Origin of the sequence: Pseudomonas sp. EA_65y_Pfl2_P78, from assembly GCF_963970495.1 — a bacterium.
GTDB lineage: Bacteria > Pseudomonadota > Gammaproteobacteria > Pseudomonadales > Pseudomonadaceae > Aquipseudomonas > Aquipseudomonas baetica_A.
Genome location: NZ_CAXAON010000003.1, coordinates 171,006 through 338,341 on the forward strand (window position 1 = coordinate 171,006; position 167,336 = coordinate 338,341).

The following is a 167,336-nucleotide window of genomic DNA, read 5'->3' on the forward strand; positions in this document are numbered from 1 at the left end:
AGCGTCTTTGCTAAACACTCGTATTGCTCAATATTTCCGTGCTCATCCAAAGCAATCCCCAATAGGATCACACGATGTCTCGCTTGAGGGATTCCATATTCCTCTGCTCTGATAATAAAGCCACGAGGATCGACTTTACTTACGTCCTCACCAGGACCAAAGGACTGATCATTCACAAGAGAACAGATGCGATATTTTTTGCCTGGTGAAGGATCACCAAGAGCTTTATTTGGATCGGTTAGATCTTCAAGAATTTGCGTAAAAATACTTTCCCCAGCAATCTTTGAAGATAGAATTCCTTTCACATTCTCCATTACGAATACAGCTGGTTTTCTCTCCTTGATGATTCGGAGATACTCTTTGTATAGAAAATGTCGATGATCATTTTCAGCACTGTAATCGGCCTTTCCTTGATTACGAGACCTACCGACAATTGAATAGGCTTGGCAAGGAGGCCCACCGATGAGAACCCAAGGCCTGTCCTCGAGTTTTTCGTCAAGAATCGCATCGAGCTCCGCGTCACCTTCCTTGGATCCCAAGGTAATACACCTAGCTTCTTTTTCTGCCTCAACCCACTGGGCTTCACTCAGATCGCTATATGGCTTTGGAGTCTGCCCATTACAAAAATTGTAATAATCACATAGCTGCTCAGGATTATTCTGTTTCAGAAGCCGATAAAACGCTCTCAATTTGAGCGTCTCGCGAGCAATGGGATTCATTTCGGCTGAGACTAAAATCTCAAATCGGGATCCGTCGCCGGAAGAGGCAAAACCCTCACCAAGACCTCCAGGACCGGCGAAGAGGTCGACAATCTGAATTGGCTTCGAATGCTCGGTGTCACATTCGATAGCGGTATCTCGGCCTAAAGGCAAATTCATCTGGGGCTCAGTCATGGACATAGTCAGTAAAGAGGTCAGGTCTCGGATGATGGCAGCTATCCGCGGCAGCAATACATCTCCCGAATTGAAGGTCCGGAAACTGCTGCATCGTCATGGATTTAGGTATCGACTGCATTCTCAAAAGCTTCCCGGTAGTCCAGATATCGTGCTAACCCGCTACAATCTCTGCATTTTTATACATGGTTGCTTCTGGCACAGACACCTTGGCTGCAGGTATGCCACTACCCCTCGAACTCGCGAAGAGTTCTGGCGAGTGAAGTTTGACCAGAACGTTAAACGAGACCTCAGGAACAGAACCCTGCTGCTTCAGCAGGGTTGGCGTGTCTTTGAACTGTGGGAATGTGGCATCCGCGGACCAGAAGCTGAAATCAGCTGGATCCTGAATGCGATCAAAGATTGTAATCAAAAAAGCATCTCTTGGCCTGAACTGTTTGAGGCGAATGTCTAAATTTTATCATCCATAAAAAAGGGCGAAAAAAACTCCAATGCCCGCTTGCGTTCTCCGTATCGCTTGCTAATGCCGAGTTTCCGTAATCCAGACTTAACACCTCAACCACCCTGCTCAGCCCTCCCCCCCTATTCTTCTCCTCCCCTCTACCCCCTGCTTCAGAAGGTCCGCCCTAGCGCATAATGGCAATCAGCCTGCAAAAAATTTGACGAGCCACATAAAAAGATCTACACATTACGTAAAGGTTTTAGGAATATTCATTTTTTTTGTAGGATCTGTGAGTAAAAAATGACAGAAAAAAGAGAAAAATTCGTAAGGCTTGCGGAACAAAGAGTTAACCGGGCATTGAACGATATCCGTCTAATCGGCAACCTTTCAAACCGAAATGCTTACAGCTTTACCGAAGAAGACATTAAGAAAGTATTCAAAGCACTGCAGAAGGAGCTGGACCAGGCAAGGGCGCGCTTTTCTGACGCCGAGAATGCTTCCGGCGGCGATTTTAAACTCTAAAAGGAATGTACCCATGACTGCCAAAAGCAAGGACCTCCCAAATTTAGCATTTCCCAGAAATGATGCTGGGGAGAGAGATGGCCTCAATGATGCCGGGATCGAAACGTTTCGCGACGCCCCTTATGCTAGTTGTGCTCGAGAGGCAGGACAAAACTCAAGGGACGCAGCATCTGGGAGCGGAAAGCCTGTACGGCTGAAGTTTGATTTACTGGAACTGGAACGCAATGAAATTCCTTCGATTCAAAATTTAGAAAAAACCCTCCACCAGTGTTTTGAACAAGCGTATGACGACAAGGAAAAAGAGTTTTTTGCCAACGCAATTCATGTAGTAAAACAACAAAAAATCCCTGTTTTACGCATTGCCGATTACAACACTAAAGGCCTTATTGGACCTCCGGATAAATTCGGAACCCCCTTTAACTCGTTACTAAAAGCCCGAGGAGTTAGTAGTAAAGACAGCGCAACGTCAGGGGGATCTTTCGGTATTGGAAAAAACGCTTCTGTTGCCGTATCAGAGCTCCAAACTGTTTTTTATTCAACTCGCTACCTAGATAATGATACTCATCAAGAATGCTTCGCCGCTCAGGGCAAGGTGATACTTGTCTCCCATGAAGATGAACACCGGGAGCCCCGTAGGGCAACGGGGTATTGGGGGATATCTGAAGGTTTCGGTGCAATCACAGATGAGTCCCTAGTTCCATCTTGGATGCGACGTGAAGAAATCGGAACATCGATTTTCAGTATTGGCTTTCGTGGACATGATAGCGATTGGGAGGACCTTATGGTTTGCTCCTTAATTTCGAACTTCTTCTCTGCTATCAGACAGGGACAAATGGAGTTCATGGTCGCCGACCGCGCGATTAACGCAAACACTTTAGAGTCTTTGCTTGACTCAGATGAATTATTAGTTGCTGCCGCCGGGACAGCTCTCAAGGACGATCTCCTATTTGCCCGCGTACTACATCGCTGCCTAGCGTCTGATTTGTCTGTTGAAGAGCAGATTGAGATTTCTAATCTCGGTAAGATTCGAGTGCGAATCCTAGCGGATAAGGCATTACCTCGCAGGGTTGGTTTTGTTCGTAATGGGATGCTGATCACTGACAACCTTAGTTACTTCGGTCATAAATTTTCAAAGTTCCCTAGCGCACGAGATTTTATCTGCTTGGTAGAGCCAGATGATGAAAACGCAGGGCGTCTTTTGAAAAGCTTGGAGAACCCACAACACAAAGATTTTTCTGCGGATCGTATCCCTGATCCTAAAAAGCGTCAGATCGCGACTAAAGCAATGCAGGTGCTTGGGCAACAAATCAGAACAATGATTAACTCTAAGGCTGGTGTAGAAATAACTGACTCGGTAGTAATTGAAGAGTTAGCAAATCTCTTTGGCGAGGGAGCCATGGGAGAGAGCGATAGTTCCAGCTCTGAGAAAACACCAGAGAAATACATCTACGAAGTGGTGCGACAAACGTCAAAAACAGCAGACGCTAATAATTATAGAGGGGCAGGATCGGGCGGCAATGGTGCACATGAGCCCCGAACAAAATCTAGCTCTGGCAGACCTGGTAGCAGTAACAATGGAAAAAAACAGGGTACCAACAACGACGGTCAATCTAAGCCTCGAAAACGAGTACCTTTAATAGAGGTACGAAATAAGATTACGAACAGCGAAGATGAATCTTTAGCAGCCAGAAAAATCTACTTTACCTCTCCAGCATCTGGCTGTATTGAATTAAGCATACAAGCGCTTGGAATCAACGATCCGGAACCATTGACTATTGTTGATGCCTATCCCACGAAACCAGTAAACGGCGTTTTGAAGTTGGATATAGAAGCAGGAGAACGTCAAGAAATATCAATATTCCTTGACGAATCGTATGTCGGACCTATTGAGGTCATAGCGATATTGGTTTCGGATGAAGAGGCGGAGCAATGAGACTTTCAAACGAAACCCGGTATCCCCATCCAGTATTAGGCCCTTTAACGAATGATTACAACGAAGGGCAGTTCAACGTTTCCTTTAGCGCGATAGAGAACGTCGAAAGTGGCGCGGTGACTCTCAACTACCAAATACTTCTTGACGAATTGTCAATTTCCGAGCTGGTCGAGTCTGGAAAAGCAGCTATTGGATGCATAGTCGTTTGCCGGGACACATACTACAACCGACTCCATAAGCTTAGCCTCACCAAAGGCATTTTAGAATTCCAAGCAGGAAAGCTAATTAACAAAGTAACTATACGCCCAGTTATTTGGTTAAATGAAGCAACCCAAAAGTTAAACTCTCCAGCCATTCACGAGGAATTCGGTTCAGAAATACTGATTTTTCAAGGTGACATAATTGCCATTGATGAACAATCTACACTCAACATTGGAAAAGCTAAACTTGCAGCGTTGGAAAGCATTTTTGAACTCACTCAATCTCCAGATTTAGAAGAGGGAAGAATAGAAATAAAACTGGACTGCGAGAAAATTTCAATTCTTCTAGCGCCAAAAACCTTTAAAGTTATCAACTTATTACGAGGGCAGGATACGCACCGCTCCCTTGTAATGAGTTCCATTTATCTACCAGCGGTAATGGAAATTCTAGATCAATTGCGCTCTAACAGCGGAGACTACACGGATCGCAGATGGTATTTGCCTTTCATCGCAAAATGTGATGCGAAAGGCATTGTCTTGAACGAAAATACGCCGCTACTGGAGTGCGCCCAAGCACTTCTGGAAAAACCCATCAGCAAGCTAGAAGATATATTTTCGGGAGAATCTCATGAATCCTAATCCCCTTAAATACTTATCAGAGGCACGCTTAATTCAACTAAAAAACGACGTCTCCGAAAATCGTGACAGGTATAAACAAGGAGACTTTGTCGATCTCGCCAAAGAAAACGGCTGGGAAATTGACAGTTCCCTCGTCACAATAGACCCAAACGAATTGGCCAAACTTGACGGGGAGGTTTTAACGTCAAATGGCAGGGTGCAGACAGCTGAAGTTGATGCAAAAAACTCAGTAATTGTATACAACGCCATGCATGGGATGACTCCTGCGCTTGCGATGGAGGAACGTGTATGGGCGCGCTTAACCCACATAGAATGCATTAATTATACTCGTGATCGTTGGTTCTATCGGACAAGTTCTTACGACGACGAACAATTTGATAAACATGTAAGACTTCACTATTTCGCCAGCACACTAACTGGAGTTCGAGATGACAATTCAATATCCCGACTCTGGTGGAATATGCATATTGCCACTATGCTCTCACCTGCCTCCCCCGAAGAAGCACTTGGCTTTATATTAACCAACGCAGACGTACGATCAAACTTAGTAGAGCGCTCATGGACAGGAGCAAGACTACCACTTTCGCGAGCAATTATACGAATGATAGAAAACGAACCGTGGCTAACGGCACATGAAAATAACTTTCGTGAATTTATGAAAACATTAAACCGCGACGGCGGGGGCATTTTACTCGAAGCGCTACCTGATGCGGTGCAAAGCCGTGTTTCTGATGAAATAATGGATAGTTGTTTGAAGAAAGCTAAGGTGCGTTTGGGCGCATGATGTAAAAATACGACACATCTTCGAATTGACTACCTCAAGAAGGCCTTCTAGTCTCTGGTGCAGCGCCTAAGAAACGCCTCAACCAGAGCGGTCCTCCGCACCCGACAGTCATGCGGCTTTTTTTCGTCTGCGGTTTCTCTACGCCTGCGAAAAATCCCGTTATGTCGGGAGTGGGCGAATACAAGACCCGAAAGGGGAATATGTCCGGCCCGTCTCTGGTGGGTTTCTTAGCTCCCGACACCCTAACGAATGCCCTAAGAAAGCAGCCAGAGGTAAATGGAAATGCCTGAATATCAAACCTTCATGATGAAGGTGAATCGCTGTACTCGCCGTTCGAATCCCGTGCTTCCAAGTCTGGAGGCATGCCATGTCTGAACCACTTCTCCCGACTCGTTTCACCCGCAACAAAACCCACCTGCATGCCCTTCTGGTCGAGAACCAAGCGTGGTTCTGCGTCCATGAGCTGGGCCGGTTAATGGGTAAACATCTTGATGAGCGCCAGTTGCGCAAACTCGACGCTGATCAGCGTCAGATGATGTACGTGGAAACCTATGGCGAAGCCGAGGACCACATGATGGTGAGTGAGTCCGGTGTGTATGCACTGCTGATCTATCACTACTGTCCTGAGTACCGGCAGCTTCGTGAGTGGCTGACGCATCAGGTCGTGCCTGCTCTGCGTGATGCTCGTACGGCGCGCTCGGTTGAGCGTCCGACGTTGAGTGTTTTGAGTTGGCCGCAGATGTCGCTGAGTACGTTGCACTGGCAGGACGAGCCGTGGATTCGGTTGCGGGATATGCCTTGTTTGCTGGCGGAGGATCCGTTCAATCATCATGAGTCTTGGTGGCGTAAGGCTTCACGATTGCTGCGTAGATGCTGATGTTTTCAGAGTCCGCTGTTTGATTTTTAAGCAGCGGATTTTTTGTGGTAACGAGTTGATGATGTCGACCAGATAGGCGAAGCCTGCCGCTCCCCCAGAGACCTGCGCGGCCCCCAGAATCAAACAACGACAATTCCCAACCCAATCCAAGACCCGTCCTACAGCCTCAATGCATCACCTTCGTTAACGTCGCCCGGCTTCTTTCCGGTGCGACCGTTAAATGAACGAAAGGATGATCAGTGGCTGGCAAAAAGGATATTCCCCGGGTCAGGAACCCACCTTCAGGCGACGGGCATCACGTCACCTACCGGTTCATGAACGCGACCGAACTGGCCGAGCGCGAAGCCAGGCAGAACGCTTATGAGGCCATGCTGGCCCGGCAGGAGGCGTTTGAGCGCAGCCGGCAGGTCCCTGCCAAAAAAGACGACGCGGTTCGTGCCGGATGCGTGTTTGCGAAGTCTTGCAAGCTGCCGGACGCGATCATTGATTACTCGAATCCCTCCGGGATGGTACCGACCGACAGCCTGAGGGATTACGGCGAATTCGCTTTACTCGGTACCCGTGAGGCCGATGATGCCGGGCTGCGGAATCTGCAAACCATCAGCGGCAATACCGTTTCACTCGGCCTTGGGCGCCTTGCCCTTCGCAGCCCGACACTCGTCACGCCAGCAATAGGTCTTGGAGCCGCCATTGGCGCTACTGGTGCCGCACTCATGACCGGCATGGTCGCTTTGCTCTGGACGCCCAGCCTGGGTGACAGCGCTCTCTACACCGAGGAACAATTACGCGCCCTCAAGCAGGCCCGCACCCGTGTTCGCCTGCGCATCGAGCAACAAACCGATGGCAATCTCAAAGGTTATGCCTTCTACACCGGCAAGAATCGCGATTGGGAAATGGTCGATGTCGTAAAACTGGAACCCCGCGACAGCCAGTACGTCGCCAATCTGGGTGAAGGCGTCGAGCTGATCTGGACACCCGCTGTAGACGGTTCCGACATTCTCGGCATTCCTGCTCTGGAAGCCGCTCCGCAGGCACCGCATATCTGGGTTTACCCGCCAACAAAAGCGGCGAATGACATCCTTGTGAATCCGGTTTACCCACCGGAGTACAGGGATTTCATTCTGGTGTTTCCAGAGAGTTCGGGGGTAAGGCCGGTTTATATTGTGGTGAGTGTTTCTGATCACAAATATCATCCGGCACCCAAAGGATTAAGTGCGTTTCCCGACGCAACACCAGCAAAACAGAAGACCAGGGTCAAAGGACGAGGTACTCGTATGCGTTGGAAAACCAAGGATGGGCTGATTCTGGAATGGGATTATCAACATGGAGCCGTCGAGATGTACGACAAACGCGGTCGGCATCTGGGCGAGTTCGATGCTGACACTGGTGAGCAGAACAAACCGGCCGACCCAAAGAGAAGGATAGAACCATGACTCACGTAATTTATGCGTTTGATCGATCCACCGAAGCTCTGATTTTCGAAGTGCCTATCTCGGCAGAGGCTATCGAGCAGCTGCGAGTCATCATGAAATGGAACGACGCAGAAGACGAACTCTACGGATACGATCTTGATTTTCAGCAGCTAGCACAACTGGAAACGCTAACCGGAAAATCTTTCTACGATCCTCAATACGATTACCAACTCGCTAGCTACGGACATTAAAAGTTCAGGGCAACCCAGCGACGGCACGAGGACAGTAGATCCATGATCTATCTAATCGAGGCATTTTATGAAGAAAGCGGTTTCCTGGCATTTGAAGAGGAACTCCCAACCGGATCAGATAAGGCGATAAAAACCATCATGGGATGGACGGTGGAACAGCAAGGATGGGAGGGATACGATCTCTCGCACGAACAGCTTGGAGCCCTGGAAAAACTACTGGGGAAGGAAATCTATAACCCTGCTTATAAATTTCAGCTCAGCTGCAATGTGTAAATGATGGGTCTGACACCGGTGAGCATGACAAACCGATAGATCCAGAGAGATTGCGCATCATCCTGAAAACAATCAGTGCAACCCGCGCCGCCTCCCGCTATTAATACCCTCCCCCACTCAAGGATCCGAGCCCCACCATGAAATTCGATCTCGCCTACTGCCTCGGCCTCGACGACAAGTTGTCGATCTATGACGTTCGCGATCTCAATTTCGATGAAACGGTGGCGTTTGACTCTGCGAAGGAACACTTCCAGTGCCCCAACGATGCCTGTCGTTCGGCGTTCGAGGCTTCCAACGCGTTGGGCACGTTCAACGCCAAGAATGTGAATTACGTGCGCACGCCGCATTTCAAGAATCTGCCCACTACGCAGCATGTGGCGGGTTGTCCGTATGTGAGTTTGAAGGCGTCGGCGTCTGGTATTGAGACGGCGGACGGCGAGACTGATGACGGGCGGGAGGAGCATTTTCCGTCGGAGTTGTTGCTGACGCGGCGTGAGTATGTGCGCAAGCCTGCCGCACCTGCGGTGGCGGCGGATGTGTTGCGTGATGATCCGGTGCGGGTGGCGGTGAGTGGTAAAGAGTCAGCGAGTCGTGAGTCGGCGCCGGACAAGACCAGTGTGTTTGCGCATCCGGTGGAGTGTTTTGTGTCGAACTTCGCCGACAAGGATTTGCTCAAGCGCATGCCGTTAAAGATCGGCGAACACACGGCGCCGTACAGTTCATTCTTCAAGCCGATCAAGTTCTTGATGGACAACAAGGGGCTGATTTACTGGGGCCGGATCAAGAAGATCGAGGACTTCCACGACGGCGCCAGTTTTCGTATCGATTTCGAGGACAGGGTCTGGTGGAAGAAGCCTGAGGACAGCAAGAAGAAGCCTTACACAGTCAGCGTTTATCTGAACAAGAAGCTGATCGACAACTACCGCAAGCGCAAGGCGTTTCTGGAAGAGATCAAGCAGGCGGTCGACAGTGACAAGGCATTGTTCTGTTTCTTCTATGGCGTGACGCCGGAGTTGAAGCAGGTGCCGGGCAAGAAGAACCCCGAAAAGCCTTTCGAAGTCTTCAATGCCAATATCGAGAACCTGGATCACTTCATCATTCGTGAAGCGCCGGGTCTGGCGTGACGGTTAGCCTTGGGGCAGTTGTAGTTTGACGGCGCCGGGGTGTTGTTTAATCAGTGAGTACGGCAGCACTGGCCACTCGGGCGCATCACAGGCGCGTGCGACGCGCGCAAAGTAGGCGCCCAGGTACACGCCTTTGGCGGTGAAGTGCCAGGATGGATAACCCCAGATACTTTCGTCCGTATAGTCGCAGCTGTTTTCATCCTCCTCTGCCGGCTTCTTCATTTCATCGGGATACAGCGCGGTGAGTTGTTTGACCAGCCACGGCGCGAGCACTTCACGTTGATAAGTTGAGTGCGCACTGCTTTGCGCGGAGCTCAATGGCTGATCGCCCAAGCTGTCGCGATCGGCGTGCAACAATGGCTTGCCCTCGCCCACCCACAACACATCTTCCAGCGACAGCGAATGCCCGCTGCTCACATCAATATTGAGCGGCGAATCACCGAAGTCAGGATGCGCGCCCCCGCAGTAGTAGCTGGTTGAAATATTCAGGCTGACGAGCGCTGGCGAAATCAGCTTCGGTTCGGCCTGCTGCATGAATTCGACGTTGTCCCCACCCTGCAACTGGCAGTAGTGGTAACTGATGACTTCACTCCAGAGGCGCCCGAGCAACTGCTGATTGACCCGTTGCAGGTCATCTTTGGGCAGGCCCGATTCAACACTGAACAGCGAAATTTTCGACTCAGGCTCCGTCCACCATTGCAGGTCATAGCCCATGAAATTTTCTTTCTTCACGGGTTTGAGCTTGAGGCCCTGTAGGCGCAAATACTCGTAGGGCGAGCTTTTGGGTAGCGAGGCAATGAAGGGCAAAGTGGTTGAGGTCGGCGCAGGCAGTCTGGCCTCGGCCAGTTTCACCGGCAGTTTTTTGCCCTGCGGACTTTGCCATTCGCCCTGCCAGCCATTGGCGGTTTCTTCCAGCTTCAAGGTCGGCAGCGGCTTGTCTTCGCCGTAGCGGTTGTCGCCTTCAACGAGGTTCAACGTGCCGTCTTGCAGCCAACCGCTGAGGGCCAGGTCGCGGTGATACTTCTCGTAGAAATAACGGCCGCTCACTTCGTCCGGCTGTTCCGTGTTCAACTCAACGACGATGGGCGTTTTGCCCAGCGTGCCGGTAAATACATGCCGACCGTCGTCGGCATGGGCGGTGGAAATCAGCGTGAACAGCGCAGCGGCGCAGGTTGCCGGACGCAACAGTCCCTTGAGCATTGATCGATCCTTGAGAGAGGCAGAGACAGCGCCGGAAGATGAGTGCCGGCGCGGGTAAGTTCGGGGCGGATTATGGCGAGCGCACTCTAAGTATTCGAGTGTTGTCGCTCGTATTCTTGCAACCAGGCTTCGCGCTTGATGGCCGCGTTCTCCAGGATTATTTGCTTGCGGCGTGCTTTGGCTGCATGCAGTTGAACGTCATCCAGAAAACAATAATGACGCAGCCAGTGGAGCGTCATTTCCTCATCCGGGAAGTAATACGTCTTCACGCCCTTGCTGTTTCTGGGCGTGTCATTCATCTGCTCGTCAAACACCCTGGCGGTGTCTTCATCAGGCGGTAAACAACCGATTTGAGCGGCCTTGCTCTGGAAGATCCAGGCAATTTCATCAATGTGCTTTTGCGCACTGCGGTGGCTGCGCCGATAGAACGTTTGCTGCTCACAGGTCTGCGTCATCCGCGCCAATATCAAGTCGGGATCGAGCCACTGTTGGAGATCGTGCTTCAACGCATGCATCAACAACCCGCTGGCCCAACGCTCGACAAATCGTGCCACAAACCCTTCGGCGTCAGCCTTCTTCGCGTCGGCAAAGATCATGCAATAACGGGTTTTAACGTGGATGGCGATCAGCACATGCTTACGTTGCACGGTTATCGCGTGTACCAACCATTGCTCGTCGGCACCGGTCAACGGGTCATCTTCGATGATCGAAGACGGCGGCTTCGGATCAATGGGCGATAGCGTTTTACCCTTTTGAATCCGGCTGAAAAACTTACTGGCAGCCTCGGTGCAATTGAAAATCAACATCCTGGTTCTCTGCTAAATACGGGAAATGATGCTCTGTCGTCATGTTTGATTTCTTCTGCCCATTCAGTGTTGCAGGGCTGGCGAGCGGTGCCTGAAATGCGCTCTCACCGCTCTGAGCCGATATCTCACAATTGCTCATCGGTCTGTAAGGCTCACTTTATCGAGATAGCCAGCAGCACGACAATCAGCAATCCAATATAGACCCACGCATGCACCCGATCCGGAATCCGTCGGATCCACGGCGTGGCCAGTCTAATCCCTATCAACGAGCCAACCGTCAGCACCGCAAACGCCAGCAGGTCTACGTAACCGATAAACCATGGTCCCAGATCCGTCTCGCTGACCCCGGCCAGGGCCATGTAGGTCAGCGTCCCAGCCATTGCCACCGGCACACTCAACGGATTGGCCATGGACGTTGCCTGGGACATGCTCAGTCCGCAGCGACGCAAGAGCGGCACGGTCATGACGCTGCCTCCTACACCGAGGAACGTGGCGATGACGCCGATGCCTACACCGCCGCCGGATATTTCTGTAATGCCGAGTCGGCGGGGGATGACGCCTTCGTTGCGGGTGAGAAAGCCGCGTCTGAGCAGGCAGTCGATGATGGTCACGCCGAGGTAGGCGATGAAGGCATAGCGGATGATTTCGCCACTGACCCACACTGCCGCAATCGCCCCCATAACCGCGCCAACCCCGATAAACCCTCCCAGCGGCCACAGATAATGACGGATCAGGTTGCCGGCGCGGCGGTGTTTGTCGGTGGCGATCAGGGCGTTGACGATCATCACGCAGGTCGAGGTGGCGACGGCGATGTGCATGGCCGATTGGCCGACGGGGTCATCGGCGCCGTGGCTGGCGGAGAGCAGGCGATAGAGCAGCGGCACGACCACGAAGCCGCCGCCGAAGCCGAAGAGCACGGCGGTGATGCCGGTCAGGCAGCCGAATAGGGTCAATAAGAGATAGAGCATGGAGGCGTCGTCCGTTGGTGAGGAGCGGTCGACGATAGAGCGGCAGGTCTTGGCCTGCCTCAGCAAGCCGGCCAATAATGTTTGCGTTTACGCCAATGGTTGAGATCCCTCAATGCGCAATGTTTCGATTAATCTGCTGGATGACACGCCGCGCCCGGTGGTGGCGATCGGTACGGATTATTCCCACGGTCATCTGTTGCCGTTTCATACGCATCGGCGCGCGCAATTGTTGTACGGCGCGACCGGGGTGATGCAGGTCAGCACCCATGACGGTAACTGGGTGGTGCCGCCGCAGCGCGCGGTGTGGATTGCGCCGGGGGTGGCGCACGAGGTGTTGATGCTCGGCGTGAGCACGCGCAGTTTGTACATCGAACCGGGCGCGGTGGACTTGGGTGGCCGCTGTCAGGTGGTCAGTGTGTCGCCACTGATGCGGCATTTGCTGATGGAGGCGGTCGACGTGCCGCTGACCTATGACCTGAGCGGCCGCGACGGCGCGTTGATCGATCTGTTACTGCATGAACTGACGCGCAGTGCGCCATTGCCCTTACACATTCCCTTGCCGACTGAGGGAAAACTGCTCGCGCTGTGTCAGAACTTTCTGCATCAACCGTACGCCCATCAATCACCAAAGGAATGGGCGGACCAGTTACACATAAGCTTGCGTACCTTCAACAGAATGTTTCGGCAACAGACCGGGTTGAGCTTCAGTCAATGGCGACAACAAGCCTGCGTGATACAGGCATTGGCGCGGCTGGCGTCGGGTGAAGCGGTCACGCGGATTGCCCTGGATTTTGGCTACCAGAGCCCGGCAGCGTTCTCGACGATGTTCCGGCGCATTCTCGGTCAGGCACCGTCCGTCTGGTTGGAGGCGGCTAATTGAGGCAAATCAAAAATTGCGTTTGATCCCGGCCAAAAACAACTGTACAAAAACACAGTGTATTTTCAATCAGCACTCTTGAGCCCGGAGCACACCATGGCCTCTCTTGCGATGAACCATATCCTCGAACGCATTGCCCTTTTCCAGTTCACCCCGACTCACTGCGTCCAGGCCCGAGCGATGCTGGGCTGGAGCGTGGAGCAGTTGTCGCTGGAAGCTGAAGTTTCGGTAGCCGACATTCAACGGTTCGAGGCGCAGCAAGAGCTCGCCGATGCGGCGCGCCTGGCGCTGGCGTATCGGTTTGAGGCGCAGGGGTTGGTGTTCTTCCCCGGGTTTGCGCCGGGGCGCAGTGCGAGTTTGGCGGGGATGGCTGTGGAATCGGCGGGGCGTGGGGGTTATGCGATGGCTGATTAAAAGTACACGTTGATTTTTATCCCCATATAGGTATATTCCGCATGAGTGCAAGGAAGCCGCTCTTGTGGGTCTGCAGTAGTAAAAAAGATCTCAAGCAGATGCCCACTGAGGTACAGGACGTTTTTGGTCATGCACTGGATTTAGCCCAAAGTGGCTTGAAGTACCCAGATGCAAAACCCCCGAAAGGTTTCGGAGGTGCGGGTGTCCTAGAGTTGATCGAAGACTACGACACCAACACTTACCGCGCCATTTACACAGTTCGTTTCGGCAGTGCCATTTACGTTTTGCACTGTTTTCAGAAGAAGTCGACAAGCGGAGTTAAAACCGCCCGGTCCGACATCGACCTGATCAGAAATAGACTTCGAGCCGCTCAGGATCATGCGAAAGGATCAGAAAATGATAGAAATTGAAGAAAGCAGCGGGAACGTCTATCAAGATCTGGAGTTGCCCAATGCCAGTGAAATGCAGGTTAAGTCGCAGCTCGCAGCAAAAATCGGCGAGATCATCAAGGCGCGCCATCTCACCCAAATTCAGGCTTCGGAGATTCTGGGGCTTTCACAACCCAAACTTTCAGAGATGCTGCGAGGAAAATTCCGCGGTATCAGTGAAGCGAAAATGATGGAATGCCTTTCACACTTGGGACGAGACGTACAGATCGTAGTGAAATCGGCCCCCCGTTCACGGAAAGAGGGACGTATTGAAGTGGTGTTCGCTTAACACGAACGCCTATCACGCATTCTGGACCATGGCCTCACGCTCCTCCTCAACCCCCAACCACCACGCATTCCCACGCTGCGGCTGAGCGATGTTAAACGCCTCGCCCATTTGCGGGGTGGTGATCGAAATACTGCGTTCCCAGGCCAGTGACAGGATGCGGTCGAACGGTTCATGCCAGGCATGCATCGCCAAATCGAACGTGCCGTTGTGGATGGGAAACAGCCAGCGACCCTTGAGGTCGATGTGCGCTTGCAGGGTTTGTTCCGGCTGCATGTGTACATGTGGCCATTCGACGTTGTAAGCACCGGTTTCCATCAGGGTCAGGTCGAACGGGCCGTACTGTTCGCCGATGCGCTTGAAGCCGTCGAAGTAACCGCTGTCGCCGCTGAAGAAGATCCGCGTGTCGGCGTCGATCATCACCCATGACGCCCACAGCGTGCTGTTGCCGTCGAACAGGCCACGGCCGGAGAAGTGCTGCGACGGCGTAGCGATGAAGCGGATGCCGGCGATTTCGGTGCCTTGCCACCAGTCGAACTGACGAACTTTGTTGGCATCAATGCCCCACTTGATCAGGGTATCGCCGACGCCCAACGGGGTCAGGAACAGGTTGGTTTTGGCGGCCAGCCTGAGTACCGCCTCGTAATCGAGGTGATCGTAGTGGTTGTGGGACAGAATCACCGCTTCAATCGGCGGTAATTCGCTGATGCTGATCGGTGGCTGGTGAAAACGTTTCGGGCCAGCCCATTGCACCGGCGATGCGCGCTCGGCGAAGACCGGGTCAGTGATCCAGAATTTATCCTGCATCTTGAGCAGCAAGGTCGAGTGACCGAGACGATAAATACTTTGGTTTGGTGCGGCCAGCAGGTCTTCACGGGTCAGCGGCTGTACCGGAATGGCAGCGGCGGGACGGGTGTTGTGCGGTTTGTGGAAGATCATGTTCCATATAATCCGCAGCGTTTTACGAAAACCTTCGCGCTGCACCGGCGCATGATTGCGAAACAGCCCCTGATCCTGTCGAGAGGCGTCAGGCGTGGAATTTTTAGCCGGGAGCGAATCTGGATTGGCCATGACTGAATGACTCCAGAAAACCGCGTCATTCGCGGTTTTCCACGGTGGGACGATAAATGGCCAAGCTGCACGCCTAGGCCGAACTGTCTGGTTTTTAGGCTGCGTGGATTAACGCAACATTACACTGATCGGTGTAGTTTCTAGGTTGCATGAAAGCGCATGGCAAGTAAACTGCCAAGTGTAATTTCATCTCCTCCTTGCCGAAGCGTATCTATGACTGCTCCACAGCGCCTCACCGACCGTAAACGCGAAGCCATTATTCAAGCGGCGATTGCCGAATTCCGCGCCAACGGTTTCGAGATCACCAGCATGGACAAGATCGCCGCCACCGCAGGTGTGTCCAAGCGCACGGTGTACAACCATTTCCTCAGCAAAGAAGCGCTTTTCGCCGAAATTTTCAACCAGTTATGGGCACGAATCAGCGACGAGCCGTCGGTCATTTATCGCCCCGATCAGCCGTTGAGCGATCAGTTGCGGCAAATATTGCAGGCCAAGGTGCAGATGATGGCGGACGAGAACTTCCTCACGTTGGCGCGGGTGGCAATTGCCGCGACCGTTCATTCCCCGGAGCGCGCGCAAAACATGGTCGAGCGCATGGGTGAACACGAGGGAAGTCTGACTGTGTGGATTCGTGCCGCGCAGGCCGATGGCCGACTGAAACCGGTTGACCCGGAGTTCGCCACGCACCAGGTGCAGGGGCTGCTCAAAGCCTTTGGCTTCTGGCCACAAATGTCGATGGGCCGCGCTGCTCTCGATGCCGACATGCAGAACACCGTCGCCGAATCGGCACTGGAAATGTTTCTGGCCCGTTATCAACGCTGACTCATCTCTCGTCACCCATCCTGCGCTGTTGAGTGAGCCTGAGTATCGGTTTGACGCGGCCTAAAAACTTGTACAAGGTCGCCCGCAACTGAAAACGGATCCAAAAAAGCGCTAAACGCCTTTAAATTAAAGCTTCACAGCGCCATCAGCGTCGCCTTCACTTGCTTGAAAGCTTGCCACATTGCCCCTTAAAAACTTATACAAGATTGTATAAAAATTACTTTCTTGTACAAGTTTATGAAGTTTTGTATAAGTAGCGAGCTGTCAGTCATGGAATGCTGGCATTGAGCCGCCAACGCCGAATGCCGCCCGCGCATTCGGCCTGCCAGCGCGGGAATAAGGACTGAATCCTTGACCCAACCTATTTCCAGAGTACTGCGAGCATGTTTTTCAATCGCCAGAAGTCCGTCATCGACGATCTCCAGCAAACCCTCACCGAGCAAGCCGGCCTGCTCGATGCGATCAATCGCTCGATGGCGGTGATCGAATTCGACCTTGAGGGCGTGGTGTTGCGTGCCAACGACAACTTTCTCAAGACCATGGGTTACACGCCCGAGCAGGCTATCGGCCAGCCACATCGACGTTTCTGCACGCCGGAGTTCGGCCGCAGTGCTCAGTACACACAGATGTGGTCACAACTGAAGAACGGCCAGTTTCTGTCAGGCACCTTTGAACGGGTCGACAGCAAGGGCGAGCCCATCTGGCTCGAGGCCAGTTACAACCCGATCAAGGATGCTTCGGGACGTGTGGTGAAAGTGGTCAAGTACGCCATGGACGTGACCACCAAAATGCAGCAGGAAAGCGAGACCAACGCCAAGTTGCAGGCCATCGACCGGGCGATGGCGGTCATCGAGTTCAACCTTGACGGCAGTATTCTTACGGCCAATCAGAATTTTCTGACACGCATGGGTTACACACTCGCCGAACTCAAAGGTAAACATCACCGCTTGTTCTGTCCCCCGGAACGGGTCAACAGCAGTGCATACGAGGATTTCTGGCGTCGGTTGAACCAGGGCGAGTTTTTCCACGGACAGTTCGAACGCATTGATAAACGTGGGCAAACGGTATGGCTTGAGGCCAACTACAACCCGGTCTACGACGCGGCCGGGCGCTTGTGCAAAGTGGTGAAGTTTGCCTCGGACGTTACCGCCCGCGTGGTGCAGCACGAACAGGACGCGCGCAGCGCCAGCGCGGCTTATCACATCTCGGTGGAGACTCGAAAAGTCGCCGAGCAAGGCACACAGGTGATCCAGCAGGCCGCCAGCGAAATGCGCGAAATTGCCGAGGACATTGCCCAGTCTTCAACCTTGATTGCGCAACTGGGCGAACGCTCGGAGCAGATCACTGCCATCGTCAACACCATCCGTGCGATTGCCGATCAGACCAACTTGCTGGCGCTCAACGCGGCGATCGAAGCGGCGCGCGCCGGTGAGCAAGGTCGCGGTTTTGCGGTAGTGGCCGACGAGGTGCGACAACTGGCGGCGCGCACCAGCGGTTCGACGGCGGAGATTTCCGGCATGATCACCTTGATCCAGAACGAGACCCGGCAAGCGATCAAAAGTATGGACGGCACCCGAGGTCGCGCGGCGCAAGGCGTTGAACTGGCGAATCAGGCGGGCACGGTGATTTTGCAGATTCGCGACGGCGCCAGTGAAGCGGTGCAGGCGGTCAGCATGTTTGCCAACGAGCACGCGCCAGGCTGATATCTGTGCATCGCTGGTAGACCGAGTCGCGGCCATCGCGGACAAGCCCGCTCCCACAGAGATTGAGTCAACCACACAATTGGTGTACGACGACTTAACCTGTGCGCGCGGGCTGCCAAAACGCAGCGCTATAGTGACTGAACGTCCCAAGCCCTGCCGAGTGCATCATGACCACTGAAAAAGCTGAAACACCTGCCACCGACCACCTGCGCTTCCACCGCCCTCACGCCCACCTCGCCACAACCTTCGGCAACGACAAATTCGCGCTGCGGGCCGAGGCATTTGCGCGGTTCTTCGGCACGCCTCTGTTCCTTGGCGCACAAACATTGATTGTCGCGGTGTGGATCGGCCTCAACGTGTGGGGTGTGACGCAATTCGACGTCTACCCGTTCATCCTGCTGAACCTGGCGTTCAGCTTGCAGGCCGCTTATGCCGCGCCGTTGATCCTGCTGGCGCAAACCCGTCAGGCTGCACGCGACAAGGCGCAAGCCGACGCTGACGCGCAGCACCGTGAAGCCCTGGCGCAAGCCAACACCGAGCGCCAGGCCCAGGCCGCGAAGAACACCGCGCAATTGCTTGAACTGCTGGAACAAAACACCCGCCTCACCGAAATGACCAGAGACCTGAGCGAACGCATCGAAGGTCTGACCAAAGAGTTACACGCGCATGTGTGTCAGAACGCACTACGTTGATCAGGACAGACGCAGGGCTCGCCCGAGCTCATCAAACAGTGTGACCACCGAGCGCAACGCCCGGCAATCCGGGCGGGTCAGCAACCACAGGGCGGTGTCGTAGCCCTGCAACGGCTCGCTCAATGCCTGCAAACCGTCACTGATCAAGAAGTCCGGCAACGCCGCGACACCAAGGCCGGCGCGCACCAGTTCAGTGACGGACAGCATGCTGTTGCAGCGATAGCCCGGGGTCACGCCGGGCAAGTGCTGACGACGCCAGGCGACCGTCGGATGATCGGGCAGAAAGTCATCCGGGGCGATCCAGGTCAGCGCTGTCAGATCCGAAGCATCGACGCTGTCCAAGTAGCGCGCGCTGGCGCAGACCCGGTAGGAAATCTTCGCCAGTTGCCGTCCGACCAGATGTTGCGGCGGTGTGCGCGTCAGGCGCAGGGCAATGTCGGCGTCACGACGGCTAAGGTTGGCGAAATCGTTGGAGGTGCTCAATTCGAGGGTCAGCGCCGGATAGTTGGGCATGAACTGCGCCAGCGCCGGCAGCAGCAAGCCTTGCAACACCGAGTCGGTACACGTCAGGCGCACCGTGCCGCTGATCACTTCGCCCCCCTGCTCCACGCCGATCCGCGCGGCGTCCAGTGCTTGCTCGGCACGTTCGGCCTGCTCGGCCAGCGTCTGTGCAAGCGTCGTCGGTAAATAGCCGGTGCGGCTTTTTTCAAACAATTCGCGGCCAAGGGCAGCCTCCAGACGGCGCACGGCGCGGAACACCGTCGACACGTCAACCTTCAGCAGCTGTGAGGCCCGGGCCAGAGAGCCGCCGCGCACCAAAGCGAGGATCAGGGTTAGATCCGGATAGTCGAGCCGATAGTGCGTCGGTGCATTGATCACTTGGATAAACGCCAATATTGAGTGCGTGAACGCCAATCTATAGTCGGCGCCATCAATCAACAAGCGCAGGGAACCCCCATGGAAAGCCGCGTCATCCGCATTGCCCTGATCGGCGATTACGACCCGCTAGTCACCGCCCATCAAGCCATCCCCGTGGCACTCGGTCTGGTCGCCGAACACCTCGGCCAACCTGTGCAATTGGACTGGTTGGCCACCGAACACATCCACGCCGATACACCACTGGAAGGCTTCGACGGTTTCTGGTGCGTGCCGGCCAGTCCTTACAAAAGTGAAGCTGGCGCACTGCGGGCGATCCGTTTTGCCCGCGAGCAGCAGCGCCCTTTCCTCGGCACTTGCGGCGGTTTTCAGCATGCCGTGCTGGAATTTTCCCGCCATGTGCTGGGCTGGGCCGACGCTGAGCATGGCGAAACCTCACCCGATTCAGAGCGAGCCGTGCTCACGCCTCTGATCTGCTCGCTGATCGACGCCGTGGACAGCATTCATCTGCTGCCCGGTTCGTTGATCGCCCAAGCGTACGAAACGTCGCAGATTCATGAAGGCTATCGCTGCCGCTACGGTGTGAATCCACACTACGCGAGTGACCTTCTCAAACATCAGCTCCAGGCGGTGGGGCATGATTCAGCGGGGGATTTGCGGGCATTCGAACTCAAGGATCATCGTTTTTTTGTCGCAACGTTGTTTCAACCGGAACGTGCGGCTCTCAAGGGCCAGATGCCGCCGTTGGTGCGAGCGTTTGTCGAGGCTTGCAAGGAGCAACGTTGATGAAGCCGACTACAGATTGTTTCGCGGTGATTTTCAATTCAACCCGCACCGAGGGCGACAACGGTTATGCCGAGGCGTCCGAGCGCATGATGGCGTTGGTGGGCGCACAGCCGGGGTTTCTTGGAATTGATTCGATTCGCGGGCCGGATGGTGTCGGGATCACGGTTTCGTACTGGGAGAGTGAGGCGGCGATTTTAGCGTGGCGACAAAATCCTGAGCATCGGGTGATCCAGGAACGAGGGCGCTCGATCTGGTATTCGGCGTTCCATACGCGGGTGTGCAGGGTTGAGCGTGAGTATCGGTTTGGGCAGTAGGTGCTGTGCCGTGCTTTAGGCCGCCTTCGCGAGCAAGCCCGCTCCCGCAGGTGATTGGTGAGCGCCACAGAGCCCGTATGGGAGCGGACTTGCTCGCGAAGAGGCACTCACCGTCACGAAAAACCCTCAGCCCCGCACCAGACTGCGCACCGCCACAATCTCTGGTACTTCGCGCTTGTGCATGTAAACGCGCAACGGCTCGGTGATGTTGAGGCGGTCATCGACATTCTGATCCAGCAACAACTGAATCAACTCGCGTTTAAGCGTCATGGTCTGCGGCGACGCGGGTGCCCAGACGAATTCACTGGCGGGAATAATGCCGTCGTCGGCCACGTCCATGCCGAACGAATCTTCGCTGAAACGCACGATGTACTGACCGGTTTTGCGGTTCAGGCCAACAAAGCCTTTGAGGTCGTCGGCGGCCTGGCAGATGAGTTGGGAGGTGATGTGCATGATAAACCTCACGAAAAATGATCGATGGTTTACACGCAGGGCATTGGACGGCGCGCTCTCTGCCGGAGCGTCTGCCGAGGGCAAGCGTACTGCAAACGGCGCCACAAAAGTGCAGGAAAAATCGCTTTTAATACGTTTATGTCGGTCTGGCGATGGCGGGCAATCGATTCAGTTGTTAAAAGGTACGTCTTTGAAACTGCCCTGCGAAAGGAACTCGAACATGCCCGCCACGTTCACCAAAAGCGCCCTCATGCTAAGCCTGCTGCTCGGACTTGGTCAGGCGCATGCCGCCAGCCAGACTGATCCTGCTGCAGTCGCCGCCGCTCATGGCATTCCACATCCGGCGGTGATTGCCCACCGTGGCGCGTCCTTCGACGCCCCGGAATCCACCGCCGCTTCCTACAAACTGGCCCGTGATCTGGGTGCCGACTACCTGGAAATGGATTTGCAGCGCAGCAAGGACGGCGTGCTGTTCGCCCTGCACGACAACAACCTGCAACGCACCACCGACGTCGCGACCAAATTCCCGGATCGTAAAGACAGTCCGGCCAATGCCTTCACCATGGCCGAGCTGAAAACCCTCGACGCCGGTAGCTGGTACAACAAGGCCTACCCGGATCGCGCACGCTCGTCTTACGCGGGGCTGAAAATTCTGACCCTCGATGAAATCATCAATATTGCCCAGGCCAACCCAGCGCACAAACCTGGTCTGTATATCGAGACCAAAGAGCCGCAACTGTTCCCCGGGATCGAACACGATCTGAAAGAGAAACTGCAGGATCGCGGCTGGTTGAGCCGGGCAGGTTCGAAACTGGCGAAGAGCGAAACGAGCGTCGGTCAGGGTAAAGGCCGGGTGATCTTGCAAACGTTCGAGAAGAACAGCCTCGAACTGCTGCAAAAGGAAATGCCGCAAGTGCCGAAAATCCTGCTGCTGTGGGTGGGCGAAGGCGGCATGGAGCCGAAATCCAAGGTGACTTTTGCCGAGTCTGGCGAGAAGGACAAAAACGCGTTTTACGGTAAACAGGAACCGAAGTCCGATGCCGAGTTCAAGCAGTGGGTCGACTTCGCCAAGGCGCATGGTGCCATCGGTACCGGCCCTTCGGCGAAGCTGACCCATGGCGGCGACCAGAGCTACTCGGATCTGGTGCAGCCTTGGATGAACCAATACACCCACGATCAAGGCTTGCTGGTGCACGTCTACACCGCCGATGAGCCGGTGGACTTCGAGAAGGTCATGGCCGCAGGCGTCGATGGCATCTTCACCAACCGCGCCAGCGAACTGTTGAAGTTCTACAAACGCCCGGCAGCGGCCAGTGTTGATCAGGTGTTGAAGAACAACGGCTTTTGATCGGCCACCGGGGTGTCCGCATCGCGAGCCGGTTCGCTCCCACAAGAGCATTCTGCGGACGATGCGGTGTTTTAAGGGTGAATTAAGTTGCGGTGGTTAACCTGAGGCCACTTCAACAAACAACCCAAGGAATGACCCGATGAAAACGTTGACTGCCCTGTTTGCCGCCGCCGCTCTGACCCTCAGCGCAGGCCTGGCCCAGGCTGATGTGCGTGTCGATCAGATCCCCGAACTGGTCAAATCCGGCAAGATCAAATCGCTGGAAAGCATGAACCAGGAAGCGCTGAAACTGCACCCGGGGGCGACCATCACCGACACCGATCTGGATAACCACTTCAACGGTTATGAGTACGAAGTCGAACTCAAAACTGCCGACGGCAAAGAGTACGACGTGGACTTTGATGCCACCACCGGCAAGGTGCTGAGCAACAAACTGGATAGCTGATACACCTTGCACACCAAGCCGCTCGATCACTGGATCGCGCGGCTTTTTTGTGCCTGACAGCAAAGGTGCTGGCCGACGCCGTGGTGGAGGTGTCTTCACTGACTTCGCTGATCGACGTTTTGCGGGTCGCCGTGGCGGGGTTTGATTGATCGATACAGAACTGAGGCCGACCATGGGAATGCTCCAATGCCGGTTATAGATAACCGGTCATCGATCATGCTCGCCGCCAATTGAGATTGACTGTGTACCGTCTCGGTATCCGATCCGGTACACAGCCAACGAGTCAGGCACTCAGGCGTGCGGTGACTTCGTTCAGTTGCCCGGACAGGCCGTGCAGGTTCTGGCTGGCGCTTTCGGTGCGCTGCACGTTGTCGAGGTTGGTGCTGGCAATCGAAGTGATCTCGGTCAGGTTGCGCGAGATGTCCTCGGCCACCGACGTCTGCTCTTCGGCCGCCGTGGCGATCTGGCGGTTCATGTCGCGGATTGCTTCGACGGCGTGGGTGATGCGCTCCAGCATCGCGCCGGCCTGAGTGACTTGCTCAACGCTTTCGTCGCTGCGCGCCTGGCCGCTGTCAATGGCTTGCGCGGCGTCCACAGCACCGGTCTGCACGTTCTGGATGATCTGGTTAATCTCGATGATCGACTCCGCCGTGCGCTGCGCCAGGTTGCGCACTTCGTCAGCCACTACGGCAAAACCGCGCCCTGCCTCACCGGCCCGCGCCGCTTCGATTGCCGCGTTCAGCGCCAGCAGGTTGGTTTGCTCGGCGATGCCCCGAATCACTTCCAGCACTTTGCCGATACGGCCGCTGTCGGCTTCGAGACGACGGATCACCGTGGCGGTGTTGGTGATTTCGCTGCGCATCTGGGTGATGGAGTGGATGGTGCTCTGCATGACCTTTTCACCCTGTTGGGCAGACTGGTCGGCATCGTCGGCAGCACGCGCAGCGTCAGCCGCGTGACGCGCGACTTCCTGGGCGGTGGCGGACATTTCGTTCATTGCCGTGGCCACCTGATCGGTGCGGTTGAACTGCTCGTTGGTGCCGCCGGCCATGGTGGTGGCGATGGCGTTCAATTCGCCGCTGGCGCTGTCCAGATCGCTGGCGCTGCGTTGCAGGCGAGTGAAGGTTTCAGCAAGGAAATCACGCAGGGTGTTGGCGGCGGCCGCGAGGTTGCCCAACTCGTCCTGACGGTCGCTGACCACACGCTCGGCCAGTTTGCCGCGACTCAACTGGGTCACGTAATCAATCAGCTTGCGGATCGGCTCAACCAGGTTGCGGTTGACCAGCCACAGGCTCAACACACCGATCAACAGGCCCGACGCGAGCATCACCAACAGCCCAAGCCAGACGGTGCGATCGGCTTCGGCGCTGATCGATACCGATTGCTCGGTGCCCTGTTTGCGCAACTCGGCCACCAGTTCGCTCATTTGCTCGCTGGCGGCGCGGTCGACACCTTTGACGGCGTTGTCGCCGGCAACCGGATCGCCACCGGCGGCCACATAGGCATCGCGGCCCTTCTGATAAGCGGCACCGAGTTGGCGATGCTCGTCACGCAGACGTTCGATACGGGTTTTCAAACCGGGATCGATACTCTTCTGGCTGGCCAGTTCGCCGAGGATGTTCTGTACATCGCGCTGACGATCTTCGAACTGCCCCCAGTACTTGCTCAGATCCGCCGGTTGCTTGCCGCGCAGCAGGACGTTTTTCCATTCCTGCACCTGCACTTTGAATTGCAGGTTGGCTTCGTCGATCAGTTGCGAGGTGTGCAACGGACCGGCGATCAATCGGCTGTAGCTCTGCACGCCGTTGGACAGGAAATGAAAGCAGGCCAGTGCGATCAACAGCATCGCTAGCAGGCTGCCGCTCAGCAGGGCGAGAATTTGCGCTCTCAGGGATTTTTGCAGCATTGCAGGTACTCATGGCAGGGATGAGGCACGCCTGTTTCAGGCGTGAAAAAGTGGCCGGACTTCCCTGTCGGCGAACCGTGGCGTGGCCAACGGTGCGCAACCTAACGTACCCGTGATCGGCGCGCCAAAGCCGTTCTTGAGAGGTTCCCGACCGCCGGTAGCGCTTTGATTTGACGTCACTTTTTTGTCACGCAAACGTCATGTGACATTGCGATGATGCCCCTCAGGTGAACCTGTAACCCCTGCGCCAACCGCCCTCCTCGCAGCGAGCCTCCATGAACCACAGCCTCGATATCAGTCATCGCGACCCGGACTTGTTTGGCTTGCTCTACGGCTTCCGTTTTCTGCCGGGTGAGCGTGGTCGCGAAATCGATTCGGCCACCGCATTGCGCTGCCTGCAAGGTGACAGCGACAGCAATGAATTCCTCTGGCTGCACCTCAATCTGGCTCACGCCGCGTGCGAGCGCTGGATGAAAAGCCATCTGCAATTGCCTGAAGAATTTTTCGAAGCGTTGCATGAGGGCTCGCGTTCGACGCGCATCGAGCATGTCGACGCGGCGCTGTTGGCGGTGGTCAACGACGTGGTGTTCAACCTGAGCAGCATGGTGTCGTCGGATGTGTCGACGCTGTGGGTCTGCGTGCGCAGCAAACTGATTGTCAGCGCGCGCCTGCAACCGTTGCACTCGGTGGACAAACTGCGCTCGTCGGTGAAGGCCGGCGAACGCTTTCGCTCGCCCTCGGAATTGCTTGTACACCTGCTGCGCGATCAGGGCGAAGTGCTGACCCAGATCGTGCGCAAGACCAGCATGAGCGTCGATCAGGTCGAGGATCAATTGCTCTCCTCGCGGCTGTCGACCAACCGCGCCGAACTCGGTGCCAATCGCCGCGTGCTGGTGCGCTTGCAACGATTACTGGCGCTCGAACCCGGCTCTTTACTGCGCCTGCTCAACCGTCCGCCGCCGTGGTTGCAGAAGGAGGACGTGAAGGAGTTGCGCAAGTCCACCGAGGAGTTTGCGCTGATCATCAACGACCTCACCGCCCTTGGTGAGCGGATCAAGTTGCTGCAGGAAGAGATCGCCGCCAACCTCAACGAACAGAGCAACCGCACGCTGTTCACCTTGACCGTGGTGACGGTACTGGCGTTGCCGATCAACATCATTGCCGGTTTTTTCGGCATGAATGTGGGGGGCGTGCCGCTGTCGCAAGACCCGCAAGGGTTCTGGATTCTGGTGGCGCTGGTGGCGACGTTTACCGTGATTGCCGGGCGCTGGGCGTTTCGTAAACGTGGCGATTACTGATCCACTCTTTTTTGTGCCCATCACAGACAACGATGTGGGTCAGAGGGTTGAACGGATCACCTCACCGAGCCAATCCATGAACACCCGCACGCGTAGCGGTAAATGCCGCTGCCGCGCATACAGCAACGAAATCGCCATGGCTGGCGCGGTGTACTGCGCCAGCACCGTCACCAGTTCGCCGTTATCCAGATGCGGCTGCATGCCGGTGCGCGGCACCTGCACCAGACCAAAACCGCCCAGGCAGGCCGACTCGTAAGCATCGGTGCTGTTGACCGTCACGCTGCCAGCCATCGGCAAACGCCGGACCTGGCCGCCCTCCTCGTAGACAAAGCCTTCCGAACGCGCCCCCAAAACACCGACGTAATGCACCAGCCGATGCCGCGCCAGATCCTCCAGCGTTTGCGGCACGCCGTAGCGCGCCAGATAAGCGGGGCTGGCGCAGTTGATCATGGGAAAGTCGCCCAGATGCCGGGCTACCACCGATTGATCGGGCTGCGCGCCGATCCGCACCACACAGTCGAAACCCTCGCTGAGCAGATCGACCCGGCGGTCGGTGCTGCTGATTTCCAGTTCCAGATTGGGGTGGCGCGCCATGAACGACGGCAGGCGCGGCATGACCAGTCGCCGCGACAGGATGTTCGGCATGTCGACGCGAATCCGCCCCGTCAGCGAGGCCTCGTCCTGACGAAACAGGCCTTCGATCTCGTCCATGTGCGAAAGCAGATCCTTGCTCCGCTCGTACAACACCAAACCGTCCTGTGTTGCCTGCACTTTGCGCGTGGTGCGCTGCAGCAGCCGCGTGCCAAGCAACGTTTCCAGCGCCTGCACATGCTCGGACACGGTAGAACGCGGCAAGCCGAGGCTCTCCCCGGCGAGGGTGAAACTCGACAGTTCGCTGACCCGGACGAAGGTGCGCAGCAGTTCCAGTTTGTTCATCGGGGCACTCGCTGATTGTTCGGTTTATTCGACCAGTGATTCCGGTTTAGCTCTGTTTATCACCTAAGGGCGGATAAATAAACTTTGCTCCATCCACTCACCGCCATTGAGGAAGTCCCATGAATCGCAAAATCGCATTGATCACCGGCGCCAGCCGTGGCCTGGGCAAAAACGCCGCCCTGCACCTCGCCGCGCAGGGCATCGACATCATCGGCACTTACAACAGCCGCGCCGATGAAGCCCAAGCGCTGGTGACTGAACTGGAACAACTCGGCGCCAACGCCGTGATGCTGCAACTGGACGTGGGTCGCAGCGAAGGCTTTGCCGATTTCGCCGCGCAGGTCGAGCACGCGCTCAAACATTTTGAACGTCAGCGCTTTGATTTCCTGATCAACAATGCCGGCATCGGCGTGCACGCCCTGTTCACCGAAACCACACCGGAGCAGTTCGACCTGTTGATGAACATCCAGTTGAAAGGGCCGTTCTTCCTGACCCAGCAATTGCTGCCGCTGATCAACGATGGCGGGCGCATCATCAACATCTCCAGCGGCCTGACCCGCTTCAGCCTGCCGGGTTACGGCGCCTACGCCGCGATGAAAGGTGCGATGGAAGTGTTGACCCGTTATCAGGCCAAGGAGTTGGGTGCACGACAGATCGGCGTGAACATCCTTGCGCCGGGCGCCATCGAAACCGATTTTGGCGGCGGCGCAGTGCGCGACAACTCAGCAGTGAACGCCATGGTCGCCAGCAACACCGCGCTGGGCCGTGCCGGGCAGCCGAATGACATTGGTGGCGCGCTGGCGTTGCTGTTGTCACCGGGTGGGCAGTGGATCAATGGTCAACGGGTTGAGGCTTCGGGCGGCATGTTTCTCTGAGCCTCAAGACTGAGGCACAGATGACGTTTGCTGCTCAGACCGGGCGGGTCTTCAAGACCCGCTCGCGCACCACGTCATAACCCCAGTGATACACATAGGTGTACGGCAGAAAGAACAGCAACACGCCGATGTCGAGCAAAAACGCCTGCCACAAACTGACCGACAGCCACCCGGCAATCAGCGGCACACCCATCACGATCAAGCCTCCCTCGAACAACAAGGCGTGCACCACTCGCACCCAAGCGTTGCGCGCAATGTGCAGGCGCTCCAGCAGGCGGTCGAAGAAGCGGTTGAACACCACGTTCCAACCCAGCGCCAGCAACGCGATCAACACCGTCACCGCGCCCATGTCGAGCAATGGTTTTTGCATGATCCACGCCAGCAACGGTGTGCAGATCACAATGGCCAACAGTTCGAAACCGACAGCCTGCAAGATACGTTCAGTGATGGATTTGTTGGCAGTCATGACCTGACTCCTTGAGTGAAGGTGGTTGCCATGATCCAACACCGAACCGATACTTCATAACCAATAACCATCGATCAAGGCGATAGTTGATGATCTCGCAGGAAGTGTTGTTGGCGTTTGTTCAAGCGGCGACCCAAGGCTCGTTTTCGGCGGCGGCGCGCAAACTGGGGCGCAGTCAGTCGACCATCAGCGCAGCGGTGGCCAGCCTTGAGATCGATCTGGATTTGCAACTGTTCGATCGCAGCAGCCGCAAGCCGACCCTCACCCCGGCCGGCCATGTGATGCTGCAACGGGCCGAGGCGATTCTCACGGCCAGCAGCCGCCTGGAAATCACCGCTCGGCAATTGTCCCAAGGCGTGGAGCCAAAGCTGACCGTGGCGATTTCCGACACCTATCAATCAGCGCGTTTTGAAGCGGCATTGATCGGGTTCGAGCAGCGTTATCCGGATATGGAACTGGAGTGTTTGATTGCCGAGTGCGACGACTTGATCGAACTGGTGCAGCGCGGTCGGGCGCATTTGGCCTTCGCCGAGATGCAAGACAGCTACCCGCCGGATCTGTTGGCCTCCACCGTCGCCGAGCGCACCGACATCGCCCTGTTCGTCAGCCGCGAGCATGCACTGACGACGCTCAAGCACATCGACCAAGCGATCCTGGAACAACATCGCGAACTGCGCCTGGCGACGATCGTCAATCCATACGACAGTCGCGCCAAAGGCCGTGTGTGGTCGGCGCCCAGTTACCTGATGCTGATGGAAATGGCCGAAATGGGCTTCGGCTGGGCACCGCTGCCGCGCTGGCTGGTGGGGCGTTTCGGCAACGGCACGCTGGTGGAACTGAACGTGCGCGGCTGGCCGAAACCGGTGTTTGTCGATGCTTTGTGGTCGCGGCTGCATCCGCCGGGGCCAGCGGGGAGCTGGTTATTGAGCAAGATGCTGGAATAGCGTGGCGGCCATGCCAAAACTCCATGACCACCCCCAATCCCCTGTGGGAGCGGGCTTGCTCGCGAAGAGGCCGGTACGGCCAGCGCCCCGTTCGGATCAGTCCAACGCTAGCAACCGCGCTTCAATGAACCGCCGCTCCGGCGCTTGCCGCGTCAATTCCAGCGCCCGTGAATAAGCCACCCGCGCCTCTTCCACCCTGCCCAACTGCCGACAGAACTCCGCCCGCGCCGAATGTGCCAAGTGGTAATCCTGCAACTCGCCACGATCCAGAATCCCCTCGATCAAGTTCAACCCGGCCAAGGCCCCGTCACGCTGAGCCACCGCCACCGCCCGGTTCAACTCGATCACCGGCGACGGCAGCACCCGCAACAACACGTCATACAGCCCGACGATCTGCTGCCAATCCGTCTCCCCTGCCGATCCCGCCTCGGCATGCACCGCCGCTATTGCTGCTTGCAGACAATACGGCCCGAACCGCCGCGTAGTCAGCGCACGCTCCACCAGCGCACAGCCTTGGGCAATCAACCCGGCATCCCAACGCGAGCGATCCTGATCGCTCAGCAGCACCAACTCCCCGTTCGGCGAAGTGCGCGCCGGTCTGCGTGACTCGTGCAGTAACATCAGCGCCAGCAGTCCCATGACCTCGGGTTCCGGCAGCAACTCCATCAACAAGCGCCCAAGCCGAATGGCCTCACGGGTCAGGTCCTCGCGGATCAGTTCGGCGCCCATCGACGCCGAATAACCTTCGTTGAATACCAGATAAATCACCCGCAACACGCTGTCGAGGCGCTCAGGCAATTCGCTCAGACCGGGAACTTGATAAGGGATTTTTGCATCACGGATCTTCGCTTTGGCGCGGACGATGCGCTGGGCAATCGTTGCCGGCGCCGACAGGAATGCGCGAGCGATTTCTTCGGTAGTCAGGTCGCAGACCTCGCGCAAAGTCAGCGGCACTTGCGCATCCGCCGCCAGCGCCGGGTGACAGCAGGTAAAGATCAGCCGCAAGCGATCGTCTTCCACATCTTCGCCACTCCAGTCGGCCTGTTCCAACGCTTCGAGTTGCGCCAGCAGCAGCGGCTGAGAAGCCTTGAAACGCGCGCGCCGGCGCAACACGTCAATCGCCTTGAAGCGCCCGGTGGACACCAGCCAAGTGCGCGGATTGTCCGGCACGCCGTCATGCTGCCAGCGCTCGACCGCGACAAAGAACGCCTCGTGCAAGGCTTCTTCGGCGAGGTCGAAATCGCCGAGCAGACGAATCAGCGTCGCCAGAATCCGCCGCGAGTCTTCGCGATAGACCTGTTCGACCCGCGCCCTGACCTCAGACATTCAATTGGCGCACGGGGCGTACTTCAACGCTGCCGACCCGCGCCGCCGGAATGTTACCGGCGACCTGGATCGCTTCGTTGAGATCCTTGGCGTCGATCAGATAGAAACCGGCCAACTGTTCCTTGGTTTCGGCAAACGGGCCGTCGGTGATCGACAACTTGCCGTTGCGCATGCGCACGGTGGTCGCAGTCTGTACCGACTCCAGGGCTTCGGCCGCGAGCATCCGCCCGCTGCCCTGGATCGACTCGGCATAGGCCCAGCACTCGGCGTCTTCCGGGCTGTCGGGCGACGAATGCAGCAAGCGCTCATCGCTGTAGACCAGGCATAAATACTTCATGGCGTTCTCCTGATTCGAACGGATCAACTATGGCTGAAGATCAGGGCTTCTGATGGTTCGATGGCGATTTCCTCGAACATGAAGATAGGCGAGCCGGGGCACCTATCCATCTTTTGTTGTGAAGACACCTTTAGTCGTTCGGCGAATCGGTAGATCGACAGACGAAACAAAAAATTTCCGAGATGGGCAAAGTCGCTAGAATCCGGGCTCATCTTTGTAGGAAAAAGGAAATTCCCGTGTCAGCCAAACTCGTGCCCTACGACAGCCTCAACGCCTTGCAGCGTCAGCAGGTCGAGGCCATTGAAATTCGCGCCGAGCAGATCAAGTTCTCCGGTGATATCCACGGTGCCTTGCACACTTTGCTGTCGAAACCGGCGCCCGGCGTGAAGGGTTTTGCGCTGTTGGCGGACGAAGTGCCAGTAGCGTTCCTGTTGCTCAAGCGCCCACCGGTTTTACCGGCCTGGGCCGATGAACACAGCGCCACGTTGCATGCATTGCAGGTCGATCATCGGGCACAGGGCAAGGGGTACGGCAAGGCATGCCTGCAAGCGTTGCCGGAGGTCGCGCGCCAGGCGTGGCCGGAAATCAAAGGCCTGGAATTGTCAGTGGACGCCGACAACGAAGCCGCCATCGCGCTGTACGCCAAACACGGCTTCGTCGACAGCGGCGAAGCGTACAAGGGCCGGATCGGCTACGAGCGACGCATGGGGCTGTTCTTCTAAATCATCGAGGGGATGCACGATGATCGATTCAATCCACGCACTGGAAGCCATTTACGGATTGCCTCACGAGCGTTCAGTGCGCAAGCAGATCACTTTTCTCAACGAAGACTATCAGGCGATGGTGCGGGTCTCGCCGCTGGTGATCGTCAGCTCGGTGGGCACCGAAGGCCTCGACAATTCACCGCGCGGTGATGCGCCGGGGTTTGTGCGGATCATCGATGAGCGCACGCTGGCCCTGCCGGATCGCCCCGGCAACAACCGCATCGATACCTTGCGCAACGTGCTGCACGACCCGCGAGTGTCGCTGTTGTTCATCATTCCGGGGATTGGCGAGATGTTGCGGGTCAATGGCACGGCGCAGATCAGTGCTGAGCCGGAGCTATTGGATAGTTTTGCGGTAAATGGCAAACCGGCGAAAACCGTGTTGCTGGTGAACGTGCAAGCGGCGTACTTCCACTGTTCTAAAGCGCTTGTGCGTTCGGATGCGTGGAATCCTCAAACGCATCTACCGCGCTCTGCCCTACCGAGTGCGGGCGCCTTTCACAAGCGCCTGAGTGATGGCCAGTTCGACGCGGACAGCTACGACCGCGAAGCACCGAAGCGAGTGCGTGACACACTTTACTAAGCACTCCCCCCCCCTTGCCCCTGTGGGAGCGGGCTTGCTCGCGAATGCGGTGTGTCAGCCAAGTAGATATCGACTGAAACGGCACCTTCGCGAGCAAGCCCGCTTGTACACAGGGGGGTGCGCGTTTTTTAGAGGGTCAGGATCATCTCGTGCCACGCCATGCCGCCGTGATCGGACTCGGACGGTTTGATGTAGGCAAAGCCGAACCCGGCGTAAAGCGGAATGTGCTTTTCCTTGCACATCAGGTGAATCGTCGCCTTGTCCATCCCGCGCATGCGTTCGATGAACTCGGCCATCAGGCGCTTGGCCAGGCCCTGGCCCTGATAATCCGGGTGCACCACCACCGACATGATCACCACGTTCGGCCCCGCCGGATCGTGGCCGATCAGTTCCTTGAACGCCTCATCGGACATCTGCACATCAAACGCCGCACCCGCGTTGACGAAGCCTGCGACGACCCCGCCCACCTCGGCGACGATGAAGCCCTCCGGCCAGGTGGCGATGCGGGTGGCGATCTTCTCGCGGGTGGCGGCTTCGTCGCCTTCGTAGGCAACGGTTTCGATGGCGTAGCAGCAATCCAGGTCGGCGGCAGTGACGTTACGGATAAGGGTGTTCATGGCAGCTCGAAATCAGTGGAAACAAGGCTGCCAAGCATAAAGCACAAACACCGAGGCCGGTCAGTGAACGGCCTCGTGCATTGATATCAGGCCTTGAGCGGCAGCCAGATTTCCAGCGTGCCCGCATTGATCCTGGGGTTGAAATCTTCGCTGTATCGCTCGAATTCCGGCGCATCGGCGGCTTCGCGCCCCGATTGTGGCAGCCAGGTTTTCCAGATGTATTGAAAGGTCGCGGGCAACTGATCCAGTGAGCCTTTGTGCTCGAACACGGCATATTGCTGGGGCTGAATCTCGACCCAGCGATATTGCTCCGGCAGATCGTCAAGCTTGCTGATCTCAACGCCGGCAATGTACTCAAAACCACCCTGGCCATCAGGATTGCAGCAGATGCCGTAGGTCACTTCATTTTTCTGGCCCGGAATTTCGCCCAAGTGCGGGATGAATTTTTCCCAAAGCTGCGGGATGCCCTCGGTGGTGTCCTGAGTAAACCGTCCGCCCAGTCCGGCAATCAGCAGAAAGTGTCCATTTTCGAAGCGCGGTTGCGCCACTTCGACGCGTGTTTGCTCATCCATGATTCGACTCCGGAACAAAATAGGGGTTCGGCTGGTGAGTATAGGAAGCCCAAACCGATTCGCACGGTTACAGCGCGTGCAACTGCTCGACGGCGCCCGAACCGACAAACTCGTTATAGCCCGATACGATCACGTATACCGCGAAATAGCAGAAGATCGCTGCAGATGCCATGTATGAGTAGCGCAGCAATTTGTCGCCGAGCAGCTTGCCACCGTGGCTTGCAGCGAAGCACAAACCGGCCGACCACAGCAGCCCGGCGCAGAGGAACCCGGCGAGAAACAGCGCCGAACTCAGCGGGCCACCGCCACCGGAACGGGCGATCAGCGTGCCGCCCACCGCCGCAAACCAGAGAATCGCGCTCGGCGACGACATGGCCAGAAAGATCCCGCGGAAGAATTCCTTGCGATGGGAGTTGTGCCCCACTTCAGCGGTTTGCGCGAGCAGCGCTTCGTGGTGAATTGCCGAATAAATCATCTTCGCCGCAAAGTAGATCAACAGCGCCGAACCGCCGATCCACAGGACCCAACGCACGGTTTCGTATTGCAGCAGCACGGTCATTCCGGCCAGTGCCAGCACCGCATAAACCAGGTCGCCGACGCAGGTGCCCAGGCCCAGTGCGAAGCCCTGAAAGTATCCGCGCTGCATCGCCAGGGTGATCATGGCGATGTTGGCCACGCCGATGTCCAGGCACAGCGAAAGACTCAGCAAGAAGCCGCTGGTGAATTCCATCAACCATTTTCCTTGGGCAAAAATTGTTAAAAAACGCGCTGGACAGTATGCCATCACTGACCTTATCTTCCGCCACAGGTCACCGCAGTGACCCGCGTCGCTCGGACGGTTCCGGGCGCTTACGTTATCCGAGGCAACAATGGCTGAACAAGGTTCGCCGCGCCGCTTTGCGCGCATTGATCGACTTCCCCCTTACGTTTTCAACATCACCGCCGAGCTGAAGATGGCCGCGCGGCGTCGTGGTGAAGACATCATCGACTTGAGCATGGGCAACCCCGACGGCGCCACGCCGCCGCACATTGTCGAAAAACTTGTGCAAGTCGCCCAGCGTGACGACACCCACGGTTACTCCACGTCCAAGGGCATTCCGCGCCTGCGCCGGGCGATTTCCAACTGGTACAAGCAACGCTACGAGGTCGATATCGATCCGGAAAGCGAAGCCATCGTCACCATCGGCTCCAAGGAAGGCCTGGCGCATTTGATGCTGGCCACACTGGATCAGGGCGACACAGTGCTGGTGCCGAACCCGAGCTACCCGATTCACATCTACGGCGCGGTGATTGCCGGCGCCCAGGTGCGTTCGGTGCCGCTGGTGCCCGGTGTGGACTTCTTCGCCGAACTGGAACGGGCCATTCGCGGCTCGATTCCGAAGCCGAAGATGATGATCCTCGGCTTTCCGTCCAACCCCACCGCGCAGTGCGTGGAGCTGGACTTCTTCGAGCGAGTCATCGCCCTCGCCAAGCAGTACGACGTGTTGGTGATCCACGATCTGGCTTACGCCGACATCGTCTACGACGGCTGGAAAGCGCCGTCGATCATGCAGGTGCCGGGCGCCAAGGACATCGCGGTGGAGTTTTTCACCCTGTCCAAGAGCTACAACATGGCCGGTTGGCGTATCGGTTTCATGGTCGGTAACCCGGAACTGGTCAACGCCTTGGCGCGGATCAAGAGCTACCACGACTACGGCACCTTCACGCCGCTGCAAGTGGCCGCGATTGCGGCGCTGGAAGGCGATCAACAGTGCGTGCTCGACATTGCCGAGCAATATCGTCAGCGGCGTAATGTGCTGGTCAAGGGCCTGCATGAACTGGGCTGGATGGTCGAGAACCCGAAAGCTTCGATGTATGTCTGGGCGAAGATTCCCCAGGCTTATATGCATTTGGGTTCGCTGGAATTCGCCAAGAAGCTGCTGGCCGAGGCCAAGGTTTGTGTCTCGCCGGGGGTCGGGTTTGGTGAGTACGGCGATGACCATGTGCGCTTTGCGCTGATCGAGAACCAGGACCGGATTCGTCAGGCGGTACGCGGGATTCGCGGGATGTTCAGAGCCGATGGTTTGGTCCCGAAAACCGGCGCCTGACACATTTCCCGCTCCCACACTGGTTTTGGGTGAACCATAAAATCCGCCCACAAAAAAACCGCATCGCTGCGGTTTTTTTGTGCCTGACGATATCGCTTAAACGAACAGCGACAACAGCAGGATAAAGCCCAACGCGACGATGGAGAGGATGGTTTCCATCGCCGTCCAGGTCTTGAATGTCTCGGCCACGGTCATGTTGAAGTATTGCTTCACCAGCCAGAAACCGGCGTCATTGACGTGGGACAGGATCAACGAACCGGCACCGGTGGCAAGCACCAGCAGTTCACGGTTAACGCCAGGGATCATCCCGACCACCGGCACCACGATGCCTGCACCGGTGATGGTCGCCACGGTAGCCGAACCGGTAGCGACGCGAATCACCGCCGCCACCAGCCACGCCAGCAGGATCGGCGAGATCTGTGCGCTGACCGCCATGTGACCGATCACATCACCCACACCGCTGGTGACCAGCATCTGCTTGAAGCCACCGCCGGCACCAATGATCAGGATGATCGCAGCCGTGGGTGCAAGGCTCGAATCCAGCCATTTGAGAATCTGCTGGGAGCCGATGCCTTGCTTGTGACCGAAGGTGTACAGCGACAGCAGCAACGCCAGCAGCAACGCCGAGATCGGGTGGCCGATCATGTCCATCCAGGTACGGAAGAAATGGCCGTCCGGCAGCGCCACGTCTGCGAAGGTTTTGAGCAGCATCAGGAACACCGGCAGCAGCACGGTGATCAGGGTGATGCTGAAGCTCGGCAGCTTGGTCGAATCGGTTTCACGGGCCAGTTGATCGACCAGTTCCTGATTCGGGTGACCCGGAATGTGCTTGGCGATGAACGTACCGAAGATCGGGCCGGCAATGATTGCCGTCGGCAGCGCGACGATCAGACCGTAAAGAATGGTCTTGCCGATGTCAGCGCCGAACACGCCGATGGCCAGCAGCGGGCCGGGGTGCGGTGGCACCAGACCGTGCACGGCGGAAAGGCCGGCGAGCAGAGGGATGCCGATCTTGATGATCGACACGCCGGTACGACGGGCAACGATGAACACCAGCGGAATCAGCAGCACGAAGCCGATTTCGAAGAACAGCGGGATGCCCACCAGGAACGCGGCAAACATCATGGCCCACTGGACCTTGTCCTTGCCGAACGCGCGAATCAGGGTCTGGGCGATCTGATCCGCCCCGCCCGACTCGGCCATCATTTTGCCGAGCATGGTGCCCAGCGCGAGGATGATGCCGACAAAACCGAGCACGCCACCGAAACCGTCCTGGAACGCCTTGATGATGGTGCCGATCGGCATGCCGGAGGTCAGGCCGAGGAAGGCGGCGGCGATGGTCAGGGAAATGAACGGGTGAATTTTGAACTTGGTGATCAGGATAATCAGGCCGATTACCGTGACCACTGCATCGAGCAGCAGGAACGAGTCGTGGGACATGCCAAACATTAGGGGTGTCTCCTGGTTGTTGTTGTTATTAAAGCGGGTTGATCAGAAGTCGTGAGGACAGCGCTATCTGCTTGAACACACTCATACCGCCGGTTTCAGACCGTGGGCCTGCCACCAGACGTGAGCCTGTTCGGCCAGTTCTTCAACGCTGTGGATCGAAGCATTCAACGCCAGGGTCAACGGCTCGCCGACCGGCGATTGGAGGGTGGCGAACTGGCTTTCGATCAACGTGGCCGGCATGAAGTGGCCCGGGCGGTGGGAGACACGCTCGGCGGCGACTTCAGGGGTCAGTTCAAGAAACACGAAACCCAGGCCCGGCAAGGCACTGCGCAGCACTTCGCGGTAACTGTGTTTAAGCGCCGAACAGGTCAGCACCGGGCGCTGGCCTTGTGCATCGACGCGACGCAGTTCATCGCACAGGCTGTCGAGCCAGCCGGCGCGGTCTTCGTCGTTCAGGGGGATCCCCGCGCTCATCTTTTCGATGTTGGCGGCCGGATGAAAAGTATCGCCTTCAATGGCAGTGGCGCCGCTCAATTGGCACAGGGCCTCGCTGACGCACGTCTTGCCGCAACCGGCAACGCCCATGATGACCAGGGCGGTGATGGGATGACTCATATAACACCTCAGCGCGCAGACAGCGCTACCTTTGCTAGCTATGACTCTAGTGCACAGGCAGAAGTTGCCGACGCCTTCTTGTCGTTTTTTTGGGTTGCAGCAGGTTTGTTCCCGATACCAAAAAGCGAGGATCAGGCAGGATCTCGCTCACGCATTTGCAGCTGCATCAGGACAGCGCTACCTTAGTGCCTTGATTTTTGTTTGGCAAGCCGCCCGATGACCACCCCTAAAAACGATAAAAATACCCGCACCACCGGCCGTCCCACCCTCAATGAAGTTGCCCGCCTGGCCGGCGTGAGCCCGATTACCGCCTCCCGCGCGTTGCGTGGGGTCAGCACCGTGGCCACCGAACTGGTCGAAAAAGTCCAGAAAGCCGCGCTCGAACTCAACTACGTCGTCAACCCCGCCGCCCGTGCACTGGCCTCGGCCCAGAGCCATTCAGTGGTGGTGCTGGTGCCGTCGCTGTCCAACCTGCTGTTCATCGATACGCTGGAAGCCATTCATCGGGTGCTGACGCCCAAGGGCTTCGAAGTGCTGATCGGCAACTTCCACTATTCCCGTGATGAAGAAGAGAACCTGCTGCGCAACTACATGGCTTATCGGCCACGCGGTTTGCTGCTGACCGGGTTTGATCGCACTGAAAGTTCACGGCGGATGATCGAAGCCAGCAACATTCCCTGCGTGTACATGATGGAACTGGACAGCGCCGCCGGGGTGAATTGCGTCGGGTTCTCCCAGCTCAGCGCGGGCGAGACGGCGGCCAAACATTTGTTGTCCCGTGGGCGCAAGCGTCTGGCTTACATCGGCGCGCAACTCGATCAGCGCACCTTGTTGCGCGGTGAAGGTTTTCGCAAAGCCTTGCAGAAGGCCGGGAGGTACGACCCGGATCTGGAAGTGCTGACCCCCCGTGCGTCGTCCGTGGGGTTGGGCGGCGAGTTGTTTGTGCAATTGCTGGCAGCGCACCCGGATGTCGATGCGATCTTCTTCGGTAACGACGACCTGGCGCAGGGCGCTTTGCTTGAGGCGCTACGCAATGGCATCAGGATTCCCGAGCAAGTGGCGATTCTGGGCTTCAACGACTTGCCGATGTCCGAGCACATGGTGCCGCGCCTGAGCAGCATCAATACCCCGCGTGAAGCGATTGGCCGGCGGGCGGCGGAACAGATGCTGACGTTGATGGCGGGTAACAGCGTGGCGCGTCCAGTCGAGGACATGGGCTTCGAACTGAAAATCCGCGAAAGCACATAACACCGCTCCCACACTGGATTGGCGCAACACTCTAGTGACCGAGGCGCTCAACCAGTGCCAACGCACCCTTCTGCAGCGGTTGGCTCTTGAGCCACACCGCATGCACCGGCAGCACCAGACCGTTTTCGATGTTGCGAAAGTTCAGCCGTTTCAAGCGCCCCGAGTCCAGCCGCGACTGCACCACCGACAACGGAAAATTGCCCCATCCCAATCCTGCCTCGACCATCTCCATTGCCGTCTCAAGGTTGTCGGTGCGCCAATACGATTGCGCCACCAACGGTCGTGTCTCGCTGATCGGCAAGTCACGACTGGCCACAACGATCTGGCGCACCTGCACCAAATCCTCCAGGAACAGATCCTGCCCCTGCAACAACGGGCTGTTCGCCGCCAGTGTGGCGATCATGCGTTCACTGCCAACAAACTGAAAGCGCTCCAGCACGTTCACACTCAGCCCGGCGAATGCGATACACACATTGACGCGGCCACTGTGGAGCATCGCCAGCACGTCATCCTGGGGCGCGGTCAGCACTTCGATGTCGAGCAGCGGGTGACGCTCGGCAATTACCCCTATCGCCGCCAGCAAACGATGGCGATCGATGTCCGCCACCACGCCGATCGACAGTTTGCTCTCCAGCCCCAACGACAACTCCACCGCGTGCACTTGCAGTTGTTTGAGCTGTTCGGCAATAAGCCTTGCATGGGGCACCAGTGACAGGGCCATTGCCGTCGGTTGCGGTTCGCGATGACGGCGGTCGAACAACGAATAGCCGAGTTCAGCCTCAAGGTTGCCAATGCCCATGCTCACCGCCGACGGGACTTTGCCTAACGCCCGAGCGGCGGCGGAAAACGAGCCGCGTTCGATCACGGCGAGGAACAGTTCGATGCTGTCACTGTTGAAATTCAAATTGGCTAACCTATCAATAAAACTGAAAGCTACTGACTTTTTCTGTCAGCCCTATTGAAGCTATCTTTCGCCGCCTTCGCCAGCCCCGCTGGCCAACAAGTGGCAAGAAAGAGGCAACTCCATGCAAGGCGTCAAACGCAAACTGGTCTATGTGTCGCTTTACGAAGTGATCGGCATGACCTTCTCCGCCCTCGGTCTGGCGCTGTTGTCCGGCACCTCGCCGGGCAGCACCGGGCCGCTGGCCGTGATCATCACCACCATCGCCGTGACCTGGAATTTCATCTACACCTCGATGTTCGAACACTGGGAAAGCCGTCAGCCATCACGCACCCGCACGGTCAAGCGACGCATCGTCCATGCCGTTGGTTTTCAACTGACGTTGATCGTGTTTCTGATTCCGTTGATCGCGTGGTGGATGAACATCAGCCTGATGCAGGCGTTTCTACTGGATCTGGCGCTGATCATCTTCATCCCGTGCTACACGTTTGCGTTCAACTGGTTGTTTGACCGGGTGTTTGGTTTGCCGGCCTCGGCGCTGCCGGAATCTGACGCTGGAGCACATTGCCCGACGCTGACAGATTGCGGTGATCCACTGCCGCCAACCGGCAAGGGATGACCGCTTTTTCAATCGACTGAATCAAACAACCCTATGAAGTAAAAGGCTTTATTGATCGGGCATGGTAATTGCTCATGCATGGCGGTCAGTCATTACCTACAGGTCAATTCATCATGTTGGTCAGTGCCAAACAAATGGAAATTCTGCCGCTGCCCAAGCGGCTGGCAGAGGACGCGACCGCCACGGCGGCCGCCGGTCTGCAAGGCGGCCTGCACGGCGCGATGCTGCAAGCGCTGCAAAACCAGGTGCAGACGCAAAACAGCGAAGCCACCGCCAAGGTGCAAGCTTCGGCCACGCAGATTGCCACTCAGCAAGTCAGCGCTGCCGCACGCCTGAGCGATAACGTCGACGAAGCCTTCGCCAAGACCCGCGTCGGCCTGCAAACCACCGACACTTCGCACGCAACCAAAATCAGCGGTTCCGCCACCGACGAGTTCAAGGACTACATGAGCAAGACGCCTGAACAGCGTCTGCGCGACAGTATTCTCAAGGACATGGGCATCACCGAAGACGACATCAAGAACATGCCGCCGGAGAAACAACTGGCCATCGGCAAAGAGATCGCCCAGCGTTTGCAGGACAAGATGCAACTGGCGCAATCGGAGAAAGAAAACGTCAATGACGTCAAGGACAGCGACAAGATGGCGAATACGTTTCTGGCTGCGCTCTGAGCTCAAGCCAGCATGAAACCTGATGTGGGAGCGAGCAAGCCCGCTCCCACAGGGGTGGTATGGTCAGTTCAACTGCAACGTCTCATTGAACTGGCTGATCGCATCCACCACATGCCGTGAGCCCTGCTGAATCTCCAGAATCACCTCCCCCGCCTCATTGGCCAATTCGACGCCAAGGCCCGTTCGGTTCAGGCTCGATTGCATGCTCGACACCGCGCTCAACGACAAGTCGTGGTTTTTGCGCACCACGTCGACAATTTCCAGGGTCGCCTGACTGGTGCGTGCCGCCAGGCTTCGAACTTCATCGGCGACCACGGCAAAACCGCGTCCATGTTCGCCGGCCCGCGCCGCTTCAATGGCGGCATTGAGCGCCAGCAGGTTGGTCTGATCGGCGATGCCGCGAATGGTCTGGACGATGGTGCCGATGATGTCCGATTGTTTGCTCACCGCATCGATGCTCACCGCAGCTTCGTTGAGGTCGTGGGAAATGTCCTGAATGATCTGCACCGTTTGCTGCACGACTTGTGAGCCTTTTTGCGCACAGGCGTCGTTTTGTACGGAAGTGCTGTGGGCTGATTCCGCAGCGTTCTGCAGGGTGGTCATCTGTTGGGTGATGTCGCTGGCGAACTTCACCACTTTGTACAGCCGCCCTTTGGCATCGAACAACGGGTTGTATGAGGCCTCCAGATAAACCATTTGCCCGGATTTGTTCTTGCGCTCGAAACGGTGCGAGTGATACTCGCCGCGATTGAGCGAAGCCCAGAACGCCTTGTATTGCGCAGACTCGGCTTCGGCGCGATGGCAAAACAGGCTGTGGTGATGGCCGACGATTTCGCTGAGCGAGTACTGCATGGTCTTGAGAAAATTTTCGTTGGCGGTAATCACATTGCCCTCGGGGGTGAACTCGATCACTGCCATGGAGCGACCGATCGCCGCCAGCATGCTTTCCTCTTCATGCTCCTTGTTGATCCGCGCGGTAATGTCCGCCGCCACCTTGATCACACTTCTGACTTGCTTGTCCTGGCCATACACCGGCATGTAACTGGCTTCGAGCCAGACTTCCTCGCCGCGCTTGTTCAAGCGTTGGAAAGTGCCGCTGATCGGCTCACCACGGGCCAGGTCGCGCCACAAACTGGCGTACTCTTCGCTGCGATAAAACGCTTCTTCACAAAAGATCCGATGATGTTTGCCACGCACTTCCTCGGCGCCATAGCCCATGGTCTTGCAGAAGTTTTCGTTGGCATCCAGAACGATACCTTCAGGGCTGAACTCAATCATCGCCATCGAGCGGCTGATCGCGTCCAACTTGGCGCTGGCTTCGGTCAGGGCACAACTGAAGCGTTCGATTTCCTGCAGGTCAGCCTTGTGATGTAGGTTGAACATGTTTGTATCACCTTTCGCGCGGACTTTTGATTTGATGAAAGTTCAGGTCTTTCAAGATCCATCACTACGTTCCACAGAACAGGCACACGCACTCCTCCACGGGAGGAAGTTGTCAGGTGATAAATGATGATCAATCGGAGTGTCCATGCAGCGACGCTCTAATCAAGACATCCTTCTCTTGATAGCCCGCCTGCGGGCCAGCCCTAACGCGTTGAAGAACTTCCATTTAAATGACGCTCCTTGTTGGTTCAGTGTCGGTGCCTTGGAATGCGCACTCTGGCAGCGTGAAATCACAGACTAACCCGTACGATCCACAAGGTTAGTTAAGTGTCAGCATAGACAGCGAAAAGCCTTGCGCAAGGCCACTAGTCGGCCAGTATCTGGCACTTTTTGCACAAGAATCGGTTCAGCGAAGGGATAGGTCGGCGGGTCGAAGGCCATCACGCGGGGTGGGCGGCGTCGAAATGATCGGGACATGGCGTTGACCGGAACGGGAATCCTCCCCTCTGTGCAGCCGCGGTGAATGAATTTTGCAGATCACTTGCGAATTCAGCCAGGAGCCCGAGAACCGGGCTCCGGAGAGGCGTGATCAATGACCGAAGATGTCGACTTTCTTGGCTTTTTTCTCGGCGCGTTTTTCAATCGCGGTCTTGGCCGGCTTCTTCTTCGCGGCTTTCTTTGAATCCATACCTTTGGACATGATGCGTACTCCACTCACAGGGGATGTGAGATCAGGTATACACCTATCCCGCCGCGCGCGTTCTTTTATAATCGCCGCTTTGCCCACCGACAGTCCGAACCCATGCCTGACACCCAATACAGCCTGCTCGACGAGTCTCTTTGGCCGTTGATGAACAAGTTTTACCGCCGCCACCAATCCTCGATGAAAGCCGTGCGCGAGGCGCATTTGTGGGTGGCACGCCGGGGAGAGATTGTCGCTGCGTTGTGTTTACGGCCAGTGTCGGGCGGCCAATGGTTGACCGGGTTGTTCGTCGATCCCGGATGTCGTGAGCAGGGGATTGCGGCCAAGCTTATGGACGCCGCGCTAGAGGACATGACGCAGCCCGTGTGGCTGTTCTGCCATCCGGATTTGCGTGGTTTTTATGAGCGACGCGGGTTCAGTTTCGACCCGCCCCTGCCCCAGGCGATGGCTGAGCGGTTGAGCCGCTATGCGCGCTGCAAGCCAATGATTGCGATGGGGCTGAATCAATAGAGATCCAATAGGGGCGATTGTGCCGGACTCGGATCAATCGTCTGCGGCGGGATCGAGATCCGGGAACATCACCTCGGTGAAGCCGAACTTGCTGAAATCAGTGATGCGCGACGGGTACAGCCGACCGATCAGATGATCGCACTCGTGTTGCACCACTCGCGCGTGGAAACCTGAAGCGATACGCACGATCGGCTCGCCCTTCGGATCAAAGCCCTCATAACGAATCTGCTGATAACGATCCACCGCGCCACGCAAACCCGGCACCGACAGACAGCCTTCAAAGCCCTCTTCGGTGAATGGGCTCAGTGGTGTGATCAGCGGGTTGATCAGGATCGTCTGTGGCACCGCTTCAGCGTCCGGGTACCGTTCGCTGTGCTCGAAACCGAAGATCACCAGTTGCAGGTCGATACCGATCTGCGGTGCAGCCAGGCCGACGCCGCCGACGCTTTCCATGGTCTGGAACATGTCGTCGATCAGTTGCCACAACTCGGCGCTGTCGAACATTTCGGCCGGTACCGGCGGGGCGATGCGCAGCAGGCGCTCGTCGCCCATTTTGAGGATTTCACGGATCATGATCAGGCTTCGTCAGTGTCCGGCTTGAGCGAATGATCGCGGCCCAGGCCCGAGACATGTTGTTTGGGATGTTCGTCGAGTTCGCCGGGGACTTTCTCGCCCGAGTCCTTGCCCTCGTGGGACATGTGTTCGATCACCGCATTCATCTCCGCGCCGAGCAACAGCACCGCCGAGGAAATGTAGAAGTACAGCAACAGCACGATGATCGCCCCGATGCTGCCATACATTGCGTTGTAGTTGGCGAAGGTTTTCACATAAAACGCGAAGCCCAGTGAGGCAATGATCCACACCACGACTGCCAATACCGAACCCGGAGTGATGAAGCGGAACTCCTGTTTGACGTCCGGCATCACGTAGTAGATCAGTGCCACGGCAACCATCATCAGAATCACGATGACCGGCCAGCGCGCGATGGTCCAGACGGTGACGATGACTTCTTCCAGGCCAACCTGCGCGGCGATCCAGCCCATCACTTGCGGCCCGAGCACCATCAGCGCGGCGGCGGCCAGCAACATGCCGGCAATGCCGACGGTGTAGAAAATCGACAGTGGAAAACGCTTCCAGACCGGCCGGCCTTCGACCACATCGTAGGCGGCATTCATCGCGCTCATCATCAGGCGCACGCCGGCAGATGCGGTGTACAGGGCAATCACGATACCGACCGAAAGCAGCCCCCCCTTGGACTGCTGTAACTGATCAATCACCGGGTTGACCTGTTCCAGCGCCTGCGGTGGCAGCACCAGTTCCGATTGCAGACGCAGCCAGGTAAAGAAGTCCGGCAGGTGCAGGAAACCGATCAGCGCAATCAGGAACAGAATGAACGGGAACAGCGAAAACAGCATCTGGTAGGCCAGTGCCGAGGCGTACGTCGACATCTCGTCGTCGATGAATTCAGTTACGGTGCGTACCATCACCCGGTGCAGGGGCAAACCTTTCATGTCCGGAAATATCATTCGCGTCTCCTTTCGCCGCATTACAGGTTGAAGTCGTGGCGACTCAGGGGCCGTTTTTTACATCACGTTAGCCTACTTGGCGAGCCTCGGTGGGTCAGCGCCTGTTGAGGATACAAAAACGGCCATCCTTGGATGGCCGTTCGTGTCTTTCGTTCAAGGCCCGATTACGCCTTGTCGACGCCCTTCTTGATGGCGTCTTTGGCTTTGCCGACCGCTTGCTGGGCTTCGCCCTTTTTCTCTTGCAGGGTGCCTTCGGCTTGCAGTTTGGTGTTGTCAGTGGCTTTACCCACACCTTGCTTGACGTTGCCGACCGCTTCATTGGCCATGCCTTTTACTTTATCGCCTGTGCTACTCATGGTGTTTCTCCTTGATGCATTAACGAGGAAAAGTCATTACGTAAGGATTGACCGACCCTGTTTGCGCCAAGTTTCATTTTTTTCAGGGGTTCATTTCGTCGCAGCATGCAGGTTGGGCTTTATGTTTGCCGGCGTTGCCTTGAGAATGCGCTCCATATGGGCGCCAAGCGCCAGGAACCGACCCCGCAGGAATGTTATGAAACTCGATAAAAAGCAGGCCATTGCCCGTCGAAACCAGGAACTGGGCGGCGCTGTGCTCGGCACCAACAACTGCCACTTCGCCGAACTGAACCGCAACCGCAACATCTGGTGGTTCGACCTGCCGGTAACGCGCCTGGCCGTGGGTCAGTACGAGTGGATTCACCTGCTGATGCACACGCCGGCCACCGACGAACTGCTGCACCTGAAAGTGCCGACGGTGTTCCTGCGCGAGAAGCTAGAAGGGCTGGTGATTCGCAACGAGGGCAAGCGCAAAGCGGCGCTGAGCCTGGAATTGAGTGCGGACAAGGATTCGTATCTGCAGGACATGCGTCCGGCAGGAACCAATGTGAATTTCGCGCCATTTCGCCAGTAACCGCGAAAACGGCCTCACAGGCACAGAATTTCTCCCGACCAAAAGCAAAAAGCCCTGCATCTGCAGGGCTTTTTGCTTTACGCGGCGTTCTTCGCCTTGATCTTCTTCAGCTCTTCATCACGCAACTCGCGGCGCAGGATCTTGCCGACGTTGGTGGTTGGCAGCGTATCGCGGAACTCCACTGAACGCGGCACCTTGTAGCCGGTGACGTTGGCGCGCATGTGCTCCATTACCTGCTCTTTGGTCAGCGTTACGCCTGGCTTGGCAACGATGAAGATCTTGATCGCCTCGCCCGATTTCTCGTCCGGCACGCCGATAGCCGCGCACTGCAGCACGCCCGGCAGAGTCGCCAGCACGTCTTCCAACTCGTTCGGGTAGACGTTGAAACCGGAGACCAGAATCATGTCTTTCTTGCGATCGACAATGCGCATGTAGCCATCCGGCTGGATCAGCGCGATATCACCGGTCTTCAACCAGCCGTCGCTGTCGAGCATTTCATCGGTGGCGTCCTGGCGCTGCCAGTAGCCTTTCATCACCTGCGGGCCCTTGATGCACAGTTCGCCGATTTCACCCAGTGGCTGCTCGACACCGGCATCGTCGATGACTTTACACAGCGTCGATGGCACCGGAATACCGATGGTGCCGATCTGAATGTTCTGGATCGGGTTGACCGTCGCCACCGGGCTGGTTTCGGTCATGCCGTAACCTTCGCAGATGGCGCAGCCGGTCACGGCTTTCCAGCGCTCGGCGGCGGCCAGTTGCAGGGCCATGCCGCCGGACAGGGTGACTTTCAGCGCGGAGAAATCCAGCTTGCGGAAGCCTTCGTTGTTGCACAGCGCCACGAACAGCGTGTTAAGGCCAACGAAACCACTGAACTTCCACTTCGACAGTTCCTTGACCATTGCCGGCAGGTCACGCGGGTTGCTGATCAGGATGTTGTGGTTGCCGATCAGCATCATCGCCATGCAATGAAAGGTGAACGCGTAGATGTGGTACAGCGGCAGCGGCGTGATCAGGATTTCGCAACCTTCATTAAGATTGGAGCCCATCAGCGCTTTGCATTGCAGCATGTTGGCCACGAGGTTGCGATGAGTCAGCATCGCGCCTTTGGCAACGCCGGTGGTGCCGCCGGTGTATTGCAGCACCGCAACATCACCGCTGTCCGGGTTGGCTTCAGCCACTGGCTGGCCCTGCCCCTTGCTCAGCACGTCGTTGAACTTGACGGCTTTAGGCAGGTGATAAGCCGGAACCATCTTCTTCACGTACTTGATGACGCTGTTGATCAGCAGGCGCTTGAGCGGTGGCAACAGATCGGCGACTTCAGTGACGATGACGTGTTTGACGCCGGTTTTCGGCACCACGGCTTCAGCCAGGTGCGCCATGTTCGCCAGGCACACCAGCGCTTTGGCACCGGAGTCGTTGAACTGGTGTTCCATTTCCCGCGCGGTGTACAGCGGGTTGGTGTTGACCACAATCAGCCCGGCGCGGATGGCACCGAAGACAGCCACCGGGTACTGCAGAACGTTGGGCAGTTGCACGGCGATTCGATCACCGGGCTGCAAATCGGTATGCTGTTGCAGATACGCGGCAAACGCACCGGACAATTCGTACAACTCACCGTAGGTGATTGTCTTGCCCAGGTTGCTGAAAGCCGGTTTGTTGGCGAAGCGTTGGCAGGATTGCTTCAACACTGCCTGAATGTTCGGATACTCGTCTGGATTGATGTCGGCAGCAATTCCAGCCGGGTATTTATCCTTCCAAAAGTCTTCGATCATGGAAGCCCACTCCTCAGCAACGCGAATTCTTCACCGCATTTGATGCGATTATTATTGGTGTGTGTTTTGTATTGGTGAATCTGGCTTCTGGATAGGCCGAGACGTCACAAAGCGCGCCGAGAGTAGCAGCTTTGCCGAGGGTCGACTAGAGCCAAAAGCGGCCCCTACAGTCATATTGATGACTCAAGACTCTCTAGCGGTCATTTTAGAGCAAAAATCCTATAACACCCTGAAAGCCCCGTAATTCGGGCTATTCCTCCAAAAAGCATCGCGGGCAAGCCTGCATCCACAAGATCTGCATAGATACCTGTGGGTGCGTGGCTTGCCCGCGATCCGCGCAAAGCGCGGCTATTTATCGATCAGGCGATATCGCGCAACTCACGTCGCAGAATTTTCCCTACAGGCGTCATCGGCAACGACTCACGCAAGACAATGTGTTTCGGCACTTTGTAGGCGGTGAAATTCTCTTTGCAGTAAGCCTTGAGCTCTTCAAGACTTACACCGCTTTCGCGCGCCACCACAAACAGCTTAACCGCCTCGCCCGAACGCTCGTCCGGTACACCGATCACCGCGCAGTTGGCGACTTTCGGATGGGCCATGACCACATCTTCGATCTCGTTCGGGTAAACGTTGAAACCGGAGACGATGATCATGTCCTTCTTGCGATCGACGATGCGCACAAAGCCGTCCGGGTCGATCACGGCGATGTCGCCAGACTTGAACCAGCCCTCGGCATCCAGCACTTCAGCGGTGGCTTCAGGTTTGTGCCAGTAGCCTTTCATGATTTGCGGGCCTTTGATGCACAACTCGCCACGCTCGCCCATCGGCTGTTCGACGCCGTCATCGTTGATGACTTTCAACAGCGTACCCGGCACCGGCAGGCCAACCGTACCCAGACGCGACTGGTCGCCGTAGGGGTTGGTACAGGCCACCGGCGAGGTTTCGGTCAGGCCGTAACCTTCGGTGATGCGGCAACCGGTGAGCTGCTCCCAGCGTTCGGCCGTGGCTTTGACCAGCGCGGTGCCGCCGGAGTTGGTCAGTTTAAGGCTGGAGAAATCCAGCGTCTTGAAATCCGGGTGTTCCATCAGCGCAACGAACAATGTGTTCAAACCCAGCAGCGCCGAGAAACGCCAGTTTTTCAGTTCCTTGATAAACCCGGCAATGTCGCGCGGGTTGGTGATCAGCACGTTGTGATTGCCGGACACCATCATGCACATGCAATTCGCGGTGAAAGCATAGATGTGATAAAGCGGCAGCGGCGCGACCATCACTTCCTGGCCCTCGCGCAGCAGTGGCTGCCCGTCAGGGCCCAGTTGCGCGAGACAGGCCCGCACCTGCTGCATGTTCGCCACCAGATTGCCGTGGGTCAGCATTGCACCCTTGGCCAGCCCCGTGGTGCCGCCGGTGTATTGCAGCACGGCGATGTCGTCGAGGCTGGCCTTCAGGGGTTTGATGCCCAGCCCACGCCCCATGCGCAATGCGCTTTTGAAGGAGATCGCCTGGGGCAGCGAATACGCCGGCACCATTTTCTTCACTTTGCTGACCACGGTGTTGACCAGCCAGCCTTTGGCTGTGGGCATCAGGTCGCCCATCTTCGCTTCGATCAGGTATTGAATGTCGGTGTCGGCCAGCACTTCCTGAACTTTCTGGCCGAACATGTTCAGGTACACCAGCGCTCGAGCGCCGGAATCCTTGAACTGATGGCGCATCTCCCGCGCGGTGTACAGCGGGTTGATGTTGACCACGATCAGCCCGGCGCGCAAGGCGCCGAACACGGCAATCGGGTAATGCAGGACATTGGGCATCTGCACCGCGATGCGGTCCCCGGGCGCAAGATCGGTATGCGCTTGCAGGTACCCTGCGAAGGCAGCGCTCTGGCGCTCAAGTTCTGCGTAGGTCAAGGTCACGCCCATGTTGCTGAAGGCCGGGCGATCGGCGAACTTCTTGCAGGAACGCTCAAACACCTCGATCACCGACTTGAATTCACCCATGTCGATGTCCAGCGGTACGCCGGCCGGGCGTTTGTCATTCCAGAAATCAGGTTGCATTGTTCTTGTCCTCTTTACCTGAGCTGATCCGGGGCCGCGTTTCTGTCATTTCTCGTTCATCCCTTGAAAGCAGAAAGCAAAAAGCGGAGCTTCACGGACACTAGCAGTTATGGCCAATCAGGCAAATACGGGCAAAGCCGTCATTGATCGTATGAATCTTCCTGCCGTCGTGTGGGCTGATCAGACGAAGAACAACGAATGCGCTATACACTGTTTCGACTCTGAGCAAAGGAATCGCCATGATCCACGACACTTTATGGCTGGACGCGAGTGACCGCAGCCGCCTCTTCGTCAATCTGTGGTTGCCCAAGACTCCGCTGAAAGCGTTGATCCTGCTGGCCCATGGCATGGCCGAGCACAGCGGGCGCTACCAACGGCTGGCTGAAAGGTTCTGCGCCCAGGGCTACGGCGTGTACGCCCCGGACCTGCGTGGACATGGCAAAACCGCCGAAAACGGCACCCTGGGGCATTTCGCAGAGAGCGATGGCTGGTGCAAAGTCGTCGGTGATCTGGCCAGCCTCAATCAGTACATCGGCCAGCAACATCCCGGCGTACCGATCATTCTGCTCGGGCACAGCATGGGCAGCTACCTGGCCCAAGGTTACCTGCTGCACCACAGCGCCAGCCTGCACGGGGCGATTCTCAGCGGTTCGAACTTTCAACCGGTAGCGCTGTACGGCGCCGCGCGGCAGATCGCCCGCCTGGAAAAACTGCGTCAGGGCGCCAAGGGTCGCAGTGCGCTGATCGAGTGGTTGTCGTTCGGCTCGTTCAACAAAAAATTCAAACCGGTGCGCACACCGTTCGACTGGCTCAGCCGCGATCCGGCCGAAGTCGACAAGTACGCTGCCGACCCGCTGTGCGGCTTTCGCTGCACCAATCAGCTGTGGATCGACTTGCTCGGCGGCTTGCAGCAAATCAGCAAAGCGTCCACTCTCGCCCAGATCGACCCGGGCCTGCCGCTGCTGGTGATCGGCGGCGAATGTGATCCGGTCAGTGAAGGCAAGCGTCTGACAGATCTGGCCAATGCCTTGCGCACGGCCGGCAGCCACAACCTGCAACTGAAGATCTATCCGCAGGCGCGGCACGAATTGTTCAACGAAACCAATCGCGACGAAGTGATCGCCGATGTGCTGACCTGGATCAATCAGGCCCTGAGCCATCCGCGCCCTCATCGCAGCGAATAATTTTTTGTGGATTCATTTAATCCGTCACAGGAACCCAGACCGATGACCCAGGTTACCAACACCCCTTACGAAGCCCTCGAAGTCGGCCAGACTGCCAGCTACAGCAAGACTGTCGAAGAGCGCGACATTCAGTTGTTCGCCGCCATGTCCGGCGACCACAACCCGGTACACCTGGACGCCGAATTTGCCGCCGCCAGCATGTTCAAGGAACGCATCGCCCACGGCATGTTCAGCGGTGCGCTGATCAGTGCAGCCGTTGCCTGCGAACTGCCTGGACCGGGGACTATTTATATCGGTCAGCAGATGAGCTTTCAGAAGCCGGTAAAGATTGGCGACACACTGACCGTGCGCCTGGAAATCCTTGAGAAGCTGCCGAAGTTTCGCGTGCGGATCGCCACTCGCGTGTTCAACCAGCGTGATGAATTAGTGGTCGATGGCGAAGCTGAGATTCTGGCGCCGCGCAAACAACAGACCGTAACCCTGCCAACCTTGCCGGCGATCAGCATCGGCTGATTGGCTGCACAACACAAAGTGGGAGCGGGCTGGCTCGCGAAGAGGTCGTGTCAGCAACATCATCGTTGCATGACACACCGCATTCGAGAGCAAGCCCGCTCCCACCGTTTTTTCAGCGTGGCTTACGAACGAGCGCGAGCCTGGTTACGCAGGGCTTTCACCTGGTCGTGGTTGCGTTGCGCACCATGGTACTGGCGTTCAACCAGGTCGCGAATACCGACCAGATTGTGCTTGTTGATTTTCTCCATGGCTTCACGATAAGCCTTCAGCGCATGGTCTTCACCGCGCTCGGCTTCGTTAAGCACAGCTTCTTCGTCCTTGCCGGTAAACATCGCTTTGACGTCAACCCAACGGCGATGCAGGTCACCGCTGACGCTGGTGGACGTTTCCGGATCACCGCCCAGTTTGCGCACTTCAGCTTGCAGTTCCGCAGCGGCGGTAGCGCAATCGGCAGAGCGGGTGGTGAACAGCGTTTTGAGTTCAGGATGCTTGATGTCTTCAGCGCAAGTCTTGAACCCTTCCTGACCGTCTTTGCTGGTTTCAATCAGGTCATTGAGTACAGAGATGGCTTCTTTATTCATGTCAGTCATTTTTTCAATTCCTTGCGGTTGGTTGAAGATGCAAGGGATATTGCAGTGTGCGTGCCAGTTTTCTATTAATAAAAAAATCTTTATATATCAATGCTTTAAATGTAAGTGAACTATCTGCATCAAGGATATTTGCATGATCTGTCATTTGGCCTGCATGCAGAATGCCTGTATTTTCCACTCTGATTTGAAGCCAGACGATCTCACTGATGAATCCCGAAAAACTCGAACTGTTGATCACCCGCGAAATGCCCTTTGGCAAATACAAGGGCCGGATCATTGCCGACCTGCCGGGGCCTTATCTCAACTGGTTCGCCCGCGAAGGCTTCCCCCACGGCGAACTCGGTGGCTTGCTGGCCTTGATGCAGGAAATCGACCACAACGGCCTCTCTGACTTGCTCGAACCGCTACGCGCAAAACACGGCAAACCTGCCCCGCGCCACTGACGCGCCCTCCTCTACAGAGCTTGCCAACCATGCCCGACAACACCCGCCGCGCCCGTGACGAAGCCTTCTGGCAGACGTTCGCCGATCGTTATGACGCTCAACCCGGCCCCGTGAACCTGGAAAACGGTTACTTCGGGCGCATGTCGCGCACGGTGATCGAGGAGTACCAGCGCAACATCGAGCGGATCAACAACAGCAACTCGGTGTATGTGCGCCAACGCTTCGAACAGCACGACAACCTCGACATTCGCGCGCAACTGGCCGAGTTGATGGGCGTACGCGCGCAAAGCGTTGCCTTCACACGAAACGCCACCGAAGGCCTGCAATCGCTGATCCGCAACTACAACCGCCTGCAACCGGGCGATCAAGTGCTGATCTGTGACCTGGAATACGACACGGTAAAAGGCGCCATGCGTTGGCTGGCAAAGTATCGCGGTGTAGAGGTGATCGAGATTGCCCACGCGCACCCGGCGAGTTTCGACAGTTTGCTGCAGGCCTACCGTGAGGTGTTCATCCGCCACCCGAAACTCAAGCTGATGGCGTTGACGCATGTCACCCATCGCACCGGCCTGGTGATGCCGGTGCAGGCTATTGCCGCGCTGGCCAAGGAGCACGGCGTCGACATCATCCTCGACGGAGCCCATGCCCTGGGCCAGATCGAGTTCGATCTGGAAGCAATGGGCATCGCATTCGCCGGCTACAACCTGCACAAATGGATCGGCGCGCCCCTGACCCTTGGCTTTCTCTATATCGCCCCGCAGCGCCTGGCCGACATCGATCCGGACATGGGCGAGATGCACTATCCGGTCAACGATATCCGCAGCCGCACTTCCTACAGCACGCCCAATATTCCAGCGCTGATGAGCCTCCCGTTGGTATTCGAGGAGCACCGTTCACTCGGCGGCGCACCGGCCAAAGGTGCACGCCTCAATTACCTGCGCAATCTTTGGGTCAGCGCGGTGCGGCACTTGCCGGGCATTGAAGTCATGACCCCGGACGATCCACGGCTGTTTTGCGGGATCACTTCTATGCGTTTCACCCGCCACGACGATCAACAGGCGATGGCTGAGCGACTGCTCAACGACTACAACCTGTTTACCGTTGTGCGCACTGGCGCAGCCTGTGGACCGTGCATTCGCATCACGCCGGGGCTGACCACCACGTCTGCCGACATGCAGTTGTTGACCCGTGCGCTCAACGAGCTGCGTTAACGCGGCTATACGGTGTACTTGTCGAAGTCCTCGGGCCTGATCTGCGTCGACACCGCAAAGGTGTCGATGCCGAGGGTGAGGTGGCCGAAATAGCCGTCCTCGTGGGAGTCGCGACCGATCGGCCAGACAGCGAGGGTCGAGGCTTCGCCGCCCATACCGGCGTAAATACTGTCCTGGCCGTTGTCCAGCGGCAACGATGCCCGCCCCCGATAGGCTTTGGCATTGAGCACCGAGCGTGAAACGACCTCGGGAAAGTACAACTGCCCCACCCACGCCACACAACGCTCATCAAGGTATTCACTGCCGGCAACCATACGCACCGCGACATGAATGTGCAGCGTGCGACCGGCATAGAATCCCGGATAGATCGTCGTGAAACGTACCCTGCCCTTTTGATCGCAAAACTGGCTGCCACGCAGGTAGGTGTGGTCGTCGGTGCGCGGGATCGAGCCGATATCTTCAACCTCGACTTCGAGATCGGGATTGATCCGGCTCCAGCCCGAATAGGCCCCTCGCGCATTGCAATGCCAGATGTCCACGAGGGCGCCACTGACCGGCTCACCGGTCATTGCATCGACAATGGTCAGGCGCAGGATCAACGGCAGGCCTTCAGCACCTTCGCTGATGTTGCGACGCAACAGTTTGGGATTGCGAAAATACGGCCCGGCGATTTGCTCGGGGGCCAGTTGATATACAGGTTGCGGTGATGGGGATGCGGGATCTCGATCCATGACAGGTGCTCTCTTCCATAAGAAGAGCGCAGATTAGCGTCGTGCGCAAAACTCGGTGCGGTAACTATGTATCGAGCAATGTATCTGCGACTTTTTCAGGGCAAAAAAAAACGGTGCACCGACCAAGCGCACCGTAAAGCCGTAGAACACACAACGAAGTGTCAGGTAAAGCTGTCAATCCACAAGCATCAGTCCAGCAGCGCCAATGCCTCGGCGGTGCATTCCTGAATGCGTGCCCAGTCGCCGTTCTTGATCCACTCCGGATCCAGCATCCAGCTACCGCCTACACACATGACGTTTTTCAGCGCCATGTAGCTCTTGATGTTGGCAGGGCCCACGCCGCCGGTCGGGCAGAATTTCACTTCACCGAACGGGCCGCCAAGGGCCTTGATTGCCGCCACGCCACCGCTCACTTCAGCCGGGAACAGCTTGAAGCGGCGATAGCCCAAACCGTAGCCTTCCATGATGCCGGAGGCGTTGCTGATGCCCGGCAACAGCGGAATCGGGCTGTCGACGCTGGCTTCCAGCAGGTCGCGGGTGATGCCTGGGGTGACGATGAATTGCGAACCCGCCGCTTCGGCCGCCGCAAGCATGTTGCGATCAAGCACGGTGCCGGCACCGGTCATCAGTTCCGGACGCTGTTCGCGCAGGATCTGGATGGCCTTGAGACCGAACTGCGAACGCAGGGTCACTTCCAGCGCGGTGAGGCCACCTGCGGCCAGGGCGTCGGCCAGTGGCAGCACGTCCTGTTCACGAGCGATGGTGATCACCGGCAGGATCCGCGCCTTGGCGCAGAGGCTGTCGATCAGGGCAACTTTGTCCGCCATGGAAACGGTCGGGGATGGGTTTTTCATAGCGGCTGTTCCTTGGCTCATGGGCACCAGTAAATCTCTAACGTGGGTTGCAGAAACGCGCGAACCGGCATGGCAGCGACATCGTCGGATGCCAGCGCGGCATTCAGGGTGGTCAGTTTCGATTGACCGGAAATCGACAGAATCTTGTGCTTCGCCGACGCCAGCAGCGCACGGCTCATGCTCAGACGCTGATGCGGCACGGTGGGCGCCAGCATTGGCCAGCAACGGCGGGTGCCGTCGACCTGCAACGCCTCAGTGAGGTTCGGGCTATCGGGAAACAGCGACGCGGTATGACCGTCGTCGCCCATGCCCAGCACCAACACGTCAATCGGCGGCAACTCGGCGAGCAGACGGTCAGCCTGCTCGGCGGCTTGTTCGACATTCGCCGCAGCGCTGTAAAGGCTCAGAAATTGCGCCTTGGCGGCGGGGCCTTTGAGCAGGTACTGCTTGAGCAGACCGGCATTGCTGTCGGCGTGTTCGACCGGCACCCAGCGTTCGTCGGCGAGGGTCACGACGACCTTCGACCAGTCCAGTGCCTGCTTGGCCAGGTGCTGGAAAAACGCCACCGGGCTACGACCGCCGGACACCACCAGCACAGCGTTGCCGCGTGCAGCAATAGCATCGGTCAGTTGCTTGGCAACGTTAAGCGCCAAGCCTTCGGCCAGCGTCGCCGGGCTCTTGAATTCATGGGCGTTCACGCCCTCGGGCAGTTTCACATCAGATATCGCCATACCACGACCTCCCGTCCCGCGTGATCAATGCAATGGAACTCATCGGCCCCCACGACCCGGCCGCGTACGGCTTGGGCGCGTCACCGGATTTTTTCCATCCGGCGATCAACTGGTCACACCACTTCCACGCGGCTTCGATTTCATCTTTACGGACAAACAGGTTCTGATTGCCGTTCATCACTTCCAGCAACAACCGCTCGTAGGCATCGGGGATCCGCGCGCTACGCCAGGTGTCGGAGAAATTCAGTTGCAGCGGGCCGCTGCGCAGTTGCATGCCTTTGTCCAGGCCCTGCTCTTTGGTCATCACGCGCAAGGAAATGCCTTCGTCCGGTTGCAGGCGGATGATCAGTTTGTTGCTGATCTGCAAGCGCTGCTCGGGGGCGAAGATGTAGTGCGAGGGTTCCTTGAAGTGGATGACGATCTGCGACAGCTTTTGCGGCATGCGCTTGCCGGTTCGCAGGTAGAACGGCACGCCGGCCCAGCGCCAGTTGCGGATGTCGGCACGCAGGGCGACGAAGGTTTCGGTGTCGCTCTGGGTATTGGAATTCGGCTCTTCGAGGTAGCCCGGTACGGACTTGCCTTCACTGTGACCGGCGATGTACTGGCCGCGCACCACTTGAGTGGTCAGGCCTTCCGGGCTGATCGGCGCGAGCGCCTTGAGCACTTTTACTTTTTCGTCACGGATGCTGTCGGCGGACAGATCGGCCGGTGGATCCATGGCGATCAGGCAGAGCAGTTGCAACAGGTGATTCTGGATCATGTCGCGCAGCTGACCGGCCTTGTCGAAGTAACCCCAACGGCCTTCGATGCCGACCTTCTCGGCCACCGTGATTTCCACATGGGAAATGTAGTTCTGGTTCCACTGGGTTTCGAACAGGCTGTTGGCAAAACGCAAGGCGATCAGGTTTTGAACGGTCTCTTTGCCCAGGTAGTGGTCGATACGATAAGTGCGGTTCTCCGGGAAGAACTGCGCCACGGCATCGTTCACTTTGCGCGAGGATTCGAGATCGGAGCCAATCGGCTTTTCCAGTACCACGCGGGTGTTTTGCGCCAGACCGACGTTCGCCAGGTTCTCGCAGATAGCGCCGTACACCGCCGCCGGCGTGGCGAAATAGGCAATCATGCGCTGCGAACTGCCCGCCAGCTCGGCCAGCGCTACATAATCTTCAGCCTTGAGAAAGTCGACGTGCAGGTAGGTCAGGCGCGCCAGAAAGCGCTCGGCGACGGCCTCGTCCAACTCCTTGCCGACGTAGCGGCGCAGTTCATCGGCGATGAACGCCATGTGCTGCTGCTCGGAGCCGGCTTCACGGGCCAGCGCGATAATGCGCGTGTCCTCGTGCAAAAGGTCGGCGCCATCGAGGTGATAAAGGGCAGGAAACAGCTTGCGCAGGGCCAGATCGCCAAGAGCGCCGAACAAGGCAAAGGTGCACGGTTCAACCGTAATCGAAGGCATGATGTTTGTTCTTTTATCAAGTTAAGCTACAAATACCTTTTTTCAAGGCATCACTCAAGGGAAAATGTAGTAATAACCACAACATTTTCACAGAATACAGATTCCGAGTGGTGGTCGGTCGGAGCCATCAGTAGGATAGGCCACCGTTACGGGCCATATCAAAGGCCCAATTTGCATAGCCCGGCGCACCTTTGCGCAGGTGAATTAGGAATTCCATATGGACCGCGTGCGAAATTTACTGGAACAGATCCAGAGTCGCCTTGAAGACCTGAACAAGGCCGAACGCAAAGTCGCCGAGGTGATCCTGCTCAACCCGCAGCAGGCCACCCGCTTCAGCATCGCCGCCCTCGCCCAGGCCGCGTCGGTGAGCGAGCCGACGGTCAACCGTTTCTGCCGTTCGTTCGGCGTCAGCGGCTACCCCGAACTCAAGCTGCAACTGGCCCAGAGCCTGGCCAGCGGCGCGGCCTATGTCAGCCGTGCGGTGGAAGCCGATGACAATCCCGAAGCCTATACGCAGAAGATTTTCGGCAGTGCCATTGCGTCACTGGACAGCGCTTGCCAGGCGCTGGACCCGAACCTGATCAGCCGCGCCGTCGACCTGTTGATTCAGGCGCGGCAAATCCACTTCTTCGGCCTCGGTGCGTCAGCGCCAGTGGCGCTGGATGCGCAGCACAAGTTCTTTCGGTTCAACCTGGCGGTGACGGCGCATGCCGATGTGCTGATGCAGCGGATGATCGCTTCGGTGGCTCACACCGGCGAACTGTTCGTGATCATTTCCTACACCGGCCGCACCCGTGAACTGGTGGAAGTGGCGCGCATTGCCCGGGAGAACGGCGCCTCGGTGCTGGGTCTGACCGCCGAGAACTCGCCGCTGGCCAAGGCCAGTACGCTGAGCCTGAACATTCCGCTGCCGGAAGACACCGACATCTACATGCCGATGACCTCGCGGATCATTCAGTTGACCGTGCTGGATGTGCTGGCGACCGGTATGACCTTGCGTCGCGGGGTCGATTTCCAGCCGCATCTGCGCAAGATCAAAGAGAGCTTGAATGCGAGCCGGTATCCGGTGGGTGACGAGTTCAACTGATCCAAAATCTCGGCTGATTGATCCGGCCTCTTCGCGAGCAAGCCCGCTCCCACAGGGGATCTGTTTTGAACACAAATCCTGTGTTCATTGAAGGTCCAATGTGGGAGCGGGTTTGCTCGCGAAGCCGTCAGGCGACTCACCACAAATTCAGGCCGCAGCCCACGCCTGCAAACTCAAATGCGCCTTAACCCCCGGCGCCAGATGCAGGCTGTCCGTCCCGCCCGTCGCCGCTTCAACACAAACAAATTCCGAGATCTCATCCCAACTCACGCCCAACAGCGGCCGCGAGCCTGGATGCCAGACCACCGTGTCCGCCGTGTCACCGGTGTCAATGCACAACTCGCGCTGCCAGGCGTGATCCTTGAGCTGTAACTCGCCGTCGTGCTGGAACACCCGCTGGCAGCCACCCTCGACCCGCAACTCGCCTTCCTGCTGGCAAACCTGACGGTTCAACTGGTCATAACCCTGCGCGCCTTCGAGGCCGGACAGCGCTATCTCACCGACATCACCAATACGCCAGTAAGCGTGCAACGCCTGGCTCAACTGACACGGCATGTCGTCCTGATGCTCGGTACTCAGACGCAACTCCATGCGCTCGCCCAAGTGCGCGTGCAGATCGACCTGCCAATCGCACAGTTGCAATTGCCAGTGCAGGCGCACGCCATCCTCGGCGCTGCTGCTGTCGAGCAATTTCCAGTCGAGCAGCCGCGCCCAGCCATGGGACGGCCACGCGTTTTCGCTCGGATGGCGGCCGTACCACGGCCAGCACACCGGCACCCCACCGCGAATGGCACCGACATGCGGCCATTTCGCCGCACACCACAACCACGGCTTTTGCCCGCGTGGCTGAAAATGCAGCAACTGCGCGCCCTGACGACTGAACACCGCCTGACACAGCGGATGATCGATCACCAACACGTCGCGCATCTGATAGCGCTCCCAGGCGAACACCGGCTGTTCGCGCAAGGATCTGAAAAAGCGTTGCAGCGGATGCTCATGCATTGGCCACGGTCCTGAACTCGTCTTTCATAGGGGTGCGCCTGCCCCCAAAAAAAAGCGGACAGCCTTGGCTGTCCGCAAATATGCGCACATAGAGAGGAGCTTATCGCAGACGCGTTAGAACACCGACTGAATTTTCAGACCGGCGACCAAAGCGTTGTCCACTGCGTCCACGCCACCTGGATGAGTGATGTATTGCAGGTTAGGACGTACGGTCAGCCAGTTAGTGACGTGGAAGCCGTAGTTGATCTCGTAGTTGTATTCGGTTTCACGAATCGGCGAGAACACCGGGTTGTCGTAATCCGAAACACCGTTGGATGCATTGAGCAGTTCGGCGTTTTTCTTCACGTCATCGTTGACGTGAATACGCGCAGCGCCAATACCGATGTCATCTTTTGGACGCGCGTCGAACGGGCCTTTGTAGACAAACATCACCGACTGATAGTTGTCGATGAAGTTGGTGTCCTTGTCGTGGAACGTGGCGTTGGCGGCGATGTTCAGACCGCGGGTCGCGTCACCGTTGTGGCTGGTGAGTTGCTGTTGCGCCACGAACCAGTAGCCGTGCTTGCTGCTGTGGGTGCGGTAGGCGTTACCGGTGGTTGCAGCGTCGTTGCCGTTGATGTCTTCGCGGACATCGCTGGCATCAGCGGTGCTCTTGTAGTAACCGACGCGGTATTCGCCCGGCAGGCTGTTGACCTTCGGCGACCAGACCAGCTCGACCGGCAACACCGTACCTTTGGTGCCGCTGCCGCTGAGCTTGAAGCCGTTGCCGTGTTCCAGTTGCGACGGGTTCTGGTTGTACGCACCGATCTGCGCGTAGAGCTCGTCGTTGATGTTGTACTTCACGCGGATCGCGGCCTGGCTGACGGGCCAGTTGTACCAGATGTTGGTCGCCCAGTTACCCACCTGGGAGCCGCAGAACGCCAGGTTCTGGAACTCGCACGGGAAGGTGTTGAAGTCTTCGCCTTCACCGAAGTAACCGGCCTTGACGTCGAGCTTGTTGTCGAAGAACTGGTGCTGAATCCACAGCTGGGTCAGACGCACCATGTGGCCACGGCCGTAAACTTCTTGAGACGAGCTCAAGGTGCCGGCACGCGGGTCGCCCACGCGGTCGTTGGAGATGTTTTGACCGTTACGGTTGGTCAGTTGAATCTTGGCCTGAGTGTTGTCCCAGCCCCACAGTTTTTGCAGATCCAGTGCCACGCCCAAACCGAACTGGTCGCTGTAGCGGCCGGTCTTGTCGTCGTTGTAGCCACCGTGCAGGTTGCCACCGACTTCCCCAACGTAATCGGCCTTGATGTCGATACCCTGCTCGATCAGCTTGGTCCGCTCACCACCCCAGTCGCCCGTCATCCATTTGGAATCGGAGCTGAACGCATCGGCGGCCATGGCATTGCCGGCCAGCACCAAGGCTGCCGCTGCTGACACTTGGCAGATCAACCGGGCATTGACGTGTTTCTTTTTCATCCCTACATCCTCGTCTTTATTGTTATTAACTGTTTTTATCTAACGCGGTTTACATAAAGTGCGATGGATTACAGGCAATCCACCGCGTGCTCCCACATTTTGTTCTTCAGCGGCCTTTGAACTGGGCCACGTTGGCAGACCGCGCTTCGGACTGCGCCTGACCGGCAACACCCAACCGCTCGCCAGTCTTGGCATCGAACAGCAGCACTTTCGACGGATCGAATTGCAGCGTCAGGTTCTCGCCCACCTGCGGCGCCACGTCCGGTGCCAGACGGCAGCAGACCTTGGTGTCGTTGAGGTTGACGAATACCAGCGTGTCCGGGCCGGTCGGCTCGGTCACCTGCACTTCGGCGCGAATGCTCGGCAGGCCATTGCCCTCGTCGCTGGCCAGAACAATCTGCTCCGGGCGCAGGCCGAGGATCACTTCGCGATCTTCAAGACCGGCGTCCTGCATGCCCATCGGCAACTCGCAACGCGCCTGGCCACTGTCGAGCAGTGCCAGCAGACGACCGTCCTTGCGCTGCAAACGCAGCGGGATGAAGTTCATCGGCGGCGAACCGATGAAGCTCGCCACGAACAGGTTGGCCGGGTCGTTGTAGATCTCTTTTGGCGTACCGAACTGCTGGATGATGCCGTCCTTCATCACCGCCACTTTGTCGCCTAGCGTCATCGCTTCGATCTGATCGTGGGTCACGTAAACCGTGGTGGTTTTCAGGCGCTGATGCATCAGTTTCATTTCGGTGCGCATCTCGACGCGCAGCTTGGCGTCGAGGTTGGACAGCGGTTCGTCGAACAGATAGATCTTCGGCCGACGCGCCAGTGCACGGCCCATCGCCACACGCTGTTGCTGACCACCGGAAAGCTGACCGGGCTTGCGGTTGAGCAAGTGTTCGATCTGCAACAGCTTGGCCACGCGGGCGACTTCTTCATCGATCGCCGACTGCGCCATCTTGCGGATCTTCAGACCGAACTCGATGTTCTCGCGCACGCTCATGGTCGGGTACAACGCGTAGGACTGGAACACCATGGCAATGTCGCGATCCTTTGGGCTCATGCCGCTGACGTCCTGGTCGCCAATCATGATCGCGCCGCCGGTGATGGTTTCCAGCCCGGCGATGCAGTTCATCAGGGTCGACTTGCCGCAGCCCGACGGGCCGACCAGGATCAGGAACTCACCGTCCTTGATCGACAGTTCGATGTTCTTCAAGGTGTCCGGCAGGCCGGCACCATAGGTCTTGTTTACGTTACGAAGTTCGAGCGTAGCCATGATTACCCCTTGACTGCGCCGGCCGTCAGCCCGCGCACGAAATACTTGCCTGCGACCACATAGACCAGCAGGGTCGGCAGGCCGGCGATCATCGCCGCTGCCATGTCCACGTTGTATTCCTTGGCCCCGGTGCTGGTGTTGACCAGGTTGTTGAGCGCCACCGTGATCGGTTGCGAATCACCGCTGGAGAACACCACACCGAACAGGAAGTCGTTCCAGATCTGCGTGAACTGCCAGATCAGGCAAACCATGATGATCGGCGTCGACATCGGCAGAATGATCCGCCGAAAAATGGTGAAGAAGCCTGCGCCATCAAGGCGTGCAGCTTTGACCAGCGCGTCGGGAATGCTCACGTAGTAGTTACGGAAGAACAGCGTGGTGAACGCCAGCCCGTAAACGACGTGGATGAACACCAGCCCGGTGGTGGTGCTCGCCAGGCCCATCTTGCCGAGGGTGAACGAGGCCGGCAGCAGCACGGTCTGGAACGGCAGGAAGCAGCCGAACAGCAGCAGACCGAAGAACAACTGCGAACCGCGAAAGCGCCACATCGACAGGACATAACCGTTCAACGCACCGATGGCCGTAGAGATGATCACGGCCGGAACCGTGATCTTGATCGAGTTCCAGAAGTAACCATCAACCGTGGCCCAGGCCTTGACCCAGCCAATACCGCTGACCACGGTCGGCCAGCTCAGCAGGTTGCCGGTGCTGATGTCTTCCGGGGTCTTGAAACTGGTCAACAGCATGACCACCAGCGGAATCAGGTAAAGGAACACGGCGAGGATCAGCACCGCGTAGATCGCGATGCGGCTCAGGCTGATCGCAGGTTTGGCAGCGAGACTAGTCATGACGCTTGGTCCTCAGCTCGGAGTACAGGTAAGGCACGATGATCGCCAGAATCGCACCGAGCATCAGAATCGCACTGGCCGAGCCCATGCCCATCTGGCCGCGACTGAAGGTGAAGGAATACATGAACATCGCTGGCAGGTCGGAGGAGTAACCCGGGCCACCGGCCGTCATCGCTGCAACCAGGTCGAAGCTCTTGATCGCGATGTGCGCCAGAATCATCACCGCACTGAAGAACACCGGACGCAGGCTTGGCAGTACCACTTTCCAGTAGATGGTCGGCATGCTCGCGCCGTCGATCTGTGCAGCACGAATGATCGACTGATCAACGCCACGCAGGCCGGCGAGGAACATCGCCATGATAAAGCCCGAGGCCTGCCAGACCGCCGCGATCACCAGGCAATACACCACGCGATGCGGGTCGATCAGCCAGTCGAGACGGAAGCCTTCCCAGCCCCAGTCACGCAACAATTTGTCCAGACCCATGCCCGGGTTGAGCAGCCATTTCCACGCGGTACCGGTGACGATCATCGAGAGCGCCATCGGGTACAGGTAAATGGTGCGAATGAAACCTTCGCGGCGAATACGCTGGTCGAGGAACACCGCCAGCAACACGCCGATCACCAGTGTGATGCCGATGAACATGCCACCGAACACCGCGAGGTTCTTGCTTGCGACCCACCAACGGTCGTTCTCGAACAACCGCGCGTATTGCGCCAGACCGGCCCACTTGTAGTTGGGCAGGAACGTCGAAGTGGTGAACGACAGCACGAACGTCCACAGGATGTAGCCATAGAAGCCCACCAGCACGATGAACATGCTCGGCGCCAGCACCAGTTTGGGTAGCCAGCGTTGCAATGCATCGAACGGCGAGGCCTTGCTGAACACAGCAACAGAACTCATGGGGAAATCCAGTACAGGGAATAAAAACTACAGTGAGATCCCTTGTGAGAGCGGGCCTGCTCGCGAAGGCGGTATGTCAGTCGACGGATGGAGCAACTGACACGACGCCTTCGCGAGCAAGCCCGCTCCCACAGGAGGGGCCTGTGCTAACGACGCTTATTTGGCCGACTTGATCGCTGCGCCGAGTTTCTTGGCGGTATCGGCCGGATCGGCTTTCGGGTCGTTGATGAAGTTGGTCACGACATCAAAGAACGCCCCCTGCACCGCCAGCGTGGTCGCCATGTTGTGCGCCATGCTCGGCTGCAAGCCGCCGGACTTGGCGTCTGCCAGGAAGTCTTTGGCTGCAGTTTGTGCGCAGGAGTCGAAACCGAGCTTCTCCATGTTGTTCAACATGTCGTTACGCACCGGGATCGAGCCTTTGTTGATGCTGAAGACCTTCTGGAAGTTCTCACCCAGCACGACTTTGGCAATGTCCTTCTGACCCGCGGCAGTGCCGGCGTCTTTCTGCTTGAACACCGCCAGGGAGTCGATGTTGTAGGTGAACGCCTTGTCGGTGCCCGGGAAGGCTACGCACTCGTAATCCTTGCCAGCGACTTTCTTGGCGGCGGTCCACTCGGACTTGGCCCAGTCACCCATGATCTGCATGCCGGCCTTGCCGTTGATGACCTTGGCCGCTTCCAGGTTCCAGTCCTGACCTTTGCCGTCGACGTCCATGTAGGTCGCAACTTTCTTCAGTTCAGTCAGGGCCTTGACCATTTCCGGGCCGGTCAGCGCAGCGTTGTCCAGATCAACCAGGGCTTTTTTGTAACCATCAACACCCATGACCGAGAGCACAACGGCTTCGAACACGGTGCTGTCCTGCCAAGGCTGACCGCCGTGGGCCAGCGCAATGAAACCGGCTGCCTTGAGCTTGTCACCGGCGGCGTAGAATTCTTCGAGGGTGGTCGGGTTCTTGGTGATACCGGCTTTCTTGAAGACTTGCGGGTTGATCCACAGCCAGTTGACGCGGTGAATGTTCACCGGAACGGCCACGTAATCACCGTCGTACTTCACGGTATCGGAGACTTTCTTGTCGAGCAGGCTGTCCCACTTCTCTTCTTTGGCGACGTCCTTGAGCACGTCAGTGTCGAGCAGACCGGTCGACGCCCATTCCTGGATGTCCGGGCCTTTGATCTGGGCAACGCCTGGAGGGTTGCCAGCGACAGCACGGCTTTTCAGTACGGTCATGGCAGTCGCACCGCCACCACCGGCAACAGCGCCGTCTTTCCAGGTGAAACCGTCTTTTTCGACTTGGGCCTTGAGTACATCAACAGCGGCTTTTTCACCACCGGACGTCCACCAATGCACGACTTCCACCGAACCTTTGGATTCGGCAGCGGACACACTGAGGGGCAGAATTGCGAGCGGGAACAGGGAGGCGACAGAAATGACAGTAGCGAGGCGAGAAATCGCATTCATCTGAGATGTACCTTTCTTGTTGTTATGCGTTGCAAGTCTGGTGCTTGCGCTGCACAGGAGTTTAAACAGGACGTTTCGCTTCGCAGGTAACGAAGGGACGCGCGAATGTCACGACATGGTTACATGACTGATTACATAGCAGCGCTCTGGGACAACTGCGCCAGCGCACTCGCCATACTCGGCGACAAGGGTAGACGAGGGATCAGTACGGCTTGCCAGGCGTGATACAGATCGGGTTTGCCCGGCCAGATATCGGCACTTGGGCGGTTATGTGAGTCGAGTTCGTGGTGCCAACTGCCGTTGCAGCGGTCAATGAAATGGCTTTCACAAAAATCCCAAAACAGCCGATACCAGGTTTCGTACTGCGCCTCGCCCGTGCGTTTGAGCAAGGCACTGGCCGCGGCGCTGGCTTCGGCATGTGTCCAGTGCAGACGATGGCGGACCACGGCTTTGTTGTCCCAGTCGAGGGTGTAAACAATGCCCGGCGCACCATCGACATCCCAACCGTGACGGCAGTTGTTTTCGAACAGTTTCTGCGCGTCGGTCGCCAGCCAGCCGGGAGTGAGCATACCGGCCTGCACCCGCGCGGCTTCGAGGTGCAGCAACAGCCGCGCCCACTCAAAACCGTGGCCTGGGGTGGTGCCGTAAGGGCGAAAACCGTCGGCGCGATTGTCTTGGTTGTACTCGCGCAGCGCTTGCCAGTCGCGGTCAAAGTGCTCGATGACCATGTAGCCATTGGCGGCTGCATGACCGTGGATCACGCGCTCAACGATGCGCTGGGCGCGCACCAGCCAGCGCGGATCTTCGGTGACGTCGGCCAGCGCGAGAAAGGCTTCGGTGGCGTGCATGTTGCTGTTGGCGCCGCGATAGGCTTCTTCTTCGCTCCAGTCGCGATTGAAGCATTCGCGCATGGCGCCCTCTTCTTCGCTCCAGAAATACGTGTCGATGATGTCGATCGCGTCATCCAGTAACGCTTGCGCGCCAGGGCGCTGCGCGACCACCGCAGAACTCGCCGCCAGGGCGACGAAGGCGTGCAGATAAGCGTTCTTGCCAGAGTTGCCATCGCGGTGTTCGGCGACCGCGAACCAGCCACCGTGCAGCGCGTCGCGCAACGGCCCGCGCAGGGCCGCGATGCCGTGATCGACCAGCTCGGCGAACCCTGGCAGGCCCTGAATGTGGGCCATGGCGAAACTGTGGGTCATGCGTGCGGTGTTCATGGTTTCGGCCTGGGCGTTCGCAGGCAACTGGCCGCGCTCGTCGAGATTGCCAAAACCTTCGGGCAGTTTTGCCGCCTTGGCGAAATCCAGCAGGCGCAGGCCTTCGGCGGCGAGCCATTGCTGATGGGCAGGGGCGTTCAGCCAACTGCTGAAGCCTGGGTGAAAGAGATCCATGGGTGGCCTTTTTTGTTGTTATGACGGCGGGCAGTCTAAACAACGGGCCGGGGCAGGCTTGTAACGAAGGGGACAGGTTTTGTCACCAACCTGTGACATGGATATCGATGTTGAATGGGCCGACGCCTTCGCGAGCAAGCCCGCTCCCACAGGGGACCGCGTTTCTCCAGATGGAATACAGTCACCTGTGTGCGGGCTTGCTCGCGAAGAACGATAACGCGGTCTATCTAGTCGGCACTGCGCGGCAATTGCAACGTCACCCGCAACCCACCCTCACGCAAATTCTGCAACGTCACCTCACCGCCATGGCTATGGGCGATGTTGCGCGCAATCCCCAAGCCCAATCCGTACCCCTGCTGCTGCCCCGCCAAGCGGAAGTGCGGCTCGAACACCTGCTCCAGGCGCTGCTGCGGCACGCCCGGCCCTTCATCGTCGACGTGCAGGACAAACGCGTGCTCGTCGTCATCGATGTGCAGATGCGCGTTCTGTCCGTACTTCAACGCGTTGTCGATCAGGTTGCCGATGCAACGCTTGAGCGCCAGCGGTTTGCCCGGATATGCGGCCAGCGCTCGTCCGTTCTGGGTCACACGGCCATTGCCGTTCGGTGCCAGATACGGCTCCACCAGACAATCGAGCACATGATTGAGATCCACCGGTTCGATGTTCTCGTGGATGTCGGTGTCTTTCACGCATTGCAATGCGCCTTTGACCAGCAACTCCAGCTCGTCGAGATCGCGACCGAACTTGGCTTGCAACTGTTCGTCTTCCAGCAACTCGACGCGCAAGCGCAGGCGGGTGATCGGTGTGCGCAGGTCATGGGAAATCGCGCTGAACAACTGGCTGCGTTCGGTCAGATAACGGCTGATGCGCTCGCGCATGGCGTTGAACGCACGGCCCACCTCGACCACTTCACTGCCGCCGCCCTCGGCCACCGGTTCGACATCGGCGCCCAGCGACATCTCCCGCGCGGCCCGCGCCAGGCGCTTGAGCGGTCGGCTTTGCCAATGCACCAGCAAACCGATGAACAACAGCAGAAAACCGCTGGTGAGGACGATGAACCACACTTGCTGCGAGGGCAGGCCTTGCTCTTCAAGACTGGTGTAGGGCTCGGGCAACAAGGAGGCGATATACAGCCATTCGCCCGGCGCCATTTGAATCTGGGTGACCAGCACGGGCGGATTGACCGGTTCCAGCGTCAGCGCGTAATGCGCCCAGGAGCGCGGCAACTCATCGAGTTTGAGCCCCGCGTTGAAAATCCGCAGATCCTCGGGGCTGACGAAACTCACGGAAATGTCGGTGTCCTGTCCCAGCGATTGACGCAGCACTTCATCCACGGCTTTCATCACGGCGGCTTTACGCGGCGTGACCGGCAACACGTCCATGCCCAGCGGTTTGTCGTTGAGCGTCACGACAAAACGGGTGCCGCCCATGCTGCGCAACTGGTCGAGCACCAGCGGCCGATACGCCACCGGCAGCGAACGGAAATAACTGACGCTGGCCGTCATCGAATGCGCCAGGCTGCGGGCGCTGGTGACCAAGCCTTCCAGTTGCGTGGCACGCAGTTGCGATACCCAGATCACACTCGACAACGTCTGGGCGAACAGCATCGCCAGAAGCGTCAGCAACAACATCCGCCCCAACAGCGAACGCGGCACCGGCGCTCTGGCTGCGAGCTTGCGCAGGGACTCAGTGACCATTGCCGGCAACCACATTGGCTGCCAATTGGTAGCCGCTGCCGCGCACCGTGCGGATCAGTCGCGGCGGTTTTTCCGTATCGCGCAGGCGCTGGCGCAAACGGCTGACCGCCATGTCGACGATACGATCGAGGGGCATCAGGTCACGGCCACGGGTGGCGTTGCCGATGGTGTCGCGGTCGAGGATTTCCTGCGGGTGATCGAGGAACAGTTTGAGCAAGGCGAAATCGGCGCCGGAGAGAATCACTTCCTCACCGTCGGTGTGGAACAGCCGATGGCTGACCATGTCCAGCCGCCATTCATCGAAGGCCAGCACTTCACTGCCGCTGCGCTCCTGACCGAATTGCGCCCGACGCAGCAAGGCTTTGATCCGTGCTTGCAGCTCACGAGGGCTGAACGGTTTACCAAGGTAATCGTCGGCGCCCAGTTCCAGACCGATCACTCGATCGGCTTCGTCGGAACTGGCGGTGAGCATGATGATCGGCACCTGCGCCTGACGCGGATGCTGACGCACCCAGCGGCACAGGCTGAAACCGTCTTCATCGGGCAGCATGACATCGAGGATCACCAGATCGCTCGGCGCCTCGTTGAGCGCCTGACGAAAACTGGCGCCATCGGCTGTGGCCCGGACCTGAAACCCGGCGCGGGTCAGGTAGGTGTCCAGCAACTCGCGTATCTCCTGGTCGTCATCGACCAACAAAATCGACTTGTTGACTGAGCTCACTTCGAAGGCATCCTTGTTGTTGGAATTGGGGCGGATTATGCCTCAAGCATCGAACGTACAAACACCACAGAACCATTGTGGGAGCAAGCCCGCGCCCACATTTCTGGCCGTGTTTCAGGCCCGAATCGATTGATCGAGGGCCACACCGGCACCGACAAGGCCGGAATACGGCGCTGTCACCAGCCACACCGGAATGCCCTTGAAGTAATCGCTCATGCAACCCTTGTCGGCAAAGCTGTGGGCGAAACCGCTTTGGACAAAGAAATCGGCAAAGCGTGGAATCACGCCGCCAACGATGAATACCCCGCCGCGCGCGCCCGTGGTCAGCACGTTGTTGCCGGCCACACGCCCGAGCCAGCAGCAGAATTGCTCCAGCACTTGCAGGGCAATCGGGTCACCCGCCAATCCTGCAGCGGTGATCGCTTCCGGCGTATCGAGTGTTGGCTCATGCCCATCCACCGCGCAGATCGCCCGGTAAACCCGAGGCAAGCCGCCGCCGCTCAATGCGGTTTCCGCGCTGACGTGGCCGATCTCGTTATGGATGTGCTGCCACAGCTGGGTTTCACGCAGGCTGCTCAACGGCAGATCAACGTGACCGCCCTCGCCCGGCAACGCGGCAAAACGACCGTCACCGAGATCGAGCAAGGTGCCGACGCCAAGGCCTGTGCCTGGGCCGATCACCACGGCCGGACGCAACGGCTCCGGCGTGCCTTCGCACACCACGCGGAATTCGCCGGGCTGCAATCGGGTCATGCCCAACGCCATCGCCGAGAAGTCGTTGATCAGCAGCAGTTGCTCGACCTGCAAGGTCTTGCAGAACGCCGTGCGGCTAAGGCGCCAGTGATTATTGGTGAACTTGAATTCATCGCCACTGACAGGGCCGGCCACCGACAGGCACACCGAACCGATCGAACCCGGCGCCAGACCGAGGCCGCTCAGGTACAGGCTGATTGCCTCTTCCGGGCTGGCATGGTCGGCTGTGGCCAGCACCTGAACCGATGCCAGTTGCTGGTTTTTCCACAACGCAAACCGCGCGTTGGTGCCTCCGATGTCACCGACCAAAGCCAGTTTCAATTAAGCGTCTCCAGGGCAGAAGTGAAGGCGCTGGCGCCCTGCTCCGCCGAGCTGAAGGCCATACGCATGAAGCCGAACAGTTCGCGACCGCTGCCGATGTTGTTGCCCAACAGGCCTTTGGCGGGTTCGCGCGCGGCAAATTCTTCGGCGTCCACTTTGAGTTCCAAAGTACCTTTGACGCCATCGACGCGGATGATATCGCCCTCTTGCACCCGCGCCAAAGCCCCACCGACATAAGCTTCAGGACTGACGTGAATCGCCGCCGGGATTTTCCCCGAGGCGCCGGACATGCGCCCGTCAGTCACCAGCGCGACTTTGAAGCCACGATCCTGCAGCACGCCAAGGAACGGCGTCATCTTGTGCAGTTCCGGCATGCCGTTGGAACGCGGCCCCTGGAAGCGCATCACCGCGACAAAATCCTTCTCCAGCAAACCGGCCTTGAACGCGTCGGCCAGGTCCTGCTGATCCTGGAACACCATGGCCGGTGCTTCGACGATCTGGTTTTCCAGCGCCACGGCGGACACCTTCATCACGCCGCGTCCGAGGTTGCCTTCCATCACCCGCAGACCACCCTCCGAGGAGAAGGCACGGGCCACTGGACGCAGAATATTTTCGTCGAGGCTTTCGATCGGGCCTTCGCGCCAGACCAGTTCGCCGTTATCAAGGAACGGCTCTTTGGTGTACTGGCTCAAGCCATGGCCGAGCACGGTATTGACGTCTTCGTGCAGCAGCCCGGCTTCGAGCAGTTCACGGATCAGGAACGACATGCCGCCCGCCGCCTGGAAGTGGTTGATGTCGGCTTTGCCGTTCGGATAGACGTGGCTGAGGGTTGGCACGACTTCGGAGAGGTCGGCCATGTCTTGCCAGGTCAATTGAATGCCCGCCGCCATGGCGATGGCCGGCATGTGCAGGGTGTGGTTGGTCGAACCGCCGGTGGCGTGCAGGGCGACGATCGAGTTGACCAGCGACTTCTCGTCGACGATTTCGCCGATCGGCATGAAGTTGCCGTTCTGCTTGGTCAGACGCGTGACTTGATGCGCCGCTTCGCGGGTCAGCGCATCACGCAGCGGTGTGTTCGGGTTGACGAAGGAGGCGCCTGGCAGGTGCAGGCCCATGACTTCCATCAGCAACTGATTGGTGTTGGCCGTGCCGTAGAAGGTGCAGGTGCCCGGGCTGTGGTAGGACTTCATCTCCGATTCCAGCAGCTCTTCGCGGGTCGCCTTGCCTTCGGCGTACTTCTGCCGGACGTCGGCTTTTTCCTTGTTGGATATGCCCGAGACCATCGGCCCGCCCGGCACAAAGATTGTCGGCAGATGACCGAAACGCAGCGAGCCCATCATCAGGCCCGGCACGATCTTGTCGCAGATGCCGAGCATCAGCGCGCCGTCGAACATGTTGTGCGACAACGCCACCGCCGTGGACATGGCGATCACTTCGCGGCTCGGCAGGCTCAACTCCATGCCCGGCTCGCCTTGGGTCACGCCGTCGCACATCGCCGGAGTACCGCCGGCAAACTGGCCGACCGAGCCGATTTCGCGCAGGGCATTTTTGATTTGTTCCGGAAATACTTCGTACGGCTGATGCGCCGAGAGCATGTCGTTATATGAAGAAACAATGGCGATATTCGCCGAGTTCATCATCCGCAGGCTGTGCTTGTCTTCGCTGCCGCACCCGGCCACGCCGTGGGCGAAGTTGGCGCATTGCAGCTTGCCGCGCATCGGCCCGTCAGTCGCGGCGCCGTGAATCAGTGCAAGGTAAGCCTGACGCGTGGCGCGGCTGCGGGCGATAAGCCGTTCGGTGACCTCAAGGACGCGGGGATGCATGTGTAGAACTCCAGGCTAACGGATGTGGCGACCTGATTGTCTATGCTGATCAAACACCGTTGTTGTTGGAATGACAGACGGTGTTTTTGATCATTCGGACCAGTTGATTCAGGTCACTCGTTGTAGATAAAACAAAATATTGCCACTAAAAAGGCTTGTTTTCTATTTTTATGCGAATAATCTTGTAATTCCAACAACAAAACGACGGCGGCGCTGTTTCATGACTCTTCGAATCGCAATCAATGGTTTTGGCCGCATCGGCCGTAATGTCCTGCGCGCACTGTATACCCAAGGCTACCGACAGGATTTGCAGATCGTCGCCATCAACGATCTGGGCGACAGCTCGATCAACGCGCATCTGCTCAAATACGACACCGTTCATGGCACGTTCGACGCCGAAGTGGCGCATGACAACGAAAGCCTGACCGTCAACGGCGACCGCATTGCCGTCAGTGCCATTCGCAACCCGGCCGAACTGCCATGGGCGGCGGAAAAAATTGACGTGGTGTTCGAATGCACCGGGCTCTTTACCGACCGTGCCAAAGCCGCCGCGCATATTACTGCCGGCGCGCGCAAAGTCATCATCTCGGCCCCGGCCAAAGGCGCCGACGCCACCGTGGTCTATGGTGTGAACCACGACATTCTGCGCCAGTCGCACCAGATCATCTCCAACGCTTCGTGCACCACCAACTGCCTGGCGCCTGTGGCGCAGGTGTTGCACCGCGAGCTGGGAATCGAAAGCGGCCTGATGACCACCATTCACGCCTACACCAACGATCAGAACCTGACCGACGTCTACCACACCGACCCGTACCGCGCTCGCTCGGCCACGCAGAACATGATCCCGAGCAAAACCGGCGCCGCTGAAGCGGTGGGCCTGGTGCTGCCGGAACTGGCCGGCAAACTGACCGGCATGGCCGTGCGTGTACCGGTGATCAATGTGTCGCTGGTGGACCTGACCGTGCAGTTGAAGAAAGAAGCCAGCGCCGAGGAAGTCAACGCGCTGCTCAAGGCTGCCAGCCAGCATTCGAAAATTCTCGGCTACAACACCTTGCCGCTGGTTTCCAGCGACTTCAACCACAACCCGCTGTCGTCGATCTTCGACGCCAACCACACCAAATCCAGCGGCAAACTGCTGAAGGTGCTGGCCTGGTATGACAACGAGTGGGGCTTCTCCAACCGCATGCTGGATAACTGCCTGGCGTTGTGCAACGCGGAGTAAGCCGCACTCCCCATGTGGGAGCGGGCTTGCTCGCGAAAGCGGTGGTTCAATCGATCGATGAGTCACCTGACACGACGCCTTCGCAAGCAAGCCCGCTCCCGCAGGTTGGCGATTTCAATCTGAAATCAAGGCTTGACCATTTGACTGGATGATAAGCATTATCATTCGCCTCAAATGGATCAGGTCCTCCCGTGAGTCAATCGCGCTTCAACCATGTCTTCCTCACCCAGCGCACTTCGTTGCTGCGCACGCTGGAACGGATGGTCAACAATCACAGCACCGCTGAAGACCTGTTGCAGGAAACCTACCTGCGCGTGACGCGGGCGCTGAGCGAACGGGCCATCGACCACCTCGAACCCTTTGTCTTCCAGACCGCGCGCAATCTGGCGCTGGATCATTTGCGTGCGCGCAAGATCCATTCGCGCACCATGGTCGATGACGTGCCGCAGGACGTCGTGCACAGCATCGCCGCCCCTGCCAGCAGCGCCGAAGACGCCGCCCACGCCGAACAATTGCTCGAACGCTTGAACGTGAGTCTCAGTCAATTGAGCCCCCGTCAGCAGCAGATTTTCATCCTCAGCCGTCTGCACGGGCACAGCTATCAGGAAATCGCCGACGAACTGAAGGTGTCGCTCAGCACCGTGCAAAAAGAATTGAAACTGATCATGACCATTTGCATCGGTGTCGCCGAACGCTTGAATGGCGACTGAGGCTGTAGGCTCTTTCCGTAAGCGCCAGGTTCGACTGCACTGAGCTTTGTGCTTTGTTACCCTTGCCCGACTTTTACGCTTCACTAAAAAAACAGCCGTGCGCAGACACTGCCGAGGAAACACCGTGACGGACACCCACCGCTCGCCTTCGCCGGAATCGGCGCGGGACGCTGCAAACGCAATGGACCAGGCACTGGACTGGCTCATCGTGCTCGGCAGCCCGGACGAGGAACAGACCCGGCAATTTCATGCCTGGCTGGCGGCCGATCCGTTGAATGCCGAGGCGTTCGCCAAAGCCCAGGCGATCTGGGATGGCCCGCAGATCGCTCAGTGCGCGCAAACCCTGGCGGCGGCGCCTGCGAAAGTCAGCGTCCTCAGCCGTCTGCGTCCACACTGGAAACCACTGGCCACCGCTGCGGTATTGCTGCTCGGTCTGTTCAGTTTCAGCAATGTGCCCCTGCGCATCCAGGCCGATCACCTGACCGTGGTCGGCGAGCGTCAGCGTCTGCAACTGGAGGACGGCTCGAAAGTCCTGCTCAACACCAATTCGGCATTCTCCAGCACCATCAACGATCAACAGCGCGTCGCGCGGTTGTTCCAGGGCGAGGCGTTTTTCGAGGTTGCCGGCAGCCGCAAGCAACCGCTGGAAATCGACGCAGGCCCGGTCAAGGCCAGCGTGCATGACACCGCCTTCGCCGTGCGTTACCTGGACGGCGTAGCGCAGGTCAACGTGCAACGCGGCGATGTCGATTTGCGCGCTACGCATAACGATGCCCGGGTGCGTTTGTCTGCCGGTGAAAGTATTCGCATCGGCCCCAACGGATTCGACCGCCCGGCCAAACTTGATGCATCGACCGATCTGGCCTGGGTGCAAGGCCGACTGGTGTTCGAGAACTGTCCGCTGAATCAGGTGCTGGCCGAACTGCGCCGCTACTATCCGGGCTGGATCATCAACACCAACGAGCAGTTGGCTGATGTCGCCGTGACTGGCAATTACCGCCTCGACCAGCCACTGGACGTGGTGCGTTCCCTCGCTCACATCACCTCGGCGCGCCTGCAGGAATTCCCGGCGCTGGTGATCCTGAACTAAATGAGAATTATTTTTACTCGATAGCCAAAGCGCGTTCGTCTCGTTATAGCCAATGCAATTGATTCGCATCTTCGGACGCCAATCAGCACCTATAAAGATTCGTGCGACACGGAGCGCTATCGATGTCCTCTCGCCTTACCCGCCAGACTGCTTCCCCTTCCCGCGTGTTGTCGCTGCTGACCGCTGCCATCCTCATGGCCGGCACCGCACCGCTCATGGCTGCCACCGAGCAACCGACACGCAACATGGGTGATTACTCGTTCTCGATTGGCCAGCAACCGCTGGTGTCGGCACTGAATGCCTTCACCGCCGTCACGGGTTGGCAAGTCGGCCTGCCGGCAGAATTGGCTCAGGGCGTGTCGTCGCCGGGCGTGCGTGGCTCGCTGTCACCGGAAAAAGCCCTGGAGCGCCTGTTGGTGGGGACCAACCTGAGCGTTCGCACATTGAGCAAAAACAACGTCGTGCTGGAGATGCGCCGTACCAGCGGCGCACTGAATCTGGATCAAGTGACCATCAGCGCCACCCGTCAGGAACAATCGGTCAAGAGCGTGCCGGCCACCGTCAGTGTGCACACCCGTGAAGAACTGGATCACAACAACGTCAACACCCTCAAGGATCTGGTGCGCTATGAGCCGGGCGTCTCCGTCGGCGGCGCCGGCCAGCGAGGCGGCATCAGCGGTTACAACATCCGCGGCATCGATGGCGACCGCATCCTGACTCAGGTTGACGGTGTCGAAGTACCGGACGGGTTCTTCAACGGCCCGTACGCCAAGACCCAACGCAACTACGTCGACCCGGAAATCGTCAAACGCGTCGAGATCCTCCGTGGCCCGGCTTCGGTGCTGTACGGCAGCAACGCCATCGGCGGCGCGGTCAGCTATTACACCCTCGATGCGGACGACATCATCAAGCCTGGCAAAGACGTCGGCGCCCGCCTTAAAACCGGTTACAGCTCGGCCGATGAGAGCTGGCTGAAGTCCGCCACCGTCGCCGGCCGCGCCGATCAGTTCGACGGTTTGCTGCATTACAGCCAGCGGGACGGCCATCAAACCGATGCCTACGGCAGCAACCACGGCACAGGCCTTGAGCGCACCGCCGCCAACCCGGAAGACGTCAAGGCGAGCAACGTACTGGCCAAGATCGGCTGGAACTACAACGAAGATTCGCGCTTGGGCCTGACCTACGAAAAGTACAAGGACGACCGCGACACCGATCAGAAAAGCGCCTACGGCGGCCCGTACTTCAATGGCGCCCCGACCATCCCCGACAGCCTGCTGCCCGGCGGCATGTACCAGTGGCGCACCGGCAACGACACGATCACTCGCGAGCGTTTCGGCATCGAACACAGCTTCGCCCTCGACAGCCTGCTGGTCGACAACGTGAAGTGGAGCCTGAACCACCAGATCGCCAAGACTGACCAGCGCACCGAAGAGTATTACTACCCGATGACCCGCAAAGTGCTGCGTACTCGCGACACGATCTACGAGGAAAAGCAGTGGGTGTTCGATGCGCAACTGGACAAGGCTTTCGCCCTCGGTGAGACCGATCACGTCCTGACCTACGGCACCACCCTCAAGCAACAGAAAGTCACCGGCTCACGCAGCGGCGACGGCAAGTGCCTGGCCGTGGGGCGTGGCTGCAGCGCAATCGGCGCGACCAGTGCCGCTGACGTACTGAAGAAGGCCAGCGACTTCCCGGACCCGACCATCAACACCTACAGCGTGTTTGCTCAGGATCAGATCAGCTGGAACGACTGGACCTTCCTGCCGGGCCTGCGCTACGACTACACCGAGCTCAAGCCGCACATCACCGAGCAATTCCTCAATACCGTAAACGCCGATCGCCAGGGGACGGTCAGCGACAAGAACAAGACCTGGCATAAGGTCTCGCCCAAATTCGGCCTGACCTACGCCTTTAACGAGCACTACACCTGGTACGGTCAGTACGCCGAGGGCTTGCGCACACCCACCGCGAAAGCGCTGTACGGTCGCTTCGAGAACAACACCACCGGTTACACCGTGGCGCCGAATCCGGGCCTTGAGCCGGAAAAAAGCAAAAGCTATGAAACCGGTCTGCGCGGCAATTTCGAATCCGGCTCGTTCGACGTGGCGGTGTTCTACAACAAGTACCGCGACTTCATTAATGAAGACGCGGTCAAGCCGGGCGACGACGCGTTGACCTTCCAGAGCAACAACATCAAGCACGCGACCATCAAGGGGGCGGAAGTCAAAGGCCGTCTGAACCTGGACTCGTTTGGCGCCCCACAAGGCCTGTACACCCAAGGCTCGATTGCCTATGCCTATGGTCGCAACAACGACAACGGCGAACCGCTCAACAGCGTCAACCCGCTGACCGGCGTGTTCGGCCTGGGTTACGACCAGGACCACTACGGCGGCCTGCTGAGCTGGACCGTGGTGAAGAAAAAGGATCGTGTCGACGACAGCAACTTCAAATCGCCGGATGGCGTCAGCAGCCAGTTCAAATCGCCGGGCTTCGGCATTCTGGATCTGACCGGGTTCTACAAAGTCACCAACGACGTCACCGTCAGCGGCGGCATTTACAACCTGACCGACAAGAAATACTGGCTGTGGGATGACGTGCGCGGTTACGACAGCGTCGGCGAAGCCTCGGTAACGCAACCGGCCAACCTTGATCGACTGACCCAACCGGGCCGCAACTTCGCGATCAATCTGATCTGGGACATCTGACCCGGCCGACCTCACGGCGCGTGTACACGCACCGCGCCGTGATTTTTTTTTACGCGCCAGCGCTGGCCCGTTCGTCTCGTTATCAAGCGCCTCTTCTATCAAGGACAACTCATGACCCCTTCGGGAAAAGCCCTGCGTTCGCAACGCCTGAACCAGATCACTCACGCACCGCACACCAAGCTCGACGCGCTGGTCAAAGCCCACGCACCGTTCGAAACCCGCGCCAACTTCGCCCGTTTTGTCATTGCGCAGTACCTGTTCCAGTCGGAACTGGTTGAGCTGTACAACGATGCCGAACTGACCGCGATCATGGCTGACTTGCCGGCTCGGTGCCGCGCCGAAGCGGCCAAGGCTGACCTGGCGGATCTGCACACCGACGTGCCGGCCCCAGTGGCCGGCGCGCTGAAAAATCCGAGCAAGGCCCGCGCCCTGGGCTGGCTCTTCGTCTGCGAAGGTTCCAAACTCGGCGCGGCGTTTTTGATCAAACGCGCCGAGGCGCTGCAATTGAGCGAAACCTTTGGTGCCCGTCACTTGGGTGAACCGCAAGGTGGACGCGCCGAAGGCTGGAAGCGTTTCGTCAAAACCCTCGACTCATTGGTGTTCACCGCAGAGCAAGAGGCCGACGTGGAGCAAGGCGCAATCGACGCCTTTAACCGCTTCACCGTGCTGCTGGAACGGGCTTATGCGACTGAAGCAGAAATGGCCTGACACTTCCCCTCTGGGAGTTGCATAAGCCTGTAAGATCCCGATCCAGCTTCATAAACCACGCGCTGAGCCCATGCCGCCACCCGCCTCCTCCAAACTCGCCCGCCTGCTGTTCGGCCTCTTGGCCTATGTCAGCCTCGGCATCGGCCTGATCGCCATCGTCGTGCCCGGCCTGCCGACCACCGAGTTCATCCTGCTCGCGGCCTGGGCGGCGACCCGCAGTTCGCCGCGCCTGAGCGCCTGGCTGGAGAACCATCGGCTGTTCGGACCGATCCTGAGCAATTGGCGCAACGGCAAGATCATTGCGCGCAAGGCCAAGGTCAGCGCCACGATCAGCATGCTGCTGTGTGCGACGTTGATGCTGGTGCTGCTCGATCACGGCTGGCCGGTCTATCTGGCCATTGCCGGGATGAGCCTGGGCAACCTGTGGATCTGGTCGCGACCGGAAACCACCCCGTCACCACGCTGAAACTTCCCTGTAATCAAGCCTTTTTTCGGCACATTCTCCTGCGCAAACGTTTAACGATGACCGTTCGTCGACACTGCCCTCATGCGCCCCCGCCTCGCGCCGATGTGCATTGAAAGGCGCTGAATGGATTTGGCGATCAGGGTCACTCCCGCCGTGGCCAACCGCTCATTCATTCGCGAGAACGCCCATGTTCGACTCTCTTTCCATTCGCCTGAAAATCGTCCTGCTCTCTGGTTTGTGCCTGCTCGGTGTGGTCGCGCTGATCGTCGGCATGAACATTTACCAGACCAACCAGAACGACAAACTGCTCAGCCACTCCAGCAGCAAGATGCTCACCGCCAGCGTGGAGAACCTGCTGCAAGCCAAAGCCGCCGAGCAAGCGGTGCGTGTGCAGAAAACCTTCGGCGAAAGCCTGACCGTGATCACGGCGCTTGCCGACCAGATCAAGGACATGCGCGTGATGGCCGCCAAGCGTTCGCTGGAGGCTGGCGCGCTGCGTGAAGAGTTGAACCAGAGCCTGAAAACGGCCTTCGAGCGCAACGACAAAGTGCTCGGCATCTGGCTGGCATTCGAACCCAACGCGCTGGACGGCAAGGACGGCGAGTTCGCCAATGACGCCGCCCGTCAATCCAACGAAGCCGGACGGTTTGCCAGTTACTGGAGCCGCGCCGCCGGCTCGGCGCTGAACACGGTCATGGTCGAAGAAGACATGACCAAAACCACGCTGAGTGTCAGCGGTACGCCGTACAACAGTTGGTACACCTGCCCTCGCGACAACAAGCGTACCTGCCTGCTCGACCCGTATGCCGACACTGTCGGCGGCAAGGAAATGCTCATGACGACCATTTCCGTGCCCTTAATCGTCGACGGCAAAGCCATCGGCGTGGTCGGTGTCGACATCGCCCTCAACGCCCTGCAGGCCGCCGCAGTGGACTCCCAGCGTGACTTGTTCAACAACGCCGGGCACATACTGATTGTCTCGGGCAGCGGTGTGCTGGGGGCCGACAGTGCCGACGCCACCAAGGTCGGCAAGACGATCATCGACACCCTCGGTGCCGATGGCAAAGACGTGCTGCAACTGATCGGCAGCGGCACACCGAAGATTCTCGAACAGGGCGACCTGATCCGTGCGGTGTATCCGGTCGATCCGATCGGCAACTCCCGGGCCTGGGGCGTGGTCATTGATCTGCCCAAACAAGTGTTGCTGGCCGACGCGGTCAAGCTGCAAGCAGTGCTGGATGAGGCGCACACAACCGGCATGATCACGGCGCTGTTGGTGGCCGTTGTGGCCGGCGTGGTCGGCCTGCTGCTGATCTGGCTCACCGCTTCGGGCGTCACCCGCCCTATCAACAGCGTCGCCCAGATGCTGAAAAACATTGCCAGCGGCGAAGGCGATCTGACTCAACGTCTGGACTACACCAAGAAGGATGAACTGGGCGAGCTGGTGAACTGGTTCAACCGTTTCCTCGACAAACTGCAACCGACCATCGCTCAGATCAAGCAGAGCATCACCGAAGCCCGTGGCACCGCTGATCAGTCCTCGGAAATTGCCCGCCAGACCAGTGAAGGCATGCAGGTGCAGTTCCGCGAAATCGACCAGGTCGCCACCGCGTCCAACGAAATGAGCGCCACCGCCCACGATGTTGCCAACAGTGCCTCGAACGCGGCCAATGCGGCGAAAGGAGCCGACCAGTCGGCGAAGGACGGTATGTCGATCATCGAACGCAGCACCCGCGATATCAGCCAACTGGCCGACGAAGTCAGCAAAGCGGTGACCGAAGTCGAGGAGCTGGCGGTCAACAGCGAGCAGATCGGCTCGGTGCTGGAAGTGATCCGCAGCATCGCCGAACAGACCAACCTGCTGGCCCTTAACGCGGCCATCGAAGCGGCCCGCGCCGGTGAGAGCGGTCGCGGCTTTGCGGTGGTGGCAGACGAGGTGCGCAACCTGGCCAAACGTACCCAGGACTCGGTGGAAGAAATTCGCGTGGTCATCGAACGCATCCAGACCGGCACCCGTGGCGTGGTCGCGACCATGCATTCAAGCCAGACCCAGGCGCACAACAACGCCGGGCAGATTCGTCAGGCTGTGGATGCGCTGGGCAAGATCAGCGATGCGGTGACCGTGATCAGCGACATGAACCTGCAAATCGCCAGCGCCGCCGAACAGCAAAGCGCCGTGGCCGAAGAGGTCAATCGCAACGTTTCGGCGATCCGTACGGTGACTGAAACCTTGACCGAGCAAGCCACTGAATCGGCGGCAATCAGCAGCCAGCTCAATGCCCTGGCCAGCCAGCAGATGAAGTTGATGGATCAGTTCCGCGTCTGAACATCGCCACGGCCACCTGTGGGAACGGGCTTGCCCGCTCCCACAGGGTCAGCGTTCATCCGTCAGCACTTTCATCTGACCAGACAACGTTTTGCACTATCATCGCCCTCTCGCTCCGGAGGGCCTTCGATGACTGATTTACTCACGTCCATTCAAGCCGCACTCGGCCTGCCGCACACGCCGATTGCCTTCACCGCCAGTGGCGCCCTGCCCTCGGCGTTCGCCGTGACCGACCTGGCCTGCGCCAGCATTGCCGTTGCCGGGCAGGCCATCAGCCAATTGCTCAATCAACAGACGGGCCGTTTGCCGGCCGTTGAAGTCGACCGCCGGTTAGCCTCGTTCTGGTTCGCCACCTCGCTGCGCCCGATTGGCTGGCAAGTGCCGCCGCTGTGGGACCCCATCGCCGGTGACTATGCCACCCGGGACGGCTGGATTCGCCTGCACACCAACGCCCCGCATCATCGTGCTGCCGCTGAGAGCGTGCTGGGTATCTGTGCCGATCGTGCAGCGATGGCCGCAAAAGTCGCGCAATGGAACAGCCAGGATCTGGAGCAAGCAGTCGTTGACGCCAAGGGCTGTGCCGCGCAGATGCGCAACTGGGCGCAGTGGCAACAGCATCCGCAAGGGTTGGCGGTGAATGCCGAGCCGCTCGTCCATTTCATCTGCGATCAGCACCCATGCGGCAAAACCTGGCAGGGCTCGGTGGCGCAACCGTTGGCCGGGATCAAGGTTCTGGACCTGACCCGCGTACTCGCCGGCCCGACCGCCAGCCGGTTCCTCGCCGGTCTCGGCGCCGACGTGCTGCGTATTGATCCACCGACCTGGAACGAACCCGGGGTTGTGCCGGAGGTGACGCTCGGCAAGCGCTGCGCCCGCCTGGATTTGCAGGTGCCGGCGGATCGCGCGGTGTTCGAGACGTTATTGCAGGACGCCGACATTCTGCTGCACGGCTACCGCGCCGATGCGTTGGAGAACCTTGGGTTTGGCGTTGAGCGGCGGCGGCAACTGGCGCCGGGGCTGATCGACGTCGGCCTCAATGCCTATGGCTGGAGCGGCCCGTGGCACAACCGCCGCGGCTTTGACAGCCTGGTGCAAATGAGCAGCGGCATCGCCGAGGCGGGACAGCGCTGGCAGCACGCAGACAAACCGACGCCTTTACCGGTGCAGGCGCTGGATCACGCGACCGGTTATCTGATGGCGGCGAGTACGATCACCTTGCTCAGCGAACGGTTGCGCAGTGGTCGCGCAGGATCGGCACGGTTGTCGCTGGCGCGTACGGCGAAGCTGTTGATCGAGCATGGACGGGGCACCGATGAAGCGCTACGCGCCGAAGATGATCAGGATAAGGGCCTGCTCGTGGAACAGACCCCGTGGGGGCCGGCGCATCGCGTGCAAGTGCCGGTGAAGATCAGCGGCACACCGCTGCAGTGGGCGTTGCCGGCCACCGAACTGGGTTCGCATCAAGCGCAGTGGCGATGAACTTTCGGGCCCCTTCGCGAGCAAGCCCGCGCCCACATTTGACCGAGTTTCTTCTGACGGAACGCGATTGAGTGTGTGTGCGGGCTTGCTCGAGAAGACGGCCGCACCGACACCTGCGATTCAGGGTCAATCTGTGCGGCTCGTCAGCCTCACAACGACAGCACCCCGCTGTACAAACCGTAAGCCGCCAGCCCCGCGCCAATGATCACGCAGGTGAAAATCCCCTTCTCGACAGGGGTGAACAGCGGCTCGCCCTGTTCATGCTTGGCCTTGGCAAACAGGATCACCCCCGGCGCATACAACAGCGCCGACAGCAGCAGATATTTCACCCCGCCGGCGTACAACAACCACACCGCATAACACAGGGCGATGCCACCGATCAGCAGGTCCTTGGTGCGCTCGGCCGAGGCGTGTTCGTAGGTTTCGCCGCGTCCGCTCAACAGCACGGCGTAGGCGGCCGACCACAGGTACGGCACCAGAATCATCGACGACGCCAGATAAATCAGACGGGTGTAGGTGCCGGCCGAAAACAGCGTGATCAACAGGAAAATCTGGATCATCACGTTGGTCAGCCACAACGCATTGACCGGTACATGGTTGGCGTTTTCCTTTTTCAGGAACGCCGGCATGGTCTTGTCCCGGGCCGTGGCGAAAAGAATTTCGGCACAGAGCAACGCCCACGACAGCAATGCGCCCAGCAACGAGACCGCCAGGCCAATGCTGATCAGCAACGCGCCCCACGGCCCGACGATGTGTTCCAGCACCGCCGCCAGTGACGGGTTCTGCAGGGTCGCCAGTTCCGGCTGGCTCATGATCCCCAGCGACAACACGTTGACCAGCACCAGCAGCGCCAGCACACCGATGAAACCGATCACCGTGGCACGGCCAACGTCGCTGCGTTTCTGCGCCCGCGCCGAGTACACGCTGGCGCCCTCGATGCCGATGAACACGAACACCGTCACCAGCATCATGTTGCGTACCTGATCCATCACCCCGCCGAAACTCGGATTGCTGTGGCCCCAGATATCACGGGTGAAGATGTCAGCCTTGAACGCCAGGGCGGCGATGACGATGAACAGGATCAGCGGCACAATCTTGGCCACCGTGGTCACCTGATTGATGAACGTCGCCTCCTTGATCCCGCGCAGCACCAGAAAATGCACGCCCCACAGCAGCACCGACGCGCAGCCGATAGCGATGGGCGTGTTGCCCTGGCCGAACACCGGAAAGAAGTAGCCGAGGGTGCTGAACAGCAGAACGAAATAACCGACGTTGCCCAGCCACGCGCTGATCCAGTAACCCCACGCCGAGGAAAACCCCATGTAGTCGCCAAATCCGGCCTTGGCATAGGCATAAACGCCTGAGTCCAGTTCGGGCTTGCGATTGGCCAGGGTCTGGAACACGAACGCCAGGGTCAACATGCCGATCGCGGTGATCCCCCAGCCGATCAGAATCGCCCCGGCATCGGCGTGCGCCGCCATGTTCTGCGGCAGGGAAAAAATTCCCCCACCAATCATCGAACCCACCACCAGGGCGATCAACGCCCCCAGTTGCAGCTTTTGCGTCGGTTGCGACATTTCAATCTTCCTTTTTCCCGGATCGACGGTGGCCGCTCACTCATCACATAGTCGCTATTTAACTAAACGGGTAAAGCGCAATTACGTTTATTGAATAACACCGATTAGCGCCTTTTATAGAAAACGGCCGTGCACTTTCTACGCGCTGATCCGGATTATTCGATTCTGTACTGAAAACAGATGCTGAAATTTGCCAAACCCTGAAAAAGAACTAGCGTCATAGCTCCAAAGAAACAAGGACAATTCTCAATCATATTGATCGAAAGCCTCTGGAACGGGACTTTCCGGCGAAAGCTTTATGCCATCAGTCATTTCATAAGTCATTCATTAACAATGAAATGTGACCTTCAACTGATCCACGTCAGCAGTTTGAACAGATAACAGAACTACGCTGTGATCTCTTCTCTCCTGCAATGGAGTCATGCAATGTCTGAAACTCCCGGAAAACTACGATTAGGCGCATTGGTTGCCTTGGTAGTCGGATCAATGATCGGTGGCGGGATATTCTCTTTGCCACAAAACATGGCCGCCAGTGCCGACGTCGGTGCGGTGCTGATCGGTTGGGCCATTACCGCTGTCGGCATGCTCACCCTCGCTTTTGTTTTCCAAACCCTCGCCAATCGCAAGCCTGACCTGGACGGCGGCGTGTACGCCTACGCCAAGGCCGGATTCGGCGATTACATGGGGTTCTCGTCGGCCTGGGGTTACTGGATCAGCGCTTGGCTGGGTAACGTCGGCTACTTTGTTTTGCTGTTCAGCACGCTCGGTTACTTTTTTCCGGTGTTTGGCGAGGGCAATACCGTCGCCGCGGTGATCGGCGCGTCCGTGCTGCTGTGGGCGGTGCACTTTCTGGTGCTGCGCGGGATCAAGGAAGCGGCGTTCATCAACCTGGTGACCACCGTCGCCAAGGTGGTGCCACTGCTGCTGTTTGTATTGATCGCCGTCTTCGCGTTCAAACTGGACATCTTCACTGCTGACATTTGGGGCGTGAAAAACCCTGATCTGGGCAGCGTGATGAACCAGGTGCGCAACATGATGCTGGTCACCGTGTGGGTGTTCATCGGCATCGAAGGCGCGAGCATCTTCTCGGCGCGGGCGGAAAAACGTTCCGACGTCGGTAAGGCCACCGTGATCGGCTTCATCACCGTGCTGCTGTTTCTGGTGCTGGTGAACGTGCTGTCGCTGGGCATCATGACTCAGCCGGAACTGGCCAAACTGCAGAACCCGTCGATGGCCGCCGTGCTTGAACATGTGGTCGGTCACTGGGGTGCAGTGCTGATCAGCGTCGGTCTGATCATCTCGCTGCTGGGGGCGCTGCTGTCGTGGGTGCTGCTGTGCGCAGAGATCATGTTCGCCGCCGCCAAAGACCACACCATGCCGGCGTTCCTGCGCAAGGAGAACGCCAACCACGTCCCGGTCAACGCCTTGTGGCTGACCAACGCGATGGTGCAGGTTTTCCTGATCATCACCCTGTTCTCGGCCAGCACTTACCTGTCGCTGATCTACCTCGCCACGTCGATGATTCTGGTGCCCTACCTGTGGTCGGCGGCGTATGCCCTGCTGCTGGCGGTGCGCGGCGAAACCTACCAAGGCTTCGCCGCTGAACGGCGCAAGGATCTGATCATCGGCGCGATCGCCGTGATCTATGCGGTCTGGCTGCTGTATGCCGGCGGGATCAAGTACCTGCTGCTCTCGGCCCTGCTCTACGCCCCCGGCGCGATCCTGTTCGCCAAGGCCAAACTGGAACTCAAACAAGTTGTTTTCACGAACGTCGAGAAGCTGATTTTCGCCTCGGTGGTCGTCGGTGCCCTGGTGGCAGCCTACGGCCTGTATGACGGCTTCCTGACTCTGTAGCACCTGATTGATTTGTTATCTGGAGGATCACTGAAATGACCACGGAAAAAGTTAAGTACGGCGTCCATTCCGAAGCCGGCAAACTGCGCAAAGTCATGGTTTGCTCCCCAGGTCTGGCCCATCAGCGGCTGACCCCGAACAACTGCGATGAACTGCTGTTCGACGACGTGCTGTGGGTCGCCCAGGCCAAACGCGACCACTTCGACTTCGTCACCAAGATGCGTGAACGCGAGATCGACGTGCTGGAAATGCACAACCTGCTGACCGATATCGTCGCCATCCCTGAGGCACTGGACTGGATTCTCGACCGCAAGGTCACCGCCGATTCGGTGGGCCTGGGCCTGATCAGCGAAGTGAAGTCCTGGCTGCACAGCCTCGAACCACGGCACATTGCCCAATACCTGATCGGCGGCGTCTCCGCTGATGACCTGCCGGACAGCTTCGGTGGCAAGACCATTCAGATGTTCCGCGACTTCCTCGGCCACTCCAGCTTCATTCTGCCGCCGCTGCCCAACACCCAGTTCACCCGCGACACCACATGCTGGATCTACGGTGGCGTGACGCTGAACCCGATGTACTGGCCGGCGCGTCGTCAGGAAACCCTGCTGGCCACCGCCATCTACAAATTCCACCCGCAATTCACCAACGCCGATTTCGAAATCTGGTACGGCAACCCGGACAAGGATCACGGCAGCGCGACCCTTGAAGGCGGCGACGTCATGCCGATCGGCAACGGTGTCGTTCTGATCGGCATGGGCGAGCGTTCTTCTCGCCAGGCCATCGGCCAACTGGCGCTGAACCTGTTCAAGAACAAAGCCGTGGAGAAAGTCATCGTGGCCGGCCTGCCGAAGTCCCGCGCAGCGATGCACCTGGACACCGTGTTCAGCTTCTGCGACCGCGACCTGGTGACGATATTCCCGGAAGTGGTCAACCAGATCGTGGCGTTCACTCTGCGACCTGACGAAAGCAAACAGGGCGGCATCGATATCCGCCGCGAAGAATCGAGCTTCCTCGACACCGTGGCCAAAGCCCTCAACCTCAAAGCGCTACGTGTGGTGGAAACCGGCGGCAACAGCTTTGCCGCCGAACGCGAGCAATGGGATGACGGCAACAACGTGGTAGCCGTGGAGCCGGGCGTGGTCATCGGCTATGACCGCAACACCTACACCAACACCCTGCTGCGCAAGGCGGGCGTTGAGGTCATCACCATCAGTGCCGGGGAACTGGGCCGTGGTCGTGGCGGCGGCCACTGCATGACCTGCCCGATCATCCGCGACCCGATCGACTATTAATTTTTTGACTAATGACGACCCGACGCTGTGAACGCGTAGCGAGCGCAGGAAAGACAAGGCGAAGGCGCACAGCCTGCAGTCGCTTTCCCAGTGTCGGGCAAGGAGATCCATCATGGCTTTTAATATGCGCAACCGCAGCTTGCTGAGTTTGATGCACCACACCACTCGCGAGATCAACTACCTGATCGACCTGTCCCGCGACCTCAAACGTGCCAAGTACACCGGCACCGAGCGTCCACACCTGCAAGGCAAGAACATCGCGCTGATCTTCGAAAAAACCTCGACCCGCACCCGTTGCGCATTCGAAGTCGCGGCCCACGACCAGGGTGCCCACGTCACCTACATCGATCCGGTGTCGTCGCAGATCGGCCACAAAGAAAGCATGAAAGACACCGCCCGCGTTCTCGGCCGGATGTTCGACGCCATCGAATACCGTGGCTTTGAGCAGGAAATCGTCGAAGAGCTGGCCAAGTTTGCCGGTGTGCCGGTGTTCAATGGTTTGACCGCCGAATTCCACCCGACGCAAATGATCGCCGACGCGCTGACCATGCGTGAACACAGCGACAAGCCAATGCACGAGATCAGCTACGCCTACCTCGGCGACGCTCGCTACAACATGGGCAACTCGCTGTTGATGATCGGCGCCAAGCTCGGCATGGACGTGCGCATCGCCGCGCCGAAAGCGCTGTGGCCGCACGCTGACTTCATCGCCCAGTGCATGGCGTTCGCCGAAGAAAGCGGCGCACGCATCACCATCACCGAAGACCCGAAAGAAGCGGTCAAGGGCGTCGACTTCATCCACACCGACATCTGGGTGTCGATGGGTGAGCCGGTGGACGCCTGGGACGAGCGCATCGAGCAACTGCTGCCGTACCAGGTCAACCCCCAAATGATGAAAGCCTCCGGCAACCCGCGCGTGAAATTCATGCACTGCCTGCCGGCGTTTCACAACAGCGAAACCAAGGTCGGTAAAGACATCGCCGCGCGCTATCCGCACCTGGCCAATGGCGTTGAAGTGACCGAAGACGTCTTCGAATCCCCGGCCAACATCGCCTTCGAGCAAGCGGAAAACCGCATGCACACCATCAAGGCGATTCTGGTGTCGACGCTGGCTGATCTCTAAGACCCGGCCCGCTCTCACTGAAGAAACCGGCTGTAAATGTGGGAGCGGGCTTGCTCGCGAAGGGGCGATATCAGGCGACATTGATGGAGCCTGACACACCGCCTTCGAGAGCAAGCCCCCTCCCACAAGGGCCCGGTTCCGACAGCAAGATCGAGTCGTTTGCCATTCCTCTGTCTGAGAAGGACTGCACCATGCGTATCGTCGTAGCGTTGGGCGGTAACGCCCTGCTTCGCCGTGGCGAGCCGATGACCGCTGACAATCAGCGCGCCAACATCCGCGTCGCCGCCGAACAAATCGCCAGGATCCATCCCGGCAATCAATTGGTCATCGCCCACGGCAATGGCCCACAAGTCGGCCTGCTGTCGTTGCAAGCGGCGGCCTATACCTCCGTCAGCCCGTACCCGCTGGACGTGCTCGGTGCCGAAACCGAAGGCATGATCGGCTACATCATCGAACAGGAGCTCGGCAATCTGCTGGACTTCGAAGTGCCGTTCGCCACCCTGCTGACCCAAGTCGAAGTCGACGCCAACGACCCGGCGTTCCAGAACCCGAGCAAACCCATCGGCCCGGTTTACGACAAGGCTGAAGCGGAAAAACTCGCCGCTGAAAAAGGCTGGGCGATTGCACCGGACGGCGATAAATACCGCCGTGTGGTGGCCAGTCCTCGGCCCAAACGCATCTTCGAGATCCGCCCGATCAAGTGGCTGCTGGAAAAGGGCAGCATCGTGATTTGCGCCGGTGGTGGCGGCATCCCGACCCTCTATGACGAACACCGCAAACTCAAGGGCATCGAGGCGGTGATCGACAAGGATCTATGCTCCTCGCTGTTGGCCGAACAACTGGACGCGGATTTGCTGGTGATCGCCACCGACGTCAACGCCACGTTCATCGACTTCGGCAAACCCAGCCAGAAAGCCATCGCCCAAGCGCATCCGGACGAACTGGAGCGCCTGGGCTTTGCCGCCGGCTCCATGGGGCCCAAGGTACAGGCAGCCTGCGAATTCGCCCGCCATACTGGCAAGGTCGCCGTGATCGGCTCGCTGGCGGACATCGAAGCGATTGTCCAGGGCAATGCGGGTACGCGAGTCAGCACAGCGAAACCCGGTATCACTTATCGATAATCAGAAACTCCGGGGGCAGGCGTAAGGTCTGCCCTTCTCCCATGCCTTGAAAGGAGAGATCCATGGCCCAGTTTGTACCCGGTCATCTGCACATCGAACGGCACGCGCTGAACAAGGACGATGTCAGCTACGACCTGTGCCTTGACTACGAAGTGTTCACCGATCCCAAAGAGGGCAAAGGAATGCAGTTCACGATGCACGGCAGCATTCAGGGCAAGGACATGAAAGAGACGTTCTTCCTGCCCAAGGATCAGGCTTACAACTTCGCCAGAGACATGACCAGAATTGCCGAGAAGTACGGGATTCCCAAGACGCATGCCAGCATTGGCTCGGTGCACAAGCACTACGACGCGATGTTTGAAGATGTGCGGGCGCAGTTGAATATGAAATCCGGAGACCCGGTGAAGCCCGAACACCTCGAATAACCCGGCGTCCCTGTGGGAGAGGGCTCGCGCGCGACGACGTCGTGTCCGGCGATATCAATGTGGCTGAGCCACGGCATTCGCGAGCAGGCCCGCTCCCACAGGGCAACCAGATCGACCGGAAAATCGCCGCCGATTTCACCATTGCCCCGCCCCAAGGCATACTTGCCACCCTCCGCATTGCAGAACACTGAACCGCCCCATGCGTATCCACGTCAGCTTCATCGACCGCGTCGGCATCACCCAGGAAGTCCTGGCCCTGCTCGGCGGGCGCAATCTCAATCTGGATGCGGTGGAAATGATCCCGCCGAACGTCTACATCGACGCCCCGACGTTGAGCCCTGAGGTGCTGGAAGAACTGCGTGACGCGCTGTTCAGCGTGCACGGTGTGCAAGCGGTGAAAGTGGTCGACATCCTCCCGGGCCAGCGTCGGCACTTGCAGCTTGATGCGCTGCTCGCGGCGATGACTGACCCGGTGCTGGCCCTCGACAGTGCCGGCAAGGTGCTGCTGGCCAACCCGGCATTGATTGCGTTGTACGGTCGCGAACCGGCCGGTGAAACTGTCGCTGAGCTGTTCAGCGATCCGGGCCTGCTCGACACGTTGCTCGAAAACGGCTTCCGCCTGCCGCTGCGCGAGATCACCGTCAACGGCCAGACGCTATTACTCGACGCCACACCGATCACTGACGCCGGCGCCCTGCTCACCCTGTATCAACCCAACCGCATCGGCGAACAGCTCTCGGCGCTGCACCACGACCACGCCGAAGGGTTCGACGCGTTGCTTGGCGAATCCCCGGCAATCCGCACCCTCAAGGCTCGCGCACAGCGCGTTGCCGCCCTTGATGCGCCGTTGCTGATCCAGGGCGAAACCGGCACCGGCAAAGAGCTGGTGGCCCGCGCCTGCCACGCCATCAGTGCGCGGCACAGCGCGCCGTTTCTCGCACTCAACTGCGCGGCCCTGCCGGAAAACCTCGCCGAAAGCGAACTGTTCGGCTACGCCCCTGGTGCCTTTACTGGCGCGGCACGCGGTGGCAAACCGGGGCTGATGGAACTGGCCAACCAGGGCACGGTGTTCCTCGACGAGATCGGCGAGATGTCGCCGTACTTGCAGGCAAAACTGCTGCGTTTCCTGAATGACGGCAGCTTCCGCCGGGTCGGCGGTGATCGCGAGGTCAAGGTCAACGTACGCATCCTCAGCGCCACCCACCGCGATCTGGAAAAAATGGTCAGCGAGGGGCTGTTTCGCGAAGACCTGTTCTATCGCCTCAACGTGCTTAACGTCGAAGTGCCGCCGCTGCGAGAGCGCGGTCAGGACATTCTGTTGCTGGCGCGTTATTTCATGCAGCAGGCGTGTGCGCAGATTCAGCGCCCGGTCTGTCGCCTCGCCCCCGGTACTTACCCGGCGCTGCTCGGCAACCGCTGGCCGGGCAATGTCCGCCAGTTGCAGAACGTGATTTTCCGCGCCGCCGCGATTTGCGAAAGCAGTCTGGTGGATATCGGCGACCTCGACATCGCCGGGACCTCGGTCGCGCGTCAGACCGACAGCGACGTCGACAGCCTCGAACAAGCGGTCGAAGCCTTCGAGAAATCGCTGCTGGAAAAACTCTACGTCAGCTACCCCTCGACCCGCCAACTGGCCAGTCGCCTGCAAACCTCGCACACGGCCATCGCCCATCGACTGCGCAAGTACGGCATCCCCAACAAACTTTAAGCCTTGCCCGCTCCCACAGGGGTAATGCTCCGGATTGTAAAATCCGCTCAAAAACGACCTGCATCTGTACTGAAAGCGCTACAGCGGAACGATATCGCTACACCCTCCTCCGATCGCCGCTGTGCAAGGCTTTGATCCCGTTAAGCTTTTTTCCTTGCCCTACGCTGTAGCGATTTCGCTACAGACGCACCATCACTCAATCAACACAAAACGTTCAAGACGTTGATTTATAACGATAAATCAACATTGGCCGCGTTCTTGCTAACGAACCCTTCATCAATAAGGGCTTTACCGCCCCAGCCTTCCACCGCGTCCACCAGACGAGTCTGGCCCCCTGAGGAGTTTCCATGAGCGAGTTGCGTTTTACTGAAGATCACGAATGGCTGCGCACTGAAGCCGACGGCAGCGTCACTGTCGGCATCACGGCTTTTGCGCAGAACGCCCTGGGCGACGTGGTGTTCGTGCAACTGCCTGAGCTGCAGACTTACGAAAAAGGCGCTGAAGCCGCCACCGTGGAGTCAGTGAAAGCCGCCAGTGGCGTGTACATGCCCCTCGACGGTGAAGTCCTGGCCACCAACCCAGCGCTGGAAGACAGCCCTGAGCTGGTCAACGAAGATCCGCTGGGCGAAGGCTGGTTCTTCCGCTTCCAGCCAGCCGATGCTTCGGCCGTCGCCAAACTGCTCGATCAAGACGCCTACGACCGCCTGATCAAAGCCCAAGCCGAAGCCTGAGGACAATCGACATGACTCAAGTAAACCTTGGCACCGCCAACGAATTCATCGCCCGTCACATTGGCCCGCGCGCCGGTGACGAACAAGCCATGCTCAACAGCCTCGGCTTCGATTCGCTTGAAGCCCTGAGCGCCAGCGTCATCCCGGAAAGCATCAAGGGCACCAGCGTGCTCGGCATGGACGACGGCCTGAGCGAAGCCGACGCCCTGGCGATGATCAAATCCATCGCCGGCAAAAACCAGTTGTTCAAAACCTACATCGGCCAGGGCTACTACAACTGCCACACGCCGTCGCCGATCCTGCGTAACCTGCTGGAAAACCCGGCCTGGTACACCGCTTACACCCCATACCAGCCAGAAATTTCCCAGGGCCGTCTCGAAGCGCTGCTGAACTTCCAGACCCTGATCAGCGACCTCACCGGCCTGCCGATCGCCAACGCCTCGCTGCTCGACGAAGCCACCGCCGCTGCCGAAGCCATGACGTTCTGCAAACGCCTGAGCAAGAACAAGGGCAGCCACGCTTTCTTCGCCTCGATCCACAGCCACCCGCAAACCCTCGACGTGCTGCGCACCCGTGCCGAGCCGCTGGGCATTGACGTGGTGGTGGGCGATGAGCGTGAACTGACCGACGTCACCCCATTCTTCGGTGCGCTGCTGCAATACCCGGCCAGCAACGGTGATGTGTTCGATTACCGCGAACTGACCGAACGCTTCCACGCGGCCAACGCGTTGGTGGCCGTGGCGGCCGACCTGCTGGCCCTGACCCTGCTCACCGCTCCAGGCGAGTTCGGCGCTGACGTTGCGATCGGTTCCGCGCAACGCTTCGGCGTGCCGCTGGGCTTCGGTGGCCCGCACGCGGCTTACTTCTCGACGAAAGATGCGTACAAGCGCGACATGCCGGGCCGTCTGGTCGGTGTGTCGGTTGACCGTTTCGGCAAACCAGCGCTGCGTCTGGCGATGCAGACCCGCGAGCAACACATCCGTCGCGAGAAAGCCACCTCCAACATCTGCACCGCGCAAGTGCTGCTGGCCAACATCGCCAGCATGTACGCCGTCTACCACGGCCCGAAAGGCCTGACCCAGATCGCCAACCGCGTGCATCACCTGACAGCGATCCTCGCCAAGGGTCTGACCGCGCTGGGCCAGAAGGTCGAGCAGGAAAGCTTCTTCGACACCCTGACTCTGGCCACTGGCGCGCTAACCGCCGCGCTGCACGACAAGGCTCACGCCCAGCAGATCAACCTGCGCGTCGTCGATGCTCAGCGTATCGGTCTGTCGGTCGACGAAACCACCACGTCGGCTGACATCGAAACCCTGTGGGGACTGTTCGCCGACGGCAAGACCCTGCCGGACTTCGCTGCTCTTGCCGCTTCGGTTCAAAGCACCATTCCTGCTGCACTGGTACGCCTGTCGCCGATCCTCAGCCACCCGGTGTTCAACCGCTATCACTCGGAAACCGAGCTGATGCGCTACCTGCGCAAACTGGCGGACAAGGACCTGGCACTGGATCGCACCATGATCCCGCTGGGCTCGTGCACCATGAAACTCAACGCCGCCAGCGAAATGATCCCGGTGACCTGGGCCGAGTTCGGCGCCCTGCACCCGTTCGCGCCAGCCGCACAAAGCGCCGGTTATCAGCAACTGACCTTTGAGCTGGAAGCGATGCTCTGCGCCGCCACCGGTTACGACTCGATCTCGCTGCAACCGAACGCCGGTTCGCAAGGTGAATACGCTGGCCTGCTGGCGATCCGCGCTTATCACCAGAGCCGTGGCGACGAGCGCCGCGACATCTGCCTGATCCCCTCGTCCGCCCACGGCACCAACCCGGCCACCGCCAACATGGCCGGCATGCGCGTGGTGGTGACCGCGTGCGATGCCCGTGGCAACGTCGATATCGAAGACTTGCGCGCCAAGGCCATCGAGCACCGCGAACACCTCGCCGCGCTGATGATCACCTACCCCTCGACCCACGGCGTGTTCGAAGAAGGCATCCGCGAAATCTGCGGGATCATTCATGACAACGGCGGTCAGGTGTACATCGACGGCGCCAACATGAACGCCATGGTCGGCCTCTGCGCGCCAGGCAAGTTCGGCGGCGACGTTTCGCACCTGAACCTGCACAAAACCTTCTGCATCCCCCACGGCGGTGGCGGCCCGGGCGTCGGCCCGATTGGCGTCAAGTCGCACCTGACGCCGTTCCTGCCGGGCCACGCCCAGATGGAGCGCAAGGAAGGCGCGGTCTGCGCAGCACCGTTCGGCAGCGCGAGCATTCTGCCGATCACCTGGATGTACATTCGCATGATGGGCGGCGCGGGTCTCAAGCGCGCTTCGCAACTGGCGATCCTCAACGCCAACTACATTTCCCGTCGCCTCGAAGAGCACTACCCAGTGCTGTACACCGGCAGCAACGGTCTGGTGGCGCACGAATGCATCCTTGATCTGCGCCCGTTGAAAGACAGCAGCGGCATCAGCGTCGATGACGTCGCCAAGCGCCTGATCGACTTCGGCTTCCACGCCCCGACCATGTCGTTCCCGGTTGCCGGCACGCTGATGATCGAGCCGACCGAAAGCGAATCCAAAGAAGAACTGGACCGCTTCTGCGACGCCATGATCCGCATCCGCGAAGAAATCCGCGCGGTGGAAAACGGCACCCTGGACAAGGACGACAACCCGCTGAAGAACGCGCCGCACACCGCAGCCGAACTGGTTGGCGAGTGGACTCACCCGTACAGCCGCGAGCAAGCGGTGTACCCGGTGGCGTCGTTGATCGAAGGCAAATACTGGCCGCCGGTCGGTCGCGTCGACAACGTGTTTGGCGACCGCAACCTGATCTGTGCCTGCCCGTCGATCGAAAGCTACGCTTAAACCTGTGTGGGGGCATTTATTTGCCCCCACTCTCAACAACACCACAGATCCAATGTGGGAGCGGGCTTGCTCGCGAATGCGGTGAATCAGTCACATTTGTATTGAATGACCCACCGAATTCGCGAGCAAGCCCGCTCCCACAGGCAATGCTACAAACCTGATATTTCGCCAATTCCTATAACAAGAAACCGGAGAACCACTCATGTCGTTAAGCGTGTTCGACCTGTTCAAGATTGGCATCGGCCCCTCCAGCTCCCACACTGTCGGCCCGATGCGCGCCGCTGCGCGCTTCGCTGAAGGGCTGCGCCGGGATAACCTGCTGACTGCCACCGCCAGCGTGCGCGTCGAGCTGTACGGCTCGCTCGGCGCCACCGGCAAAGGCCACGGCAGTGACAAGGCCGTGTTACTAGGCCTTGAGGGTGAACACCCGGACACCGTCGACACCGAAACCGTCGCCGCCCGCCTGCAAGAAATCCGCAGCAACGCTCGCCTGAATCTGCTCGGTGAACACAGCATCGCGTTCAACGAGAAAGAACACCTGGCGATGATCCGCAAGCCGCTGGCCTATCACCCTAACGGCATGATCTTCCGTGCGTTCGACACGGCGGGCATCCAGATCCGCAGCCGCGAGTACTACTCGGTCGGTGGGGGTTTTGTCGTCGATGAAGACGCCGCAGGTGCCGATCGCATCGTCGAAGACGCCACACCGCTGACCTTCCCGTTCAAAAGCGCCAAGGACCTGCTCGGTCATTGCAGCACCTATGGTCTGTCGATCAGCCAGGTGATGCTGACCAACGAGAGCGCCTGGCGCCCGGAAGCGCAAACCCGTGCTGGCCTGCTGAACATCTGGCAAGTGATGCAGGACTGCGTGGCGGCGGGTTGCCGCAACGAAGGGATTTTGCCCGGTGGTTTGAAGGTCAAACGGCGCGCGGCGGCGCTGCATCGGCAACTGTGCAAGAACCCGGAATCAGCGTTGCGCGATCCATTGTCAGTGCTCGACTGGGTCAACCTTTATGCGCTGGCGGTCAATGAAGAAAACGCCAATGGCGGACGCGTGGTAACGGCACCCACCAACGGTGCGGCGGGGATCATTCCGGCTGTGCTGCATTACTACATGCGCTTTATTGCCGGCGCCAATGAAGACGGTGTGGTGCGTTTTCTGCTGACCGCGGCGGCCATTGGCATTCTGTACAAGGAAAACGCTTCGATCTCAGGCGCCGAAGTCGGCTGTCAGGGCGAGGTCGGCGTGGCCTGCTCAATGGCGGCTGGCGCGTTGTGCGAAGTGCTGGGCGGCAGCGTGCAGCAAGTCGAGAACGCCGCGGAAATCGGCATGGAACACAACCTCGGCCTGACCTGCGACCCGATTGGCGGGCTGGTGCAGGTGCCGTGCATCGAGCGCAACGCCATGGGCTCGGTGAAAGCGATCAACGCAGTGCGCATGGCCATGCGTGGCGACGGACAGCATTTCGTCTCGCTCGACAAGGTCATCCGCACCATGCGCCAGACCGGCGCCGACATGAAAAGCAAATACAAGGAGACCGCCCGTGGCGGTCTGGCGGTCAACATTATCGAATGCTGATGCTTGCGCATCGGCGGCTGCACATTTTTCAGGAGTTGAAGATGTCTACCGAACAACTGTCGAAAACCCCGCTGCACGCTCTGCACATCGAACTCGGCGCACGCATGGTGCCATTCGCCGGCTACGACATGCCGGTGCAATACCCGCTGGGCGTGATGAAGGAACACCAGCACACCCGCGAGCAGGCCGGACTGTTCGACGTCTCGCACATGGGCCAGATTCGCCTGACAGGTGCCAATGCCGCCAAGGCCCTGGAAACGTTGGTGCCTGTAGACATCATCGATCTGCCAGTAGGCATGCAACGTTACGCGATGTTCACCAATGACAACGGCGGCATTCTCGATGACCTGATGGTGGCCAACCTCGGTAACGACGAGTTGTTCCTGGTGGTCAACGCCGCGTGCAAGGATCAGGATCTGGCTCACCTGCAAAAACACATCGGCGATCAGTGCACCATTACGGCGCTGTTCGAAGAACGCGCCCTGCTCGCCCTGCAAGGTCCGGCGGCCGCTACCGTGCTGGCGCGCCTTGCTCCGCAAGTGGCGCACATGACCTTTATGCAGTTCGCCCGCGTCAATCTGCTGGGTGTCGACTGCTTTGTCAGCCGTTCGGGTTACACCGGTGAAGACGGTTTCGAAATCTCGGTGCCGGCCGCCGATGCTGAAAAACTCGCCCGCGCCTTGCTGGCTGAACCGGACGTTCAGGCCATCGGCCTCGGCGCTCGTGATTCGCTACGCCTGGAAGCCGGCCTGTGCCTGTACGGTCACGACATGAACACCCAAACCACACCCATTGAAGCCAGCCTGCTGTGGGCGATCTCCAAGCCACGTCGCGCCGATGGCGCGCGGGCCGGCGGTTTCCCGGGGGCATCGAACGTTTTCGCACAGCAACACAATGGCGTCGCCCGCAAGCGCGTCGGCCTGCTGCCGCAGGAACGCACCCCGGTGCGTGAAGGCGCAGAAATCGTCAATGAGGCGGGCGACATCATCGGCAGCGTCTGCAGTGGCGGCTTCGGACCGACCCTGGGTGGGCCGTTGGCGATGGGTTACCTCGACAGCGCGTATGTCACGCTTGAGACACCGGTTTGGGCCATTGTTCGTGGGAAAAAGGTGCAAATGCTTGTAAGCAAAATGCCATTTGTTCCACAACGCTACTATCGCGGCTGATTGACTGTTTCTATAAGTAACGCGATTGCGTTATGCGTGCACTAATGTGTAACGCAATCGCCATAAAACAGTGCACCATCTATCAATCGATTCGAATATGAACGTTGCTTATAACGTTCGAAAACAACTGAACAAGCCCATCATATAAGCCTGTACTAACCAACCGATTAAGTTCCTGCAGGCTCAGCAAAACCGGGCACTTCACAGGGCTTGTTTTTTCTCCCGAAGTTGGCGTAGAGTTTCCCCACTGTGTTTGCATGGGTCAGCTTGGAATCGTGACCTGGGCAGTAGCCTACAAGTTAGCTACATCCCGTTCGACGTCTTCTTACTCTCCTGCAACCAGCCCCAGTACTCTTTCATGAGAAGGAGACTGTCATTAATTTTTTGCGTCAAAGGAAATAAGAAATGTCCACACGTCAGAGCGGTACCGTCAAGTGGTTTAACGACGAGAAAGGTTTTGGTTTTATCACTCCAGAAAGCGGTCCGGATCTGTTCGTGCATTTCCGTGCCATTCAGGGCAACGGCTTCAAAAGCCTGAAAGAAGGCCAGAAAGTGACTTTCGTTGCTGTGCAGGGCCAGAAAGGCATGCAGGCTGACGAAGTACAAGCAGAAGCCTGATCTTCTGTAACGAAAAAGCCCCTGATATTGATATCAGGGGCTTTTTTGTGTGCGCGAATCCGTAAAATGGCGCTTCCATTTGCGTCCAGAGGCTGCCATGTCGAAACATCTGCTCACTCCCCAGGGCGACTTTCCTGCCGTTGGCCTTGGCCGTCGACTGGCAGCGATGTTCTATGACTTCCTGCTGTGTACTGCCTTGCTGATCGTCACCGGATTCGTTTACAAGCTGATCCAGGCGGCAATCATCGGTGAAGAACGCCTGCGCGTGCTGACCGACGCCGGGAAAATGGATGGCGATCCGCTTTACTCTACGGTACTGCTGCTGGTGCTGTTCGCGTTCTTCGCCAAGTTCTGGACCTACGGCGGGCAGACGCTGGGTATGCAAGTGTGGGGGATTCGTGTGCAGAACGCCGACGGCAGCGCGATCAGCCTGTGGCAGGCGCTGCTGCGCTTCATGGTGTCGATCGCTTCGTGGCTGTGCGTGGGGCTTGGGTTCTTCTGGTCGCTGTACGACAAGCAGAAGCGCACCTGGCACGACATCTATTCCGATACCCGCATCGTCCGGATCCCCAAGAAGCACAAATAATTTCCAAAGACCGAAAACCAAAGTGGGAGCGGGCTTGCTCACGAAAGCGGTGCATCAGTCTCTATCTGAGTCGACTGAGGTACCGCATTCGCGAACAAGCCCGCTCCCACTGGTTTTTGTGCGTGGCAGAAAGATCTCAGGCGTTACCCGCCAGCTTCATCCGCGCTGCCTGGGTGAAATCCAGCATGCGTTTGAGTGGCCGAATCGCCTGCGGAATCAGCGCCGGATCAACAAAGATCTCGTTCGTCCCTTCCTTCAAGCTCCTGAGCGTGCGCTCAAGGGTGTTCATGGCCATCCAAGGGCAATGTGCGCAACTGCGGCACGCTGCGCCGTTACCGGCCGTTGGCGCCTCAATGAAGACCTTGTCCGGGCATAGCTGCTGCATCTTATAGAAGATACCCCGGTCGGTGGCGACGATCAGCGTCTTGTTCGGCAGGCTCTGCGCAGCAGCAATTAACTGGCTGGTAGAGCCAACGGCGTCTGCCAGCTCGATCACCGACGTCGGCGATTCCGGGTGCACCAGAATGGCTGCGTCCGGGTACAACGCCTTCATGTCTTCGAGCTGCTTGGACTTGAACTCTTCGTGAACGATGCAGGCACCGTCCCACAGCAGCATGTCGGCGCCGGTCTTGCGCTGGATGTAGGTGCCCAGGTGCTTGTCCGGCCCCCAAATGATGGTCTCGCCGTTGTCCATCAGGCTTTCGACGATCTCCAGCGCGCAACTCGACGTCACGACCCAGTCAGCCCGAGCCTTAACGGCGGCGGAGGTGTTGGCATAAACCACCACCGTGCGCTCCGGATGTTGATCGCAGAACGCCGAAAACTCGTCGACCGGGCAACCCAGATCCAGCGAACACGTCGCGTCCAGGGTTGGCATCAGCACACGTTTTTCAGGATTGAGAATCTTCGCGGTCTCGCCCATGAACTTCACACCGGCGACTACTACAGTCTTGGCCGGGTGGGCGTTGCCGAAGCGAGCCATCTCCAGGGAGTCGGACACACAGCCGCCGGTTTCTTCGGCCAGGGCCTGAATCACCGGATCGCAATAAAAGTGGGCCACCAGCACCGCGTCCTGAGCCTTGAGCTCGGCGGCAATGGCGGAACGGTAGTAGGCCTCTTCCTCGGCAGTCAGCGGTTTGGGCTGTTTGGCATCGAGGTGGGCTTGAACCAGAAGGCGTTCGGAAATCTGCGTCATGTTCGCAAGACCTGCAGGCGCTTTCGCGCGAAAGTCGAGTATACACCCGGCTCCGGACCGCTTGAGGGTACCGCCGGGAGAGTGAGTAGTATCAGGCACGGACAACGTTGAAGCTGCGCAAGGCTACAGAATATCCGGAGGATACAAAAGATGATTCTGACCTGTGTCAGAACTGTGGACAGTGAAGGAACATGTGCCCGAATTGCAGGCAAAAAAAAACCCGGAAATCCTCACTTTCGTGGGCCTTCCGGATTTTCTAAACCGCCAAATATGGTGGGTCGTGTGGGATTCGAACCTACGACCAATTGGTTAAAAGCCAACTGCTCTACCAACTGAGCTAACGACCCGCTGTGTGGTGGCGCGTATAATACTGATTTTTAAGGACTATTCAACACCTTTTTTAAAATAATCAAAAATAAGGTGTTGGATCGCTCACGCCAGCCGCTGCAAAGCCTTCCGCACGCAGGCGGCAGCTGTCGCATTTGCCGCAGGCACGGCCGTCATCATCGGCCTGATAGCAGGAAACAGTCAGCCCATAATCAACGCCCAGCTTCACGCCCGCCTGGACGATCTGCGCCTTGCTCAGATTCTGCAGCGGTGCCTGAATGCGGAAGCCGTTGCCTTCAACGCCGGCTTTAGTCGCCAGATTGGCCATGCGCTCGAACGATTCAATGAACTCGGGACGGCAATCCGGGTAGCCGGAGTAATCCACCGCGTTGACGCCAATAAAAATGTCTCGCGCGCCAAGCACTTCTGCCCAACCCAAAGCGAGCGACAGGAAAACGGTATTGCGCGCCGGCACGTACGTAACCGGAATGCCCTCGCCCAGCGCCTCTGGAATGTCGATGCTGGTGTCGGTCAGGGCCGAACCGCCCATGCCGTTGAAGTTCAGGCCAATCACCTTGTGTTCGACCACACCCAGGTCGCGAGCGACACGCGCCGCAGCGTGCAATTCTGCGTGCGAGCGCTGGCCGTAATCAAAACTCATGGTGTAGCAGCTGTAGCCTTCGGCCCTGGCCATGGCCACGACGGTCGCCGAGTCCAGGCCGCCGGACAGCAGGATGACCGCACGCTTTTCGGTGGTGTTCAGTTGCTCAGTCATATCAGCGCCCCGGCTCGTCATTCCAAAGATATTTATGCAGCTGCAATTGCAGGCGCACAGGCAGGTTGTCCGCCACCACCCAGTCCGCCAGATCCCGAGCATTCAGATCATGGTGACTTGGTGAAAACAAGACTTCGCCAGCGCGTCGATCAAGACCGTACTGGATCAGCTTGGATACCGCCCAGTCGTAATCTTCCCGCGAACAGATGACAAACTTCACCTGATCGTTGGGAGTCAGCCGTTCGATGTTCTCGTAAAGATTGCGATGAACTTCTTTCGAACCTGGGGTTTTCAGATCGACCACACGACTGACGCGCGGGTCCACTGCCGAGATATCTAAGGCACCACTGGTTTCCAGCGAGACCTCGTAACCGGCATCACATAACTGTTTAAGCAAAGGAATGGCATTCGGCTGCGCCAAAGGCTCACCGCCCGTGACACAGACATAGCGCGGACGATAGCCGGCTACTTGCTCGAGGATATCGTCGAGGGTGCGAATCGTACCACCCGTGAACGCATAGGCGCTGTCGCAGTACTGGCAACGCAAGGGGCAACCGGTCAGGCGCACAAAAACGGTGGGCAGCCCGGCAGTCCGCGTTTCCCCCTGCAACGAGTAGAAAACTTCGGTAATTCTCAATGTGTCTTGCATAGTCGCCACGGGCGTAACAGCTAAACAGGCTGTCCGCCTCCGTCAGGCACTTCAGGCAGCCTCGCCAACGCGCAGGCCTCAAGAAGCGTGTTTCAGAAAAAGGGCGTGAATTCTAACGAAAAAACCCGCGACAGGCGCGGGTTTCTTCAAAACAGTCAAACAGGCTTACATGCGCTGCAGATCGCGTTGAGCCAACTGAGCGGCGGATGTGCCCGGATATTGGGCAACCACCTGCTGCAGAATGCCTTTCACCTTGTCGGTATGACCGAGGCGGCGCTCTACATCAGCCAGCTTGTACAGCGAGTCCGGCACTTTGGCGTGCTTGGGATATAGCTGCGAAACCTTGGCGAAAGCCTGACCCGCACCTTGCAGATCGCCCTTTGCCAGGTTTACCTCACCCAACCAGTACTGGGCATTGCCCGCGTATTGGCTGTTCGGGTATTTGCGCAGGAACGCGGCAAAAGCCTGGCTGGCCTTGTCGAAATCCTTGGCTTTGATCAGGTCGAAAGCGGCATCGTAATACAGCTTTTCCTTGGCCGGATCAGCCGGTTCGCTACTTGCAGCAGGCGCTTGGGCAGCCGTACCGGCAGCAGCACTTGCGTCGCCACCGGCAGAAGAATTCTCAGGAGTCGCGGCAGGTGCAGCACCGGATCCTATGCGCCGATCAAGATCCTGGTATCGCTCCAGGGATTCTTGTTTCATGCGCGCAACCTGATTTTGCAGTTCTTCAATCACACCTTGCTGGCGCGATATCTGATCCTGCATTTGTTGCAGTTGATTGAACAGCATGCCTTGTGCCGAGGTAGGGGCCGAAGCCGCTCCCCCGGCATAGGCGCCGTTCGTACCGTAACCCGCAGGCGGATAACTACTCCCGCTATTGTTATAACCGGAGTTGTCATCGACCACAGGAACCGCAGCCCACGCCGCAAGCGGCAGGAGGCTGAGAGCCAGAACAGTTACAGCACGACGGCACGTTCGCATATCGAATTACTTACGCAGTTCGACGCGACGGTTTTGAGCCCAGGACTGCTCGTCGTTGCCGGTAGCAACTGGACGCTCTTCGCCGTAGGAAACCAGTTCCAGCTGAGCTGGGGAAACACCTTGCAGTACCAGGTAGCGCTGAACGGCTTTCGCACGACGCTCGCCCAGTGCCATGTTGTACTCACGAGTACCACGTTCGTCGGTGTTGCCTTCCAGAACAACGCGAGCGCCGTTTGCTTTCAGGTCTTTGGCGTGAACATCCAGAGCGCGCATGGCTTCTGGCTTCAGGTCCGAGCTGTCGTATTCGAAGTAGAAGGTGGTGATTGCGCGCAGAGCAGCTTCTTCGCTCAGGGAACCGTCAACGGCACCAGTGTTTGCGCCGTAACCAGCGTTTGGATCAACAGCGCCTTCACCGGCGTTGTCGCCGCCTTTGGACGAGCAACCTACAGCTACAGCCATGGCCAGAGCCAGCGCAGCAAATTTACCAAACTTCAGCATTTCCATCGTGAAACTCCTAATGAACCCCAGTGTGTTAAGTAAAACGTGTAGCGCCCGCTCACTTCAGGTAAGGGGACCAGGACGGTTCTCTGACTTCGCCTTGAGCGGTAGGAAGCGGGAGCCTAACGCGCCCATTAATGGACACGAGCATCAAGACTCCCCGGCCCTGCTGGCGGGTGGCGTAGATTACCATGGTGCCGTTGGGCGCAACAGTGGGTGACTCGTCCAGAGTGCTATCAGTGAGGATCTTTACACTGCCGCGCTGCAAATCCTGGGCCGCCACCTTGAAATTGGTGAAACCGTCCTGGCGATGGATCATCACCAGGGTCTTTTCATCAGCCGAAAGCTTCGGGTTGGCATTGTAGTTGCCAATGAAGGTCACACGCTCAGCACCACCACCGCTTACGCTGGTTTTGTAGATCTGCGGCTTGCCGCCACGGTCGGAGGTGAAGTAGATGGTCGAGCCATCTTTGCCCCAGAACGGTTCGGTATTGATGCCCGGACCTGCGGTTACACGGGTGATCTGACGCGATGCAAGGTTCATCACGTAAATATCCGGGTTACCGTCTTTGGACAGCACGAATGCCAGGCGATCGCCATTCGGCGACCAGGCTGGCGCGCCGTTCAGGCCTTCGAAGTTGGTGATCTGCTCACGGCGACCGGTGTCGATGTTCTGCATGAAGATGCGCGGACGCTTCTGCTCGAACGACACATAGGCGATGCGTTTGCCATCCGGAGCGAAACGCGGCGACAGGATCGGCTCACGCGATTGCAGCAGAGTCACGGCCCGGGCACCATCGTAGTCCGAACGCTGCAGGGTGTAGCGAGTGTTCTTCTCGGAGAAGCGCTCCGCCGTCACGTAAAGCAGACGGGTCGAAAACGCACCCGGAATACCGGTGAGCTTTTCGAACGACTGGTCAGCGATGAAGTGCGCCATGTCGCGCAGTTGCTCGGTGGTACCGGAAACACTGCCGTCAGCCACTTTCTGTTCGGTGGCAACGTTGAACAGTGCCCACTGGACCTGCAGGCGACCGCCTGCTGGAGCGATGCTGCCGACCATCATGTATTGCGCACCTACCGCCTTCCAGTCACGGAAGATGATTTCGCTCGGCTGGCTTGGCTGACTGATCATGTTTTGCTTGGGAATCGGCGAGTAGTAGCCCGAGTTCCGCAAATCGTTACCAATGATTTCAGCTATGTCGTCCGGCAGAACAGCACCGCCCTGGAAACCGAACGGTACAACAGCGATCGGGGTGGCCCGATCACTACCGCTGGTGACCAGAATGTTCTTTTCCTCAGCCATCGCGATCCCTGCCATGCAGCAGATCACGACCAGCATTCCTCGAAGAAGGTTTCTCACAAGGCTAGATCCTCAGGTGTGAATGTCATCTTGAATGAACGATACGGAGCGAAATCGCTCGGCTTCATTCCCTGCATTTCTGTCAAACGTCCAATATTCTTCACTGCCGCCACTGCCGAAGCATCGAACGGACCATCGCCACTGGACTTGGACACGTTGACCGTAGTCACCGTGCCGTCCGGCAACATGCCGATTTGCAGCACGACCGTCATGCCTTTGCGCGCTGAAGGTGGACGTGCCCACCCCTCTGCGGCTCGCGCACGAATCAAGTCATCGAAACTGCCCGCGACTTCGTCACCCTGCTCATCAGCCAAGGCCTGCTGGCGCTGCGGCGTGTCGGAAAGCAAATCTGCCAAGGCCTGAGCCTTTTTGTCTTCGGTAGATTTACGTGCCGCCTCTTGCGCTTTCTTCTTCGCAGCATCGGCAGCCGCTTTCTTCTTCGCGTCGTCGGCGATTTTCTTCTTCGCCTCTTCAGCTTCAGCTTTCTTCTTGGCGTCTTCGGCGGCTTTCTTCTTCGCGTCTTCGACGATCTTCTTCTTGGCTTGTTCAGCGGCCGCTTTCTTGGCCTCTTCCTCAGCAGCCTTTTTCGCTTCTTCTTCGGCTTTCTTCTTGGCTATATCAGCCAATTGTTTCTCTTCTGCCTTCTTGGCTTCGGCGGTCTTCTTCGCTTCATCGGCTTTCTTGGCTTCATCAGCCTTTTTCGCCTCGTCCGCTTTTTTGGACTCGTCGGCCTTCTTGGCTTCCTCGGCCTTTTGAGCCGCTTCTTCTTTCTTTTGTTCCGCAGCTTTCACCGCTTCCTGCTCGACCTTTTTCTGCTCCATCTGTTCGACTTCGGTCTGACGTGCGGCGGACTTCTTCGCCTCACCCGCAATCTTCTGATTGGTCTGGGTGGTTGCCTGACTTTTCGATTTCAGCTGGTACAGGGTCGCCTGGACAATCGGCTTGGCCGGAGGCAGTTCCGGTGTGAAGGCAAAACTGACAAACAGCATGCCGAACACCAGCACGTGCAAGACAATCGCCCAGACACTAGGCCAGAAGAAGCTCTCCGAGGCGGACGGCTCTCTCTGTTGCCGCATCAGGGGGCCTCGGTAATCAAACCAACATTACCGACCCCGGCTTTCTGCAACCCGCCCATGGCACCCATGACGGCACCATAGTCAACGGTTTTGTCGCCACGGATAAAGACCTGAGTACGCTTGCCGCCTTCGTTGCCGGCACGAATGATCTTGGTCACCGCATCGGTCATTTGCGGCAGGGTCATGGCCCTGTCCTGTTGCTTCTCGGTGTCGACTTCACTGCCAAGGTTCCAGTAGTAGGTCTTGTCAGCCTTGATCGAAATGGTCAGGACCTGGGTGTTGTTGTCCTGCGGCAAGGCTTCGCTGGAAACCTTGGGCAGATCAACTTTCACGCCCTGATTGAGCATCGGCGCGGTCACCATGAAGATGACCAGCAGCACCAACATCACGTCGATGTAGGGCACTACGTTCATCTCGGCAACCGGCTTGCGCTTTTTGCGAGCTCGAGCGATTAAAGCCATTGGAAATTACCTGCTTATTCTTCGCTGGTGTGCACTTTGCGGTGCAGGATCGCCTGGAATTCATCGGCGAAGGTGTAGTAGCGGCTCAGCAAGGTTTCGCTGCGTGCAGAGAAACGGTTGTAAGCAATAACGGCCGGAATCGCGGCGAACAGACCGATCGCCGTGGCGATCAAGGCCTCAGCGATACCCGGGGCCACCGTGGCGAGGGTCGCTTGCTGGGCGCTGGCCAGACCGCGGAAGGAGTTCATGATGCCCCAAACGGTACCGAACAGACCGATGTACGGGCTGACCGACCCCACAGTGGCGAGGAACGGCAGGCTTTGCTCCAGTTTCTCTTCTTCACGGGAAATGGCTACGCGCATGGCACGGGCCACGCCTTCCATCACGGCTTCAGGATCGACGCCGGGCTGCTGACGCAGACGGGAGAACTCCTTGAAACCGGCGCGGAAGATCTGCTCGACGCCGGAATCCGGATCCGGGTTGCTGCCGGCCTGACGATACAGTTTGGACAGATCGATACCCGACCAGAAGCGCTCCTCGAAGCTCTCCAGGGCACGTCGACCGGCACGCAGCAGATTACTGCGCTGAAAGATCATGATCCATGAGGTCACCGATGCGGCCACCAGGGTCAACATTACCAACTGCACCACGATGCTGGCATTGCTGACCAGGCTCCACATGGAGGAATGGTCGACGACGTTAGCTTCCACGCTTTATCTCCTGCTTAGAGTGTGTACCCGGGCCGCCCACGTCGGCAAAGGCCGCACGCAGGTCTTCGGGAAGGGCCCGGGGTTTCAAACTGTTAGTGCGCACACAGGCCACCAAAAACTGCCCTTCACAGAGCAGCACATTATCCGTAGCCCGCCTGACCTGCTGTTTAAAGCGCAGGCTGGCACGGTTCAATTCGATTACTTCAGCGCTTACCAGCAGTTCGTCGTCCAGTCGCGCCGGCGCGTGGTAACGCGCTTCGCTGGAATGCACGACAAACAACAGGTCCTCCCCTGCCAGCTGCGATTGGGCAAAGCCCAGCTCGCGGAGCCGCTCGGTTCGAGCCCGTTCCATAAACTTGAGGTAATTAACGTAATACACGATGCCGCCCGCATCGGTGTCCTCGTAATAAACGCGACAACGATGTGCGAACGGCTCAAGCCCGTTTTGCGCGCGCATACTCTAGTGCTTACTCCTCAGGTTGCCAATCCGGCCAGGCAACTGTTTTTTCGTTGTTCAAAGGCTTTACCGTAAAAGTACCGTCCTCTGACAGTACAAACCCTGAATAAATCGACAACAAATGTGTATTAATCGTCCACGGCATCGAGAAACTCGTCTACCACGGGCATCTCACCCATTCGTGACGGAACATTTAAACCGAAATGCAGGTACGCATGGCGCGTCACTACCCTGCCCCGCGGTGTGCGCATGATGTAGCCCTGCTGAATCAGGTACGGTTCCAGCACATCTTCGATGGTGTGGCGCTCCTCGCTGATCGCTGCCGCGAGGCTGTCGATCCCGACCGGACCGCCATCGAACTTCTCGATCATGGTCAACAGCAAACGCCGGTCCTGATGATCGAAACCGTGTTCGTCGACATCCAGCAGGTTCAGCGCCAGATCGGCAACCGATTTGGTGATATGCCCCTTGGCCCGCACTTCAGCAAAATCGCGCACCCGGCGCAGCAGGCGGTTGGCAATGCGTGGCGTACCACGGGCACGACGAGCAATTTCGAAGGCGCCTTCCGGATCCAGCGGCAGGCCGAGGATATTCGCCGAACGACTGACAATCGTCGACAGATCCGCCGTGCTGTAGAACTCAAGGCGCTGGACGATACCAAAGCGGTCCCGCAGCGGGTTGGTCAGCATGCCGGCGCGGGTGGTCGCACCGACCAAGGTAAACGGCGGCAGGTCGAGCTTGATCGAACGGGCCGCCGGCCCTTCACCGATCATGATGTCGAGCTGGAAATCCTCCATTGCCGGGTACAGCACTTCTTCGACAATGGGCGACAGGCGATGGATTTCGTCGATGAACAGCACATCGTGCGGTTCAAGATTGGTCAACAACGCGGCCAGATCACCGGGGCGCTCAAGCACCGGGCCCGAAGTGCTCTTGATCGACACGCCCATTTCCTGGGCAATGATGTTGGCCAGCGTGGTTTTACCCAGACCCGGCGGACCGAAAATCAGCGTGTGGTCGAGCGATTCACTACGGCCACGGGCAGCCTGGATGAACAGTTCCATCTGCTCGCGCACGGTCGGTTGGCCAATGTAGTCAGCCAGGCTGACCGGACGAATGGCCCGATCCTGGACTTCTTCGCGCTCACGCGGGCTATGCGCGGCAGCGATCAGACGATCAGCTTCAATCACTTAAATCATTCCCTTCAGGGCGCGGCGGATCATGTCTTCACTGCTCAGATTCTTGTCCTTGATCGCGGAAATGGCCTTGCTGGCTTCCTGCGGCTTGTAACCCAGGGAAATCAGTGCGCTGACCGCATCGTTTTCGGCGGTATTGACCGGCGCCGGGCCATCCGGCTGGTTCGGCACCAGGGCAAACATGGCCGGCGAGGTTTCCCAGGCCTTGAAGCGATCTTTCAGTTCGACCAACAAACGCTCGGCGGTTTTCTTGCCGACGCCGGGCACCTTGGTCAGCGCCGAAGTGTCCTGGGACTGCACGCAGCGAATCAATTCATCGACTTCCAGACTCGACATCAATGCCAGCGCCAGTTTTGGCCCGACACCATTGAGACGGATCAACTCGCGAAAAAAGTCTCGCTCACGCTTGCCGGCAAAACCATAGAGTAACTGCGCATCTTCACGTACGACCAAATGGGTGTGCAGGGTCAGCGGCTCACCGACCGACGGCAGGCGGTAAAGGGTGGTCATGGGCACTTCCAGCTCATACCCGAGGCCGTTTACATCCAGAATCAGGTGCGGCGGCTGTTTCTCAGCCAGGGTGCCGCGCAAGCGTCCAATCACGTTTCAGATCCTTGAGCGTTGGCCAGCCGTTGGCTGGCGACAGTCAGAGCGAAGACGTCGGGCCGACAACACAGGCGCCAAACCTTTCGCTCCGTAAATTTGATGCTGATGCTATCAGAGACGCAGGCGCCCGCCACGACTGCGTGCTGTTCCCAGGCCATGCGGCAACAGGCTGGAGCGGGTGTGCGCGTGACAAATGGCAATCGCCAGGGCATCGGATGCATCGATTTGCGGTTTGCTGGTCAGCTTTAGCATGTGCATGACCATCATCTGCACCTGCTCTTTATTCGCCGCGCCAGTGCCGACTACGGCCTGTTTGACCTGGGTCGCCGTGTATTCGGCAATCTCCAGACATTCTTCCGCGCCGGCGACAATCGCGGCTCCACGGGCCTGTCCCAACTTCAGCGCCGAATCGGCGTTTTTCGCCATGAACACCTTTTCGATGCCCATGGTGACCGGGCCGTAGGTCTGAATGATTTCACGCACACCGCGATAGACGATTTGCAGACGCTCATGCAATTCGCCAGCACCGGTGCGAATGCAACCCGAGGCCACATAAATGCAGCCGCCGCGTCCGGTATCGCGAACAATGCCGTAACCGGTGATACGCGAACCGGGGTCGATACCAAGAATTAAAGTCATAACGCCTGCAGGTTCGGTGAAAACACGATTTTCAAAACGACGAATGACCAATACGGGAGCGGGCTTGCTCGCGAAAGCGGTGTGTCATTCAGCATGTAAATCTGCTGATACGCCGCATTCGCGAGCAAGCCCGCTCCCACATTCAAGCCTGGTCGCTCTTAACCGAGCTGAGCGGCCACGTCTTCCGGGATGTCCGCGTTGGAATAGACGTTCTGCACGTCATCCAGGTCTTCAAGCATGTCGATCAGCTTGAGCACCTTTTCCGCGCCGTCCAGATCCAGTTCGGCGCTGGTGGTCGGCTGCATGACGATTTCCGCGTCATCACCCTTGAACCCGGCCGCTTCCAGCGCGTTTCGTACGGCGTAGAAGCTGGTGAACGAGGTGAAAACGTCGATCGATCCGTCTTCGTGGGTGACCACGTCGTCGGCATCGGCCTCCAGAGCCGCCTCGGTCAACGCGTCTTCGTCAACGCCCGGCGCGAAGCTGATCTGCCCCTTGCGTTCGAACAGGTACGCCACCGAACCGTCAGTACCGAGGTTACCGCCACATTTGCTGAACGCATGGCGTACCGCTGCTGCTGTGCGATTGCGGTTGTCGGTCATGCATTCAACCATCACCGCCACGCCGCCAGGGCCGTAACCTTCGTAGGTCAGCTCTTCGACGTTGTCCGCTTCGGTCGCACCGGCGCCACGCGCAACGGCACGATCGATGATGTCGCGGCTCATGTTCGCGCTCAGCGCCTTGTCCAGGGCCAGACGCAGACGCGGGTTGGAACCCGGATCACCGCCGCCCTGACGGGCCGCAACGGTCAGCTCGCGGATCCACTTGGTGAAAATCTTGCCTCTCTTGGCATCCTGACGTTCTTTGCGGTGCTTGATGTTCGCCCACTTGGAATGACCTGCCATAACTCGCTCCGAGTTCTCTTTGAAACGTCGCCCGCCGCGCATGTCGCGCAGCCAGCAAACAAAAAAATCTCGACCTGCTTTCTACAGAAAGAAAAAAGGCGCATCCGAAGATGCGCCTTCAGGCCCGTCTTACTCAGCCTTTGGCGTTTCACGCAAACGAATGTGCAGTTCGCGCAGTGCCTTGGCATCCACTACACCCGGTGCTTGCGTCATCACGTCGGCAGCACTCTGGGTTTTCGGGAAGGCGATCACTTCACGGATCGACTGGGCGCCGGTCATCAGCATCACCAGACGGTCCAGACCGAAGGCCAGACCACCGTGCGGCGGCGCACCGTATTTCAGCGCGTCGAGCAGGAAGCCAAACTTCTCTTCCTGTTCCGCTTCATCGATACCCAACAGACGGAATACCGACTGCTGCATTTCCTTGCGGTGGATACGGATCGAACCGCCACCCAGTTCGGTGCCGTTCAGCACCATGTCGTACGCACGCGACAGAGCGCCAGCCGGGTTGGCTTCCAGCTCTTGCGGCGTGCACTTCGGCGCGGTGAACGGGTGGTGCAGCGCGGAGAAGCTGCCATCGTCGTTTTCTTCGAACATCGGGAAGTCGACGACCCACATTGGCGCCCACTCGCAGGTCAGCAGCTTCAGGTCGTGACCGAGCTTGATGCGCAGTGCACCCAGCGCTTCGCTGACGATCTTGGCCTTGTCGGCGCCGAAGAACACGATGTCGCCATCGACTGCGCCAACGCGATCGAGGATCACGTTCAGCTTGTCTTCCGGGATGTTTTTCACGATCGGCGATTGCAGACCTTCAACACCAGCAGCGCGCTCGTTGACCTTGATGTACGCCAGGCCCTTGGCACCGTAGATGCCGACGAACTTGGTGTAATCGTCGATCTGCTTGCGCGGCATGCTCGCCCCGCCTGGAACGCGCAACGCAGCGATACGGCATTTCGGATCGTTGGCCGGGCCGCTGAACACCTTGAAATCGACTTCTTTCAACTGATCGGCAACGTCGACCAGTTCCAGCGGGTTACGCAGGTCTGGCTTATCGGAACCGTAACGACGCATGGCCTCTTCGAAAGTCATGTGCGGGAAATCGCCGAACTCCAGACCCAGCACTTCCTTGAACAGATTGCGGATCATTTCTTCGGTCAGGCCCATGATCTCTTTTTCATCGAGGAAGCTGGTCTCGATGTCGATCTGGGTGAATTCCGGTTGACGGTCAGCGCGCAAGTCTTCGTCGCGGAAGCACTTGGCGATCTGGTAGTAACGGTCGAAGCCGGCCACCATCAGCAGTTGCTTGAACAGTTGCGGCGATTGCGGCAGGGCAAAGAACGAACCGGCATGGGTACGGCTCGGCACCAGATAGTCACGCGCGCCTTCCGGAGTAGCACGGGTCAGGATCGGTGTTTCGACGTCGAGGAAGCCGTTTTCGTCGAGGAAGCGACGGATGCTGGTGGTCATACGCGAACGCAGACGCAGCTTCTCGGCCATTTCCGGGCGACGCAGGTCGAGGAAGCGATAGCGCAGGCGGGTTTCTTCGCCAACGTCAGAGAACTCGTTCAGCGGGAACGGCGGGGTTTCCGACTCATTCAGCACTTCCAGCTCGTAGCCCAGGACTTCGATCATGCCCGACGCCATGTTGGCGTTGGTGGCACCGGCCGGACGCAGGCGAACCTTACCGGTGATTTTGACGACGTATTCGCTGCGCACGCGATCGGCGGCGGCGAAGCTCTCGGCGCGATCCGGGTCGAATACCACCTGAGCCAGACCATCACGATCACGGATATCGAGGAAAATCACCCCGCCGTGGTCGCGACGACGGTGAACCCATCCGCAAAGGGTAATTTCCTGGCCTTCCAGGCTTTCGTTCAGTTGGCCGCAATAGTGGCTGCGCATCATGGTAGTGGTTCGCTTCTCGTAATTCGAAATTCGGTGGAGATCCCGCCGCACTCAAGCATTGTGCGACTGACGGAAACTCACGCGTGTCGTTCGACCGGGGTTTGAACCCTAGTCAGATTTGTCGCCACCGGCCAGATTCTTCTTGGTTCCGGTCTTGAAATCGGTTTCGTACCAACCGCTGCCGCTAAGGCGAAAGCCGGGCATGGACAGCTGCTTCTTGAGCTCTGGCGCCTGGCAGGCAGGGCAGTCGACCAGCGGTGCCTCGCTGATCTTTTGAATGGCTTCCAACTGATGACCACAGGAAGCGCATTGGTAATCGTACATCGGCATGGGGGGTGTCTCGGCGATCAGATTGCCACCGCGCGCAGGGCTTTGCGGCGAAAGAGCGGGATTATATCCATTAAATGCGGCCTGTGCAGCCGTAAGACTGCACAGGCCGCGACCTCGTTTGCAACCACTGTGTCAAAGCGAATTGACCGGTGTGGCTTACTTGACCCTGTTCATGACGCACACCACTCGCACCAGAGCGCTGAAATTTTTCACGCCGCCATGACGCAGATGCACCTCACGATCAACGTGGGACAACAGCGAACTGATCGAACAACAATTATCTGCGGCCATATCGCCGAGGATATTCCAGTAAACCTGCTCAAGTCGCAGGCATGTCGCGTATCCGTTCAAACGCACGGATCGGGACAACGGCTGAATCAATGACATGTCGAATTCGTTGACGAACGGATCGACTTTCAACTCATGTGGCAAGCCGACAATCCTGTCGCCCCGCCTGTCTCCTTCTACCATATCGGTGACACTCCTTTGCCATCTCTGCTTGTTTTCAAAGCCACATCCTGTGACTTCATAAAAGCGCAGACGCAAAGTTATATCCAGATGACTTGGTGACCATCACCGTAGGATAAGCCAACGACACAGGTACGAATCCGGACAGCACGCGAGCAGTCCGCAGACCTGCTCGCATGCCAGGGTTATGCTTGAAGCAAAGCGCGCAGCATCCATGCGGTTTTCTCGTGAACCTGCATGCGCTGGGTCAACAGGTCGGCAGTCGGCTCATCGCTGACCTTGTCGAGCAACGGGAAGATGCCGCGCGCGGTGCGGGTCACGGCTTCCTGCCCATCGACCAGTTGCTTGATCATGTCTTCAGCGCTCGGTACCCCCACCTCTTCCTTGATAGAGGACAGACGTGCGTAAGTGGCATAGGCGCCCGGTGCCGGAAAGCCCAGCGCGCGAATGCGTTCGGCGATCAGATCCACGGCCAGCGCCAGTTCGTTGTACTGCTCTTCGAACATCAAATGCAGCGTACGAAACATCGGGCCTGTGACGTTCCAGTGGAAGTTATGGGTTTTCAGATACAGCACGTAGGTGTCCGACAGCAGACGCGACAGCCCCTCGACGATGGACTTGCGATCCTCTTCACTGATACCGATATCGATTGCCATGTTTACCCCCTAACGGCGATTGAATTCATCCAACAGGTGCAGGCCCACTCTAGCAAGGCTGTCGCCAGCCCGCAGCCTCGAAAACCTGAACAGGCTGCGACAAAAAGACCGGCGCTGTGCCGCTGGCCGGGCTGATTTGAGTAGCAGCAGGCTTTGCTGTTAAATAGGCAGTGTGTCGCTACGCCCCGTTTTTCGGGGTTTCGCGCATAGGCTGATGCCGTGTACGTGTCCACCGCCTCTTATTTTGTCCCGAAGCGAACCGTGCATCTTCAGCTCTTCCTTGTGAGCCGTTATAAAGTGAGCCATTCAAAATGTTGAAAATCGTCCACCTGCTGATGGGCGCAGCGGCATTGCTGCTGTCGTTCATACCTAGCCTGAAATCCGAAGCCGTTCCTTACCTGCAACAACCCGATGCACTTTACCTGGCCTTTTTCGGCCTGCTGAACCTGGTGATTGCTCCAGTGATTCCTTACTGGAACAAAGGCCCGCGCCAGCATCTGCAAAACCTGGTCAGCGCGCTTCTGGTGCTGACTGTCGTCCTGCAAACCTTGACCCTGATCGCGCCGATGCCCGTCATCGCCGGCCAACCAGCGGTGTTGTTCAGCCTGGTGATTGCCCTGACAGCCGTAATCCTGCACCTGGCCGTCAGCTTCTATAGATCTTCACCTGCCGCCGCGCCAACCAGCTACGACATGACCAACCGCGATACCGGCACCGTCAAGTGGTTCAACACGTCCAAAGGCTTCGGCTTTATCTCCCGGGATTCCGGTGATGATATTTTCGTGCACTTTCGCGCGATCCGTGGCGAAGGCCACCGCGTTCTGGTCGAAGGCCAGCGCGTGGAGTTCTCGGTGATGAACCGGGACAAGGGCCTGCAAGCCGAGGACGTGATCGCGGCTTTGCCGCGTCGCTGATCCCAGGCAATAAAAAACCGCGAACAGCCAGACTGTTCGCGGTTTTTTTATGCCTGCACAAAACAGTGCTGTGGCTCAATAGTGCGGGGGTGGCGCCTCTTCCTCAAAGGATTCGAACTGCCCGACCATTTCTTCCTGACGCTTGAGCAGTGCGGCCATTTGCAATTGCAGGCGCTCGACCACCCGTTGCTGCGCCACCAGCACATCGTTCAAGGCCTGAATGGTGTCATCCTGAAACGCCAAACGGCTTTCCAGATCGTTAACGCGTTGTTCCAGACTCATGACTCAGCCCTCCACAAAGGTGAAATCATCGGTCAGCACGACACGCAATCGATCGCGAATAGCGGCCACCTCTTCGCTGCCATAAGGCTTGGCCGGGTGCTTGCCCCACACAGGCGCTGGCCAGGCGGCGTCATCGCGTTTTCGCACTATCACATGCATGTGCAACTGGCTGACCACGTTACCCAACGCTGCGACATTCATTTTGTCGGCATCGAACAAGTCTTTGAGCAACTCGGCCAATGCGGTGGTTTCCAACCACAATTGCTGTTGATCGGCGACATCCAACTGAAACAACTCACTGATATCGTCACGACGAGGTACCAGGATGAACCACGGGTAGCTGGCGTCGTTGGACAGCAGCAGCCGGCAGAGCGGGAAGTCGCCGATGGCAAGGGTGTCCTGTTGTAGTCGTGAATCTAAAGCAAACACTGCGCGCACTCCCGGCTGATCTACATAATTGAGCTTAGCGGCCTCGCCCGAGGGCGGCGCGCCAAGCGACAGACAGGCAGCATACCTGCGAATGCGCCCGCCTTCACGACGGCAATGCCGTTGGGCATTCTCCGAACGCCCCGAGATGGGACATTTATCGACACCCTGCACCAACGCGGGCCCCGGATTGAAGAGCAGCACACGAAAATGACCGAAAACCCTGAAGCACTTGAGACCAACCTCAACCCGAACGGTATGAATCTGGTACAGCCGTAAAATTTTTTGCACCAAAACCGCACAATGCGTCTACGCTCAATGCGCAAGGCATCCGCCAAATACTCACCTGTGGGGTGAACCGGTAACGTTTTTGGTTGTCACGCGCTTGCAACGGCACGGCAACACCATAAGAACAATCGCGTCAAGCCCTGAGAACCGAGGGGCTTTTCGCCCAGTGTTTATGAGGCTTTTACAGGTAAAAACAGGCGTTCAGAAAAAAAGCCACACCGAAATTGCGGTTTGTGCACGCTTGTTGCATTCGTACTCATATGGACTCTAAGCGCACCACGGGACGTGGGAGCCTTAAGACCAACAAAAACAGTGGCAAGGCTGCCCGATGGAGATTCAAGTGTTTTGCCAGGGACTCTTTTTTAGCGATGCAAAAGGCTAGAAAAACAGCGAAAAGTTGTCGGTCCGATTGCATCGGTACTGTGAATTTGCGACATCTACCCAGCCATCTGCGACAGAGTCGTAAAGAAGGTGAAAGGTTGGACTCGCAAGTATCGCCAACATTGTCAGCGTGATATAAGTTTGCGCCGACACAAAAAGAAAGAGCCGCCCAGATAATAAAACAGGTGGGACGGCAGTACTCTTCTAAAAACCAAAGGAGCAAATCACGATGCGCGTGATGAAGTGGAGCATGATCGCCCTGGCTGTTGCAGCAGGCACCTCGCAGTTCGCAATGGCGTCTTCCCAAGAGGAATCCAAGGGCTTTTTTGAAGATCAGAGCCTGAATGTTCACAGCCGTATGCTGTACATGAACCGTGATTTCAAAAATAACCCCAGCACTTCGCAAAGTTATCGCGAAGAGACGGGGCTCGGCCTACGTGCTACGTACGAGTCGGGCTTTACCCAGGGCACCGTAGGTGTCGGTGTAGATGCCTTGGCCAATGGCATGATCAAACTGGACAGCGGCCGTGGCCGTACCGGTAACAGCATGTTCGGTCGTGATAGCGAAGGCCGGCCAGAAGACACCCAATCGAAGGTTGGCGGTGCAGTTAAGTTCCGTCTGTCCGACACTGTCCTGAAATATGGTAACCAATACGTTGCCAGCCCTGTCTTCTCGACAGACGACAGCCGCGTGCTGCCAGAAGTTGCTACCGGCACCATCATCACCAGTAAAGAAATCAAAGGTCTGGAACTGACCGCCGGTCGCTTCTCCGCTCTGAGTTCGCAGACTGGTATGGGCCGCGACAGCATCAACGGACCGCACAACCCAGGCCTGACCAGCGCCAACATTGCCGGCGCTACCTACCAGTTCACCGACAACTTTGTAGCTGGCGTGGCTGCTTCCGATGTAGATGACTACTTCAAGAAGCAATACATAAACGCTAACTACACCCTGCCGATCAACGAAGATCAGTCCCTGAACTTCGACTTCAACGGCTATCGCTCCAAGAGCCAGGGTCAAGAACTGAGCGGCGATGTTGACAACCGCATCTGGTCCCTCGCAGCTGCCTATAGCATCGGCGCTCACAAGTTCACCTTGGCTCACCAGCGCTCTACCGGTGACACAGGTTATGTTTACGGCGTTGACGGCGGTGGCACTATCTTCCTCGCCAACTCCATCCAATACTCCGACTTCAACGGCCAAGATGAGCGTTCCTGGCAGGCTCGCTACGACCTGAACATGAAAACCTACGGCGTTCCTGGCCTGAGCTTCATGACTCGTTACGTCCGTGGTGACAACATCACCACTGGCGCCGAAGAAGGTAAAGAACACGAGTTCGACTTCGAAACCAAGTACGTTATGCAAAGCGGTCCGGCCAAAGACCTGTCTTTCCGCTTGCGTAGCGCGATCTACCGTGCAAACTCCTCTTATAACGGCATCAACGGCAACGACAACAACGACACCCGCCTGATCATCGAATACCCGCTGAGCATTTTGTAATTCAGCGCTAGTTCGAACACGGCAACAAAAAAACGCTCACCTGATCCAGGTGAGCGTTTTTTTGTATCTGGTTTCATACAGTCTTTAATTGTTGCTAGTTAGATAGCAACCTAACAATGCAACACCGACGAAACCTTCAGGTTGTAACCCAGATGTTATTGCGGCGCGGTTTCCTGAACCACACGAATGACTCGCTGTGGAAACGGAATATCAATCCCTGCAGCCTTCAAGCGATCCCGTGATTGTTCGTTAAACATGAACATCACATCCCAGTAATCCGCGGTTTTAACCCACGCTCGCAGGGAGACCGTGATCGAGCTGTCGCCCAAGGTAGAAATCACCGCCTGTGGCGCTGGATCTTGCAGAACACGCTCATCCTTGGCCAGATCCAGCAGCACCTGACGCGCTTGCTGCAGATCGGCTTCGTAATCCACACCCACATCGAACACAACCTTGCGGGTTGGCTGACGGTTGGTGTTGGTAATGATGCCGTTCGACAGGTTGCCGTTCGGCAGGATGATGGTTTTGTTGTCGCCAGTCCGCAGCACGGTGTGGAAAATCTGGATGCTGTCGACCGTACCCGACACGCCTTGCGCCTCGATCCAGTCACCGATACGGAACGGACGGAACAGCAGAATCAGCACGCCGCCAGCAAAGTTAGCCAGGCTGCCCTGCAATGCCAGACCGATGGCCAGGCCGGCAGCACCGATGGCTGCAACAAACGAGGTGGTTTCCACACCGATCATCGAAGCGACGCTGACGATCAGCAGCACTTTGAGAATGACATTGGCCAGCGTACTGATAAAACCTTGCAGCGCCAGGTCGGCGTTACGCAGAGCCAATAAGCCACCGAGCTTGCGCGTGACCTTGTTGATCAGCCACCAGCCGATGGCCAACGTGATCACTGCCAGTAGCACACGGCTGCCGTATTCCATGATCATCGGGATCCACGCTTGGGATGCCTTGACCAGGTTATCCACTTCAGCATTCAAATCCATGTTCTATCTCCTGATTTCCGGCTACGCGGCACGCAAAAAATAAGTAGCGCAAAAATCCGCCGGGGAAAATAAATCCGAGCGAGAGAGGGTTTGCCCGTGAAAGCGGTGTCTCAGTGAACCTTATTGCTCAATGACACACCGCGTTCGTGAGCAAGCCCACTCCCACAGATTGTGCGGATAGCGCTTAGTCGCGGAAGTTGTTGAACTGCAGCGGCATGCCGAACTCCTTGGCACGCAGGGCCGCGATGGCTTCTTGCAGGTCATCACGCTTCTTGCCGGTAACGCGCACCTGCTCGCCCTGAATGGCGGCCTGAACCTTGAGCTTGGCGTCCTTGATGTGGCCGACGATCTTCTTCGCCAGTTCCTTGTCGATACCTTCCTTGAGCACGGCATCCTGTTTCATCAGCTTGCCCGATGCGTAAGCGTCCTTGACCTCAAGACACTGCACATCGATCTTGCGCTTGACCAAGGCCAGTTTGAGGATCTCGATCATCGCCTCCAGCTGGAAATCGGCTTCAGCGGTCAGGTTGACGGTCAGGTCTTTTTCCTTGAACTCGAAGCTGCCTTTGCCTTTCAGGTCATAACGACGATCGAGTTCCTTCACGGCGTTCTCGACCGCGTTGGTGAGTTCGTGTTTGTCCAGTTCGGATACCACGTCGAACGACGGCATGTAATCTCTCCAATAAAAAGGCGCGCTCGATGAGGATGGAGCGCGCTTGGCTTGCGGTTAAAATCGGGCTCATTATAACGGGTCTTTTCTTACCGACACGGCGAGCCGCACATGCCTGCAACCAATCGAGCAAAAATCTGATGTCTATCCCTTGGCATGTTCTTGGCGCCGGCAGTCTCGGCACTCTTTGGGCTGCGCGCCTGGCTTGCGCTGGCTTGCCGGTCCGGCTGATCGTGCGGGACGCGATGCGCTTGCACAGCTATCAGGCAGCCGGCGGATTAACCCTCGTGGAACAAGGACAAGCCAAGACTTATGCAGTTCCCGGCGAAACGCCGGACAGCCCGCAACCAATCCGTCGCCTGTTGTTGGCCTGCAAGGCCTACGATGCCGAAAGCGCGGTCGCCCTCCTCGCTCCGCGCCTGGCGCCGGATGCCGAATTGATCCTGCTGCAAAACGGCCTGGGCAGCCAGGACGCTGTCGCCGCGCAAGTGCCGCAAGCACGCTGCATCAGTGCCTCCAGCACCGAAGGCGCGTTCCGCGATGGCGACTGGCGCGTGGTGTTTGCCGGCCACGGTTACACCTGGCTCGGCGATGCCGCTCACCCGGTAGCGCCGATCTGGCTGGATGATCTGGAGGCAGCGAATATTCCCCATGAATGGAGCACCGACATCCTCACCCGGCTGTGGCGCAAGCTGGCGCTCAACTGCGCGATCAATCCGCTGACCGTGTTGCACAACTGCCGCAATGGCGGCTTGCAGGCGCACCACTGCGAAGTGGCCACGTTGTGCGCAGAACTGGCGGAGTTGCTTCAGCGTTGCGGCCAACCGGCAGCCGCCGACAACCTGCAACAGGAAGTGGAACGAGTGATCCAGGCCACCGCTGCCAATTACTCATCGATGTATCAAGACGTGGCCAACCAGCGACGCACCGAGATCAGCTATCTATTGGGGCACGCCTGCAAAGTCGCCGCACGCCATCAACTCAACTTGCCGCACCTCAGCCAATTGCAACAACGACTGGTCGCTCATCTGCACAGCCTCGGATTGCCCAGCGACTGAGCAGCGGCTACGCTGGCCACTTGTTCCCTTGCTGCGATAAACCTGATGCCATTGCGCCAGCGCCTCGAAAACCTGCCCGTCGGCCAGAAACTGCTGGCCGCCCTGCTGGTGCTGTTGACCACTGTCTTGCTCGTCGCCAACCTGACTTTTATCAGCGCCGCTTATTACATCTCCCAGGAAAGCATGGCCCCGCAAGCCTTGCAGACCATCGGCCGGCTGATTGCCAACCCAAGTCTGGTCAGCGAAGCCCTGCAATCGCCGCGCAGCGCCGAACGCCTGCTCAAGGAGCTCGACAGCTATTCACCATTGCGCGCCGCCGCCCTGTATGACGGCAATGGCGAACGACTGGCGCAAGTGCAGCATGGTGACAAGCTCAACTTGCCGGAACACGATCGGCACATCGAAGCCTGGCAACTGACCGAGTTTCGCAGCAATCAATTGATCACCCTGCCCCGCCCTGGCACTTCACCCGGTCATCTGTTGCTGGTGGCCAGCAGCGAATTGCCGATGGCGTTCTACACCGGCACGCTGACCGCGAGTCTCGGCATCCTGATTTTCAGTGTGCTGCTTTGGCTGGTGATTGCCCGGCAGATCAAACGCCTGATCACCCGCCCGATTCACGAACTTGAAGAACTCTCGCGCCAGGTCACCCGCGAAGAGAACTACGCCCTGCGCGCCTCGCGCGGTAACCACGACGAAATCGGCAGTCTTGCCGAGGCGTTCAACACCATGCTCTCGCGCATCGAAGCCCGCGAACAGCAGCTCAAACGCGCCCGCGACGACTCGCAAGCCGCTTTCGATCAAGCTCAGGGGCTGGCCGAAGAAACCCGCCACACCAACCGCAAACTGGAACTGGAGGTCCAGGTGCGCAGCAAGATCGAGAAAAAACTCACCGGTTTCCAGAACTACCTCAACAGCATCATCGACTCCATGCCCTCGGCGCTGATCGCCCTCGACGAGCAGCTCTACGTCACCCAGTGGAACCAGGAAGCCAGTGCCCTGTCCGGCACGCGACTCGACGAAGCGCTGAACCAGCCGATCTTCCTGGCGTTTGAACCGCTCAAGCCGTTTCTGCCGCAGCTCAAGGAAACCGTAGAGCAACACACGGTAGCGAAAATCGAGCGCGTAACCTGGTTCAAGGACGACGAGCCCAAGCACTACGCCCTGACGTTCTACCCGCTGATGGGCGGCGCCGGGCGTGGCGTGGTGATCCGCATCGACGACATCACCCAACGCCTGTCGCTGGAAGAAATGATGGTGCAGTCGGAGAAAATGCTCTCGGTCGGCGGCCTCGCCGCAGGCATGGCCCACGAAATCAATAACCCGCTGGGCGCAATCCTGCACAACGTGCAGAACATCCGCCGGCGCCTGTCGCCGGACCTGCCGAAGAACCTCGAAACCGCCGAACAGCTGGGCATTGAACTCGACACGGTCAACCGCTACCTGCAGGGCCGAGAAGTCCCGAAATTGCTCGATGGCATTCAGCAGGCCGGCGCCCGGGCGGCGAAAATCGTCACCCACATGCTCAGCTTCAGCCGTCGTAGCACCCGGCAACTGGCCCCGTGTGATTTGCCGGCGCTGATTGATCAAGCGGTGGAAATCGCTGGCAACGACTTCGATCTGGCCATCGGTTTTGACTTCAAGGGACAGGCGATCATCCGTCAGTTCGACCCTGCGCTCGGCCCGGTTCCAGGCACGGCCAACGAACTGGAACAAGTCCTGCTCAACCTGCTGAAAAACGCCGCGCAAGCGATTCACCAACGCGAAGACGACAGCGAGCCGGGGCGAATCATTCTGCGTACCAGGCTCAATCCACCGTGGGCCGAGATTCAGGTCGAGGACAACGGCATCGGCATGAGCGAGAACGTGCGTAAACGCATTTTCGAACCGTTCTTTACCACCAAGGAAGTCGGCCAGGGCACAGGCCTTGGGTTGTCGGTGTCGTACTTCATCATCACCAATAACCACAAAGGGCAGATGGAGGTGCAATCGGCGCCGGGCCAGGACACCTGCTTCACCCTGCGCCTTCCGCTGGCCCAACCTGCGCCCGTTGCGGCCCAAACCCATCAACTATCGAGGTAACCCATGGGCTTTCGCCTGTCGAAGATTTACACCCGCACCGGTGACACTGGCGAAACCAGCCTGGGCGATGGCCGCCGCGTGCCGAAGGATCACCCACGCATCGAGGCGATTGGCGAAGTCGATACGCTGAACAGCCAGGTCGGCGTATTGCTGGCCGGCCTGATTGCCGAGCGCGAGGCCTATCCGAGCCTGAGTGAACTGATCGAGGTATTGGCGCCTTGTCAGCATCGACTGTTCGACTTGGGTGGCGAGTTGGCAATGCCGGAATATCAGGCGCTCAACGCAGCGGAAATCGAACGGCTGGAAACGGCGATTGATGTGTGGAATGAGGAGTTGGGGCCGCTGGAGAATTTCATTCTGCCGGGCGGTTCGATGCTGATCGCTCAGGCCCATGCGTGCCGAAGCCTGGCCAGGAGTGCCGAGCGACGCTGTCAGCATTTGAACGCCATTGAGCCGTTGGCCGGGGTTGGGCTGGCATATATCAATCGGCTGTCGGATTTGTTGTTTGTCGCGGCGCGGCTGATTGCGCGGCGGCAGGGGGTGGCGGAGATTCTTTGGCAGCCTGCTGCAAAACCTTCAGGACAGTAGCGCCTGAGCGGACGCCTTCGCGAGCAAGCCCCCAGTTGATTGCATTCCAATTAAAGGAACCCGATCAACTGTGGGAGCGGGCTTGCTCGCGAAGAGGCCAGCAGCATCACCACATATTTCAGCTCTCTGGCCAGAACGCCCGAATCCCCGCCACACCCTGAGCACCAACCCCCCAAGCCTTCTCCCGCTCCGCCGGACCAACGCCGCCGAGCAGGAACACCGGTTTGCTGCAACCTTCGATCAACGCTGAAGCCTGCTCCCAGCCCAGCGGCGTCGCATCCGGGTGAGTCAACGTCGGCTGCACCGGCGACAGGGTCACGAAATCCACCCCCATCTGCTCGGCCAGAGCCAACTCTTCTGCGCTATGGCAAGACGCCGCCAACCAACGCTGCGCCGGCAACGGGCGACCCGCCGCGGCGTATTTGCGCAACTGCGCAGAAGTGATATGCCAACCCGCAGACGGGAAATCACCGAGCCATTCGAACGGCCCTTTGATCATCAACTGCGCTTTACCGGCACACAGACCGGCGGCGTCTACTGCCAGATCGCGGTACTTCGGGTCATAGCCATTGGGCGCGCGCAACTGGATCAGCTTGATCCCGCCAGCAATTGCCTTCTGGATGCCGCGCAACAACGCCGCAGTTTCCAGGTCTTGCGGGGTGATCAGGTACTCAGCAGGTAACCGCGCCGCCGCAACGATCGGCTGGTTGGCGGCCGGGAACTCATAATTCGCCAGTTCCTTGGCGCTCACCCAGACCAATGGCTGGCCTTCGGCGCCATGGGGGGCGCCGCTGAAGCTCGAGACTTCCCAGACATCCAGCAGCACCTGCTTGTCCGGATAGTCATGGCGCACTTTGATCAATGGCCGGGCAGCGCCAACGACGATACCCAACTCTTCCTGCAGCTCACGGGCCAGCGCGCTTTCAACGGATTCGCCAGCCTCGACCTTGCCACCGGGGAATTCCCACAAGCCCCCCTGGTGCTGGGTATCGGCACGACGGGCAATGAGAATCTTGCCACTGTCGTCACGGATGACGGCAGCAGCGACGTGTACACGCTTCACGGGTTCAATTCCTCCAGTCCAGCCTTCTGCCAAGCCTTGAAGGCCGGCCATTGGTAGACGGTTTCAACATAGGCTTCGTCAGCCGCGGGCAGCTTCACCTGATAGGTGTGCAGACGCACGGCAATCGGAGCGAAGAACGCATCGGCCAGGCTCACGCGGCCAAACAGGTACGGCCCTTCTTCTGTGGCGACAGCACGGCATTCGGCCCACAACGCGAGCATGCGTTCAATATCGACCTTCACCTCCGGCGGCACCGGGTTCAGCGGCGCATCGTGGCTGAGGTTGAACGGCATGTGGTTACGCATGGCGAAGAAGCCGCTGTGCATTTGTGCACAGGCGGATCGGGCCTGGGCGCGGGCCGCGATGTCAGTCGGCCAGAGTGGCTCGGACGGGAACTGCTCAGCGAGGTATTCGGCAATCGCCAGCGAATCGGCGATGGTACCGCGCGCGGTTTTCAGCAGCGGCACCTTGGCCGTCGGTGAATGCTTGAGCAGTTGCTCACGGGTGTCGGGCTTGCCGAGTTTGATCAGTTCTTCGCTGTAAGGCGCGCCGGTCAGCTCAACTGCCAGCGCAGCACGTAGCGACCATGAGGAAAGCAGTTTGTCGCCGATGATCAGGTGCAGGGACATGGTTTTGGCGCCTTTTCGTCAGAGGAAAAGCTTTGGGACTTGTGGTGTCTGGACTGCCGTCTTCGCGGGCAGCTCATACCCGGCCTGTGGATCAGGTCCGGTATTCGGCGTTGATCTTCACGTATTCATGCGACAGGTCGGTGGTCCAGATCGTTTCGCTGCAATCGCCGCGACCCAGCTCGATACGGATCGTGATCTCTTCCTGCTGCATCACCGCCGAGCCTTGCGCTTCAGTGTAGGTCTCAGCACGAGCGCCACGGCTGGCGATGCACACATCACCAAGGAACACGTCGATCTTGCTCACATCCAGTTCCGGCACGCCGGCACGGCCGACAGCGGCCAGGATGCGACCCCAGTTCGGATCGGAGGCGAACAGTGCGGTCTTGATCAGCGGCGAGTGTGCCACGGTGTAACCGACGTCCAGACACTCCTGATGATTGCCGCCGCCGTTGACTTCAACGGTCACAAACTTGGTCGCGCCTTCGCCGTCACGCACGATGGCCTGGGCCACGTCCATGCACACTTCGAACACCGCTTGCTTGAGTTTGGCAAACAGTTCGCCTTCGGCACGGGTAATTTCCGGCAGAGCCGCCTGGCCGGTGGCAATCAGCATGCAGCAATCGTTGGTCGAGGTGTCGCCGTCGATGGTGATGCGGTTGAACGACTTGTTGGCGCCGTCGAGCATCAGATTTTGCAGCACGTCGCGGGCAACTTTGGCGTCTGTCGCGATGTAGCCGAGCATGGTCGCCATGTTCGGGCGAATCATGCCTGCGCCTTTGCTGATGCCGGTCACCGTGAGGGTCACGCCGTCATGCTGGAACTGGCGGCTGGCACCCTTGGGCAGGGTGTCGGTGGTCATGATGCCGGTGGCGGCCGCTTCCCAGTTGTTTTCCGACAGATCATCCAGCGCGGCTTGCAGCGCACCTTCGATTTTCTCGACCGGCAGTGGCTCGCCGATGACACCGGTGGAGTACGGCAGAATCTGATTGGCGTCGACGCCAGTCAGCTCAGCCAATCTGGCGCAAGTGCGCTCAGCCGCGGCCAGGCCTGGCTCGCCGGTGCCTGCGTTGGCATTGCCGGTGTTGGTCAGCAAGTAGCGCACAGCGTTCTGCACGCGTTGTTTCGCCAGGATCACAGGCGCAGCACAAAAAGCGTTCAACGTGAACACGCCCGCCACGGTCGAACCCTCAGCGCAGCGCATCACCACAACATCTTTGCGCCCGGGGCGCTTGATGCCGGCCGAGGCGATACCGAGTTCAAAACCGGCAACCGGGTGCAACGTTGGCAAAGGACCAAGACCAACAGCCATGAATGCGCTCCTTACTCAATGATGTCAGCACCGCCCATCGTTGGGACGGTGGCTTGAATGGCAAAACGCCGCGACGGCAGAAGCCGGTCGCGGCGCGGGTATTTCAGCCGTTGTAACGGGTTTTACTGGATCTGCCCGTGGCAATGCTTGAATTTCTTGCCCGAACCGCAGTAGCACAGTTCGTTGCGGCCCAGCTTCTGCTCGTTGCGCACCGGAGCGGTGGCGAGGGCCACATCGACCTCTTCACCCAACGCGTCCGGTTGATCCAGACCAGGAGCTTCGGCATGTTCGAACTGCAAGCGGGCAGCCAGTGCCTCAGCTTCCTCACGCAGGCGTTGCTCTTCGGCTTCCGGATCTTCGCGGCGCACCTGAACGTGCGACAGCACGCGGATCGAGTCGCGCTTGATCGAATCGAGCAGCTCGGAGAACAGCGTGAACGACTCGCGCTTGTATTCCTGCTTCGGGTTCTTCTGGGCGTAGCCACGCAGGTGGATGCCGTGACGCAGGTGATCCATGGTCGACAGGTGATCTTTCCACAGATCGTCCAGCACGCGCAGAACGATTTGCTTCTCGAAGGAGCGCAGTGCTTCGGCACCGGCCTGATCTTCTTTCTCGTTGTACGCAGCGATCAGCTCGTTCATCAGCTTCTCGCGCAGGGTTTCTTCGTACAGGTGATCGTCTTCATCGAGCCATTGCTGGATCGGCAGTTTCACCCCGAAGTCGCTGGCAAGCGCTGCTTCCAGACCGGCCACATCCCACTGCTCTGGCAGGGACTGCGGCGCAATATGGGCGCTGATGGTCGCGTTGAGCACGTCCTGACGGAAATCGGCGATGGTTTCACCGATGTTGTCGGCGGCCAGCAACGTGTTACGCATGTGATAAATCACTTTACGCTGTTCGTTGTTGACGTCATCGAACTCGAGCAGTTGCTTACGAATGTCGAAGTTACGCCCTTCAACCTTGCGCTGCGCCTTCTCGATCGCGTTGGTCACCATGCGGTGCTCGATCGCTTCGCCCGGCTGCATGCCCAGGGCTTTCATGAAGTTCTTCACCCGGTCAGAGGCGAAGATGCGCATCAGGCTGTCTTCCAGCGACAGGTAGAAGCGGCTGGAACCGGCATCACCCTGACGGCCGGCACGACCACGCAACTGGTTGTCGATACGGCGGGATTCGTGACGCTCGGAGGCGATGACCTGCAAGCCGCCGGACTCCAGCACTTGCTGGTGACGCTTTTGCCAGTCGGCCTTGATCTGGGCAATTTGCTCAGGGGTCGGGTTTTCCAGCGAAGCGACTTCAACTTCCCAGTTACCGCCCAACAGGATGTCGGTACCACGACCGGCCATGTTGGTGGCGATGGTCAGTGCGCCCGGACGACCGGCCTGCGCAATGATCTCGGCTTCTTTTTCGTGGAACTTGGCGTTCAGAACCTTGTGTTCGATGCCTTCCTTCACGAGCAGTGCGGACATGTGCTCGGAGGTTTCGATGGTGGCAGTACCCACCAGCACCGGACGGCCAGCGGCCATGCTTTCCTTGATGTCCGCCACGATCGCCGTGTATTTCTCTTCGGCGGTGAGGAATACCAGGTCGTTGTAGTCTTTACGCGCCAACGGTTTGTTCGGCGGAATGACCATGACTTCCAGACCATAGATCTGGTGGAATTCGAACGCTTCGGTGTCGGCGGTACCGGTCATGCCGGACAGCTTGGTGTACAGACGGAAGTAGTTCTGGAACGTGGTCGAGGCCAGGGTCTGGCTCTCGGCCTGAATATTCAGGTTTTCCTTGGCTTCGATGGCCTGGTGCAGGCCTTCGGACAAACGACGGCCCGGCATGGTACGGCCGGTATGTTCGTCGACCAGTACGACCTGGCCGTCCTGCACGATGTATTCAATGTTGCGATTGAACAGCTTGTGCGCACGCAGACCGGCATAGACGTGGGTCAGCAGGCCCAGGTTATGTGCCGAATACAGGCTCTCGCCTTCAGCCAGCAGGCCAACGCGGGTAAGCATGTCTTCGATGAACTGGTGACCGGCTTCGTTGAGTTCGACCTGACGGGTCTTCTCATCGACGGTGTAATGGCCGGCCTTGGTGACTTCGCCTTCGACTTCTTCAACGTGCAGTTCCAGCTGCGGGATCAGTTTGTTGATCTCGATGTACAGCTTGGAGCTGTCCTCGGCCTGACCCGAAATGATCAGCGGGGTACGCGCTTCGTCGATAAGGATGGAGTCGACTTCGTCGATCACGGCAAAGTTGAGTTCGCGCTGGAATTTTTCTTCCATGCTGAACGCCATGTTGTCGCGCAGGTAGTCGAAACCGAATTCGTTGTTGGTGCCGTAAGTAATGTCGGCAGCGTAAGCCGTGCGTTTTTCTTCCGGCGGCTGGAACGGCGTCACGACGCCGACAGTCAGGCCGAGGAACTCATACAGCGGACGCATCCAGTTGGCGTCACGGCGGGCCAGGTAGTCGTTCACGGTCACAACGTGCACGCCCTTGCCGGACAGTGCGTTGAGGTAAACACCCAGGGTAGCCACGAGGGTTTTACCCTCACCGGTACGCATTTCGGCGATCTTGCCTTCATGCAAGGTCATGCCACCGACGAGTTGTACGTCGAAGTGGCGCATGCCCATGATGCGCTTGCCGGCTTCACGGGCGACCGCGAAGGCTTCTGGCAACAGCTTGTCGAGGGTTTCCCCTTTGGCGATGCGGGCCTTGAACTCATCGGTCTTGGCGCGCAATTGATCGTCCGAAAGGGCCACCATTTGCTCTTCGAAGGCATTGACGAGCTGCACCGTCTTGAGCATGCGTTTGACTTCACGCTCGTTCTTGCTTCCAAAAAGTTTCTTTAACAAAGGCGCAAACATATCGGCAGGATCTTCCACACTAAAGGGATGGAGGGCGGCCCCGTGAGTCGCCCGTGCAGCCCTCATGGCCGCATGCGAACGAGCATTCTACCCGGAAACGGTGGTGAGGAAAGTGGCGATGTTCCACGATGCTGGCACTGCGCTTTGACGGGGCTCACTTGAAATAGGGGCGTTTTGCTCAACTTCAAGTCATGCAGAAAAGAAGTTAGTGGTTGATTTAATGGGCAAAGCAGGGGCAAAAGCAATGGGCGAGTGATCTCGCTGCTTTCTGCTACCATGGCGCTTCTGTTACTTCAGGTGTTCGATCATGGCATTTCGCCCTCTTACGGCCAGAGCACCCGCCGTTCTACTGCGCGAAGCCAAGCCGCTCAAAGCCATCCTCGGCCATGCCCAGCGTTTGGGTCATTTGCAGCGTCTACTTGAAAGCCAACTGCAACCCGCTGCCCGCGAACACTGCCATGTCGCTTCGTGGCGTGAAGGCAGTCTGTTGCTGATTGTCACCGACGGCCACTGGGCCACACGCCTGCGTTATCAGCAAAAGCGTCTGCAACGGCAATTACAAATGTTCGACGAGTTCGCCAGCCTGACGCGGATTCTGTTCAAGGTGCAACCGCCAACGGTTCAGCGTGGCGCGAGCGGGCATACCATGGACCTGTCGACGGATGCAGCGGCGACGATTCAGGCGACGGCGGACGGGATCACTGATCCGGGTTTGCGCGCAGCGCTGGAGCGCCTTGCCGCGCACGCCAAAGCCAAGACCTGACATCGATCTGACGGGGAGCGAGCAAGCCCGCTCCCACCGGTTGATCAGCGGCGTTTGCTGCCGCCGAGCAGGGAGCCCATCAGGCCGCGTACCAGTTGCTTGCCCAGGTTGTTGGCAGCCTGGCGCATGGCCGATTTCAGCGCCTGCCCTGCCGCCGTACCAAGAAACTCCCCTGCCCTGTCGGCCAGACCAGGCTCTGGTACTGCTGGCTTGCCCGCCGGTGTTTCAGGCTCCGGCGCCAGGTTTTTGCGTCCCATGAGAATTTCATAAGCCGACTCCCGGTCAATCGGTTTGTCATACCGGCCCTTGAACGGTGAGCCGGCTATCAGCATCGTGCGCTCGGTTTGCGACAACGGCCCGATTCGTGACTGCGGCGGCGCGACCAGCACGCGCTCAACCATTTGCGGCGTGCCCTTGTCCGCGAGTGTGCCGACCAGCGCCTCGCCGATACCCAACTCAGTCAGCACCGACAAACTGTTGAACGCAGGGTTGGGCCGGAACCCGTCCGCCACTGCGCGCAGGGATTTCTGCTCTTTGGTGGTGAAGGCGCGCAACCCGTGCTGGATGCGCAAACCAAGCTGCGCCAGCACATCGTCCGGCAAGTCAGCCGGTGATTGGGTGACGAAATACACACCGACACCTTTGGACCGAATCAACCGCACCACCTGTTCCAGGCGCTCTTGCAAGGCTTTGGGTGTGTCGCCGAACAACAAATGCGCCTCATCGAAAAACAGCGCCAGCAGCGGTTTATCCGCGTCACCGCGCTCTGGCAGTTGTTCGAACAACTCGGCCAGCAGCCACAGCAAGAACGTCGCGTAGACCTTCGGCGCCTCATGCACCAGACGGCTGGCGTCAAGCAGATGAATGCGCCCACGGCCATCGGCGGCCGGTTGCAGGATGTCTTCAAGTTGCAGTGCCGGCTCGCCAAACAAGGCTTCTGCGCCCTGCTGTTCCAGGGTTGCCAGCCGACGCAATAGCGCCTGACTGGAACCGGTGGTCATCAGCGCGGCGTCGTCTCCCAACATTTGCGGATTGTCTTTGAGGTGATTGAGCAGCGCTTTCAGGTCCTTCAGATCCAGCAACAACAGCCCCTCACGATCCGCGACTTTGAACGCGGCATACAGCGCCGCTTGCTGGCTGTCGGTGAGTTCCAGCAGGGTGCCGATCAGCAGCGGGCCCATCTCACTTAACGTGGTGCGCAGCGGATGGCCCGACTCGCCGTGGATGTCCCACAACGTCACCGGATAAGCCTGCGGTTTGTAGTTGAGCCAAGGCATCCCGGCAATGCGCTCGGCGACTTTGCCCTGGGGGGTGCCGGCAGCACCAAGGCCGCACAGATCACCCTTGATGTCGGCAGCGAATACCGCCACGCCCGCGTCGCTGAAGGCTTCGGCCAGACGCTGCAAGGTGACGGTTTTACCCGTACCGGTCGCGCCGGCGACCAGCCCGTGTCGATTCGCCAGACGCATGGCCTGGGCGATCGGTTGCCCCGCGAGATCGGCGCCGATTACGAGTTGCGATGAGTCAGGCATTTTGTCACCCGTTGGTTAATCTTTGATTCTGCATGGCCGATAAAGAAAGGTGAGAGCCCGACCAAAAGTCAGGACAGACATTTCCCTAAGGAGAGACGGAAATATCAGCTTACTTTCATCCTTGCCCATTGCGCATGTTTCTATAAAAGCACGCCCTGGACATTAAGACCTTAGCGGAACCCCAAGCCATGAACAAAAATCTGCGCTTCAGCCATAAAATTTTGCTTGCCGCCGCCCTCATCGTCATTGCTGCCTTCGCCTCGTTCACGCTGTATAACGACTGGCTCCAGCGCAATGCGATTCGAGATGACCTGAACAACTACCTCAACGAAATGGGCGAAGTCACCGCCGGCAATATTCAGACGTGGCTCAGCGGCCGCATTCTGCTGGTCGAGAACGCCGCACAAAACATCGCCATCAACCCCGAACCCGCCAATGTCGCCAGTCTGCTGGACCAGAAGGCCCTGACCTCGACGTTCATGGCCACCTACCTGGGCGATGCCACCGGTCATTTCACCATCCGCCCGGACGTGAAGATGCCGGACGGTTTCGATCCACGGGTTCGCCCTTGGTACAAAGGTGCCGAGAGCAGCAGTACCCCGACCCTGACCGAGCCCTACATCGACGCGGCCACCGGCCAACTGATCATTTCCATTGCCACCGCCTCGAAAAAGGCCGGCCAGAGCGTCGGCGTGGTTGGCGGCGACTTGAGCCTGCAATCGCTGGTCGACACCCTCGCCGCCCGGGACTTCGACGGCATGGGTTATGTGTTCCTGGTCAGCGCCGACGGCAAGATCCTCGTGCACCCGGACAAAGCGCTGGTGATGAAATCGCTGAAAGAAGCGTATCCGCAGGACACCCCGCGCATCAGCAGCGACTTCAGTGAAATCACCGTCGATGGCAAAACCCGCATCGTCACTTTTGCCCCGATCAAAGGCCTGCCGTCGGTGAACTGGTACATCGGCCTGTCGGTGGACAAGGACAAAGCCTTCGCGATGCTCAGCCAATTCCGCGCCTCGGCAGTGATTGCGACGGTTATCGCGGTAGCCATCATCATTGCCCTGCTCGGCATGCTGATCCGTATCCTCATCCAGCCACTGCACGTCATGACCCGCGCCATGGAAGACATCGCCGATGGTGAAGGCGACCTGACCAAACGCCTGACCATCGTCAATAACGATGAGTTCGGCACCCTCGGCACCGCGTTCAACCGCTTCGTCGAGCGCATCCACCGCTCGATCCGCGAAGTGTCGTCGGCCACAGGGCAAGTCAACGAAGTCGCGCTGCGCGTGGTCGCCGCGTCGAACTCGTCGATGTACAACTCCGATCAGCAAGCTTCGCGCACCAGCAGTGTCGCCGCCGCGATCAATGAGCTAGGTGCCGCGGCTCAGGAAATCGCCCGCAATGCCGCGCAAGCCTCGAATCAGGCCAGCGATGCCCGCGGCCTCGCTGAGGACGGCCAGCAAGTGGTGGATCGCAGCATCAAGGCGATGAATCAACTGTCGAGCATGCTCAGCGCATCGAGCAGCAACATTGAGTCGCTGAACAGCAAAACCGTGAACATCGGCCAGATTCTCGAAGTGATCACCAGCATTTCCCAGCAAACCAACCTGCTGGCACTCAACGCTGCGATCGAAGCGGCGCGTGCCGGCGAGGCCGGTCGTGGTTTTGCCGTGGTGGCGGATGAAGTGCGTAACCTGGCACACCGCACCCAGGAATCAGCGCAACAGGTGCAGACCATGATCGAGGAGTTGCAAGTCGGCGCCCGTGAGTCGGTGAGCACCATGAGTGACAGCCAGCGTCACAGCCAGGACAGCGTGGAGATTGCCAACCTCGCGGGTGAGCGTTTGAACAGTGTGACCCAGCGCATTGGCGAGATCGACGGGATGAACCAGTCGGTGGCCACCGCGACCGAAGAGCAAACGGCCGTGGTCGAGTCGATCAACGTGGACATCACCGAAATCAACACGCTGAATCAGGAAGGCGTTGAGAACCTGCAGGCGACGTTGCGTGCCTGTTCGGATCTGGAGCAGCAGGCTTCGCGGTTGACGCAGTTGGTGGGCAGTTTCCGCATTTAAGATCAAAAACCTCCCCCCTCACCCCAAGGTGTGAGGGAAAAGGGCGCCGATCTTCAAGCGTTTCAAACCTGAGTTGGGCTCAAACTCTCAGGTCGATGTATCAAGCCCAAACACTTCGCGCAGCCCTCTCCTTCCGGGAGAGGGCTGCGCTTCGTTGCACCGCACAAATCCCGACCGAACATCTATTGTGGATAAAGGTCAACCAAAGGAGAGCAACGCTGCGGAGGGACGATCACTGTGCACATCGCCGATATCACCATGTTCTATGCCCCGGCCAGCGGTGGCGTACGCACTTATCTTGACGCCAAACACCGCCGGTTGGGCGTCAAACCCGGGACTCGTCACAGTCTGCTGATCCCGGGCGCGCATTTCGGTGAAAACGATGGTGTTTATACGGTTCCCGCTCCCGCCCTGCCCTTTGGCAAGGGTTACCGCTTCCCCGTGCGTTTGGCCCCTTGGCGAAACGTCCTGCAGGACTTGCAGCCCGATCTGATTGAAGTGGGCGACCCGTACCTCACCGCATGGGCCGCACTGGATGCCCGGCGCCAACTGGATGTACCGGTGATCGGTTTTTACCATTCCGACCTGCCGCTGCTGGCCAGTAACCGCATGGGACATTGGGTTACGCCCAACGTCGAGGCCTATGTCACCAAGCTCTACGGCAACTTTGATCGGGTACTGGCGCCGAGCCAGGTTATGGCTGACAAGCTGACGGGCCTGGGGGTGCGCAACGTCTTCGTGCAACCGCTGGGCGTTGACCTGCAAAACTTCCACCCGGGCGCCGCTGATCCAGGCTTGCGCGCCCAACTGGGGATCGCCGAAGACACGCGCCTGCTGATCTTCGCCGGGCGCGGCTCGAAAGAGAAAAACCTGCCGGTCCTGCTCAAATGCATGCAACGCCTCGGCCCGCGCTATCACCTGCTGCTGGTGGGTTCATCGATGCCCGCCGTGGTGCCGGACAACGTCAGCGTCATCAATCAATTCTGCCCGGCACCGACCATTGCCCGACTGATGGCCAGTGCCGATGCCTTGGTGCATGCCGGCGATCAGGAAACCTTCGGTCTGGTGATCCTCGAAGCCATGGCCTGCGGTATTCCGGTTGTGGCGGTGGCGGCCGGGGCTTTTCAAGAGATCGTGCCAGAATCCTGCGGCCTGCTGTGCGCACCGAACAACCCACAAGCCATGGCCAACGCCGTGCACGAGTTGTTCAGTCGCGACAGCGCAAGACTTGGCCAACAGGCGCGCCAACATGTCGAACGGCATTACGCCTGGGACACCGTGGTCGACAGTTTGCTGAGCCACTACCATGCCGTCCTCGGCCATGTGACACGGAAGGTGGCCAATGGCTGATTCCCTGAATCGCCCCGCCGTACTGCTGACGCTGCACGACGTGGCCCCCTCTACCTGGGCGGATTACCGACCTTTTGTAGAAACAGTCGATGCTTTAGGCAACGTGCCGATGACCTGGCTGGTGGTACCGGATTTTCATCGCCGTGATGCCCTTGACGCTCACCCGGACTTTCGTCGACTGCTGAGCACCCGCCTCGCACGCGGCGATGAACTGGCTTTGCACGGTTATTTTCATGATGACCAGGAACCTGACCCGACCACGCCACGCGATTGGTTCATGCGCCGTCTCTATACCCATGAAGGCGAGTTCTATCGTTTATCCCACAACGCCGCGCTCGCCCGCCTGCGCACCGGCATTGAACTGTTCCAGCGCTACGATTGGCCGCTGCACGGCTTCGTTGCTCCAGCCTGGTTGATGAGCGAAGGCACGCGACAAGCTCTGCGCCAATTACCGCTGCGCTACACCAGCGATCCTCAGCACCTTTATCGTCTGCCGGACTTCACCCCTGTCGATGCGCCGGGGCTGGTATGGAGTGCGCGCAGCGCCTGGCGTCGTGGTAGCGCGAACACCGCTGGCGTCACGCCCCAGTGATTCGTCTAGGCTTGCACCCGGTGGACATGCGTCATGGCTACTCCCGCGATTACTGGCTCAATACCCTCCTGCGGCTGCTGGCGTCAGGAAGAGTGCCGATGACCAAGGTGAACTGGCTTGCACAACAGCGCGGTCAACGGGTACGTGCCGCATGAGTCGCGGCCTTGTGTTGTTGCTTGGTCTGCTCGCAGCCGTGCTGATCCCGTTGCTGCTCGGCGGCAGCGGAATCTGGGCGCGCTTGCAAAACTTTCCGCTGCAATGGCTGCTGATCATGTTCGCCATGATTCTGCTTTGCTGGGGCATCAACACCCTGCGTCTGCGCTTATTGCTCGGCGATCAGCGTAATCGCATCACGCCGATGAAGAGCCTGGGCGTGGTCATGGCCGTTGAATTCGCCTACTGCGCGACACCGGGCGGCAGTGGCGGCCCCCTGACGATCATGGCCCTACTGGGCCGCTGCGGCGTGCGCCCGTCCCGCAGCAGCGCCGTGTTTGCCATGGATCAGTTGAGTGACCTGCTGTTCTTTCTGTGCGCCTTGAGTGGCATTCTGATTTACGCCGTGTTCCGGCACCTGAGTGATCGTCTCGAATGGCTTTTAATCGTCAGCGCCGTATCGTTGTTCGGCGGGCTGTTCAGTTGCGTACTGCTGGCGCGATACCACCGCCCACTGATTCGCCTGAGCGGACGGCTACTGGCCAGAATGAACGTGCCCGCGAGCACGCGCCGTCGCTGGACGCGCAAGGTGCTGCACTTTCTCGCCGACTTCATCAATGCTCTGAAGTTGCCCTGGCAGACGTTGAGCAAAGTGTTCGCCCTCACCTGCGTGCATTGGCTGCTGCGCTACAGCGTGCTGTATCTGGCGTTGCGTGGACTGGGCGCGGACTTGCAGTGGGCCTGGAGTTTTCTGGTGCAGATGCTCTCGCTGGGCGCCGGACAGCTCAGTCTGTTACCCGGTGGCGCGGGCGCTGCGGAGTTGACCTCGGCGGCACTGTTGGCGCCAATGGTGGGAAAATCCACCGCGGCGGCGGCCATTCTGATCTGGCGGGTGGTGACGTACTACTTCTATCTACTGGTCGGCGGCCCGGTGTTCCTGTTGATGCTAGGCAGACCACTGCTCAAGAAGCTGATGAAGGCGCGGCAGGCTTCTTAGGCCCATCCTGCTCTTCTTTTATTTGCTCCCACAACTCGGCGGCGCCGGGAAACTCCGTCCCATCCTCCTCCCTCATGTCATCCGGGTCATAACGGCTCAAACAACCTTCCCCCAAGGTGGCAGGCGCTTTGGAAGTGGCTTTGTCCAGTGGATCGCTCATGGCATTTCCTCAAGGGCTGAAACGGCGAAGGGCCTGGAGCGATTGAACGCCCAGGCCCTTCGATATTCAAGCATGCGTGAGTTCGATCAGAACACCACGGTCTTGTTGCCGTGCACCAGCACCCGGTCTTCCAGGTGATAACGCAAGCCGCGAGCCAATACCATTTTCTCGACGTCACGACCGAAACGCACCATGTCTTCGATGCTGTCGCTGTGGCTGACGCGGACAACGTCCTGCTCGATGATGGGACCGGCGTCCAGCTCTTCGGTCACGTAGTGGCAGGTCGCACCGATCAGCTTCACGCCGCGCAGAGAGGCCTGGTGATACGGTTTGGCGCCCACGAACGACGGCAGGAAGCTGTGGTGAATGTTGATGACCTTGTGTGCGTATTCACGGCACAGTTCCGGCGGCAGGATTTGCATGTAGCGCGCCAGCACCACCACTTCAGCGTCGTGCTGTTTGACCAGACGCGACACTTCGGCGAACGCCGGTTGCTTGTCCTGTGGATTGACCGGGACATGGTAATAAGGAATGCCGTGCCACTCGACCATACTGCGCAGGTCGTCGTGGTTGGAGATGACGCAGGAGATTTCGCAGTCCAGTTCGTCGCTGTGCCAACGGTGCAACAAGTCAGCCAGGCAATGGGATTCGCGGCTGGCCATCAGCACAACGCGCTTCTTCTGCTCGGTGTCAGTGATGCGCCAGTCCATCGAGAACTCTTCGGCGATCGGCGCAAACTTCTCGCGCAATACGTCGATACCGAACGGCAGCGAATCGGCACGAATCTCGTGACGCATGAAGAACCAGCCGACCTGATTATCCGAGTGGTGGCTTGCTTCAGTGATCCAGCCATTGTGGGCTGCCAGAAAATTACTGACTTTGGCAACAATGCCAACGCGGTCCGGGCAAGAAATCACCAGCCGAAAAGTGCGCATGAGGGGGAACTCCAGAACTTCGCAAAGGCCGCCATTCTAGCGACTGCGCAGGAAAACTGCAGTATTGATGAACGCAGGCATCGAGGCGGCCCCTGACGCACATTTTTGTGCGCAGGGCGATCATTGTTTGATCAGATAACTGTGAATATCCGTGATGACTGCATCACATTATTTAACTGAACATTCAATCTGCAGCTAAATCCCGTAACTAATTTAAATAAAAACGCCGGTTAAATGTTTACTTGATGAAACAGCCTGACTATTATTGCGGCACTGTCCCTGCCATTCAGCACTTTACTAAGGTAGTAATCATGTCCTTGATCAACGAATATCGCGCCACCGAAGAAGCTATCAAAGAGCTGCAAGCCCGTTTGAAGAACCTGTCCGAAGACGACAAATTGCAAGCCGAGCTGGAATTCGAAGGCAAGCTGCGCACCCTGATGGGCGAATACTCCAAATCCCTGCGTGACATCATCGCGCTGCTGGATCCGGATTCGAAAACCAAAGCCCCACGCGGCGGCGCAGTAAAAACTACCGGCACCAAGCGTGCTCGCAAAGTTAAACAATACAAAAACCCGCACAACGGCGAAGTCATCGAAACCAAAGGTGGCAACCACAAGACTCTGAAAGAGTGGAAACTCAAGTGGGGCGGTGACGTGGTTGAAGGCTGGGCTACCCTGCTGGGCTAAGCCGCAGCGCCTTCGCAGAGCAATCCGCGAAAAAAGAAACGCCAGCCAATGCTGGCGTTTTTTTATGCCTGGGATTTAGACCCGGTCATGTTCGATTTCAAAGATTCAATCGTTTGCGTAATGCCTGGACATGATTCTGCCATTCATTGAGAACCACTCTCTGCTCCGGCGTGGCATTAAGCGTCCATTGCTCTGCGCTCTCTGTAAAAGATTGAAAGGTATTCGGTGCGCCCCATTCCGGCTCGGACAACCGTTGCTGACAAAATATTCTCCAGCGCTCTTGCTCTTCAAAAGTCAACGTTTCAGGAAAGTTGCGTGCTCGATAGCGAAAGAGTAATTCAGGCAAACGTTCATCATCGAAAGGCCATTGCTCTTGCGCTAATTGAGCAGGATCGGCCGCTCTCACTTGCTCACATAGACGCCGGTCGCGGTCACCGATAAATCCGTCGTACAACTGTTGTTCCGGATCCTCGCTCGGGGTGAAATCTTCGCTGGCATAAATTGCCGCCACTTTATCTTTCCAAACTTGTTGTGCGTCAGTTAGCCGCAGCGCTCGCGCCTGATAAAGCGCCATGTCCAACCCCAACCGTTGCTGATCCTGTGCACGCAATACCGACAGTGGCGCCACCACCGGGCAACGGTTGATATGAATCAGCTTGAGCGGCACTGGTAACTCACCTTCCAGCAAATCGTCACGACGGGTGTACAGACGCTGCCGCAAGGCGTGTGCATCCAGGTCGAGCAGGCCCTGCGGATCAAGGTGCAGGTCGCAGACGATCAAGGCGTTGCGGTTTTTCGGGTGCCAGGCCAGCGGCAGTACCACACCGACATAACTGCGCGCCGCCGAGAATCGCCCGCTAATGTGCACCAAAGGCTGCAACAGGCGAATCTGATCCATGACTTTTTGCTTGCTGCGTAACTGGAACAGCCAGTCATACAGTTTTGGCTGTTTCTCGCGGATCAACCGCGCCAGGGCGATGGTCGCGCGCACGTCCGACAACGCTTCATGGGCATTGCCATGATCAATATTGTTGGCGGCCGTCAGACGTTCGAGCTTGAGCGTTACCCGCCCCTCTTCATCGGTCGGCCAGACCAGGCCTTCCGGGCGCAGCGCACAGGCGGCACGTACCACGTCGATCAGATCCCAGCGACTGTTGCCGCCCTGCCATTCACGGGCGTAAGGATCGAAGAAATTGCGATACAAGCTGTAGCGCGTCATCTCGTCGTCGAAGCGCAAGGTGTTGTAACCCGCGCCGCAAGTGCCAGGGGCGGCCAGTTGCGCGTGCACCCGGGTCATGAAATCGGCTTCGCTCAAACCCTTTTCGGCGAGTTGGCCTGGGGTGATGCCAGTGATCACGCACGCCGCCGGGTGCGGCAGGATGTCTTCGCTGGGTTGGCAGTAGAGGTTGACCGGCTCATCGATTTCGTTGAGGTCGTGGTCGGTGCGAATCCCCGCAACCTGCAGCGGACGGTCGCAACGGGGATTGATGCCAGTGGTTTCGTAGTCGTACCAGAAGATGGAAGTCACGGGCGGTTCCTGAACTGAAGATCGGCAAAGTCTAGGCGTTCAACCGCGGTGGCGGCCAGCCTTGCGTCATTCAAGCACTTCGCGCCACACGCGGTGCAATACATAGTTATGTCGTTTTCCCCCGAGAGGCTGCTAGCATCGGGTTCACTTGCACCCCGAACAGGCGAACATCAGGTAGCCCATGCTCGAACCCACAGCACCGCCAAGGAAAGCATCGCTGGCCCCGCCGCTGGATACGCGGCATCAGGTCGAAACACCGGAAGGCATCGACTTGCCCTTGCGTCCGGCCGGGTTGATGGTGCGGTCCATCGCCTTCGCGATTGATCTGGGCCTCCGCGGCGTGCTCATGGGCGTGCTGTTTATCGTGCTGGCATTTCTCGGCAAGCTCGGCATGGGCCTCGGCTCGCTTTTGCTGTTCGCGATCAGTTGGTGGTACATGGTGCTCTTTGAAGTGCTGCGTCAGGGACGTTCGCCGGGCAAACAATGGATGGGGCTTCGCGTGGTGCACGATGACGGCACCCCCATCGGCTGGTCGGCCTCCCTGCTGCGCAACCTGCTGCGCTTTGTCGATCTGCTGCCATTCGGTTACTTCCTCGGCGCCATCAGTTGCCTGCAACACCCGACCTTCAAACGTCTGGGCGACATCGCAGCCGGCACATTGGTGGTCTACAGCGAACGCCCGCTCAGTCGTCCGCAACTGTCTGATGCCGAACCTCGACGCTCACCGGTGCCCCTGACACTCGCCGAACAACGCGCCGTGCTGGGCTTTGCCGAGCGCCAAGGAGAGTTATCGCCTGCACGGGTCAATGAACTGGCGGCCCTGCTCGCCCAGCCATTGCACATTCCAGCGCCCAAGGCTGTGGCTGAACTCAATGGCATCGCTCGCGGCTTGTTGGGCCCGACATGAAACAAAGCCTTTTCGAAACGCGGCACAAGGCCGAATGGGAGCGTTTTGCACTGGCCCTTGAACGCCTTGAGCGCGGCAAGGAGACTTCGCAAGTCGCCGGTTTCCCCAAAGCCTACCGCCGGCTTTGCCAGCATCTGGCGTTGGCGCAGGAACGCGGCTACAGCAGTTTCCTCATTGATTCGCTGCAACAACAAGTGCTGCGTGGGCATCAACAGCTTTACCGTCACCGCAGTCGACTCGGCGCCAATCTGCTGAGTTTCATCCTCGCCGACTTCCCCCGCCTGGTCCGTGCCGAATGGCCCTTTGTGCTGGTCGCCAGCCTGCTGTTCTTCGGCAGCCTGATGGGCGTCGGCGTGTTGGTGTATTTCTTTCCCGAACTGGTCTACAACCTGATCCCCGCCGATCAGGTGCGCGAGATGCAAGGCATGTACGACCCGGTCGCCGGACACCTCGGGCGTCCCGCCGAACGCGCGGCCAGCGAAGACTGGGTGATGTTCGGTTACTACGTGATGCACAACATCGGCATTGCCTTTCAGACTTTCGCCAGTGGCTTGTTGCTAGGCGTCGGCAGTGCCTTCTTTCTTTTTTACAACGGCATGGTCATCGGCGCGGTGGCCGGGCACCTCAGCGAGATCGGTTTCGGCCAGACCTTCTGGTCATTCGTCATCGCCCATGGCGCCTTTGAACTCAGTGCCATCGCCCTCGCCGGGGCCGCCGGCCTGGAACTCGGCTGGGCATTGATCGCGCCCGGGCGGCTGACCCGCAGCGAAGCGCTGAAACGCGCCGCACGCAAAAGCGTGTTGCTGGTCTGCGGCGTGATGTTGTTCCTGTTGATTGCCGCGTTTATCGAAGCTTATTGGTCGTCGAAAACCAGCGTCACACCACTGACCAAGTATCTGGTCGGCGCCGCGCTTTGGGCTCTGGTCGCGGTCTATCTGTTGTTCGCCGGAAGGACCCGCCATGCGCCTGAGTGACGCCACTGTGGTGATTCGCCCGCGCACGACCTGGGAAGCCATGGACCTGGGCGTGCTGATGAGCCAGCAACATCGGCGTCTGCTGATGACCAGTTGGGCGATTGTCACCCTGCCGCTGTTCGCCTTGCTCAGTCTGTTGCTGTGGGATTCGCCGTCACTGGCGGTGTTTATCTTCTGGTGGCTGAAACCGGCGTATGAACGCCTGCCGCTGTATATCCTGTCGAAAGCGCTGTTTGGCGAAACGCCGACACTCAAGCAAGCCCTGCGCGAATGGCCGCGCCTGCTCAAACCGCAACTGCTGGCCAGCCTGACCTGGCGCCGTCTGAGTTTCAGCCGCAGCTTCCTGCTGCCGGTGGTACAACTCGAGGGCCTCGACGGCAGCGCCAGACAACAGCGTCTGCACGTGCTCCTGCAACGCAACGCAGGTAAAGCGCAGTGGTTGACCATCATCGGCGTGCACCTGGAAACCGCGTTGTGGATCGGCCTGATGGTGCTGTTCTACATGCTGCTGCCGCAGCAAATCGAAACGGACTGGAGCTGGCAGTCGCTGATACTCGCGGCGGATCAAGACTGGCGCTGGCTCGAACACCTGACCAATGCCTTCTACGCGCTGGTGCTGGTGGTGTGGGAGCCGATCTATGTCGCCTGCGGCTTCAGTCTTTATCTGAACCGGCGCACACAACTGGAAGCCTGGGATATCGAACTGGTGTTTCGTCGCTTGCGACAGCGCCTGAACAACGGTGTATTGGGAGTGCTGCTGGCAGTTTTTCTGGTGCTGCCGAATGTGCCTTCGACCTGGGCTGATGAACCGGATGACAGTCCACAGGCACCGCGACTGTTGAATCAGCCTCTGACCAGTCAGGCCTCACGGGACAGCATCAAGGCACTGCTTGAGCAACCGCCGTTCAAGAACAAGGAATCCGTCACCCGCTATCGCTTTAGCGACGACCCGGCGAAACCTGCCCAAGCGCAAACACCGGGTGAAGCGCCGCAGTGGCTGAAAACCCTTTTGGGCTGGCTCGACGGGCAACACTTGAATGGACTGGCGAAGATTATTGAAGTGCTGTTGTGGGGCACGGTGATTGCTGCGTTCGGCTGGCTGATCTGGCGTTATCGCGACTATCTGCAAGCGTTCGTCAGCCGCCGCCCCAGACTGTCTGCCAAACCGAAACGCGCGCTGCCGCAACAAGCCTTCGGCCTGGATTTGAACCGCGACACCTTGCCTGACGACATTGCAGGCAGCGCCGAACAACTCTGGCCAAGCCAACCCCGTGCAGCGCTGGGCCTGCTGTATCGAGGGCTGCTCAGCCATCTGCTCCACGACTTCGATATGACCCTGAAACCCGCCGATACCGAACTTCAGGTACTCGCGCACGTTGAACAATTGCAACGCCCGGAACTGCTCGCCTTCAGCCGCAGCCTGACTACCCATTGGCAGAACATGGCCTATGGGCATCGCGTCCCGGCAGCCCCCTTGAAGCAGGAGCTGTGCGATGGCTGGCGTGCCTTGTTTGGTCCCGGAGCCGCCCGTTGAATCGCCGGACACTGTGGTGGGTGGCTGCGTTGATCGCCCTGTTGATCGGCACGCTGAGCGTGTTCCTCTACCTCAACGCCACGCCTTATCAGGAAGAAGTCGATCACGGCCCCTCTCCCGCCGCGCAAGCGAATCCGTATCTGGCTGCCGAGCTGTTTTTACGTGAACGCGGGCTCAACGTCAGCCATGCCGAAAGCCTCGCGGCACTCCCCGATATCGATCCACGCCGCCACACGTTGCTGTTGTTCAACGACCGCTCACGCATGACCCCGCGTCAGGTTGACCAAGTGTTGAACTGGACCCGGGCCGGTGGGCGACTGGTGTTCGTCGCCGAGTCGCTGTGGGATGAGCAGAGCAAACAAAGCAACGATCTGTTGCTCGATCGCGTGCAACTGCATCAATCCCTGAGCAAGGATCTGAAAGACGTACCCGCAGACGCTGAACCAGAGCGCTTCCCGAAACTGACCAAACTCTATCTGGAAGACGAAAACGCACCGGCCTACGCCGGCTTCGACACCGACTTCCACCTCGACGACCCGAAGAACCTCGCGCAAGCCTGGGCCAACAGCGCCAAGGCCACGCACATGATGCAACTGCCCTATAGCCTTGGCACGATCACCGTGGTCACCGACGCCGAGTTGTGGAAGAACAAGACCATCAGCCAATACGACAATGCCTGGCTGCTCTGGTATCTGAGCGCTGACACCGATGTCACGCTGATCTACAACACCGAGCACGATGGCCTGCTGAGCTTGCTCTGGCGCTACTTCCCGCAAGCCATTGTCGCCTTGCTCGCGTTGATCGGTCTGTGGCTCTGGCATGTCGGCGTGCGTCACGGCCCACTGCAATTACCCGCCCCGAGTGGACGCCGGCAATTGCAGGAACACCTGCGCGCCAGCGCCGATTTTCTGTTGCGCCACAACGGCCAGCAGGCGCTGCTGCAAGCACTGCAACAGGATGTGCTGCGCCGCGCCCGTCGCCGTCACCCCGGCTTTGATCAATTGAACGTTGCCGAACAATGGCTGGCGTTGTCGCGCCTGACCCGACAACCCACCCGCGCCATCAGCCAGGCCCTGAGCCCGGTGTCGGATCGGCGCTTATCCAGTGCCGATTTCTGCCGCCAGGTCGCCCACCTGCAAACCTTGAGGAACACGCTATGACTGAACAGATCGAGCCCGGCAGCGCCAGCCACGCCGCCCAGCAACGCCAGCGCGCCAGTCAATTGGCTCAAGCGGTGCGCGGCGAATTGCACAAAGCCGTGATCGGCCAGAACGCGGTGATCGACGACGTGCTGACCGCGCTGATCGCCGGCGGCCATGTGTTGCTTGAAGGCGTTCCCGGTCTGGGCAAAACCCTGCTGGTGCGTGCCTTGGCCCGGTGTTTCGGCGGTGAGTTCGCGCGCATTCAGTTCACCCCGGACCTGATGCCCAGCGACGTCACCGGCCACGCCGTGTACGACCTGCACACCGAGCAGTTCAAGCTGCGCAAAGGCCCGTTGTTCACCAACCTGTTACTGGCCGACGAAATCAACCGCGCCCCGGCGAAAACCCAGGCGGCACTGCTCGAAGCCATGCAGGAGCGTCAGGTCACACTCGAAGGTCGTGCCCTGCCCATCGCGCAACCGTTCATGGTTCTCGCCACGCAAAACCCGATCGAACAGGAAGGCACTTACCCACTGCCCGAAGCCGAGCTTGATCGCTTCATGCTCAAGGTGCGCATGGACTACCCCGACGCCGATCAGGAGCTGAACATGGTGCGTCAGGTCAGCCGCTCGACCCGCGCCGACATGCTCGATGTGCAGCCGCTGCGCACGGTGTTGCAAGCCAAGGACGTGCAGGCCTTGCAGCGTATTGCCAGCGATTTGCCGCTGGACGATCAGGTGCTCGATTACGCCGTGCGTCTGGCGCGCAGCACGCGCACCTGGCCGGGGCTGACCCTTGGCGCCGGGCCACGCGCCTCGATTGCCCTGGTGCGTTGCGCCCGTGCCCGCGCTTTGTTGCGTGGCGGCGAGTTCGTGATTCCCGATGACATCAAGGGCTGCGCACTGGCCGTGCTGCGCCACCGCGTGCGCATCGCGCCAGAACTGGACATAGAAGGTTTGCAAGTCGATCAGGTACTGCTGCAACTGCTCGACCAAGTTCCGGCGCCGCGCCTGTGAAACCCTCGCGCCTGCTGCTGATCTGGCTGGCTCTGCTGCTGCTCATCGGCACACTGCTGGGCACCTTGCAGGCATTGCAGATCGACCTCCCGGCCAGCCTGATTTCAATCAACTGGGGATTGCTGCTGGCACTGCTGGCATTGGCGACGCTCGACGCCCTGCGCCTCAAGCGTCTGCCGGCATTGCGCATCACACGGCAGATGCCCGGCAGTCTGGCGCTCGGGCGCTGGGGTGAGGTGCAACTCAAGGTTGCACATGACTTTGCCATGCCACTGAACATTGAGCTGTTCGACCATGTGCCGGATGGCCTGAGTTTTGAAAACCTGCCACTGAACGTCGAGCTGCAGCCCGGTCAAACCAGCCAGATCAGCTATCGCCTGCGCCCGTTGCAACGCGGCCATTTCAGCTTCGAGCATTGCGAAATGAACCTGCCGAGCCCGTTGGGTTTGTGGTCGGGCAAGCGCTTGCTCGACGTGATCGACAACACCCGCGTCTATCCGGACTTCGCCAGACTTTATGGCGGCGAACTGCTGGCGGTGGACAATTGGCTCAGCCAGCTCGGCGTGCGCCAGCGGCAACGTCGCGGTCAGGGCCTGGAATTTCACCAACTGCGCGAATTTCGTGAAGGCGACAGCCTGCGCCAGATCGACTGGAAAGCCACCGCACGCCAACGCTCACCGATTGCCCGTGAATATCAGGACGAGCGCGATCAGCAGATTATCCTCATGCTCGACTGTGGCCGACGCATGCGCAGCCAGGACGATGAACTGTCGCACTTCGACCACGCGCTCAATGCCTGCCTGTTGCTCAGTTATGTGGCCTTGCGTCAGGGCGATGCGGTGGGTTTGAGTACCTTCGCTAGCGATCACCCACGCCATCTCGCGCCGGTCAAAGGCAGCGCGCAACTGAACGTACTGCTGAACACGGTTTATGACCTCGACAGCACGCAGCGCCCTGCCGACTATCAGGCCGCCGCCAATCAACTGCTGACGCGACAGAAGCGTCGGGCCTTGGTGGTGCTGGTAACCAACCTGCGCGATGAGGACGATGAGGAACTGCTGAGCGCGGTCAAACGCCTGAGCGCACAACATCGGGTATTGGTCGCCAGTCTGCGCGAAGAAACGCTGGACACGTTACGCCAGACCACGTTGCAAACGCTGCCCGAAGCGCTGGCTTACTGCGGCACGGTGAGTTACCTGAATGAGCGGGCAGAACTCCATGAGCGGTTGAGCGCTCATGGCGTTCCGGTGGTGGATGTCCGGCCCGCAGAGTTGGGGGCCGAACTGGTGACGCAGTATCTCAGTTGGAAAAGGAGCGGAACCGCATGACCCCCTACTGATTTCTGTACGAGGTTCAAGGCAACTCCGAGTCAAAGAATTGAAGCCGGAATACTTCCTCATCAAGTACCGCCCCCTGCTCATCGACAACAGAAGCACGAATGGTCTTGTAGCCAACCATTCCTTGCGACGAATAGCTTTTTCTCACCCATCCATCTTCCGTTGAAAATGATGAGCCATCGGGAACACTGTTCAGTCCCCAGAGAACTTTCTGACCGACAATCGGCTTGCCGTCGGGGATCGAGACGATCCTGAACGAGACAGGCACAGATTGATCCACCGGGTAACTGCCACTGCCTCTGATCTCAGTCATCATTCGCTCGTGCGCTTTAAGCGTAAAAGGAATCGAACTGACCTCCCATCCAGCCAAGCCCCCCCGAACGCCTGCATCGAGAAGACCGGGTTGAAGAGCCGAAAGTCGGAACACAACATTGGCGATACCTTCGCTATCGGTTGTCGTCGGCGCGATGTCGACTCCAGGGAATTCCCAATTGACCTCAACGTTTGCCAAGGGATTACCGGTAATGGCCGAGACGACGTAAACCCGGGCTGAAACTTCCTGCCCCGGATAACCGGTCAGATCATCGCTGAACAGTTCCTTGATCTGTCGAGGTTCATGCAGGAAATACGGCAATGAAATCGCTTCCGAATACTGCGCATCTCCCACCGTCGCGGTCAGTTGCGCCGCTCCGGGAGTCCTGGGCACAAAGCGGATCCGCGCCTCGCCGTAGAAGTTGGTGGTCGTCGTCACCTCGCCAAGATCCGGAGTGCGCCAGACAACATTCATCCCCGCCATCGGCCTGCCGCTGATGGTCGAAACAACGGTGATCTGCTCGGACACAGCCTCGCCCCAGTACAGCGTCTGGCTAACCCTCGAACGCTCGGCGATCTTCACCACTTGCGCGCCTTCACCCACCGACATTGCATTGACAGGTGACCATCGAGCCAGGCTTTCGCAGGCCAGAAACAAGCCGAAACTGCCGTTACGCTTGTCATCGACCATGAAGGAATCGGTGAATCCCGCCTCGCGGCTAAAGACCCTTGGCAAACCGAGTACTGGCTGAGTAAAACGAATGCCGAGTGCCTCAGGCCCGGTGCCGACCATGCCCAGCGTCAAATTTCGACCGGACAAGAAGGTGTCTTGCGGGGCAGTTACGTCGATTCTATGGGTCAGTTTGCGTCGCGCAAAACCGGTGTCCTGGCCGAAAGGCTGTGCAGGCCCGTTGTCCATACTGAACTGCAATCGAGCCCATGGATCGTCGGCCAGCGAACAGACCTCCATCGAACGTGTATCTGTAGCATTGTCATACGGACTGCTGACAGACACCTCAACCGTTGCCGATCCGCCTGTGGTTGCCCCATACGCAAAGCCTGCCCAGCCATCGTCAGCAGTCACATGTTCTTCAGAATGACCATCCACCTTCCACTGAGTTGGCACTTGAACCATGGCAGCTTGCGAGAAATCCGAACGTACTTTCGCCCACATCCATGCTGGGTCCTGACCCACGATCGGGAAAACGGCAGACTCACGTACGGTTTCAATGCTGAGTTTGTTGTGGCCCAAGTGCATTCTGGTGACATCCGTCGAGCCATCCCACGTCAAGAATTTCAGACCGAACGCCCCGCCCCCCCGACTATCTGAACAATCCAGTGTCCAGGTCATGCCACTTTCATCAATAACATTGTGGCTATGTGGAGGCGGGTCAAGAACGATATCCAACTCTGACGCTGGAGTTCCGTTCCATTGCAAATCCATGGCAAGCCCCACCAGGGCACTCAGTGCGTTAGTTCTGAAAATATACCGGTGTACGGCACCCAGACAGGGATACAGCGACTGACCTCGGTCGGTGCTCATATGATCCAGTTCCAGAGTGAATTCATCGTAAATGTCCGGTGAAACCAAGCGGCCGAGCAACTCTCGATCTTCCAGTGAATTGGTCAACAACCGCAGTCCGAACATGCTGCTGCGGCTCTTGGCGAATTCAGAGCTCAGGGTCCAGATCAGCGGTTCATCTGCCCGCAATACCCTGGGCTCGCCAAGTTCACTCACCACCAGCCCGATGCCTGGTTCGTCGATGCCCCATGCCAACGTAATTTCCTGGCCGATAAGAGGACTGCCGGCGAGGGCAGTGACCTCCAGGGAATGGGTGAGACCTCGTTTGCAGGCAACCCCTCGATCCTGGTTGATCAGACCACGATCAAATGTGATGTTGACCTTGTCTTTCCAAGAACTCCTGGCCATCGCGGTCACGCTGAATTCGCACTCATGCGGCGCAGCAGATTCATGCGCCCGGACCGCTGCGGTGATCGCATGAGTCCCGGGTTCTCTGGTGTAAAACTTCAGGCTCCCCCAACCACCGCTTCCCGTTTGGCTTTGCACGACGCTGTCGGCGGTTTGCCACTCAACCAGCGCACCGATCACCGGTTCGCCGTCGCCCTGATCAGTAACATGCACCACTTGCAAGCGCAGGTACGCACTTTCGTGTTCCTCCACCACCGGACTATTCTCGGCCTGGCGTACCTCTTTGATCCTGATCCTGTTGCGCGCCAGCGACATGCGTTTTCTGGGCGACGGCAACAACAGCTTCGAGCAGACCAGTGACAACTCGAATATCCCGTCGCGCCGGTCTTCGCAGTTCAGCGTCCAGGATGCAGTGCCCCCTCCATCGATCGGCATGGGCACCGATGTTTCCAGTGGCGGACTGACCACGACACCCAGTTGCCCTGGCTTGTCACCGTGCCAATGCAAATAGAAGTCGCTGCCTCGCAGACGACTGTTGGTCTCTAGCATTACATCAATGAAATGGGTAGAACCCCGGTTCGGATAACTGTTATCAATCCAGTCCCTGATTTCGTTGTTTTCACGGACAGTCAACCGTGCCCACGGATCCTCGCCCAGTACCAGTACGTCAAACGTCTGAGTCCACACACCCTGCTGGTAATAAAGGCTGACCACAGAGGCTTCAATAACGAAGCCCCCTGCTGCCTTCGCCTCATAATCGAAGTAAGCCCAACCTTGTTCACCAGTAACGGTAGCCGCCAACACCCCATGCTCGGCGGTCGCCCAGTTCACCGTAAGCCCGGCAAATGGCTGGCCGGTGTAATACGACGCTACTTGCACACCCAAACGGACACTTTGCTCAATCAACGGGTAGTAAGCGGCCTCGACCACCTCACGAAAAATCAGTCGATGATGCCCCAGCGATACGGGGATCTCGTAGGCCTGCGCGGTGTAACGGTTGCGCAAGCTCAGGGTGAATTCGTAGTCCTGATCATCGATTAACGGGCAATCGAGCATCCATGGCACGTCCAGCGATTGCTGGGTGTCCCAAGCAGGCGTCGCGACAATCGCGCCCTGCGGGTTATTGTCGATGCTCAATGCAACCGGGGTGCCGTCCCAAGGGTTATCCGGCACAGGTACAAAACCGAGTGCGTGGGGCGTGATCAATGCATTGCTGCCAAAAGCTCCGCCCCTGCTGGCGCCCTGACACAGGTACATTTTGCGCAAGGGCAGAAACGACACGCCGTCCAGCCCAATTTCCTGCAACTCAAGTGGCGCGAGTTTCAACTCGACTTTGACGCGTGTAACCCAGAGTTCGCCAAATGGACTTGAAGACTCTGTCGAGCTGTATATTTCGATGCGCAGCGGCTTTGAGCTTGAGATGTCCGATGTCAGTTGCACTTCATGCAGGGTCGGACTGAATCGCCTCTCTGGCCCTGATCCGAGACCCTCGCGATGTTGTGCCTGATCAGGTTTACCGACGGGTTTGAGTTCGATGCGGTAATGCTCGATTTCTCCCTGAGAAATCCTCACCCAGCCTGATTGGCTGAAACTGCTTTCCCACAGAAAACTCAGCCAATAAGCACCATTGCCATCAGGATCTCTTGGAAGTGTGACGTCCTGCGTGACACCCGTGCCCTTCGGCGCTTTGATGTGTTTGACAGGCGTGTTGTCGTAATACGCCAGGCCTATGGCAACCGCACCCGTCCTTGCCCAACATTCGAACCTTTCTTCGAAATCACCGTTGCACACCAGGTTTTCATTGACCTGAACGATAGGATTATTCATGACTGCGCACTCCCTTGCCCTTGCCGGCCAGACGCTCTTGCTTGTGCTGCATTGACCAACTCCTTCACCGAATCGGTAAACGACTGATCTCCGCTCTTGCACGTATAGCGAATGCGCAAGATGCAATCGTTCATCGAGCGCAGCATGGCCTTCTGCGGCGGTTCGTTATGCCATGGACATTTCAGCTCCCAGGCAGACACCGCACCGGTATTTTCAAATGGAAAGAGCAAACCTTCGTCTGGCTTCGCCGCCGCCATGCCGTTGTCGGCAATCCCCACCGACAGGGCGATCTGCTGGCCCGGACGCAAGTTGAACAGCACATCGGAAGGGGCCACTTCCCCAGGATCAGGTTTATGCAAGTACTGCACTGACTGCACCGAAGCCCGGCTGGCGGTCATGCTGCCAACCTGCAGCAACGTCACGCGCACGTCCTCGAAAGGACCCGTCAGCACTGGCAAGTCGACTTCCACCGAACTGATCTGCCGGCAGTAATGTCCCGGATAGTCCCGATCGAACAGCAATTGCGTCAGTCTGAACTCCAGCGAGCCGGTCGTCTGCAATTGCGCCAATGCAGCCTCCCAACCACCAACGCCCTGAGGGTCAGTTGCGTCATTGAACAGGCGACGCAACGAGATGGTTTTCACCAGTTCAAGCCGTCGCTCGGTGCGTTGCAAGTACTCACGCTCCATACGCAGCAGGTGCGCGCGCAGATGCTCGCCAGCAGTCAAACCGTGGCGTTGATCCTGCCAGACCTGCGGCAAGGGAATATGTGAATCGTAATCGCCGGTTTCGGCGCTCATCGCCGTTTGCGCGCTGAGGCAAAGACTGACCACCGCGTCGTAAGCCTGATAGTGCAAGGCCTTGAGCTGGCCCAGCATCCAGCCGAACAATTCGGCATTGGTTGCGCGCTTTTTAAGATAGTTGTACATCGTCAGCGCCTGAGCGTTAGCTCGAAGCGTTTGCGCAAGGTTGGTTCTAGCCGCATCAACCGCATGGTTCTGCGCGACGATTTGCGCATCGATGGCCGCGATTTCTGCCAGCGCCTGATCGCGTTGCAGCCCCCATTCATTGCGGCGACGGCGATAACCTTCGGTGGTGGCTTGCTTGTCGGCATCGATTTGCAGCATCGACGAAGCTATCTCCAGGCCAAAGCAGATGGCATCCGTAACTTTGTCGATACGAAACCCGCCGTTCGCCATACCGAAGATATTGGGCGCGGCCGCCAAGGCCGCGCCTACCGGTTTGAGGATTTTGGCAGTCAGCGCCAGCTCTTTGGACTGGTCCAGGTTTGCCATGACCTGATATTCGACAGCCGACACGTTTTCGTCATAGCGGGCTGCGTAAGCAGCAGCCCGTTCCCGGGCCACTGTCCGGCTCTGCTCGAGCGCCGTCATGCTCGCTTCCAACTGAGCGATGGATTGCTCCTGCACGGTTTTGGCGTAGTTGCCCAACTCCACCAGATGGTTTTGCTGCAGCTCTTCCTGCTCGGCACGATCACGCCGCTCAAGCAGATTGAGTACTTGGCTGCCGTAATCCTGCAAGACCTGCACCGCACGCAAGGCAACCTCGAAGATCGTACGCCAGCGAAACGCAATCACCACCAGCCGTCCGCCCATCGGTCTGGCACCACCGACACCACCTGCGGCCAGAGCGCGCAGCAATTGGTTCGGGTCAGTCGGTGGGTTGAACAACGGCAGGAGCATTGGCTTGCCATCAATGGTCAAGTTGTTGCGCAAGTTGTTCATGCGGTACTGCGGCTCGTTGAACCACGCGAACAACTCATCATTGATGGGTGCCCTGAACGGCGGACACCCCAACATGCCCAGCATGGGAGCCGTATCGGAGCCGCCCGGAACATCTGCCAGGCTGTAATTCAATGTCTGCTCGAACGCTTCCAGTGCCGTACGCGTGCAACTTTGGGCCAGAAGGTTCCCCAGCGTCGCGGTCTGCCACAAGTTCACCGTTTGAGTCAGAGGCGGTTTGCCCATCAATGATCCCGCTTGTACATAGCACAGCTTCGCCGCCACCAGGCTTTCGCGGGTCAGTTGGCGGTAATGCCAGTCCCCCCAGGCCATGAGGTTCTTCACATATTCGATGAACATCAGCAGCCTCAGATGCACAGGCGCCGAATATCCAATCGCATCCGGGTCGGCGGGCGCTGCGGCTTCACAACCGGCATGCCCCAGATCGTTGATCAAGGGGCGGCAGCGCCAGAAACGTGGTTTCTCGGGTACCGAGCTGCTGTCGGCAGGGGCCCGGGGATCGAAAATGAAATGCAGCCACGTCTGGGCTTCGGCAAACCGCTCTTCATCACGCAAGCGTGTCGCGATCAAATGCGGCAGATGGAAAAACAGCTCCCAGAAAAACAGCCCGTTGGCACCGTCGAAAGCGCCGTTGCGCTCCTCGAAATCAACATTGGTAGGCGGCGGCTCTGACAGATGCTGGGAGTCCAAATTAATCAGAGTCGCCGCAGAGACAGTGGAGCGCGTGACCAGCTCGGGGCCGAACAGCGAATTGAGCCGAACGTATCGCAACGCCCAGTCATCACCCAGTTGAAAGTCGAGGAACTGGGCGGCATCCGTTGTGTTTTTAAGCAGCGTTGGCGGGAGGAAATACGGGAGGTCGACAATCGTCAGGGCAAACTGTTTACCGCCAAAGCCGTCAGTATCGTTCTTTAGAGTGAACCTGACGTTGCTCCACGTTCCCTTTGGTCGAGTGAAAGTACCCAAAAAATTCATTGTCCAACCGCCGGCTGTCGACACCGCACGCTTCACCGGCGCGGGGTCGCCATTGGCGGGATTTTCCAACTGCAAGGTAAAGTTTGTATTTTTCTCTGACAAACCTGTGGGCCGGCAAAAACCCTCAACCGTCAGCACATCATTACTACCCGATCGCATGGCGAAGACGTTCAGCCCCAGAAAAGCTGCCATGGAGCCTGACGGTGACTCACTTGGGACCACAGTAACCTCAAGACCCAAGGGGTGCTGAACCGTCAAGGCAGAAACAAATCGCTCAGTCTTGGCCAGCTCCAGCCAGTTACCACCGTCTTCAACAACGGGGCGCATCAGCACATCGATGATCGCGGTCTCTTTCAAGGCAGCTGTGCCGGTTTTATCATTGTCCAGCAATACCCCGAGCTTGCCTTTGGGATTCTGAGAGTCGACCCACACGGTTGCAATCAACCGGGCACCCGCAGAGAGATCCTCATCAAACTCGCCATGGCGTAAATTCAAAGGCGCCGACCACTGGCCGTTCTGCCTCATGAAGGCCACATTGATATCCAGCTGATGGGGCACGAATCGGGATCTGTCGTCCTTTGAGGGATCCGCGGGGACGGCTTTGATGAGCTCGCCGACCTTGTCCCGCCACTGCGCCCAGACCAGACACAGTCGGCCATTCCAGACCACCGGACGCATGTCCAGCACCCGCCCGGCAAGTTGAACATCCACCGCTTTCCATTCACTCCACGCCGCCGGGTTGACGGCCACACACGTGGGCGTGATCTCGATTTGCGCCTTGCGCCAGAAGTACTGGAACGGCGGCACCCGCTGACGCCCGAGAAAGTAATAATCGGCGCGCTCCGGGGTCGTGCCGTCCATGTAGCCACTGACAACATCCAGATCGCAGATCTGTTCGAAGGCTTGCAAGTAATCCTGTAGCGCGGCTTGAACCGAATCGCTGTTCAAACGGGCCTGGTTGAGGTTGTTTTCAAGGGCCTTGAACAGATCCGTCTTACGCTGACGGACGAACGGATTGATGTAGTTTTCCGGGTAGAGCGCGATCATCTGCACTGCGGCCCAGTCCGAGTAGTTGTTGTACAGCGCCCAGTTTTCAAGCTGTTCAGGGGGAAACTCGTGGTTTTCGAAACCGGGCTCCATTTTGTTGTACACCGCACTGATATATTGCTGCGCACAACTGATCGCTTCGGCCACCCCCGACGTCTGCACTCGAGCACTGTCCAACGGGTCGATGCGCAGCAATTCGAACACGTCCTCCGGGGTCCGCAAAGGCGGGTAACGCTCAGCCTTTACTTGCCCGATGCAATACTCAAGCAACGCGGTACGACGTTTTTCCTGCAACAGACCAATGTTGTTCGATGTCATGATCCTTGCTCCGTGGAAGAGGTTCCCGAGTCACTGGCGGAAGGCGTTGACGCTTGTTCAAGCGAGTGGCTGCGGCCTTGCGTCACCCCAAACCTGATGGGTTCGAAGAGTGTCCCCAACCCGCTTGCCAGGCTGCGTATACCGACTTCGAATTCACCGCTGAAATCGCTGGTGATATAAACCGTGGTTTGACCTTGCTGATTGGTGAAACCCTGTGCCGGACGGATCGTTGGTCGTTCTTCGGGATCTGTATCTCCTTCCCAGGCCCAGTCCACCAGCATGTTGGCCCCAAGGTTTGCGTACTGGTCCACCATCGTGGCGTAGAGTGTGATTTCCTGACCAAGCGGCACGACCTCCGTTGGCACCGGAGACATCAGCCCGGTCGGGAAACTCATGCTCTCGGCGTGAGCGATGACGTTGATGCTCACTGCCCACTCAGGCTCGAGCAGGCTCATGGAAAAATAAAGGCTGTCCGTGCCCAAGACTGTGCCCGGAAAATACTCAGCCGTGAGGACTCCATTGGGATCGGTGATGCCCGATTTGATGGTCCCTAGCTCGGAGTGCCAATCAACAGCGATGCCTTTCAACGCTGCGCCTCGGGCGTCGGTGAGCGTCATCGTAATGATCGCTTTCTCATCTTTTTTACTAGCGAAGACTTCCGTCGGTTCTACTGCGCAAGTCATCCTGACCAACTGCTTCAGTTCGCCCGGTGCTTGCACGACAGGCACAGGCGTCTGCGTCTGACTGAGCAAAGCCAGTTCAGCTGCCTGGGCATAGGCCTCGCTGGCATCGGTTGTCTCCGGCAAGGTACCGATCCGCAAAATGGTCCGGGCATCCATACCGGTCTGCATCGACAACTGGTAAACGCGTATCAGCAGATCCAGTTGTTCCAGGGTTTTCAACACTTGGGTTTCAGGATCGATATGGCGAACACATTCGCTGACTTCCTGCGCGCTCCAGGCAAAGAATTCAGCCAGTTTGATGGCTGCTGCCTGCTGCACCACCCGCAATGCATCCTCGCTGGGTCGGGCAGGAAGCGAATGGACCTGACGCAGATAGTCCAGCAATTTCTGTTCCGGCTGTTCACTCATGCTGAACGCGCGGGTCAGCGTGGTCATCGCGTAAAGTATGCGCACCGAGAACACAGATTTTTGAGAGGGATCGATGATGCTTTGGTCGACCCACGCCTCATATCCATAATCCAGATAATCCCGGAGCAGGGCCGCACTCAAACCCAGCATTGAAACGACTTCGGCGCGCTGGCGCACAACAGCCAGCAATTGGAGTAACGGATCTGAAGGTTCGTCGCGCCTGCGCTGCGTCGCTGGCGGTTCGAGGTCAGTGCGGTCATACACCTGGCGCAACAGTTGGTACACCGAAGCATCGACCCAGTTCAGCACCAGAACGGCCAATTCGCCCTCAATGCCGGCGTAGACTGCCAGCGACTCCCTGACCAGCGACACTTGAGCGTCTCTGGCCTGCAGAAGAACGGCGAGCATGATCTCGGCCAAGACGCTGACCTGGGCGTCCTCAATGTCCAGGCCGTTCCTGACGGCCCATTCAAGCTTCTCGCGGGCAAAGGCCGAATAATCCTCCGGCGTCATGGCAGTGGCCAGTATCAGCCCATTGACATCGACAACCGGCGCCAGCCCCTCACTGTCAATCGACAGTAAATCCAGCCAGTCGCTTTCTCCGGCCGGCGGAATACCGGCTACGAGAAAAGAATTATTGGATAACCGCGCGCTGGGCAGGAGGGTGCCGATCTTGTCGAAGAACTGTTGGTCCTGCTGGGAGAAATCGCTCAGACGCAGTGGTGCACTCACGTGCTGCAACATCCACAGCACCGACATGTTGCTTTGCTCGCACCATTGCACGCAGGCCTGCATGGCTTCGATCAGGCTCAGCACACCCGGATCGCCAGCCGTGGCGTCAATGCGGCTGTCATCACCCGCCACGTCGACAATACACGGCGTGCCCGCCAGCCCTTTGAGCCAGGTTTCTCCCCCCAGCACACTGAGCATCAACACGCCTTCGACCGGCGTGATATTCAACAGCCGGGGCAGTTTTACCAGACGGTAAAAACTGGAAATGACCGGCGAACTGCGCACCAGACTATCGGTAAGATCATGTGCCTGGGCTATCGCCAACGCCAGGTAGTGGTAAGTCTGAAGATCAATGCCCAAACCACTGCATAGCTGGCTGACCGTCAGATTGTCTTGGTCCGATGTCGGTATCAGCGCAAACGGTGTGCCGTCGAGTCTCAGCGGCTCGCGATAATTATCTTGATTGTTGAAGACCTGATCGAACTGCGACAGTGCATCACCGCGACCGTACAGTGACAGTTCATCGAGAAACACGGCGAAATCCGCTGCCGTGCAGTTGTAGCGTTCACGCAGTCGCTGAAACAGGCCCAACGCATGGATCACGTTGACCGAAATCGCCCACACCTCAGGCTTTTCGGCTCCACGCGCTTGCGCCCTGATCGCTGCCACCAACAGGGCGTCAGTCTGCTCAGGGGACAGATTCAGCCATTTGTCCAGGCGCAACTTGCGGTTGAGTCGATCAAATGTATTCAAGCCTCTTGGGGTATTGGGATTAACGATTATCCGATGAAAACTATTCCCTGACTGCGTGGTGATACCGATAGCGGGGTGAGCATTATCATTGATGTAAACCGAGCCGGATCGGCCGCCTTCCGGGACATCGGGCTCACTGGAGTAATTCACATTGGCCGAACGCCGCGGCGCGTAGTCCCCAACCGAAAAAAGACTTGTAATCTCCTCGGCCACAAGATTTGTACGTTGAGCCAAATAAAATATCTGATTGAGATTCAGATACTCAGTGTCTTCGGTGCCAAAGTTCTCCAGATAGAACTGATACATATCCTCGGGATATGTGTATTCCTCAGTAAGAAGCTGCTGCTGGTAAGGGCCCAGCCGAGAGGCATGAGCCAGAGCAGCAGCGGCAAGCCTGGTCAGGGACGCGGAGTGCAAGAAGTTGGGGAATTTCCTGTCAACGATGTTGGCAAAATCCCCCACTGATCGTCCGCTGAAACCCGCAACCCCATCAACCGTGACCCAATGCTGGTAATACGGCAGACCGTTGGGATAGCGTGCTGTGATCAATGCCTGTTCAATTGGAACCACCGTGTTCGCAGCGATGAACGCCTGTAGCACGCGTACGACCACGTCGACTGATGACTCCGGCGCGTTCACCGCTTTACTGTCGACCGTCAACGTCATCAAATCCGTGCGACGCTCATGCAACGGCAGCTGGGTGTCGTCACCAACGGATTCGATCAAGTCGCGAATCAAGCGATACAAAAAGACCAGATACGCCGAAGGCCCGAACATGGACTCCAGAGAATCCGAGGGGCACTTGGCTCTCAATTGCAGATCGAATATTCGCTCCAGTTGCGGCCCGTCAACGAGCGACATCAAACCACTGGACGGTCCTATCGACCCGGCTTTATCCCTCTCCACGTGATGTTCAATAAACCGACGCCGCACATAGCTCGCCAGGCTGTTGGCCCGGCGCAAAAAACGTCGCGCCTCTTCCTGCTCAAGTCCGTACTCGCCGACCAGCACCGGAATACCCTTTTCGACCAGTGGGAAAAACGATCCCCCTTCCTCAACGTAACTCCAGAGTTTCGAAAGCCGGTTTTGCGCAGTGGACGTTTGCTGACCAAACAGCTGAATGAACAACTGCGCAGCGGGACGGAGTGAATCAGCCATGGTCACATTCCTTGAGTCGATAACGGGCCCGGCCCGCCTGACTGTCGTGTCAGGCGGACCCAGCGTTCCATAAGGATTTAGCGCTTGAACGCAGCAGCCGCCAACTGTCATAAATGACAGGTTTAATGCCCGTTCATCGGAATTTTACAAGTGTGATTTACCCGTCGGTGCTGATTCGATTTCAAACCGCTCACTGCCGACCCAGTCGGAACCCAGCGGATCGCTATCGCTTGGTTGCAGCTTGAAACGGCACCAGTTGCCACCCAACGGTAGCGCTTGGTCAGACAGGCCTTGCCAGTCAGGGTCGACCTGAATCGACGCTGCCCATGTCTTGTCCGGGTTGAAGGGGTCGACCAGAACACCGACACCTTGACGGCCCGTGCCGGCAAACAGCACCGGGTTGCTGACCCAGCGTCCCGGCGCGGGTATCTCAATGGTGGGCAGATAAGTTGCCAGCTGAAGCGTGCGTTTCGCGCTATCGGATTCAAACCCTTCGTAAGCCGCCACAACTTCGAGTTCATGATTGCCTTCGTTTTGCCCAGGCTTCAGCGTTACCGACCACGTCCGGTTTTCCCGCACCTCGACGCTTGCCTGGTCGCTACCCAGCGTCACGGTCACGGTGTCGCCGGGCGTCGCGAAACCCGACACCACGACCCGTCGGCCGACATGGTCATCGGCAGTCGGGGTTTCGATAAACGGAGCCGCCGGCACGACCTTGTAACGCAAACGCTCATTGGGCTGAGAGCGTTGTGGAGTGCCATTGTGGACGAAGGTTTGAAAAGCCCAGATGGTTGTGTTTCCCACCGGCAGACTCACTTCGGCTTCCCAGCTGTCTGACGCGTTCACTTCAATATCCGTCAGCAATGGCTCAGTAGCGCCTTCCAGCCAGACCTCCACCCGCGCGCCAGGTCGGCCAGTGCCAGCAATTTTCGAGGTGCGCGGCGCTTTCCCGCCAGGGATCGGCGTCGTGAATCGAGGCGGCGGCACCACCACCTTGAGTTCGTGCACAGCGCTGTTGGTCGACTCTTGCCCGTTAAGTATCTGTTGCGCGTGGAGGAAGTAATGCCTCAGCTCCAGATCGCGTAGTCCTATCGACCATTTGCCCTCCTCAAGCAATTCGAGCGGAGCACCCAGCGTTCCTCCCATCTGGCTGTCATGCAATTGCATCATCGCGCCCTGCATGCCGTTATCACCTTCAATGGTGACGTCGTACCCCACTTCTGAGCCGGATACCGGCGCGACGATGAGCGGTTGCAACATGACTCTGTGGACAGTGAAGGTTTTCGATGCCGGCACTGAAGGGACATCGACAACGATCTGGGTAACGGTGACGCGGTGGAGGACTCCCGGTTCAAATGCTTTGGTTCGCTGAAATGCCCAGCGCTCACCCTCCACATCCGCTTCGTACTCCGAGCCGTCGTCGCTGAACCGGAGCTTCACCACCGCTTCAGACCAACAAGTGCCACTGAATATCGGCTCCAACCCCTCCTCGGAAGGATCATCCAGGCCTGGCGCCAGCGGTGGAATCGTGACGTGCAGTATGAAAGGACGTTGCGAGGGATGGTCTCCCAGATGCTGTGTAATGTGGACTTCCCGCTTGTTGGTTGGCCCCCACTTCACCAATGCCGGGGTCGACCATTTGCCGTTCACGACCGCTACACTTCGTGCAGCCTCGGTTGTATCGGGAAACCTGAGCGAGACGGTGGCGCCTGTGTAACCTTCACCGCTGAAGACGGGTAGATACTCCTCGGTGTAGCTCGCCTCGGTGATATCCGGCATGTTGTTGTGGACTTCGAATTCAAGCGGCAGCGATTCGATCCAGCCATTGGCGTTGTCGGCGATTTTTTGAATCACCGTCACATCGTAGCTGCCAAGAGGCCAGACAACGGGGGCGGTTTCCCACTGACCCAGCCCATCGACGCGGATGTTGGGAGGTAAAGGCAGCGAAACGTCGCGGGCAGAGAACTGGATTTCGGTCGAGAAGTTTTGATCGAAATGGCCGGTGCCGGAGAACTTCAGGCTTGTATCCGGGAGTAAGGTGACATCAGGTTTTTCCAGTTCGGGAGGGCGGATTCTGAAGGCTCGCGGTGCACTGCGTTCGGATGACACACCGCCCAGATCCTGTTCGACAACGAGACTGATCGGCCCTGGTGGCAAATCAGCGACAGAAGCAACCCACGAACTACCTTTCTCAGGCACAACCGCCGAGCCGACCAGCGAATTGGTGAGATCCAAATACACCGAAATACTGGCGCCGCTTACACCGTTGTCCCCTTCCAACACAAAATTCGGCTCCTGCGTAGAAGAGGGTCCTGGTTTGAGCACTTCAAGCACGCCGACGGCAACAAACGTGACCGCTCTTGAGTATCCGTGGCTGATATTGGGGTGTGTATACTGTACTTCAACAGTGAGTTCCCCAGATCGGATGCGTTCTTTTAATGGTGCCAACTTCCAAGAATCGGAAGCAGTTACTGAAGCTTCACTTAATACGTCATAGTGATCATCTCGACTCACTACCTGAAGTCTTAATCCGCGATGCCCCTTGCCACTGAAACTCAACTCGGACGTTCGCAAGACTTGCCCTTGCCGGGGAGACTCCAGCTTTGGCAAATATAAATAAAACATTTCTCTGACTGCAGATAAGCGAAAGTACTGACGATTCTTATAACGAGCCGTTTGGAACATCCCAATGGATTTTTTTCCTGGGGGGTACACCGTATCAAGCGGCGCAACCCAAGTCTGACCACAATCCACTTCAGCACCAAGTGCGTTGTGACTCCCGGGACCCACCTCCAACGCAAAAGCCGTCGTTCCGCCCCCCCCATAACCGCGAATGGTAAAGTCTTCTGAAATATCTTCGAAACTTAAAACGTCATGAATAATGTAGTAATCGAGATACCTGTAATCCGAAAATTCATCTCCGAGACGCCACTGGATGCGTAGCGACCTTGCGCCGTCGCTCGTATACGCTGTATTGACGACATTAACAACACGCCCGGGAAACCACTCGGAAACCTGATGATGAATGACGCCATCGACCATGTAATCTATCCATACTTGATGGGTTCCGTCCCAAGGAATTCGGAACTCCAATTTGAACGCCCATCCTTGAATGACAGAGCTATATGGCGCTAACAACTCTACTGGGGGAGGTTTCGACATAGAGGAAGCAAGATCATCACTCGATTGTTGCGGCCCCGCGCCAGAAACCAATGCATCTTCAGTTACTTCGCGAAGATCAGTTTGATTGACGAGTTCTTTGTCTTGCTGCCCGGAAATTTCCAGACTGGATTTGTCGCTGTCGTCGGAAGTCATTCACGGGGCTCCAATTGTCGGCGTCGCTAGTGGCGGGTCGTCCTAAGTTACGGCGGCCTGACTTACGCGCGCACCTGTCAACTTTGACAGTCCCGACCAACGGTAACTTTTCTCACGCTACAACATACGGATGTCCTTCAGCTACTAACACCCGGCTACACCAGGTTGCGCAGTTGCCGACAACTCACTCAGAATCCGCCGGCTTGTGCGCTTTAAAGTTGCCCCGGTCAGCATTCTGCTGCTCGACCTGGCCGACAACCTCGATGACAGGCCAAGGCATCTGGCGATGGCGATCTATCAGATGAATGAGATGGGGTTATTGCTGGCGGAAGAGGCGCTGGATCAGGAGCGGGCGATCGCGGTGGCCTGGTTTTGGATCACGGGCGCCTTTGAAGACGCCATCGCCAGCAAGCCCGCTCCCACAGGGTCTGCGTCGACAGCAACATCCATGCACAATGCAAAACTGTGGGAGGCGGCTTGCCAGCGATGGCAACAGCGAGCGCCGCCGAAATCAAGCCGAAGCCGGCAACGGCTGAAAACTGAAATAACGCTGCAACGCCTGCACCAGTTCCCCATATTCCGGCGGCGGTCGCTGCACAACGAACCCGGCGTCGTAATGCAGCGGCGTGGCGTCTTCATGGCACCACACGCAATACGCGGTGAAGTCGATGACTTGCTGGCAGCCATCGCTGGCGGGGATTTTCAGATGCAACTGGAAATCCACGCCAACCATCATGGGCAAATGGCTGATCAGCATCAGCCCGTCTGCGGACACGTTGCCGAGAAAACCGATGGGCTTGTCGGTAACGCTATTGAACACTCTAAGGAAATACGGCAGCTGATGCCGTTCAATCCGGCGGTCGGTAAACATGCGCAGTTCGCCATGCAAGGCTCCGTCACAGAGCCGCACCTTTGCTTCGGAACGTGCCTGAGTCGCAGGCCCGCTCTCCCCGCTTCCGGTGTGACGGTCGCTACGTCGCCGTCACCTGACCACTTGCCAGTCGCAGGTGTTGCTCCGGGTTTACAGATTCGGCTCTAAACCCGGGTTAATCGACTATAGCTCAGCTTGTACACACAGCCAGATTTTGTCTGACAACTTCCATTAAAAGCGGGTTGGCCGCACGGCGGGGGTGGCGACCGGGATCGGGTAATGGCCCAGGCTCTGCAAGGTTTCCAGGCGCGCGCGTGCGCGGTAGGCGTATTCGCTGTTGGGGTACGAGGCGATGATGAACTGATAGGTCTGCGCCGCGTCGACAAACATTTTCTGACGTTCCAGGCACTGGCCGCGCATCATCGACACTTCCGGCCACACGTACGGGCGGGCACGGCTGGCGCGTTCGACCTTGGACAGTTCAAGCATGACCTGCTCGCAATTGCCGCGATCATAGGCGCTGTAGGCGTTGTTCAAATGATGGTTCATCGACCAACGGGTACAGCCCGTGACGGCGAGGACGCTGAGGGCAAGGGCGGCAATGGGCAACAATCGCATGAGGGTTCTCCTGTCTTGTGCTCTGTATCGACCCCTGCTCGGAAATCTTCAGGCGCGTTTGTCCCAAAGTTGCCGAGTTCAATAAAGAAAAGATTAGAACGAAGCGCTTCGCAAAAAGTAGTGCAAACGAACAATGACTACACCCGTCGAGCATAGTAGCCTTCGCTAGCGCTTGAACTCAGGAGTCTTTGCATGTCCGTCCGTCGTACCAAAATCGTCGCTACCCTTGGCCCGGCCAGTAACTCGCCGGAAGTTCTCGAACAGCTGATTCTGGCTGGCCTGGACGTTGCCCGTCTGAACTTCTCCCACGGCACCCCCGACGAGCACAAGGCTCGCGCGAAACTGGTGCGTGACCTCGCTGCCAAGCACGGCCGCTTCGTCGCCCTGCTGGGTGACCTGCAAGGCCCGAAAATTCGTATCGCCAAATTCGCCAACAAAAAGATCGAGCTGAAGATCGGTGACAAGTTCACTTTCTCCACCAGCCATCCGTTGACCGAAGGCAACCAGCAAGTGGTCGGCATCGACTACCCGGATCTGGTCAAGGACTGCGGCGTGGGCGACGAGCTGCTGCTCGACGACGGCCGCGTGGTGATGCGCGTTGAAACCGCCACGGCCACCGAACTGCATTGCGTCGTGACCATCGGCGGCCCGCTGTCCGACCACAAAGGCATCAACCGTCGCGGTGGCGGCCTGACCGCTCCGGCCCTGACTGAAAAAGACAAGGCCGACATCAAGCTCGCCGCTGAAATGGAAGTCGACTACCTGGCGGTGTCCTTCCCGCGTGACGCCGCCGACATGAACTACGCCCGTCAACTGCGCGACGAAGCCGGCGGCACTGCCTGGCTGGTGGCGAAGATCGAACGCGCCGAAGCCGTGGCCGACGACGAAACCCTCGACGGCCTGATCAAGGCCTCCGACGCGGTGATGGTTGCCCGTGGTGACCTCGGTGTGGAAATCGGCGACGCCGAACTGGTGGGCATTCAGAAGAAAATCATTCTGCACGCACGCCGCCACAACAAGGCTGTGATCGTGGCGACCCAAATGATGGAGTCGATGATCCAGAACCCGATGCCGACCCGCGCCGAAGTGTCCGACGTGGCCAACGCCGTGCTCGACTACACCGACGCCGTGATGCTTTCGGCCGAATCCGCCGCTGGCCTGTACCCGCTGGAAGCCGTGCAAGCGATGGCGCGCATTTGCGTCGGCGCTGAGAAGCACCCGACCGGTAAAACCTCCAGCCACCGCATCGGCAAGGAATTCACCCGCTGCGACGAAAGCATTGCGCTGGCGACCATGTACACCGCCAACCATTTCCCGGGCGTCAAAGCGATCATCGCGCTGACCGAAAGTGGCTACACCCCGCTGATCATGTCGCGTATCCGTTCTTCGGTGCCGATCTACGCCTACTCGCCACATCGCGAGACTCAGGCGCGTGCGGCGATGTTCCGTGGCGTGTACACGATTCCGTTCGACCCAGCCTCGCTGGAACCGCACGAAGTCAGCCAGAAGGCCATCGACGAACTGGTCAAACGCGGCGTTGTGGAAAAAGGCGACTGGGTCATCCTGACCAAGGGCGACAGCTACCACACCACCGGCGGCACCAACGGCATGAAGATCCTGCACGTGGGCGACCCGCAGGTCTGAGTGACCGGATGCTGAAAAAAACCGCCATGTGAATGGCGGTTTTTTTTCGCCCCTGTAAAGGCCGACACTGCAATTATTCATGCGTCAACTGTCAGGTCTTACAGTAAGGAGCCTGCCAAGGTCGATGCCTGCATCCCATCAAGAACGAAAGAAGGCCTTGCCTTCCTGAAGCCAAACAGATGAGAGCCAGCGGCACCCCATCGAAAAAGCACTGTTTCGGATGGCGCTGAACGGTACTGCGGACGCTACCTTCGGCAACAATGGTTTAGTCATCGTCGATCTACCGGCCACCCGCTGCGCATCAACACCTGCAACTGACCGTCAACCCAATAACGATCAGGCTCAGGCATCAGTAATGCCCGATGGCAAAATCCTTTTGCTGCAGAACCTGGACAGCCCATTCGGCGTCATCACTGTGCTGAACAGCGATGGCTCGCCGGACAAGACTTTCAACAAAACGGGTTATCTGAGCGTTGGTAAAAAAAAGGAATACTTTGCAATTCATCAATTGGCCTTGCAGCCCAATCAACGCGTTTTTGCCATCGGTGAAGCTTCTGCAAGCGTCAGAAAAGGATTGCTGATCAGTCGAGAGCCAAACGGCAAAGCCAATATTCAGTTCAACCGCACACAACCGCTCAAGACAGTGCTCGACTATGCAGAAACCGGGTGGCTTGCGGGCACAGCGCAGAGCGACGGAAAACTTCTCGTGGCAGGGAGAGCAGACTTGCCGATGGAGGCCACACGGAACGTTGTGATCGCTCGCTTGATCAGTGACGGCACACTCGACAGCTCATTCGGCAAAGGCACCGGCTCCCTGCGTTTCCCGCAGACCACGGGCTCATCACTCGCCATCGCGTTCATGCCTGACAACGTACTGTTTTTCAGTTGGACAACCGATACGAACATCAAAATCATGCGCGGCCTGCTTGGTTGAAGGTATGCAATCACCTCTGACAACCTCTTCAACCATGGGTATCGATGGCGTCAGGATATGGGTCCACCTGACTTTCTGAAAAATAAGCCCCGCCATTTGAATGGCGGGACTTTTTGCGTCCGGGTCAGGCAGGTGTGGCGCCTGTGCCGGCCTCATCGCTGACACAGCAAGCGTAAATCACAGAGTGACATCCCCCGTCTACTGTCAGACCTGACAGTAGACGGGGGATGGTGAGGGGTAGCTACTTGAGTCGCCCCCTACTCAAGGACTGTAGTGGTCTAATTTCCCCGGACACCCCGATAGGTGGAAAATGCATCTATCGAGGAGTTTTTCATGACCGACAAACGCAGAACATTCGACGACAGCTTCAAGCTGCAAGTCGTGAAGATGATCAAG

General features: G+C 58.3%; 152 protein-coding genes, 1 tRNA gene and 5 pseudogenes (1 of these 158 only partly in view). 79 read left to right on the forward strand and 79 right to left on the reverse strand.

The window, feature by feature from the left end:
• A protein-coding gene (locus AACY02_RS04305; RefSeq protein ID WP_339430888.1) for a DNA cytosine methyltransferase crosses the window boundary here: on the reverse strand, positions 1–878 show its 5' portion. Its footprint begins 775 nt before the window's first position; 878 of the gene's 1,653 nt are visible here — the first part of the coding sequence; it begins with the start codon at positions 876–878; its stop codon lies off the left edge, out of view.
• 13 nt (positions 879–891) lie between these two features.
• Here AACY02_RS04305 and AACY02_RS04310 point away from each other — a divergent pair, with 13 nt between their 5' ends.
• The 10 genes from AACY02_RS04310 to AACY02_RS04355 all read left to right on the forward strand — a co-directional run bounded on the left by AACY02_RS04310 (position 892) and on the right by AACY02_RS04355 (position 9,350).
• Positions 892–1,347, forward strand: coding sequence for a very short patch repair endonuclease (locus AACY02_RS04310; protein WP_339430889.1), 456 nt, complete (start codon positions 892–894; stop codon positions 1,345–1,347).
• 288 nt (positions 1,348–1,635) lie between these two features.
• Positions 1,636–1,857: a hypothetical protein gene (locus AACY02_RS04315; RefSeq protein WP_122880450.1), complete on the forward strand. Its 222-nt coding sequence runs from the start codon at positions 1,636–1,638 to the stop codon at positions 1,855–1,857.
• Between the two features lie 13 nt (positions 1,858–1,870).
• Positions 1,871–3,790 carry a hypothetical protein gene (locus AACY02_RS04320; protein ID WP_339430890.1) on the forward strand — a complete coding sequence of 640 codons (1,920 nt, stop codon included), beginning with the start codon at positions 1,871–1,873 and terminating at the stop codon, positions 3,788–3,790.
• Positions 3,787–4,629, forward strand: a complete 843-nt coding sequence (locus AACY02_RS04325; RefSeq protein ID WP_339430891.1) for a hypothetical protein — start codon at positions 3,787–3,789, stop codon at positions 4,627–4,629. Before AACY02_RS04320 ends, AACY02_RS04325 begins: the two co-directional genes overlap by 4 nt.
• Positions 4,619–5,413, forward strand: coding sequence for a DUF6339 family protein (locus AACY02_RS04330; RefSeq protein WP_339430892.1), 795 nt, complete (start codon positions 4,619–4,621; stop codon positions 5,411–5,413). The genes AACY02_RS04325 and AACY02_RS04330 overlap by 11 nt, the downstream gene beginning before the upstream one ends.
• Positions 5,414–5,780: 367 nt before the next feature.
• Entirely contained in the window at positions 5,781–6,290 is a 510-nt protein-coding gene (locus AACY02_RS04335) for a BRO-N domain-containing protein (protein ID WP_339430893.1), read from the forward strand.
• Between the two features lie 239 nt (positions 6,291–6,529).
• Complete coding sequence (locus AACY02_RS04340) at positions 6,530–7,723, forward strand: S-type pyocin domain-containing protein (protein WP_339430894.1); 1,194 nt, start codon at positions 6,530–6,532, stop codon at positions 7,721–7,723.
• Entirely contained in the window at positions 7,720–7,953 is a 234-nt protein-coding gene (locus AACY02_RS04345) for a DUF7683 domain-containing protein (protein ID WP_150592936.1), read from the forward strand. Before AACY02_RS04340 ends, AACY02_RS04345 begins: the two co-directional genes overlap by 4 nt.
• A 42-nt stretch (positions 7,954–7,995) precedes the next feature.
• Complete coding sequence (locus AACY02_RS04350) at positions 7,996–8,226, forward strand: DUF7683 domain-containing protein (RefSeq protein WP_339430895.1); 231 nt, start codon at positions 7,996–7,998, stop codon at positions 8,224–8,226.
• 137 nt (positions 8,227–8,363) lie between these two features.
• Positions 8,364–9,350 carry a hypothetical protein gene (locus tag AACY02_RS04355; RefSeq protein WP_339430896.1) on the forward strand — a complete coding sequence of 329 codons (987 nt, stop codon included), beginning with the start codon at positions 8,364–8,366 and terminating at the stop codon, positions 9,348–9,350.
• A gap of 3 nt (positions 9,351–9,353) precedes the next feature.
• Here AACY02_RS04355 and AACY02_RS04360 read toward each other — a convergent pair whose 3' ends face one another.
• The 3 genes from AACY02_RS04360 to AACY02_RS04370 all read right to left on the reverse strand — a co-directional run bounded on the left by AACY02_RS04360 (position 9,354) and on the right by AACY02_RS04370 (position 12,324).
• A complete protein-coding gene (locus AACY02_RS04360) occupies positions 9,354–10,550 on the reverse strand; it encodes a hypothetical protein (RefSeq protein WP_339430897.1) in 1,197 nt (398 codons plus the stop codon).
• 86 nt (positions 10,551–10,636) lie between these two features.
• Positions 10,637–11,356: a DUF6933 domain-containing protein gene (locus AACY02_RS04365; RefSeq protein ID WP_339430898.1), complete on the reverse strand. Its 720-nt coding sequence runs from the start codon at positions 11,354–11,356 to the stop codon at positions 10,637–10,639.
• A gap of 152 nt (positions 11,357–11,508) precedes the next feature.
• Positions 11,509–12,324, reverse strand: coding sequence for a sulfite exporter TauE/SafE family protein (locus AACY02_RS04370; RefSeq protein WP_339430899.1), 816 nt, complete (start codon positions 12,322–12,324; stop codon positions 11,509–11,511).
• A 112-nt stretch (positions 12,325–12,436) separates the two neighbouring features.
• Between AACY02_RS04370 and AACY02_RS04375 the strand changes: the two genes are divergently transcribed.
• From AACY02_RS04375 to AACY02_RS04390, 4 genes are all read left to right on the forward strand, one after another.
• Positions 12,437–13,204 (forward strand): AraC family transcriptional regulator, encoded by a 768-nt coding sequence (locus tag AACY02_RS04375; RefSeq protein ID WP_339430900.1) that lies wholly within the window; start codon positions 12,437–12,439, stop codon positions 13,202–13,204.
• A gap of 93 nt (positions 13,205–13,297) precedes the next feature.
• Positions 13,298–13,615 (forward strand): XRE family transcriptional regulator, encoded by a 318-nt coding sequence (locus AACY02_RS04380; protein ID WP_339430901.1) that lies wholly within the window; start codon positions 13,298–13,300, stop codon positions 13,613–13,615.
• Positions 13,616–13,656: 41 nt separating this feature from the next.
• The gene (locus tag AACY02_RS04385; RefSeq protein WP_339430902.1) at positions 13,657–14,025 is read left to right on the forward strand and encodes a type II toxin-antitoxin system RelE/ParE family toxin; all 369 of its coding nucleotides are present in this window, start codon (positions 13,657–13,659) and stop codon (positions 14,023–14,025) included.
• The gene (locus tag AACY02_RS04390; RefSeq protein WP_339430903.1) at positions 14,012–14,332 is read left to right on the forward strand and encodes a helix-turn-helix domain-containing protein; all 321 of its coding nucleotides are present in this window, start codon (positions 14,012–14,014) and stop codon (positions 14,330–14,332) included. Before AACY02_RS04385 ends, AACY02_RS04390 begins: the two co-directional genes overlap by 14 nt.
• A 12-nt stretch (positions 14,333–14,344) precedes the next feature.
• On the opposite strand, the gene AACY02_RS04395 is transcribed toward AACY02_RS04390, so the two are convergent.
• Positions 14,345–15,400 (reverse strand): MBL fold metallo-hydrolase, encoded by a 1,056-nt coding sequence (locus AACY02_RS04395; protein WP_339430904.1) that lies wholly within the window; start codon positions 15,398–15,400, stop codon positions 14,345–14,347.
• Between the two features lie 213 nt (positions 15,401–15,613).
• Between AACY02_RS04395 and AACY02_RS04400 the strand changes: the two genes are divergently transcribed.
• The 3 genes from AACY02_RS04400 to AACY02_RS04410 all read left to right on the forward strand — a co-directional run bounded on the left by AACY02_RS04400 (position 15,614) and on the right by AACY02_RS04410 (position 18,617).
• Complete coding sequence (locus AACY02_RS04400) at positions 15,614–16,222, forward strand: TetR/AcrR family transcriptional regulator (protein WP_339430905.1); 609 nt, start codon at positions 15,614–15,616, stop codon at positions 16,220–16,222.
• Positions 16,223–16,605: 383 nt separating this feature from the next.
• Positions 16,606–17,925, forward strand: coding sequence for a methyl-accepting chemotaxis protein (locus AACY02_RS04405; RefSeq protein ID WP_339430906.1), 1,320 nt, complete (start codon positions 16,606–16,608; stop codon positions 17,923–17,925).
• Between the two features lie 167 nt (positions 17,926–18,092).
• On the forward strand, positions 18,093–18,617 hold the full coding sequence (locus AACY02_RS04410; RefSeq protein ID WP_339430907.1) for a DUF1003 domain-containing protein: 525 nt from the start codon (positions 18,093–18,095) through the stop codon (positions 18,615–18,617).
• Here AACY02_RS04410 and AACY02_RS04415 read toward each other — a convergent pair whose 3' ends face one another.
• A complete protein-coding gene (locus AACY02_RS04415) occupies positions 18,618–19,559 on the reverse strand; it encodes a LysR family transcriptional regulator (RefSeq protein WP_339430908.1) in 942 nt (313 codons plus the stop codon).
• Positions 19,560–19,574: 15 nt separating this feature from the next.
• Here AACY02_RS04415 and AACY02_RS04420 point away from each other — a divergent pair, with 15 nt between their 5' ends.
• Positions 19,575–20,279, forward strand: coding sequence for a CTP synthase C-terminal region-related (seleno)protein (locus AACY02_RS04420; RefSeq protein WP_339430909.1), 705 nt, complete (start codon positions 19,575–19,577; stop codon positions 20,277–20,279).
• Positions 20,279–20,593 (forward strand): antibiotic biosynthesis monooxygenase family protein, encoded by a 315-nt coding sequence (locus AACY02_RS04425; protein ID WP_339430910.1) that lies wholly within the window; start codon positions 20,279–20,281, stop codon positions 20,591–20,593. Before AACY02_RS04420 ends, AACY02_RS04425 begins: the two co-directional genes overlap by 1 nt.
• A 126-nt stretch (positions 20,594–20,719) precedes the next feature.
• On the opposite strand, the gene AACY02_RS04430 is transcribed toward AACY02_RS04425, so the two are convergent.
• On the reverse strand, positions 20,720–21,046 hold the full coding sequence (locus AACY02_RS04430) for a DUF2025 family protein (RefSeq protein ID WP_339430911.1): 327 nt from the start codon (positions 21,044–21,046) through the stop codon (positions 20,720–20,722).
• A 220-nt stretch (positions 21,047–21,266) separates the two neighbouring features.
• Between AACY02_RS04430 and AACY02_RS04435 the strand changes: the two genes are divergently transcribed.
• Both AACY02_RS04435 and AACY02_RS04440 read left to right on the forward strand, forming a co-directional pair.
• Entirely contained in the window at positions 21,267–22,394 is a 1,128-nt protein-coding gene (locus tag AACY02_RS04435; RefSeq protein WP_339430912.1) for a glycerophosphodiester phosphodiesterase, read from the forward strand.
• A 139-nt stretch (positions 22,395–22,533) separates the two neighbouring features.
• Positions 22,534–22,839 carry a PepSY domain-containing protein gene (locus tag AACY02_RS04440; protein WP_339430913.1) on the forward strand — a complete coding sequence of 102 codons (306 nt, stop codon included), beginning with the start codon at positions 22,534–22,536 and terminating at the stop codon, positions 22,837–22,839.
• A gap of 283 nt (positions 22,840–23,122) precedes the next feature.
• Here AACY02_RS04440 and AACY02_RS04445 read toward each other — a convergent pair whose 3' ends face one another.
• Positions 23,123–24,745 (reverse strand): methyl-accepting chemotaxis protein, encoded by a 1,623-nt coding sequence (locus AACY02_RS04445; RefSeq protein WP_339430914.1) that lies wholly within the window; start codon positions 24,743–24,745, stop codon positions 23,123–23,125.
• A 275-nt stretch (positions 24,746–25,020) separates the two neighbouring features.
• Between AACY02_RS04445 and AACY02_RS04450 the strand changes: the two genes are divergently transcribed.
• Entirely contained in the window at positions 25,021–26,043 is a 1,023-nt protein-coding gene (locus tag AACY02_RS04450) for a transporter (RefSeq protein WP_339430915.1), read from the forward strand.
• A 39-nt stretch (positions 26,044–26,082) separates the two neighbouring features.
• Here AACY02_RS04450 and AACY02_RS04455 read toward each other — a convergent pair whose 3' ends face one another.
• Positions 26,083–26,979, reverse strand: coding sequence for a LysR family transcriptional regulator (locus tag AACY02_RS04455; RefSeq protein ID WP_339430916.1), 897 nt, complete (start codon positions 26,977–26,979; stop codon positions 26,083–26,085).
• A 119-nt stretch (positions 26,980–27,098) separates the two neighbouring features.
• Between AACY02_RS04455 and AACY02_RS04460 the strand changes: the two genes are divergently transcribed.
• Entirely contained in the window at positions 27,099–27,854 is a 756-nt protein-coding gene (locus AACY02_RS04460) for an SDR family NAD(P)-dependent oxidoreductase (protein WP_339430917.1), read from the forward strand.
• Between the two features lie 34 nt (positions 27,855–27,888).
• On the opposite strand, the gene AACY02_RS04465 is transcribed toward AACY02_RS04460, so the two are convergent.
• The gene (locus AACY02_RS04465; RefSeq protein WP_339430918.1) at positions 27,889–28,320 is read right to left on the reverse strand and encodes a multidrug/biocide efflux PACE transporter; all 432 of its coding nucleotides are present in this window, start codon (positions 28,318–28,320) and stop codon (positions 27,889–27,891) included.
• Positions 28,321–28,409: 89 nt separating this feature from the next.
• On the opposite strand from AACY02_RS04465, the gene AACY02_RS04470 reads away from it, so the two are divergent.
• Positions 28,410–29,264, forward strand: coding sequence for a LysR family transcriptional regulator (locus tag AACY02_RS04470; protein ID WP_339430919.1), 855 nt, complete (start codon positions 28,410–28,412; stop codon positions 29,262–29,264).
• Positions 29,265–29,360: 96 nt separating this feature from the next.
• Here AACY02_RS04470 and AACY02_RS04475 read toward each other — a convergent pair whose 3' ends face one another.
• Both AACY02_RS04475 and AACY02_RS04480 read right to left on the reverse strand, forming a co-directional pair.
• Positions 29,361–30,590 carry an RNA polymerase sigma factor gene (locus AACY02_RS04475; protein WP_339430920.1) on the reverse strand — a complete coding sequence of 410 codons (1,230 nt, stop codon included), beginning with the start codon at positions 30,588–30,590 and terminating at the stop codon, positions 29,361–29,363.
• A complete protein-coding gene (locus tag AACY02_RS04480) occupies positions 30,583–30,927 on the reverse strand; it encodes a YciI family protein (protein ID WP_047599621.1) in 345 nt (114 codons plus the stop codon). The genes AACY02_RS04475 and AACY02_RS04480 overlap by 8 nt, the downstream gene beginning before the upstream one ends.
• A 236-nt stretch (positions 30,928–31,163) precedes the next feature.
• On the opposite strand from AACY02_RS04480, the gene AACY02_RS04485 reads away from it, so the two are divergent.
• Both AACY02_RS04485 and AACY02_RS04490 read left to right on the forward strand, forming a co-directional pair.
• Positions 31,164–31,649, forward strand: a complete 486-nt coding sequence (locus AACY02_RS04485; protein ID WP_339430921.1) for a GNAT family N-acetyltransferase — start codon at positions 31,164–31,166, stop codon at positions 31,647–31,649.
• A 19-nt stretch (positions 31,650–31,668) separates the two neighbouring features.
• On the forward strand, positions 31,669–32,274 hold the full coding sequence (locus AACY02_RS04490; protein WP_339430922.1) for a pyridoxamine 5'-phosphate oxidase family protein: 606 nt from the start codon (positions 31,669–31,671) through the stop codon (positions 32,272–32,274).
• Positions 32,275–32,402: 128 nt separating this feature from the next.
• Here the strand turns inward: AACY02_RS04490 and AACY02_RS04495 are convergent, their stop codons facing one another.
• From AACY02_RS04495 to AACY02_RS04505, 3 genes are all read right to left on the reverse strand, one after another.
• Positions 32,403–32,891 carry a GNAT family N-acetyltransferase gene (locus AACY02_RS04495; protein WP_339430923.1) on the reverse strand — a complete coding sequence of 163 codons (489 nt, stop codon included), beginning with the start codon at positions 32,889–32,891 and terminating at the stop codon, positions 32,403–32,405.
• Between the two features lie 86 nt (positions 32,892–32,977).
• Positions 32,978–33,463 carry a GyrI-like domain-containing protein gene (locus AACY02_RS04500; RefSeq protein WP_339430924.1) on the reverse strand — a complete coding sequence of 162 codons (486 nt, stop codon included), beginning with the start codon at positions 33,461–33,463 and terminating at the stop codon, positions 32,978–32,980.
• 67 nt (positions 33,464–33,530) lie between these two features.
• The gene (locus tag AACY02_RS04505) at positions 33,531–34,193 is read right to left on the reverse strand and encodes a LysE family translocator (protein ID WP_339430925.1); all 663 of its coding nucleotides are present in this window, start codon (positions 34,191–34,193) and stop codon (positions 33,531–33,533) included.
• A gap of 139 nt (positions 34,194–34,332) precedes the next feature.
• Between AACY02_RS04505 and alaC the strand changes: the two genes are divergently transcribed.
• Positions 34,333–35,550: an alanine transaminase gene (gene alaC, locus AACY02_RS04510; protein WP_339430926.1), complete on the forward strand. Its 1,218-nt coding sequence runs from the start codon at positions 34,333–34,335 to the stop codon at positions 35,548–35,550.
• Positions 35,551–35,646: 96 nt separating this feature from the next.
• Here the strand turns inward: alaC and AACY02_RS04515 are convergent, their stop codons facing one another.
• Together AACY02_RS04515 and AACY02_RS04520 are read right to left on the reverse strand one after the other, a co-directional pair.
• Positions 35,647–36,999 carry a GntP family permease gene (locus AACY02_RS04515; protein ID WP_339430927.1) on the reverse strand — a complete coding sequence of 451 codons (1,353 nt, stop codon included), beginning with the start codon at positions 36,997–36,999 and terminating at the stop codon, positions 35,647–35,649.
• A gap of 81 nt (positions 37,000–37,080) precedes the next feature.
• Entirely contained in the window at positions 37,081–37,614 is a 534-nt protein-coding gene (locus tag AACY02_RS04520) for a gluconokinase (protein WP_221730740.1), read from the reverse strand.
• Positions 37,615–37,830: 216 nt separating this feature from the next.
• Here AACY02_RS04520 and AACY02_RS04525 point away from each other — a divergent pair, with 216 nt between their 5' ends.
• The gene (locus AACY02_RS04525; RefSeq protein WP_339430928.1) at positions 37,831–38,862 is read left to right on the forward strand and encodes a LacI family DNA-binding transcriptional regulator; all 1,032 of its coding nucleotides are present in this window, start codon (positions 37,831–37,833) and stop codon (positions 38,860–38,862) included.
• A 31-nt stretch (positions 38,863–38,893) separates the two neighbouring features.
• Here AACY02_RS04525 and AACY02_RS04530 read toward each other — a convergent pair whose 3' ends face one another.
• Positions 38,894–39,766, reverse strand: coding sequence for a LysR family transcriptional regulator (locus AACY02_RS04530; protein WP_339430929.1), 873 nt, complete (start codon positions 39,764–39,766; stop codon positions 38,894–38,896).
• A 121-nt stretch (positions 39,767–39,887) separates the two neighbouring features.
• On the opposite strand from AACY02_RS04530, the gene AACY02_RS04535 reads away from it, so the two are divergent.
• The gene (locus AACY02_RS04535) at positions 39,888–40,382 is read left to right on the forward strand and encodes a PACE efflux transporter (RefSeq protein ID WP_339430930.1); all 495 of its coding nucleotides are present in this window, start codon (positions 39,888–39,890) and stop codon (positions 40,380–40,382) included.
• A gap of 113 nt (positions 40,383–40,495) precedes the next feature.
• Positions 40,496–41,053, forward strand: coding sequence for a hypothetical protein (locus AACY02_RS04540; protein WP_339430931.1), 558 nt, complete (start codon positions 40,496–40,498; stop codon positions 41,051–41,053).
• A gap of 63 nt (positions 41,054–41,116) precedes the next feature.
• Here AACY02_RS04540 and AACY02_RS25935 read toward each other — a convergent pair whose 3' ends face one another.
• Together AACY02_RS25935 and AACY02_RS25940 are read right to left on the reverse strand one after the other, a co-directional pair.
• Positions 41,117–41,656, reverse strand: a complete 540-nt coding sequence (locus AACY02_RS25935; protein WP_445261996.1) for a methyl-accepting chemotaxis protein — start codon at positions 41,654–41,656, stop codon at positions 41,117–41,119.
• A 3-nt stretch (positions 41,657–41,659) separates the two neighbouring features.
• Positions 41,660–42,436: pseudogene (locus AACY02_RS25940) on the reverse strand (PAS domain-containing protein); the annotation flags it as partial.
• A gap of 802 nt (positions 42,437–43,238) precedes the next feature.
• Here AACY02_RS25940 and AACY02_RS04550 point away from each other — a divergent pair.
• Positions 43,239–43,649 (forward strand): GNAT family N-acetyltransferase, encoded by a 411-nt coding sequence (locus AACY02_RS04550; RefSeq protein WP_339430933.1) that lies wholly within the window; start codon positions 43,239–43,241, stop codon positions 43,647–43,649.
• A 33-nt stretch (positions 43,650–43,682) separates the two neighbouring features.
• Here the strand turns inward: AACY02_RS04550 and def are convergent, their stop codons facing one another.
• The 3 genes from def to AACY02_RS04565 all read right to left on the reverse strand — a co-directional run bounded on the left by def (position 43,683) and on the right by AACY02_RS04565 (position 45,531).
• Entirely contained in the window at positions 43,683–44,222 is a 540-nt protein-coding gene (def, locus tag AACY02_RS04555) for a peptide deformylase (RefSeq protein ID WP_339430934.1), read from the reverse strand.
• A 2-nt stretch (positions 44,223–44,224) separates the two neighbouring features.
• Positions 44,225–45,175, reverse strand: a complete 951-nt coding sequence (locus AACY02_RS04560) for a YihY/virulence factor BrkB family protein (RefSeq protein ID WP_339430935.1) — start codon at positions 45,173–45,175, stop codon at positions 44,225–44,227.
• Positions 45,176–45,339: 164 nt separating this feature from the next.
• Positions 45,340–45,531 (reverse strand): CsbD family protein, encoded by a 192-nt coding sequence (locus tag AACY02_RS04565; RefSeq protein WP_339430936.1) that lies wholly within the window; start codon positions 45,529–45,531, stop codon positions 45,340–45,342.
• Positions 45,532–45,727: 196 nt separating this feature from the next.
• Between AACY02_RS04565 and AACY02_RS04570 the strand changes: the two genes are divergently transcribed.
• The gene (locus AACY02_RS04570; RefSeq protein ID WP_007969330.1) at positions 45,728–46,105 is read left to right on the forward strand and encodes a hypothetical protein; all 378 of its coding nucleotides are present in this window, start codon (positions 45,728–45,730) and stop codon (positions 46,103–46,105) included.
• A 77-nt stretch (positions 46,106–46,182) separates the two neighbouring features.
• Here AACY02_RS04570 and fadD1 read toward each other — a convergent pair whose 3' ends face one another.
• Both fadD1 and fadD2 read right to left on the reverse strand, forming a co-directional pair.
• Positions 46,183–47,880 carry a long-chain-fatty-acid--CoA ligase FadD1 gene (fadD1, locus tag AACY02_RS04575; protein ID WP_339430937.1) on the reverse strand — a complete coding sequence of 566 codons (1,698 nt, stop codon included), beginning with the start codon at positions 47,878–47,880 and terminating at the stop codon, positions 46,183–46,185.
• A 359-nt stretch (positions 47,881–48,239) separates the two neighbouring features.
• Entirely contained in the window at positions 48,240–49,928 is a 1,689-nt protein-coding gene (fadD2, locus tag AACY02_RS04580; RefSeq protein WP_339430938.1) for a long-chain-fatty-acid--CoA ligase FadD2, read from the reverse strand.
• A 239-nt stretch (positions 49,929–50,167) separates the two neighbouring features.
• On the opposite strand from fadD2, the gene AACY02_RS04585 reads away from it, so the two are divergent.
• Entirely contained in the window at positions 50,168–51,112 is a 945-nt protein-coding gene (locus tag AACY02_RS04585; RefSeq protein WP_339430939.1) for an alpha/beta hydrolase, read from the forward strand.
• Between the two features lie 42 nt (positions 51,113–51,154).
• Positions 51,155–51,625, forward strand: coding sequence for a MaoC family dehydratase (locus AACY02_RS04590; protein ID WP_071553717.1), 471 nt, complete (start codon positions 51,155–51,157; stop codon positions 51,623–51,625).
• 122 nt (positions 51,626–51,747) lie between these two features.
• Here AACY02_RS04590 and AACY02_RS04595 read toward each other — a convergent pair whose 3' ends face one another.
• Entirely contained in the window at positions 51,748–52,215 is a 468-nt protein-coding gene (locus tag AACY02_RS04595; protein ID WP_339430940.1) for a ferritin-like domain-containing protein, read from the reverse strand.
• A gap of 206 nt (positions 52,216–52,421) precedes the next feature.
• Between AACY02_RS04595 and AACY02_RS04600 the strand changes: the two genes are divergently transcribed.
• Together AACY02_RS04600 and AACY02_RS04605 are read left to right on the forward strand one after the other, a co-directional pair.
• Entirely contained in the window at positions 52,422–52,658 is a 237-nt protein-coding gene (locus AACY02_RS04600; protein ID WP_003227425.1) for a DUF3820 family protein, read from the forward strand.
• 29 nt (positions 52,659–52,687) lie between these two features.
• Positions 52,688–53,869: an aminotransferase class V-fold PLP-dependent enzyme gene (locus AACY02_RS04605; RefSeq protein WP_339430941.1), complete on the forward strand. Its 1,182-nt coding sequence runs from the start codon at positions 52,688–52,690 to the stop codon at positions 53,867–53,869.
• A gap of 5 nt (positions 53,870–53,874) precedes the next feature.
• On the opposite strand, the gene AACY02_RS04610 is transcribed toward AACY02_RS04605, so the two are convergent.
• The 4 genes from AACY02_RS04610 to zwf all read right to left on the reverse strand — a co-directional run bounded on the left by AACY02_RS04610 (position 53,875) and on the right by zwf (position 57,638).
• The gene (locus AACY02_RS04610) at positions 53,875–54,600 is read right to left on the reverse strand and encodes an intradiol ring-cleavage dioxygenase (protein ID WP_339430942.1); all 726 of its coding nucleotides are present in this window, start codon (positions 54,598–54,600) and stop codon (positions 53,875–53,877) included.
• Between the two features lie 188 nt (positions 54,601–54,788).
• Positions 54,789–55,454: a bifunctional 4-hydroxy-2-oxoglutarate aldolase/2-dehydro-3-deoxy-phosphogluconate aldolase gene (locus AACY02_RS04615; protein ID WP_075945403.1), complete on the reverse strand. Its 666-nt coding sequence runs from the start codon at positions 55,452–55,454 to the stop codon at positions 54,789–54,791.
• A gap of 17 nt (positions 55,455–55,471) precedes the next feature.
• Positions 55,472–56,185 carry a 6-phosphogluconolactonase gene (pgl, locus tag AACY02_RS04620; RefSeq protein ID WP_339430943.1) on the reverse strand — a complete coding sequence of 238 codons (714 nt, stop codon included), beginning with the start codon at positions 56,183–56,185 and terminating at the stop codon, positions 55,472–55,474.
• A complete protein-coding gene (gene zwf / locus AACY02_RS04625) occupies positions 56,172–57,638 on the reverse strand; it encodes a glucose-6-phosphate dehydrogenase (RefSeq protein ID WP_339430944.1) in 1,467 nt (488 codons plus the stop codon). The genes pgl and zwf overlap by 14 nt, the downstream gene beginning before the upstream one ends.
• A gap of 226 nt (positions 57,639–57,864) precedes the next feature.
• Between zwf and AACY02_RS04630 the strand changes: the two genes are divergently transcribed.
• Positions 57,865–58,725, forward strand: a complete 861-nt coding sequence (locus tag AACY02_RS04630; RefSeq protein ID WP_171057240.1) for a MurR/RpiR family transcriptional regulator — start codon at positions 57,865–57,867, stop codon at positions 58,723–58,725.
• Between the two features lie 147 nt (positions 58,726–58,872).
• Here AACY02_RS04630 and AACY02_RS04635 read toward each other — a convergent pair whose 3' ends face one another.
• The 11 genes from AACY02_RS04635 to edd all read right to left on the reverse strand — a co-directional run bounded on the left by AACY02_RS04635 (position 58,873) and on the right by edd (position 72,371).
• Entirely contained in the window at positions 58,873–59,727 is an 855-nt protein-coding gene (locus AACY02_RS04635) for a D-hexose-6-phosphate mutarotase (RefSeq protein ID WP_339430945.1), read from the reverse strand.
• 114 nt (positions 59,728–59,841) lie between these two features.
• Positions 59,842–61,191, reverse strand: coding sequence for a carbohydrate porin (locus AACY02_RS04640; RefSeq protein ID WP_221730722.1), 1,350 nt, complete (start codon positions 61,189–61,191; stop codon positions 59,842–59,844).
• A gap of 106 nt (positions 61,192–61,297) precedes the next feature.
• Positions 61,298–62,458: an ABC transporter ATP-binding protein gene (locus AACY02_RS04645; RefSeq protein WP_339430946.1), complete on the reverse strand. Its 1,161-nt coding sequence runs from the start codon at positions 62,456–62,458 to the stop codon at positions 61,298–61,300.
• A 2-nt stretch (positions 62,459–62,460) separates the two neighbouring features.
• Positions 62,461–63,306 carry a carbohydrate ABC transporter permease gene (locus tag AACY02_RS04650; RefSeq protein ID WP_221730720.1) on the reverse strand — a complete coding sequence of 282 codons (846 nt, stop codon included), beginning with the start codon at positions 63,304–63,306 and terminating at the stop codon, positions 62,461–62,463.
• Complete coding sequence (locus tag AACY02_RS04655; protein WP_339430947.1) at positions 63,299–64,207, reverse strand: carbohydrate ABC transporter permease; 909 nt, start codon at positions 64,205–64,207, stop codon at positions 63,299–63,301. The genes AACY02_RS04650 and AACY02_RS04655 overlap by 8 nt, the downstream gene beginning before the upstream one ends.
• Positions 64,208–64,363: 156 nt before the next feature.
• Positions 64,364–65,665 (reverse strand): ABC transporter substrate-binding protein, encoded by a 1,302-nt coding sequence (locus AACY02_RS04660; protein WP_339430948.1) that lies wholly within the window; start codon positions 65,663–65,665, stop codon positions 64,364–64,366.
• A 131-nt stretch (positions 65,666–65,796) separates the two neighbouring features.
• Entirely contained in the window at positions 65,797–67,056 is a 1,260-nt protein-coding gene (locus AACY02_RS04665) for a D-mannose isomerase (RefSeq protein ID WP_339430949.1), read from the reverse strand.
• Between the two features lie 227 nt (positions 67,057–67,283).
• Positions 67,284–68,753 (reverse strand): ATP-binding protein, encoded by a 1,470-nt coding sequence (locus AACY02_RS04670; RefSeq protein WP_221730716.1) that lies wholly within the window; start codon positions 68,751–68,753, stop codon positions 67,284–67,286.
• Positions 68,743–69,474, reverse strand: coding sequence for a response regulator (locus AACY02_RS04675; protein ID WP_221730715.1), 732 nt, complete (start codon positions 69,472–69,474; stop codon positions 68,743–68,745). Before AACY02_RS04675 ends, AACY02_RS04670 begins: the two co-directional genes overlap by 11 nt.
• A gap of 114 nt (positions 69,475–69,588) precedes the next feature.
• Positions 69,589–70,548, reverse strand: a complete 960-nt coding sequence (locus AACY02_RS04680) for a glucokinase (protein ID WP_339430950.1) — start codon at positions 70,546–70,548, stop codon at positions 69,589–69,591.
• The gene (gene edd, locus AACY02_RS04685) at positions 70,545–72,371 is read right to left on the reverse strand and encodes a phosphogluconate dehydratase (RefSeq protein WP_339430951.1); all 1,827 of its coding nucleotides are present in this window, start codon (positions 72,369–72,371) and stop codon (positions 70,545–70,547) included. The genes AACY02_RS04680 and edd overlap by 4 nt, the downstream gene beginning before the upstream one ends.
• Before the next feature lie 220 nt (positions 72,372–72,591).
• On the opposite strand from edd, the gene gap reads away from it, so the two are divergent.
• The 9 genes and pseudogenes from gap (at position 72,592) to AACY02_RS04725 (ending at position 83,080) form a co-directional block, all read left to right on the forward strand.
• Entirely contained in the window at positions 72,592–73,593 is a 1,002-nt protein-coding gene (gene gap / locus AACY02_RS04690) for a type I glyceraldehyde-3-phosphate dehydrogenase (protein WP_339430952.1), read from the forward strand.
• 191 nt (positions 73,594–73,784) lie between these two features.
• Positions 73,785–74,303, forward strand: a complete 519-nt coding sequence (locus tag AACY02_RS04695) for an RNA polymerase sigma factor (RefSeq protein ID WP_339430953.1) — start codon at positions 73,785–73,787, stop codon at positions 74,301–74,303.
• A gap of 124 nt (positions 74,304–74,427) precedes the next feature.
• Entirely contained in the window at positions 74,428–75,393 is a 966-nt protein-coding gene (locus tag AACY02_RS04700) for a FecR family protein (RefSeq protein ID WP_339430954.1), read from the forward strand.
• Between the two features lie 122 nt (positions 75,394–75,515).
• On the forward strand, positions 75,516–78,101 hold the full coding sequence (locus AACY02_RS04705; protein WP_339430955.1) for a TonB-dependent receptor: 2,586 nt from the start codon (positions 75,516–75,518) through the stop codon (positions 78,099–78,101).
• A 111-nt stretch (positions 78,102–78,212) separates the two neighbouring features.
• Entirely contained in the window at positions 78,213–78,809 is a 597-nt protein-coding gene (locus AACY02_RS04710) for a biliverdin-producing heme oxygenase (RefSeq protein WP_339430956.1), read from the forward strand.
• A gap of 70 nt (positions 78,810–78,879) precedes the next feature.
• The gene (locus tag AACY02_RS04715) at positions 78,880–79,275 is read left to right on the forward strand and encodes a YbaN family protein (protein WP_339430957.1); all 396 of its coding nucleotides are present in this window, start codon (positions 78,880–78,882) and stop codon (positions 79,273–79,275) included.
• A 460-nt stretch (positions 79,276–79,735) separates the two neighbouring features.
• Positions 79,736–80,743, forward strand: a pseudogene (locus AACY02_RS25945) (PDC sensor domain-containing protein); the annotation flags it as partial.
• Positions 80,744–80,845: 102 nt separating this feature from the next.
• Complete coding sequence (locus AACY02_RS25950) at positions 80,846–81,601, forward strand: methyl-accepting chemotaxis protein (protein ID WP_401159821.1); 756 nt, start codon at positions 80,846–80,848, stop codon at positions 81,599–81,601.
• Positions 81,602–81,730: 129 nt separating this feature from the next.
• A complete protein-coding gene (locus AACY02_RS04725; protein ID WP_339430959.1) occupies positions 81,731–83,080 on the forward strand; it encodes a CoA transferase in 1,350 nt (449 codons plus the stop codon).
• 149 nt (positions 83,081–83,229) lie between these two features.
• On the opposite strand, the gene arcD (AACY02_RS04730) is transcribed toward AACY02_RS04725, so the two are convergent.
• On the reverse strand, positions 83,230–84,657 hold the full coding sequence (gene arcD / locus AACY02_RS04730) for an arginine-ornithine antiporter (protein ID WP_339430960.1): 1,428 nt from the start codon (positions 84,655–84,657) through the stop codon (positions 83,230–83,232).
• Positions 84,658–85,083: 426 nt separating this feature from the next.
• On the opposite strand from arcD (AACY02_RS04730), the gene arcD (AACY02_RS04735) reads away from it, so the two are divergent.
• The 12 genes from arcD (AACY02_RS04735) to AACY02_RS04790 all read left to right on the forward strand — a co-directional run bounded on the left by arcD (AACY02_RS04735) (position 85,084) and on the right by AACY02_RS04790 (position 99,724).
• Positions 85,084–86,511, forward strand: coding sequence for an arginine-ornithine antiporter (arcD, locus tag AACY02_RS04735; protein WP_339430961.1), 1,428 nt, complete (start codon positions 85,084–85,086; stop codon positions 86,509–86,511).
• Positions 86,512–86,546: 35 nt separating this feature from the next.
• On the forward strand, positions 86,547–87,803 hold the full coding sequence (gene arcA / locus AACY02_RS04740; protein WP_339430962.1) for an arginine deiminase: 1,257 nt from the start codon (positions 86,547–86,549) through the stop codon (positions 87,801–87,803).
• A gap of 112 nt (positions 87,804–87,915) precedes the next feature.
• Positions 87,916–88,926 (forward strand): ornithine carbamoyltransferase, encoded by a 1,011-nt coding sequence (locus AACY02_RS04745; RefSeq protein WP_339430963.1) that lies wholly within the window; start codon positions 87,916–87,918, stop codon positions 88,924–88,926.
• Positions 88,927–89,117: 191 nt separating this feature from the next.
• Positions 89,118–90,047, forward strand: a complete 930-nt coding sequence (arcC, locus tag AACY02_RS04750; RefSeq protein ID WP_339430964.1) for a carbamate kinase — start codon at positions 89,118–89,120, stop codon at positions 90,045–90,047.
• Between the two features lie 62 nt (positions 90,048–90,109).
• Positions 90,110–90,472, forward strand: coding sequence for a DUF5064 family protein (locus AACY02_RS04755; protein ID WP_339430965.1), 363 nt, complete (start codon positions 90,110–90,112; stop codon positions 90,470–90,472).
• Between the two features lie 199 nt (positions 90,473–90,671).
• Positions 90,672–92,180, forward strand: a complete 1,509-nt coding sequence (locus AACY02_RS04760; protein WP_339430966.1) for a sigma-54-dependent transcriptional regulator — start codon at positions 90,672–90,674, stop codon at positions 92,178–92,180.
• A gap of 347 nt (positions 92,181–92,527) precedes the next feature.
• A complete protein-coding gene (gene gcvH / locus AACY02_RS04765; RefSeq protein WP_339430967.1) occupies positions 92,528–92,911 on the forward strand; it encodes a glycine cleavage system protein GcvH in 384 nt (127 codons plus the stop codon).
• 11 nt (positions 92,912–92,922) lie between these two features.
• Positions 92,923–95,775 (forward strand): aminomethyl-transferring glycine dehydrogenase, encoded by a 2,853-nt coding sequence (gcvP, locus tag AACY02_RS04770; RefSeq protein WP_339430968.1) that lies wholly within the window; start codon positions 92,923–92,925, stop codon positions 95,773–95,775.
• 202 nt (positions 95,776–95,977) lie between these two features.
• Positions 95,978–97,354: an L-serine ammonia-lyase gene (locus tag AACY02_RS04775; protein ID WP_339430969.1), complete on the forward strand. Its 1,377-nt coding sequence runs from the start codon at positions 95,978–95,980 to the stop codon at positions 97,352–97,354.
• 41 nt (positions 97,355–97,395) lie between these two features.
• Positions 97,396–98,520: a glycine cleavage system aminomethyltransferase GcvT gene (gene gcvT, locus AACY02_RS04780; RefSeq protein WP_339430970.1), complete on the forward strand. Its 1,125-nt coding sequence runs from the start codon at positions 97,396–97,398 to the stop codon at positions 98,518–98,520.
• Positions 98,521–98,925: 405 nt separating this feature from the next.
• Entirely contained in the window at positions 98,926–99,138 is a 213-nt protein-coding gene (locus AACY02_RS04785; protein WP_003227496.1) for a cold-shock protein, read from the forward strand.
• 97 nt (positions 99,139–99,235) lie between these two features.
• Positions 99,236–99,724, forward strand: a complete 489-nt coding sequence (locus AACY02_RS04790) for an RDD family protein (RefSeq protein ID WP_339430971.1) — start codon at positions 99,236–99,238, stop codon at positions 99,722–99,724.
• Positions 99,725–99,860: 136 nt separating this feature from the next.
• Here the strand turns inward: AACY02_RS04790 and nadA are convergent, their stop codons facing one another.
• From nadA to AACY02_RS04885, 19 genes are all read right to left on the reverse strand, one after another.
• Positions 99,861–100,919, reverse strand: a complete 1,059-nt coding sequence (nadA, locus tag AACY02_RS04795) for a quinolinate synthase NadA (RefSeq protein ID WP_201228252.1) — start codon at positions 100,917–100,919, stop codon at positions 99,861–99,863.
• A 271-nt stretch (positions 100,920–101,190) separates the two neighbouring features.
• Positions 101,191–101,266 (reverse strand) — tRNA-Lys (locus AACY02_RS04800).
• Positions 101,267–101,328: 62 nt separating this feature from the next.
• On the reverse strand, positions 101,329–102,021 hold the full coding sequence (queC, locus tag AACY02_RS04805) for a 7-cyano-7-deazaguanine synthase QueC (protein WP_339430972.1): 693 nt from the start codon (positions 102,019–102,021) through the stop codon (positions 101,329–101,331).
• Position 102,022: 1 nt separating this feature from the next.
• Positions 102,023–102,670 (reverse strand): 7-carboxy-7-deazaguanine synthase QueE, encoded by a 648-nt coding sequence (gene queE / locus AACY02_RS04810; protein WP_339430973.1) that lies wholly within the window; start codon positions 102,668–102,670, stop codon positions 102,023–102,025.
• A 165-nt stretch (positions 102,671–102,835) separates the two neighbouring features.
• Entirely contained in the window at positions 102,836–103,651 is an 816-nt protein-coding gene (ybgF, locus tag AACY02_RS04815; RefSeq protein ID WP_339430974.1) for a tol-pal system protein YbgF, read from the reverse strand.
• Positions 103,652–103,657: 6 nt separating this feature from the next.
• On the reverse strand, positions 103,658–104,155 hold the full coding sequence (gene pal, locus AACY02_RS04820) for a peptidoglycan-associated lipoprotein Pal (protein WP_003178634.1): 498 nt from the start codon (positions 104,153–104,155) through the stop codon (positions 103,658–103,660).
• Positions 104,156–104,207: 52 nt separating this feature from the next.
• Positions 104,208–105,488 carry a Tol-Pal system beta propeller repeat protein TolB gene (tolB, locus tag AACY02_RS04825; RefSeq protein ID WP_339431015.1) on the reverse strand — a complete coding sequence of 427 codons (1,281 nt, stop codon included), beginning with the start codon at positions 105,486–105,488 and terminating at the stop codon, positions 104,208–104,210.
• A gap of 17 nt (positions 105,489–105,505) precedes the next feature.
• Positions 105,506–106,585: a cell envelope integrity protein TolA gene (gene tolA / locus AACY02_RS04830; protein WP_339430975.1), complete on the reverse strand. Its 1,080-nt coding sequence runs from the start codon at positions 106,583–106,585 to the stop codon at positions 105,506–105,508.
• Entirely contained in the window at positions 106,585–107,037 is a 453-nt protein-coding gene (tolR, locus tag AACY02_RS04835; RefSeq protein WP_221730777.1) for a protein TolR, read from the reverse strand. The genes tolA and tolR overlap by 1 nt, the downstream gene beginning before the upstream one ends.
• Before the next feature lie 23 nt (positions 107,038–107,060).
• Positions 107,061–107,756, reverse strand: coding sequence for a protein TolQ (tolQ, locus tag AACY02_RS04840; RefSeq protein WP_007912733.1), 696 nt, complete (start codon positions 107,754–107,756; stop codon positions 107,061–107,063).
• Positions 107,746–108,213: a tol-pal system-associated acyl-CoA thioesterase gene (gene ybgC / locus AACY02_RS04845; protein ID WP_339430976.1), complete on the reverse strand. Its 468-nt coding sequence runs from the start codon at positions 108,211–108,213 to the stop codon at positions 107,746–107,748. Before ybgC ends, tolQ begins: the two co-directional genes overlap by 11 nt.
• A 128-nt stretch (positions 108,214–108,341) precedes the next feature.
• Complete coding sequence (gene ruvB / locus AACY02_RS04850) at positions 108,342–109,403, reverse strand: Holliday junction branch migration DNA helicase RuvB (protein ID WP_221730687.1); 1,062 nt, start codon at positions 109,401–109,403, stop codon at positions 108,342–108,344.
• Complete coding sequence (gene ruvA / locus AACY02_RS04855) at positions 109,404–110,012, reverse strand: Holliday junction branch migration protein RuvA (protein ID WP_123467207.1); 609 nt, start codon at positions 110,010–110,012, stop codon at positions 109,404–109,406.
• A gap of 114 nt (positions 110,013–110,126) precedes the next feature.
• Positions 110,127–110,654 carry a crossover junction endodeoxyribonuclease RuvC gene (gene ruvC / locus AACY02_RS04860; protein ID WP_007962095.1) on the reverse strand — a complete coding sequence of 176 codons (528 nt, stop codon included), beginning with the start codon at positions 110,652–110,654 and terminating at the stop codon, positions 110,127–110,129.
• 158 nt (positions 110,655–110,812) lie between these two features.
• Positions 110,813–111,559 (reverse strand): YebC/PmpR family DNA-binding transcriptional regulator, encoded by a 747-nt coding sequence (locus AACY02_RS04865; RefSeq protein WP_122589593.1) that lies wholly within the window; start codon positions 111,557–111,559, stop codon positions 110,813–110,815.
• A gap of 129 nt (positions 111,560–111,688) precedes the next feature.
• On the reverse strand, positions 111,689–113,464 hold the full coding sequence (gene aspS, locus AACY02_RS04870; protein WP_038366634.1) for an aspartate--tRNA ligase: 1,776 nt from the start codon (positions 113,462–113,464) through the stop codon (positions 111,689–111,691).
• A 108-nt stretch (positions 113,465–113,572) separates the two neighbouring features.
• Complete coding sequence (locus AACY02_RS04875) at positions 113,573–113,794, reverse strand: FmdB family zinc ribbon protein (RefSeq protein ID WP_064119106.1); 222 nt, start codon at positions 113,792–113,794, stop codon at positions 113,573–113,575.
• A gap of 156 nt (positions 113,795–113,950) precedes the next feature.
• Complete coding sequence (locus AACY02_RS04880) at positions 113,951–114,265, reverse strand: ribbon-helix-helix domain-containing protein (protein ID WP_339430977.1); 315 nt, start codon at positions 114,263–114,265, stop codon at positions 113,951–113,953.
• A gap of 182 nt (positions 114,266–114,447) precedes the next feature.
• Positions 114,448–114,918, reverse strand: a complete 471-nt coding sequence (locus tag AACY02_RS04885) for a Dps family protein (protein WP_339430978.1) — start codon at positions 114,916–114,918, stop codon at positions 114,448–114,450.
• A 311-nt stretch (positions 114,919–115,229) separates the two neighbouring features.
• Here AACY02_RS04885 and AACY02_RS04890 point away from each other — a divergent pair, with 311 nt between their 5' ends.
• Complete coding sequence (locus tag AACY02_RS04890) at positions 115,230–115,832, forward strand: cold-shock protein (protein ID WP_221730684.1); 603 nt, start codon at positions 115,230–115,232, stop codon at positions 115,830–115,832.
• Positions 115,833–115,907: 75 nt separating this feature from the next.
• On the opposite strand, the gene AACY02_RS04895 is transcribed toward AACY02_RS04890, so the two are convergent.
• Together AACY02_RS04895 and AACY02_RS04900 are read right to left on the reverse strand one after the other, a co-directional pair.
• Positions 115,908–116,114: a SlyX family protein gene (locus AACY02_RS04895; protein WP_339430979.1), complete on the reverse strand. Its 207-nt coding sequence runs from the start codon at positions 116,112–116,114 to the stop codon at positions 115,908–115,910.
• A 3-nt stretch (positions 116,115–116,117) separates the two neighbouring features.
• Positions 116,118–116,543 (reverse strand): HIT family protein, encoded by a 426-nt coding sequence (locus AACY02_RS04900; RefSeq protein ID WP_339430980.1) that lies wholly within the window; start codon positions 116,541–116,543, stop codon positions 116,118–116,120.
• A gap of 895 nt (positions 116,544–117,438) precedes the next feature.
• Here AACY02_RS04900 and AACY02_RS04905 point away from each other — a divergent pair.
• Complete coding sequence (locus AACY02_RS04905; RefSeq protein WP_339430981.1) at positions 117,439–118,710, forward strand: OprD family porin; 1,272 nt, start codon at positions 117,439–117,441, stop codon at positions 118,708–118,710.
• 155 nt (positions 118,711–118,865) lie between these two features.
• Here AACY02_RS04905 and AACY02_RS04910 read toward each other — a convergent pair whose 3' ends face one another.
• Together AACY02_RS04910 and AACY02_RS04915 are read right to left on the reverse strand one after the other, a co-directional pair.
• Positions 118,866–119,708, reverse strand: coding sequence for a mechanosensitive ion channel family protein (locus tag AACY02_RS04910; protein WP_339430982.1), 843 nt, complete (start codon positions 119,706–119,708; stop codon positions 118,866–118,868).
• 184 nt (positions 119,709–119,892) lie between these two features.
• Entirely contained in the window at positions 119,893–120,378 is a 486-nt protein-coding gene (locus AACY02_RS04915) for a YajQ family cyclic di-GMP-binding protein (RefSeq protein ID WP_027619814.1), read from the reverse strand.
• Between the two features lie 140 nt (positions 120,379–120,518).
• Between AACY02_RS04915 and AACY02_RS04920 the strand changes: the two genes are divergently transcribed.
• The 3 genes from AACY02_RS04920 to AACY02_RS04930 are packed head-to-tail and all read left to right on the forward strand — an operon-like array spanning position 120,519 to position 124,106.
• Positions 120,519–121,436, forward strand: a complete 918-nt coding sequence (locus AACY02_RS04920; protein ID WP_339430983.1) for a putative 2-dehydropantoate 2-reductase — start codon at positions 120,519–120,521, stop codon at positions 121,434–121,436.
• A 45-nt stretch (positions 121,437–121,481) separates the two neighbouring features.
• The gene (locus tag AACY02_RS04925; RefSeq protein ID WP_339430984.1) at positions 121,482–123,518 is read left to right on the forward strand and encodes a sensor histidine kinase; all 2,037 of its coding nucleotides are present in this window, start codon (positions 121,482–121,484) and stop codon (positions 123,516–123,518) included.
• Positions 123,519–123,521: 3 nt separating this feature from the next.
• Entirely contained in the window at positions 123,522–124,106 is a 585-nt protein-coding gene (locus tag AACY02_RS04930) for a cob(I)yrinic acid a,c-diamide adenosyltransferase (protein ID WP_339430985.1), read from the forward strand.
• Between the two features lie 118 nt (positions 124,107–124,224).
• Here AACY02_RS04930 and AACY02_RS04935 read toward each other — a convergent pair whose 3' ends face one another.
• The 4 genes from AACY02_RS04935 to secA form a co-directional block, all read right to left on the reverse strand.
• Entirely contained in the window at positions 124,225–125,169 is a 945-nt protein-coding gene (locus AACY02_RS04935) for a Nudix family hydrolase (protein ID WP_339430986.1), read from the reverse strand.
• Positions 125,166–125,798, reverse strand: a complete 633-nt coding sequence (locus AACY02_RS04940) for a glutathione S-transferase family protein (protein WP_339430987.1) — start codon at positions 125,796–125,798, stop codon at positions 125,166–125,168. The genes AACY02_RS04935 and AACY02_RS04940 overlap by 4 nt, the downstream gene beginning before the upstream one ends.
• 91 nt (positions 125,799–125,889) lie before the next feature.
• Entirely contained in the window at positions 125,890–127,107 is a 1,218-nt protein-coding gene (gene argJ, locus AACY02_RS04945) for a bifunctional glutamate N-acetyltransferase/amino-acid acetyltransferase ArgJ (RefSeq protein ID WP_339430988.1), read from the reverse strand.
• Between the two features lie 122 nt (positions 127,108–127,229).
• Positions 127,230–129,965, reverse strand: a complete 2,736-nt coding sequence (gene secA / locus AACY02_RS04950) for a preprotein translocase subunit SecA (RefSeq protein ID WP_339430989.1) — start codon at positions 129,963–129,965, stop codon at positions 127,230–127,232.
• Between the two features lie 307 nt (positions 129,966–130,272).
• Between secA and AACY02_RS04955 the strand changes: the two genes are divergently transcribed.
• Positions 130,273–130,728, forward strand: a complete 456-nt coding sequence (locus AACY02_RS04955) for a DUF721 domain-containing protein (protein ID WP_339430990.1) — start codon at positions 130,273–130,275, stop codon at positions 130,726–130,728.
• A gap of 44 nt (positions 130,729–130,772) precedes the next feature.
• On the opposite strand, the gene AACY02_RS04960 is transcribed toward AACY02_RS04955, so the two are convergent.
• Entirely contained in the window at positions 130,773–132,260 is a 1,488-nt protein-coding gene (locus tag AACY02_RS04960; protein ID WP_339430991.1) for a helicase HerA-like domain-containing protein, read from the reverse strand.
• Between the two features lie 188 nt (positions 132,261–132,448).
• On the opposite strand from AACY02_RS04960, the pseudogene AACY02_RS25955 reads away from it, so the two are divergent.
• The 5 genes and pseudogenes from AACY02_RS25955 to AACY02_RS04980 all read left to right on the forward strand — a co-directional run.
• A pseudogene (locus tag AACY02_RS25955) lies at positions 132,449–133,480 on the forward strand (HAMP domain-containing protein); the annotation flags it as partial.
• A 93-nt stretch (positions 133,481–133,573) separates the two neighbouring features.
• Positions 133,574–134,338 (forward strand): methyl-accepting chemotaxis protein, encoded by a 765-nt coding sequence (locus AACY02_RS25960; RefSeq protein WP_401160180.1) that lies wholly within the window; start codon positions 133,574–133,576, stop codon positions 134,336–134,338.
• Positions 134,339–134,575: 237 nt separating this feature from the next.
• Positions 134,576–135,688: a glycosyltransferase family 4 protein gene (locus tag AACY02_RS04970; RefSeq protein ID WP_445261484.1), complete on the forward strand. Its 1,113-nt coding sequence runs from the start codon at positions 134,576–134,578 to the stop codon at positions 135,686–135,688.
• Positions 135,681–136,435: pseudogene (locus tag AACY02_RS04975) on the forward strand (DUF2334 domain-containing protein). Before AACY02_RS04970 ends, AACY02_RS04975 begins: the two are co-directional and overlap by 8 nt.
• On the forward strand, positions 136,432–137,430 hold the full coding sequence (locus tag AACY02_RS04980) for a lysylphosphatidylglycerol synthase transmembrane domain-containing protein (RefSeq protein ID WP_339430993.1): 999 nt from the start codon (positions 136,432–136,434) through the stop codon (positions 137,428–137,430). Before AACY02_RS04975 ends, AACY02_RS04980 begins: the two are co-directional and overlap by 4 nt.
• Here AACY02_RS04980 and AACY02_RS04985 read toward each other — a convergent pair.
• Both AACY02_RS04985 and purU read right to left on the reverse strand, forming a co-directional pair.
• Positions 137,396–137,590, reverse strand: coding sequence for a hypothetical protein (locus AACY02_RS04985; protein WP_339430994.1), 195 nt, complete (start codon positions 137,588–137,590; stop codon positions 137,396–137,398). The genes AACY02_RS04980 and AACY02_RS04985 overlap by 35 nt on opposite strands.
• Positions 137,591–137,676: 86 nt before the next feature.
• Entirely contained in the window at positions 137,677–138,525 is an 849-nt protein-coding gene (gene purU, locus AACY02_RS04990) for a formyltetrahydrofolate deformylase (RefSeq protein ID WP_221730666.1), read from the reverse strand.
• A 311-nt stretch (positions 138,526–138,836) separates the two neighbouring features.
• On the opposite strand from purU, the gene mvaT reads away from it, so the two are divergent.
• On the forward strand, positions 138,837–139,214 hold the full coding sequence (gene mvaT / locus AACY02_RS04995; RefSeq protein ID WP_339430995.1) for a histone-like nucleoid-structuring protein MvaT: 378 nt from the start codon (positions 138,837–138,839) through the stop codon (positions 139,212–139,214).
• Between the two features lie 97 nt (positions 139,215–139,311).
• Here mvaT and sbcB read toward each other — a convergent pair whose 3' ends face one another.
• The gene (sbcB, locus tag AACY02_RS05000) at positions 139,312–140,742 is read right to left on the reverse strand and encodes an exodeoxyribonuclease I (RefSeq protein ID WP_339430996.1); all 1,431 of its coding nucleotides are present in this window, start codon (positions 140,740–140,742) and stop codon (positions 139,312–139,314) included.
• 181 nt (positions 140,743–140,923) lie between these two features.
• On the opposite strand from sbcB, the gene AACY02_RS05005 reads away from it, so the two are divergent.
• Genes AACY02_RS05005 through AACY02_RS05030 form a run of 6 tightly spaced genes read left to right on the forward strand, consistent with a single transcriptional unit; the run spans position 140,924 to position 147,643 of the window.
• Complete coding sequence (locus AACY02_RS05005) at positions 140,924–141,649, forward strand: RDD family protein (RefSeq protein ID WP_339430997.1); 726 nt, start codon at positions 140,924–140,926, stop codon at positions 141,647–141,649.
• Positions 141,646–142,623: a stage II sporulation protein M gene (locus AACY02_RS05010; RefSeq protein WP_339430998.1), complete on the forward strand. Its 978-nt coding sequence runs from the start codon at positions 141,646–141,648 to the stop codon at positions 142,621–142,623. Before AACY02_RS05005 ends, AACY02_RS05010 begins: the two co-directional genes overlap by 4 nt.
• The gene (locus AACY02_RS05015; RefSeq protein WP_339430999.1) at positions 142,610–144,157 is read left to right on the forward strand and encodes a DUF4129 domain-containing protein; all 1,548 of its coding nucleotides are present in this window, start codon (positions 142,610–142,612) and stop codon (positions 144,155–144,157) included. The genes AACY02_RS05010 and AACY02_RS05015 overlap by 14 nt, the downstream gene beginning before the upstream one ends.
• A complete protein-coding gene (locus tag AACY02_RS05020; protein WP_339431000.1) occupies positions 144,154–145,317 on the forward strand; it encodes a DUF4350 domain-containing protein in 1,164 nt (387 codons plus the stop codon). The genes AACY02_RS05015 and AACY02_RS05020 overlap by 4 nt, the downstream gene beginning before the upstream one ends.
• Positions 145,314–146,315 carry an AAA family ATPase gene (locus AACY02_RS05025; protein ID WP_339431001.1) on the forward strand — a complete coding sequence of 334 codons (1,002 nt, stop codon included), beginning with the start codon at positions 145,314–145,316 and terminating at the stop codon, positions 146,313–146,315. Before AACY02_RS05020 ends, AACY02_RS05025 begins: the two co-directional genes overlap by 4 nt.
• Entirely contained in the window at positions 146,312–147,643 is a 1,332-nt protein-coding gene (locus AACY02_RS05030; protein ID WP_339431002.1) for a DUF58 domain-containing protein, read from the forward strand. Before AACY02_RS05025 ends, AACY02_RS05030 begins: the two co-directional genes overlap by 4 nt.
• A 25-nt stretch (positions 147,644–147,668) precedes the next feature.
• Here the strand turns inward: AACY02_RS05030 and AACY02_RS05035 are convergent, their stop codons facing one another.
• The 4 genes from AACY02_RS05035 to AACY02_RS05050 form a co-directional block, all read right to left on the reverse strand.
• A complete protein-coding gene (locus AACY02_RS05035; RefSeq protein ID WP_339431003.1) occupies positions 147,669–151,721 on the reverse strand; it encodes a hypothetical protein in 4,053 nt (1,350 codons plus the stop codon).
• On the reverse strand, positions 151,718–155,824 hold the full coding sequence (locus tag AACY02_RS05040) for a Tc toxin subunit A-related protein (protein WP_339431004.1): 4,107 nt from the start codon (positions 155,822–155,824) through the stop codon (positions 151,718–151,720). Before AACY02_RS05040 ends, AACY02_RS05035 begins: the two co-directional genes overlap by 4 nt.
• Complete coding sequence (locus AACY02_RS05045; protein WP_339431005.1) at positions 155,821–159,558, reverse strand: Tc toxin subunit A; 3,738 nt, start codon at positions 159,556–159,558, stop codon at positions 155,821–155,823. The genes AACY02_RS05040 and AACY02_RS05045 overlap by 4 nt, the downstream gene beginning before the upstream one ends.
• A 144-nt stretch (positions 159,559–159,702) precedes the next feature.
• Positions 159,703–162,873, reverse strand: coding sequence for a hypothetical protein (locus AACY02_RS05050; protein WP_339431006.1), 3,171 nt, complete (start codon positions 162,871–162,873; stop codon positions 159,703–159,705).
• Positions 162,874–163,099: 226 nt separating this feature from the next.
• On the opposite strand from AACY02_RS05050, the pseudogene AACY02_RS05055 reads away from it, so the two are divergent.
• A pseudogene (locus AACY02_RS05055) lies at positions 163,100–163,237 on the forward strand (DUF6124 family protein); the annotation flags it as partial.
• 147 nt (positions 163,238–163,384) lie between these two features.
• On the opposite strand, the gene AACY02_RS05060 reads toward AACY02_RS05055, so the two are convergent.
• The gene (locus AACY02_RS05060; protein WP_339431007.1) at positions 163,385–163,744 is read right to left on the reverse strand and encodes a PilZ domain-containing protein; all 360 of its coding nucleotides are present in this window, start codon (positions 163,742–163,744) and stop codon (positions 163,385–163,387) included.
• Positions 163,745–163,975: 231 nt separating this feature from the next.
• The gene (locus AACY02_RS05065) at positions 163,976–164,362 is read right to left on the reverse strand and encodes a tetratricopeptide repeat protein (RefSeq protein ID WP_339431008.1); all 387 of its coding nucleotides are present in this window, start codon (positions 164,360–164,362) and stop codon (positions 163,976–163,978) included.
• A 192-nt stretch (positions 164,363–164,554) separates the two neighbouring features.
• Here AACY02_RS05065 and pyk point away from each other — a divergent pair, with 192 nt between their 5' ends.
• Both pyk and AACY02_RS05075 read left to right on the forward strand, forming a co-directional pair.
• Complete coding sequence (gene pyk, locus AACY02_RS05070; protein ID WP_339431009.1) at positions 164,555–166,006, forward strand: pyruvate kinase; 1,452 nt, start codon at positions 164,555–164,557, stop codon at positions 166,004–166,006.
• A 211-nt stretch (positions 166,007–166,217) separates the two neighbouring features.
• Positions 166,218–166,940: a hypothetical protein gene (locus AACY02_RS05075; RefSeq protein WP_339431017.1), complete on the forward strand. Its 723-nt coding sequence runs from the start codon at positions 166,218–166,220 to the stop codon at positions 166,938–166,940.
• Positions 166,941–167,336 lie beyond the last annotated feature (396 nt).

What these genes read in the sequence shown, in the direction of transcription:
- AACY02_RS04650 (WP_221730720.1), bottom strand. Translation starts at nt 63,306, where the DNA reads ATGACTAGTCTCGCTGCCAAACCTGCGATCAGCCTGAGCCGCATCGCG.
- AACY02_RS05010 (WP_339430998.1), top strand. Translation starts at nt 141,646, where the DNA reads ATGAAACAAAGCCTTTTCGAAACGCGGCACAAGGCCGAATGGGAGCGT.
- AACY02_RS04370 (WP_339430899.1), bottom strand. Translation starts at nt 12,324, where the DNA reads ATGCTCTATCTCTTATTGACCCTATTCGGCTGCCTGACCGGCATCACC.
- AACY02_RS05065 (WP_339431008.1), bottom strand. Translation starts at nt 164,362, where the DNA reads ATGCGATTGTTGCCCATTGCCGCCCTTGCCCTCAGCGTCCTCGCCGTC.
- AACY02_RS04585 (WP_339430939.1), top strand. Translation starts at nt 50,168, where the DNA reads ATGATCCACGACACTTTATGGCTGGACGCGAGTGACCGCAGCCGCCTC.
- AACY02_RS04365 (WP_339430898.1), bottom strand. Translation starts at nt 11,356, where the DNA reads ATGTTGATTTTCAATTGCACCGAGGCTGCCAGTAAGTTTTTCAGCCGG.
- AACY02_RS04360 (WP_339430897.1), bottom strand. Translation starts at nt 10,550, where the DNA reads ATGCTCAAGGGACTGTTGCGTCCGGCAACCTGCGCCGCTGCGCTGTTC.
- AACY02_RS04385 (WP_339430902.1), top strand. Translation starts at nt 13,657, where the DNA reads ATGAGTGCAAGGAAGCCGCTCTTGTGGGTCTGCAGTAGTAAAAAAGAT.
- AACY02_RS04705 (WP_339430955.1), top strand. Translation starts at nt 75,516, where the DNA reads ATGTCCTCTCGCCTTACCCGCCAGACTGCTTCCCCTTCCCGCGTGTTG.
- AACY02_RS04985 (WP_339430994.1), bottom strand. Translation starts at nt 137,590, where the DNA reads ATGAGCGATCCACTGGACAAAGCCACTTCCAAAGCGCCTGCCACCTTG.
- edd (WP_339430951.1), bottom strand. Translation starts at nt 72,371, where the DNA reads ATGCATCCCCGCGTCCTTGAGGTCACCGAACGGCTTATCGCCCGCAGC.
- AACY02_RS04775 (WP_339430969.1), top strand. Translation starts at nt 95,978, where the DNA reads ATGTCGTTAAGCGTGTTCGACCTGTTCAAGATTGGCATCGGCCCCTCC.
- AACY02_RS25960 (WP_401160180.1), top strand. Translation starts at nt 133,574, where the DNA reads ATGTACAACTCCGATCAGCAAGCTTCGCGCACCAGCAGTGTCGCCGCC.
- AACY02_RS04380 (WP_339430901.1), top strand. Translation starts at nt 13,298, where the DNA reads ATGGCCTCTCTTGCGATGAACCATATCCTCGAACGCATTGCCCTTTTC.
- AACY02_RS04940 (WP_339430987.1), bottom strand. Translation starts at nt 125,798, where the DNA reads ATGTCCCTGCACCTGATCATCGGCGACAAACTGCTTTCCTCATGGTCG.
- AACY02_RS25950 (WP_401159821.1), top strand. Translation starts at nt 80,846, where the DNA reads ATGCAGGTGCAGTTCCGCGAAATCGACCAGGTCGCCACCGCGTCCAAC.
- AACY02_RS04465 (WP_339430918.1), bottom strand. Translation starts at nt 28,320, where the DNA reads ATGACTGCCAACAAATCCATCACTGAACGTATCTTGCAGGCTGTCGGT.
- gap (WP_339430952.1), top strand. Translation starts at nt 72,592, where the DNA reads ATGACTCTTCGAATCGCAATCAATGGTTTTGGCCGCATCGGCCGTAAT.
- AACY02_RS04335 (WP_339430893.1), top strand. Translation starts at nt 5,781, where the DNA reads ATGTCTGAACCACTTCTCCCGACTCGTTTCACCCGCAACAAAACCCAC.
- AACY02_RS04615 (WP_075945403.1), bottom strand. Translation starts at nt 55,454, where the DNA reads ATGAAAAACCCATCCCCGACCGTTTCCATGGCGGACAAAGTTGCCCTG.
- AACY02_RS04610 (WP_339430942.1), bottom strand. Translation starts at nt 54,600, where the DNA reads ATGGATCGAGATCCCGCATCCCCATCACCGCAACCTGTATATCAACTG.
- AACY02_RS04980 (WP_339430993.1), top strand. Translation starts at nt 136,432, where the DNA reads ATGAGTCGCGGCCTTGTGTTGTTGCTTGGTCTGCTCGCAGCCGTGCTG.
- AACY02_RS04960 (WP_339430991.1), bottom strand. Translation starts at nt 132,260, where the DNA reads ATGCCTGACTCATCGCAACTCGTAATCGGCGCCGATCTCGCGGGGCAA.
- AACY02_RS04725 (WP_339430959.1), top strand. Translation starts at nt 81,731, where the DNA reads ATGACTGATTTACTCACGTCCATTCAAGCCGCACTCGGCCTGCCGCAC.
- AACY02_RS04540 (WP_339430931.1), top strand. Translation starts at nt 40,496, where the DNA reads ATGTTGGTCAGTGCCAAACAAATGGAAATTCTGCCGCTGCCCAAGCGG.
- AACY02_RS04410 (WP_339430907.1), top strand. Translation starts at nt 18,093, where the DNA reads ATGACCACTGAAAAAGCTGAAACACCTGCCACCGACCACCTGCGCTTC.
- AACY02_RS25935 (WP_445261996.1), bottom strand. Translation starts at nt 41,656, where the DNA reads ATGACCACCCTGCAGAACGCTGCGGAATCAGCCCACAGCACTTCCGTA.
- AACY02_RS04660 (WP_339430948.1), bottom strand. Translation starts at nt 65,665, where the DNA reads ATGAATGCGATTTCTCGCCTCGCTACTGTCATTTCTGTCGCCTCCCTG.
- AACY02_RS04560 (WP_339430935.1), bottom strand. Translation starts at nt 45,175, where the DNA reads ATGATATTTCCGGACATGAAAGGTTTGCCCCTGCACCGGGTGATGGTA.
- AACY02_RS05045 (WP_339431005.1), bottom strand. Translation starts at nt 159,558, where the DNA reads ATGGCTGATTCACTCCGTCCCGCTGCGCAGTTGTTCATTCAGCTGTTT.
- AACY02_RS04920 (WP_339430983.1), top strand. Translation starts at nt 120,519, where the DNA reads ATGTCTATCCCTTGGCATGTTCTTGGCGCCGGCAGTCTCGGCACTCTT.
- AACY02_RS04320 (WP_339430890.1), top strand. Translation starts at nt 1,871, where the DNA reads ATGACTGCCAAAAGCAAGGACCTCCCAAATTTAGCATTTCCCAGAAAT.
- AACY02_RS04495 (WP_339430923.1), bottom strand. Translation starts at nt 32,891, where the DNA reads ATGAACACCCTTATCCGTAACGTCACTGCCGCCGACCTGGATTGCTGC.
- AACY02_RS04745 (WP_339430963.1), top strand. Translation starts at nt 87,916, where the DNA reads ATGGCTTTTAATATGCGCAACCGCAGCTTGCTGAGTTTGATGCACCAC.
- arcA (WP_339430962.1), top strand. Translation starts at nt 86,547, where the DNA reads ATGACCACGGAAAAAGTTAAGTACGGCGTCCATTCCGAAGCCGGCAAA.
- AACY02_RS04425 (WP_339430910.1), top strand. Translation starts at nt 20,279, where the DNA reads ATGAAGCCGACTACAGATTGTTTCGCGGTGATTTTCAATTCAACCCGC.
- AACY02_RS04645 (WP_339430946.1), bottom strand. Translation starts at nt 62,458, where the DNA reads ATGGCTACGCTCGAACTTCGTAACGTAAACAAGACCTATGGTGCCGGC.
- AACY02_RS04460 (WP_339430917.1), top strand. Translation starts at nt 27,099, where the DNA reads ATGAATCGCAAAATCGCATTGATCACCGGCGCCAGCCGTGGCCTGGGC.
- AACY02_RS04470 (WP_339430919.1), top strand. Translation starts at nt 28,410, where the DNA reads ATGATCTCGCAGGAAGTGTTGTTGGCGTTTGTTCAAGCGGCGACCCAA.
- AACY02_RS04875 (WP_064119106.1), bottom strand. Translation starts at nt 113,794, where the DNA reads ATGCCGATGTACGATTACCAATGCGCTTCCTGTGGTCATCAGTTGGAA.
- AACY02_RS04605 (WP_339430941.1), top strand. Translation starts at nt 52,688, where the DNA reads ATGCCCGACAACACCCGCCGCGCCCGTGACGAAGCCTTCTGGCAGACG.
- tolA (WP_339430975.1), bottom strand. Translation starts at nt 106,585, where the DNA reads ATGCGGCAACAGAGAGAGCCGTCCGCCTCGGAGAGCTTCTTCTGGCCT.
- tolB (WP_339431015.1), bottom strand. Translation starts at nt 105,488, where the DNA reads ATGCTGGTCGTGATCTGCTGCATGGCAGGGATCGCGATGGCTGAGGAA.
- ruvC (WP_007962095.1), bottom strand. Translation starts at nt 110,654, where the DNA reads ATGACTTTAATTCTTGGTATCGACCCCGGTTCGCGTATCACCGGTTAC.
- AACY02_RS04640 (WP_221730722.1), bottom strand. Translation starts at nt 61,191, where the DNA reads ATGAAAAAGAAACACGTCAATGCCCGGTTGATCTGCCAAGTGTCAGCA.
- AACY02_RS04550 (WP_339430933.1), top strand. Translation starts at nt 43,239, where the DNA reads ATGCCTGACACCCAATACAGCCTGCTCGACGAGTCTCTTTGGCCGTTG.
- AACY02_RS04910 (WP_339430982.1), bottom strand. Translation starts at nt 119,708, where the DNA reads ATGGATTTGAATGCTGAAGTGGATAACCTGGTCAAGGCATCCCAAGCG.
- purU (WP_221730666.1), bottom strand. Translation starts at nt 138,525, where the DNA reads ATGCGCACTTTTCGGCTGGTGATTTCTTGCCCGGACCGCGTTGGCATT.
- AACY02_RS04595 (WP_339430940.1), bottom strand. Translation starts at nt 52,215, where the DNA reads ATGACTGACATGAATAAAGAAGCCATCTCTGTACTCAATGACCTGATT.
- AACY02_RS04400 (WP_339430905.1), top strand. Translation starts at nt 15,614, where the DNA reads ATGACTGCTCCACAGCGCCTCACCGACCGTAAACGCGAAGCCATTATT.
- AACY02_RS04390 (WP_339430903.1), top strand. Translation starts at nt 14,012, where the DNA reads ATGATAGAAATTGAAGAAAGCAGCGGGAACGTCTATCAAGATCTGGAG.
- AACY02_RS04430 (WP_339430911.1), bottom strand. Translation starts at nt 21,046, where the DNA reads ATGCACATCACCTCCCAACTCATCTGCCAGGCCGCCGACGACCTCAAA.
- ybgF (WP_339430974.1), bottom strand. Translation starts at nt 103,651, where the DNA reads ATGCGAACGTGCCGTCGTGCTGTAACTGTTCTGGCTCTCAGCCTCCTG.
- AACY02_RS04905 (WP_339430981.1), top strand. Translation starts at nt 117,439, where the DNA reads ATGCGCGTGATGAAGTGGAGCATGATCGCCCTGGCTGTTGCAGCAGGC.
- AACY02_RS04930 (WP_339430985.1), top strand. Translation starts at nt 123,522, where the DNA reads ATGGGCTTTCGCCTGTCGAAGATTTACACCCGCACCGGTGACACTGGC.
- AACY02_RS05050 (WP_339431006.1), bottom strand. Translation starts at nt 162,873, where the DNA reads ATGACTTCCGACGACAGCGACAAATCCAGTCTGGAAATTTCCGGGCAG.
- AACY02_RS04790 (WP_339430971.1), top strand. Translation starts at nt 99,236, where the DNA reads ATGTCGAAACATCTGCTCACTCCCCAGGGCGACTTTCCTGCCGTTGGC.
- AACY02_RS04525 (WP_339430928.1), top strand. Translation starts at nt 37,831, where the DNA reads ATGACCACCCCTAAAAACGATAAAAATACCCGCACCACCGGCCGTCCC.
- AACY02_RS04350 (WP_339430895.1), top strand. Translation starts at nt 7,996, where the DNA reads ATGATCTATCTAATCGAGGCATTTTATGAAGAAAGCGGTTTCCTGGCA.
- AACY02_RS04915 (WP_027619814.1), bottom strand. Translation starts at nt 120,378, where the DNA reads ATGCCGTCGTTCGACGTGGTATCCGAACTGGACAAACACGAACTCACC.
- AACY02_RS04710 (WP_339430956.1), top strand. Translation starts at nt 78,213, where the DNA reads ATGACCCCTTCGGGAAAAGCCCTGCGTTCGCAACGCCTGAACCAGATC.
- fadD1 (WP_339430937.1), bottom strand. Translation starts at nt 47,880, where the DNA reads ATGATCGAAGACTTTTGGAAGGATAAATACCCGGCTGGAATTGCTGCC.
- AACY02_RS04500 (WP_339430924.1), bottom strand. Translation starts at nt 33,463, where the DNA reads ATGGATGAGCAAACACGCGTCGAAGTGGCGCAACCGCGCTTCGAAAAT.
- AACY02_RS04755 (WP_339430965.1), top strand. Translation starts at nt 90,110, where the DNA reads ATGGCCCAGTTTGTACCCGGTCATCTGCACATCGAACGGCACGCGCTG.
- AACY02_RS04715 (WP_339430957.1), top strand. Translation starts at nt 78,880, where the DNA reads ATGCCGCCACCCGCCTCCTCCAAACTCGCCCGCCTGCTGTTCGGCCTC.
- zwf (WP_339430944.1), bottom strand. Translation starts at nt 57,638, where the DNA reads ATGCCTTCGATTACGGTTGAACCGTGCACCTTTGCCTTGTTCGGCGCT.
- AACY02_RS04600 (WP_003227425.1), top strand. Translation starts at nt 52,422, where the DNA reads ATGAATCCCGAAAAACTCGAACTGTTGATCACCCGCGAAATGCCCTTT.
- secA (WP_339430989.1), bottom strand. Translation starts at nt 129,965, where the DNA reads ATGTTTGCGCCTTTGTTAAAGAAACTTTTTGGAAGCAAGAACGAGCGT.
- queE (WP_339430973.1), bottom strand. Translation starts at nt 102,670, where the DNA reads ATGCAAGACACATTGAGAATTACCGAAGTTTTCTACTCGTTGCAGGGG.
- AACY02_RS04865 (WP_122589593.1), bottom strand. Translation starts at nt 111,559, where the DNA reads ATGGCAGGTCATTCCAAGTGGGCGAACATCAAGCACCGCAAAGAACGT.
- mvaT (WP_339430995.1), top strand. Translation starts at nt 138,837, where the DNA reads ATGTCCTTGATCAACGAATATCGCGCCACCGAAGAAGCTATCAAAGAG.
- AACY02_RS04925 (WP_339430984.1), top strand. Translation starts at nt 121,482, where the DNA reads ATGCCATTGCGCCAGCGCCTCGAAAACCTGCCCGTCGGCCAGAAACTG.
- AACY02_RS04395 (WP_339430904.1), bottom strand. Translation starts at nt 15,400, where the DNA reads ATGGCCAATCCAGATTCGCTCCCGGCTAAAAATTCCACGCCTGACGCC.
- AACY02_RS04345 (WP_150592936.1), top strand. Translation starts at nt 7,720, where the DNA reads ATGACTCACGTAATTTATGCGTTTGATCGATCCACCGAAGCTCTGATT.
- AACY02_RS04635 (WP_339430945.1), bottom strand. Translation starts at nt 59,727, where the DNA reads ATGCATGAGCATCCGCTGCAACGCTTTTTCAGATCCTTGCGCGAACAG.
- pgl (WP_339430943.1), bottom strand. Translation starts at nt 56,185, where the DNA reads ATGGCGATATCTGATGTGAAACTGCCCGAGGGCGTGAACGCCCATGAA.
- AACY02_RS04535 (WP_339430930.1), top strand. Translation starts at nt 39,888, where the DNA reads ATGCAAGGCGTCAAACGCAAACTGGTCTATGTGTCGCTTTACGAAGTG.
- AACY02_RS04310 (WP_339430889.1), top strand. Translation starts at nt 892, where the DNA reads ATGGACATAGTCAGTAAAGAGGTCAGGTCTCGGATGATGGCAGCTATC.
- AACY02_RS04420 (WP_339430909.1), top strand. Translation starts at nt 19,575, where the DNA reads ATGGAAAGCCGCGTCATCCGCATTGCCCTGATCGGCGATTACGACCCG.
- AACY02_RS04785 (WP_003227496.1), top strand. Translation starts at nt 98,926, where the DNA reads ATGTCCACACGTCAGAGCGGTACCGTCAAGTGGTTTAACGACGAGAAA.
- AACY02_RS04435 (WP_339430912.1), top strand. Translation starts at nt 21,267, where the DNA reads ATGCCCGCCACGTTCACCAAAAGCGCCCTCATGCTAAGCCTGCTGCTC.
- gcvP (WP_339430968.1), top strand. Translation starts at nt 92,923, where the DNA reads ATGACTCAAGTAAACCTTGGCACCGCCAACGAATTCATCGCCCGTCAC.
- AACY02_RS05040 (WP_339431004.1), bottom strand. Translation starts at nt 155,824, where the DNA reads ATGACATCGAACAACATTGGTCTGTTGCAGGAAAAACGTCGTACCGCG.
- fadD2 (WP_339430938.1), bottom strand. Translation starts at nt 49,928, where the DNA reads ATGCAACCTGATTTCTGGAATGACAAACGCCCGGCCGGCGTACCGCTG.
- AACY02_RS04570 (WP_007969330.1), top strand. Translation starts at nt 45,728, where the DNA reads ATGAAACTCGATAAAAAGCAGGCCATTGCCCGTCGAAACCAGGAACTG.
- pyk (WP_339431009.1), top strand. Translation starts at nt 164,555, where the DNA reads ATGTCCGTCCGTCGTACCAAAATCGTCGCTACCCTTGGCCCGGCCAGT.
- AACY02_RS04655 (WP_339430947.1), bottom strand. Translation starts at nt 64,207, where the DNA reads ATGAGTTCTGTTGCTGTGTTCAGCAAGGCCTCGCCGTTCGATGCATTG.
- AACY02_RS04330 (WP_339430892.1), top strand. Translation starts at nt 4,619, where the DNA reads ATGAATCCTAATCCCCTTAAATACTTATCAGAGGCACGCTTAATTCAA.
- AACY02_RS05035 (WP_339431003.1), bottom strand. Translation starts at nt 151,721, where the DNA reads ATGAATAATCCTATCGTTCAGGTCAATGAAAACCTGGTGTGCAACGGT.
- pal (WP_003178634.1), bottom strand. Translation starts at nt 104,155, where the DNA reads ATGGAAATGCTGAAGTTTGGTAAATTTGCTGCGCTGGCTCTGGCCATG.
- AACY02_RS04505 (WP_339430925.1), bottom strand. Translation starts at nt 34,193, where the DNA reads ATGGAATTCACCAGCGGCTTCTTGCTGAGTCTTTCGCTGTGCCTGGAC.
- AACY02_RS05005 (WP_339430997.1), top strand. Translation starts at nt 140,924, where the DNA reads ATGCTCGAACCCACAGCACCGCCAAGGAAAGCATCGCTGGCCCCGCCG.
- AACY02_RS04590 (WP_071553717.1), top strand. Translation starts at nt 51,155, where the DNA reads ATGACCCAGGTTACCAACACCCCTTACGAAGCCCTCGAAGTCGGCCAG.
- alaC (WP_339430926.1), top strand. Translation starts at nt 34,333, where the DNA reads ATGGCTGAACAAGGTTCGCCGCGCCGCTTTGCGCGCATTGATCGACTT.
- AACY02_RS04565 (WP_339430936.1), bottom strand. Translation starts at nt 45,531, where the DNA reads ATGAGTAGCACAGGCGATAAAGTAAAAGGCATGGCCAATGAAGCGGTC.
- aspS (WP_038366634.1), bottom strand. Translation starts at nt 113,464, where the DNA reads ATGATGCGCAGCCACTATTGCGGCCAACTGAACGAAAGCCTGGAAGGC.
- AACY02_RS04665 (WP_339430949.1), bottom strand. Translation starts at nt 67,056, where the DNA reads ATGGATCTCTTTCACCCAGGCTTCAGCAGTTGGCTGAACGCCCCTGCC.
- AACY02_RS04455 (WP_339430916.1), bottom strand. Translation starts at nt 26,979, where the DNA reads ATGAACAAACTGGAACTGCTGCGCACCTTCGTCCGGGTCAGCGAACTG.
- AACY02_RS05025 (WP_339431001.1), top strand. Translation starts at nt 145,314, where the DNA reads ATGACTGAACAGATCGAGCCCGGCAGCGCCAGCCACGCCGCCCAGCAA.
- AACY02_RS04955 (WP_339430990.1), top strand. Translation starts at nt 130,273, where the DNA reads ATGGCATTTCGCCCTCTTACGGCCAGAGCACCCGCCGTTCTACTGCGC.
- AACY02_RS04885 (WP_339430978.1), bottom strand. Translation starts at nt 114,918, where the DNA reads ATGGCAATCGATATCGGTATCAGTGAAGAGGATCGCAAGTCCATCGTC.
- AACY02_RS05060 (WP_339431007.1), bottom strand. Translation starts at nt 163,744, where the DNA reads ATGTTTACCGACCGCCGGATTGAACGGCATCAGCTGCCGTATTTCCTT.
- ybgC (WP_339430976.1), bottom strand. Translation starts at nt 108,213, where the DNA reads ATGCGCGCGCAAAACGGGCTTGAGCCGTTCGCACATCGTTGTCGCGTT.
- AACY02_RS04355 (WP_339430896.1), top strand. Translation starts at nt 8,364, where the DNA reads ATGAAATTCGATCTCGCCTACTGCCTCGGCCTCGACGACAAGTTGTCG.
- AACY02_RS04440 (WP_339430913.1), top strand. Translation starts at nt 22,534, where the DNA reads ATGAAAACGTTGACTGCCCTGTTTGCCGCCGCCGCTCTGACCCTCAGC.
- argJ (WP_339430988.1), bottom strand. Translation starts at nt 127,107, where the DNA reads ATGGCTGTTGGTCTTGGTCCTTTGCCAACGTTGCACCCGGTTGCCGGT.
- nadA (WP_201228252.1), bottom strand. Translation starts at nt 100,919, where the DNA reads ATGACGCAGATTTCCGAACGCCTTCTGGTTCAAGCCCACCTCGATGCC.
- AACY02_RS04515 (WP_339430927.1), bottom strand. Translation starts at nt 36,999, where the DNA reads ATGTTTGGCATGTCCCACGACTCGTTCCTGCTGCTCGATGCAGTGGTC.
- AACY02_RS04880 (WP_339430977.1), bottom strand. Translation starts at nt 114,265, where the DNA reads ATGGTAGAAGGAGACAGGCGGGGCGACAGGATTGTCGGCTTGCCACAT.
- AACY02_RS04450 (WP_339430915.1), top strand. Translation starts at nt 25,021, where the DNA reads ATGAACCACAGCCTCGATATCAGTCATCGCGACCCGGACTTGTTTGGC.
- gcvT (WP_339430970.1), top strand. Translation starts at nt 97,396, where the DNA reads ATGTCTACCGAACAACTGTCGAAAACCCCGCTGCACGCTCTGCACATC.
- AACY02_RS04520 (WP_221730740.1), bottom strand. Translation starts at nt 37,614, where the DNA reads ATGAGTCATCCCATCACCGCCCTGGTCATCATGGGCGTTGCCGGTTGC.
- AACY02_RS04490 (WP_339430922.1), top strand. Translation starts at nt 31,669, where the DNA reads ATGATCGATTCAATCCACGCACTGGAAGCCATTTACGGATTGCCTCAC.
- AACY02_RS05015 (WP_339430999.1), top strand. Translation starts at nt 142,610, where the DNA reads ATGCGCCTGAGTGACGCCACTGTGGTGATTCGCCCGCGCACGACCTGG.
- AACY02_RS04325 (WP_339430891.1), top strand. Translation starts at nt 3,787, where the DNA reads ATGAGACTTTCAAACGAAACCCGGTATCCCCATCCAGTATTAGGCCCT.
- AACY02_RS04405 (WP_339430906.1), top strand. Translation starts at nt 16,606, where the DNA reads ATGTTTTTCAATCGCCAGAAGTCCGTCATCGACGATCTCCAGCAAACC.
- AACY02_RS04445 (WP_339430914.1), bottom strand. Translation starts at nt 24,745, where the DNA reads ATGCTGCAAAAATCCCTGAGAGCGCAAATTCTCGCCCTGCTGAGCGGC.
- queC (WP_339430972.1), bottom strand. Translation starts at nt 102,021, where the DNA reads ATGACTGAGCAACTGAACACCACCGAAAAGCGTGCGGTCATCCTGCTG.
- AACY02_RS04480 (WP_047599621.1), bottom strand. Translation starts at nt 30,927, where the DNA reads ATGAAGTATTTATGCCTGGTCTACAGCGATGAGCGCTTGCTGCATTCG.
- gcvH (WP_339430967.1), top strand. Translation starts at nt 92,528, where the DNA reads ATGAGCGAGTTGCGTTTTACTGAAGATCACGAATGGCTGCGCACTGAA.
- AACY02_RS04890 (WP_221730684.1), top strand. Translation starts at nt 115,230, where the DNA reads ATGTTGAAAATCGTCCACCTGCTGATGGGCGCAGCGGCATTGCTGCTG.
- arcC (WP_339430964.1), top strand. Translation starts at nt 89,118, where the DNA reads ATGCGTATCGTCGTAGCGTTGGGCGGTAACGCCCTGCTTCGCCGTGGC.
- AACY02_RS04760 (WP_339430966.1), top strand. Translation starts at nt 90,672, where the DNA reads ATGCGTATCCACGTCAGCTTCATCGACCGCGTCGGCATCACCCAGGAA.
- AACY02_RS04670 (WP_221730716.1), bottom strand. Translation starts at nt 68,753, where the DNA reads ATGGTCACTGAGTCCCTGCGCAAGCTCGCAGCCAGAGCGCCGGTGCCG.
- AACY02_RS04375 (WP_339430900.1), top strand. Translation starts at nt 12,437, where the DNA reads ATGCGCAATGTTTCGATTAATCTGCTGGATGACACGCCGCGCCCGGTG.
- def (WP_339430934.1), bottom strand. Translation starts at nt 44,222, where the DNA reads ATGATCCGTGAAATCCTCAAAATGGGCGACGAGCGCCTGCTGCGCATC.
- AACY02_RS04475 (WP_339430920.1), bottom strand. Translation starts at nt 30,590, where the DNA reads ATGTCTGAGGTCAGGGCGCGGGTCGAACAGGTCTATCGCGAAGACTCG.
- AACY02_RS04315 (WP_122880450.1), top strand. Translation starts at nt 1,636, where the DNA reads ATGACAGAAAAAAGAGAAAAATTCGTAAGGCTTGCGGAACAAAGAGTT.
- AACY02_RS04895 (WP_339430979.1), bottom strand. Translation starts at nt 116,114, where the DNA reads ATGAGTCTGGAACAACGCGTTAACGATCTGGAAAGCCGTTTGGCGTTT.
- arcD (WP_339430961.1), top strand. Translation starts at nt 85,084, where the DNA reads ATGTCTGAAACTCCCGGAAAACTACGATTAGGCGCATTGGTTGCCTTG.
- arcD (WP_339430960.1), bottom strand. Translation starts at nt 84,657, where the DNA reads ATGTCGCAACCGACGCAAAAGCTGCAACTGGGGGCGTTGATCGCCCTG.